The organism is Sphingomonas sp. ABOLG, assembly GCF_003950435.1.
GTDB classification, from domain to species: Bacteria; Pseudomonadota; Alphaproteobacteria; order Sphingomonadales; family Sphingomonadaceae; genus Sphingomonas; species Sphingomonas panaciterrae.
Window position 1 is genome coordinate 1 of record NZ_QQWW01000007.1, and the last position, 224579, is coordinate 224579.

The 224579-nt window shown below is 66.5% G+C and carries 219 protein-coding genes, 2 tRNA genes, 1 other RNA gene and 3 pseudogenes; 154 read left to right on the top strand and 71 right to left on the bottom strand.

The window, feature by feature from the left end; translation table 11 throughout:
* Both CA236_RS18765 and CA236_RS09655 read left to right on the top strand, forming a co-directional pair.
* Positions 1–304 (top strand): annotated as a pseudogene (locus CA236_RS18765) (ATPase); the annotation flags it as partial.
* Positions 297–947, top strand: a complete 651-nt coding sequence (locus tag CA236_RS09655) for a hypothetical protein (protein WP_125945449.1) — start codon at positions 297–299, stop codon at positions 945–947. The pseudogene CA236_RS18765 and the gene CA236_RS09655, both read left to right, overlap by 8 nt.
* Positions 948–1016: 69 nt before the next feature.
* Here the strand turns inward: CA236_RS09655 and CA236_RS09665 are convergent.
* A pseudogene (locus CA236_RS09665) lies at positions 1017–2066 on the bottom strand (AI-2E family transporter).
* A 164-nt stretch (positions 2067–2230) separates the two neighbouring features.
* Between CA236_RS09665 and CA236_RS09670 the strand changes: the two are divergent.
* Both CA236_RS09670 and CA236_RS09675 read left to right on the top strand, forming a co-directional pair.
* Positions 2231–2890 carry a TIGR02117 family protein gene (locus CA236_RS09670; RefSeq protein ID WP_125945452.1) on the top strand — a complete coding sequence of 220 codons (660 nt, stop codon included), beginning with the start codon at positions 2231–2233 and terminating at the stop codon, positions 2888–2890.
* Between the two features lie 68 nt (positions 2891–2958).
* On the top strand, positions 2959–4263 hold the full coding sequence (locus CA236_RS09675; protein WP_125945453.1) for a sugar MFS transporter: 1305 nt from the start codon (positions 2959–2961) through the stop codon (positions 4261–4263).
* A gap of 139 nt (positions 4264–4402) precedes the next feature.
* Here the strand turns inward: CA236_RS09675 and CA236_RS09680 are convergent, their stop codons facing one another.
* The 4 genes from CA236_RS09680 to yajC all read right to left on the bottom strand — a co-directional run bounded on the left by CA236_RS09680 (position 4403) and on the right by yajC (position 7855).
* Positions 4403–4789, bottom strand: coding sequence for an Mth938-like domain-containing protein (locus CA236_RS09680; RefSeq protein WP_241212595.1), 387 nt, complete (start codon positions 4787–4789; stop codon positions 4403–4405).
* Between the two features lie 7 nt (positions 4790–4796).
* The gene (secF, locus tag CA236_RS09685) at positions 4797–5780 is read right to left on the bottom strand and encodes a protein translocase subunit SecF (RefSeq protein ID WP_046409270.1); all 984 of its coding nucleotides are present in this window, start codon (positions 5778–5780) and stop codon (positions 4797–4799) included.
* A gap of 117 nt (positions 5781–5897) precedes the next feature.
* On the bottom strand, positions 5898–7502 hold the full coding sequence (gene secD, locus CA236_RS09690) for a protein translocase subunit SecD (RefSeq protein WP_046409271.1): 1605 nt from the start codon (positions 7500–7502) through the stop codon (positions 5898–5900).
* Between the two features lie 14 nt (positions 7503–7516).
* Complete coding sequence (yajC, locus tag CA236_RS09695; RefSeq protein WP_125945455.1) at positions 7517–7855, bottom strand: preprotein translocase subunit YajC; 339 nt, start codon at positions 7853–7855, stop codon at positions 7517–7519.
* Between the two features lie 139 nt (positions 7856–7994).
* On the opposite strand from yajC, the gene CA236_RS09700 reads away from it, so the two are divergent.
* From CA236_RS09700 to CA236_RS09710, 3 genes are all read left to right on the top strand, one after another.
* The gene (locus CA236_RS09700) at positions 7995–8300 is read left to right on the top strand and encodes an antibiotic biosynthesis monooxygenase (RefSeq protein ID WP_046409273.1); all 306 of its coding nucleotides are present in this window, start codon (positions 7995–7997) and stop codon (positions 8298–8300) included.
* 49 nt (positions 8301–8349) lie between these two features.
* Positions 8350–8426 (top strand) — tRNA-Pro (locus tag CA236_RS09705).
* Positions 8390–10660, top strand: coding sequence for a DUF3857 domain-containing transglutaminase family protein (locus tag CA236_RS09710; RefSeq protein WP_241212596.1), 2271 nt, complete (start codon positions 8390–8392; stop codon positions 10658–10660). The genes CA236_RS09705 and CA236_RS09710 overlap by 37 nt, the downstream gene beginning before the upstream one ends.
* 138 nt (positions 10661–10798) lie before the next feature.
* Here CA236_RS09710 and CA236_RS09715 read toward each other — a convergent pair whose 3' ends face one another.
* The 6 genes from CA236_RS09715 to CA236_RS09740 form a co-directional block, all read right to left on the bottom strand.
* Complete coding sequence (locus tag CA236_RS09715) at positions 10799–10999, bottom strand: hypothetical protein (protein WP_052742538.1); 201 nt, start codon at positions 10997–10999, stop codon at positions 10799–10801.
* A 194-nt stretch (positions 11000–11193) separates the two neighbouring features.
* Positions 11194–11721 (bottom strand): molybdenum cofactor biosynthesis protein B, encoded by a 528-nt coding sequence (gene moaB, locus CA236_RS09720; protein WP_046409336.1) that lies wholly within the window; start codon positions 11719–11721, stop codon positions 11194–11196.
* A gap of 44 nt (positions 11722–11765) precedes the next feature.
* Positions 11766–12464 (bottom strand): enoyl-CoA hydratase/isomerase family protein, encoded by a 699-nt coding sequence (locus tag CA236_RS09725; RefSeq protein ID WP_125945456.1) that lies wholly within the window; start codon positions 12462–12464, stop codon positions 11766–11768.
* Positions 12461–13327 (bottom strand): 4-(cytidine 5'-diphospho)-2-C-methyl-D-erythritol kinase, encoded by an 867-nt coding sequence (locus tag CA236_RS09730; protein ID WP_206430539.1) that lies wholly within the window; start codon positions 13325–13327, stop codon positions 12461–12463. The genes CA236_RS09725 and CA236_RS09730 overlap by 4 nt, the downstream gene beginning before the upstream one ends.
* Positions 13324–14925, bottom strand: coding sequence for a tetratricopeptide repeat protein (locus tag CA236_RS09735; RefSeq protein WP_241212597.1), 1602 nt, complete (start codon positions 14923–14925; stop codon positions 13324–13326). Before CA236_RS09735 ends, CA236_RS09730 begins: the two co-directional genes overlap by 4 nt.
* Positions 14900–16558: an electron transfer flavoprotein-ubiquinone oxidoreductase gene (locus tag CA236_RS09740; RefSeq protein WP_125945457.1), complete on the bottom strand. Its 1659-nt coding sequence runs from the start codon at positions 16556–16558 to the stop codon at positions 14900–14902. The genes CA236_RS09735 and CA236_RS09740 overlap by 26 nt, the downstream gene beginning before the upstream one ends.
* Positions 16559–16682: 124 nt before the next feature.
* Between CA236_RS09740 and CA236_RS09745 the strand changes: the two genes are divergently transcribed.
* The 6 genes from CA236_RS09745 to CA236_RS09770 all read left to right on the top strand — a co-directional run bounded on the left by CA236_RS09745 (position 16683) and on the right by CA236_RS09770 (position 22781).
* A complete protein-coding gene (locus tag CA236_RS09745; protein ID WP_125945458.1) occupies positions 16683–17423 on the top strand; it encodes a uracil-DNA glycosylase in 741 nt (246 codons plus the stop codon).
* Complete coding sequence (locus CA236_RS09750) at positions 17423–19219, top strand: lytic transglycosylase domain-containing protein (RefSeq protein WP_125945459.1); 1797 nt, start codon at positions 17423–17425, stop codon at positions 19217–19219. The genes CA236_RS09745 and CA236_RS09750 overlap by 1 nt, the downstream gene beginning before the upstream one ends.
* Positions 19220–19371: 152 nt before the next feature.
* Complete coding sequence (recA, locus tag CA236_RS09755) at positions 19372–20445, top strand: recombinase RecA (protein ID WP_046409277.1); 1074 nt, start codon at positions 19372–19374, stop codon at positions 20443–20445.
* A gap of 177 nt (positions 20446–20622) precedes the next feature.
* Positions 20623–21471, top strand: a complete 849-nt coding sequence (locus CA236_RS09760) for a class I SAM-dependent methyltransferase (protein ID WP_125945460.1) — start codon at positions 20623–20625, stop codon at positions 21469–21471.
* Positions 21468–22100, top strand: a complete 633-nt coding sequence (locus tag CA236_RS09765) for a glutathione S-transferase (protein WP_125945461.1) — start codon at positions 21468–21470, stop codon at positions 22098–22100. The genes CA236_RS09760 and CA236_RS09765 overlap by 4 nt, the downstream gene beginning before the upstream one ends.
* 6 nt (positions 22101–22106) lie before the next feature.
* Positions 22107–22781 carry a hypothetical protein gene (locus tag CA236_RS09770; protein WP_125945462.1) on the top strand — a complete coding sequence of 225 codons (675 nt, stop codon included), beginning with the start codon at positions 22107–22109 and terminating at the stop codon, positions 22779–22781.
* A 61-nt stretch (positions 22782–22842) separates the two neighbouring features.
* On the opposite strand, the gene CA236_RS09775 is transcribed toward CA236_RS09770, so the two are convergent.
* Positions 22843–24192 carry a dicarboxylate/amino acid:cation symporter gene (locus CA236_RS09775; RefSeq protein WP_046409280.1) on the bottom strand — a complete coding sequence of 450 codons (1350 nt, stop codon included), beginning with the start codon at positions 24190–24192 and terminating at the stop codon, positions 22843–22845.
* A gap of 212 nt (positions 24193–24404) precedes the next feature.
* Entirely contained in the window at positions 24405–24728 is a 324-nt protein-coding gene (locus CA236_RS09780) for a YnfA family protein (RefSeq protein WP_125945463.1), read from the bottom strand.
* 105 nt (positions 24729–24833) lie between these two features.
* Between CA236_RS09780 and alaS the strand changes: the two genes are divergently transcribed.
* Entirely contained in the window at positions 24834–27497 is a 2664-nt protein-coding gene (gene alaS, locus CA236_RS09785; protein WP_125945464.1) for an alanine--tRNA ligase, read from the top strand.
* A 99-nt stretch (positions 27498–27596) separates the two neighbouring features.
* Here the strand turns inward: alaS and CA236_RS09790 are convergent, their stop codons facing one another.
* Positions 27597–28145, bottom strand: coding sequence for a hypothetical protein (locus CA236_RS09790; RefSeq protein ID WP_125945465.1), 549 nt, complete (start codon positions 28143–28145; stop codon positions 27597–27599).
* Positions 28146–28306: 161 nt separating this feature from the next.
* Between CA236_RS09790 and CA236_RS09795 the strand changes: the two genes are divergently transcribed.
* Positions 28307–29017: a glutathione S-transferase N-terminal domain-containing protein gene (locus CA236_RS09795; protein ID WP_125945466.1), complete on the top strand. Its 711-nt coding sequence runs from the start codon at positions 28307–28309 to the stop codon at positions 29015–29017.
* On the opposite strand, the gene CA236_RS09800 is transcribed toward CA236_RS09795, so the two are convergent.
* Positions 29014–29541, bottom strand: coding sequence for a DNA-deoxyinosine glycosylase (locus tag CA236_RS09800; RefSeq protein WP_125945467.1), 528 nt, complete (start codon positions 29539–29541; stop codon positions 29014–29016). The genes CA236_RS09795 and CA236_RS09800 overlap by 4 nt on opposite strands.
* Before the next feature lie 102 nt (positions 29542–29643).
* On the opposite strand from CA236_RS09800, the gene CA236_RS09805 reads away from it, so the two are divergent.
* The 20 genes from CA236_RS09805 (at position 29644) to CA236_RS09900 (ending at position 53445) form a co-directional block, all read left to right on the top strand.
* Positions 29644–30624: a cysteine synthase A gene (locus CA236_RS09805; RefSeq protein WP_125945468.1), complete on the top strand. Its 981-nt coding sequence runs from the start codon at positions 29644–29646 to the stop codon at positions 30622–30624.
* Between the two features lie 50 nt (positions 30625–30674).
* Positions 30675–30965: a hypothetical protein gene (locus tag CA236_RS09810; protein WP_125945469.1), complete on the top strand. Its 291-nt coding sequence runs from the start codon at positions 30675–30677 to the stop codon at positions 30963–30965.
* Between the two features lie 309 nt (positions 30966–31274).
* Positions 31275–31778 carry a division/cell wall cluster transcriptional repressor MraZ gene (locus tag CA236_RS09815; protein ID WP_125945579.1) on the top strand — a complete coding sequence of 168 codons (504 nt, stop codon included), beginning with the start codon at positions 31275–31277 and terminating at the stop codon, positions 31776–31778.
* Positions 31775–32767 carry a 16S rRNA (cytosine(1402)-N(4))-methyltransferase RsmH gene (gene rsmH, locus CA236_RS09820; RefSeq protein ID WP_125945470.1) on the top strand — a complete coding sequence of 331 codons (993 nt, stop codon included), beginning with the start codon at positions 31775–31777 and terminating at the stop codon, positions 32765–32767. The genes CA236_RS09815 and rsmH overlap by 4 nt, the downstream gene beginning before the upstream one ends.
* Positions 32764–33459, top strand: coding sequence for a hypothetical protein (locus tag CA236_RS09825; protein ID WP_125945471.1), 696 nt, complete (start codon positions 32764–32766; stop codon positions 33457–33459). The genes rsmH and CA236_RS09825 overlap by 4 nt, the downstream gene beginning before the upstream one ends.
* Before the next feature lie 5 nt (positions 33460–33464).
* Positions 33465–35180, top strand: coding sequence for a penicillin-binding protein 2 (locus CA236_RS09830; RefSeq protein ID WP_125945580.1), 1716 nt, complete (start codon positions 33465–33467; stop codon positions 35178–35180).
* Positions 35177–36598 (top strand): UDP-N-acetylmuramoyl-L-alanyl-D-glutamate--2,6-diaminopimelate ligase, encoded by a 1422-nt coding sequence (locus CA236_RS09835; RefSeq protein ID WP_125945472.1) that lies wholly within the window; start codon positions 35177–35179, stop codon positions 36596–36598. Before CA236_RS09830 ends, CA236_RS09835 begins: the two co-directional genes overlap by 4 nt.
* 195 nt (positions 36599–36793) lie before the next feature.
* Positions 36794–38167 carry a UDP-N-acetylmuramoyl-tripeptide--D-alanyl-D-alanine ligase gene (gene murF, locus CA236_RS09840; RefSeq protein ID WP_125945473.1) on the top strand — a complete coding sequence of 458 codons (1374 nt, stop codon included), beginning with the start codon at positions 36794–36796 and terminating at the stop codon, positions 38165–38167.
* Positions 38167–39237 carry a phospho-N-acetylmuramoyl-pentapeptide-transferase gene (mraY, locus tag CA236_RS09845; RefSeq protein ID WP_125945474.1) on the top strand — a complete coding sequence of 357 codons (1071 nt, stop codon included), beginning with the start codon at positions 38167–38169 and terminating at the stop codon, positions 39235–39237. The genes murF and mraY overlap by 1 nt, the downstream gene beginning before the upstream one ends.
* Positions 39234–40538, top strand: a complete 1305-nt coding sequence (gene murD / locus CA236_RS09850; protein ID WP_125945475.1) for a UDP-N-acetylmuramoyl-L-alanine--D-glutamate ligase — start codon at positions 39234–39236, stop codon at positions 40536–40538. The genes mraY and murD overlap by 4 nt, the downstream gene beginning before the upstream one ends.
* 5 nt (positions 40539–40543) lie before the next feature.
* Positions 40544–41761 carry a putative peptidoglycan glycosyltransferase FtsW gene (locus tag CA236_RS09855; protein WP_241212608.1) on the top strand — a complete coding sequence of 406 codons (1218 nt, stop codon included), beginning with the start codon at positions 40544–40546 and terminating at the stop codon, positions 41759–41761.
* Entirely contained in the window at positions 41758–42903 is a 1146-nt protein-coding gene (gene murG / locus CA236_RS09860; protein ID WP_046409292.1) for an undecaprenyldiphospho-muramoylpentapeptide beta-N-acetylglucosaminyltransferase, read from the top strand. Before CA236_RS09855 ends, murG begins: the two co-directional genes overlap by 4 nt.
* Positions 42900–44318, top strand: a complete 1419-nt coding sequence (gene murC, locus CA236_RS09865) for a UDP-N-acetylmuramate--L-alanine ligase (protein WP_125945476.1) — start codon at positions 42900–42902, stop codon at positions 44316–44318. Before murG ends, murC begins: the two co-directional genes overlap by 4 nt.
* Positions 44319–44323: 5 nt before the next feature.
* Entirely contained in the window at positions 44324–45253 is a 930-nt protein-coding gene (gene murB, locus CA236_RS09870) for a UDP-N-acetylmuramate dehydrogenase (protein ID WP_125945477.1), read from the top strand.
* Positions 45220–46215: a D-alanine--D-alanine ligase gene (locus tag CA236_RS09875; protein ID WP_197075507.1), complete on the top strand. Its 996-nt coding sequence runs from the start codon at positions 45220–45222 to the stop codon at positions 46213–46215. The genes murB and CA236_RS09875 overlap by 34 nt, the downstream gene beginning before the upstream one ends.
* A complete protein-coding gene (locus CA236_RS09880; RefSeq protein ID WP_125945478.1) occupies positions 46212–47141 on the top strand; it encodes a cell division protein FtsQ/DivIB in 930 nt (309 codons plus the stop codon). The genes CA236_RS09875 and CA236_RS09880 overlap by 4 nt, the downstream gene beginning before the upstream one ends.
* A gap of 51 nt (positions 47142–47192) precedes the next feature.
* Positions 47193–48452 carry a cell division protein FtsA gene (gene ftsA, locus CA236_RS09885; RefSeq protein ID WP_046409295.1) on the top strand — a complete coding sequence of 420 codons (1260 nt, stop codon included), beginning with the start codon at positions 47193–47195 and terminating at the stop codon, positions 48450–48452.
* Between the two features lie 108 nt (positions 48453–48560).
* On the top strand, positions 48561–50087 hold the full coding sequence (gene ftsZ / locus CA236_RS09890) for a cell division protein FtsZ (RefSeq protein ID WP_125945479.1): 1527 nt from the start codon (positions 48561–48563) through the stop codon (positions 50085–50087).
* Positions 50088–50200: 113 nt separating this feature from the next.
* Positions 50201–52270, top strand: coding sequence for a tetratricopeptide repeat protein (locus tag CA236_RS09895; RefSeq protein ID WP_125945480.1), 2070 nt, complete (start codon positions 50201–50203; stop codon positions 52268–52270).
* Entirely contained in the window at positions 52267–53445 is a 1179-nt protein-coding gene (locus CA236_RS09900) for a deoxyguanosinetriphosphate triphosphohydrolase (RefSeq protein ID WP_125945481.1), read from the top strand. The genes CA236_RS09895 and CA236_RS09900 overlap by 4 nt, the downstream gene beginning before the upstream one ends.
* 7 nt (positions 53446–53452) lie before the next feature.
* Here the strand turns inward: CA236_RS09900 and CA236_RS09905 are convergent, their stop codons facing one another.
* Positions 53453–54319, bottom strand: a complete 867-nt coding sequence (locus CA236_RS09905) for an ABC transporter permease (RefSeq protein ID WP_125945482.1) — start codon at positions 54317–54319, stop codon at positions 53453–53455.
* 69 nt (positions 54320–54388) lie between these two features.
* On the opposite strand from CA236_RS09905, the gene CA236_RS09910 reads away from it, so the two are divergent.
* Positions 54389–55114: a GcrA family cell cycle regulator gene (locus CA236_RS09910; protein ID WP_125945483.1), complete on the top strand. Its 726-nt coding sequence runs from the start codon at positions 54389–54391 to the stop codon at positions 55112–55114.
* Positions 55115–55261: 147 nt separating this feature from the next.
* Here the strand turns inward: CA236_RS09910 and CA236_RS09915 are convergent, their stop codons facing one another.
* Positions 55262–56125, bottom strand: coding sequence for an outer membrane beta-barrel protein (locus tag CA236_RS09915; protein ID WP_125945484.1), 864 nt, complete (start codon positions 56123–56125; stop codon positions 55262–55264).
* 162 nt (positions 56126–56287) lie between these two features.
* On the opposite strand from CA236_RS09915, the gene parE reads away from it, so the two are divergent.
* Genes parE through CA236_RS09930 form a run of 3 tightly spaced genes read left to right on the top strand, consistent with a single transcriptional unit; the run spans position 56288 to position 60872 of the window.
* Complete coding sequence (gene parE, locus CA236_RS09920) at positions 56288–58267, top strand: DNA topoisomerase IV subunit B (protein ID WP_125945485.1); 1980 nt, start codon at positions 56288–56290, stop codon at positions 58265–58267.
* A 31-nt stretch (positions 58268–58298) separates the two neighbouring features.
* On the top strand, positions 58299–60560 hold the full coding sequence (locus CA236_RS09925; RefSeq protein WP_125945486.1) for a VacB/RNase II family 3'-5' exoribonuclease: 2262 nt from the start codon (positions 58299–58301) through the stop codon (positions 60558–60560).
* Positions 60561–60872 (top strand): hypothetical protein, encoded by a 312-nt coding sequence (locus tag CA236_RS09930; RefSeq protein WP_125945487.1) that lies wholly within the window; start codon positions 60561–60563, stop codon positions 60870–60872.
* A 65-nt stretch (positions 60873–60937) separates the two neighbouring features.
* On the opposite strand, the gene CA236_RS09935 is transcribed toward CA236_RS09930, so the two are convergent.
* Complete coding sequence (locus CA236_RS09935; protein ID WP_125945488.1) at positions 60938–62098, bottom strand: saccharopine dehydrogenase NADP-binding domain-containing protein; 1161 nt, start codon at positions 62096–62098, stop codon at positions 60938–60940.
* Positions 62099–62109: 11 nt separating this feature from the next.
* On the bottom strand, positions 62110–63888 hold the full coding sequence (locus tag CA236_RS09940) for an ABC transporter transmembrane domain-containing protein (protein WP_125945489.1): 1779 nt from the start codon (positions 63886–63888) through the stop codon (positions 62110–62112).
* Between the two features lie 130 nt (positions 63889–64018).
* Here CA236_RS09940 and phaZ point away from each other — a divergent pair, with 130 nt between their 5' ends.
* On the top strand, positions 64019–65236 hold the full coding sequence (phaZ, locus tag CA236_RS09945) for a polyhydroxyalkanoate depolymerase (RefSeq protein ID WP_125945490.1): 1218 nt from the start codon (positions 64019–64021) through the stop codon (positions 65234–65236).
* Positions 65237–65285: 49 nt separating this feature from the next.
* Here phaZ and CA236_RS09950 read toward each other — a convergent pair whose 3' ends face one another.
* From CA236_RS09950 to CA236_RS09960, 3 genes are all read right to left on the bottom strand, one after another.
* Positions 65286–65762: a pyridoxamine 5'-phosphate oxidase family protein gene (locus CA236_RS09950; RefSeq protein WP_046406963.1), complete on the bottom strand. Its 477-nt coding sequence runs from the start codon at positions 65760–65762 to the stop codon at positions 65286–65288.
* Between the two features lie 185 nt (positions 65763–65947).
* On the bottom strand, positions 65948–67126 hold the full coding sequence (locus tag CA236_RS09955; protein WP_046406961.1) for an acetyl-CoA C-acyltransferase: 1179 nt from the start codon (positions 67124–67126) through the stop codon (positions 65948–65950).
* Between the two features lie 85 nt (positions 67127–67211).
* Positions 67212–67646 (bottom strand): MaoC family dehydratase, encoded by a 435-nt coding sequence (locus CA236_RS09960; RefSeq protein ID WP_241212609.1) that lies wholly within the window; start codon positions 67644–67646, stop codon positions 67212–67214.
* 268 nt (positions 67647–67914) lie between these two features.
* Between CA236_RS09960 and CA236_RS09965 the strand changes: the two genes are divergently transcribed.
* The 7 genes from CA236_RS09965 to CA236_RS09995 all read left to right on the top strand — a co-directional run bounded on the left by CA236_RS09965 (position 67915) and on the right by CA236_RS09995 (position 75555).
* Complete coding sequence (locus tag CA236_RS09965) at positions 67915–68808, top strand: crotonase/enoyl-CoA hydratase family protein (RefSeq protein WP_125945492.1); 894 nt, start codon at positions 67915–67917, stop codon at positions 68806–68808.
* 41 nt (positions 68809–68849) lie between these two features.
* The gene (gene rpiA / locus CA236_RS09970; RefSeq protein ID WP_125945493.1) at positions 68850–69527 is read left to right on the top strand and encodes a ribose-5-phosphate isomerase RpiA; all 678 of its coding nucleotides are present in this window, start codon (positions 68850–68852) and stop codon (positions 69525–69527) included.
* 66 nt (positions 69528–69593) lie between these two features.
* Positions 69594–71648 carry a transketolase gene (gene tkt, locus CA236_RS09975; RefSeq protein WP_125945494.1) on the top strand — a complete coding sequence of 685 codons (2055 nt, stop codon included), beginning with the start codon at positions 69594–69596 and terminating at the stop codon, positions 71646–71648.
* A gap of 120 nt (positions 71649–71768) precedes the next feature.
* Entirely contained in the window at positions 71769–72893 is a 1125-nt protein-coding gene (gene tal / locus CA236_RS09980) for a transaldolase (protein WP_125945495.1), read from the top strand.
* 73 nt (positions 72894–72966) lie between these two features.
* Positions 72967–74001, top strand: coding sequence for a phosphogluconate dehydrogenase (NAD(+)-dependent, decarboxylating) (gene gnd, locus CA236_RS09985; protein ID WP_331386552.1), 1035 nt, complete (start codon positions 72967–72969; stop codon positions 73999–74001).
* A gap of 10 nt (positions 74002–74011) precedes the next feature.
* On the top strand, positions 74012–74812 hold the full coding sequence (locus CA236_RS09990; RefSeq protein ID WP_125945496.1) for a Cof-type HAD-IIB family hydrolase: 801 nt from the start codon (positions 74012–74014) through the stop codon (positions 74810–74812).
* A complete protein-coding gene (locus tag CA236_RS09995; protein ID WP_046406944.1) occupies positions 74809–75555 on the top strand; it encodes an HAD-IIB family hydrolase in 747 nt (248 codons plus the stop codon). The genes CA236_RS09990 and CA236_RS09995 overlap by 4 nt, the downstream gene beginning before the upstream one ends.
* Positions 75556–75627: 72 nt before the next feature.
* Here CA236_RS09995 and CA236_RS10000 read toward each other — a convergent pair whose 3' ends face one another.
* The 3 genes from CA236_RS10000 to ubiA are packed head-to-tail and all read right to left on the bottom strand — an operon-like array spanning position 75628 to position 78669.
* Positions 75628–76413 carry a 3'(2'),5'-bisphosphate nucleotidase CysQ gene (locus CA236_RS10000; RefSeq protein WP_125945497.1) on the bottom strand — a complete coding sequence of 262 codons (786 nt, stop codon included), beginning with the start codon at positions 76411–76413 and terminating at the stop codon, positions 75628–75630.
* Positions 76413–77759 carry a metallopeptidase TldD-related protein gene (locus CA236_RS10005; RefSeq protein WP_125945498.1) on the bottom strand — a complete coding sequence of 449 codons (1347 nt, stop codon included), beginning with the start codon at positions 77757–77759 and terminating at the stop codon, positions 76413–76415. Before CA236_RS10005 ends, CA236_RS10000 begins: the two co-directional genes overlap by 1 nt.
* A gap of 49 nt (positions 77760–77808) precedes the next feature.
* Positions 77809–78669 (bottom strand): 4-hydroxybenzoate octaprenyltransferase, encoded by an 861-nt coding sequence (gene ubiA / locus CA236_RS10010; RefSeq protein WP_241212610.1) that lies wholly within the window; start codon positions 78667–78669, stop codon positions 77809–77811.
* Between the two features lie 246 nt (positions 78670–78915).
* Between ubiA and CA236_RS10015 the strand changes: the two genes are divergently transcribed.
* From CA236_RS10015 to CA236_RS10075, 14 genes are all read left to right on the top strand, one after another.
* Positions 78916–79362, top strand: coding sequence for a DUF2147 domain-containing protein (locus CA236_RS10015; protein WP_125945500.1), 447 nt, complete (start codon positions 78916–78918; stop codon positions 79360–79362).
* A 26-nt stretch (positions 79363–79388) separates the two neighbouring features.
* Complete coding sequence (locus CA236_RS18770; protein WP_164518904.1) at positions 79389–79565, top strand: hypothetical protein; 177 nt, start codon at positions 79389–79391, stop codon at positions 79563–79565.
* Positions 79562–80296 carry a 16S rRNA (uracil(1498)-N(3))-methyltransferase gene (locus tag CA236_RS10020; RefSeq protein WP_046406934.1) on the top strand — a complete coding sequence of 245 codons (735 nt, stop codon included), beginning with the start codon at positions 79562–79564 and terminating at the stop codon, positions 80294–80296. Before CA236_RS18770 ends, CA236_RS10020 begins: the two co-directional genes overlap by 4 nt.
* Before the next feature lie 56 nt (positions 80297–80352).
* A complete protein-coding gene (locus CA236_RS10025) occupies positions 80353–81726 on the top strand; it encodes a glutamate--cysteine ligase (RefSeq protein WP_125945501.1) in 1374 nt (457 codons plus the stop codon).
* 15 nt (positions 81727–81741) lie between these two features.
* Positions 81742–82395, top strand: coding sequence for a nicotinate-nucleotide adenylyltransferase (locus CA236_RS10030; protein ID WP_125945502.1), 654 nt, complete (start codon positions 81742–81744; stop codon positions 82393–82395).
* Between the two features lie 2 nt (positions 82396–82397).
* Positions 82398–82808, top strand: coding sequence for a ribosome silencing factor (gene rsfS / locus CA236_RS10035; protein WP_046406929.1), 411 nt, complete (start codon positions 82398–82400; stop codon positions 82806–82808).
* A 1-nt stretch (position 82809) separates the two neighbouring features.
* Positions 82810–83232: a 23S rRNA (pseudouridine(1915)-N(3))-methyltransferase RlmH gene (locus tag CA236_RS10040; RefSeq protein ID WP_046406927.1), complete on the top strand. Its 423-nt coding sequence runs from the start codon at positions 82810–82812 to the stop codon at positions 83230–83232.
* 27 nt (positions 83233–83259) lie between these two features.
* Complete coding sequence (locus CA236_RS10045; protein WP_241212598.1) at positions 83260–84402, top strand: peptidoglycan DD-metalloendopeptidase family protein; 1143 nt, start codon at positions 83260–83262, stop codon at positions 84400–84402.
* A gap of 134 nt (positions 84403–84536) precedes the next feature.
* Complete coding sequence (locus CA236_RS10050) at positions 84537–85886, top strand: S41 family peptidase (protein WP_125945504.1); 1350 nt, start codon at positions 84537–84539, stop codon at positions 85884–85886.
* Entirely contained in the window at positions 85883–86365 is a 483-nt protein-coding gene (locus CA236_RS10055; RefSeq protein ID WP_046408494.1) for a disulfide bond formation protein B, read from the top strand. Before CA236_RS10050 ends, CA236_RS10055 begins: the two co-directional genes overlap by 4 nt.
* A complete protein-coding gene (locus CA236_RS10060; protein ID WP_125945505.1) occupies positions 86362–86895 on the top strand; it encodes a demethoxyubiquinone hydroxylase family protein in 534 nt (177 codons plus the stop codon). Before CA236_RS10055 ends, CA236_RS10060 begins: the two co-directional genes overlap by 4 nt.
* A 15-nt stretch (positions 86896–86910) precedes the next feature.
* Positions 86911–87441, top strand: a complete 531-nt coding sequence (locus tag CA236_RS19105) for a hypothetical protein (protein WP_241212599.1) — start codon at positions 86911–86913, stop codon at positions 87439–87441.
* A 131-nt stretch (positions 87442–87572) separates the two neighbouring features.
* Positions 87573–88259, top strand: a complete 687-nt coding sequence (locus CA236_RS10070; protein WP_241212600.1) for a DJ-1/PfpI family protein — start codon at positions 87573–87575, stop codon at positions 88257–88259.
* A 263-nt stretch (positions 88260–88522) separates the two neighbouring features.
* Positions 88523–88717 (top strand): hypothetical protein, encoded by a 195-nt coding sequence (locus CA236_RS10075; RefSeq protein WP_125945507.1) that lies wholly within the window; start codon positions 88523–88525, stop codon positions 88715–88717.
* Here CA236_RS10075 and CA236_RS10080 read toward each other — a convergent pair.
* Complete coding sequence (locus tag CA236_RS10080; protein WP_125945508.1) at positions 88677–89825, bottom strand: glycosyltransferase; 1149 nt, start codon at positions 89823–89825, stop codon at positions 88677–88679. The genes CA236_RS10075 and CA236_RS10080 overlap by 41 nt on opposite strands.
* 317 nt (positions 89826–90142) lie before the next feature.
* Between CA236_RS10080 and CA236_RS10085 the strand changes: the two genes are divergently transcribed.
* The 4 genes from CA236_RS10085 to CA236_RS10100 all read left to right on the top strand — a co-directional run bounded on the left by CA236_RS10085 (position 90143) and on the right by CA236_RS10100 (position 95682).
* The gene (locus tag CA236_RS10085) at positions 90143–91792 is read left to right on the top strand and encodes a type I secretion system permease/ATPase (protein WP_164518905.1); all 1650 of its coding nucleotides are present in this window, start codon (positions 90143–90145) and stop codon (positions 91790–91792) included.
* Between the two features lie 185 nt (positions 91793–91977).
* On the top strand, positions 91978–92490 hold the full coding sequence (locus CA236_RS19270) for a calcium-binding protein (RefSeq protein ID WP_082102827.1): 513 nt from the start codon (positions 91978–91980) through the stop codon (positions 92488–92490).
* 133 nt (positions 92491–92623) lie between these two features.
* Positions 92624–94348 carry an ATP-binding cassette domain-containing protein gene (locus CA236_RS10095; RefSeq protein WP_164518906.1) on the top strand — a complete coding sequence of 575 codons (1725 nt, stop codon included), beginning with the start codon at positions 92624–92626 and terminating at the stop codon, positions 94346–94348.
* Positions 94349–94350: 2 nt separating this feature from the next.
* Positions 94351–95682 (top strand): HlyD family type I secretion periplasmic adaptor subunit, encoded by a 1332-nt coding sequence (locus CA236_RS10100; RefSeq protein WP_125945511.1) that lies wholly within the window; start codon positions 94351–94353, stop codon positions 95680–95682.
* 10 nt (positions 95683–95692) lie between these two features.
* Here the strand turns inward: CA236_RS10100 and CA236_RS10105 are convergent, their stop codons facing one another.
* The 6 genes from CA236_RS10105 to CA236_RS10130 all read right to left on the bottom strand — a co-directional run bounded on the left by CA236_RS10105 (position 95693) and on the right by CA236_RS10130 (position 103223).
* Complete coding sequence (locus tag CA236_RS10105) at positions 95693–96826, bottom strand: aspartyl protease family protein (RefSeq protein WP_125945512.1); 1134 nt, start codon at positions 96824–96826, stop codon at positions 95693–95695.
* 200 nt (positions 96827–97026) lie between these two features.
* Positions 97027–97881: a MoxR family ATPase gene (locus CA236_RS10110; protein WP_046408507.1), complete on the bottom strand. Its 855-nt coding sequence runs from the start codon at positions 97879–97881 to the stop codon at positions 97027–97029.
* An 84-nt stretch (positions 97882–97965) separates the two neighbouring features.
* Positions 97966–98619 (bottom strand): hypothetical protein, encoded by a 654-nt coding sequence (locus CA236_RS10115; protein ID WP_125945513.1) that lies wholly within the window; start codon positions 98617–98619, stop codon positions 97966–97968.
* Between the two features lie 174 nt (positions 98620–98793).
* On the bottom strand, positions 98794–100815 hold the full coding sequence (gene rpoD, locus CA236_RS10120) for an RNA polymerase sigma factor RpoD (RefSeq protein WP_046408511.1): 2022 nt from the start codon (positions 100813–100815) through the stop codon (positions 98794–98796).
* Positions 100815–102707 carry a DNA primase gene (gene dnaG / locus CA236_RS10125; RefSeq protein WP_125945514.1) on the bottom strand — a complete coding sequence of 631 codons (1893 nt, stop codon included), beginning with the start codon at positions 102705–102707 and terminating at the stop codon, positions 100815–100817. The genes rpoD and dnaG overlap by 1 nt, the downstream gene beginning before the upstream one ends.
* A 63-nt stretch (positions 102708–102770) precedes the next feature.
* Positions 102771–103223, bottom strand: coding sequence for a GatB/YqeY domain-containing protein (locus tag CA236_RS10130; RefSeq protein ID WP_046408513.1), 453 nt, complete (start codon positions 103221–103223; stop codon positions 102771–102773).
* A 95-nt stretch (positions 103224–103318) separates the two neighbouring features.
* Between CA236_RS10130 and carA the strand changes: the two genes are divergently transcribed.
* From carA to greA, 4 genes are all read left to right on the top strand, one after another.
* Positions 103319–104497, top strand: coding sequence for a glutamine-hydrolyzing carbamoyl-phosphate synthase small subunit (gene carA, locus CA236_RS10135; RefSeq protein ID WP_125945515.1), 1179 nt, complete (start codon positions 103319–103321; stop codon positions 104495–104497).
* Positions 104494–104793, top strand: coding sequence for a hypothetical protein (locus CA236_RS10140; protein WP_046408517.1), 300 nt, complete (start codon positions 104494–104496; stop codon positions 104791–104793). The genes carA and CA236_RS10140 overlap by 4 nt, the downstream gene beginning before the upstream one ends.
* Before the next feature lie 17 nt (positions 104794–104810).
* A complete protein-coding gene (gene carB, locus CA236_RS10145; protein ID WP_125945517.1) occupies positions 104811–108140 on the top strand; it encodes a carbamoyl-phosphate synthase large subunit in 3330 nt (1109 codons plus the stop codon).
* Between the two features lie 78 nt (positions 108141–108218).
* A complete protein-coding gene (greA, locus tag CA236_RS10150) occupies positions 108219–108695 on the top strand; it encodes a transcription elongation factor GreA (protein ID WP_046408521.1) in 477 nt (158 codons plus the stop codon).
* Positions 108696–108858: 163 nt separating this feature from the next.
* Here greA and CA236_RS10155 read toward each other — a convergent pair whose 3' ends face one another.
* From CA236_RS10155 to CA236_RS10175, 5 genes are read right to left on the bottom strand one after another with little or no spacing between them, the layout of a single operon-like run.
* The gene (locus tag CA236_RS10155; RefSeq protein WP_046408523.1) at positions 108859–109086 is read right to left on the bottom strand and encodes a DUF4170 domain-containing protein; all 228 of its coding nucleotides are present in this window, start codon (positions 109084–109086) and stop codon (positions 108859–108861) included.
* Between the two features lie 41 nt (positions 109087–109127).
* Positions 109128–109610 (bottom strand): hypothetical protein, encoded by a 483-nt coding sequence (locus CA236_RS10160; protein WP_125945518.1) that lies wholly within the window; start codon positions 109608–109610, stop codon positions 109128–109130.
* On the bottom strand, positions 109607–109978 hold the full coding sequence (locus CA236_RS10165; protein WP_164518907.1) for a DUF3618 domain-containing protein: 372 nt from the start codon (positions 109976–109978) through the stop codon (positions 109607–109609). Before CA236_RS10165 ends, CA236_RS10160 begins: the two co-directional genes overlap by 4 nt.
* Positions 109975–110313, bottom strand: a complete 339-nt coding sequence (locus CA236_RS10170) for a phage holin family protein (RefSeq protein WP_125945582.1) — start codon at positions 110311–110313, stop codon at positions 109975–109977. The genes CA236_RS10165 and CA236_RS10170 overlap by 4 nt, the downstream gene beginning before the upstream one ends.
* Positions 110314–110318: 5 nt before the next feature.
* Positions 110319–110867: a hypothetical protein gene (locus CA236_RS10175; RefSeq protein WP_125945520.1), complete on the bottom strand. Its 549-nt coding sequence runs from the start codon at positions 110865–110867 to the stop codon at positions 110319–110321.
* Positions 110868–110998: 131 nt separating this feature from the next.
* Between CA236_RS10175 and eno the strand changes: the two genes are divergently transcribed.
* From eno to guaA, 37 genes are all read left to right on the top strand, one after another.
* Positions 110999–112279, top strand: coding sequence for a phosphopyruvate hydratase (gene eno, locus CA236_RS10180; protein ID WP_125945521.1), 1281 nt, complete (start codon positions 110999–111001; stop codon positions 112277–112279).
* Between the two features lie 110 nt (positions 112280–112389).
* On the top strand, positions 112390–112638 hold the full coding sequence (locus CA236_RS10185) for a septum formation initiator family protein (RefSeq protein WP_231621890.1): 249 nt from the start codon (positions 112390–112392) through the stop codon (positions 112636–112638).
* A 95-nt stretch (positions 112639–112733) separates the two neighbouring features.
* On the top strand, positions 112734–113204 hold the full coding sequence (locus CA236_RS10190) for an MAPEG family protein (protein WP_125945522.1): 471 nt from the start codon (positions 112734–112736) through the stop codon (positions 113202–113204).
* Positions 113201–114454, top strand: a complete 1254-nt coding sequence (locus CA236_RS10195) for an amidohydrolase family protein (protein WP_241212601.1) — start codon at positions 113201–113203, stop codon at positions 114452–114454. Before CA236_RS10190 ends, CA236_RS10195 begins: the two co-directional genes overlap by 4 nt.
* 73 nt (positions 114455–114527) lie before the next feature.
* Entirely contained in the window at positions 114528–115514 is a 987-nt protein-coding gene (locus CA236_RS10200; RefSeq protein ID WP_125945523.1) for an alpha/beta hydrolase, read from the top strand.
* A gap of 227 nt (positions 115515–115741) precedes the next feature.
* Positions 115742–116113, top strand: a complete 372-nt coding sequence (rpsL, locus tag CA236_RS10205) for a 30S ribosomal protein S12 (RefSeq protein ID WP_029936467.1) — start codon at positions 115742–115744, stop codon at positions 116111–116113.
* A gap of 117 nt (positions 116114–116230) precedes the next feature.
* Complete coding sequence (rpsG, locus tag CA236_RS10210; protein WP_046408540.1) at positions 116231–116701, top strand: 30S ribosomal protein S7; 471 nt, start codon at positions 116231–116233, stop codon at positions 116699–116701.
* An 83-nt stretch (positions 116702–116784) separates the two neighbouring features.
* Positions 116785–118878: an elongation factor G gene (gene fusA / locus CA236_RS10215; RefSeq protein ID WP_046408542.1), complete on the top strand. Its 2094-nt coding sequence runs from the start codon at positions 116785–116787 to the stop codon at positions 118876–118878.
* 132 nt (positions 118879–119010) lie between these two features.
* A complete protein-coding gene (gene tuf / locus CA236_RS10220) occupies positions 119011–120207 on the top strand; it encodes an elongation factor Tu (protein WP_125945524.1) in 1197 nt (398 codons plus the stop codon).
* A 172-nt stretch (positions 120208–120379) separates the two neighbouring features.
* Positions 120380–120688 (top strand): 30S ribosomal protein S10, encoded by a 309-nt coding sequence (gene rpsJ / locus CA236_RS10225; RefSeq protein ID WP_007406109.1) that lies wholly within the window; start codon positions 120380–120382, stop codon positions 120686–120688.
* Positions 120689–120972: 284 nt separating this feature from the next.
* On the top strand, positions 120973–121707 hold the full coding sequence (rplC, locus tag CA236_RS10230) for a 50S ribosomal protein L3 (RefSeq protein WP_046408547.1): 735 nt from the start codon (positions 120973–120975) through the stop codon (positions 121705–121707).
* Positions 121708–121709: 2 nt separating this feature from the next.
* Complete coding sequence (gene rplD, locus CA236_RS10235; RefSeq protein ID WP_125945525.1) at positions 121710–122324, top strand: 50S ribosomal protein L4; 615 nt, start codon at positions 121710–121712, stop codon at positions 122322–122324.
* Positions 122317–122631 (top strand): 50S ribosomal protein L23, encoded by a 315-nt coding sequence (locus CA236_RS10240; RefSeq protein ID WP_046408551.1) that lies wholly within the window; start codon positions 122317–122319, stop codon positions 122629–122631. Before rplD ends, CA236_RS10240 begins: the two co-directional genes overlap by 8 nt.
* 1 nt (position 122632) lies before the next feature.
* The gene (gene rplB / locus CA236_RS10245; RefSeq protein ID WP_046408552.1) at positions 122633–123466 is read left to right on the top strand and encodes a 50S ribosomal protein L2; all 834 of its coding nucleotides are present in this window, start codon (positions 122633–122635) and stop codon (positions 123464–123466) included.
* Positions 123466–123744: a 30S ribosomal protein S19 gene (gene rpsS, locus CA236_RS10250; protein ID WP_046408554.1), complete on the top strand. Its 279-nt coding sequence runs from the start codon at positions 123466–123468 to the stop codon at positions 123742–123744. The genes rplB and rpsS overlap by 1 nt, the downstream gene beginning before the upstream one ends.
* The gene (rplV, locus tag CA236_RS10255; RefSeq protein ID WP_046408556.1) at positions 123744–124121 is read left to right on the top strand and encodes a 50S ribosomal protein L22; all 378 of its coding nucleotides are present in this window, start codon (positions 123744–123746) and stop codon (positions 124119–124121) included. The genes rpsS and rplV overlap by 1 nt, the downstream gene beginning before the upstream one ends.
* Positions 124121–124828 (top strand): 30S ribosomal protein S3, encoded by a 708-nt coding sequence (rpsC, locus tag CA236_RS10260; RefSeq protein WP_046408557.1) that lies wholly within the window; start codon positions 124121–124123, stop codon positions 124826–124828. Before rplV ends, rpsC begins: the two co-directional genes overlap by 1 nt.
* Positions 124829–124840: 12 nt before the next feature.
* Positions 124841–125275, top strand: coding sequence for a 50S ribosomal protein L16 (gene rplP, locus CA236_RS10265; protein WP_046408559.1), 435 nt, complete (start codon positions 124841–124843; stop codon positions 125273–125275).
* Position 125276: 1 nt separating this feature from the next.
* The gene (gene rpmC / locus CA236_RS10270) at positions 125277–125480 is read left to right on the top strand and encodes a 50S ribosomal protein L29 (RefSeq protein WP_046408560.1); all 204 of its coding nucleotides are present in this window, start codon (positions 125277–125279) and stop codon (positions 125478–125480) included.
* A 13-nt stretch (positions 125481–125493) separates the two neighbouring features.
* The gene (gene rpsQ / locus CA236_RS10275) at positions 125494–125778 is read left to right on the top strand and encodes a 30S ribosomal protein S17 (protein ID WP_046408562.1); all 285 of its coding nucleotides are present in this window, start codon (positions 125494–125496) and stop codon (positions 125776–125778) included.
* Positions 125779–126025: 247 nt separating this feature from the next.
* Complete coding sequence (rplN, locus tag CA236_RS10280; protein ID WP_017979484.1) at positions 126026–126394, top strand: 50S ribosomal protein L14; 369 nt, start codon at positions 126026–126028, stop codon at positions 126392–126394.
* Positions 126394–126711 (top strand): 50S ribosomal protein L24, encoded by a 318-nt coding sequence (gene rplX / locus CA236_RS10285; protein WP_125945526.1) that lies wholly within the window; start codon positions 126394–126396, stop codon positions 126709–126711. The genes rplN and rplX overlap by 1 nt, the downstream gene beginning before the upstream one ends.
* Positions 126704–127288, top strand: coding sequence for a 50S ribosomal protein L5 (gene rplE, locus CA236_RS10290; protein WP_125945527.1), 585 nt, complete (start codon positions 126704–126706; stop codon positions 127286–127288). The genes rplX and rplE overlap by 8 nt, the downstream gene beginning before the upstream one ends.
* Positions 127289–127326: 38 nt before the next feature.
* Entirely contained in the window at positions 127327–127632 is a 306-nt protein-coding gene (gene rpsN / locus CA236_RS10295) for a 30S ribosomal protein S14 (protein ID WP_046408568.1), read from the top strand.
* Between the two features lie 10 nt (positions 127633–127642).
* Complete coding sequence (gene rpsH / locus CA236_RS10300; RefSeq protein ID WP_046408570.1) at positions 127643–128038, top strand: 30S ribosomal protein S8; 396 nt, start codon at positions 127643–127645, stop codon at positions 128036–128038.
* Positions 128038–128571, top strand: a complete 534-nt coding sequence (gene rplF, locus CA236_RS10305; RefSeq protein WP_046408571.1) for a 50S ribosomal protein L6 — start codon at positions 128038–128040, stop codon at positions 128569–128571. Before rpsH ends, rplF begins: the two co-directional genes overlap by 1 nt.
* Entirely contained in the window at positions 128568–128918 is a 351-nt protein-coding gene (gene rplR, locus CA236_RS10310; protein WP_046408573.1) for a 50S ribosomal protein L18, read from the top strand. Before rplF ends, rplR begins: the two co-directional genes overlap by 4 nt.
* 3 nt (positions 128919–128921) lie before the next feature.
* Entirely contained in the window at positions 128922–129659 is a 738-nt protein-coding gene (gene rpsE, locus CA236_RS10315; RefSeq protein ID WP_046408574.1) for a 30S ribosomal protein S5, read from the top strand.
* A gap of 6 nt (positions 129660–129665) precedes the next feature.
* A complete protein-coding gene (gene rpmD / locus CA236_RS10320) occupies positions 129666–129842 on the top strand; it encodes a 50S ribosomal protein L30 (RefSeq protein WP_046408576.1) in 177 nt (58 codons plus the stop codon).
* 94 nt (positions 129843–129936) lie between these two features.
* Positions 129937–130479 carry a 50S ribosomal protein L15 gene (rplO, locus tag CA236_RS10325; RefSeq protein WP_125945528.1) on the top strand — a complete coding sequence of 181 codons (543 nt, stop codon included), beginning with the start codon at positions 129937–129939 and terminating at the stop codon, positions 130477–130479.
* A 187-nt stretch (positions 130480–130666) separates the two neighbouring features.
* Positions 130667–132013, top strand: a complete 1347-nt coding sequence (gene secY / locus CA236_RS10330; protein ID WP_046408579.1) for a preprotein translocase subunit SecY — start codon at positions 130667–130669, stop codon at positions 132011–132013.
* Between the two features lie 35 nt (positions 132014–132048).
* Complete coding sequence (locus CA236_RS10335; RefSeq protein ID WP_046408581.1) at positions 132049–132699, top strand: adenylate kinase; 651 nt, start codon at positions 132049–132051, stop codon at positions 132697–132699.
* Between the two features lie 267 nt (positions 132700–132966).
* Positions 132967–133335: a 30S ribosomal protein S13 gene (gene rpsM, locus CA236_RS10340; RefSeq protein WP_046408582.1), complete on the top strand. Its 369-nt coding sequence runs from the start codon at positions 132967–132969 to the stop codon at positions 133333–133335.
* 86 nt (positions 133336–133421) lie between these two features.
* Positions 133422–133811, top strand: a complete 390-nt coding sequence (gene rpsK, locus CA236_RS10345; protein WP_019516037.1) for a 30S ribosomal protein S11 — start codon at positions 133422–133424, stop codon at positions 133809–133811.
* 92 nt (positions 133812–133903) lie between these two features.
* Positions 133904–134965, top strand: coding sequence for a DNA-directed RNA polymerase subunit alpha (locus tag CA236_RS10350; protein ID WP_046408585.1), 1062 nt, complete (start codon positions 133904–133906; stop codon positions 134963–134965).
* A gap of 259 nt (positions 134966–135224) precedes the next feature.
* Positions 135225–135647 (top strand): 50S ribosomal protein L17, encoded by a 423-nt coding sequence (gene rplQ, locus CA236_RS10355; protein WP_046408586.1) that lies wholly within the window; start codon positions 135225–135227, stop codon positions 135645–135647.
* 158 nt (positions 135648–135805) lie between these two features.
* Complete coding sequence (gene guaA, locus CA236_RS10360) at positions 135806–137359, top strand: glutamine-hydrolyzing GMP synthase (RefSeq protein WP_125945529.1); 1554 nt, start codon at positions 135806–135808, stop codon at positions 137357–137359.
* Positions 137360–137425: 66 nt separating this feature from the next.
* Here the strand turns inward: guaA and CA236_RS10365 are convergent, their stop codons facing one another.
* Positions 137426–139966, bottom strand: a complete 2541-nt coding sequence (locus CA236_RS10365) for a GGDEF domain-containing phosphodiesterase (protein WP_241212602.1) — start codon at positions 139964–139966, stop codon at positions 137426–137428.
* A 451-nt stretch (positions 139967–140417) separates the two neighbouring features.
* On the opposite strand from CA236_RS10365, the gene CA236_RS10370 reads away from it, so the two are divergent.
* The 8 genes from CA236_RS10370 (at position 140418) to CA236_RS10405 (ending at position 148387) form a co-directional block, all read left to right on the top strand.
* Entirely contained in the window at positions 140418–141599 is a 1182-nt protein-coding gene (locus tag CA236_RS10370) for a GNAT family N-acetyltransferase (RefSeq protein WP_125945530.1), read from the top strand.
* A 144-nt stretch (positions 141600–141743) separates the two neighbouring features.
* Complete coding sequence (locus tag CA236_RS10375; protein WP_164518908.1) at positions 141744–142832, top strand: phytanoyl-CoA dioxygenase family protein; 1089 nt, start codon at positions 141744–141746, stop codon at positions 142830–142832.
* A gap of 212 nt (positions 142833–143044) precedes the next feature.
* Positions 143045–143437: an ArsC family reductase gene (locus CA236_RS10380; protein WP_046408670.1), complete on the top strand. Its 393-nt coding sequence runs from the start codon at positions 143045–143047 to the stop codon at positions 143435–143437.
* A gap of 45 nt (positions 143438–143482) precedes the next feature.
* Complete coding sequence (gene panB / locus CA236_RS10385; RefSeq protein WP_125945532.1) at positions 143483–144343, top strand: 3-methyl-2-oxobutanoate hydroxymethyltransferase; 861 nt, start codon at positions 143483–143485, stop codon at positions 144341–144343.
* Between the two features lie 65 nt (positions 144344–144408).
* Positions 144409–145122 carry a tetratricopeptide repeat protein gene (locus CA236_RS10390; RefSeq protein WP_046408593.1) on the top strand — a complete coding sequence of 238 codons (714 nt, stop codon included), beginning with the start codon at positions 144409–144411 and terminating at the stop codon, positions 145120–145122.
* Positions 145119–146441, top strand: a complete 1323-nt coding sequence (locus CA236_RS10395) for a PQQ-binding-like beta-propeller repeat protein (RefSeq protein ID WP_125945533.1) — start codon at positions 145119–145121, stop codon at positions 146439–146441. Before CA236_RS10390 ends, CA236_RS10395 begins: the two co-directional genes overlap by 4 nt.
* 82 nt (positions 146442–146523) lie before the next feature.
* Positions 146524–147873: a ribosome biogenesis GTPase Der gene (gene der, locus CA236_RS10400; protein ID WP_046408597.1), complete on the top strand. Its 1350-nt coding sequence runs from the start codon at positions 146524–146526 to the stop codon at positions 147871–147873.
* A 67-nt stretch (positions 147874–147940) separates the two neighbouring features.
* Positions 147941–148387, top strand: coding sequence for an Hpt domain-containing protein (locus CA236_RS10405; RefSeq protein WP_125945534.1), 447 nt, complete (start codon positions 147941–147943; stop codon positions 148385–148387).
* A 95-nt stretch (positions 148388–148482) separates the two neighbouring features.
* Here CA236_RS10405 and bfr read toward each other — a convergent pair whose 3' ends face one another.
* From bfr to CA236_RS10435, 6 genes are all read right to left on the bottom strand, one after another.
* The gene (gene bfr, locus CA236_RS10410; protein ID WP_046408598.1) at positions 148483–148968 is read right to left on the bottom strand and encodes a bacterioferritin; all 486 of its coding nucleotides are present in this window, start codon (positions 148966–148968) and stop codon (positions 148483–148485) included.
* A gap of 97 nt (positions 148969–149065) precedes the next feature.
* Positions 149066–149236, bottom strand: coding sequence for a (2Fe-2S)-binding protein (locus CA236_RS10415; RefSeq protein ID WP_082102837.1), 171 nt, complete (start codon positions 149234–149236; stop codon positions 149066–149068).
* A gap of 64 nt (positions 149237–149300) precedes the next feature.
* Complete coding sequence (locus tag CA236_RS10420) at positions 149301–150584, bottom strand: DUF418 domain-containing protein (RefSeq protein ID WP_125945535.1); 1284 nt, start codon at positions 150582–150584, stop codon at positions 149301–149303.
* A gap of 12 nt (positions 150585–150596) precedes the next feature.
* Entirely contained in the window at positions 150597–151343 is a 747-nt protein-coding gene (locus CA236_RS10425) for a hypothetical protein (protein ID WP_125945536.1), read from the bottom strand.
* A gap of 118 nt (positions 151344–151461) precedes the next feature.
* A complete protein-coding gene (rpoH, locus tag CA236_RS10430; RefSeq protein ID WP_046408604.1) occupies positions 151462–152361 on the bottom strand; it encodes an RNA polymerase sigma factor RpoH in 900 nt (299 codons plus the stop codon).
* A 60-nt stretch (positions 152362–152421) separates the two neighbouring features.
* Positions 152422–153369 (bottom strand): RluA family pseudouridine synthase, encoded by a 948-nt coding sequence (locus CA236_RS10435; RefSeq protein WP_125945537.1) that lies wholly within the window; start codon positions 153367–153369, stop codon positions 152422–152424.
* Between the two features lie 12 nt (positions 153370–153381).
* On the opposite strand from CA236_RS10435, the gene CA236_RS10440 reads away from it, so the two are divergent.
* The 12 genes from CA236_RS10440 to CA236_RS10495 all read left to right on the top strand — a co-directional run bounded on the left by CA236_RS10440 (position 153382) and on the right by CA236_RS10495 (position 162483).
* Positions 153382–153792, top strand: coding sequence for a Mov34/MPN/PAD-1 family protein (locus CA236_RS10440; protein ID WP_125945538.1), 411 nt, complete (start codon positions 153382–153384; stop codon positions 153790–153792).
* A 24-nt stretch (positions 153793–153816) separates the two neighbouring features.
* Positions 153817–154461 carry a histidine phosphotransferase family protein gene (locus tag CA236_RS10445; RefSeq protein WP_125945539.1) on the top strand — a complete coding sequence of 215 codons (645 nt, stop codon included), beginning with the start codon at positions 153817–153819 and terminating at the stop codon, positions 154459–154461.
* A gap of 47 nt (positions 154462–154508) precedes the next feature.
* Positions 154509–156821, top strand: a complete 2313-nt coding sequence (locus CA236_RS10450; protein ID WP_125945540.1) for a chemotaxis protein CheW — start codon at positions 154509–154511, stop codon at positions 156819–156821.
* Entirely contained in the window at positions 156818–157255 is a 438-nt protein-coding gene (locus CA236_RS10455) for a chemotaxis protein CheW (protein WP_125945541.1), read from the top strand. Before CA236_RS10450 ends, CA236_RS10455 begins: the two co-directional genes overlap by 4 nt.
* Before the next feature lie 58 nt (positions 157256–157313).
* A complete protein-coding gene (locus CA236_RS10460) occupies positions 157314–157679 on the top strand; it encodes a response regulator (RefSeq protein ID WP_046408610.1) in 366 nt (121 codons plus the stop codon).
* A 54-nt stretch (positions 157680–157733) separates the two neighbouring features.
* Positions 157734–158747 (top strand): chemotaxis protein CheB, encoded by a 1014-nt coding sequence (locus CA236_RS10465; RefSeq protein ID WP_346962768.1) that lies wholly within the window; start codon positions 157734–157736, stop codon positions 158745–158747.
* A gap of 8 nt (positions 158748–158755) precedes the next feature.
* Positions 158756–159559: a CheR family methyltransferase gene (locus CA236_RS10470; RefSeq protein WP_206430541.1), complete on the top strand. Its 804-nt coding sequence runs from the start codon at positions 158756–158758 to the stop codon at positions 159557–159559.
* Between the two features lie 68 nt (positions 159560–159627).
* On the top strand, positions 159628–160317 hold the full coding sequence (locus CA236_RS10475; protein ID WP_046408612.1) for an N-acetylmuramoyl-L-alanine amidase: 690 nt from the start codon (positions 159628–159630) through the stop codon (positions 160315–160317).
* A gap of 101 nt (positions 160318–160418) precedes the next feature.
* Positions 160419–161159, top strand: a complete 741-nt coding sequence (gene aqpZ / locus CA236_RS10480) for an aquaporin Z (RefSeq protein ID WP_241212603.1) — start codon at positions 160419–160421, stop codon at positions 161157–161159.
* A gap of 38 nt (positions 161160–161197) precedes the next feature.
* Positions 161198–161590, top strand: an RNA gene (rnpB, locus tag CA236_RS10485) — RNase P RNA component class A.
* A 39-nt stretch (positions 161591–161629) separates the two neighbouring features.
* Positions 161630–162166, top strand: a complete 537-nt coding sequence (locus CA236_RS10490; protein WP_046408614.1) for a J domain-containing protein — start codon at positions 161630–161632, stop codon at positions 162164–162166.
* Positions 162163–162483 (top strand): (2Fe-2S) ferredoxin domain-containing protein, encoded by a 321-nt coding sequence (locus tag CA236_RS10495; RefSeq protein WP_206430542.1) that lies wholly within the window; start codon positions 162163–162165, stop codon positions 162481–162483. The genes CA236_RS10490 and CA236_RS10495 overlap by 4 nt, the downstream gene beginning before the upstream one ends.
* A 52-nt stretch (positions 162484–162535) precedes the next feature.
* Here the strand turns inward: CA236_RS10495 and CA236_RS10500 are convergent, their stop codons facing one another.
* The gene (locus CA236_RS10500; RefSeq protein ID WP_046408675.1) at positions 162536–162928 is read right to left on the bottom strand and encodes a hypothetical protein; all 393 of its coding nucleotides are present in this window, start codon (positions 162926–162928) and stop codon (positions 162536–162538) included.
* Between the two features lie 213 nt (positions 162929–163141).
* Between CA236_RS10500 and CA236_RS10505 the strand changes: the two genes are divergently transcribed.
* A complete protein-coding gene (locus CA236_RS10505) occupies positions 163142–163321 on the top strand; it encodes a BrnA antitoxin family protein (RefSeq protein WP_241212604.1) in 180 nt (59 codons plus the stop codon).
* 16 nt (positions 163322–163337) lie between these two features.
* Here CA236_RS10505 and CA236_RS10510 read toward each other — a convergent pair whose 3' ends face one another.
* The 8 genes from CA236_RS10510 to CA236_RS10545 all read right to left on the bottom strand — a co-directional run bounded on the left by CA236_RS10510 (position 163338) and on the right by CA236_RS10545 (position 176562).
* Positions 163338–164624, bottom strand: a complete 1287-nt coding sequence (locus tag CA236_RS10510; protein ID WP_125945545.1) for an ATP-binding protein — start codon at positions 164622–164624, stop codon at positions 163338–163340.
* 73 nt (positions 164625–164697) lie between these two features.
* Entirely contained in the window at positions 164698–167613 is a 2916-nt protein-coding gene (uvrA, locus tag CA236_RS10515) for an excinuclease ABC subunit UvrA (RefSeq protein ID WP_125945546.1), read from the bottom strand.
* 242 nt (positions 167614–167855) lie between these two features.
* Positions 167856–171092, bottom strand: a complete 3237-nt coding sequence (locus tag CA236_RS10520) for a TonB-dependent receptor (protein WP_186313907.1) — start codon at positions 171090–171092, stop codon at positions 167856–167858.
* A gap of 264 nt (positions 171093–171356) precedes the next feature.
* Positions 171357–172733 carry a Coenzyme F420 hydrogenase/dehydrogenase, beta subunit C-terminal domain gene (locus CA236_RS10525; protein ID WP_125945587.1) on the bottom strand — a complete coding sequence of 459 codons (1377 nt, stop codon included), beginning with the start codon at positions 172731–172733 and terminating at the stop codon, positions 171357–171359.
* Positions 172720–173817, bottom strand: coding sequence for a polysaccharide pyruvyl transferase family protein (locus CA236_RS10530; RefSeq protein WP_125945547.1), 1098 nt, complete (start codon positions 173815–173817; stop codon positions 172720–172722). The genes CA236_RS10525 and CA236_RS10530 overlap by 14 nt, the downstream gene beginning before the upstream one ends.
* Positions 173818–173822: 5 nt before the next feature.
* Positions 173823–174797 (bottom strand): Gfo/Idh/MocA family oxidoreductase, encoded by a 975-nt coding sequence (locus CA236_RS10535; RefSeq protein WP_125945548.1) that lies wholly within the window; start codon positions 174795–174797, stop codon positions 173823–173825.
* Between the two features lie 11 nt (positions 174798–174808).
* The gene (locus CA236_RS10540) at positions 174809–175750 is read right to left on the bottom strand and encodes a glycosyl hydrolase (RefSeq protein ID WP_046408623.1); all 942 of its coding nucleotides are present in this window, start codon (positions 175748–175750) and stop codon (positions 174809–174811) included.
* A complete protein-coding gene (locus tag CA236_RS10545; RefSeq protein WP_125945549.1) occupies positions 175747–176562 on the bottom strand; it encodes a TIGR04290 family methyltransferase in 816 nt (271 codons plus the stop codon). Before CA236_RS10545 ends, CA236_RS10540 begins: the two co-directional genes overlap by 4 nt.
* Before the next feature lie 175 nt (positions 176563–176737).
* On the opposite strand from CA236_RS10545, the gene CA236_RS10550 reads away from it, so the two are divergent.
* Genes CA236_RS10550 through CA236_RS18775 form a run of 3 tightly spaced genes read left to right on the top strand, consistent with a single transcriptional unit; the run spans position 176738 to position 178270 of the window.
* Positions 176738–177682, top strand: coding sequence for a glycosyltransferase family 9 protein (locus tag CA236_RS10550; RefSeq protein WP_241212605.1), 945 nt, complete (start codon positions 176738–176740; stop codon positions 177680–177682).
* Positions 177639–178043 carry a DUF6165 family protein gene (locus CA236_RS10555; RefSeq protein ID WP_046408625.1) on the top strand — a complete coding sequence of 135 codons (405 nt, stop codon included), beginning with the start codon at positions 177639–177641 and terminating at the stop codon, positions 178041–178043. Before CA236_RS10550 ends, CA236_RS10555 begins: the two co-directional genes overlap by 44 nt.
* A gap of 56 nt (positions 178044–178099) precedes the next feature.
* Positions 178100–178270: a hypothetical protein gene (locus CA236_RS18775; protein WP_164518909.1), complete on the top strand. Its 171-nt coding sequence runs from the start codon at positions 178100–178102 to the stop codon at positions 178268–178270.
* Positions 178271–178289: 19 nt separating this feature from the next.
* On the opposite strand, the gene CA236_RS10560 is transcribed toward CA236_RS18775, so the two are convergent.
* The 8 genes from CA236_RS10560 to cyoA are packed head-to-tail and all read right to left on the bottom strand — an operon-like array spanning position 178290 to position 186630.
* On the bottom strand, positions 178290–179768 hold the full coding sequence (locus tag CA236_RS10560) for a diguanylate cyclase (RefSeq protein WP_125945550.1): 1479 nt from the start codon (positions 179766–179768) through the stop codon (positions 178290–178292).
* Positions 179769–179817: 49 nt separating this feature from the next.
* Entirely contained in the window at positions 179818–180354 is a 537-nt protein-coding gene (locus tag CA236_RS10565) for a response regulator transcription factor (RefSeq protein ID WP_125945551.1), read from the bottom strand.
* 58 nt (positions 180355–180412) lie between these two features.
* The gene (locus CA236_RS10570; RefSeq protein ID WP_046408630.1) at positions 180413–181717 is read right to left on the bottom strand and encodes an ATP-binding protein; all 1305 of its coding nucleotides are present in this window, start codon (positions 181715–181717) and stop codon (positions 180413–180415) included.
* A complete protein-coding gene (locus tag CA236_RS10575) occupies positions 181717–182403 on the bottom strand; it encodes an SURF1 family protein (protein ID WP_125945552.1) in 687 nt (228 codons plus the stop codon). Before CA236_RS10575 ends, CA236_RS10570 begins: the two co-directional genes overlap by 1 nt.
* Positions 182403–182801, bottom strand: a complete 399-nt coding sequence (gene cyoD / locus CA236_RS10580) for a cytochrome o ubiquinol oxidase subunit IV (RefSeq protein WP_125945553.1) — start codon at positions 182799–182801, stop codon at positions 182403–182405. Before cyoD ends, CA236_RS10575 begins: the two co-directional genes overlap by 1 nt.
* Complete coding sequence (gene cyoC, locus CA236_RS10585) at positions 182798–183418, bottom strand: cytochrome o ubiquinol oxidase subunit III (RefSeq protein ID WP_197075459.1); 621 nt, start codon at positions 183416–183418, stop codon at positions 182798–182800. Before cyoC ends, cyoD begins: the two co-directional genes overlap by 4 nt.
* Before the next feature lie 40 nt (positions 183419–183458).
* On the bottom strand, positions 183459–185447 hold the full coding sequence (cyoB, locus tag CA236_RS10590) for a cytochrome o ubiquinol oxidase subunit I (protein ID WP_046408635.1): 1989 nt from the start codon (positions 185445–185447) through the stop codon (positions 183459–183461).
* Positions 185448–185463: 16 nt separating this feature from the next.
* Positions 185464–186630 (bottom strand): ubiquinol oxidase subunit II, encoded by a 1167-nt coding sequence (gene cyoA / locus CA236_RS10595; protein WP_125945555.1) that lies wholly within the window; start codon positions 186628–186630, stop codon positions 185464–185466.
* 156 nt (positions 186631–186786) lie between these two features.
* On the opposite strand from cyoA, the gene CA236_RS10600 reads away from it, so the two are divergent.
* On the top strand, positions 186787–188118 hold the full coding sequence (locus CA236_RS10600; protein WP_046408637.1) for an MFS transporter: 1332 nt from the start codon (positions 186787–186789) through the stop codon (positions 188116–188118).
* Between the two features lie 112 nt (positions 188119–188230).
* Here CA236_RS10600 and CA236_RS10605 read toward each other — a convergent pair whose 3' ends face one another.
* The 3 genes from CA236_RS10605 to CA236_RS10615 form a co-directional block, all read right to left on the bottom strand.
* Positions 188231–189163 (bottom strand): rhodanese-related sulfurtransferase, encoded by a 933-nt coding sequence (locus tag CA236_RS10605; protein ID WP_125945556.1) that lies wholly within the window; start codon positions 189161–189163, stop codon positions 188231–188233.
* 65 nt (positions 189164–189228) lie between these two features.
* Positions 189229–189315: transfer RNA gene (locus tag CA236_RS10610), tRNA-Leu, on the bottom strand.
* A gap of 161 nt (positions 189316–189476) precedes the next feature.
* Positions 189477–190304 carry a zinc-ribbon domain-containing protein gene (locus CA236_RS10615; protein WP_046408639.1) on the bottom strand — a complete coding sequence of 276 codons (828 nt, stop codon included), beginning with the start codon at positions 190302–190304 and terminating at the stop codon, positions 189477–189479.
* Positions 190305–190459: 155 nt separating this feature from the next.
* Between CA236_RS10615 and ftsE the strand changes: the two genes are divergently transcribed.
* From ftsE to CA236_RS10635, 4 genes are read left to right on the top strand one after another with little or no spacing between them, the layout of a single operon-like run.
* On the top strand, positions 190460–191167 hold the full coding sequence (gene ftsE / locus CA236_RS10620; RefSeq protein WP_046408640.1) for a cell division ATP-binding protein FtsE: 708 nt from the start codon (positions 190460–190462) through the stop codon (positions 191165–191167).
* On the top strand, positions 191164–192048 hold the full coding sequence (locus CA236_RS10625) for an FtsX-like permease family protein (RefSeq protein ID WP_125945557.1): 885 nt from the start codon (positions 191164–191166) through the stop codon (positions 192046–192048). Before ftsE ends, CA236_RS10625 begins: the two co-directional genes overlap by 4 nt.
* On the top strand, positions 192045–192584 hold the full coding sequence (locus CA236_RS10630) for a YdcF family protein (protein ID WP_046408643.1): 540 nt from the start codon (positions 192045–192047) through the stop codon (positions 192582–192584). Before CA236_RS10625 ends, CA236_RS10630 begins: the two co-directional genes overlap by 4 nt.
* Positions 192581–193276 carry a lysophospholipid acyltransferase family protein gene (locus CA236_RS10635; RefSeq protein ID WP_125945558.1) on the top strand — a complete coding sequence of 232 codons (696 nt, stop codon included), beginning with the start codon at positions 192581–192583 and terminating at the stop codon, positions 193274–193276. The genes CA236_RS10630 and CA236_RS10635 overlap by 4 nt, the downstream gene beginning before the upstream one ends.
* A gap of 74 nt (positions 193277–193350) precedes the next feature.
* On the opposite strand, the gene CA236_RS10640 is transcribed toward CA236_RS10635, so the two are convergent.
* Together CA236_RS10640 and hisC are read right to left on the bottom strand one after the other, a co-directional pair.
* Positions 193351–194259, bottom strand: coding sequence for a prephenate/arogenate dehydrogenase family protein (locus CA236_RS10640; protein ID WP_046408679.1), 909 nt, complete (start codon positions 194257–194259; stop codon positions 193351–193353).
* A gap of 49 nt (positions 194260–194308) precedes the next feature.
* On the bottom strand, positions 194309–195406 hold the full coding sequence (gene hisC / locus CA236_RS10645) for a histidinol-phosphate transaminase (RefSeq protein ID WP_125945559.1): 1098 nt from the start codon (positions 195404–195406) through the stop codon (positions 194309–194311).
* A 132-nt stretch (positions 195407–195538) separates the two neighbouring features.
* Here hisC and CA236_RS10650 point away from each other — a divergent pair, with 132 nt between their 5' ends.
* The 3 genes from CA236_RS10650 to CA236_RS10660 are packed head-to-tail and all read left to right on the top strand — an operon-like array spanning position 195539 to position 197682.
* Positions 195539–196657: a homoserine O-acetyltransferase gene (locus CA236_RS10650; protein WP_125945560.1), complete on the top strand. Its 1119-nt coding sequence runs from the start codon at positions 195539–195541 to the stop codon at positions 196655–196657.
* Positions 196654–197268, top strand: a complete 615-nt coding sequence (gene metW / locus CA236_RS10655; RefSeq protein ID WP_125945561.1) for a methionine biosynthesis protein MetW — start codon at positions 196654–196656, stop codon at positions 197266–197268. The genes CA236_RS10650 and metW overlap by 4 nt, the downstream gene beginning before the upstream one ends.
* A gap of 21 nt (positions 197269–197289) precedes the next feature.
* A complete protein-coding gene (locus tag CA236_RS10660) occupies positions 197290–197682 on the top strand; it encodes a response regulator (RefSeq protein WP_164518910.1) in 393 nt (130 codons plus the stop codon).
* Here CA236_RS10660 and CA236_RS10665 read toward each other — a convergent pair.
* The 4 genes from CA236_RS10665 to CA236_RS10680 form a co-directional block, all read right to left on the bottom strand.
* Positions 197666–199183 carry a PAS domain-containing protein gene (locus CA236_RS10665; protein ID WP_125945562.1) on the bottom strand — a complete coding sequence of 506 codons (1518 nt, stop codon included), beginning with the start codon at positions 199181–199183 and terminating at the stop codon, positions 197666–197668. The two genes, CA236_RS10660 and CA236_RS10665, sit on opposite strands and share 17 nt — an antisense overlap.
* A 253-nt stretch (positions 199184–199436) precedes the next feature.
* The gene (locus CA236_RS10670) at positions 199437–201854 is read right to left on the bottom strand and encodes a hypothetical protein (RefSeq protein ID WP_125945563.1); all 2418 of its coding nucleotides are present in this window, start codon (positions 201852–201854) and stop codon (positions 199437–199439) included.
* Positions 201851–202981, bottom strand: a complete 1131-nt coding sequence (locus CA236_RS10675) for a CDP-alcohol phosphatidyltransferase family protein (protein WP_125945564.1) — start codon at positions 202979–202981, stop codon at positions 201851–201853. The genes CA236_RS10670 and CA236_RS10675 overlap by 4 nt, the downstream gene beginning before the upstream one ends.
* 17 nt (positions 202982–202998) lie before the next feature.
* Complete coding sequence (locus CA236_RS10680) at positions 202999–204123, bottom strand: glycosyltransferase family 1 protein (protein WP_125945565.1); 1125 nt, start codon at positions 204121–204123, stop codon at positions 202999–203001.
* Positions 204124–204531: 408 nt separating this feature from the next.
* On the opposite strand from CA236_RS10680, the gene CA236_RS10685 reads away from it, so the two are divergent.
* The 6 genes from CA236_RS10685 to CA236_RS10710 all read left to right on the top strand — a co-directional run bounded on the left by CA236_RS10685 (position 204532) and on the right by CA236_RS10710 (position 211986).
* Positions 204532–205875 (top strand): glycosyltransferase family 1 protein, encoded by a 1344-nt coding sequence (locus tag CA236_RS10685; RefSeq protein ID WP_125945566.1) that lies wholly within the window; start codon positions 204532–204534, stop codon positions 205873–205875.
* Positions 205876–205985: 110 nt separating this feature from the next.
* Positions 205986–207092, top strand: a complete 1107-nt coding sequence (locus CA236_RS10690; protein ID WP_241212606.1) for a hypothetical protein — start codon at positions 205986–205988, stop codon at positions 207090–207092.
* Positions 207092–207889 (top strand): ABC transporter permease, encoded by a 798-nt coding sequence (locus CA236_RS10695; RefSeq protein WP_125945567.1) that lies wholly within the window; start codon positions 207092–207094, stop codon positions 207887–207889. Before CA236_RS10690 ends, CA236_RS10695 begins: the two co-directional genes overlap by 1 nt.
* Positions 207886–209376 carry an ATP-binding cassette domain-containing protein gene (locus tag CA236_RS19340; protein WP_125945568.1) on the top strand — a complete coding sequence of 497 codons (1491 nt, stop codon included), beginning with the start codon at positions 207886–207888 and terminating at the stop codon, positions 209374–209376. The genes CA236_RS10695 and CA236_RS19340 overlap by 4 nt, the downstream gene beginning before the upstream one ends.
* Before the next feature lie 79 nt (positions 209377–209455).
* Positions 209456–210769, top strand: coding sequence for a glycosyltransferase family 1 protein (locus CA236_RS10705; RefSeq protein WP_197075456.1), 1314 nt, complete (start codon positions 209456–209458; stop codon positions 210767–210769).
* Complete coding sequence (locus CA236_RS10710) at positions 210769–211986, top strand: polysaccharide biosynthesis/export family protein (RefSeq protein WP_125945569.1); 1218 nt, start codon at positions 210769–210771, stop codon at positions 211984–211986. Before CA236_RS10705 ends, CA236_RS10710 begins: the two co-directional genes overlap by 1 nt.
* 925 nt (positions 211987–212911) lie before the next feature.
* On the opposite strand, the gene CA236_RS10715 is transcribed toward CA236_RS10710, so the two are convergent.
* Positions 212912–214072, bottom strand: coding sequence for an IS110 family transposase (locus CA236_RS10715; protein WP_125945570.1), 1161 nt, complete (start codon positions 214070–214072; stop codon positions 212912–212914).
* Between the two features lie 111 nt (positions 214073–214183).
* Between CA236_RS10715 and CA236_RS10720 the strand changes: the two genes are divergently transcribed.
* From CA236_RS10720 to CA236_RS10765, 10 genes and pseudogenes are all read left to right on the top strand, one after another.
* Positions 214184–214504, top strand: a complete 321-nt coding sequence (locus CA236_RS10720) for a hypothetical protein (RefSeq protein WP_125945571.1) — start codon at positions 214184–214186, stop codon at positions 214502–214504.
* A gap of 991 nt (positions 214505–215495) precedes the next feature.
* The gene (gene clcA, locus CA236_RS10725) at positions 215496–216836 is read left to right on the top strand and encodes a H(+)/Cl(-) exchange transporter ClcA (RefSeq protein WP_125945572.1); all 1341 of its coding nucleotides are present in this window, start codon (positions 215496–215498) and stop codon (positions 216834–216836) included.
* 833 nt (positions 216837–217669) lie between these two features.
* On the top strand, positions 217670–219712 hold the full coding sequence (locus CA236_RS10730) for a TonB-dependent receptor (RefSeq protein ID WP_125945573.1): 2043 nt from the start codon (positions 217670–217672) through the stop codon (positions 219710–219712).
* 295 nt (positions 219713–220007) lie between these two features.
* Positions 220008–220862: an SH3-like domain-containing protein gene (locus CA236_RS10735; RefSeq protein WP_164518911.1), complete on the top strand. Its 855-nt coding sequence runs from the start codon at positions 220008–220010 to the stop codon at positions 220860–220862.
* A gap of 33 nt (positions 220863–220895) precedes the next feature.
* A complete protein-coding gene (scnC, locus tag CA236_RS10740) occupies positions 220896–221657 on the top strand; it encodes a thiocyanate hydrolase subunit gamma (protein WP_082102909.1) in 762 nt (253 codons plus the stop codon).
* Positions 221654–222034: a hypothetical protein gene (locus CA236_RS10745; protein WP_082102911.1), complete on the top strand. Its 381-nt coding sequence runs from the start codon at positions 221654–221656 to the stop codon at positions 222032–222034. Before scnC ends, CA236_RS10745 begins: the two co-directional genes overlap by 4 nt.
* A 22-nt stretch (positions 222035–222056) precedes the next feature.
* On the top strand, positions 222057–222710 hold the full coding sequence (locus CA236_RS10750; RefSeq protein ID WP_046408930.1) for a HupE/UreJ family protein: 654 nt from the start codon (positions 222057–222059) through the stop codon (positions 222708–222710).
* A 173-nt stretch (positions 222711–222883) separates the two neighbouring features.
* The gene (locus CA236_RS10755; protein ID WP_046408931.1) at positions 222884–223195 is read left to right on the top strand and encodes a hypothetical protein; all 312 of its coding nucleotides are present in this window, start codon (positions 222884–222886) and stop codon (positions 223193–223195) included.
* A gap of 276 nt (positions 223196–223471) precedes the next feature.
* The gene (locus tag CA236_RS10760; protein ID WP_125945575.1) at positions 223472–224281 is read left to right on the top strand and encodes a sulfite exporter TauE/SafE family protein; all 810 of its coding nucleotides are present in this window, start codon (positions 223472–223474) and stop codon (positions 224279–224281) included.
* Between the two features lie 158 nt (positions 224282–224439).
* A pseudogene (locus CA236_RS10765) lies at positions 224440–224579 on the top strand (ammonium transporter); the annotation flags it as partial.

Genomic DNA, 224579 nt, shown 5'->3' on the forward strand with positions numbered 1-224579 from the left:
GGTGGAAGCCGACTGGCGCGTGCGCGACCAGGCCAACCGTGAAAAGGCGCAGGCGCTCGTCGCTGAGGCGCGTCAGCGGGCGGCCAAGGCTACCGAGGAACGGCTGTCGCTGGCTGCCGCCGATCAGGCGCAGCAGATCGCGGCCGCTGAGGCGGATATCAAGGCGGCCACGGAACGTGCGCTGGGCGAGATCGAGACGATCGCCGCCGAAGCGGCGCAGGAGATCGTGGCCCGCGTGTCCGGCATCCAGGTGTCGACCGACGAAGCGAGGGGCGCCGTGAAGGCGTCGATGGCGAATGGCTGAGTTCATCATCCTCTCCGCCGCGACCGGCGGTTCCGCCCAGGTCGCCGAAAACCTCGCCCATGCGGCCGAGGCAGAGGGCATGACCGCCGAGGGGACCGAGGCGCTCAGCACCTCGATCGCCGAGGGCGGCCCGGATCACCACGTTGATCCGTCGCTGTTCGGCTTTGCCAATGGCACGGTGATCGTGTCGCTGGCAATGCTGGTGCTCATCATCATTCTTCTGGCGAAGAAGGTACCGGCCATGCTGGTCGGCGGTCTCGATCGCCAGATCGCCGGCATCCGCCAGCAGCTTGACGAGGCAAAGGCGCTTCGTGCCGAGGCTGAGGCGCTGCGCGACGAATATGCCCGCAAGATCGCTGACGCGGAAAAGACCGCGGCCGAGATGGCGGAGCAGGCCAATCACGAGGCGGAAGTCATCGTGGCCCAGGCTCGGGTCGATGCCGACGAACTCGTGAACCGCCGCGCAAAGATGGCTCAGGACAAGATCGCAGCGGCTGAACGCGCCGCGGTGAACGAGGTTCGTGCCCGCGCCGCCGCCGCGGCAGCGGACGCCGCGTCGACGCTGATCGCCGACCGTCTCGGCCCTGATGCCGACCGCGCGCTGGTCAACCGGACGATTGCCGGAATCGGTCGCCTGAACTGATCGCCTGAACAGGCAGCGGATCAGGACTGACCAGCCAAGCGGCCGCATCTCCTAGATGCGGCCGTTTTGCTATGTGGCGCCATCCGCCGCCGGTTCCGAAGCCTTCGCCTGCCGACCGCCGCTCAGGTCATCGTTCAACCACAACACTCGCACCATCACGAACGCCGCGACGGTGAGCGGCCCGCCCAGCAGGACGCCGAGTGGCCCGAACAAGGCGCCGAACAGGAAGATGGCAAAAAGCGTGATAGCCGGCGGGATCGACACCGACTTGCGCATCACCAGCGGCTCCAGGATGTTCCCCTCCGACTACTGCACGACGAGGTAGAAGCCCGCGGTCAGCGCAGCGGTCTCAATCCCCATCGTCAGCGCAATCAGCACCCCGGGGATGGCGGCGGCAATCGGCCCGATCAGCGGCACGAACTCCAGCAGCCCGGCGATCAGTCCCAGTGCGAAGGCGGATGGCACGCCGATCACCGACAGGCCGACGCCCGTCACGACCCCGACCAGCAGCATCAGCAGGATCTGTCCGATCAGCCACGCGCGCAGCGAATCGCCTGTCTGATCGATCGCCCGGGTCGCGCGCCGCTGCGCGCTCGCCGGCAGCAGCCGCAGCGCGCCGCGGCGATAGGTATCGGGCGACAGCGCGAGATAGATCCCGCCCAGCACCGCCAGCGCGAGGCCCGAAGCGGCGCTGACCACCACGCTGATGACCGACTGTGCGATCGAGGCGATCGTCGCCCTCTCCGGCATGAAGCGATCGACCAGCTGGTCGAGCCGCTCGGCGCCCACCGTATCGACCAGCGTATCCCACGCCCCGGGCAGCATGTTCGCCAATGCGCTGATCTGGGTCGACACTTCCTGCCCGAACAGCCCGACCGCGCCTATCACCACCACGGCGATGATCACGGTGGCGAGCGACAATGCGATGCCGTCGCCCATCGGCACGACCCGTTGCAGCGCGCGGGCAAAGGCCCGGAGGATCACCGCAGTGATGACCGCCGCGAACACCAGCAACATCGCATCCCGCAGCTTCCAGACAAGCAGGGCGAGGCTGACGAGGCCGATCGCGACGATGGTCTTCAGGGCGAAGTCGGCAATGGCCTCCCGGTCGATCTGCATCCTGTTCCTTGTTTTCCGGTCATTCGACCGACCCCGCGGCGTCGGTCGCCCTGGTAAGCGCTTTCCGGATCGATCAACGCCCGTCGCCGCGCGGTGTTGCGGCGACGGGAGACAACGCGCGCCACGGGGTGTGCTGCGCCGCGCCGGCTGGTACGGTCCCCGCGATGCGCCGTCGCCCGCTCCTCATCCTGGTTGCCGTGGTGCTGGCGCTGGTCGCCTATCCGCTCGCCGGGCTGGTCGGGGGCGCGCTTCCCGCCAACCGCGACTGGGTGGCGCCCCCGCAGGGCATCACCCTCTATGTCGAATCCAACGGCATCCACACCGGCATCATCATGCCCAAGGTCGCCGCTGGCGTGGACTGGCGCCCGTATTTTCCCGCCCGCGACCTGCGCGATCCGCGCTTCGCCGCTTACGATCACGTATCGGTCGGCTGGGGGGAGCATGACTTCTACCTTGAGACGCCGACCTGGGCCGATCTGCGGCCCGGCGTCGTCGTGGCCGCGGCGATCGGCAGCAATCGCACCCTGGTCCATGTCGATCATCTGCCGGCTCCGTCACCGACGGGGGAGGCTCACCGGCTGGTCGTGACGCCCGCGCAATACCGCCGGCTCGCCGCCTTCATCCAGGCGTCGCTCGTGCCGGGCGGGGCGCATTATCCCGGCTATTTCGGCAATGATGCCTTTTACGAGGCGCGCGGCCGCTACGACGCCATCCACACCTGCAACGCCTGGGTGGGGGAGGCGCTTCGCTTCGCCGGCGTCAGGGTCGGGCGCTGGACGCCTTTCCCCGCCACCGTGATGTGGTGGTTCCCTCGACACGACTAGGGCAAGGCCCGGATTGTCCTCGCCGTTTTTCGCGGTAAACGGTTACATGTTCTCGGAGGGGATTTTTCATGGCTTTCGCTCACGGCGCGACGACCAGCAACAGCGCTGATCCGTCGCCCGATACGGGGGACGGCGCGCACGTCGATGCGCCGGACCTGCGCTGGTTCGTCTTTGCGCTGTTTTTCATCTTTGGCGGCATCACCAGCCTCAATGACATCATCATGCCCAAGCTGCAGGAGCTGTTCACGCTCAGCCATGCGCAGGCAAATCTGGTAAACTCGGCGTTCTTCCTCGCCTATCTGCTGTTCTCGCTGCCCGCCGCGGCGATCGTTCGTCGTGCTGGCTACATGCGCACTGCCTCGATCGGCCTCGTCACGATGACGGTGGGCTGCCTGTTGTTCATCCCGGCGTCCAGCTCGGCGACGTTCGGCATGTTCCTGCTCGCGCTCTTCGTGCTCGGCGCCGGCATCACGGTGGTGCAGGTCGTCGCGAACCCGCTCATCTCGCTGCTCGGCCCGGCGCGCACCGCGCATAGCCGCCTGACGTTTGCGCAGGCGTTCAACTCGCTCGGCACGACCATCTTCCCGCGCGTCGGCTCGACGCTGATCCTGGGCGGTCTCGCCGGCGTCAGCGCCGCAACGTTGAGCGGCCCCGCCCTCGACGCCTACCGCATCGAGGCGTCGCGGACGATCGTCCACACCTATATCGGCCTCGCCGTCGCGCTGCTGATCATTGCTGCCGTCGTGTGGACGCGCCGCAACCGGCTGCAGGAGGAGCAGGAGCAGACCGGCTCGATCTTCCACGCGCTGACGCTCCTGTCTCGCCCGCGCTTCGCCTTCGGCGTGCTGTGCATCTTCCTCTACGTCGGTGCGGAGGTCGCGATCGGGTCGAACCTCGTCGTCTATCTGGCGCAGCCGGACGTGTGGAACGTGCCGCTCAACATCGCCGGCAATTACGTGCCCTTCTACTGGGGTGGCGCGCTGCTCGGCCGCTTCATCGGCTCGGCCGTGCTGCGGCTTGTCTCGCCGGGGAAGGTGCTCGCATTCGCCGGCACCGGCGCGATCGCGCTGCTCGCTTTCTCCGCCAACACCACCGGCACTGCCGCTGGCTGGGCGCTGATCGCGGTTGGCCTGACCAATTCGATCATGTTCCCCACGATCTTCAGCCTCGCCTCCGAAGGCCTCGGGCGGCGCGCGGCAGAGGGGTCGGGCGTCATCGCCACCGCGATCGTCGGCGGTGCGGTCATCCCGCCGCTCTACGGCACCGTGGCGGATATGACGGGCAGCCTCGCCTTCGCGCTCATCCTGCCGGTCGCCTGCTATGCGGTGATCCTGAGCTTCGGCGTCTTCGCCCGCCGCCCCGCCGCGGCCTGACCGTACGGGGAAGGGGGGCGCCGCGGCGCCCCCGCGGATGGCAGCGCACGCTGCCGCCACGACAAAAGAAAAGGCGCCGGGTAGATTGCCGGGCGCCTTTTTGTTGTGCGGTGCTGTTTGTTGAGCGGGGCCGGTGAGCTCAGCGCTGGGGATCACCACCCAGCGGGTAGAGCGCAGCGCCGATCTGCCGCCCCTCGCTGCGCAGCACGCCCCACGCCTTCGCCGCGGCGCGGCTGTCCATCGCCTCTACCCCGATCCCCCGCGCGTCCAGCGCGTCGACCAGTGCACGCGGCGGACGCGCCAGCGTGTCTCCAGTACCGATCAGGATGAACTCGGGCGCGGGGTCCAGGATCGGCGCCAGCGCTTCCTCGGTCAGTTCCGCCAGCGGCGGGGGAGTCCAGGCCTCGGCGTCAGAGACCGTCAGCAACGCGGCGCTGAGGACGGTCGTCTCGTCGAGCCGGAATCCCGCCGCCGACAGGCCACGCACGATCGGCCCGCCCGCGTCACGCTCCCGGCTCATCTTCATGCGCTGGTCACTCGGCGCGCGGCTCGCGCGGGGCGATCCGCTCGGCATTGTCGATCCCGCCGCCGCGCGGCGCGCGCTCGATGCTGGGGTCGGAGCGCAGGCCCAGCGTGATCAGCAGCGACGACGACACGTAGATCGACGAATAGGTGCCGACCACGATGCCCAGGATCATCGCCGCGGTGAAGCCGCGCAGCACATGGCCGCCCAGGAACAGCAGCGCGCCCAGCGCCAGCAGGATGGTGACCGACGTCATCACGGTACGCGGCAGCGTCTCGTTGACCGACAGGTTCACGATCTCGCGCATGTCCATCTTGCGATACCGGCGCATATTCTCGCGGATACGATCGTCGATGACGATCTTGTCGTTGATCGAATAGCCGACGATCGTCAGCACGGCGGCGACGATATTGAGGTCGAACTCAAACTGCGTCAGCGCAAAGAAGCCAAGCGTCATCAACAGATCGTGGATGATCGCCGCGATCGTGGACACGCCGAACTGCCATTCGAACCGAACGATGGCGAACAGGCCGATGCCCAGGATCGACAGCACGACCGCAAGGATGCCGTTGCGGATCAGCTCGCCCGAAACCTTGCCCGAAATGGTCGAATAGCGGCTGAACGTCGCGCCGGGGAATGCCTCGGCAATCGCGACTTCCACCTTCTTCACCGCGGCGTTGGTTGCGCCTTCGTCGGCGCCCTCCTGCACGGGCAGGCGGATCGTCAGCGTGCGCGGGTCGCCGAACTGCTGCAGCGATGCCTCGCCCAGCCCCTGCGCGTCGACAACGGAGCGCAGCTTGTCGAGATCGGGCGGAGAGGCAAACCGCTCCTCGATCATCAGGCCGCCTTCGAAATCGACGCCGAAGTTCAGGCCCTTGGCGAAGGTCACGCCGATCGCCAGCACCGACAGGATCAGCGTCAGGCCGAATGCCCAGCTACGCAGGCGGACAAAGTCGAAATTGGTATCGTCGGGGACGAGTTTCAGCAGTTTCATAGTCTCAACCCGCCACCCCGGCCGCAGCCGGGGTTTCCTTGTTGCTGGTACGTGCCGCTGCGGCACGAGACCCCGGCATGTTCCCGGGGCGACGGTCGCTCATCGATCGGCCCCAGGTCATATGTTGATCGTCTTCGGCTTGGCGCGACGCAGCCACTGCGCCGTCAGCATGCGGGTGAAGAGGACGGCGGTGAACACGCTGGTGGCGATGCCGATCAGCAGCACGACCGCGAAGCCCTTCACCGGGCCGGAGCCCAGCAGGAACATGATGATGCCGGAAATGGCGTGGGTCATGTTCGCCTCGAAGATCGTGCGGCTGGCTTCCTTGTACCCCAGTTCCACCGACTGGACCACCGATCGCCCGCGCCGCCGCTCCTCGCGGATACGCTCGTTGATCAGCACGTTGGCGTCGACCGCGGTACCGATCGTCAGCACGAAGCCAGCGATGCCCGGCAGCGTCAGCGTACCGCCGATCAGCGCCAGCACGCCGACGATGACGAACACGTTGATGACGACGGCGAGGTTCGCATAGACGCCGAACCGGCCATAGGTGACCAGCATGAAGGCAACGACCAGCGCCACCGCCACGGCAGAGGCGAGGATGCCGGCGCGGATCGATTCGGCGCCAAGGTCCGGCCCGACGGTCGATTCCTCGACCACCTTCAGCGTCACCGGCAGCTTGCCCGAACGCAGCGCGATGGCCAGCGCATTGGCGCTTTCCGTCGTGAAGCTGCCCGAGATCTGCGCGCGACCGCCCAGGATCGGCTCGTTGATGTTGGGGGCCGAGATCACCTGGTTGTCGAGGATGATCGCGAACGGCTTGTTCACGTTCTCGCGCGTCACCTGGGCGAACTTGCGGCCGCCCTGGCTGTCAAAGGTGATGGCGACCTGCGGCTCGTTGGTCTGCTGGCTGAATTCCTGCCGCGCATCGGTCAGCTGGTCGCCGGTCAGGATCGCCGACCGCTTGACCGCAATGACCGGCAGGCCGGCGGGATTGTTGGGATAGGGAAGGATCTGGCTGCCCGCCGGTGCCTGGCCGCTGGCCAGCTGCTGCGGCGTCGCGGTCTCGTCGACCAGCTTGAACTCGAGCTTCGCGGTCTTGCCCAGAAGGTCCTTCAGCGCCTGCGGGTTCTGCAGGCCCGGCACCTGCACGACGATACGGTTCGATCCCTGGCGGATGATCGTCGGCTCGCGCGTGCCAAGCTCGTCGATACGGCGGCGGACCACTTCGGTCGCGTCGCCCATCGCGGTGTCGATCGCCTGCGTCAGCCCGGCTTGCGTCGGGGTGAGGACGATACGGCTCGAATCGACGACCTGGATGTCCCATTCGCGCTGGCCGGTCAGGCCGACGCCGCCGCCGGTGATCTGGGTCAGCCGCTCGCGCGCCGCGTCCACCTGGCTCGGATCGCGCAGCAGGAACGACAGGCGCCCGCCGCGGACGGAAATGTCGCCGATCTCGATGCGGGGCCGCTGGCGCCGCATCTCGGTCTGCACCTGCTCGCGCATCGCCTCGAGCCGGCCGGACGCGATGTCGTTCACATCGGCTTCGAGCAGCAGGTAGCTGCCCCCCGCGAGGTCAAGGCCCAGGTTGATCCGCGGGTGCGGGAAGGCACCCCACGAATCGGTGATGCGCTGCGGCAACAGACTGGGGATCGCCAGCGCGACAAGCGCGATGATCGTTGCCCAGATCGAGATGACCTTCCACCGCGGGAAATCGAGCATAAGAGCGGATCGCCTCAGTCGTTCGCGGGCTTGGCGCCGAGCGCCGTCACCTCGGCGAGGGTCGCCTTGACGACCTTCACGCGGGTGTTGGCGGCGATCTCGACCTCGACGAACTGGTCCTCGACCTTGGTCACCTTGCCGACGAGGCCGCCGGCGGTAACGACCGTGTCACCCTTCTTCACCGCCGCGATCGCATTTTGCAGCGTCTTCATGCGGCGCTGCTGCGGTCGGATCATGAGGAAGTAGAAGACGACGAAGACCAGGATGAGCGGCGCCAGGCTGAGAAAGCCTGCCATGCCGCCCTGCGAGGAAGCGCCCGTGGCCGTCTGGGCATAAGCTGGAGAGATGAACATGCCGTCCTTGCGTGCACATGGGTCATGAGGCCCGCAGAACGGACCTCAAGGGAAGCGTGCGCCGCTATCACTGCCACGGCCTTGGCGCAACTCACGCGCGTGGTAAGGAAGCGCGGATAACGAGCGAGAAGGAGAGGTAATGACGATCCTGGTAATGGGTACGATCAAGCTTGGCGCCGGAGAGGGCGCAAAGGCCGCGTCGCTGTTCGCCGATCATGCCGCGGTGGTGAAAACCGAAGAGGGGTGCGAGGAATATAGCTTCGCGTTCGACGCGGCCGATCCCGATCTGGTCCGCGTCGCCGAACGCTGGGCGACTCCGGAGGCGCTGGCCGCGCACGGCCAGGCCGATCATCAAAAGGCATTCGGCCGCGCGCTGCGCGCCCATTCGCCGTCCGCCATGTCGATCGACGCCTGGGACGGGCAGCATTGGCGCAAGCTGATCTGATCACGACTTGCATATCCCGCGCGGCCCGCGTAGGGCCGCGCGTCTCGGTCGGGGCGTAGCGCAGCCTGGTAGCGCATCACACTGGGGGTGTGGGGGTCGCAGGTTCGAATCCTGTCGCCCCGACCAGAGACTTCAAGAAAAATTGCCGCCATCCCCGCGCACTGCGCGGGCGGTGGCCGCGCGCCGGCGCATCGTGCGCGGCCGGCCACGTCGAAAGCCGCGGGCGTGTGCGGCCCGTTATCGTGCACCAACATCTTGCAAGTGACCTGCTTCTGCCACAGGTGCAGCCTGAGAGGTTGGGGGCAATATCGATGAATGTTCGTGCTGGGCTGCTCCTTGCGGCGTCAATGCTTGTTGCCGGGCCTGCTTATGCACAATCCGACAAGGTCTCTCGTGGTCCCACTCCCGCCTGGGTGAGCCCATCCGAGTTGTTGCCGATGCCGGCTACCGTCACCGGTCCGTTGCTATTCCTGCGTCAGGATGTGCTGGTCCACTTGAGTGACAAGGGCCAGGCGCAATATTTCGGCTACCGCGTGAAGATCCTGGATTCCAGCGCGCTGCAGGTCGGCAATATTGCCATTGCCTGGAACCCGGCCGCCGGAGCCCCGATCGTGCATGGCATCAGCGTGTTGCGCGACGGACAGCTCGTCGACGTTCTGAAGAGCGCCTCTTTCGAAATCCTGCGGCGAGAGGATCAGCTCGAAGCGGCAATGCTCGACGGGATGCTGACGGCGGTGCTTCGCGTCCCTGATCTGCGCGTCGGCGACGAACTGGACGTGCAGTTTACCAGCTTCTCCCGCGATCCGGGGCTCGGGCCGTATGATTCGGGCATGCTGTTGCTGGGGCAGGCCCCGGCTCCCGGCCGCTATCGGCTACGGTTGAGCTGGGACGCCGGGCACGAGCCGCGGCTCAGGATTGCTCCGGACATGACGTCGGCAATGGTGAAGCAGGAGCGGGCGCTCGAATTCCGCTTCGACAATCCCGCGCTGCTATCGCCGCCGCGCGATGCGCCGCCACGCTATCTCTGGCAGCGCGCCGTGGAATACAGCGACTTTGCCGACTGGGCTTCACTGTCGCGTCACTTCGCGCCCCTCTATGCGAAGGCCGCTACCCTCGCCGCCGACTCTCCGATCAGGCGCGAAGCAGCCCGCATTGCCGCGGCTCACACGCGGCCGGTCGATCGCGCTGCCGCGGCGCTGAAGCTTGTGCAGCAGGATGTGCGCTACATCTACGTCGGCCTGAATGGCGGTAACGTGATCCCGGCGTCGGCGGACGAAACCTGGAAGCGCCGCTACGGCGACTGCAAGGGCAAGACCGCGCTGCTTCTCGCGCTGCTGGCGGAGCTTGGGATTGAGGCAGAGGCGGTCCTCATCAATGCCGATGGCAACGACGACGGGCTCGATCAACGACTCGCGTTGCCGCAGGTGTTTGATCATGTGCTTGTCCGCGCCCGCATCGACGGCCAGCGCTACTGGCTGGACGGCACCTTGCCCGCGGTTGCCACCCCAAGCGCCCAGCCCGTATTCCCGGTGGGCTGGGTCCTGCCACTCACCCCGGCCGGCAGCGCACTCGAGCAGCTGCCCTGGCGGCCGGCAACAGTGCCCGACACGATCAATCTGTTCGAGATTGACGCACGAGCCGGCTTCGACACGCCGCCCCGTGTTGTCACGACCGAGATTATCCGCGGCGTAAAGGGACTGCAGAACCAGCTGCAATTCGCCGCGATCAGCGCCCCGCAGCTGCTCGACGGCTTTCGCCAGAATGCGATCGGCGAGTTCTGGCAGACGATCGACGACGTCCAGTGGCGCTACGATCAGAAGGCGGGTGCCAGCGTCCTCACCATTTCCGGCACCGCCAGGATGACCTGGGATGAGGGCGACGGCGGTGGGAAGTCGCTGGCGTTGCCCGGTGGTGGCTTCAGCCCGCCCGATCGCCGCGCTCGTTCGCCGGGGCCAAACCAGAACGCACCCTATTACACCAAGCCTGAGTATATCTGCCACGTCACCACGGTGCGCTTGCCGACATCCACGAAGCCTGAACAATGGTCATCGAAGCCCAGCTACGACAATCGCCTGTTCGGCCGGCATTATCACCGTGTCTGGGAGATGCGCGACGGCGCGATACGGATGATCCGCGGATCGCGCGTCGAGCGGCCGGAGACCGATGCCGCGTCGGCCGAGCGCGACAATGCGCGGATCGCCAAGTTCGACAACAGCATGGGTTGGATCTTCTACGACCCCGCGGGTCGCAAGGCCGCGGTGGGGAAGGGCGAGACCGTGCCCGCGACCTATGATCTCGACTGGACGGCCGACAATGTGCCGTGCGTGTCGCCGGAAAGGCCGCAAACGGGAACGCCGTAGCCGCTCTACCTGCCCTGGTTTCGGCCCGCCGGTCGCGTTCTGCGCCGCGCCACCCCAGGCACGGGTGCGCCCCGGCGGCATCGGCCACCGGCGCGCGCATCCTCTCCGCGAATGGCCCCTTTCCAGGAGCTCTGGTGATCAGGAAATCTGGTGCGCGACTTCGGCCAGCGTCAGGCGGGCAAGCGGCTGATTCAGCTCGTTTTCGATGTCCAGGCTGCCCTTCATCGTAGTGATCCCGCGGCGTGCCGGCGTGCGCACCAGCGATCGCGCGGACCGCTGCGCCTGGATCAGCGCGGCATTGAGATCGGGCAGTTCGAAGCTTTCCGCGCGGCGGGTCATCTGGTCTGGTGTACGGACACGGAAAAAGAAAGTGGGCATGCACATCGAAATGTTCGGCAACGCCGTTGGTTGCTATGTTCAACCCACGTCATCATCATTTTGACAAATCATGTGAAAATGGACGCGCACGGGCCGCGATCCGTGTCCGGTTATGGCGGCCGGATGTGCGCCGCGTTGCGCAATATTGCCGGCGCTCAGCGTTCCAGCAGGCGCGGCATCAGCTCGACGAAATTGCAGGGCCGATGGCGGCTGTCGAGCTGGTCCTTGAGGATGCCGTCCCACCCGTCCTTCACCGCGCCGGTCGATCCGGGCAGCGCAAAGATATAGGTGCCGCGCGCCACGCAGGCGCAGGCGCGTGACTGGACGGTGGAGGTGCCGATCGTCTGGTAGGACAGCCACCGGAACAGCTCGCCAAAGCCGGGGATCATCTTGTCGGCGACCCGCTCCACCGCCTCGGGCGTCACGTCGCGCCCGGTCACCCCGGTGCCCCCGGTGGTGATGATGCAATCGATCGCCTCGTCCTCGATCCAGGCGTGAAGCTGCGCCACGATCGCATCGGCATCGTCGCGCAGGATTTGGCGCTGCGCCAGCACATGCCCCGCCTCCAGCAGCCGCGCGACGAGCGTATCGCCGGAGCGATCGTCGGCCAGGCCGCGCGTGTCGGACACGGTCAGCACGGCGATGTTGACGGGCAGGAACGGGCGGTTCGTGTCAATCGGCATGGCGAGGGTATCGCCTGCCAGCGCGACGCGATCAACGCCCCCGATCAACGATACCGTTGGGCCGCCGCGCGAAAGCGGGGGTTGGCGAAACTGTCCTCGAAGGCGGCGGCATGGTCGGGCGCGGCCGGATCACGCAACATCGCCTTCAGCATGACCAGCGCACCCGCATCGTTGGCGGCGATCTGCGCCGCGATTGCCGCCCCATCGCCGATCACGTCGACCAGCCCGATGCGCAGCGCCTCGTGCGCGTCGATCGTCGCGGCGGTGAACAGCAGGCGCGCCGCCTGCCCCGGGCCGCCCACCGCCAGCAGCCGCGCCAGATCCTCCGCCGGATAGCCGATGCCCAGCCGCGCCGGCGGGATCGCGAAGCTGGCGTCGCTGCTCGCTACCCGCACGTCCGCGGCCAGCATCAGGGCGACGGCCGCGCCATGGCAGCCGCCGTCGATCGCGGCGACCAGCGGCATGGGAAGTGCCGCCAGCGATTCCACCGCCGCGCGGATCGCGAGGCGAAAGGGCGCGCGCAGCTCGGGCGCGTCGGCAAGCCGCGCGGCTTCGCTGAGGTCAGCGCCGGCGGAAAAGATCCCCGGCACGCCCGATTGCAGCAGAACGACTGCCGCCTCGCGCGGGACCGCCGCGGCAATGTCGGCCAGCTCGTGGAAATGGGCCGCGCCCATCGCATTGCGCCGGCCATCGCGGGCGAGGGTGATTCGCGCGATCGCCCCGTCCATCTCAAACCCGATCATGCCAGCCGGCTCGCCATCTGCCACCAGCCGGGCTCGGCGGCGGCGACCGCGGCAGCGGCTTGGTCGCGCTGCGCAACCGTCTCGAACAGCGCGAGGCACGTCGCGCCCGATCCCGACATACGCGCCAGCTTTACGCCGGGCTGCGCGGCAAGCACCGCGATCACCCGGTCGATTTCCGGCGCCAGGCTGCGCGCCGCCGGCTCCAGGTCGTTGCGCCCGCCGATCGGGTCCGCCGGATCCAGCGGTCCGCGATCGATCCCGTCCCAGGCGCCAAAGACCGCCGCGGTCGACACCGCCACGCCCGGATTGACCAGCAGCACCGGCGCACCGGCCCAGCCATCCAGCGGCGCCAAGGCATCGCCCTTGCCGGTGCCGAAGGCGGTCCGCCCGGCCAGGCAGGCGGGAACGTCGGCGCCCAGTCTGGCAGCGACGGCGATCAGCCGCGGATCATCCGCCGAAACGCCATGCCGCCGCGCCAGTGCGCGCAGCGTCGCCGCCGCATCGGCCGAACCCCCGCCAATCCCCGATGCCACGGGCAGGTTCTTCTCCAGGATGATCGCATGGCGCTGCGCGACGCCAAAGGTATCGCGAAAGCCATCGGCGGCACGCGTCACCAGATTGTCGGTCCAGCCAGCACGATCCGCTGGCACCACGTCGGTCGCCGCCGCCAGCGCGCTCGCGAACGGCCCGGTAATGGTAAAGCTGTCATCCTGCGCGTCCGCGATCGTCACCACGTCGCCGTCGCGGCAGAACACGAACAGCGTTTCCAGATCGTGATAGCCGTCGGGCCGCCGCGCGCGGACGTGAAGCGCAAGGTTCAGCTTCGCCGGCGCCGGCTCCACAATCACATCGCTGGAAATCATTGCTGGGCAGTCGGTCCGTTGGCGATCTTCGCCGCGAGCCGCGCGGACGTTTCGGGTTCCGCGACGACCTTCGCCGCGCGCCATGCGTATCGCGCGTCGACGCGCCTGCCCAGCGTCCAGTAAATGTCACCGAGATGCTCGTTGACCTCGACATCGGCGGGGGAGGCGGCCGCCGCGCGCTCGATCAGCGGCAGCGCGCGCTTGCTGTCGCCCGCCAGATGATATGCCCAGCCCAGCGAATCGGTGATCGCGGCATCATTGGGCCTCAGCGCGCTCGCCTTTTCCAGCAGCGCCTGCGCCGGGGCGACCGGCTCGCCATGCACGATCTGTGCATAGCCGAGATAGTTCAGCGCCAGCGGCTCCTCGGGCGCGAGCCGCACCGCTTCCTGCAAGGCGCGGTGCGCGCCGGGCCAGTCGCCCGCTTCGTCCAGCGCAGCGCCATATTGCAGCCACGTCGACCAGTCCGCCTCACCCTTGTCGATCAGCCGGCGATAGACGGGCACCGCATCCGCCGGCCGGTCGGCGGTCATCAACAGGTCGCCATAGCGTTGCAGCGACGCGGGGGTGTTGTCGCGCGACTCGGCCTCGGCCGCTGCGATCGCCTCGTCGATACGGTCGGCGTTGGCCAGGATCTGGACGCGGCCGGCCCGCGCTGCGTCGCGATAGGGGCTGGTCGGCGGAATCGCCTTCAGCGTCGCGATCGCCCGCGCGGGTTCACCGGCGCGCGACAGCGTATGCGCCAGCAGCAGGCGGGCGCGATCATTGCCGGCATCCGCCATCACCGCCGCCTGCGCCAGCGCGAGCGGCAGCGGGCTGTCGGGCCCGAGGATCAGGTCGCTGGCGATACGCGTGAACAGCGCCGACGCGCCGAATGCCAGCGATGGCTGCGCGCCCGGACCCGGCTGGTCGCGCAGCGCCGCGATCGGTGCCGCGTCCCCGGCCAGCAGCCCGCGTGCCTCCGCCGCCCGCCCGGTACCGATCAGCAGCCGCGCGGCGATGATGCGCAGGTCTTCGCTCGCCTGGCCGGTGCCCAGCATCGCGCTCAGCGTGGTCAGCCCCTCGCGGGTGTTGCCTTGCGCGATCAGGATCAGCGCGCGCGTTTCGCCGGCAAAGCGCCGCGCCACGCTGTCGCTGCGGCCGACCGCCAGCAGGGGCAGGGGGTCCTTGCCGCGCGCGAACGCGGCCCAGGCGGCGAGCGGCGGCGCCATCACCGCGAACTGGCCCTTGCCGATCCGCGCAATCGCGGCGTCGGCGGTGTCGAAGTCCGCATGCGCGGCGGCACTGGCGAGGATCAGCAGGTCGGCGTCGGCGGGGGCGGCGCTGCCCAGCGCCACCGCGGCGTCGAGCGCCAGCTTCAGGTTCCCCGCCTTGATCGCCTCGCGATAGGCGTAGGCGGCGACGCCCTTGTCGCCCGGCGTCGCGGCCAGCGCATCGGCGTAGCGCTGCGCCGCCGCCTCGGCCGCGCCCTCGCCATCGGCGGCGCGCGCCTGCAGATAAGCGAGCAGGTCGGGCACGGCGGCATGCGCCGGCGCTGCGGCGACGATCGCCGCAAGCGCCGCCGCTGCCAGCAGCTTACATGTTGGGATAGTTCGGCCCACCACCGCCCTCGGGCACCACCCAGTTGATGTTCTGCGTCGGATCCTTGATGTCGCACGTCTTGCAGTGGACGCAATTCTGCGCGTTGATCACGAACTTCGGATCGCCCGTTTCCTCGCCGACGATCTCGTACACGCCCGCCGGGCAGTAACGCTGCGCCGGCTCGTCATACAGCGGCAGGTCGTATTCGACCGGGATGTTCGGGTCCTTCAGCGTCAGGTGGATCGGCTGATCCTCCTCGTGATTGGTGTTCGACAGGAACACCGAGGAGAGGCGATCGAACGTCAGCACGCCGTCGGGCTTGGGATAGTCGATCTTCTTGGCCATGTCCTTGCGCCACAAGGTCTCATGGTCGGCATGCTGCTTCATGGTCAGCGGCCATTTCAGGCCGAAGTTTTCCATCCACATCGCAATGCCGGCGATGCCCGAACCCATGAAATCGCCGAACTTCTTCACCAGCGGCGCGACGTTGCGGACGATCGACAGCTCCTTCTTCACCCACGACGCCTCGAACGCCTCGGGGTAAGCGGTCAGCTCGTCGCCCTGGCGCTGCGACAGGATCGCGTCGACCGCGGCCTCGGCGGCCATCATGCCGCTCTTCATCGAGGTATGCGTGCCCTTGATCCGCGGCACGTTGAGGAAACCGGCGCTGTCGCCGATCAGCGCGCCCCCCGGGAAGACGAGCTTCGGGATCGACTGTAGCCCGCCGTCGCTGATCGCGCGCGCGCCATAGCTCACCCGCTTGCCGCCCTTCAGCAGCTTCGCGATCTCGGGATGCGTCTTCCAGCGCTGCATTTCGGCGAACGGGAAGACATAGGGGTTGGAATAGTTCAGCCACGTGACGAGGCCGATCGAAACCTGCCCATTCGCCTGGTGATAGATCCAGCCGCCGCCGTTGGTGTCGCTTTCACTGAGCGGCCACCCTTGCGTGTGGATCACCTTGCCCGGCTCGTGCATCGCGGGGTCGATGTCCCACAATTCCTTGATGCCAAGGCCATAGGACTGCGGATCGCAATTGGCACGCAGGTCGAAAATGCGCATCAACTCCTTCGACAGATGCCCACGGCACCCCTCGGAGAAGAAGGTGTATTTGGCGTGCAGCTCCAGCCCTGGCTGGTAATCGGGCTTGCGCGTGCCGTCGCGCGCCACGCCCATGTCGCCGGTCGCGACGCCCTTCACGCTGCCGTCCTCGTTGAACAGGATCTCGGCCGCGGCGAAGCCCGGGAAGATCTCGACACCCAGTTCCTCGGCCTTGCTCGCCAGCCAGCGGCACAGATTGCCCAGGCTCCCGGTATAGGTGCCCTTGTTGTGCATGAACGGCGGTGTCATCAGGTGGGGCAGGTTGAACTTGCCCTGCTTGCTCAGCACCCAGTGGATGTTCTGCGTCACCGGCACTTCGGCCAGCGGGCACCCGTCCTCGCGCCAGTTGGGCAGCAGCTCGTCCAGGCTGCGCGGATCGATCACCGCCCCCGACAGGATATGCGCGCCCACTTCGCTGCCCTTTTCGAGCACGCAGACGGACAGGTCGGCTTCCTTCTCGGCGGCGAGCTGTTTCAGGCGGATCGCCGCGCTGAGGCCGGCCGGCCCCGCACCCACGATCACCACGTCATAAGGCATCGACTCGCGTTCGCTCATCATTCTCTCCATTGGCCGGCCCCGATCGTAAGCGAGCGATCGGGCGCGCGCCGGCAACGTCTTGTCCCCATCGGCTGTCGAGCGAATTGACCGCTACGTCAACCGTAACGCTATGAAGCGGCTTATGGGGGCAGATCAGAACACGAATTGGCGGTTGGCCGCGGCAAGCGTCCTCGAATGGTGGCAGGACGCGGGCGTCGACATGCTCGTCGGCGACGATCCGTTCGACTGGCTGGGCGGCGAAGAGCCGGTTGCCCTAGCGTCATCGCCACCGGCGCAGCCGCGCGGCGCGCCGCTGGATCCCCCCGTCACGGCGACGCTGCCGGCGACGCTGGAGGAACTGCTCGCCTGGCGCATCGGCACCGCCGCGCCGGAGGCGGGATGGGGCGTGCCGCTGGTCACCGCCAGCGGCCCGACAACCGCAGACCTCATGATCCTGATCGACTGTCCGGAGCGGGACTCGACCGATTCGCTGCTTGGCGGCATGGCCGGGCGGCTGTTCGACCGGATGCTCGCCGCGATCGGCCGCTCGCGCGACGATGTGCACCTCGCCAGCGTCTGCGCCGCCCGTCCGGCGGCGGGACGAATGCCGCGCGATCTTGAACAGCGGCTGGGCGAAATCGCCCGCCATCACGTCGCGCTGGCCGCCCCGAAGCGGCTTCTGGTGATGGGCGATGCGGCGAGCCGTGCCATCCTGGCGGCGAACGTCATGGAAGCCCGTGGGCGTTTACATGCACTTAACCATAGAGTCTCACAAACGACGGAGGTCGTCGCGAGCTTCCATCCGCGCATGCTGTTGGAGCGGCCCGCGCTCAAGGCCGACGCGTGGAGGGATCTGCAATTGCTGAAAAGGGGACTTGAGTGATGCGGATGCTGCTTGCGGCCGTCTCGGCCGTGGCGCTTGCGCCAACGATGGTCGCGGCTGAACCGGTGCGCCATGAGGCGCCCGGCAAACCCGTCATTCCGCCGCAGCTCTCGCCGGAGCAGCGCAGCCAGTATCGCGCGGTGTTCGCCGCCGTTCGTGAAAGCCGCTGGCAGGACGCGCAGCTTGCGCTCGACGGCATGGCCCCCGGCCCGCTGCACAGCTACGCCCGCGCCGAACTTTACACCGCCAAGGGCTCGCCCCGCGTGGAGCTTGAGCCGCTGGTCCGCCTGCTGACCGAGGCGCCCGAACTGCCCCAGGCCGAATCGCTCGCCCGCCTCGCCCGTGCGCGCGGCGCCGCGGACCTGCCCCCGCTTCCGGTAGCGCAGCGGCTCATCTGGCAGGACGGCGCGCCCACCCGCGTGCGCGCCCGTGCCACGCGCAGCGATGCGATCGCCGCCGATCTGGCCAACAAGATGCAGCCTTATGTGAAGGCGGACATGGGCCGCGCGGCGGAATCGCTGCTCGATTCGACCAGTGGCCTGACGCCGGAGGCGCAGACCGAATGGCAGTCGCGAGTCGCCTGGATCTATTTCCTCCAGGGGCTCGACGGCGACGCCCGCCGCCTCGGCGAAAAGGCTGCGCGCGGGCAGGGCGACTGGGCCACCCATGCGCGCTGGACGTCGGCGCTCGCCGCCTGGCGCCAGAATGATTGCGCCGCTGCCGGTGAGGGGTTCGAGGCGGTCTCCGCCCGCGCCGGTGATACCGACATGCGCGCCGCCGGCCTCTATTGGGCCAGCCGCGCCGACATGATGTGCGGCCGCCCCGACCGGGTCGAGGGCCGGCTGAAGAACGCCGCACAATATAGCGAGACCTTCTACGGCCAGATCGCGCGTCAGGCGCTCGGCATGCAGACCGCGGCCTTCAAGCCGCAGAAGGTGACGAGCGACTGGGCCAATCTGGAACGCCGCCCCAACATCCGCGTCGCCGCCGCGCTGATCGAGATTGGCGAGGACAGCGCCGCCGATCAGGTGATCCGCCAGCAGGCGAAGATCGGCCCCAAGGCAGAATTCGCCAGCCTGGTCCGCGTGACCGAGCAGATGAATCTCCCCGCCAGCGTCGTGTGGCTCGCACACAATTGCCCGGAAGGCTTCGTCGCCACCGCCGACACGCGCTATCCGACGCCGAACTGGACGCCCGACACCGGCTGGCGCGTCGACAAGGCGCTGGTCTATGCTCACACCCTCCAGGAATCGGGTTTCCGCAACAAGGTGGTGTCGCCCGCCGGTGCCTATGGCCTGATGCAGATCATGCCCGCCGCGGCGACCGATTACATGCGCGAACGCGGGGTTCAGGTGGACAAGGCCGCGCTGACCCGCCCCTCGACCAACATCGACATCGGCCAGCGTCATCTGGAGCGGCTGCGTGACATGGGGCTGACGCAGGGCCTGCTGCCCAAGGTGATCGCCGCCTATAACGCGGGCCCACGCCCGGTCGGCGAATGGAACTCGCTGGTGCGTGATAACGGCGATCCGCTGCTCTACATCGAAAGCATCCCTTATTGGGAAACGCGCGGCTATGTCGTCACCGTGCTGCGCAATTACTGGATGTATGAGGGGCAGACCGGCCGTGACAAATCGGTCAGCCGCGCCGCGCTCGCACAGGGCATGTGGCCGCGCTTCCCCGGCATGAAGGGTGAGCCTGCGGTGCGGATCGCGGCCAGGCCGTCGACCAATACCGTCGCGGTTAATGCCGCGGTTGCGCCGGCCCCGGGCAGCGCCGGCACCAGCCTGCAATAAGCCTTCGCCATGCTGCCGGCGCCTCGATCGGGGCGCCGGCGGCGGCATGTTGGAAATCTCGCGTTCCACTATTGTTCTTTAGGAACAAAGTCGATACGACTGCGATCGTGCGTTGAACGGTTCGCGCGCTTGATCTAGCGAGAGACCTCCTCATGGCCGCCAATCTCAAGGTGATCCCAAACAACATGGCTAGCGCGAACTCGGATCGTCAGAAGGCGCTCGACGCCGCCCTTGCGCAGATTGACCGCGCCTTCGGGAAGGGCTCGGCGATGAAGCTGGGCCAGAAGGAGGCGATGAAGGTCGAAACGGTGTCGACCGGCAGCCTGGGTCTCGACATCGCGCTCGGCGTCGGTGGCTTGCCCAAGGGCCGCATCGTCGAGATCTTCGGCCCGGAATCCTCGGGCAAGACGACGCTCGCGCTCCACGCCATCGCTGAAACGCAAAAGGCGGGCGGCATGGCCGCCTTCGTCGACGCGGAGCACGCGCTCGATCCGGCCTACGCCAAGAAGCTCGGCGTCAACATCGACGAACTGATCGTCTCGCAGCCCGACACGGGGGAGCAGGCGCTTGAGATCGTCGATACGCTCGTCCGCTCGAACGCGATCGACGTGCTGGTGGTCGACTCGGTCGCCGCACTGGTGCCGCGCGCCGAGATCGAGGGCGAGATGGGCGACAGCCACGTCGGCCTCCAGGCCCGCCTGATGAGCCAGGCGCTGCGCAAGCTGACCGGCACGATCAACCGCTCCAATTGCCTCGTCATCTTCATCAACCAGATCCGAATGAAGATCGGCGTGATGTACGGCTCGCCGGAAACGACGACCGGCGGCAATGCGCTGAAGTTCTACGCCTCGGTGCGCCTCGACGTGCGCCGCATCGGCTCGGTCAAGGATCGCGACGAGGCGACCGGCAACCAGACCCGCGTGAAGGTGGTGAAGAACAAGGTCGCGCCGCCGTTCAAGCAGGTCGAGTTCGACATCATGTTCGGTGAGGGCATCTCGAAGCTGGGCGAGATCATCGACCTCGGCGTGAAGGCCGGCCTCGTAGAAAAGTCGGGTTCCTGGTTCAGCTACGATTCGATCCGGATCGGTCAGGGTCGCGAGAACTCCAAGGGGTATCTGCGCGACAATCCCGAAGTGGCCGAGCGTCTCGAACGCCAGATTCGCGCCCGCCAGGACGGTCTGGGCGAGGAGCTGATGGCCGGTCCGTCGGAGGAAGACGACGCCTGAGGCGGCGTTCGCTCCGTCCTGCTCTTCTGAAAAGGGGCCGGCCGCCGAAAGGTGCCGGCCCTTTTTCGTTGCCGCCGCCCTCCAGATGCCCCCGACTGGCCGGGGCGGCGGCGGGCCCCTCTATCCGGGACCCGGCGCGACGGGCATGCAGGGCCTCCACGGTAAAAGGATGCTGCGATGACCACCGCCCCGCTCTGGCAAACCCGCGTCGGCGACGTCTGGGCTGCGGAATGGCAGCGCACCGACCGCAGCTTCGCCGATCTGGCGCGCGCGCTCGACGCGGCGATCCTCGCGCTCGCGCCTGAACAGGGGAAGGCGGCCGATCTCGGCTGCGGCGCCGGCGCCACCAGCCTCGCGCTCGCCGCCGCCCGCCCGTCGCTCTCGATCCTCGGCGTCGACCTGTCCGCGCCGCTCGTCGCTGTCGCGCAGGATCGCGCCGCCGGCGCCGCCGCTGCCAACACCCGCTTCGTCTGCGGCGCCGTCCCCGATGCGCTGGCCGGGGAGGGGCCATTCGACCTCGCTGTCTCGCGCCATGGCGTCATGTTCTTCGATGATCCCGCCGTCGCCTTCCGCGGCATCGCCGCCGCGCTGCGCCCCGGCGCGCCCTTGGTCTTCTCCTGCTTCCGCGCTGCCGCCGAAAACCCCTGGGCCAGCGAGACGATCGCCCAGATGGGCGGCCACCTCGACCCGCCCGGCGCCTATGCCCCCGGTCCCTTCGCCTTCGCCGATCCCGCGCGAGTCACCGCGCTGCTCGACGGCGCCGGCTTCGTCGATGTCGCGCTCCAGCCGGTCGACTATCGCTACCACACCGGGGCAGGGGACGACCCCGCCAGTGACGCCGCCGACTTCTTCACCCGCATCGGTCCCGTAGCCCGCGTGATCGCCGAGTCGGCGGAGACGGATCGACCCGCGCTCCTCGCACGTTTGCGGTCGATCCTGGCCACGCGGGTCACCGGCACCACGCTGGATTTCCCCGCCGCCGCCTGGATCGTCACCGCGCGCGCTCAGGGGAAGACCGCTTCATGATCATCGTCCACCACCTCGAAAACTCCCGCTCGCAGCGCGTGCTGTGGATGCTCGAGGAACTCGGCCTGCCCTATGAGATCCAGCGTTATGAGCGCGATCGCAAGACGATGCTCGCCCCGCCTGAGCTCAAGCGGGTCCACCCGCTCGGCAAGTCGCCGGTGATCGTCGATACCCGCGACGATCATCGCGTGATCGCGGAAACGGGCGCGATCGTCGAATATCTCGTCGACAAGGCCGATGGCCGCCTCGGCGCGCCCGCCACCCGCGGCGGCGCGCTCGATTACCGCTTCTGGCTCCATTATGCCGAAGGCTCGCTGATGCCGCCGCTGCTGGTGAAGCTGGTGCTGACGCGCGTGCCCCTGTTCGGCAAGGTGGCGCAGAAGCGGATCCAGCCGATGATCGACACCCATCTCGATCATGTCGAGGCGCACCTCGCCAGCCGGCCGTGGTTCGCCGGCGACACGATGACCGCCGCCGACATCATGATGAGCTTCCCGCTGGAGGCGGCGCGCAGCCGCGGCGGCCTCGACCAGAGCCGTCCGGCGACGATCGCCTGGCTCGACAAGGTCCACGCCCGCCCCGCCTACCAGACCGCGCTCGCCAAGGGCGGCCCCTATGCCTACGCCTGAGCGCGCGTGATCGGGCGCTTTCCCGCCGCGCTGCTGCTCGCCGCCGCCGCGCCGGTCGCCGCGCCCGCGGGGCAGGCGATGCCAACGTCCGCGGCCGCTCGCGCCGCCGCGCTCGCCGGTGACTATACCGCCGCGCAGATGGAGCTGGTCGCCGCGCTCCGCCTCAGCCCCGACGGCACCTTCCGCTACGCGCTGACCGTCGGCGCGCTCGATGAGACCGCGCAGGGCAAATGGCGCCTCGCCGGCGACGTGATCGAACTGACCAGTGATCCGCGCCCGCGCCCCCCGGCGATCGAGCCGGCGCCGCCGCAATCCACCCCCGGCGCCCCCTTCGGCCTGCGCGTCCTTGCCCCCAATGGCGCCGACGTGCCCGCGGTGGATTTCGTGATCGAATTCGACTCCGGCCCGCCGCTCACTGCCTATACGCCGGGTGACCGCTGGATCCTGCCCGCGACGGAGCGTCGCACGCCTCGCCTCGTCACTTTCTCCGCGCCACGGTACCGCCTGCCATCGACGCGCCTGCCGCTCGACCCGCAGGCCGGCCGCACCGCGATCTTCCAGCTGGTGCCCAATGATGTCGGCGTCGCCGACCTCACTGGCGCGCATCTCACCGTCGAGGGCGACACGCTGACGCTCCACCGCGAAGACGGCACGCTGCGGTTCCAGCGAGCCACCCGCTAGGCGCCCCACAATAAAGGGCGCCGCACCCGCGACGCCCTTTCCTTTTTCCCGGCTTTCCCGCTCAGCCGCGCTTGTCGCTGTCCAGCTTCGGTGTCTCGGCAAAGCTCTGCGTCGGATAGGCCGGCCCGCCCCCGGCCGGCGCATGCGGATCGGGGATCACGTCCGGCTCCAGCGGGTCGAGCTCGCCCTCCCACTTGGCGATGACCGTGGCCGCCACCGCATTGCCCACGACGTTGGTGGCCGAGCGGCCCATGTCGAGGAAATGGTCGATGCCGATGATCAGCAGCAGGCCCGCCTCGGGAATGTCGAAGAACCCCAGCGTCGCCGCGATCACCACCAGGCTCGCGCGCGGCACGCCGGCGATCCCCTTGCTGGTGATCATCAGCACCAGCAGCATGGTGATTTCCTGCCACAGCGTCAGGTCGATGCCATAGGCCTGCGCGATGAAGATCGTCGCGAAGGTCATGTAGATCATCGAGCCGTCGAGGTTGAAGCTATACCCCAGCGGCAGGACGAAGCTGGCAATGCGCGGCGGCACGCCGAACTTGTCGAGCGCCTCCAGCGTGCGGGGGTAAGCGGCCTCCGACGATGCGGTGGAGAAGGCGAGCAGCAACGGCTCGCGGATATAACGCACCAGCAACGTCGTGCGGCGTCCGACGATGGCGTAGCAGACGCCGATCAGCAGCAGCCACAGCACGATGATGCCGAGGTAGAAGGTGCCCATGAAATAGGCGAGGTTGCCGATGATCGACGGTCCCCGCTCGGCCAGCGTCCCGGTCACCGCGGCGAACACCGCGAGCGGCGCGAAACGCATGACGTAATTGGTGACGGTCAGCATCACCTGCACCAGCGCCTCGATCCCGCGGACCAGCGGCGCGGCCTTCTCGCCGACCGCGGTGATCGCGACGCCGATGAAGATCGAGAAGACGACGATCTGCAGGATCTCGTTCTTCGCCATCGCCTCGATGCCGGAGGCGGGGAAGATGTGGGTGAAGAAGTTGGTGAGGTTGAACGCGGCCTGTTCGACGCCGCTCGATTCGTTCGTCGCCGGCAACGGGAAGTTCAGCCCCACGCCCGGCTGGAACAGGTTTACCAGGATCAGGCCCAGCGTCAGGCTGACGAGGCTGGCGACGATAAACCAGGCCACCGCGCGGCCGCCGATCCGGCCCAGCGCGGCGGTATCGCCCATGTGCGCGATGCCCGCGACCAGCGTGGCGAAGACCAGCGGCGCGATGATCATCTTGATCAGCCGCAGGAAGATGGTCGTGACGATGGAGAAATAGCCGGCAATTTCCGACAATTTGGCCGCCGAAGCTGGCGTGCCGTCGTCGAAATACGCGTTGAGCGACAGGCCCAGCACGATACCGGCCGCCAGGCCGATCATGATATATAACGTCAGGCGCTTGGCCATGGATGCTCCCGGAATGTGCCTCCGCCATCCGGTTCAAGCGCAGAGCGAACGGAGGAAATGTCGATCCGGCGTGATGAAGGGGATTGCCGTCGCAACGTCAAGCCTCTGTGCGGGTGCGAACAAGGCAGTTTCCTGCAGCAGTGATGCACAAATGCTATGGCTGGCACTTTATCTGTTTATGCGGCGGGACGCAGAAACGATCGCTTGCGCCGTCACCCGCCCCGCGGCCCCCACAGGATGATCGCGGCGCCGATCAGGCAGACGGCAGCGCCCGTCAGGTCCCAGCGGTCGGGCGGAACGCCCTCCATCGCCCACAGCCACAGCAGCGCGGCGGCAATGTACACTCCGCCATAAGCGGCATAGGCGCGCCCAGCCTGGTCGCTGTCGACCAGCGTCAGCAGATAGGCGAACAGGCACAGCGAACCGATCCTGGGCGCCAGCCACCAGGCCGATCGGTCCAGCCGCAGCCAGGCCCAGAAGGCAAAGCAGCCGGCGATTTCGGCCAGCGCCGCGGCCAGATAGACGATCCCGCTCACCCGGCCCCTCTCGCATGAAGCGGGCGCGTCCCGCCAGCCCGGCTGCTGAGACTTGTGGAATAGAGATACTGGTCAGCGCGCCCGCCGCCGATTAAGTCGCACGCCATGACCTCGACGAACGACATCCGCCGCAGCTTCCTCGATTACTTCGGCTCGGCCGGGCACAGCATCGTGCCCTCGGCGCCTTTGGTGCCGCAGAACGATCCGACGCTGATGTTCGTCAATGCGGGCATGGTGCCGTTCAAGAACGTGTTCACCGGGCTGGAGACTCGGCCCTATTCGACCGCGGTCAGCGCGCAGAAGTGCGTGCGCGCCGGCGGCAAGCACAATGACCTCGACAATGTCGGCTACACCGCCCGGCACCACACCTTCTTCGAGATGCTCGGCAATTTCTCGTTCGGCGATTATTTCAAGGAACAGGCGATCACCCACGCCTGGACCTTGCTGACCAAGGAATGGGGCCTGCCCGCGGACAAGCTGACCGCGACCGTCTATCACACCGACGATCAGGCGTTCGATCTGTGGAAGAAGATCGCCGGCCTGCCCGATCACCGCATCATCCGCATCCCGACCAAGGACAATTTCTGGGCGATGGGCTCGGATGGTCCGTGTGGGCCGTGCAGCGAGATCTTCTACGATCATGGCGATCATATCCCCGGTGGCCCTCCCGGCTCACCGGACGAGGATGGCGACCGCTTTGTCGAGGTGTGGAACCTCGTCTTCATGCAGTTCCTGCAGGAAGCGGACACGATCATCGGCGATCTGCCGCGACCGTCGATCGACACCGGCATGGGGCTGGAACGGATCGCGGCCGTCATGCAGGGCGTGCACGACAATTATGATACCGACACGTTCAAGGCGCTGATCGCCGCCTCGGGTGCGCTGACCCACACCGCGACGACCGGCGCCAATCAGGCCAGCCACCGCGTCATCGCCGATCACCTGCGCTGCGCCGGCTTCCTCGTCGCCGACGGCGTGCTGCCGGCCAACGAAGGCCGCGGCTATGTCCTTCGCCGCATCATGCGCCGCGCCATGCGCCATGCGCACCTGCTCGGCGCGAAGGAGCCGTTGATGCACCGACTGGTGCCGGCGCTGGTCGCCGAAATGGGCGCGGCTTACCCCGAACTCGTCCGCGCGCAGCCGCTGATCGAGGCGACGCTCTCGCAGGAGGAAACCCGTTTCCGCCAGACGCTCGACAAGGGGCTGAAGCTGCTCGACGAGACGACGGCGGGGATGAAGCCGGGCGACGTGCTGCCGGGCGAAACCGCGTTCAAGCTCTACGACACGTTCGGCTTCCCCTACGATCTGACCGAGGACGCGCTGCGCGCCCAGTCGTTCGGCGTCGACCGCGCCGGCTTCGACGCCGCGATGGCGGAGCAGAAGCGGGCCGCGCGCGCCGCCTGGAAGGGCTCGGGCGCCAAGGCATCGGACGAATTGTGGTTCGACCTCGCCGAGGAAGTCGGCGCGACCGAATTCACCGGCTATTCCAGCGATGTCGGCGAGGGCGTCGTGCTCGCGCTGGTCAAGGATGGCGCGCGCGTCGAGAAGGCTGCGGCGGGCGACCAGGTCGACGTGATCGTCAACCAGACGCCTTTCTATGCCGAGAGCGGCGGTCAGGTCGGCGATGCCGGCACGATCAGCAGCGACGCCGGCCTTGCCGCCGAGGTGACCGACACCTCGAAGCAGCTCGGCAAATTGTGGGTCCATCACGCGACGCTCGGCGCCGGCGAGATCAAGGTCGGCGACACGGTGAAGCTCGCGATCGACGTCGCGCGCCGCGCCGCGATCCGCGCCAACCACTCCGCCACCCACTTGCTGCACGAGGCGCTGCGCCAGCGGCTCGGCACGCATGTCGCGCAGAAGGGTTCGCTCGTCGCGCCCGATCGCCTGCGCTTCGACGTCAGCCATTCCAGCGCGATGAGCGCGGAGGAACTGGCCGATGCGGAGGCCGCGGTGAACGCCAAGATCCGCCAGAACACCCCCGTCACCACCCGGCTGATGACGCCCGACGATGCGATCGCGATGGGCGCAATGGCGCTGTTCGGCGAAAAGTACGGCGACGAGGTCCGCGTCGTTTCGATGGGCAGCGATGACGGCGGCAAGACCTATTCGGTCGAGCTGTGCGGCGGCACCCATGTCAGTGCGCTCGGCGACATCGGCCTGTTCAAGGTGATCGGCGAGGGCGCCGTGTCCTCAGGCGTCCGCCGTGTCGAGGCACTGACCGGCGAAGCCGCGCGCGCTTACCTCTCCTCGCGCGACGAGAAGCTGCGCGAGGCAGCTTCCGCGCTGCGCACCACGCCAGACGAAGTCCCCGGCCGCGTCACCTCGCTGCTCGAGGAAAAGCGCCGGCTGGAGCGTGAACTGGCCGAGGCGAAGAAGGCGCTGGCGATGGGCGGCGGCAGCGGCGCTGCGCCGGCCGGTCCCGAAACCGTCGGCGGCGTCGCCTTCGTCGGTCAGGTGCTGAACGGCTTCGAGGCCAAGGGCCTGCGCGGCGCGGTGGACGATGCCAAGAAGCGCATCGAGTCGGGCGTCGCCGCATTGGTCGCGGTCAACGACGGCCGCGCCACGGTCGCGGTCGGCGTCACCGACGATCTCGTCGCGACCTACAATGCGGTCGATCTGGTGAAGCGCGCGGTCGCCGCGGTCGGCGGGCAGGGCGGCGGTGGCCGGCCCGACATGGCGCAGGGCGGCGGCCCGGATGGCGACAAGGCCGATGAGGCGCTGGCGGCGGTGCGCAATGCGCTGGAAGAGGCAAAAGCGGCTGCCTGAATCGGTGCTGGCCGCACTACGGCGGAATATGGCCGATCTTCTCCGGCAACAGGCCGGGTAACATGACCGCGGGGCCAAACGACCCCGCGGTCAGGCCGCTTACTTGCCGGCCATCGCAGCGTCGAGCTGCGCGGCGGTCATGCCGATCGTCACGCCCTGCGGACCCGGGCCGAACGACCCCTTGGGAAGGCGCGCATCGCCTTTCGGCGTGGTCAGCGTCACGAATTCACCCTCGACAGCCTTGATCGTGCCGACCGAGGTGCCACCCGCACCATAGACGGTCGCGCCGGTGGTCAGCTGCGACTGGAACTGCGCGGCGGCCTGCGCTGCGCCCTGGCCCGCGGCCGCCTCAAGCTCCGCCTTGGTCATGGCCAGCGTCGGGCCCTTGGGGCCGGTGCCGAACGACGACAGCGGAACGGCAGCCTTCACGGTGCCGGTGTCGACCACGGCATTGGTGCCATCGGTCGATGCAATGGTGCCGACAGTGTTGCCCTGCGTGTCGACCACGGTGGCGCCGACCGTCGGCGCGGCGGCCTTCGCGGCGCCGGCTGCGGGGGCGGCAGCGCCCGCCTGCGGAGCCGGGGCAGTCTGCGCATTGGCGGCCAGCGGCGTTGCGGCTGCGAGCAGCAGGAATGCGGTACGGTACATGGTCCCTCCTTGTGAATGGATCGAGGATGCAACGACGTCGCACCGGGCAGGTTCCGTGCAAGCACCTGTCGGCAGGCTGAAGGGTGAAGGGGATGAACGGAGCCCTTGGCGTTGATCCTGGGCCCACTTACCTGCGTTGATCACGCGCAGGAGCAATGCCGATGACTGATCTGTCCGCCTTCCCGATCACACGGCGCTGGCCGGCATCTCACCCCGATCGGCTGCAATATTATGGCCTGCCGACGCCCAACGGGGTGAAGGTGTCGATCATGCTCGAGGAAACCGGGCTGCCTTATGAGGCGCACCTCGTCGACTTCGCCCGGAATGATCAGAAGACGCCTGAATTCCTGTCGCTGAACCCCAATGGGAAGATCCCTGCGATCCTCGATCCCACTGGCCCCGCCGGCACACCGCTGGCGCTGTTCGAAAGCGGCGCGATCCTGCTCTATCTTGCGGAAAAGACAGGAAAGTTCCTGCCTGCCGATCCGGCGGGCCGGTGGCATGCCGTGCAATGGCTGATGTTCCAGATGGGCGGCGTCGGGCCGATGTTCGGGCAATTGGGCTTCTTCAAGAAATTCGCCGGCAAGGACTGGGAGGACAAGCGCCCGCTCCAGCGCTACGTCGACGAGACGCGGCGGCTGCTCGGCGTGATGGATGCCGCGCTGGACGGCCGCCAATGGTTCCTTGGCGATGACTATAGTGTCGCCGACATCGCTATGATCGGCTGGGTCCGCGCACTCGTGACCTTCTACGACGCGCAGGAAATCACCGGCTTCGACAGCTTCCGCAACGTGTCCGGCTGGCTGGAACGAGCGCTGGCACGTCCGGCAGTGCAGCGTGGGCTCACGATCCCGGCGAACCCCTCGACTTAGTCGAGATACGCCGCCAGCCCCGACCAGGCGGGCTGCTTTGCCGCCAGCCCGACGGTATGCAGCGGGCTGGAGGAGGGCAGCGCCACGATGGCGACGTCGTGCGCTGCCAGCAACGGGCGGCCCAGCTTCAGCGCGGTACCACCGTTGAAGCCGACGGCACGCAGGTCGGGAAGCCGGGACACCAGCGCCGACAGGTCGTTGGCCGCTGCGTCGCGGATCGCGGCGTCGGTACTGCCCGGCCGCCGCGCACTCGCCACCACGTCCCACAACGCAACCCGCGCCGCGCGCAGCGCCGCCAGCCGCGCCTCGTAGGGCAGCGCGGCGAGATCCTGGCCGATCACCGGGCTCATCAGTCGCCAGAACTGGTTTTGCGGATGGGCATAATAACGCTGCTCGGCAAGGCTGCGCTCGCCCGGCAAGCTGCCCAGGATCAGCAGCCGCGCATCCGGCCGCACCACCGCCGGAAAGGACGCCTTGCGCGGGGCGATCGTGGCCTGTTCGGGGGAGGGCGGGGCGTTGCTCATCGCTGCCTCATGGTGGTGCGGTGCGCGTCAGTAGTAGCGCTTCGCCGTGACAAAGCACGACCAGCGGTTGCCGCTGCTGCGCCGTCGCGCCATCTAGGTGCCATGCAAACCGCTTCGGACACGCTTTCACTCATCGGTCATACGCCCCTCGTTCGCCTCAAGGGCCCCAGCGAGGCAACCGGCTGCGACATCTTCGGCAAATGCGAATTCGCCAACCCCGGCGCCAGCGTAAAGGATCGCGCGGCGCTGTTCATCGTCGAGGATGCGGAGGCGCGCGGCGCGCTGAAGCCCGGCGGTACGATTGTCGAGGGGACGGCGGGGAACACTGGCATCGGCCTCGCGCTGGTCGCCAACGCCAAGGGCTATCGCACCATCATCGTCATGCCGGATACCCAGTCCAAGGAGAAGATGGACACGCTGCGGGCGCTGGGCGCGGAGCTGGTGACGGTCCCGGCCGCACCTTATTCCAACCCTTGCCACTTCGTGCACACCTCGCGGCGCATCGCGGAGGAAACGCCCGGCGCGATCTGGGCCAATCAGTTCGACAATATCGCCAACCGGCGCGCGCATATCGTTGGCACTGCCGAAGAAATCTGGGCGCAGATGGATGGTAACATCCAGGGCTTCACCTGCGCCGCGGGGACTGGCGGCACGATCGCTGGCGTCGGCCTTGGCCTCAAGGAAAAGGATGAGCGCATCACCATCGCGCTCAGCGATCCGCACGGCGCGGCGCTCTACAAATATTATGCCCACGGCGAGCTGAAGAGCGAGGGTTCTTCGGTTGCCGAGGGCATCGGGCAGGGGCGCATCACCGGCAATCTCGAAGGTGCGCCGATCGACACGCAATTCCGCATCTCCGACGCCGAGGGGCTCGAGTGGGTCGATCGCCTGCTGAACGAGGAGGGCCTGTGTCTTGGCCTGTCGTCGGGCATCAACGTCGCCGGCGCGGTGCGCCTCGCGCGGGAGCTGGGCCCGGGCAATCGCGTGGCGACGATCCTGTGCGACACCGGCTTCCGCTACCTCTCGACGCTCTACGATCCGGCCTGGCGTGAGGCCAAGGGACTGGCGGTGTCGCGCTCTTGACGTCCCCAATTCGACAAGCGCGCGACACGTCGTTAGAGTCGCGCGGTGAAATGAAGCGCGCTGTTCCCCCCAGCCAGGCGATGCAACGTGTCCGTGTCGGCATGGTTGGCCTCGCCGCCGTGGTCCTGTTGATCGGGCTGGCGAGTGCGCTCTTCAATGCTGCCTCGCGCGAACAACCGGTCGTCGCCCCGCCGCGCGTGGAGGAAGTCGCCAACGTCGCCGATCCGTCCAATGCCGCGGCTGCGACGGCGGCGGCGGAGGACAATGAGCCCCTCGCGCAGCTCGGCGTTGCACCGAGCGCGACCGAAACCAGCCGAGTCCCGGCGGAACAGCCCCAGTGATCCCGTCCTTTCCCGGGAAATCCGGGGAAATCCTCTTTGATTGTGCCGATTCTGGTCGGCTGCGCATGGTCGCGCCCGGAACGGGTCGCGAACATGCGAGCCGTTTGCCCTACCGGAGCCTCGTCTCCCCGCCAGAATAGGTTCTTTCCCCAATCTTCCCCGATTTTCCCTTCCCATCCCCAACGGTCGCTGGTACTTCATAAGCGACAGAGGGGCAGGACCGCTGTTGCTTGATTGAAAAGTAACAACCGATGCCGGCTGGGCCGTTTTTCGGGGCGAGAACTCCTGCGCGCCTTGTGCGAGGTGGGCGTGTCGGAACGGGTGGATTATCTTGGGAAGGGGGTCGGTCTTGTCGATGACAAGGGCCGGGTCGCGATTCCCAACACCCTGCGCGCCGCTCTGGCCCAGAACGCGCCGCGTCCCGACGGCAAGGATGGTGGCACCGTCCTGGTCGGTGTACACCCGGACTTCCCGTGCCTGATCGCGCATGATCGGGGCTATGTCGAACATGCCAAGAATCAGCTGATCCAGCGTCAGGCCGAATCTGGCATCCGCACGGGTTCGAAGGAATTCTACGCGCCGCGCATGCGGGGCGCCTCGGTCGAGCCGGTGCCCTTCGACGGCAGCGGCCGCTTCATCCTCCCGGCGGTCGAGCGGGAACTGGCCAACATCACCGACATCGCCTTTTTCCTGGGCGATTACGAAAGCTTCATGATCTGGGATCCGCGCACGCTCATCGCCCATGACGGCGTCGACGAGATGGCCAAGCGCCATGCGACGATCCTGTGCCGCGACAAGGGGATCGCGCTGTGAGTTCCCGCCCCGACGCCGATGCACCGCATATCCCGGTGCTGCTCGACGAAGTTCTCGCCGCGCTTGCCCCCGAGCGCGGCGAGACCATGGTCGACGCCACCTTCGGTGCTGGTGGATACACCCGCGCGCTGCTTGGCGCTGGCGTGAAGGTCTATGCCTTTGATCGCGATCCTGACGCGATCGCCGCCGGCCGCGCGCTGGAGGCGGCGGAGCCTGGCCTGACGCTGGTGCCGGCGGAATTCTCGCGCCTCGATCGTGAGCTTGCGGCGCTCGGCGCGGTGCCGGTGGACGGCGTGACGATGGATATCGGCGTGTCCTCCATGCACCTCGACCAGGCGGAGCGCGGCTTTTCGTTCCAGCAGGACGGCCCGCTCGACATGCGCATGAGCCAGGAGGGCGAAAGCGCGGCCGATTTCCTGAACACGGCCGACGAGGAGGATATCGCGAACGTCCTGTGGCGCTATGGCGAGGAGCCGAAGTCCCGCCGCGTCGCGCGCGCCATCGTGGCGGCACGCCCGCTCGCGACCACCGGCGATCTCGCCCGCGTGGTGCGCAAGGCGCTCGGCCATCGCCCGCATGACAAGAAGGATCCCGCCACGCGCGCCTTCCAGGCGGTGCGGATCCACATCAATCGCGAGCTGGATGAGCTGGCGGCCGGGCTGGAAGCTGCCGAACGGGTGCTCGCACCGGGCGGGCGGCTCGCCGTGGTCAGCTTTCATTCGCTCGAGGATCGGATGATCAAGCGGTTCCTGCGCGAGCGCAGCGGCGCGACGCCGGCGGGATCGCGCCATCGGCCCGCCGTCGCGGATGCGCGGCAGCCGACTTTTGAAATCGTGGGGCGCGCAGTGCGCGCCAGTGCGGCGGAGGTGGCGCGCAATCCGCGCGCGCGCTCCGCGACATTGCGGACGGCGCGGCGGACAGCTGCGCCGGTGTGGGGTGACCAGGGGCAGAATGCGGCGGGCGGGCTGCGCGTGGAGGAAAGTGAATGACGGCGTCCTATCGATTGAAGGGACTGGGGTGGTTCAGCGGCGTGGTGATCGTCTCGCTGAGCTTCTACCTGGTGAGCCTCCAGGTGGCGGCAGAGCGGAAACGCCTGGCGCAGATCGACGCCAAGATCAGCGCGGCGGAGCGGGAGATCCGCTCGCTGGAGACGGAGTTCGACGTGCGCGCGAACCTCGCCCAGCTTGAGCGGTGGAACGGCAACACGCTGGCGCTCGTCGCGCCGACCGCGTCGCAGTTCGTGAAGGACGAGGCGCAGCTGGCCGCGATCAGCTTCCGCCCGGGTGCCGCCATGCCTGGCGTCGCGAGCGGCGCGATCCAGACCGCGCAGCTCATCGTCCCCGCAAGCCCTGCCGAATTCGTCCCCGCCGTCGTGCCCAGCGCCCCGGCCGCCGCCCAGTCCGCTGCCGTCCAGGCCGCGGCCTCGCAGCCTGCGACCGTGCAGGTTGCCGCCAAGACGCCGGCGCCGCGCGCGGCCACCGTCAAGGCATCGGCCCCGGTGACCGAGCCGGTTTCCGCGCCGCGCCTTGCCAAGGTTTCGGTGACGCGCGCGACGGAGGAATCGTCCGGCTCGATGCGCAAGGCGCATGCCGTCGCGATGCTCGACCGGTCGCTGCTCAGCGACGCAACCTTGGGTGACCTGATGAGCGGCGCGCGCTCGGAGCGGGGTCGCCTCCGTTGAACACCATGGTCGCCCGCACGACGCGCCCCACGCGCGTCAGCGAACAGCGGCAGGCCCTGCTGGCCACGCAGCACATGCGCCTGATGGTGCTGTTGCTCCTGTTTGCGGCTGGCATCCTGCTCGTGATCGGGCGACTGGCGATGCTCGCCTTTGATGGCGGGCCGCGCCGTACCGCCGCGATCAGCACCACGCCGCGCGGCGACATCGTCGATCGCAACGGCCAGCAGCTCGCGCGCACCATCGACGCCTGGACGATCGGCGTCCATCCGCGCCGCCTGCTCGGCGACCGTAGCGAGATTGCGAAGCGGCTGGCGGATCTGATGCCCGACGTCGGCGACCAGCACCATTTCTACCGGCTGATCACGCGCGATGTGAACTTCACCTACCTCAACCGCCGCGCCTCGCCCGCGCTGGTGCAGGCGGTGAACGCGATCGGTGAGCCCGGAATCGTGTTCGATCGCGAGACGCAGCGTTTGTACCCGCAATCGACGATGGCCGCGCACGTGCTTGGCTATATCGGCACCACGAAGAACGATCCGACGGTCCACGGCCGCCTCGGCATGGAACGCGCGCTGGACGAGCGGCTGCTCAACCCGGCGCTCTCCGGCACGCCGGTCGCGCTCTCGATCGACAGCCGCGTCCAGGCCGCGATGGAAAGCGAGCTTGGTCAGTCGATGGCGAGCATGCAAGCGCGCGCCGCAGCCGGCGTCGTGCTCGATATTGATACCGGTGAAGTCATTGCCATGGTGTCGCTGCCGCTATTCAACCCCAATCGCGTCGGCATGGCCGGGATCGAGCAGCTGCGGAACACCGTGACGCAGAGCGTCTATGAGCTCGGCTCCGCCTTCAAGCCGATCGCCATGGCAACCGCGATCGACACCGGCGTCGTCACCGACATCTCGCGCCGCTTCGATGCGACTGCGCCGCTTCAGGTCGGCCGTTTCCGCATCAAGGACGATCACGCGCAGAACCGCTGGCTCAACATCCCTGAGACGCTGATTCACTCGTCCAACATCGCCACCGCGCGCATCGCCGACGAAATCGGTGCCGAGCGGATGCAGACGATGTTCCGCAAGCTCGGCTTCGATACCAAGCCCGATATCGAACTGATCGAAAAGGGCCGCCCGCTGTGGCCGCATTACTGGGCGCGCACGACGGTGATGACGACCGCCTATGGCCACGGCATCGCCGTCACCCCGCTCCATCTGGCGAACGCTTATGCGACCCTGGTCAACGGCGGCGTCTGGCGCCCGACGACCTTGCTGAAGGTGGAGCCGGGCAAGGCACCCAAGGGGCGGCGCGTGATCAGCGAGACGACCAGCGCGCGGATGCGCCAGCTGCTGCGCCTCATCGTCACTCACGGAACCGGCCGCAAGGCGGAGGCGCCGGGCTACCGCGTCGGCGGCAAGACCGGCACCGCTGAGGCGGCGGAAGGCGGCAGCTACGCCCGCAACCGCAACGTCTCCACCTTTGCCGCGGCTTTCCCGATGGATGCGCCGCGCTATGTCGTGCTGACCATGATGGACAGCCCGAAGCGCGTGGAGGCCAACCTGTTCCAGACCACCGCCGCTTATACCGCGGCGCCGGTGGTCAGCCGCGTGATCAGCCGCACCGGCGCGATGCTGGGCGTCATCCCTGACGCGCAGCGCGACATCGACACGCGGGAGCTGCAGGCGATCCTTTGGCACGCCCCGGGTGACAAGAAGGCGCAGGCGGAATGAGGCTCGGCGAACTCACCGGCGGCACCGAGACCGCGATCGTTACCGGTTTCGCGATCGATCACCGAAAGGTCGCGCCGGGCACGATCTTCGGTGCGTTCCAGGGCGCGCGGGTCAATGGCGAGGATTTCATCCCAGCCGCGCTTGCCTCCGGCGCGATCGCCGTGGTCGCCCGGCATGAGGCGGTGGTTGAGGGGGCGGTTCATATCGCCGACGACAACCCGCGCGCCCGCTTCGCCTCGCTGACCGCGCGCTTCTTCGCGCCCTTTCCCGAAATCAACGTCGCCGTCACCGGCACCAACGGCAAGACCTCGACGGTCGAACTAACGCGGCAGCTGTGGCGCATGGCCGGACATCATGCCGCCTCGATCGGCACGCTCGGCGTGACCACCGCCGGCGATCAGGTGTCGACCGGCCTGACCACGCCTGACGTCGTCACCTTCCTCTCCAACGTCGCCGGCCTGGCACGGGAGGGCGTAACGCATCTCGCCTTCGAGGCGTCGAGCCACGGCCTGGAGCAATATCGCACCGAAGGCCTGCGAGTCTCCGCCGCCGCCTTCACCAACCTGTCGCGCGACCATCTCGACTATCACGGCGACATGGCGGCCTATTTCACCGCCAAGCTGCGCCTGTTCTCCGAGGTGCTGGCGCCTGACGGCACCGCCGTCGTCTGGGTCGATGATCCGCACGCGGAGCGTGTCGTCGATCTCGCACGCCAGCGCCGCAACCGCCTCATCACCGTGGGCGAGCATGGCGACGACCTGCGCCTCGTCAGCCGCGATCCGACCTTGCTGGGGCAGGGGCTGGTCATCGCCGCAGGCGGGCAGGAACATCGCGTCACCCTGCCGCTGATCGGCGCGTACCAGGCCGCCAACGCACTGGTCGCTGCCGGCCTGGTGATCGCGACGGGCGGCGATATCGCCACAACCATTGCCGGCCTCGGCCGGTTGCAGCCTGTGCGCGGGCGGTTGGAGCGCGCCGTGATCTCGCCCGCCGGTGCGCCTGTCTATGTCGATTACGCCCACACCCCCGATGCGCTGGAGGCGGCCATCGCTGCGCTGCGCCCGCATGTCACCGGGCGGCTGATCCTCGTGTTCGGCGCCGGCGGCGATCGCGACCAGGGCAAGCGTGAGCCGATGGGTGAAATCGCCGCTGCGCACGCCGACGTGGTGATCGTGACCGACGACAATCCACGCAGTGAGGATCCGGCGGTGATCCGCGCCGATGTTCTGAAGGGTGCGCCGGGCGCGATCGAACAGGGCGATCGCCGCAGTGCCATCCGCCAGGCGATCGCCATGGCGACGGCGGAGGACATCGTCCTGATCGCCGGAAAGGGACATGAGCAGGGGCAGATCGTCGGTGATCTCGTCCTGCCATTCGACGACGTGACTGTAGCCACGGAGGTAGCCGGTGAAGCGTAAGTTCGTGGTTCCGTCCAAGCCTGTTGTTGCCGAGGGTGCACAGCCGCCGCGGGAACGACGAAAGCTCGGGGTCCGCTACGAACTCGTCACCGGTGACACCGTCAGCGGGCTGCGTTGACGCGCGCTTTTCCCCGTCAGGCACGCGGCCCGCGCGATCTCCGCGCGACCGGCGCAATCCCGGTGGTATAGGGCCGCATGGACTCTCTTTGGACCTCTGAAGAAATCGCCGCCGCGACCGGCGGCGTCGCTGGGAAAGGCTTCGCCGCAGGCGGCATCGCGTTCGATTCGCGCGAAGTCGGTCCCGGCGATCTCTTCGTCGCGCTTGCTGGCGAAGCCACCGACGGGCATCGCTTTCTCGATCAGGCGTTCGCGCAAGGCGCCGCCGGCGCGATCGTCTCCGCCGACACCGATCATCCGCATGTCCGCGTCCCAGACACGTTCGCCGCGCTGGAGGATCTGGCGCGCGCCGCCCGTGCCCGCACTGCCGCGCGGGTGATCGGCGTCACCGGCTCGGTAGGCAAGACCTCGACGAAGGAGGCGCTGTTCGCGGCGCTCGACCGCGGCGATCCGGGTCAGGCGCACCGTTCGGTCAAGAGCTACAACAACCATACCGGCGTGCCGCTCAGCCTTGCTCGGATGCCGGCCGCCAGCCGCTTCGCCGTGCTCGAAATGGGGATGAACCATCCCGGTGAGCTGGCGCATCTCACCACGTTGGTCCGCCCGCATGTCGCGCTGGTGACCACCATTGCCCCCGCCCATACCGAATTCTTCCCCGACGAAAGCGCCATCGCCGACGCCAAGGGGGAGATTTTCCAGGGGCTGGAGCCCGGCGGTGTCGCGATCGTGCCCTATGACAGCCCGCACCGCGAGCGGCTGATCGCCGCCGCGCGGCCCTATGCCGGCCGGATCGTCACCTTCGGCACCGATCGGCAGGCCGATGTGCACCCGATCGAGACGATGACGCTACGCACCGGCGGCACCTTCGTCACCGCAAAGGTCGGCGATCGCGAACTCAGCTTCACCATCGGCCAGCCCGGCGCGCATTGGGTGTCCAACGCGCTGGCCGTGCTCGCCGCGGTCGATGCGGCGGGTGGGGATCTCGGGCTCGCCGGACTTGCGCTCGCCGAACTCGGCGGCTTGCCGGGGCGGGGCGCGCGGCTGCTCGCGCCGGTTGACGGGGGTGAGGCGATCGTGATCGACGAAAGCTACAACGCCAATCCCGCCTCCATGGCCGCGACGCTGTCGGTGCTCGCCGGTGAGGCCGGGCGCCACGTCGCAATATTGGGCGAAATGCGCGAACTCGGCGCCGGCTCACCGGGGTACCATCAGGCGCTCGCGGACCCGATCGAGGCGGCGCGCGTCGAAATGGCGCTGCTGGTCGGCGAAGCGATGGCGCCGCTCGCACAAGCGCTTGAGGGCCGGGTAAAATTCGTCCATGTGCCCACCGCCGCGGCGGCGCTGGAGGTTCTTCCCGGAATGCTCGCGCCGGGCGACGCGGTACTCGTCAAGGGATCGAACGGAGTCGGGCTGTCGCGGGTTGTCGCGGCACTCGCCGGGGGCATGGCATAGTGTTGTACTGGATCGCCGAGCAGCTCGGATTCCCGGGTGTTCTCAACCTCATCCGCTATCTGTCGTTCCGCACCGGCGGCGCGATTGCGACGGCGCTGTTCATCGGCCTGATCATCGGCCCGCGCTTCATTGGCTGGCTTCGCGTCCGCCAGGGCAAGGGGCAGCCGATCCGCGCCGACGGCCCGCAGACTCACCTGGCAAAGCGCGGCACGCCCACCATGGGCGGGCTGATGATCCTCACCAGTCTTGCGCTGTCGATCCTGATCTGGATGGACCTGCGCAACCCGTTCGTCTGGGCGTGCCTGTTCGTGATGCTGGGCTTCGGTGCGATCGGCTTCCTCGATGATTACGACAAGGTGCGAAAGGCGAGCACCGCGGGCGTGCCCGGGCGCGTCCGCCTGCTGCTCGAATTCGTCATCGCCGGCATTGCGGCTTGGATCATCAGCTACGAAAACGGGACCCAGCTGTTCCTGCCGTTCACCAACGGGCTGTATCTGGACCTCGGCTGGTTCTTCCCCGTCTTTGCCGCTTTCACCATCGTCGCCTTCGGCAATGCGGTGAACCTGACCGATGGGCTCGACGGGCTGGCCACCATGCCGGTCATCATCGCCTCGGTCGCCTTCATGCTGATCGTCTACCTCGTCGGCAACGTGAAGTTCGCCGACTATCTCGGCATCCCGCATGTCGCGCGTGCCGGCGACCTCGCGATCTTTTGCGGCGCGATGATCGGCGCCGGCCTCGCCTTCCTCTGGTATAACGCACCCCCGGCGGCGGTCTTCATGGGCGACACGGGCAGTCTCGCGCTGGGCGGCGCGCTCGGCACCATCGCCGTGGTCGCGCATCACGAGATCGTGCTCGGCATCATCGGCGGCCTCTTCGTCGTCGAGGCGATGAGCGTCATCATCCAGGTGTTCTGGTACAAGCGGACCGGCAAGCGCGTGTTCCGCATGGCGCCGATCCACCACCATTTCGAACAGCTCGGCTGGAGCGAGCCGACGGTCGTGATCCGCTTCTGGATCATCAGCCTCGTGCTGGCGCTTGCCGGCCTTTCGACGTTGAAGCTGCGGTGATCGTCTCGACCGCCTGGGCTGGCAAACGCTACGCCGTGCTGGGGCTCGCCCGCTCCGGCCTCGCCACCGTTCGCGCCCTCGCTGCGGCGGGGGCCTTTGTCGTTGCGTGGGACCAGGACGCGGCTGCGCGCGCGAAGGCAGAGGCGATCGACGGCGTCATCGTCCATGACATCGCCGCGCTCGACCTCACCGGTGCCGCGGGCCTCGTCGTCTCCCCCGGCGTCCCGCTCAACACGCATCCGATTGCCGCACAGGCGCGCGCGGCCGGAGTCCCGATCATCGGCGACATCGAACTGTTCGCCGAGGCGCGCGCCGAATTGCCCGCGCACAAGGTCGTCGGCATCACCGGCACCAACGGCAAGTCGACCACGACGGCGCTGGTCGCGCACATCCTCAATGTCGCTAACCTGCCGGTGACGATGGGCGGCAACATCGGCCTCCCGATCCTTGGTCAGACCCCGCTCGCACCGAACGATCGCGGCGCCGGCGTCTATGTGCTCGAACTATCAAGCTACCAGATCGATCTGACGACCAGCCTCGACTGCGACGTCGCGGTGCTGCTCAACATCACCCCCGACCATCTCGATCGCTACGCCGATTTCGACGCCTATGCCGCGTCGAAGGCACGGCTTTTCGGGATGCAGTCGCCGGATCATGAGGCAGTGATCGGCATCGGCGACGCGCCCTCGGCGCAGATCGCCCGTTCGCTCTCGCCCCGCGGTGAGCATCTGACCAAGATCGCGCCCGGCGTGTGCATGGATCAGTCGCGCTGGCCTTCGCTTCAGGGCCCGCACAACGCGCAGAACGCGCTCGCCGCGATCGCCGCCGCGCAGGCGCTGGGCGTGGACGAGGCGACGACCGACCGTGCCCTCGAAAGCTTCCGCGGCTTGCCGCACCGCATGGAGCGGCTTGGCGAGGTGAACGGCGTCTCCTTCGTCAACGACAGCAAGGCGACCAATCCCGAAAGCGCCGCGCCCGCGCTGGCTGCGTTCAACCGCGTCCACTGGATCGTCGGCGGCAAGGGCAAGGGCGATGATCTCGACGCCTGCCTGCCGCACCTCGGCCATGTCGTGCGCGCCTATACGATCGGCGCGTCCGGCCCGGTCTTCGCCCGCGTGCTCGATGGCAAGGTGGAGGTCGAGCAGGCCGAAACGCTGGAACAGGCGGTCGTCAGCGCCGCGCGTCAGGCGCAGCCCGGCGACACGGTGCTCCTGTCGCCGGCCGCTGCTTCCTTTGACCAGTTCCGCGATTACGAACATCGCGGCCAGGCATTTCGCGAAGCGGTGGAGGGGCTGTCTTGACCGATCTGGCGACCAAGCAGGGGCTACGCGGCCGCTTGAAGGAGCGGGGTGGACGCGGCGATCGCTCGCCGCTCGGCACGTGGTTCTGGGATACCGACCGGGTGCTGCTGCTGCTCACCTTTGCGTTGATTGCGGTCGGCCTGCTGTCGGTCGCCGCCGCTTCGCCTGCCACGGCGATGCGCTATTCGGGTGAAGCGCTGAAGATCCCGCCGCTTTATTATTTCTGGCGTCAGGTCATGTGGGTGCTGGTTTCGCTGCCCGTCCTGATCGGCATCTCGATGCTGCCGGTGCATGTCGCGCGGCGCGGCGCCGTCGTCGGCGCGGCGGCGTTCGGCGTCATGCTGCTGCTGGTGCTCATCCCCGGCGTGGGCGTCGAGGTGAACGGGGCCAAGCGCTGGCTCGGCGTCGGCTTCGCGCAATTCCAGCCGTCGGAGTTCCTGAAGCCCTGCTTCATCGTCACCATCGCCTGGCTCCTGTCGCTGCGCACCAAGGAGGAGGGGCTGCCGCTCACCGCGATCACCTTCGGCATGACCGCGCTGGTCGGCGCGCTGCTGATGCTTCAGCCCGATTTCGGCCAGACGATGGTCTTCGGCCTCGTCTGGATGACGCTGCTGATCATCGCTGGGACCCCGACGAAGACGCTCGCCGCCTTCATCGCCATGGCGCCGCTCGGCGTCGGCGCGGCGTACATGTTCTACGGCACGGCGCGCACCCGGATCGACAGCTTCCTGTTCCGCGATCCCAACGAGGCGGAGGGCGCGCATTTCCAGACCGACGCCGCGCACCGCACGCTCACCTCGGGCGGCTGGACCGGCACTGGGCCGGGCGCCGGCACGTCCAAGTTCGGCCTTCCGGAGGCGCACACCGACTACATCTTCTCGGTCATCGGAGAGGAATTCGGCCTCATCGCCTGCATGGTGATCGCGATCCTGTTCCTCGCCATCGTCGCGCGCGTTTTCGTGAAGATGCTGGACGAACAGGACAGTTTCAAACTGCTCGCCGCGTCCGGCCTCGCCACGCAGTTCGGCCTTCAGGCTTTGATCTCGATGGCGGTGAATACCGGCCTTGCGCCGTCCAAGGGGATGACCTTGCCCTTTATCAGTTATGGTGGTTCGTCGATGATCGCGCTGTCGATCGGCATGGGATTGCTGCTCACCTTCACCCGTCGCAACCCGTTCCTGCTGCGCAGTCCCTATGTGGCGCGCTGGGGGAGTGCGGCATGACCCGGCCCAAGCAGTTCGTTCTCGCCGCCGGCGGCACCGGCGGGCACATGGTCCCCGCCGCCGCGCTGGCTGAGGAGCTGATGCGCCGCGGCCATCGTGTCGCGCTGGTCAGCGACGACCGCGGCGTTCGCTTCCCCGGCCTGTTCGAGGATGTGCAGACCCATGTCCTTCCCGCTGGCCGCATCGCCGGTGGCCCGCTCGGCTGGGCGAAGGCCGCGCGCCAGATGTGGCGCGGCCGCGCCATGGCACGCCAGCTCTATCGCACCTTCAAGCCGGCGGCGGTGATCGGCTTCGGCGGCTATCCCGCCTTCCCGGCGCTGGCCGCCGCCTTTGCGGAGAAGATCCCGACCGCGGTGCATGAGCAGAATGCCGTGCTCGGCCGGGTCAATCGCCTCGTCGCCCCGCGCGTCGACGCCATTGCGACGTCCTATGCTCAGACCGAGCGGCTGAAGCCGAAGTTCGAGGCCAAGGCGCACCATATCGGCAATCCGGTGCGCGACAGCGTGCTGGCGCTGCGTACGCAGCCCTATCCGCTGCTCGAGGAGGATGGGATCTTCCGCCTGCTCGTCACCGGCGGCTCACAGGGCGCCAGCGTCCTGTCGAAGGTCGTGCCCGAGGGGCTCGCCATGCTCCCGCTCGCCTTCCGCCGCCGGCTTCAGGTGACGCATCAGGCACGCATCGAGGATATCGACGCCGCCCGCGCGAAATATGCCGAGCTGGAGATCGCCGCCGATCTCGCCACCTATCTGCCCGATCTGCCGGAGCAGCTCGGCTGGGCGCATCTGGTGATCGCGCGCGCTGGCGCCTCCACTATCTCGGAGCTGACCGCCGCTGGCCGCCCCGCGATCCTGGTGCCGCTGCCCGGCGCGACCGACGATCACCAGACGGCGAACGCGCGCGAGATCACCGCCGCCGGCGGCGCCCGCACGATCCCGCAGAGCGCCTTCACCCCGGCCGAGCTTGCCAAGCAGATGCAGAAGCTGGGGCTGGATCCGACCGCGCTCGAAAATGCCGCCGCGCGCGCCAAGGCTTGCGGAAAGCCGCACGCCGCGCGCGATCTGGCGGATCTGGTGGAAAGTCTGGACGCGCCCCGTGCACCGGTGCCGGTGGGTGTGGCTCAGCCGAAGGAGGCATTTGCGTGAAGGGCGTCGCTACGGACATCGGAACGATCCATTTCGTCGGCATCGGCGGGATCGGCATGTCCGGCATCGCGGAGGTGATGCACAACCTGGGCTATACCGTGCAGGGTTCGGACGTGGCCGAGGGCTATGTGATCGAGGGGCTGCGCGACCGCGGGATCAAGGTCACGATCGGCCATGATGCGGCCAACGTCGATGGCGTCGCCGTCGTGGTCACCTCGACCGCGGTGAAGCGCGGCAATCCGGAGGTGGAGGCTGCGCTCAGCCAGCGTATCCCGGTCGTCCGGCGCGCGGAAATGCTCGCCGAACTGATGCGGCTCAAGTCGACCGTCGCGGTCGCCGGCACGCATGGCAAGACGACGACCACCTCGATGGTCGCGGCGCTGCTCGACGCGGGCGGGGTGGACCCGACCGTCATCAACGGCGGGATCATCAACAGCTACGGCTCCAACGCGCGGCTCGGTGACAGCGACTGGATGGTGGTCGAGGCGGACGAAAGCGACGGCAGCTTCCTTCGACTCGACGGCACGATCGCGGTGGTGACCAACATCGATCCCGAGCATCTCGACCATTATGGCAGCTTCGACCGGGCGAAGGACGCCTATGTCGAGTTCATCGAGAACGTGCCCTTCTACGGCGCGGCCTTGCTGTGCCTCGATCACCCTGAGGTGCAGGCGCTGATCCCGCGCGTGCGCGATCGCCGCATCGTGACCTACGGTTTCGCCGCCAGCGCCGATGTGCGCGGCGTCAACGTCGCGCCCTATCCCGGTGGTAACCGGTTCGAGGCGATCATCCGCCATCGTGACGGCACGACCCGCTCGATCGAGGGCATCGACCTCCCAATGCCCGGCCGCCACAACGTCCAGAACGCGCTCGCCGCGATCGGCGTCGCGCTGGAACTCGGCATCGACGATGCGACGATCCAGAAGGGGTTCGAGAAGTTCAACGGTGTGAAGCGCCGCTTCACCAAGGTCGGCGAGGTCTCGTTCGCGGACGGCGGCACCGCTGCGGTGATCGACGATTACGGCCACCACCCGGTGGAAATTCGCGCCGTCCTCGCCGCCGCGCGTGAATCCGCGCAAGGCCGCGTCATCGCCGTCGTGCAGCCGCACCGCTATTCGCGCCTCGGCAATCTGATGGATGAGTTCCAGGGCGCGTTCAACGATGCCGACGCCGTCTATGTGACCCCGGTCTATGCCGCGGGGGAGGCGCCGGTGCCGGGCGTCGATGCCGAGGCGTTGGTCAGCGGGCTGCGCCATCGCGGCCACCGGGCCGCGGCCATGGTGGCGGATGCCGATGCACTCGCCACCGCGCTCTCCGAGGAGGTGCGCCCAAGTGACCAGATCGTCTGCCTCGGCGCTGGCGACATCACCAAATGGGCTGCCGGCCTCGCGCCTGCGATCGAGGCACGGCGGTGAGCACGATGGACGAAACAACGCCCGCAGCCGGCACCGAAGACACCGCGACCGCCCGCGCGCCGGTGCAGAGCCGCCTGACGCAGAACGCGCCGCTCGCCCCGCTCGTCTGGTTCAAGTCGGGCGGCCCGGCCGAATGGCTGCTCGAACCGGCGACCGTCGATGATCTGGCGAAGTTCCTCGCCAATCTCGACCCCGCCGTGCCGGTGATGCCGCTCGGCCTCGGCTCGAACCTGATCGTTCGCGACGGCGGCGTACCCGGCGTGGTCGTCCGTCTCGGCAAGCCCTTTGCAAAGGTCGAGGTGATCGACCCGACGACGCTGCGCTGCGGCGGCGGCGCCAGCGGGATCCTGGTCTCCTCCACCGCCCGCGACGCGGGCATTGCGGGCGTCGAGTTCCTGCGCTCGATCCCCGGCACCGTCGGCGGCTTCGTGCGCATGAACGGCGGGGCCTATGGCCGCGAGACGGCCGACATCCTCGTCGAATGCGACGTCGTGCTGCGCTCCGGCGAGCTGGTTACGCTGTCTGCCGCCGACCTCCACTACAGCTATCGCCATTCGGAACTGCCCGACGGCGCGATCGTGGTCAGCGCCACCTTCCGTGGCCAGCCGGGCGATCCCGCCGCGATCCAGGAGGAAATGGACCGTATCGCTGCCAGCCGCGAGGCCTCGCAGCCGCTGCGTTCCAAGACCGGCGGCTCGACCTTCAAGAACCCGCCGGGTCACAAGGCCTGGGCGCTGGTCGACGAGGCCGGCTGTCGTGGCCTTCGCCGCGGCGACGCGCAGGTCAGCGAGAAGCACACCAACTTCCTGCTCAACCTTGGGCAGGCAACCAGCGCCGATATCGAGGCGCTGGGCGAAGACGTGCGGCGGCGGGTGAAGGAGAAGAGCGGCGTGACCCTCGAATGGGAAATCCAGCGCGTGGGGGTGGCATCGTGAGCCAACTGCATATCGCCGTGCTGATGGGCGGCTGGTCCGCCGAGCGTGAGGTATCGCTGATGTCGGGCAACGGCATCGCCGACGCGCTTGAATTGCTCGGCCACCGCGTCACCCGCATCGACATGGACCGCAACGTCGCCGCGCGACTGGCGGAGGCGGCGCCCGACCTTGTCTTCAACGCGCTCCACGGCTCACCGGGCGAGGACGGCTCGATCCAGGGCCTGATGGACATCATGGGGCTGCGCTACACCCACAGCGGGCTCGCCACCTCCGTCATCGCGATCGACAAGGTGCTGACCAAGCAGGCGCTGGTGCCGCAGGGCGTGCCCATGCCCGGCGGCCGTATCGTCGCCAGCGAGGATCTCTACATCGCCGATCCGCTGCCGCGCCCCTATGTGCTGAAGCCGGTCAACGAAGGCTCCTCGGTCGGCGTCGCGATCGTCACTGATGGCGGCAATTACGGTCACCCGATCAGCCGTGAGGCGATGGGCCCGTGGCAGGAGTTCGACCAGCTTCTTGCCGAGCCCTATGTGCGCGGCCGCGAACTCACCACCGCCGTGCTCGGCGACAAGGCACTCGGCGTGACCGAGCTTCGCCCAAAGTCCGGCTGGTACGATTACGACGCCAAATATACCGAGGGGATGACCGAGCACATCTTCCCCGCGCCGGTGCCTGACGAGATCACCGAGGCGTGCAAGGCGCTCGCCCTTCGCGCGCATGAGCTGCTGGGCTGCAAGGGCTGCAGCCGCGCTGATTTTCGCTGGGATGACGAGCGCGGCGTCGAGGGGCTGTTCCTGTTGGAGGTGAACACCCAGCCGGGCATGACCCCGCTCAGCCTGGTGCCCGAACAGGCGCGCCATCTCGGCATCAGCTACCCCGAACTCGTCCAGGCGATCGTCGATGAGGCGATGAAGGACGGCGCGATGAAGGACGGCGCCACCACGGAAGAGGGGACGCCATGAGCCGCTCGATCACCCGCGGCGCGCCGCAGCGTCGGCCGACCGTCCGTCGCGGTCCCCCGAAAAAGTCGCTCGGCGACCGGCTGATCGCTGCCCTGCCGCTGAGCGAGGCGGCGCTTCGCCGCGCGGTGACGTGGTCGATCCTCGGTCTTGGCGGCGCCGCCGCGCTCGCCACCGCGTCATGGTTCGGCGTGCCGGCCGCGATTGGCACCGCGGTCGCCGACAGCACCGGGCGCCTTGGCCTCAACGTCGAGGGTGTCGACATCACCGGCATCAAGCGGATGAACCGCGAAACGGTCTACGCCGTCGCGCTTGAGGATCAGCCCAAGGCGATGCTGCGCGTCGACCTGAACCTGATCCGTGAGCGGCTGCTCGCCTATGGCTGGATCGCCGACGCTTATGTCGCGCGCCGGCTGCCCGATCGCCTGCTGATCCATATCGTCGAGCGGGAGCCCGCGGCGATCTGGCAGAATGGCGGCCAGCTGACGCTGATCGATGCGAAGGGCGTCCCGCTGGAGCCGGTCGATCGCAACCGGATGCCCGATCTGCCGCTGGTGATCGGCCCGGGCGCCGATCGGCAGGAGGCGAATTATCAGCGCCTGCTCGCGGCTGCCCCGGCGCTCAAGCCGCGGATCAAGGCGGCAAGCTGGGTCGGCAATCGCCGCTGGGATTTGACCTTCGATACCGGCGAGACGCTGGCGCTGCCGCAGGAGGGCGCCGCCGCCGCACTGGTCAAGTTCGCGGAGCTGGACGGCGCGCGGTCGCTGCTGGGCAAGGGCTGGCTGCGCTTCGACATGCGCGACCCGGCGAAGCTGGTGGCGCGAAAGCCGGGGACCGACATGGAGCAGGCGGTGCCGGAATCGGGCACCGGGGCGGCCGCCGGACCCTCCATCCAGAGCGCGCGACTGGAACGCATCGACGACGTCTAAGACACGGGTAATAGGGCCACATTCTCGGGGCAGGGAACAGGGGTACAGGGCATGGCGAAAGCGGCACCGGAAGGCATCATCACCGCGCTCGATATCGGCACGTCAAAGGTGTCCGCGATGATCGCCCAGCGTGGCGACGGCGGCGAACTGGTCGTGCTGGGCACTGGCCAGCGCGAATCAAAGGGCGTGAAGCGCGGCTATATCGCCGACATGGCACTGACCGAGGTGGCCGTGCGCGAGGCGGTGGCGCAGGCGGAGCGGATCGCCGGCTTCAACATCGAGAATGTCTGGGCGGGTTTCTCCGCCGGCGGGCTCGTCAGCGATGAGGCGTTCATCGAGGTCGAGCTGAACGGCCACCGCATCGAGCAGCAGGATATCGACGCGCTTTTGCAGGAAGGTCGCTCGGCGATCGACCCGCAGGGCCGCATGGTGCTCCACGCGCAGCCGGCGCTCTACACGCTCGATGGCCTGACCGGCGTGAAGAAGCCGCTTGGCCTCCATGCCGATCGGCTCGGCGTCCACATCCACGTCATCGCGGCGGATGGCTCGCCGGTGCGCAATCTCGATCTCACCGTCCGCTCGGCGCATCTCGAGGTGAAGTCGATCATCGCCTCGCCGGTCGCGACCGGGCTCGCCTGCCTCAGCGAGGAGGAGCGCGATCTTGGCGTCGCGCTGGTGGAGATCGGCGCGGGCATGACCAACGTGTCGCTGTTCGCGGGCGGGATGCTGGTCGGCCTGAAGTCGATTCCGGTCGGCGCGTGCGACATCACCGACGATATCGCCTCTGCCTTTGGCACGTCGCGCAGCCAGGCGGAGCGGATGAAATGCTTCCATGGTTCGGCCAATGCATCGCCGCGCGACAATCACGAGATGATCGCGATTCGTCCCGGCCGTGCCGATGACGATACCGATCCGCTGCAGATCACGAAGGCGGCGCTGATCTCGGTCATCCGCACGCGGCTCGAACATCTCATCAACGAGGTGCAGGCCGCGCTGAAGGAACTGAAGTTCGAAGGCCCCGTCGGCCGTCAGGTGGTGCTGACGGGCGGCGGCGCAGAGCTGAAGGGCATTGCCGATTACGCGCAGCAGGTGCTCGGGCGCACGGTGCGCGTCGGCCGGCCGCGCGGGCTGGTCGGCCTGCCCGATGCGCATGGCGGCCCGGGTTTCGCCACGCTCGCCGGGCTGGCATTCTTTGCCGCATCTGACCCTGTCGACCTGCGTGGCCTCGTGCCGCAACAGCAGATGGTCGTGCGGCAAAAGGGGCTCGGCGCGCTGAAGCGTTTGTTCCAGGCGGCGAAGGCGAATTATTGATCGCCCTGCGCCGCTTTTCGGCTGGCACGCGGCGACGTTGTGTTGCACTAAGATTAATGGCGATGACGGGCCAGTGTTTGGTGCCCGAACTGACGGAGTAGATTGGCGATGGGCATCGAATTCATTGCACCCGACGTGGACGAGCTCACCCCGAAGATCGCCGTGATCGGCGTCGGCGGTGCTGGTGGCAACGCGATTGCCAACATGATGCGGGCGGACGTGCAGGGCGTCGAGTTTCTCGTCGCGAACACCGACGCGCAGGCGCTGAAGCAGTCGATCGCACCGCAAAAGATCCAGCTGGGTGCCAAGATCACCCAGGGTCTTGGCGCGGGCAGCCGGCCGGAGATCGGCCGTGCCGCGGCCGAGGAAACGATCGAGCAGGTCGCCAAGCTGCTCGAGGGCGCACACATGTGCTTCATCGCTGCCGGCATGGGCGGCGGCACGGGCACTGGCGCCGCACCGGTCATCGCCAAGGCTGCGCGCGACATGGGCATCCTGACCGTGGGTGTCGTGACCAAGCCGTTCGCCTTTGAAGGCAAGCGGCGCGGCAAGTCGGCCGACCAGGGCATCGAGGAACTGCAGAAGTTCGTCGATACGCTGATCGTCATCCCGAACCAGAATCTGTTCCTGATCGCCAACGCCAACACCACCTTCAAGCAGGCGTTCGAGCTTGCCGACGAGGTGCTCCAGCAGGGCGTTCGCGGCATCACCGACCTCATGGTCATGCCGGGTCTCATCAACCTCGATTTCGCCGACGTCCGCTCGGTGATGCAGGAGATGGGCAAGGCGATGATGGGTACGGGCGAGGCGGAAGGCGACGACCGCGCGCTGGTCGCCGCGCAGAAGGCGATTGCCAACCCGCTGCTCGACGGCGTGTCGATGCAGGGCGCGAAGGGCGTCATCATCTCGATCACCGGCGGCGAGGACATGCGCCTGCTCGAGGTGGACGAGGCGGCGAACCACATCCGCGAGCTGGTCGATCCCGAAGCCAACATCATCTGGGGTTCGGCGTTCAATCCGGAGCTCGAAGGCCGCATCCGCGTGTCGGTCGTCGCTACCGGGATCGAGGCTGTGCAGCAGGCCGAAACGCCGGAGGCGGAGCCCGCTCGCGCGTTCAGCTTCTCCGCGCCGCGTCGGATCGAAACGCCCGCGCCGACGGCAACCGCTGCGCCTGCCGCGCCTGCGCCCGCCGCCCCGGCCGCTGCTCCTGTCCAGTCGCCGGCGCCGCAGCCCACCGGTGCTGCTGCCGGTGCGATGTCGGGCGGCGTGCCCACGCCGGGCGCAACGCCGGCGGTCGAGCCGTCCCCGGCTGCTCGCGCCGTCGAGCAGGAGGCGTCGGACGAACTGCTGCTCGGCAGTGACACCGTCGTGCCGGCTCCGGCCGCTCCGACGGCGGCGCCTGCGCAGCCGCGCGTGTTCGGCGATGACGAGCCGGCCGCTGCGCCGCGCCGTCGCTGGCTCTCCGGCGGCAACGAAGCCGCTGACGAGGTTCCGCCCCAGCCGCGCGTGAAGCTTGGCGGCACCTTGTTCGAGCGGATGCAGAACGCCTCGCGTGGCACGCCGCGCGCGGAGGATGCGGAATCGAAGGATCAGGTCGACATCCCGCGCTTCCTGCACCGCCAGAACAACCAGTAACGAACCAAAGCTCCGGGCGGCCGGCATTCGTCGGCCGCCCCGTGCGTCCTGGCGCGGCAGGTAAGGGGACTCATTGCCCGTTCATCCCGCTTCGTCTCTAACGCAATCAGCTCATGTCTTTTTCTCGCCCCCTGATTCTTGCCGCGGCCCTCGCTGGCTCGCCTCAGGCGCTCGCCCAGGCCGCGCCGGGGCAGATGGTGCAAAGCCTCCCCGGTCAGATGGCCCCGCGGCCGACGCCGGACGCTGATGCGCTTGCTGATGCGATGCGCCGGCTCGGTGCCAATCCGCGCGATCTCAGCTCGCTGATCACCGCCGGGGAGCTTTCGCTGAAGCTCGGCGACGTCAACGCCGCCGCCTCGCTGTTCAAGCGCGCAGAGAACGTCGATCCGATGAACGGCCGCGTGAAGGCCGGCATGGCGCGGATCTTGGTGACGCAGCAGCGTCCCGGCGAGGCGCTGCGCTATTTCGACCAGGCGGTCGGCTATGGCCTCAGCCCGGCGACCTTCGCCGGCGACCGTGGTCTCGCCTACGATCTGATCGGCGAACAGGAACGCGCCCAGCGCGACTATCGCGTCGCACTGAAGGCATCGCCGGACGAGGAGGTGCAGCGCCGCTACGCGCTCTCGCTCGGCATCAGCGGCCGCCGCAAGGAGGCACTCGACGCCATCGACGCACAGCTGCGCCACAACGATCGCAGTGCTTGGCGGGTGCGCGCCTTCATCCTCGCCATGACTGGCGACGTGCCGGGTGCGCAGAAGATCGCCAGCACCATGATGCCGCGCGGCATGGGCGCCGCGCTGTCGCCATTCTTCTCCCGGCTTGAGGCTTTGTCGCCGGTCGATCGCGCCTTTGCGGTTCATTTCGGCGAATTGCGCGCGACGCCTCAGCGGCTGGCTGACGCGCGTATGGCCCCCGCGCTCCCGCCGCTCGCACCCGAAGCGCGCCCGCCGGTCCAGGTCGCCGCCGCAACTCCCGCGCCGGCTGCCACTGCGCCGGTCGACGCCCGCACCAAGCGCCGCCTCGCGCGCGAAGAGGCGAAGCGCGCCCGCGAACTCGCCCTGGCGCAGCAGCGTCAGCGTGCCGCGGACGCGCGCGCCGCCCGTTCGCGGCCCCGCCAAACCCCGGCGCCGGCCGTGGCCATTGCGAGCCGCCAGCAGGCCAACCCCGCCCGGGGAACGGCCGACACGCTCCAGCCGCCACGCTACGCCGGCGTAGAATTCGCCGCGCCCAAGCCGGTGGTTCAGGACCTCGGCCGCGCCGCGACCACCGCTCCCACCGTCAGCCAGCCGGTTCCGGCGCCAACCACTTTGGCAACGCCAACGCCGGCACCCACTTCGGTTGCGACCACCACCCCGGCATATACCCCTGCGCCAGCGCGCCCGGCCTATGTGCCGCCCCGCACTCAGGTCGCGACCACGCCGCCGACGACCACGCCGGCGCCGTCGCTGCCGCGTACCCCTGCACCCACCTCCGTGGCGCCGACCGCCGCGACCCTGCCGGCCCGCAGCGTCGACACGGCCGACGCCGCGCCGATCCCGGCACGTCCCGCGGTCAGCGAGGATACGATCCTCGCCCGGATCATGGCCGGCATCACCATTCCCGGCGAGGAGCTTGGCGTCGCCCCGGTGCGTCCGCCCGAGCCGCCGCGGCCCGCCCCCGCGCCCGTGAGCGAAGCCGCCACGCCGCCGCAGGCTCCAGCGCCGACGACCACGACGCCTGCGCCGTCGCCCAGGCCAGCGGCAACGCCGAAGCCCGAACCCAAGCCGACCCCGGCGGCAAAGGAACCGCCCGCGCCCGATCCCAAGAAGCTCGCGGCAGAGCGCAAGGCGGCCGCCGCGAAGAAGCTGGCCGACGCAAAGAAGGCGGAAGAGGCCAAGAAGGCAGCCGAGGAAGCAAAGGCCGCCAAGGCAGAACCGTCGCGCATCTGGGTTCAGGTCGCTGGCGGCGCCAATAAGGATGACCTGCCCAAGGCCTGGGCCGCGGCGCAGAAGAAGGCCGACGCGCTCAAGGGCAAGACCGCCTATACCACGCCGCTGCGCTTCACCAATCGCGTGGTGACCGGTCCGTTCAAGACCGATGCGGAGGCGCGCGAGTTCATCAATACCCTCGCCAAGCAGGGGGTGTCCGCCTTCGCCTTCACCAGCGAGAAGGGCCAGAAGATGACGAGGCTTCCCGCCAAGTGACAATGCTTGCGCCATGGGCATCGCACCCGGCGCACAGCAGAGGCCGCCTTCACAAAGAACAAAGCAAGTCCGGGGGAGCCGGCGAGCGCGGCCCGCGTGACGATTACCAGCGTGATCGCGACCGCATCGTCCACTCGATCGCCTTCCGCCGCCTGCGCCACAAGACCCAGGTGTTCCTCGCCCCGGATGGCGACCATTTCCGCGTCCGTCTGACCCACAGCCTGGAGGTGGCGCAGATCGGACGCACCATCGCCCGCGCGCTGGGCCTGAACGAGGATCTGACCGAGGCGCTGTGCCTCGCCCATGACATCGGTCATCCGCCCTTCGGCCACGCCGGCGAGGATGCGCTGAAGACGGCGATGGCGGACGCCGGTGGCTTCGATCACAACGGCCATACGTTGCGCACGCTGATGCGGATCGAGCGTGCCTATCCGCGCTTCGATGGCCTCAACCTCACCTGGGACACGCTGGAGGGGCTGGCCAAGCACAATGGCCCCGCACGTCATCCGGGATGGGCGCTGCGGCAGGCGGATGAGGAGGCGCAGCTCGAACTGGATACCTATGCCAGTCTCGAGGCGCAGGTCGCCGCGCTCGCCGATGATATCGCCTACGACAATCACGACATCGACGATGGGCTGCGCGCCGGGCTGCTGTGCGTCGACCAGCTGCTCGCCGTGCCGCTGGTCGCGTCCGGCTGGGATCGCGTCCGCTCGCTCTTCCCCGACGTCAGTGAGCGGCGGCAGGCGCGCGAGCTCGTCCGCAGTCAGATCGGCGTGATGGTCAATGATCTCATCGCCGAGACAAAGGCGCGCATCGCGTCGTCCGGTGTCGAAATCGTCGATGATGTCCGGGCCGCGGGGAGGGCGCTGGTCGCCTTCTCCGATCAGATGCGCATTGCGGAACGCGACCTGAAGCGGTTCATGTACGCCAACCTCTATCATCATCCGCGACAACTGGAGGCGGCCGACGCCGCGCACCGGATCGTGGCCGGGCTGTTTGCCGCGTTCCGCGCCGATCCCGCGCTGTTGCCGGACGAGTGGCGCAGCACGCTGCCCGCCGACGAACCCGGCCTCAGCCGCCACATTGCCGATTACATCGCCGGGATGACCGATCGCTATGCGGTGCGCGAATATACCCGCGTGATCGGCCCGATCGACATGCCCGAGGGCTTCTGACCGGCGCCTAGTTCTTCAGCCGCCACCCACGCCGCAGCAGGGTGTAGCAGATGAGGCCAAGCACGATGTCGAGCGCCAGAATCACCGCGCTGCCCAGCGCGACGGGGGAGTCGGCGATCCCCAGGAACCCGTAGCGGAAGCCCGAGATGATGTAGAAGAACGGATTGGCGTGGCTGATCGTCTGGAACACCGGCGACAGGCGATCGACCGAATAGAAGGTGCCCGACAGCAGCGTCAGCGGCGCGACCACGAAGTTGGTCACCGCCGCGGCATGATCGAACTTCTCCGCCCAGATCGACGTCAGCACGCCGATCAGCGCGAGGAACACCGATCCCAGCAGCCCGAACCACAGCACCGCCAGCGGATGCGCCGGCATGACATGGACGCCGGGCCACAGCGACATCGCCAGCCAGACGGTCAGGCCGACGAGGAAGGCGCGCGTCACCGCGCCCCCGGTCAGCGCGGTCAGCAGCTCGGCGGTCGACAGCGGCGGCATCAGGTAATCGACGATCGTGCCCTGGATCTTGCCCACGAGCAGCGAGAAGCTGGCGTTGGCGAAGGCGTTGTTGAGCATCCCCATCACGATCAGCCCGGGCGCGACGAAATCGGCGAAGGCGACGGTCGAGCCGCCGACGTGCACTTCGCTGCGCCCGCCCAGTGCGACGGTGAAAATGACCAGATACAGAAGCGTGGTGATCGCCGGCGCCCAGACCGTTTGCAGCTGGACCTTGAAGAACCGCCGCACCTCCTTCACATATAAGGTCTTCAGGCCACCCCAGTTCACGTTGCGGATTGACGGAACACCGGGTGCGCTCCTGATCAAGGAACGGTGATGGTCGGCGGACGTCCGGCCAAGTGGGGGGTGGCTGCTCATCGCGTGTTCGCGTAGTCGCTGCCGCCGCCCGCTGCAACCGGCGCAAGAAGTGAAGGAACGACAAGACCGATGTCCTGGACCGAGGAACGGATCGATACGCTGCGCAAGATGTGGGAAGGCGGCCAGACGGCCAGCCAGATCGCAGAGGCGCTGGGCGGGGTCAGCCGCAATGCCGTGATCGGCAAGGCGCACCGTCTGGGCTTGCAATCCCGTCCGTCGCCGGTCGTGTCGAAGGACGCGGAGGCGAAGGCTGCCGCTGCTGCCGCCGCCGCGAAGCCGGCGCCCGCGCCCGAGCCGGTGGTCGCTGCGCCGCCGCCACCTCCCGCGCCGCCGCCACCTGCTCCCCCGCCGGCGCCCGCACCGCGCGCGGCCTCGCCGACCCCGGCGGTGACTCAGGTGTCCGCGCCCAAGCCGATCACCATCACCACCCCGCTCGAGCCGGAGCGGTCGCCCGAATCCATGCGCATGGTCCGCTCGGTCGGTCCCGGCGGCTTCGTGCGGCAGGCCCCCGGTGAGCAGCAGGCACCCAGCACCCCGGCACCGCCGCGCCGCCTGGTTCCGGCCAAGCCGTCGCCGGAGATTGCCGGCAAGACCAGCCTGCTCGATCTCAGCGACAAGGTCTGCAAATGGCCGCTCGGCCATCCGGGTGAGCCGGACTTCCACTTCTGCGGTGAGAAGGTGAACCCCGGCTTCCCCTATTGCGTCGAACATTGCGGCCACGCCTATCAGGCGCAGCTCCCGCGCCGCGATCGCCGCGCCGCGCCGCTGCCCTTCGGTGGCCCGCGGATGCGCTGAGCACGCGCTCAGGCAAATAGAAAAGGGCCGCGGCGAGGATTGCTCGCCGCGGCCCTTTTCTTTGTCTCCGATCTGCCGTTCGCCCGTCGGGGGATGGCAGACCCTGGATGACCGGGCGAACTCCCCGCCCGGTCACCGCAGTGTCGCTTAGAAGCGGTAGGCCGCCGTCGCGCGGATCGAGTGCCAGCGGAACTTGTCGTCGCTGCGACGGAAGTCGGTGCCGCTGCCATTCACCAGCAGGAACGGATTGCTCGCCGCGGTGTCGCCAGCGTTGCCGGCGCGGACGCGGTAATCGTCGTCCTTGTACTGGTGGTACATGTACTCAAGGCCGAGCGAGACGTTGTTGGCGACCTTCTGCTCGATGCCGCCACCGCCGGTGATGCCCCAGTGGTTGCGCTTGCCCGATTCGGAGAAGCCGTTCACCGCATTGGTGGTGGAGAACTCACGGTCGATGCGGGCATAGCCCGGACCGAAGGTGCCGTAGAACAGCGTGCGGTTGTTCGGCGTGTAGCCGACGCGGCCGCGGATCGACGCTTCCCAGTCGATCGAGCGGGTCATGACGTAGGAGGCCGGCGTGCTGGAGAAGGCCGACACGCTGTCGGTGATCTCGCTCTTGCCGAACTCACCGACTGCACCGAGGACCAGCCCGCCGCGCTGATAGTCATAGCCGATGCGGCCATAATAGGCCCAGCCGTCCTTGTCCTTGGCACAGGCCGCGGGCGAGGTCGGGTTCGTCGGCGAAGTGCCGGCCAGCGCGCGGCCGTTGCAGAAGCCGCCAACCGGCGGTGCGAAGGCGTTGGCGCCAGCGGCGGTGTTCACCGCATCGCCGAAGCGGCCATCGAGATTGGTGTCGAACAGGATCGAGGAGCCACGATCGTTCGGCTGGACATCATAGCCGCCGGCTGCGCCAATATAGACGCCGGAGAAGCCATCTTCGTCGGCCGTCTGCGCGGAGGCGATCGACGGAGCGACCAAAGCGGCGGCAATGCCCGCGAGGAACAAGGACTTCATACGCAACCCTTTCGTTACTTACACAACAAACACATGCGGAGGCCCGAACGGGGCAGGCGGTAGAAAGGATGCATGCCAGCGCGCGTTTGTGCCGAAACGGGAAAAATGTGTTGCAGCGCGGCAACAGGTCACGACTGCCGATGCCTCTGCTATAGCGCAGCCATGGCTGATCCAGATCTGTTCCGTGCCGCCGCTCCCACCCCCGCTTACGACGCCTCATCAATCGAGGTGCTGGAAGGGTTGGAGCCGGTCCGGCGCCGGCCTGGCATGTACGTCGGCGGCACCGACGAGCGCGCGCTTCACCACCTCGCCGCCGAGGTGCTGGACAATGCGATGGACGAGGCGGTGGCCGGCCACGCCACCCGCATCGAGGTCACGCTGGCGCCGGGCAATCGCCTGACCATCGTCGACAATGGCCGCGGCATCCCGGTCGATCCGCACCCCAAGTTCCCGGACAAGAGCGCGCTGGAGGTGATCCTCTCCACGCTCCATTCGGGCGGCAAGTTCGCGGGCAAGGCCTATGCGACCAGCGGCGGCCTCCACGGCGTCGGCGTCTCGGTCGTCAACGCGCTGTCGTCGGACACGGTGGTGGAGGTGGCGCGCGATCGCCAGCTCTACCGCCAGCGCTTCGCCAAGGGGCAGACGCTGGGCCCGCTGGAGAATGTCGGCGCGGCGCCCAATCGGCGCGGCACGTCGGTCGCCTTCACCCCGGACGAGGAAATTTTCGGGCCCGATCTGCGCTTCAAGCCCGCACGGCTCTACCGGCTCGCGCGGTCCAAGGCGTATCTGTTCGCCGGGGTCGAGATCCGCTGGAAATGCGCGCCCGAGCTGATCTCGGACGATACGCCGGCAGAGGCGGTGTTCCAGTTCCCCGGCGGCCTTGCCGATCACCTGCGCGAACAGGTCGGCGGGCGCGAATGTGCCACCGCCGATTTCTTCACCGGGTCGCAGGAGTTTCCGGGAGAGGCCGGCCGCGTCGAATGGGCGGTCGCCTGGCCCTTGTGGTCCGACGGCAGCTATTCCTGGTATTGCAACACCATCCCCACGCCCGATGGCGGCACGCACGAACAGGGTCTGCGCCAGGCGCTGGTCCGCGGCCTGCGGGCGTTTGGCGAGTTGGTAAAGGAAAAGAAGGTCAAGGATCTGACCGCAGATGACGTGATGGTCGGCAGCGAGCTGATGCTCAGCGTCTTCATCCGCGATCCGCAATTCCAGTCACAGACCAAGGATCGGCTCACGTCGCCCGAGGCCGCCGGCCTCGTCGAAAAGGCCGTTCGCGACCATTTCGACCACTTCCTCACGCACAACATGGACCGCGGTCGCGCGCTGCTGGGCTATGTGCTGGAACGGATGGACGATCGCCTCCGCCGCAAGGAGGAACGCGACGTCAAGCGCAAGACGGCGACCTCCTCGCGCAAGCTGCGGCTGCCGGGCAAGCTGACCGACTGTTCCGCCAACGCCCCCGGCGGCACCGAATTGTTCATCGTCGAAGGCGACAGCGCCGGCGGCAGCGCGAAGCAGGCGCGTGACCGCAAGACACAGGCGATCCTGCCGATCCGCGGCAAGATCCTGAACGTCGCCTCCGCCACCAGTGCGAAGATCCTCGCCAATCAGGAAATCGCCGATCTCATCCAGGCGCTCGGCTGCGGCACGCGCAAGGAATGCCGCCCCGACAATCTACGCTACGAACGCATCGTCATCATGACCGACGCCGATGTCGATGGCGCGCATATCGCCACCCTGCTGATGACCTTCTTCTTCCAGGAGATGCCCGATCTCGTCCGGCGCGGGCACCTCTATCTGGCGCAGCCGCCGCTCTACCGCATCACCTCGGGCGCGAAGTCGCTCTACGCCCGCGACGACGCGCATCGTGCCGAGATCGAACGCACGGCGTTCCGCGGCAAGAAGGTGGAGGTGTCGCGCTTCAAGGGCCTGGGGGAGATGAATCCGGGTCAGCTGCGCGAAACGACGATGGACCCAAAAACCCGCAGCCTCATCCGCATCACCCTGCCGCAGGAATATGAGGAGCGCGCGGGCGTCAAGGATTTGGTCGACCGGCTGATGGGCACCAATCCCGCGCACCGCTTCGCCTTTATCCAGGAGAATGCCGCGCGGATGGACGAAGAAGCGATCGACGCGTGACCCGGGGGGCGCAAGTTCCTATCTAGGATCGATGCGCAAACCAAAGGCAGGGCTCCCGAGCCGCCAGCAGATCCTCGATTTCATCTCCACGAGCGATACGCCCGCCGGCAAGCGGGAAATCGCCCGCGCCTTCGGCCTCACCGCGCAGGAGAAGATCGGCCTGAAGGCACTGCTCAAGGACATGACCGATGAGGGGCTGATCGACAGCGCCCCCGGCCGTGCCTTCCACAAGATGGGCGGGCTGCCCAAGGTCACCGTGCTGCGCATCGTCGATGCCGACGATCACGGCGCGATCTGGGCCACGCCGGAACGCTGGGAGGCGGAGGTCGCGGCGCCCCGCATCCGCGTGCGCGAGCGGCGACGCGGCGACCTTGGCGTCGGCATGCGCGTGCTGGCCCGCACCGAAGAACTCGGCGGCGGCTGGATCGCCCATCCGATGAAGGTGCTCGCGCCCGCCGCCGAGCAGATCATCGGCGTTCTGCGCGGCGAGGGCGATCGTCTGTGGCTCCAAGGCGTGGAGAAGAAGGAGCGGCGCGAATTTCCCGTCTCGGACGCCGGCGGCGCGCAGCCCGGCGATCTCGTGCTGGCGGAACGGGCCGGCCGCCCGCCGCGCATCACTGCCAAGGTCGTCGAGCGGCTGGGCGATCCCTTCGCACCGCGCAGCTTCTCGCTCATCGCGATCCACAAGCACGACATTCCCAACGTTTTCGATCAGGACACGCTGGACGAGGCGCAGCGGGTCGCCGCCCAGCCGCTGGGCGAGGGGCGGGAGGATCTGACTCATCTGCCGATCGTCGCGATCGATCCCGCCGACGCGCGCGACCATGACGATGCGATCTGGGCCACGCCCGATGATGATCCCGGCAACCCCGGTGGCTATCGCGCGCTGGTCGCAATCGCCGACGTCAGTTTCTATGTGCGGCCGGGCGGGGCGATCGACCGTGAGGCGCGGCGGCGCGGCAATTCGGTCTATTTCCCCGATCGCGTCGTCCCGATGCTGCCCGAGGTGCTGTCGGCGGACGTCTGCTCGCTGAAACAGGGGCAGGATCGCGCCGCGCTCGTTTGCCACCTTCAGGTGAGCAAGACCGGCGCGCTCAAGACCTGGCGCTTTTCGCGCGCGGTGGTGCGGATCGCGCAAAACATCGCTTACGAGGATGCGCAGGCCGCGATCGACGCGGATTCGCCGTTGCCGCTCGAAACCGCCGTGGACGGGCGCGCGCCTGCCGGGGACAGCGCCACGATCCTGGCCGCGCTGAAGGACCTGTGGGAGTGCTGGTCACTGCTCGCCGCCGCACGTGACAAGCGCGAGCCGCTGGCGCTGGACCTTCCCGAACGGCAGGTGGCGCTGGACGAAAAGGGCCGCCTCCTCTCCGTCGCGCCGCGCGACCGACTGGATGCGCACCGCCTGGTCGAGGATTTCATGATCGCCGCCAATGTCGCGGCGGCCAAGGCGCTGGAGGCGAAGAAGGCCCCCGTCATGTACCGCGTCCACGAACCGCCGGCGCGGGAGAAGCTGGTCGCGCTGAAGGAATATCTCGCGACCTTCGACGTCCCCTTTGCGCTGGGTCAGGTCATCAAGCCCGCGACCTTCAACCATATCATCGATCGGGTCGGCGACGCCGATTTCCGCCCGCAGGTCATGGAGCAGATCCTGCGCTCCCAGACCCAGGCCTATTATGCGCCGGCCAATCACGGCCATTTCGGCCTGTCGCTCGGCTCCTATGGCCATTTCACGTCGCCGATCCGGCGCTACGCCGACCTGCTCGTGCATCGCTCGCTGACCAGCGCCTATGGCCTTGGCGCCGGCGGCCTCAACGGCGACGAGGATTTCGAGCGGCTGGGCGAAACGATCAGCAAGCTCGAACGCCGCGCGATGGAGGCGGAGCGCGAGACGATCGATCGCTATGTCGCCGCCTTCCTCGCCGAACGGGTGGGGGAAGTGGTCGATGCGCGCATCACCGGCATCCAGAATTTCGGCTTCTTCGCTACGGTCGAGGGCGTCGGCGGCGACGGGCTGATGCCGATCAGCGACCTCGGGCAGGAATATTTCCGCTATGACGAGGCCGGGCAGCGCCTGGTCGGCGAGACGAGCGGGGACGAATATACGCTGGGCATGCGGCTGAAGCTGCGGCTGGCGGATGCCAATCCAGTGTCCGGTGCGCTCCGCTTCGAGCTTGAGGAAGGGAAGGGCGCCCGTCCGTCACGCCGCGACGGTGCGGGGTCAAAGGCGCCGCGCGTGCTGAAGCGCCGCGGTCGGCCTGGCAACATTCGGCACAAGGGTGGGAGACGATAGATGGCGAACATCGTGATGCGTCTGGGTGAGCGTTACACCACGCGCACGCAGGACCGACTGGTCGAGCGGCTGCGCGCCGCCAATGCGATCAAGCCGGCGAACGCGACCCTGCTGGCCCCACTCAGCCGCCGCGAGGCCCGGCTGCTCGAACGCATGGTGAAGTTCCGCGCCGTGGTTCAGGAGGGCGAGCATCTGTACTGGCTCAACGAACAGGCGCTGGTCCACTTCCGCAAGGAAGAACTGGCGCGCCTGCTCGGCGCCGTCGCGGTCGCCGGATTCGCTGCCGCCGGCGCGCTCGCGCTCGGCCGCTGACCTCACCTGACTGGCGGCCGTGGGCGACCGTCGTCCCCGGCCGCCAGTCGTTCCGGACCCGCTGCTCAGTTGGCGGTAAAGGTCATGCCCGCCTTGGCGATCAGGCGCTTGCGCAGCGGCTCGCCCATCAGCGCACCGGGCGTCCAGATGCCACCTTCGCCCGCGACATCCTCGATCAGGCACATCGCGCTCTCCGCCAGCATCTTGCTGGTCGATCCATAACCGGGGTCACGATCGCCGGTGACGACGGCGTCGATCCGCGTGCCATCGGGCATCAGGCCCATGAACAGCACATCATAATGGCCGCTCTCGCGCTCTTCCTTGGTCGGACCTTCGCCGGGCTTGGGCCCCTTGTTGTCGGCAAAGGGATTTAGCTTGGTCAGCGCTTCCGCTGCGGCCTTGCCCATTTCGCCCAGCCCGGTGACCACCATCTCGTCATAGACGAAATCGTCGCCGTAACGCTGGCCGAGCAGGAAATTGGTGCGGTGGACGTTCTTGGTGTTGATCGGCGCCATCACGAACGGCGCGACCCAGGACTCGATCGTGCTGTCATATTCCGGGATCAGCCCGGTCGGCTGGTGTGGCCCCTTGTGGCCCGGGGTCAGCGCAAACGGGCTGGCGAGCAGCGGGACGAGCGAGGGATCCTTCGCCGCCGCCGCCAGCGTCGCCTTCAGGCTCGCCGCGGTCCCGCCCGAGAAGGTGCCCTTCATCGTGCGCACCCGGCATTTCACCCGCGGCGCCGGACGCCCGAACCGCGCGACCGCCGCTTCCTGCAACGTCAGCACGCCAAGGTCGAAGGGGATCGAATCGAACCCGCAGGAAAACACGATCCGCGCGCCCGTGCGCTTCGCCTCTGCATCATGCGCGTCGATCATCTGGCGCATCCACGCCGGTTCGCCGCACAGGTCGACATAGGCCGTGCCGGTTGCCGCGCATGCCGCCACCAGGTCGCTGCCATACAGCTGATACGGCCCGACCGTGCTGATCACGACCTTGGTCCTCTCGCACATGGCGCGCAGCGATGCAGGATCGTCGGCATTGGCGGTGACGAGCGGCACGTCGGCCGAAATGCCCATCTCCCCGCGCACTTCCTCCAGCTTGGAGAGCGAGCGCCCCGCCATCGCCCAGCGCACGCCGGCGGGATAGGTCAGCGCGATATATTCCGCCACCAGCCGCCCGGTATAGCCGGTCGCGCCATAGACGATCACGTCGAAGTCGGTCGTCATCTCTGTCTCTCCTATGCCGCTTCACTAAACTGAAGGCTCGCCAGCCGGGCATACAGCCCGCTGCGCGCCATCAGCGTGGCATGATTGCCCTGCTCAACGATACGCCCGCCGTCCATCACCACGATGCGATTGGCCGCGCGCACGGTGGCGAGTCGATGGGCAATGACCAAAGTGGTGCGATCCGCCATCAGCCGCTCCAGCGCCTCCTGCACCAGCCGCTCGCTTTCGGCGTCCAGTGCGCTGGTCGCCTCGTCGAGCAGCAGGATCGGCGCATCGCGCAGCAGCGCGCGGGCGATCGCGACGCGCTGCCGCTGCCCGCCCGACAACCGCGCCCCGCCTTCACCCAGGAAGGTGTCGAGCCCGTCCGGCAGGTCGCGCAGGAACGCCGACGCGTTGGCCGCGTCCGCCGCGGCCCACAATTCCTCGTCGCTCGCGTTCCACCGGCCATAGCGCAGGTTGTCGCGCGCGGAGGCGCCGAAGATCACCGTCTCCTGCGGCACCATCGCAATACGGGCGCGGATCGCGGCGGGATCGGCATCGCGCAGGTCGACGCCATCGATCGTCAGGCGGCCGGCGGCGGGATCGTAGAACCGCTGAAGCAGCTGGAATAAGGTCGTCTTGCCGGCGCCCGACGGCCCGACCAGCGCCACCGTCTCGCCCGGTGCAATTGCCAGCGAGAAATCATGCAGCGCCGCGGTGTCGGGCCGCGTGGGATAGCGGAACTCGACATGCTCGAACGCGACGGCGCCCTGCGGCGGCTGCGGTAGTGGCTCGGGCCGGGCCGGCGCCGCGATCTCCGGTTGTTCCGACAGCAATTCCGCGAGCCGCCCGGCGGCCCCGGCACCACGCAGCAATTCGCCATAGACCTCGGTCAACGCGCCGAACGCGCCGGCGACGATCCCGCCCGTCAGCACGAAAGCAGCGATCGACCCGCCCGAAATGCGCCCCGCGGCAACATCGGTCGCGCCTTCCCACAGGACCAGCGTGATCGATCCGAACACCAGCGCGATGACGATCGCGGTCATGATCGCGCGCAGCATGATACGCTTCTGCGCCGCCACCATGGTCGCCTCGACCGCGCCGGTGAAGCGCGCGGCCTCGCGCTGCTCCTGCCCGAACGCTTGCACGATCTTCATCGCGCCCAGCGTCTCGGTCACCATCGCACCGACATCGGCGACCCGGTCCTGCGAGGTGCGCGAATAGGTCCGCACCCGCCGCCCCAGCAGCATGATCGGCAGGATCACCAGCGGTATGCCAAGGCACAGCAACCCCGCCAGCTTGGGCGAGATCGCGAACAAATAGATCAGCCCACCCACGCCGGTGAAGGCATTGCGCAGCGCCACCGACACGGTGGTCCCGACCACCATTTCGATCTGCGCGGTATCCGCCGTCATGCGCGAGGCGATTTCGGAGGGGCGGTTCTCCTCGAAGAAGCGCGGGCTCAGGCTCAGCAGATGCCGCTGCACCGTCTCGCGGATATCCGCCACCACCCGCTCGCCCAGCCAGGAGACGAAGTAGAAGCGGATCGCCGTACCGATTGCCAGCACCGCGACGATCATCAGCATATAATGGAACGCGCCCGCCACCGCCGCGCCGCCATCCGCCGCGAAGCCGCGGTCGATGATCCGCTTGAAGCTGTAGGGAATCGCGATCGTCGCCGCCGAGGTCACCGCCAGCGCCGTCCAAGCGGCGGCGATCTGCAGCGGGTAACGCTTCGCGTGCTGCCACACGAGGGCAAGGTTGCCGATCCGGCGGGTTGGTTGCGGCTCCACCGACGCTTTGCTGGCCATCCGCGCCACCTAGCAGCCGGGCCGGTGTGGCTCAACGGCCACCATCGCGTCCAATCGGATCAATGGTTCGTTGTGCGCTTGCACAATCGCTATATGGTGGCGGCGCGATCGTTGCGTTTGAGGATACCCGATGCTCTACGATGCCTATGAGTTCCAGCGGTCGCTGCTCGCCGGGGCCAGTGCAATGGCCAATCTTGGCGCCGGAATGCTGCAGAACCCGGCAAACCCGTTCGCCTATTTCGGTGGCGGGCAGGTCATGGCGTCGGCGCTCGAGGTGTTCGCCCATGCTGCGGCTGCGCGCGGCAAGCCGGCATTCGGTCTCGATCACACGATCATCGACGGTCGCGACGTGCCGGTGCGAGAGGAAGTCGTGCTGCGCCTGCCGTTTGGGCAACTGAAGCGGTTCGTGCGCGAAGGCGTGGAGGGTGGCCCGCGGCTGCTGATCGTCGCCCCGATGTCGGGCCATTTCGCGACGCTGCTGCGCGGCACGGTCGAACGGATGCTGCCCTTCGCCGACGTCTACATCACCGACTGGCGCGACGCGAAGATGGTCCCGGTCGAACATGGCAGCTTCGATCTCGACGATTATGTCGACTATCTGGTCGCCTTCCTGGAGAAGATCGGTCCCGGCGCGCACATGCTCGCCGTGTGCCAGCCATCGGTGCCCAGCTACGCCGCCGCCTGCCTGATGAGCGCGAACAATCACCCCTGCCGCCCGCGCACGCTGACCATGATGGGTGGCCCGATCGACACGCGCGAGGCGCCGACCGCGGTGAACACGCTCGCCACCGAACGCCCGCACGCCTGGTTCGAACAGAATGTCATCGCCACCGTGCCGAATAGCTATCCCGGCGCCGGCCGGCGGGTCTATCCGGGTTTCCTTCAGCTCACCGGCTTCATGACGATGAACCTTGGCAATCACATGATGAGCCACTGGGAGATGTTCAAACATCTCGTGCGCGGTGACGGAGAAAGCGCCGACGCGACCAAGGAATTCTACGACGAGTATCGCTCGGTCTGCGACATGACGGCGGAATATTATCTGCAGACGATCGACCAGGTGTTCCAGGCCCATGCCCTGCCGCGCGGCGTGATGACGCACCGCGGACGCGCGGTCGATCCGGCAGCAATCACCGACATCGGCATTCTGGCGATCGAGGGGGAGCGCGACGATATCTCGGGGCTGGGCCAGACCCGGGCGGCGCTGACAATCGCGACGTCGCTGCCCGCGGAGAAGAAGCGCTATTACATGGCCGAGGGTGTCGGCCATTACGGCATTTTCAACGGATCGAAATGGCGAGACCGCATCGCGCCGGTGGTTGAGGAGTGGATCGCCGCGCACGACTGACGGTGCGGGCGACGAAGGGAAGGGGCGACCGCAGCCGCCCCGCCTTCGGTTAGCCGACCGAGCCGACCTTCGCGTGGCTCGAGGACTCGGCGGAATTGATCGTGCCGCCGAACAGCATCTTCAGCCGGCCGCTGATCGACACGTCGGTTTCCCACAGCTCGGCAGAGGTGATGTCGAACCGGTTGAGCCGGGCGTCGGCCTTGCCGTTCGGGAACCAGGCCTCGACCTGATTGTCCCACAACCTGTCGAACGTGGCCTGGTCGGTTTCCTGCGACACGCGCCCGGCGAGGCAGGCAAAGAAATCATGCCCCTTGCCGACGAACTGCGCCATGGCCTCGCCACCCTTGGCGATGCGATTGTCGTGCGCGGAAAAGATGAACAGCGTGTTGGGCTGCGCATCGTCCAGCTTGACGCTCATCGGTTCGGAATGCTGGCCGTCCATCAGGCCGATCATCACATAGGGGCTGTCCTCAAGCTTCTTGAGGAACGTTTCGGCGACTTCCTGCGGACTGTCCTTATCGGCCATGCGACTCTCTCCTGCTTTGGATCAAGCCGAAGAACGAGGCGGGCGAAGGTTGGTTGCGCGCGACAGGATCCGACGCGCCCGGACCCACGCAAAAGCCCCGGTCGCTCGCGCGGCCGGGGCTTCTGTTGATCAGTGATCGTGGCGCTCCGGGCGACACCCCGCGGGTGCCGCTCCGACGCCGGGCATTACAGGACTTCGAACAGGCCCGCTGCGCCCATGCCGCCGCCGACGCACATCGTGACGACGACGTACTTCGCGCCGCGACGCTTGCCTTCGATCAGCGCGTGGCCGGTCATGCGCGCGCCCGACATGCCGTACGGGTGGCCGATCGAGATCGCGCCGCCGTTGACGTTCAGCAGCTCGTCGGGGATGCCCAGCTTGTCACGGCAGTACAGCACCTGCACCGCAAACGCCTCGTTCAGCTCCCAGAGGCCGATGTCGTCCATCTTCAGGTTGAAGCGCTCGAGCAGCTTGGGGATCGCAAAGACCGGGCCGATGCCCATCTCGTCCGGCTCGGTGCCGGCAACGGCCATGCCGACATAGCGGCCCAGCGGCGTCAGGCCCTTCTTCTCGGCCAGCTTCTCCTCCATCAGCACGCTGGCCGATGCGCCGTCCGACAGCTGCGAGGCATTGCCGGCGGTGATGTTGAGATCGGGGCCAAGCACCGGCTTCAGCGACTTCAGGCCCTCCAGCGTGGTGTCGGGACGATTGCCCTCGTCCTTCGCCAGCGTCACTTCCTTGTAGGAGACTTCCTTGGTCTCCTTGTCGACGATCGCCATGTTCGCGGTGACGGGGATGATCTCGTCATCGAACTTGCCGGCGGCCTGCGCGGCGGCGGTGCGCTGCTGCGACTGGAAGCCATATTCGTCCTGCGCGTCGCGGCTAATGCCATAACGCTTGGCGACCACTTCGGCGGTCTGCAGCATCGGCATGTAGATGTCCTTGTGCATCGCGACCAGCTCGGGGTCGGGCTGCACGCGCATCTGCGGCGTCTGGACGATGCTGATGCTGTCGACGCCGGCGCCGATGGTGACGTCCATGTTGTCGACCATGATCTGCTTGGCGGCGGTGGCGATCGCCATCAGGCCCGATGCGCACTGGCGGTCGAGCGACATGCCCGATACCGACACCGGCAGGCCGGCACGCAGCAGTGAGGTGCGCGCGATATTGGTCGCCTGCGCACCCTGCTGCAGCGCGGCGCCCATCACCACGTCCTGCACTTCGGCACCGTCGATCTTGGCGCGCTCGACGGCGGCCTTGAGCGCGTGGCTGGCCAGGGTCGGCGACAGCGTGTTGTTGAAAGCGCCGCGATAGGCACGGCCGATCGGCGTGCGGGCGGTGGAAACGATGACGGCGGAGCGCATGTTCAGGATCCTTGGTAGTAGAAAGTGCCGGTCCGCCCGCTGATGCGGGCGGCGCTCCCCGGGGAGGGCGGCGGTTGGAACGATATCAGGTGAAGACTTGCGTGATCCACTCGGCGATCATCGCGGGCTTCTCGCTGCCCTCGATCTCGATCGTGGTCTCGGTGGTGAACTGATACTGGCCGGGACGCTTTTCATCGAACTCGGTCAGCTTGGAACGGCCGCGCACGCGCGATCCCGACGGGACGGGGGCGAGGAAGCGGACTTTGTTGCCGCCATAGTTGACGCCCATCTTCACACCGTCGAGCCGCGGCATGCCGGGGTTCTTGGCCGACAGCAGCGGCAAGAGCGACAGCGTCAGAAATCCGTGCGCGATGGTCGTGCCGAACGGCGTCTGCTTGGCGCGTTCCGGGTCGATGTGGATGAACTGGTGATCGCCGGTCGCGTCGGCGAACTTGTTGATCATCTCCTGGGTCACTTCGACCCATTCGGACACGCTTTCCTTGCCGATCGCGGCCTTCATCTCGTCTGCGTTCACGAAGACTCCCCTTGGCTTCCTCATCCCGTTCGCGGGTGCAGCACTCCTCTAGTCTTTTGGCCTGCGCGCCCGCAAGTCTTGTCGACCGGAAGCTGGAAATTCGCCGCGGCAGCAGAGCAGCCGGACGAACCCCATCTTCGAAATTGCCCTTACGGCACCCCACCCCCGCAGCCGCCTTGCGCTTGCCACCATAAATAATGTTATGGTGGTAAAGACAGCTGCCGGAGGGGCGGCGCGACAAAGGAGAGGCAGCTTGGCTTACGAGCAGATCATCTATGACGTGAAGGACGGGGTGGCGACGATCACGCTCAACCGCCCGGAAAAGCTCAATGCGTTCACCGGCACGATGATGGCCGAGATGATCGACGCCTTTGACAAGATCGACGCTGACGATGACGTGCGCTGTGTCATCGTGACGGGCGCGGGCCGCGCCTTCTGTGCCGGGGCCGATCTGTCGGCCGGCGCCAAGACGTTCGATTATGACAAGCGCACCGATCGCCCCGACAAGGGCAGCGGGCAGGGCGGCCTCACCTATGAGATGGAAGAGGCGCGCGACGGCGGCGGGCGCCTGACGCTGCGCATCTTCGAATGTCTGAAGCCGGTGATCGCCGCGGTGAACGGCGCGGCGGTCGGCGTCGGCTCGACCATGCAGCTGCCGATGGACATCCGCATCGCCAGCGACTCGGCGCGCTTCGGCTTCGTCTTCGCTCGCCGCGGCATCGTGCCGGAGGCAGCGTCGAGCTTCTTCCTGCCGCGCGTGGTCGGCATCAGCCAGGCGCTCGAATGGTGCTACACCGGCCGGGTGTTCGGCGCGCAAGAGGCGCTCGACGGCGGCCTCGTGAAGCAGGTGGTGCCGGGTGACGAGCTGCTCGCCGTTGCCAACGCGCTGGCCCGCGAAATCGCCGACAACACCGCGCCCGTCTCGGTCGCGCTTACCCGCCAGATGCTGTGGCGCGGGCTCGGCTTCCAGCACCCGATGGACGCGCACAAGGTCGACAGCCGCGCGATCCTCTCGCGCGGCCGCTCGGGCGACGCAAAGGAAGGCGTCACTTCCTTCCTCGAAAAGCGCACCCCCGTTTACCCGGACAAGGTATCGTCAAACATGCCGGACTTCTTCCCTTGGTGGGAGGAGCAGAAGTACGGCTAAATCGCAGGGTCCCTCGGCCTCATGCCGCGTTATGATGCGGTATGAGTGTCGAGGATGACAAGCGGCTGGCCGCGGAGGCGGCGGTGGCCGAGGTGCGCGACGGCATGGTCGTGGGCCTTGGCACCGGCTCCACTGCGGCCTTTGCCATTGGCGCGCTCGGCGCGCGCGTGGCGCGGGGGCTGCGCGTCCTCACCGTCGCGACCAGCGAGGCGACCGTCCGCGCCGCCAGCGCCGTTGGCATCACCGTCAGCGACTTTGCCGATTACGCCACGATCGATCTTGCCATCGACGGCACGGACGAGATCGACGACCGCATGTGGGCGATCAAGGGCGCCGGCGGCGCGATGCTGCGCGAAAAGGCGGTCGCCGCGGCGGCCCGTCGATTCGTGGTGATCGCCGACGGGTCGAAGCGCGTGCCGGCGATTGGCGCGGCAAAGCTTCCGGTCGAGATCCTGCCCTTCGCGCGCAGCTTCGTCACCGCGCAGCTTTCAACGCTCGGCGCCATCGTCACGGTGCGACCGGACTATCGCACTGACAATGGCAACCTCGTCGCCGACTGCCGCTTTGCGCCCATGCCCGACCCCCGCGTCCTCGCGCGCATGATCGACAAAATCCCCGGCGTGCTGGGCCACGGCCTGTTCCTCGATGAGGTGGATGCCGCCTATATCGCCACCGATGGCGTCGTTGCGCGACTGGAACGCGGCGGACGGAGCGACTAGAGGGGCCGCAACTCGGCAACCGGGCACTTGCCCGGGCGTTCGATACCCATTCAGCGAGGGCCCCCGATGACCGACACCGCCAATCCCGCGAACGTTCATGAGGACGGCTCGTCCGACCGCCTGGCGATCGACACCATCCGCACCCTTTCGATGGACGCGGTGCAGGCGGCGAACTCCGGTCACCCCGGCACGCCGATGGCGCTGGCGCCGGTCGGTCACACGCTATGGACCAAGTTCCTGCGCTATGATCCCGCGCATCCGCACTGGGCTAACCGCGACCGCTTCGTGCTGTCGGTCGGCCATGCCTCGATGCTGCTCTATTCGCTGCTGCACCTCGCCGGCGTGAAGCAGCCCGATGGCGCCCCCGCCGTCAGCCTCGACGATATCAAGGCCTTCCGCCAGCTCGGCTCGAAGACGCCGGGTCACCCCGAATACAGCCACACCGTGGGCGTCGAGACGACCACCGGCCCGCTCGGCCAGGGCTGCGGCAATTCGGTCGGCATGGCGATCGCCGAGCGCTGGATGGCCGCGCGCTACAACCAGCCCGGCTTCACCCTGTTTGACCATGACGTCTATTCGCTGTGCGGCGACGGTGATCTCATGGAGGGCGTCGCGGCCGAGGCGGCCAGCCTCGCCGGCCATCTGAAGCTCTCCAACCTGTGCTGGATCTACGACAGCAACAACATCTCGATCGAAGGCGACACCGACCTCGCGTTCGATGAGGATGTCGGCATGCGCTTCCAGGCGTACGGCTGGGACGTCATCCACGTCGACGACGCCAATGACGTCGCCGCGCTGACCAAGGCGTTCGAGCAGTTCCGCGCCACTACCGACAAGCCGACGCTGATCATCGTCCATTCGATCATCGGCTGGGGCTCGCCGCGCGCCGGCAGCGAAAAGGCGCATGGCGAGGCGCTGGGCGAAGAGAATGTCCGCCTCACCAAGCAGGCCTATGGCTGGCCCGAGGACAAGAGCTTCTACGTGCCGGAGGGCGTGCAGGAGGGCTTTGAAGGCGCGATGGTCGAACGCAGCGCGCCGCTGCGTGAGGCTTGGGAGGCAAGCCTCGCCAAGTACCGCGAGGCGCATCCGGATCTCGCCAAGGAAGTCGACGCCATCCTCGGCGGCACGCTGCCGGAGGGCTGGGATGCCGACATCCCGACCTTCGAGGCCGATGCCAAGGGCCTCGCCAGCCGCGATTCGAGCGGCAAGGTGCTGAACGCCATCGCCAAGAAGATGCCGTGGCTGATCGGCGGCTCGGCCGATCTCGCACCCTCGACCAAGACCGACATCAAGGGCGAGGCATCGTTCGAGGCGAGCAATTACGCCGGCCGCAACTTCCACTTCGGCGTGCGCGAACATGGCATGGGCGCGATCGTCAACGGCATGGCGTTGTCGGGGTTGCGCTCCTACGGCAGCACCTTCTTCGTGTTCCTCGATTACATGCGCCCGCCGGTCCGCCTGTCGGCGCTGATGGAGCTCGGCGCGGTGTGGGTGTTCACGCATGATTCGATCGGCGTGGGCGAGGATGGCCCGACGCACCAGCCGATCGAACAGCTCGTCATGCTGCGCGCGACGCCGGGCCTCGACGCCTTCCGCCCGGCCGATGCAAACGAGGTCGCCGTCGCGTGGCGCGTGATCATCGAAAACCACAAGCAGCCGGCGGCGCTGGTCCTTTCGCGTCAGGCGCTGCCGACGATCGACCGCAGCAAATATGCCAGCGCCGACGGCGTGCGTCAGGGCGGCTATGTGCTCGCCGATTGCGACGGCACGCCCGACGTGATCCTCATCGCCACCGGCAGCGAAGTGAACCTCGCGCTCGAGGCGCATGAGAAGCTCGTTGCCGAGGGCAAGAAGAGCCGCGTCGTCTCGATGCCCAGCTGGTTCCGCTACGAGCAGCAGTCCGACGCCTATAAGGAAAGCGTGCTGCCCGCGGCGGTCACCGCGCGTGTCGCGATCGAAATGGGCGGCGAGATCGGCTGGGACCGCTACGTCGGACTGAAGGGCCGCACGATCACCATGTCGACCTTCGGCGCCTCGGCCCCGATCGCCAAGCTCGCGGACCAATATGGTTTCACCACCGACAATGTCGTGAAGGTGGCGAAAGAGGTCATGGCTGCCTAACTCTAGGGTAACGAGCCCGTCCGGTCCGAGCGAAGTCGAGGGTCGGGGCCGGACGGGCGGGCGACATATACGCCAACGTGTCCCGACTTCGCTCGACACGAACGGACGGAGACAGGACTGATGGGCAAGCTCAACGATCTCGCAGGTGCCGGCCAGGCGGTGTGGCTCGACTTCGTCGACCGCAAGTTCCTGGAGGCTGGCGGCCTGCAGAAGCTGGTCGACGAGGACGGCGTCACCGGCGTCACCTCCAACCCCACCATCTTCCAGAAGGCGATGGGTGAGGGCACGGCCTATGATGAGACGCTCGCCGCGTTCGACAAGGCCAATCCCGGCGCGTCGGCGATGGACCGCTACGAACATCTCGCAATCCAGGACATCAAGGCCGCGGCCGAGACGCTGCGCCCCGTCTATGACCGGCTGAACGGCAAGGACGGCTATGTCAGCCTGGAGGTCTCGCCCTATCTCGCCAACGACACCGACGGCACGATCGCCGAGGCGCAGAAGCTGTGGGCCGCGGTCGACCGGCCGAACCTGATGATCAAGATCCCCGGCACCCCGGCCGGCGTGCCGGCGATCGCCGCGACGATCGCCAATGGCATCAACGTCAACGTGACGCTGCTGTTCTCGCAGGAATCCTACCAGGCGGTCGCACTCGCTTATGTCGAGGGCCTCGAACTGCGCGTCTCGCGCGGTGAGCCGATCGATCGCATCGCCAGCGTCGCCAGCTTCTTCATCAGCCGCATCGATGCGGAGATCGACAAGAAGATCGATGCGCTGATCGAGAAGGGCGGCGCCACCGCCGACGAGGCAAAGGCGCTGAAGGGCAAGGTGGCGATCGCCAATGCGAAGCTCGCTTATGCCTGGTACCAGGATTTTATCGCCTCCGATCGCTGGCAGGCGCTGGCCGCGAAGGGCGCGCAGCCGCAGCGGCTGCTGTGGGCGTCGACGGGTACCAAGAACCCCGACTATCCTGACACGCTGTACGTCGACACGCTGATCGGCCCCGACACGGTCAACACCATGCCGCCCAAGACGCTCGACGCCTATCGCGAGCGCGGCACGGCGCGCGTGACGCTGACCGAGGATCTGGACGGCGCGCGCAAGGTGCTGGCTGATGCCGACCGCCTCGGGCTCGACCTGCCGGGCATCACCGAGCGGCTGGTGGAGGAGGGCGTCGCCTCGTTCAGCAAGTCGTTCGACGATCTGCTCGGCTCGATCGAGGCAAAGCACCCCGCCGACGCGTGATCGCTCGCGGAACGGAACCCCCCGTTCCTCCGTTCGCGCTCTGCCGGCCTTCTGACATGCCACGTCGTTGCGCATGTCGGGGGGCGGGCGGGGCCGTAACGGCAATCACGTGGAGCCAATAGGTATGAAGATCGGCATCATCGGCCTCGGCCGGATGGGCGGTAACATCGCGCGTCGGCTGATGCGCGGCGGGCATGAAGTGGTCGTGTGGGATCGCAATGCGGAGGCTGTGTCCGCGCTCGGCGGCGAAGGTGCGATCACCGCCACCTCGCTTGATGATGTCCGCGACAAGCTCGACAAGCCGGCGATCTTCTGGGTGATGCTGCCCGCCGGTGCGCCGACCGAGGAGACGATCCAGGCGCTGTGCGGCGACACCTGCGCGGAGGGTGACATCATCATCGATGGCGGCAACACCTTCTGGAAGGATGACGTGCGCCGCGCCAAGGCGCTTGCCGAAAAGGGCGTCCATTACGTCGACGTCGGTACCTCGGGCGGCGTCTGGGGGCTGGAGCGCGGCTATTGCATGATGATCGGCGGCGACAAGGAAACCGTCGACCTGCTCGATCCCATCTTCGACACGCTCGCACCCGGCGTCGGCAGCGTGTCGCGTACCCCCAACCGCTCCGAGGATTGCGACCCGCGCGCGGAAAAGGGCTACATCCACGCCGGCCGCGCCGGCGCGGGCCATTTCGTGAAGATGGTGCACAACGGCATCGAATATGGCCTCATGCAGGCTTATGCGGAGGGCTTCGACGTCCTGTGGGGCCGCAACGTGAAGCATCTGCCCGAGGACGAACGCTTCGAGTTCAACCTGGCCGAGATTTCCGAGGTATGGCGCCGTGGCTCGGTCATCTCCTCCTGGCTGCTCGATCTCACCGCCTCGGCGCTGGCGCAGGACCAGACGTTGTCGAACTTCTCGGGCAATGTCGCCGATTCGGGTGAGGGGCGCTGGACGATCGACGCCGCGATGGAACAGGCGACACCGGTCGCTGTGCTGACCACCGCATTGTTCGCCCGTTATCGCAGCCGCATCGACGACATGTACGGCGACAAGCTTCTTTCCGCGATGCGCTTCGGCTTTGGCGGCCACGTCGAAATCCCGCAGTGAGCCGCGCCCGATGATGCTCCTCGTCAGCGATGTCGACGGCACGCTCGTCGACACCGCCAAGCAGCTCACGTCCGGCACGATCGCCGCGGTGCGCCGGCTGCAGGATGCCGGCTTCGGCTTCACCATCATCAGCGCCCGGCCAATGTCGGGCATTGCGCCGATCGCCGAGGCCCTCGCGCTCGACGTACCGATGGGCGCCTTCAACGGCGGCACGATCTTCCGCCGCGGCGGGGAGATCCTGTGCCACCACCGGATCGACGTCGCGGTGGCGCGGGCCGCGGTGGCGCAGGCGCATGAGCGCGCCGTCGACATCTGGGTGTTCGCCGGCGACCAATGGTACGCGACCAGCGTGGACAATCCGCACGTCGCCAGTGAGCGTGTGTCCTCCAATCAGGAACCGGTGATCTGCGCCGGCTTCGACGATTTGCTCGATCATGCCGACAAGATCACCTTTGTCAGCGACGACCATGCGGCGCTCGACACGTTCCGCGATTCGCTCCAGGCAGAGTTCGGCGATCAGGCAACGATCGCCAAGTCGCAGAGCTATTATCTCGATATCACCGCGACGCGTGCCAACAAGGGCGACGGTGTCACCATGCTCGCCGACGCGCTTGGCTTCCCGCTGACCCGCACCATCGTGATCGGGGATCAGGCCAACGATCTGCCGATGTTCGCCCGCGCCAATCGCGCCATCGCGATGGGCAATGCCACCGACGAGGTGAAGGCGCAGGCAGGCGACGTCACCATTGCCAATAGTGAGGATGGCGTCGCACACGCCATCGACCGATTCATCCTGGGGAGAATGATGTGAAGCAACTCGTTGCCTTTGATCTTGATGGCACGCTGGCCGAGAGCAAGCAGGCGATCCAGCCCGACATGGCGGCGGCGCTGGCCGAATTGCTCACGGTCGCGCATGTGGCCGTGATCTCGGGCGGCGACTGGCCGCAGTTCGACAAGCAGGTCGCCAGCCAGCTTCCGGAGAATGCCGATCGCGCGCGCCTCTGGCTGATGCCGACCACCGGCACGAAGCTCTACACCTTCCGCGACGGTCAGTGGGGCTCGGTCTATGCCGAACTCTTCACCGACGATCAGAAGAAGAAGATCCTGACGGCCTTCGACGAGGCGCTGGAGGCGACCGGCTTCGTCCCCGAGCAGACCTGGGGCGAACGGATCGAGGATCGCGGCAGCCAGATCACCTTCTCCGCGCTCGGCCAGCAGGCGCCGATCCACGCCAAGGAAAGCTGGGACCCTGACTTCGCCAAGCGCAAGGTGATCCAGGCCGACCTCAAGAAGCGTTTGCCGGGCCTCTCGATCAACATGGGCGGCGCGACTTCGATCGACATCACGCAGGAGGGCGTCGACAAGGCGTACGGGCTGAAGCGCCTGCGCGACGAAAGCGGCATCCCGCTCGACGCGATGATGTTCATCGGCGACGCGATCTTCCCGGGCGGCAATGATTATCCGGCCAAGGAACTGGGGCTCGATACCGTCCGCGTGCGCGATCCGCAGGAAACGCTGAGCGTGATCGCCGCGATCGTCGCCTGCCAGAAATAGGCACCGGTTCGAAACAGGAGAGGGGGGCTGCCGGGACCGCGGGCGGCCCCTTATTCTTGTGGCCCGCGCCGCTCAGCGCGTCAGCACTGCCTTCGCCCGCCCGGACAGCCGCTCGATCGCTGCCTTGTGGATCCCCTGGCTGCTAGTGATGACGCCGAACGCCTGAGGATCGGGCTTGTTGAACACCAGCGCGCCGCCCAGCGCATCGGTGACGCAGCCGCCCGCTTCCTGCGCGATCAGCGCGGCCGCGGCGATGTCCCATTCATTGCCCCAGCGCAGCGTGGCGACCAGGTCGGCGCGGTCGTCAGCTACCATCGCCATGCGCAGCGCGATCGAATTGGGCTTCTCCACCATGGCAAGGTCGCGGTCCGCCTTGGGTAGCGCATCGGTCGGCACGCGTGATCCGGCGAAGTCGGTGCGCTGGCTGGCAGTGATCGGCCGCTGGTTCAGCGTCGCGCCGCACCCTGCCGTCGCCTGCCACAATTCGCCGCGCGCCGGCGCATCGAGCACGCCGACGACTGCGCGCCCGTCCTCGACCAGCGCCACCGACACGGCCCAGCCGGTCCGCCCGCGGATATAGTCGCGCGTGCCGTCGATCGGGTCGACCACCCAGATCCGCCGCCGCTGCAGGCGCTCCGGGCTGTCGGCGGTTTCCTCGGACAGCCATCCCGCGTCGGGCAGCAGCGCGCTCAACCGCTCGCGCAGCATCGTGTCGACCGCCAGGTCTACCTCACACACCGGGCTGCCCGCTTCCTTCTCCCACCGCGCGAAATCGGTGCGGAACTGCGCCATCGCCAGCGCCCCCGCCTCGCGCGTGATGCCGGCAATCGCGGCCGTGAGGTCTTGGAGCGGCGGCATCACCCTCCGGCGACCGTCATCCCGTCGATGCGAACCGTCGGCACATTGGTGCCATAGCGGAACTCAAGGTCGGTGGCCGGGGTCAGGTTCAGGAACATGTCCTTCAGATTGCCGGCGATGGTGAACTCCGCCACTGGCCGGGTGATCCGTCCGTCCTCGATCAGGAAACCGGCCGCGCCGCGGCTATAGTCGCCGGTCACCGGATTGACGCCGTGGCCGATCAACTCGATCACATAGACGCCGCGCTGGATGTCGCCGATCAGCGTTTCGACCGGCACATGGCCCGCGTGCATGTAGAGGTTGCTCGTCGTCACTCCCGGCGCCCCGCCGACGCCCCGCGCGGCATGGCCGGTCGGCTCCAGCCCCAGCTGCCGCGCGCTGGCGCTGTCGAGCAGCCAGGTTTCCAGCACGCCATTGTTGATGATGTCGCACGGCGACACCGGCAGCCCCTCGCCATCGAACGGCCGCGAACGCAGCCCGTGCGGGCGATGCGGATCGTCGGAGATCGTCACGCCGTCCGCGAACACCTTGGCGCCCAGCGAATCGAGCAGGAACGACGTGCGCCGCGTGATCGCCTGTCCCGCGATCGCGCTGGTCAGATGGCCGAGCAGCCCGGCGCCCACGCGCGGATCATAGACCACCGGCATCGACGCGCTCTCGATCCGCCCGGGGTTGAGCCGCGCCACCGCGCGCTCACCGGCGCGCTTGCCGACGTCCTCGGGGCTCTCCAGCCGGCTGCGGTGGCGCGCGGAGTGGAAGCCATAGTCGCGCTGCATCCCGCCGCCTTCGCCGGCGATCACGCTCGCCGACAGGCCATAGGCGGAGGTGGAATAGCTGCCGGCAAAGCCGTGGCTGGTCGCCAGCGCCCACACGCTGCGCGATGCGCTCGCGCCGCCGCCCTCGCTGTTGGTGACGCCGGCAACGGCCAGCGCCGCTTCCTCGGCGCGCATCGCCATGTCGCGCAGCGTCGCCGGGGAAACCTCCTCCTGATCATCGAGGTCGAGCAGCGGGGCCGTGCCGCGCATCAGCCGCGCCTCGGGGGCGAGCCCCGCCCATTGATCCTCCGGCGCCTCGCGCGCCATCGCCACTGCCCGCTCGACCAACGCGTCAAGCGCGGCCGGCGACAGATCGGAGGTCGACACGCTCGCCGATCGCTGCCCGATGAACACGCGCAGCCCCAGGTCCTCGCTCTCGGACCGGCCCACGTCCTCCAGCTTGCCGAGGCGGACGGAAATGTCGTTGGAGGCGTCGGCGGCAAACACCGCATCGGCGGCGTCCACGCCCGCGGCAACGGCACGGGCGACGATATCGGCGGCGCGATCCTGCGCCTGGGCGGAAGTCAGCATGGCATGCGACTTAGGGGGCCGCACCGCCCGTTGCTAGGGTGAACCCGCGTCAGAGCGGCGTTCCCACCACCAGACAGGCCAGGAACATCAACAGGCCGGCGAAGCGGTTGGCGCGGAATCGCGCCAGCGCGCCAGCGCCATCATCGGGGCGAAGCGTCGCCACCTGCCAGCCAAGGTGCGCCGCCATCGGCAGCAGCGCGGCCAGCACCAGCGGGTCGGGCCGGCGCAGCCACAGCGCGCCCGCCCACAACAGCAGCGCCAGCGCGTAGCAGATCGCCGTGCCCGCGCGGACATGCTGGCCCATCCGCAGCGCGGACGATCGCACGCCGATCAGCGCATCATCCTCGCGGTCCTGCAGCGCGTAGATCGTGTCATAGCCGATCACCCAGAAGATGCCGCCGGCGTACAGCAGCAGGCCCGGCGCGGTCAGCGATCCCCACGCCTCCATCCATCCCACCAGCGCGGCCCAGGAGAACACCAGCCCCAGCCACGCCTGCGGCCACCAGGTGATCCGCTTCATGAAGGGGTAGCCGGCGACCAGCGCGAGGCTCGCGATCGAGACGAGCGCGGTGTCCAGCCGCAATTGCAGCAGCACGACCAGCCCGATCAGGCTCAGCACGCCCAGCCAGGCAAAGGCGGCCTTTACCGATACCGCGCCCGACGCCACCGGGCGCGAACGGGTCCGTGCGACGCTCGCGTCCAGGTCGCGATCGACGATGTCGTTGTACACGCATCCCGCGCCGCGCATCGCGATGCTGCCGACCAGCAGCCACAGGATCAGGGTCCAGCGGTTCACCGCCTCGCCGGCCAGCGCGACGCCCCATGCACCCGGCCAGAACAGCAGCCACCATCCGATCGGCCGGTCAAACCGGGCGAGCAGGGCATAGGGCCGCACGCTGGCGGGCAGCATCGCGATCAGGCCGCGGTGCTCGCTGTCAGGGGTGATCTCGGCGGGGCGGGGGTGGGGAGCGCTGGTCACGGCCGACTGACTACCCCCGCTGCCGCGGTTTCGCCACAGCCCTGTGGCAGGAGAAGCGCAGAGCCGTCCGGGCTTGCAAGCGATCCCGCTGTGCTCGGCGTCGCGCACCGCCGCCGCGGGGCCGACGCTTGGCGGCATGCGTTGTGCCCCCGGTGAATGTAACACAGGACGATCAGGATGCCCGATCACAAACTTGCACGCATGATGACGCTGGCGGTCGGTGCCATGGTGCTGACGACGACGACCGCGGCGGGGCCAGCGCTGGCACAGGGTAAGTCCGGCCTCGACGGCATCTGGCGAAACGACAGCGACAGCGTGCGCATCCGCGTCGCGCCGTGCGGTGGCCAGCTGTGCGGAACAGTGGTGCAGGCGAGTACGAAGGCGAAGGCGGATGCCGCCGCCGGCGGCACGGTGCAGTTGGTCGGCACGCAATTATTCAGCGGATTTCGCCGCGGCGACGACGGATTGTGGTACGGCCGTGTTTATGTGCCGGACATCGCTCAGGAATTCGACGGGACCATCGATCAGGTCGATCGCGACACGATCGTCGGCAAGGGGTGCCTGTTCGCCAATTTCGCCTGCAAGTCGCAAACGTGGCGGCGCGTCCCCGGCGCACAGAAATGATCGACTGATCGGGTGAAGCGCGCCGCATGATTCATCTGTCCGTTGCCGTCGGCCGCTTCGTCGAAGCGTTGTTCTACGCCATCCTGCGCGTCGCCGGGGTGATCACCGGGGTCGTGCTTCTGGTCGCGCTCGCCGGGCTGGTCCTGTTTCTTCTCGCACGCTGGATGATCGGGCGGGGGCGCCGTAAGGGCGCGGGCCGATGATCGCTACTCCTGCCTGGCCACCGCGCTCCACGCCGCGCCTCTTCCTTGATCGCCCGCTCGGCATCGGCCCGGTACAGGTCGACGGGCCGGCGGCGCATTATCTCGCCGGCGTGATGCGCGTGAAGCCGGGTGATCCGGTGCGATTGTTCGATGACGTGACCGGCGAATGGCTCGCGATCGTCGCCGCGGCCGGCAAGCGCGACCTCACGCTCGACATCACGGAGCAGCTTGCCGTGCGCGAGGCGGTGCCTGACCTGTGGCTGGTCGCCGCGCCGCTCAAGAAGGGCCGGGTCGACTGGATGGCGGAAAAGGCGTGCGAGCTGGGCGTCGCGCGCTACGTCCCCGTCATCACCCGTCGCACGGTGGTGGACAAGCTCAACCTCGATCGCCTGCGCGCGCATATGATCGAGGCGGCCGAGCAGTGTGGCCGCACCGCGCTGCCGCAGGTGGCGGAGGCCGTGAAGCTCCCCGCGCTGCTGCGCGACTGGCCGGCCGACCGCGCGCTCTATTTCGCCGACGAGCTGGGCGGCGTCGCTGCGCGCGACGCGATCCGTCCTGGCCCGGCGGCGATCCTGATCGGCCCGGAGGGCGGCTTCGACGATGACGAGCGCGCCGCGATCCGCGCGCTGCCACAGGCCGTCGGGATGGGGCTCGGACCGCGTATCCTGCGTGCCGACACCGCCGCGGCCGCCGCGATCGCGGTATGGATGGCGGTCGCCGGCGACTGGTGAACGCCGTCTTGGCGAAACACCTAGCGGCCGTCACAAAGCCCCTTTAAGGCCGCGCCATGACGACGAAGACCGTTTCGGATAGCAACTCGCCGCTGATCGAGTCGCGTGACCAGCTGATCGCCAGTTTTGCGAAGGGCGAGAAGGCGAGGGACCGCTGGCGGATCGGCACCGAACACGAAAAGTTCGTCTATTCACGCGCCGATCATCATGCCCCCAGCTGGGACGAGCCCTCGGGTATTCGCGCGCTGCTCACCGAATTGCAGCAATATGGCTGGAAGCCGGTCGAGGAGGGCGGAAAGATCATCGCGCTGACCGGCGCCGACGGATCGGTCAGCCTGGAACCCGCCGGCCAGTTCGAGCTTTCCGGCGCCCCGCTCGACAATCTGCACCAGACCTGCGCCGAAACCGGCCGCCATCTCGATCAGGTGAAGGCGGCGGGGGACAAGCTGGGCATCGGCTTCCTCGGCCTTGGCATGTGGCCGGACAAGACCCGCGCCGAACTGCCGATCATGCCCAAGGGCCGCTACGCCATCATGCTGCGCCACATGCCGCGCGTCGGCACGATGGGCCTCGACATGATGCTGCGCACCTGCACGATTCAGGTGAACCTCGACTATGCGAGCGAGGCGGACATGGTGCAGAAGTTCCGCGTCGGCCTCGCGCTCCAGCCGCTCGCCACCGCGCTGTTCGCCAATTCGCCCTTCACCGAGGGAAAGCCCAACGGCTATCTCAGCTACCGCAGCCATATCTGGTCGGACACGGATCCGGCGCGCACCGGCATGCTGCCCTTCGTGTTCGAGGACGGCTTCGGCTACGAACGCTACGCCGACTATATGCTCGATGTGCCGATGTACTTCGTCTACCGCGACGGCAAATATATCGACGCCGCCGGGCTCAGCTTCCGCGATTTCCTGAAGGGCGAGCTGTCCGTCCTTCCCGGCGAGTTGCCCACGCTCGACGACTGGAACGATCACCTCTCCACCGCCTTCCCGGAGGTCCGGCTCAAGACTTTCCTGGAGATGCGCGGCGCCGATGGCGGCCCGTGGAACCGCATCTGCGCGCTCCCCGCGCTCTGGGTCGGCCTGCTCTACGATCAGGGCGCGCTCGACGCTGCCTGGGACCTCGTGAAGCACTGGTCGATGGAGGCACGTCAGGCACTGCGCGATTCGGTGCCCCGGCTCGGCCTCGACGCCCCTGTCGCGGGTCGCGGCACGCTGCGCGATATCGTTGCCGAGGTGCTCGACATCGCCAATGCCGGTCTCGCCGCCCGCGCCCGGCTCAACTCCTCGGGCGACAATGAAACCGGCTTCCTCGATCCGCTGCGCGACATCGTGCGCACCGGCAAGGTCCCCGCGCAGCAGCTGCTCGATCGCTACAACGGCGCATGGGGTGGCGACGTGTCGAAGGTCTATGAGGAGCAGAGCTTCTGATCGGGACTTGCCGACGTGGCTGACGGCCGTCCTTCGCGCCGGACCCCGCGCCGCATCGGCCTCCTCGGCGGCTCGTTCAACCCCGCGCACAAGGGGCACCGGCGGATCAGCCTCGCCGCGATCAATGCGCTCGACCTCGACGAAGTCTGGTGGCTGGTCTCGCCCGGCAATCCGCTGAAGCCGGCCGACGGCATGGCGCCGCTGCCTGCGCGGCTCGCCTCCGCCCGCCGCGTCGCACGCGCCGCGCGCATCCGCCCGACCGATATCGAGGCGCGGCTCGGCACCCGCTACACCGTCGACACGCTCGCCGCGCTGGTGCGCCGCTACCCGCGGCACCGTTTCATCTGGCTGATGGGCGCGGACAATCTCGGACAGTTCCACCGCTGGCGCGACTGGCGCCGCATCGCCCGGACGATTCCGATTGCAGTTATCGCGCGTCCAGGATATGATGCTGCTGCCCTCGCGGCACCCGCGACGGGTTGGCTGCGGCGCTTCCAGAGGCCCGCACGCCAGGCGAAGAACTGGACCGAGTGGAGTGTGCCAGCCCTGGTGCTGCTACGTTTCCGCCCTGACCCGACCTCCGCGACGCAGCTGCGCGCCGCAGATCCTGCCTGGCATCGGCGCTATGCGCTCCCCATATCAGCAGCCAAACCTTTCACCCAGGAGTGAACTTGCCCGCTTCCGCCAACGCCTATCGATCCCCTGACGCTGACAGCGTCGCGGCATTGCATAAGCTTGTCCTCGACAGCCTGGACGATGATCAGGCCGTCGACACCATCTCGATCCCGCTCGCGGGGAAGTCGTCGATCGCCGATCACATGGTGGTCGCCAGCGGCCGCTCGACCCGTCAGGTCGCCTCGATGGCGACCAAGCTGGCCGAGAAGATCAAGCGCGACACCGGCCGCTCCCCGCGGATCGAGGGGCTGCCCACCGCGGATTGGGTGCTGATCGACGCCGGCGACGTGATCGTCCACCTGTTCCGCCCCGAGGTACGCTCCTTCTACAATCTGGAGCGCATGTGGTCGTTCGGCGACGCGCCGTCCCCGACGCCGACGGATCAGGCATCCCCCGGGAACGCCTGACCTGCTGCTTCACATCGTTGCGCGCGGACGGATCGGGCGCTCGCCCGAATCCGAGCTGGTCGACCGCTATCTGAAGCGGATCGCCTGGCCGACGCGCGTGACGGAGCTTCCCGATCGCGGCGGCAAGATCCCCGATGTCCCCGCCGCCACGCGCCGCGTCGTGCTCGACGAAACCGGCAAGGTCCTGTCCTCGGTCGAATTCGCGCGCCAGCTCGAACGCTGGCGTGACGATGGCGTGCGTGAGGCGCGCTTCATGATCGGAGCCGCTGACGGCTTCGGCGATGCCGAGCGCGACGGGGCGGACCTGCTCCTGTCCTTCGGCCGCGCCACCTGGCCGCACATGATGGCGCGCGCGATGCTCGCCGAACAATTGTTCCGCGCTACCTCCATCCTTGCCAATCACCCTTATCATCGCGAAGGCTGACCGCCGATGCGGATGGGGGAGACAGCAATGCTCGTGGGGGCGGCGATGCTGCTCGCCAGCGCCACCAGCGCGCCCGATCCGATTGCGGTCGAACGCCGCCGGCTGACGCAAGCGAAGCAGGAGGCGGCCCGCGCCGCCGCCCGCGCCCGCGATCTGGAGCGCCGCGCCGCGCAGCAGCAGGATGCCGTCGCCCGCGCCCAGGCCGAGGAAAAGGCGGTTGGCGCCCGCATTCGCCGCGCGGAGGCCGATGTCGCCGCCGCCCGCGCCCGGCTCGCGCTGGTGGAGGCGCTGCTCGCCCGCCAGCGCGCGGAACTGGGGGAGCGACAGCAGCCGGTCGCCCGGCTCGTCGCCGCGCTTGCCTCGCTCGCCCGCCGTCCCGCGGCGGCGGCGATCGTCCAGCCCGGCTCGGTCAGCGATCTGGTCCATGTCCGCGCGGTCCTGGGCAGCACCTTGCCCGCGGTGCGCCGCGACACGGCCGCGCTGCGCACCGATCTTGCCGAAACGCGAAAGCTGCGCGCCGACGCGACGCTCGCCACTGCCGCGCTCGACCAGAGCCGCACCGCGCTGCTCGGGGAACGGCAGCAACTCGCCGCGCTGCGCGCGCGCCACGCGGCGGCGGCGCTGCAATATAATCGCGACGCCTTGATCCAGTCTGATCGCGCCATCGCGATGGGGGAGGAGGCGCGCGACATCATCGATCGCATGGCTGCGATCGGCGAGACGCGCGCCACGCTCGGCACGCTCGCCGCCTTACCCCCCCCACCAGCTGCACCCGCCGCAAGCCCGTCACCACCGGCCCGCACCGCCGCCTATCGCCTGCCGGTCGCCGGCACGCTGGTGACCGGGCTTGGCGAGGTCTCCGAAAATGGCGTGCGCGCCCGCGGGCTGACGCTGGCGGTGCCGCGCGGCGCGGCGGTGGTCGCGCCGGCGGCCGGACAGGTGGTCTTCGCCCGCCCGTTCCGCCGCTTCGGCACGATCGTGGTGATCGATCACGGCGCCGGCTGGAATACGCTGGTGACCGGGCTGGGCAGTGCCGGCGTGACGCGCGGGAGCAATGTCGCGGCGGGGCAGGCGATCGGCCGCGCGCCGCGCACCGCGCCGACGCCGCAGATCACCGTCGAGCTGCGGCGACGCGGCCAGCCGGTCGACATCACGGCGCTGCTCGATTGATCGCTGAAAATCGCCCGACATCCCCGCGTGATGCCGCGCGATGCTCAGCCTCCATTAAGCTGCCGGCGTGCTTTGCTCGCCGGCGTGAAAGCCGCTAAAGCCTGTCGATCCGGTACGCCCTAGGACGCACACCTATGAAGTTCCCGCTGCTTTCCGCCACTGCCCTGGTCGCGACGCTGGCGCTCGCACCCGTGACCACGGGGGCGATGGCGGCGGTGGATGCCAGTGCCTATCGCGAGATGGAACGCTTCATGGACGTGTATAATCGCGTCAAGGCGGACTATGTCGACAAGGTCACCGATGCGCAGCTGATCAAGGGCGCGATCGACGGCATGCTCGCCTCGCTTGATCCGCATTCGGGCTATGTCGACGCGGCCGATTACGAAAATCTGCGCATCGCGACCGAGGGGAATTACGGCGGCCTCGGCCTTACCGTCTCGCTGGAGGATGGCGCGGTGAAGGTCATCGCCCCGCAGGAGGATTCGCCCGCGTGGCGCGCCGGGATCAAGGCCGGCGACTATATCACCCACATTGATGGCAAGCTGATCTACGGCGGCTCGCTTGATGAGGCGGTGGCCCAGATGCGTGGCAAGCCGGGCTCGAAGCTGGCGATCACCATCGTCCGCCCCGGCCGCGACAAGCCGATGGAGCTGACGCTGACGCGCGAGCTGATCGTCCAGCGCCCGGTCAAATGGGAAGTGAAGGGCGATGTCGGCTATCTCAACATCAACACCTTCTCCGAAACCACTGGCGCCGACACCCGCGCCGCGATGGTCGCGATCGAAAAGGCGCTCGGCCGCCGCCCGCTCGGCTATGTCGTCGACCTGCGCTCCAACGGTGGCGGGCTGCTGACCCAGGCGATCGAGGTCGCCGACGTCTTCCTCGAGGGCGGCGAGGTCGTGTCGCAGCGCGGCCGTGAGAAGGGCGATATCGAGCGTTATTACGCCAAGCCCGGCGACATGGCGCACGGCCTGCCGATCATCGTGCTCACCGACAGCGGTACCGCCTCGGCGTCCGAGATCGTCGCCGGCGCGATCCAGGATCATCACCGCGGCCTCGTCATGGGCGAGCGGACCTTCGGCAAGGGCTCGGTGCAGACGCTGCTGCAACTCGGGCCGACGACCGCGCTGCGCCTCACCACCGCGCGTTATTATACCCCGTCGGGCCGCTCGGTGCAGGAAGGGGGCATCGAACCCGATATCGCCGTGCCGCAGATCAGCGACCCCGACTACAAGTCGCGCCCGGTTTTCCGCGAGGCGGATCTTCGCCGCCACCTCATCAATGAGGTGAAGGCCGACGACAAGATCCTCGAGGAGGATACGAAGGACGATCCGCGCTTCTCGGCAACGCCGGACGAACTGAAGAAGCAGGGCGTGGAGGACTTCCAGCTCTGGTACGCGCTGAAGACGATCGCGCGGCTCGGCGGCCCGCCGCAGGTCGCCGCCGTCACGGCATCGATGAAGAAGGATGTTGCGGCGAAGTGACCCAGTCGCAGACACGCGCGCGTCTGATCGCGCTGCTTTTGCCATTGCTGCTGCTGGCGGGTGCCTGGGGATCGCAACTGATCGGCGGGCTGGCGCCGTGCGAGATGTGCCACTGGCAACGCTGGCCGCATTATGCCGCGGTCGTCTGCGCGGCGTTCGCGTTCATCGTGCCGGGTCGCTCCAGCAAGGTGACGATGACGGCGGTGGCCGCGCTGCTGATCGCGCTCTCCGGCCTCATCGGCGTGTTCCACGCCGGCGTCGAATATCATTGGTGGCCCGGCATCACCGCCTGCTCGACGATGGCCGGGGGGGAGGGCGTGTCGACTGACGAGATGCTCCGCCGGATCCTCGCTGCGCCGGTCGTGCGGTGCGACGCGGCACAATGGACGTTGTTCGGCGTTTCCCTGGCTGGGTACAATGCCATCCTGTCGCTCGGTGGAGCCGCAGTGATCGGCGTCTTGATTGGAAAGGCACGATGAACTGGAAACCCGGTGATCGCCGGCGCGATACCAAGGCGATGATCCGCGTCGATCAGGCCGGTGAATTCGGCGCGACGCGCATTTACGCCGGGCAGCTCGCCATCATGGGCCACCGCTCGCCCGCCGCGCGCGAGATCGCGGGCATGGCGCTGCAGGAGGAACGCCACCGGCAGTTCTTCGACCGGCTGATCGCCGAGCGCGGCGTGCGGCCGACCTTGTTCCAGCCGTTCTGGGACGTCGCCGGCTTTGCGCTGGGCGCGGTCACGGCCGCGATCGGGCCGGAGGCCGCGATGGCCTGCACCGCGGCGGTCGAGACCGAAATCGACAAACATTATGCCGAGCAGCTGGTTGAGCTTGGCACGGACGATCCCGAACTCAGCGACGCCATCGCCGAATTCCAGGCGGAGGAGCTGGAACATCGCGACAAGGCGCTGGCCAGCGGCGCGGAGGATGCGCCGGCCTATCCGCTGCTGTCGGCGGTGATCCGCCTCGGCTGCCGCGCGGCGATCGCCACCGCCAAGCGGATCTGAAGGAGAGTTGGAGCGATGCGATTGATCGGAACGTCGGTGCTGGCCCTGCTGATCGCCAGCCCGCTGGCGGCCCAGACGGTACAGACGGCGCCGGTCGATGGCGCGCCGGTGTCGCCGCCCAAGGTCGTGATCGTACCCCCGCCGTCGAAGCCGGTGGCACTGCCCGGCGCGCCGCGCGCCAGCCGCCAGACCGTCTCGACCGAAACCGCGCGTGGCGCCCCGGTCAATGGCGTGCTCGTTCTCTACGGCAACGAACGCTGCCCGACGAACAGCAATGGCGAGGAAATCGTCGTCTGCCAGCGCCGCAGCGCGCAGGAGCAATTCCGCATCCCGCAGGAAGTGCGCACGCTCGAGGTGACGCCGGAGAACGAAAGCTGGGCGGCGCGTGAAAAGGGCAACCAGGACGTCGGCGCGGTCGGGGTCGGCTCGTGCAGCACGGTCGGCGCGGGCGGCGCGACGGGCTGTTTCGTCCAGAACGCCCGCCGGTCGAAGCGCGAGGCCCAGGCCCGCGAACAGGGCGCCAATCCGAACCTCGATCCCTTCTGATCGCATCTGGCCGGGGTGCGGCCGAACGCGGCCAATTGTCTCCAAAGGCGTCACGCAAACAGGCCGCCGGCACGACGATGGCGGCCGTTCATCACCCGGCATTCCGGCCGGATCAGGATAGGAGAGGCCCGTTGCGCGTCGCATTCCTGCTGTTCCCCAACGTCACCCAACTCGACCTCACCGGCCCCGCCCAGGTGCTCTCCCGACTCGGCGGCGATGCCCGTCTCGACCTCGTCTGGAAGACGCTGGACCCGGTCCCCACCGACGCCGGTTTCTCGATCCTCCCGACCGCCACCTTCGCCGACGTGCCGACCGCGGACATCATCTGCATACCCGGCGGGATCGGCGTCAATCAGGTCATCGCGGATGATGCCGCAATGGCGTGGGTCGAGCAAATTGGCACGTCTGCGCAATGGGTTACCAGCGTCTGCACCGGGTCGATGATCCTCGGCGCGGCCGGTCTGCTCCGTGGCTATCGTGCCACCTCGCACTGGGCCTGGCGCGACCAGCTCGCGCTGTTCGGCGCCACCCCCGTCGCCGAACGCGTCGTCGTCGACCGCAACCGAGCGACCGGCGGCGGCGTCACTGCCGGCATCGATTTCGCCCTGACACTGACCGCCCTGCTACGCGGCGAAGACCATGCCCGCGGCGTCCAGCTCGGCCTCGAATACAACCCCGCACCGCCCTTCGACGCCGGCACCCCGGCCGAGGCCGGCGAAGCGCTGGTCAGCGCCTTCGAAGCGCGCATGGAAAAGGCGGCGCCTGGCCGCCATGAAGAACTGCGCGATCTCGCCGCGGCGCGCGGTTTTCGCTCGTGATCGCAACCAGATAGCCGAGAGCGCTAATACCGATATCAGGGTGGCCGCGATCGCGGAACGAGCGGAAATCACCCGAAAGCAGCACATGTAATGGCCGCTCCCCGAACGGAGAGAAGCCGATGAGGAGCGACGCCGCGCCTCTGCCAACCGCTATCACCTGGATTGCGCTCCCTTCATTGCCGCTGCATGGCTCCGGCACAACAGCGAGGACGCAGATGGACACTGGCACGGAGCAAGGGAGGGAAGGCCCCCAAGGCGCGCCGATGTCTTCGATCGTTGCCAAGCCACTCGTGGTACTGGGCGCGCTTTGCTTTGTGCCGCTTGCCGTCAGCGTCGCCGCCGGCGGACGCTTGATGCGCGGCCAGTGGCGCGGTCTTGGCCGCGATGCCGTCGCCGTGGCGCGTGCCACGACCGCGGCTACCCGCGCGACGCTCGGCGCACTTGCGGACCGCCGCTGAAGCCTTGCTCCACTGATTTTCCACTCACCCCGCGTCGTTCCAGCGACCACCCGGTGAGCAACATGTTCAGATGGGCCTGCAGAGGGGCTGTATCTGTGGTTGCCATCCTGGCAGGGCGCGCGCGAACGCGGGACAGGGCAGTGGCCAGATCCTGCTCCGCATCCACCACTTCGATCAACCCGCGCGCGGCAAAGGCGGTGCAAATTTCCAGCTGGTGATCATCATAATGTTCGCCCAGCGCGAACAGGCGCGGGACGGCAATGACACGACACCCTTGTTGAAGGGCGGTGATCAGCGAACCGGTGCCGCCGTGGCAGATCACGATATCCGCGCGCTGGAGGATGCCTTGCACCGCCGGGAAGGGAATTGCCTCATGCACTTCCTCGATCGCGTCGGGTCGGGCGCTGGTGTCGCCCACCTGCAGGATCACATGCTCTGGCAATAGACCGTCCCTCTTCGCCGCCGCGACGAGGGTCACCAGCCGATCGAACGGCAAGGTCGCGCCGACCGTCGCGAACACGATCGGCTCCTTCGCGGGGCGCTCGTCATCGATCAGGCGCAGGGGATCGAAGGCCACGTGCGCCCCCCAGCCGTCCGCCGATGCGTGTGACTGGGCAATCCGCACATGCGCGAGTGGTCCCGCGATCCGCGCGAAGACGGATGGCGCGGTGAACCGGGCGAAACTGTCGATCAGGATGATGCGCGCGCCCGCCATGCGCGCAAACAGCAGCATGAAGAACATGGACCCCGCGCCCGTGGTGAGCACGGCCTCGGGCCGTTCGCGCAGGACGATCCGCAGCGATTGGCTGAGGTTGCGCACCGCGGCCGCGATCATGCGGAACGGGGCGCCGAGCCGCGCCTGACCAAGCGCGCAATGCGCAACGTACATCGTCCGATGTTGCGCGCCGATGGAGCGCCCTAGTGCGAGATCCTCGGTCACGAAGAAGAAGTCGTGCGCGCGCCAGACGGGCTCCAGATCCAGGATTTGCCGCACATGTCCGCCGCCGGAGGCGCACAGCGCCAGCTTCAGTGGCCGCGGCTCGGCGTCCGTGCCCGTGCCAGCCCGCCCTCCCTTGCTGACAGGGGCGGCCGAGAGATCGGCGTCCAAGGCGGTGCGAAGCTGAAGCACGAGCGTAGTTCCCGGACTGCGCGGCCACGCCGGTCAGGGCGGCAGCGGCTGGTTCATGCCGCGTCATACCGCCCACCGCCGCTTCACTGCGCGGAGACCCGTCCGAAATGGCACCGTTAGTCTGCGCGCCGCGGGGTACGGCTGGTTACCATAGGGCGGAAAGGATGGCCGCGGCTGTCCCTCGGATCAGTAATGAGCACCATTTCGGACGGGTGCGCGCGATGAGGAGGCGTACGGCCACGATGCTCCGGTCAGGTGGGCTGCTTAGAGATCCGCGCCTTTCGTCCCTCGCGCCCGTGCTTCGCCGCGCGCTGATCGGCATCGTGCTGAGCAGCGCGGTGCTCAACGTGCTGCTGCTCGCCGGCTCGATCTACATGATGCTGGTCTACGATTTCGTGCTGCCGGGACGCAGTCTTCCCACCCTCTTCGGCCTGCTGATGATGGTCATCGCGGCCTATGTGTTTCAAGGGATGCTGGACGCCCTGCGCGGGCATGTGCTGGTGCATCTCGCCAGCAATGTCGACGCGGCGCTGGAGTTGAAGGCGCATGATCTGGCGGTCACGCTTGCGCGCCTCAATCCGGCGAGGGACTCAGGTCAGCCGGTGCGCGACGTCGATCAGGTTCGCCAGTTCCTCGGCGGGAGCGGGCCGACCGCGCTGGTCGATCTTCCATGGGTGTTCTTCTTCGTTGGTATCCTTTTCCTTCTGCATCCCTGGCTCGGCGCCACCGTGCTGGCGGGCGCTATCGTGCTCATCGCGCTCACCGTCGCGACGGAGTGGATCAGCAATTCGGCCACCGCGCAGTTGGTGCGGCTGAACCGCGATCGCCAACAGGCCATCGAGACGAGCCAGCGACACGCGGAGACGCTTTACGCTATGGGTATGGAGGGCCAGATGGGCGCCCGCTGGCGTGCCGCCAACGGGGCCTATCGGCAGGCGCAGGTGCGGCTTGGCGGCAAGAGCAGCGTACTCGTCACGTCGGGACGGATCTTCCGCATCTTCCTCCAGTCGGTGGTGCTGACCGTGGGCGCGTTGCTGGTGCTCAGCGGAAAGGCGAGCGGCGGCGTGATCTTCGCCAGCTCGATCCTGTCCGCCCGCGCGCTCGCCCCGATCGAACTCGCTATCGCCAATTGGCGCGGGTTTGTCGGCGCACGGCAAAGCTGGCAGCGGCTGGGCGACGTGATGGCATTTGGCGGGGAGGCACGCGCCGTACAGCCGCTGCCGCCCCCGCGCAGCACCATGTCCGTCGAGGCGCTGACCTTGGTTCCTCCCGGCGCGAGCGAGCCTACCGTGCGCCACGTCTCCTTCGTCGCCTATGCGGGGGAGGCGATCGCGATCATGGGGGCGAGCGGGGCGGGGAAGTCCACCTTGCTTCGCGGCATCGCTGGCACCTTGCCCCCGCTCGCTGGAGAGGTGCGGCTGGATGGCGCAACCATGACACAATGGCCGCGCGATCTGCTGGGACGGGAGATCGGATTTCTGCCGCAGAACGTGGAATTGCTTCCGGGCACCGTGGCGCAGAACATCGCCCGCTTCGACCCCGCAGCATCCGTGGATACGATCATTGCCGCTGCTCAGCAGGCCGGTGTCGACGAAATGATCCAGCAGCTGCCTGACGGTTATAATACCGACGTGGGAACCGACGGGCGCCGGCTGTCGGGTGGCCAGCGGCAGCGAATTGCCTTGGCGCGCGCTCTCCATGGAGATCCGTTCCTGATCCTGCTGGATGAGCCGAACGCCAATCTCGACCCGGTCGGAGAGGCCGCGCTTGTCGAGGCAGTCGGCGCGGCCACGGCCCGGGGCGCGGTTGTCATCGTGGTAGCGCACCGTCCCTCCATCCTGGCGGCGATCGATCACGTCCTGCTCATGAAGGAGGGGCGCGCCGTGGCATATGGTCCAAAACGGACTAATCTATCGCAAGTCTCTATGGACGCGCAAAGTGCTTGATGTGAAAAATGTCACTGTTCGTACTGGGAAGGGGCAAGGACGGTGACGTACTATCCCTCCATTTCTGCGCCATCTCAACTATCAGCACCCTGTCCGTCGTGCTGAAAAAGGCCCGCCAATGATCGGAGTCGTTCCGAATATTGGGGGCAACACACGCCCAATGGCTTCTTTGCTAGGAGGGTACGATGGCAGACTATGTTTCGGGAACAGAAAACAGGGATGATATTTCTGCTACGCGCAATGACACGACTCTTGCCGGCAAGGGCGGGGACGACGTGCTGCGCGGCGGCCGTGGCGACGACATTCTGGTCGGCGGCGCGGGCAATGACCAACTGTACGGCGGCGCTGGTGCCGATCAGTTCCGCTTCTTCGGCAACCAGGTCGGTGGCGCGTCCGATGTGGACTCGATCTATGATCTGAATTTCGCGCAGGGCGACAAGCTGGTATTCGGTGAATACAATGGCTTGTTCGACACCGACGCGCCGGGTCTGAACGGCTTTGCCAACGGGGACTCGGCGATCATCACCAGCTTCGAGGGGCTGGCAGCAGCCTATGAAGCGTCGGGCGGCCGTATTACGTACAGCGGCAACGCGGCTTATGACCTGCTGATCATCAACTTCGAAACCGGCAACGGTTCGACCCAGACGCTGCGTATCAGCAATGGCTATGCGGCGTTCACCCAAGAGCTGTCGAGCTGATCAGGCTCGTCGTGCCGCAAGAGACAGGGGCGTCGCGCATGCGCGGCGTCCCTTCCCTGCGTGGATTCACCTCGCGATCGCGCGGTGCAGGCTCCACGCCCGAGCACCGGCGCTCTCTGGAAGGGCAGGGCGCATGATACGGCTGACGGCAGCCGACACGATCAGCAATCGGTCTGCTCACGAGCGTGTGGCGCTGGCGAAACGCAGGGCGATACCGGGTATTGCGATCCTTGGGCTCGCCTTGTCATTGCTGCCGGTCGGCTATGCTCTGTATCTGATGCTGCTGATCGACATCGCTCTTCCCGGGCGGAGCGGCAGCACGATTGTGGGCCTGCTCACCCTCGCGGCCGCCCTTGTCGTTCTCCACACGGTTCTTCTCGCCACGCGTCATCGGCTGTTCGCTCATCTTGCTGCCGCTTATGATCAGGCGGGCGGAATGACGGAGCGCCTCGATCCGATACGTAAAGCCCTGGTTGGGCCAGCGGTACCAGCGCTGATCGATACCGCGTGCATACCCGTGGCGCTGATCGTTCTGGCGCTTGTCGGCGGGCCCGTCGCGCTGGTGCCGCTCGCTGGCGCGATCGTGATCCTCCTCGTCCTCGCACCATCCGCTGGAAAGCTGGCGCGCGACCGCGATGCGGCGCGATCGGCCTACAGGCTGCGCGACGTGGAGGCGGCGCTGGGCCAGCCACGCCGCGCCCTTCTCGCCTTGCTTGGGTCGGGGCAGCACGCCAGCGCAACCGATGCTCGCTATCGGCGTCAGGTTTCGTCGGCGGAGCAGCTTGCCAGCTGGCACGAGGGGCATGCCGTGCGACTGGTCGGTCTCACCGCTACGCTGTTCCTGGCGGCGACGGCCGCAGCCGCCACTTGGCTGATGGCCTCCGATGCGGCGAGCCACGGCGCCTTCGCGGCAACCATGTTGCTGGCGACGCTGATCTTCTGGACGCTGCATCGTCTGGCGACTCATCTGGCAGTGCTGAGCGCCGCCAGGCAGGCGTGGCGCGCGTTCGAGGAGAGCGTCAACACAATCGAGGCACCCCGCGCCCTCGTTCCCCTCCCGCCGCCCGTGCGCCGCCTTGAGGTGAGCAACGCTGCCCTGCCCGTACATGGTACGCGGCGGATGATGTTGCAGGAGGTCAGTTTCGCCGCGCAGGCGGGGGACGTGGTGGCCGTCATCGGCCCGGCGAATTGCGGCAAGTCCGTGCTGCTGAGGATGCTGGCAGGGCAGGTGCGTGCGGTTGCCGGCACCGTAAGGCTCGATGGCGCCACGCTGGACCAATGGGATGACGACGCTCGTTCGGCCCACATCGGCTATCTGCCCACCGTGCCCGAGCTGATGCCCGGGACAGTGGCGGCCAATATCGCCCGATTTGATCCCGCGGCCGACCCCGCTTTGGTCACGCGCGCCGCGTTGGCAGCTGGCGCTCATGATGCGATCGTCCGCTTGCCGAATGGCTACGATACGGAGCTTGCGCAGCACGATGCGCCCGCGCCGGCGCTGTCGGTGCAACATCGCATCGCGCTCGCACGCGCGCTGTACGGGGACCCGTTCCTCCTCCTGCTCGACAACCCCAGCGCCTTCCAGGATGGGGAGGGCAATGCTGCGCTACGCCGCTGTCTCGCTGGCGTGCAGGAACGCGGCGGGATCGCAATCGCGGTGGGGGATTCGGCCGCCATCATCGACAGCGCCAATCTGGTGCTCGTCCTTCGCAAGGGCGGCATGGCTGATTTCGGCACCAAGGAAGATGTGCGTGCCCGCATGGCCGAGCGTCAGCGGCGGGATGCCGAACGCCTTGCCCAGACGTCCGTATATGCCGAGCCACGGGTGGCTGATCCCGTCGTTCGCGACCGAGAGTGACCATGTCCAACCTAACGTTCAACCTTGCCGGTCCCCCGCTACATCTGGACGACCCGCAGCGCGCGCTCGACCGCAGCGTGCGTCACGCGATGATCCTGGCGGCGCTGCTGGTGGTTGTCGTCGCGCTCATGGCCTCGGTGATCCGGGTAACCGGGGCGGTGATGGGCAACGGCAAGCTGTCGGTCGAATCCAGCGTCAAGCAGGTAGCGCATCCATCCGGCGGGGTGGTGGCCCAGCTGTATGTCCGCGAGGGCGACCGCGTCCGCAAGGGCCAGCCGATCATGCGCTTCGACAATCGCGTCAGCGGCGACAGCGCAGCGTCGCTTGGCCAGTCGCTGGAGCAATTGCTCGCCTCGCAGGCCCGGCTGATCGCGGAACGCGACGGTGACGCGTCCATCCGCTTTCCGCCGGCTCTCGCCACGGCGAATACGCCCACCGCGCTCGCAGCCAAGGATGAGGCTGGTCGCCAGTTCGCCGCGCGTCGCTCGCTTCGCCTGACGGAGCAGGAGGCGATCCGGGAGCGGATCGTCCAAGCGCAACAGGACGTCGCAGCGACAAGCGCCCAGTTGCAGGGCGCGGAGAACCAGCGCACCTTTCTCACCCCGGAGCTGGAGGCGCTGCGCGGCCTGTACGCACGTCAGCTCGTGACGGTTGCACGGGTCAACCAGCTGGAGCGCACCGCCGCCGAGCTGAACGGAACAATAGCCTCGCTGCGCGCGCGGATCGCCGAAAAGCGGGCGCGCATTGCCGAACTGCGGCAATCAGCCGTCGAAGCAGAGCGCAATGCCCGCGTCCAGGCCGGCCAGGAGCTTGCCGTCGTCATGTCCCAGCTTGGCGACCAGCGCGTCCGCTCCATCGCCGCCAGCGATGCGTCCGAGCGATCGCTGCTTCGCGCGCCTTATGACGGCGTGGTCAACAACCTGGCGTTCCAGACCGTGGGGGGCGTCGTGCCACCCGCCCAGACGATCATGGAGATCGTGCCCGATCGTGAGCCGTTGATTGTCGACGTGGCGGTCAGCCCGACGGACATCGACCAACTTCATATCGGCCAGCCCGCCGTTCTCCGTTTTGCCGCATTCAGCGCCCAGTCGACGCCAGAGCTGACGGGCGAATTGTTCTACATCGGCGCGGATCGAAAGAGTGACGAGCGCACCGGCGCCACCTTCTTTGAAGCCCGGCTGCGGGTGCCGGAGTCGGAGGTGCAGAAGCTCGGCAATCTGAAGCTGAAGGTCGGCATGCCGGTGGAGGCCTATATGCAGACTGGACGACGTTCGCTGATGTCCTACCTGCTCAAACCGCTGGTGGATCAATTCAACCGCGCGTTCCGGCAGTGATCCCCGCGCCTCAATAGAATTCGCGCAGCGTCAGCATTCGCTCGCGTCCATCGCACAGGCCCAAGGCGACGGTTCGTCCCGGCTTGCCCGCGGACCAGGTCGCGAGCGGCAGGGTGCCATAGTTGCGCGGGACAGGCTGCCCGTCGATGCGGCAAATCATGTCGCCCTCCTGCCATCCGGATTCCGCCGCCGGGCTGCCGCGCATGACGTGCAGCACACGCAGACGATCGCGGTCGATCCCGAACAGCAGCCCGCTGGTGGAGCGCAGTGGCGGCAAATCAGCCTTGCGGCCGGGCGACAGGATCATGCGGCCAGCGCCCGGGTCCAGCAGGACGCGATAGTTCTGCAGAAATCCCGTCCCGATCCGGCCGGCGGCATCGATCGACTCTGAAAACCCGCGCGGCGGCTCGATACGCACCTCGACGTTGCGCGCGACCAACTCGCCGATCCGCAGGCTCGGCACGATGCCGATCGTGCTGGTGACGGTGCCCGCCAGACCGAAGGAAATCGTCGTCGTCGTGCGCACATTGTCGATCGCAGCCGCCTGCCAGCCTGGCGAGGTTACCGTTATCGATGATCCATCCCCCGTATCGACGATCATCGGCCGCAGGTGCGTGGCGCCCAGCGTGGCCTGGCTGACATAGACCATCCGATCACGCGAGATGGAGAGCGGCGCGGCCCGGCCGCGGAACGGCAATCGTCCGCTTGGCAGCAGTCGGAAACGGCGCGCCTCGAAGTGGATGTCGAGCGCATAGCGCGCTGTGAGGTCACGTCCGACGAGAAGGTCGACCGGCTCGGTACTGCCGGTTGCCAGCGCCGGCAGCGTCGCCACGGCAAGGCCGCCACCCTGCCGCGTCAGCGCGCCAAAGCTCACGTCCCGGGTCGCCGCCCAGCCGATCGGCACCAAACCACCGATGGCGGTCGCACTGCCGCCCGCCATGACCTTGAGCGCGGCTGCGTCGGCAAAGCGGCGCGACAAAACCGAATAGCTGACGCCGGTGTCGAGGATTGCGGTTGCCGGACGGCCATCGATCGTGAGCGAGAAACGCAGCTGGTTCCCCGGCGTGAAATCGAACGGCACCCAGCGGCTTTCAGCATCGGGCGCCAGAACGAACACGCCCTGAGGCTGCGCCGCCGGGGACATTACCGGCGCGCCAGACTCGACCGAAGGGGAAAGCGGGAGGGATCCCGCGCCAAGGGCCGGGGAGGCCGCCGTTGCGGCGATCGACAGGATCAGGGACACAGGCTGGCGTAGCGACCCCAAACGCGGGTGCCTATCCGGAAATTGCGCGGCGGATCTGATGGAAGAGCGGCCGCCCCGCCGGTCTGGCGGGGCGAACCTCCTCAGCCCTTGTTCGCCTGGCGCTTGGCCATGAAGGCAAGCCGCTCGAACAGCATCACATCCTGTTCGTTCTTCAGCAGCGCGCCATGCAGTGGCGGGATCGCCTTGGTCGGGTCGCGGTTCTGCAGCACCTCGAGCGGCATGTCCTCATGCAGCAGCAGCTTCAGCCAGTCGAGGAGCTCGCTGGTCGACGGCTTCTTCTTCAGGCCCGGAACGTCGCGGACGTCGTAGAAGATGTCGAGTGCCTTCGACACCAGCATCCGCTGGATGCCGGGGAAGTGTACGTCGATGATCGCCTGCATCGTCTCGCGATCAGGGAATTTGATATAATGGAAGAAGCAGCGGCGCAGGAATGCGTCGGGCAGTTCCTTCTCATTGTTGGACGTGATCACCACGATCGGGCGCTCGACCGCGCGTACGGTTTCCTTCGTCTCGTAGACATGGAATTCCATGCGATCGAGTTCTTGCAGAAGATCGTTCGGGAATTCGATGTCCGCCTTGTCGATCTCGTCGATCAGCAACACCGGAAGCTGGGGCGCGGTGAACGCTTCCCACAGCTTGCCCTTGCGGATGTAGTTGGAGATGTCGTGAACCCGCTCGTCGCCGAGCTGGCCATCACGCAGGCGCGCCACCGCGTCATATTCATACAGGCCCTGCTGCGCCTTGGTGGTGGATTTCACGTTCCACTCGATCAGGGGTGCGCCGGTCGCCTTCGCGATTTCATAGGCAAGGACAGTTTTTCCGGTGCCCGGCTCGCCCTTCACGAGCAGCGGCCGGCGAAGCGCCACGGCCGCGTTGACCGCAACCTTCAAATCATCGGTTGCGACGTAGCTCTGCGTGCCCTCGAAGCGCTTCATGCCCTCATCCCGTCTTGTTCGACTATCGGGTATGGCGATGCGGGAATTTTCGGGCGGGTGCAAGACGCTTGCCGTGCTGCGCGGTCAAAGCGCGTTGCGTGCCTCCATCCGCGCGGCCAGCAACTGCCACAGGCCGCGATGCTGGAGCGCCAGCTGCTGCGCGCCGAAGGACAGCGCGCGAGCAGGCGCCGGCTTCTGAGCGATCGTCGCGGCGGCCGCGATGATGTCCTCCTGCGGCGGAATAGCCGCGGCCAGCAACACCATTTCCGCGCAACAGGCCGCGACGCCCAGCACGTTCCTGATCGCGTGCCAGTCGAGCAGCAAGGCAAGAGCAGCTCCCACCGCGCAGCCCGCCCGTTCAGACGAAGCGAGGGTAGTCAGGGCATGGTGCTGGCCAGTGAGGGCCGCCTCCGCCTGCGCCGCGCGCGGCGTGGACGGGCGTGGGCCGATCGCGGCCGTCAGCGCGGCTAGCAGGTGCCGCTCCTCATCGAAGCCGATCGCAGCAACGCGCAACCAGTCGCGGAGCGGCGCCGCGCCATTCGCATGTATTGCGCGCTCGACGAGGCTGGGCGCGCTGCCATGTAGCGCGCAGAGCGCATGGACTGCATCAGCCAGGTCGCGCACGGCGCCATCGCCATCGACCAGCGCGGCGACATGGGCGCAACCCGCTGTACCGTCTGCCGCCACGATGGCGTCAAGCGCGTGACGGGTCGATGCAAAGCCCGCGTTGGGAGTCACCAAAACATACCTTCCGACGAGTTGCGCCGGAGGATCGCAAAACAAGGTAAAGACGCGGTTAAGCGCCATCGATCAACGTTGGCTGCATTTCCGTGCCGATGATCGTAGCGCAGTGGGCCATCGGGGCTGCAAACAGAACGGACGGGAAGATCGCTCTTCCCGCCCGCTGGATCCTCACTGGTCGAGGAAGCTGCGCATCTTGCGGCTTCGGCTCGGGTGCTTCAGCTTGCGAAGCGCCTTGGCCTCGATCTGGCGGATGCGCTCGCGCGTCACGCTGAACTGCTGGCCGACTTCCTCCAGCGTGTGGTCGGTGTTCATGCCGATGCCAAAGCGCATGCGAAGCACGCGCTCCTCACGCGGCGTGAGGCTGGCAAGGACGCGGGTGACCGTTTCCTTCAGGTTCGCCTGAATCGCGGCGTCCACCGGGATCACCGCGTTCTTGTCCTCGATGAAATCGCCCAGGTGGCTGTCTTCCTCGTCGCCGATCGGCGTTTCGAGGGAGATCGGCTCCTTGGCGATCTTCATAACCTTGCGCACCTTCTCCAGCGGCATGGAAAGGCGCTCGGCCATTTCCTCCGGGGTCGGCTCGCGGCCCTGCTCGTGCAGGAACTGACGGCTGGTGCGAACCAGCTTGTTGATCGTCTCGATCATGTGGACCGGGATACGGATCGTGCGCGCCTGGTCCGCGATCGAGCGGGTGATCGCCTGCCGGATCCACCATGTGGCATAGGTGGAGAACTTGTAGCCCCGGCGATACTCGAACTTGTCCACCGCCTTCATCAGGCCGATGTTGCCCTCCTGGATGAGATCCAGGAACTGCAGGCCGCGGTTGGTGTACTTCTTCGCGATGGAGATCACGAGGCGCAGGTTCGCCTCGACCATCTCTTTCTTGGCGATACGCGCCTCGCGCTCGCCCTTCTGCACCATGTTCACGATGCGGCGGAACTCGCCGAGCGCCATGCCGGTCTGCTGCGAGATCTCGGCGATCTCGCTGCGGATACGCTCGACGGCGGCCGCTTCGTTGGTGGCGAAGGCGGTCCACTTCTTGTCGAGGCCGTTCACCGTCGCCAGGAACGTATCGTCCAGCTCATGGCCCATGTAGCGATCGAGGAAGTCCTTGCGGCTTACCTTGTGCCGCTCGGCCAGTCGCAGCATCTGCCCGCCCAGCGCGGTCAAACGCCGGTTGTAGCTGTACAGCTGGTCGACCAGATACTCGATCTTTGCGTTGTGGAACTGGACGCTCTCGACCTCGGCCGTCAGCTCCTCGCGCAGCTTCTGATACTTGCGCTCGTCCGCCGCGGTCAGCTCGGTCCCGCCGCCCATGGCGTCGAGCCGGCCCTGCTGCATCTTCGAGAATTTCTTGTAGATCGACGTGATGTTGGCGAACTTCTCAAGCGCCATCGGCTTGAGCGTTTCCTCCATCTGCGCGAGGCTGAGGGTGTTGTCCTCCTCTTCCTCGTCCGACGCGCGCGGCGTGCGACGCTCGGTCATGTCATCGTCGTCGTCCGACGATGCTTCCTCCGGCTCGTCCTCTTCCTTGAACGAGGTGCCAGCGGTCTTCTCGCTGATCTCGCCATTGTCGTCCTCGGCGCCCTCGACCTGCTCGGCCGACGGACCCTTGGACAGCATCGCGTCGAGATCGATGATCTCGCGCAGCTGCATCGTGCCTTCGTTCAGCTGGGTGGACCAGTCGATGATCGCGTTGAAGGTGATCGGCGACTCGCACAGGCCCATGATCATCGTGTCACGGCCAGCTTCGATACGCTTGGCGATCGCGATCTCGCCCTCGCGGCTGAGCAGCTCAACGGCGCCCATCTCGCGCAGGTACATGCGCACCGGATCATCGGTGCGGTCGACCGTTTCCTTCTTCTTCTCGACGGCGGGCGCGGTGCCCTGGTCGACGTCGACGGATTCGACCTCGTCCTCCGGCTGCTCCTGCTCGTCGCCGTCCTCGCCGGCTTCCTCGTTCTCGACGATGTTGACGCCCATTTCGTTGAGCGCGGACATCACGTCCTCGAGCTGGTCGCTGGACATCTGGTCCTGCGGCAGGGCGGCGTTCAGCTCATCATAGGTGATGTACCCGCGCTTCTTGGCGCGAGCGATCAGCTTTTTGACGTCCGCGTCGTTCAGGTCGATCAGCGGGGCATCAGCCAGTTCAACACCGTCTTCTGCACCGCTACCGTTAACCTTCGCCATCAATCGTCCTCGGAATCAAAAGCGCGGGCGTCTTCGTTCGACTGAACGAGATTTGCAAGCCGAAGCTCCAGCGCCTGTTTTTCTTTCACCAACGCCACCTGTCGCTGGAACGCCTCGTCGGTGAAGCGCGCCTGCATGGCGGACGTTGCATCAGCCAGTGCCGCATCCACTTCAGGCTGCGTCACCAGGATCGCGATCGCTTCGTCCAGGTCTTCCCGGGCGCGCGACGCATCCCCCGTCGGCTGCGTAAAGGAATAAGGCATTGTATCTGCTCTCAGCAGGTCACGGGCGACTGCTTCGAAACCGCTGTTCCGCAATATGGTGACGAGGCGGGCGCTATCAAGCTCCCGATCCTCAAGCGCAACATCGACCACTGCCTCGAACAGTCGGCCAAGCGCGCCATCGGCCATGCGGAGCGATCCCAGCACTTCCATATGGCGGGCGATTTCGGCCGGGTGGCGGATCAGCCCGGCGAGCACGGCCTTGGCCAGCACCCGGTCGATCCCGGCCGCGCGAAACGCCTTGGCGTCGTCCGTGACGGGCAGGGGCGGGGGCGTCCATTTCTGTCCCGGCCGTCTGGGCACGAATGGCTGCCGGGGTTCAAAGCTGCGACCGCGCTCGAACGGGCGGCGGGTCTGCCCGAACTGCTCGTCGTAGCGGCGGCGAAACTCTGCCTGATACTCCGACCGTACGACCGGATCGCCGATGGTCTTGGCCAGTTCGGCCATGCGGGCGCGAAAGCCGGCGCGCTGCTCGGGCGTGGTGAGCGGCTCGGCCGCGACCTCATGCGTCCACAACCGGTCGACCAGCGGCGTTGCCTCGCGCACCAGCGCCTCGAAGGCGCCGGCGCCCTTGGCGCGGATCAGGTCGTCGGGATCCTGCCCCTCCGGCAAGGTGACGAATTGGAGGCTGCGACCTGGGGCGAGCAGCGGCATCGCGCGGTGCCCGGCACGGATCGCGGCCTTCTGCCCGGCATTGTCCCCGTCGAGGCAAAGCGTCGGCACATCGACAATCCGCCATAGCCGCTCGAGCTGGTGTTCGGTCAGCGCGGTGCCGAGCGGCGCGACCACTTCCCCGATCCCGGCCTGCGCAAGGGCAATCGCATCCATATAGCCCTCCACCACCAGCACGCGGTCCGCCTTGCGCGCGGCGGGCAGGGCGCGATCGAGGTTGTAGAGCGTGCGCCCCTTGTCGAAGAGCGGCGTGTCGGGGGAGTTTAGATATTTCGGCTCGCCATCGCCGATGATCCGCCCGCCAAACGCGATCACGCGCCCGCGCGCATCGCGAATCGGGATCATCAGCCGACCGCGGAACCGGTCATAGGGCTCCTTGCCCTCCACGCTGATCAGCAATCCCGCCTCGATCAGCATGGCATCGCCAAATTGCTTCAGCGCCCCGCGCAGCTTGCCGCGGGCGTCTGGCGCGAATCCGAACCCGAAAGTGCGCCGGGTCGCATCCGAAATCCCGCGCTTGTCGAGCAGGGCGCGCGCCGCGGTGCCCTCGATCCCGTCAAGCTGCTGGCGAAACCACTCCGCCGCAGCGGTCATCACATCGTGGAGCGAGTTCGCCTTCTCGGCCCGCGCCGCGGCGCGCTTGTCAGGGGCGGGCATGTCCATGCCCGCCGCCTGCGCCAGCTCCTTAACCGCATCGATAAAGGGCAGGCCCCGCTGGTCGGTCATCCAGCGAATCGCATCGCCATGCGCCGAGCAGCCGAAGCAGTGATAGAAGCCCTTGTCGTCGTTGACGTAGAAGCTGGGCGTCTTCTCGTTATGAAACGGGCAGCAGCCCTTGTGCTCACGCCCAGCCTTGGTGAGCTTGGTTGTCTTGCCGATCAGCGCAGACAGCGACGTGCGCGCGCGCAGCTCGTCAAGAAAGGCGGGGGTCAGCGACATGGTGTTGCTCGTGAAGACATGCGCTTCCCAAAACCCTCCCGCAAGCGGGAGGGGCGTTCAGAGTTAAGCCAGAGCCGCCTTCACGAGGCCGCTTGCCTTGGACATGTCGAGCACGGTGCCGTGCCGCGCCTTCAGTTCGGCCATCACCCGGCCCATGTCCTTCATCCCGGCGGCGCCGATATCGGCCTTGATCGCCTCGATCGCGGCGGTCGTCTCCGCTTCGTCCATCTGCTTGGGCAGGAAGCGATCGATCACCGCCACTTCGGCCTCTTCGGCCTTGGCCAGTTCCTCTCGCCCGCCGTTGCGGAACATCTGGATCGACTCGGTGCGCTGCTTCTTCATCTTCTGCAGCACTTCGACCACCAGCGCGTCGTCGTCCGGCGCGTTGGACTGGGTGCGCGCTTCGATGTCGCGATTCTTGATCGCGGCCTGGATCAGGCCGATCGCGGCGCGGGTTTCCTTGTCGCCGGCCTTCATGGCAGCGATCTGGGCTTGCTTGATATCGTCTCGAATCATGGTTCCTGAGGCCATATCAGATTGACGTGGCGGAGGGGCGAGTTTAGCGCGCCGCACTTAACGTACATCGCCGCTTACCAGGAGTGCCCGCCACCATGGCAGACGCAATACCCACGCACGCGCCTCAGCCCGATGGGGCCACAGGTGTCCTCGTTCTGGCAACGGGCGATGTGCTGTGGGGCCGTGGATTCGGTGCCGAGGGACAGGCCGTTGGCGAGGTGTGCTTCCACACCGCGATGACCGGCTATCAGGAAATCATGACGGACCCGAGCTTCGCCGGGCAGATCATCACCTTCACCTTCCCGCATATCGGCAATGTCGGCGCGAATCCCGACGACGTCGAGGCGGATGAGCCGCATGCGCTGGGCATGATCGTGCGCGAGGATCCGACCGCGCCGTCCAACTTCCGCGCCGCCGAAAATCTCGAAGGCTGGATGAAGCGCCACGCGCGCATCGGCCTCGCCGGCATCGACACGCGCGCGCTGACCCGCCGCATTCGGGCCGGAGGTGCGCCGAATGGTGTCGTCGCCCATGCCGCAGATGGCCGATTTGATCTCGATCTGCTGCTGAGGATGGCGCGCGAATGGCCGGGGCTCGAGGGCATGGACCTCGCCAGGGAAGTGACCCGCGAAACGCACGGCACCTGGGGTGCGGATCGCGCCGGCGGTATCTGGCGCGTCGGCTTCGGTTATGACGGCGCCGAGGGTGAGGATCGCCCACACGTCGTGGCGATCGATTACGGCAGCAAGCACAACATCTTCCGCAATCTCGTTCAGGCGGGCGCGAAGGTATCGGTGGTGCCGGCCGAGACTGATTTCGACACGATCATGGCGCTCAACCCCGACGGCATCTTCCTGTCCAACGGCCCCGGCGATCCCGCCGCGACCGGCGAATACGCCGTTCCGGTGATCCAGAAGCTGCTCGACACCAACAAGCCCCTGTTCGGCATCTGCCTTGGCCACCAGCTGCTCGGCCTCGCGGTTGGGGCACGCACGACCAAGATGTTCCAGGGTCACCGCGGCGCGAACCATCCGGTGAAGCGCCTCGCCGACGGCGCGGTCGAGATCACCAGCATGAACCACGGCTTCTCGGTGGAGCGTGAAAGCCTTCCGGCGAACGCTCGCGAGACGCATGTGTCGCTGTTCGATGGCAGCAATGCCGGACTGGAGCTGACCGACAAGCCCGCGTTCAGCGTGCAATATCACCCCGAGGCGAGCCCGGGGCCGCAAGACAGCTTCTACCTGTTCGAACGGTTCGTGGGTTCGCTGCGTTGATCACGCGGGGCCAGCTTGCTGCCCCGGTGCTGACCCTCGCTTTGGCCGCCTGTTCGCAGGCTGCGCCGGCGAACCAGCACCAGTTGCAGGCGCGGCTTTCCTCCATCCCCAATACATGCGGGGTGGCGACAGCGCGGCTGAAGGCGACATCGGCCTCGAACGTGACGATGGAATTGCCGGGCGACATGCCAGCTGCGGAGGCCGAACAGGCCGCCGCCTGCATCGCCGCCGAAGTGAAGAAGATTTCGGGAGCCAGCCTCACGCCGATCGGCGCGGGGGCGGGGGCCGCCGAGTAAGGACCAAGAGAGACATAATGCCCAAGCGCACCGACATCTCCTCCATCCTCGTCATCGGCGCCGGGCCGATCGTAATCGGTCAGGCGTGCGAGTTCGATTATTCGGGCACGCAGGCGATCAAGGCGCTCAAGGAAGAGGGCTATCGCATCGTCCTGGTCAATTCGAACCCGGCCACGATTATGACCGATCCCGAACTGGCCGACGCCACTTATGTCGAGCCGATCACGCCGGAGATCGTGGCCAAGATCATCGAGAAGGAGCGGCCCGATGCAGTGCTCCCCACGATGGGCGGGCAGACCGCGCTCAACACCGCGCTGGCGCTGTTCCATGACGGCACGCTGGAGAAGTACGGCGTCACCATGATCGGCGCCGATGCAGAGGCGATCGACAAGGCCGAGGACCGGCAGAAGTTCCGCAACGCGATGGACAAGATCGGGCTGGAAAGCGCCCGCTCGGCCGTCGCGCATACCGAGGCGGAGGCGCTGGAGGCGCTGGAGAAAACCGGGCTCCCCGCCATTATCCGGCCGAGCTTCACGCTGGGCGGCACCGGCGGCGGCGTCGCGTACAACCGTGAGGAGTTCCTCGAGATCGTCCGCAAGGGCCTCGACGCATCGCCGACCACCGAGGTGCTGATTGAGGAGTCGCTGCTCGGCTGGAAGGAATATGAGATGGAGGTGGTCCGCGACCGTGCGGACAATTGCATCATCATCTGCTCGATCGAGAATATCGATCCGATGGGCGTCCACACGGGCGACTCGATCACTGTCGCGCCTGCGCTGACGCTGACCGACAAGGAATATCAGATCATGCGCAACGCCAGCATTGCGGTGCTGCGCGAAATCGGCGTGGAAACAGGCGGTTCGAACGTACAGTTCGCGGTCAATCCAAAGGATGGCCGCCTGATCGTGATCGAGATGAACCCGCGCGTGTCGCGCTCGTCTGCGCTGGCGTCGAAGGCCACCGGTTTTCCGATCGCCAAGGTCGCGGCGAAGCTGGCGGTGGGCTATACGCTCGACGAGATCGAGAACGACATCACCGGCGCGACGCCCGCGAGCTTCGAGCCGACGATCGACTATGTCGTCACCAAGATCCCACGCTTCGCCTTCGAGAAGTTCAAGGGCGCCGAGGCGGTTCTGTCGACTGCGATGAAGAGCGTCGGCGAAGTCATGGCGATCGGACGCAACATTCACGAATCGATGCAGAAGGCGCTGCGTGGTCTGGAGACCGGCCTCAGCGGCTTCGACCGGGTTGAGCGGCTGGTCGGCGCACCGCGTGCCGAGATCGAGGCGGCGCTTGCCGTCGCTTCGCCCGATCGCCTGCTGGTCGCCGCACAGGCGCTGCGCGAAGGCTTCACCGTCGCCGAGGTGCACGCGATCGCCAAATACGATCCCTGGTTCCTGGAGCGGATCGAGGAGATCGTCCGCGCCGAGGAAGAAGTGTGTCGCAACGGCCTGCCGATCGGCGCGGCGGGCATGCGCCGGCTGAAGGCGATGGGCTTCAGCGACAAGCGTCTCGCGTGGCTTGCGCTGCAGTCGGCCAATCTGCGGGGGATGCGTCGCGGCATCGCGCAAGGGTCCGGCCTGATCCACGAGGCAGTCAAGGCGATGACCGGCGGCGTCACCGAGCAGGAGGTGCGCGAGCATCGCCACAAGCTTGGCGTGCGCCCGGTGTTCAAGCGCATCGACACCTGCGCAGCAGAGTTCGATGCGAAGACGCCGTACATGTACTCGACCTATGAGGCGCCCACCTTCGGTGAGGCCGAGAATGAGGCAATGCCGTCGGATCGTCGCAAGATCGTGATCCTGGGCGGCGGGCCGAACCGGATCGGGCAGGGGATTGAGTTCGATTACTGCTGCTGCCACGCGTGTTTCGCGCTGGCGGATGCCGGGTTGGAGACGATCATGGTCAATTGCAACCCGGAGACGGTGTCGACCGATTATGACACGTCGGATCGCCTGTATTTCGAGCCGCTGACGGCCGAGGACGTGCTTGAGATCCTGCACGTCGAGCAATCCAAGGGCGAGCTCGTCGGGGTCATCGTTCAGTTCGGTGGGCAGACGCCGCTGAACCTGGCGCGTGCGATCGAGGCGGCGGGGATCCCTATCCTAGGTACCTCGCCCTCGGCCATCGATCTGGCGGAGGATCGCGAGCAGTTCGCCGCGCTGGTCGACAAGCTGCGCCTGCTTCAGCCCAACAACGGCATCGCGCGCAGCCGTGAAGAGGCGCTGAACGTCGCCGAGCGGGTCGGCTATCCGGTGCTGATGCGCCCGAGCTTCGTGCTCGGTGGCCGCGCAATGGAGATCGTCGACGGACCGCAGCAGCTTGAGGACTATATTCAGACCGCGGTCCAGGTGTCCGGCGACGCCCCGGTGCTGATCGACCAGTATCTGCGCGACGCGATCGAGGTGGACGTGGACGCGATCTGCGACGGCGACGATGTCGTGGTCGCCGGCGTGCTGCAGCATATCGAGGAAGCCGGCGTCCATTCGGGCGATAGCGCCTGCTCGATCCCGCCTTATTCGCTGCCCGCCGAGATCATCGCCGAGATCGAGCGTCAGGCTGAGGCGCTGGCGCATGGCCTTGGCGTACGCGGCCTGATGAACATCCAATTCGCGGTGAAGGACGGCAAGGTCTATCTGATCGAGGTGAACCCGCGCGCCAGCCGCACGGTGCCGTTCGTCGCCAAGGCGATTGGTGCTCCGATCGCCAAGATCGCCGCGCGCGTGATGGCGGGCGAGAAGCTGAAGGACCTGCCCACGATCGACCGCAACATCGATTACGTGGCGGTGAAGGAAGCCGTGTTCCCGTTCAACCGCTTCCCCGGAATCGATCCGGTCCTGTCACCGGAGATGAAGTCTACGGGCGAAGTGATGGGAATCGATCGCGATTTCACCACCGCCTTCGCCAAGTCGCAGCTCGCCGCGGGCAATGTGTTGCCGAGCGGCGGCAAGGTGTTCGTCAGCGTGAAGGACAATGACAAGGCGGCGATCACGACCGCGATCCGCGGACTGGTGGACGCTGGCTTCACCATCGTCGCGACCGGCGGCACCGCGGATCACCTGCAACGCGCCGGCCTGCCGGTCGAGGTGGTGAACAAGGTGGCGCAGGGCCGGCCGCACATCGTGGACCGGATCAAGGATGGCGACATCGCGCTGATCTTCAACACGACGGAAGGCTGGCAGAGCCTGAAGGATTCGCAGCCGATCCGTGCCTCGGCGGTGAATCAGAAGATCCCGTACTTCACCACCGCCCAGGCAAGCATTCAGGCGGCGAAGGCGATCACGACCGTGTCGCAGAACCTTGAAGTACGCCCGTTGCAGGCCTATTATTCGCAGTCGCACAACTAATCCCCGACAATTTGTTTGAGGTGCGAAGCGGCTAAGGGAGGCCGCTCGGGGACGGGTTTATTGAAGGGTGACGCGCACATGGCGACCGTCGAGAAGATGCCGATGCTGCAGGAAGGCTACGACAAGCTGACTGCGGAGCTCAAACGGCTGAAAATCGAACGGCCGCAGATTGTTGATGCGATCGAAGAAGCGCGTGCCCATGGCGACCTGTCCGAAAACGCCGAATATCATGCCGCCAAGGAGCGTCAGGGCCAGATCGAGGCGACTATCGCCGACATCGAGGACAAGCTCTCGCGCGCGCAGATCATCGATCCGCGCGACCTGTCGGGCGACAAGGTGGTGTTCGGCGCGACCGTCACGTTGCTCGACGAAGACGACAAGCCGATCAGGTATCAGATTGTTGGTCAGACCGAAGCGGATGCGAAGTCGGGCCGGATCAGCTACAATTCGCCGATGGGCCGCGCGCTGATCGGACGCAGCGTGGATGACGAGGTAGAGGTGTCGGTGCCGGCCGGCGACCGCTATTACGTGGTGTCCAAGATCGAATTCATTTGATTGTGAGGGATAGAGCCTGAGGCTGCAGCGACGCGTTGCAGCCCCAGTGCGTCCGCTCCGAGCCTTCATCCCTAAGAACCACGCGACGAGCCAAATAAAAGGCTGCGGACGCGCCTAGGCATCCGCAGCCTTGAGGGAAATCGGGGCGAGGGGCGTTGGTGGCTCAGCCGGCCGGCTTTAGCAACTCCGGCTCGAGCAGACGGTGCAGGTGCACCACCACATATTTCATCTCTGCATCATCAACGGTCCGCTGTGCAGCAGCGCGCCAAGCCTTTTCGGCCGATGCGTAGTCTGGAAAGACGCCGACGATGTCGATAGACTTGAGGTCGGCGAAGTCGAGCGTGCGCGGGTCGGTAACCCGGCCGCCGAAAACGAGGTGAAGCTTGCTCATGGCGGCTCCCTTATCCCCTAGGCGACCGGGTTTGAACCCTCTCAGTGCGCCGGTTTGATCTGTTCGCGTCCAGCCTCGGCCGCCGCCGTGCCAGCGTGCGATGCCGCCTTCACGACGCCCTGGAACAGGGACTTGGCCTGCCCCCGGGCAGCATCCTTGGTCAGACCCAGCTCTTCCAGTTCGCCGCGGCCAGCCTCCTTGGCGGCTGCAAGGGCTGCAACGGCCGCGGCACTCACCGTCTTGCCCACCGGCGCCAGGATCTTCTTCTCGCGCTCGCTGCGCGGCAACAGCGCGCCGACAACGGCGCCCAATGCCAAGCCGCCGGCGAGGGCGCCGAGCGGGTTGCCCTCGATGAAGTCCGTCGCCTTGTGCGCGGCGTCGCGGGCGCCTTCCTTCGACGTCTCGACCGTCTCGCCAGCGCGCTCCAGCGCGCTCTCGTAGGCGTGAGCCGCACGCTCGCGCAGCGATTCGTTGTGATCGGCGCTGCTGCCCTGCTTGTTGGTCTGCGTGTTCGCGTCGGTCATATGTTGTTCCTCTCGGCCGCTTCCGGCCAGTCACCAGGGATCGAACGCGCTAGTTGCGCGGGGGTTTCGCGATCGTGCTTGCGCTTGCGTCGCCGGCCAAAAAGGCCGGCGATACGGTCCCGTGCGAGCCACCCGATCGCAAGCGTGGCCGCCCACACCAGCACTTCCGGGTTTGCTCGCGCCGTGGCGACGCCGTTGCGCAGCGCGCGCCCACCGGTCTCCTGAAGATTTTCCACCGCGTCGCGCGCAACGACCTTCGGATGCAGGCGCGCCTGCAGTGTGCTGGCGGTCTGGCTCAATCGCTGACGCGCGGCAGCGGCGCGCTGCTCGGCGAGCGTAACGGACAATGCCTGGGGATCGGAGCTCAAGAGACGACCTTCTTCGACAATTGCGCCTTGCCCATCAGACCGAGGATCGTGGCGATCGCCAGCACGACCGCAACAACCGCCGTCGTGGCCCAGCCCGGGCCGATGACGGTCGCCAGCGTGAAGATGATCCCCACCAGCATGGCGATGAGCGCTGCGAGCGCCAATACACCGGCCACAGCGAAGTAGATCGCCGCCCATTTGTAGCGATCCGCGGCGAAGGCGGCGCGCGCCTTCGCCAGCGCGATCTCGGCCTGCGCGGCTTCACGTGTATCGGCAGCCAGTTGCGACACCAGCTGCCCGATGCCGGCTTCCTCGTCCGTCCGCTCCCCCGTCATCAAGGTCACGCCTGGTCGCGCTGGTCGAGCCCCGAGGACAGAAGGCGAGCGGCAACGAAGCCAACCGCGGCCGCGACACCGATGGCAGCCGCCGGGCTCTTGCGAACCACCTCGCGTGCGTCGTCGAGCAGTTCGTCGACGCTGCGATCGTTCAGCTTCGACGACAGGCCCTGCACCTGCTCGGCAGCGGAGCGGGCATATTGGCCATATTGTGCGCCGAGCTTCTCATCGACCTGCTGCGCGGCATCGTTGAGCATCGTCACCAACTGGTCCAGCGCATCCGTCGCCTTAACCTTGCCCTGGTCGGCCAGCGTCCGCGCCCGGTCGCCTGCTTCGCTCTTCAGCTTCACGACATTGTCGTTGATCAGCTGGCGCGGGCTGGTGTTGCCACCGGTTGAGTCGCCGTCGGCGGTGGCCCCGCTGCTGCCGGGCGCGCTGTCGCTGGCGCTATTCAGCGGATCGCGCGGCTGCAAATCGTCGGTCGCACCGGCCGGATTGGCGAGCGCGGGCGCGACATCTTGATCGGTCATCGGCTTTAAGGTGTCGTCGGCCATGGAGAATCCTTCCTTGATCGGTACTGACAACCCCGCCACGGCGAGGGTGTTCCATCACGATTTGCCGCCGGGAGCACGTCACGTTATCGGACGCCGAAAACCCGTCCTCGCCATCGTAGAAGGATCGTTACGTGACCGCAATCATCGACCTGCAGGGCCGCCAGATCATCGACAGCCGTGGCAACCCCACGGTTGAGGTCGACGTATTCCTCGAAGACGGCAGCTTCGGCCGCGCGGCCGTGCCGTCGGGCGCGTCGACCGGCGCGCACGAGGCAGTGGAACGCCGCGATGGCGACAAGTCGCGCTGGCTGGGTAAGGGCGTGGAGGGCGCGGTCGAAGCGGTCAACGGCGAGATTGCGGACACCATCCGCGGGCTGGAGGCCGAGGATCAGCTGGAGATCGATACTGTTCTGATCGAGCTGGATGGCACGCCGAACAAGGGGCGGTTGGGCGCGAACGCGATTCTCGGCGTCAGCCTGGCCGTGGCCAAGGCAGCGGCCGACGCGCGCGGCCTGCCGCTCTACCGCTACGTCGGCGGCGCTGGCGCGCATGTCTTGCCGGTGCCGATGATGAATATCATCAATGGCGGCGAACATGCTGACAATCCGATCGATTTCCAGGAATTCATGATCATGCCCGTGGGCGCGGAGAACATCCTTGACGCGGTGCGCTGCGGCTCGGAGATATTCCATACGCTGAAGAAGGGCCTGCACGAGAAGGGGCTTGCCACCTCCGTCGGAGACGAGGGCGGCTTCGCGCCCAATCTGGCGAGCACCACCGATGCGCTCGATTTCATCATGCAGTCGATCGAGAAGGCGGGATACACGCCGGGCGACGACGTGATGCTCGCGCTCGACTGCGCGGCGACCGAGTTCTTCCGCGACGGCAAATATGAAATTTCGGGCGAGGGCCTGTCGCTCGAGCCCGGCGCAATGGCTGATTATCTCGCCGATCTCGTTTCGCGTTACCCGATCCTGTCGATCGAGGACGGCATGGCCGAGGACGATTTCGAGGGCTGGAAGGCGCTGACCGACAAGATCGGCGACAAGGTCCAGCTCGTCGGCGACGATTTGTTCGTCACGAATCCGGCGCGTCTGCGCGATGGCATCAAGCGCGGCCTCGCCAATTCGCTGCTGGTGAAGGTCAATCAGATCGGCACGCTGTCGGAAACGCTGGAGGCGATGCGCATTGCGGAGCGGGCCGGCTACACCGCGGTCATGAGCCACCGTTCGGGCGAGACCGAAGACGCGACGATCGCCGATCTGGCGGTCGCTACGAACTGCGGGCAGATCAAGACCGGCAGTCTCGCGCGGTCCGATCGGCTCGCCAAGTACAACCAGCTGATCAGGATCGAGGAGGAGCTCGGCACGGTTGCCGCTTATGCCGGCCGGGACGTGTTGCGCACCCGCTGAAACAGCTTGAATAAAGGAGGGCTTTCGGCGAAAATCTTCGTGTGAAACGCCGCAAGCCCTCCACCTTTCGTGCCGTACTGAAGCGCGCCACCTGGCCTGCGCTGGCGGTGATGGTGATGGCGTTCTTCGGTGGCTATGCCGTTCTTGGTGCGAATGGCATCTTCGCCTTCGGGGAATACAAGCGGCAGGTTGCGAAGCGTGAACATTATTATGCGGCGCTCGATCACAAGCGAGAGGTGTTGCGTAATCGAGTCGCGCTTCTTGATCCGCGTCACGCGAACCCGGACATGGTGGACGAACTGGTGCGGCGTGAACTGAACGTCGCTCACCCCGACGAAGTGATCGTCCCACTGAACTAGTCAGCTGGGCCTTTTCGAGCGCTTCCCGGTCGCCCGTCCCTCTTTTCACTTCCGCTCATTCGCCCCATGCTGCGCTTATTTGGGGGAGGGGCATCATGGCCGCGTTGAACATCCTGTGGCCGACCTTTGCTATGGTCGGGCTGATCTTCGTCGTCTGGTTCACGCTGTTCTTTCATCGCATCCGCCACATGAAGCACACACCGCCGCGACCGCAGGATTTTGCGGATGGCGAGGCGGCGCTGCGCTATTTCCGACCGGTCGAGATGCCCGCGAACAATCTCGCCAATCTGTTCGAGATGCCGGTGCTCTATTTCGCACTGGTGTCGCTGCTGATCGTGACGGCGCAGGTCAATAACATTCAGGTGACGCTTGCCTGGCTGTTCGTTATCGCACGGGCCGTTCATAGCTACATCCACATCGGGCCGAAGAAGGTGCCGGCGCGGTTCTTCGCCTATCTGGTATCGGTGGTGATCCTGCTGGCGATGTGGGTCGGTTTCTTCGTCGACATCGTGACGGTGGCCGGCGACTATCGTCGCGCCGTGCAGGCAATGGGGGGTGTTCTTTGAAGTCGAGGCTCGTGTTTGCGGCTGCCGCGTTGACGGTGGCTGTCCCTGCGGCGGCGGAGACGGTGGTCATCACCGCCGCCCAGATGCTTGATGTCGAGAAGGGCGTGCTGGTCCCGCGTCCGGTCATTACCGTGACGGATGGGCGCATCACCGCGCTCGGCGGTGCGGCACCTGCGGGCGCGAAGCGGATCGATCTGGGTGATGTGACGCTAGTGCCGGGCCTGATCGACATGCACGTTCACCTCGACAGCACCCCCATATATGGCGGGTACAACGGGCTTCAGTTCACCGACAGCTTCTGGGGGGTGCAAGGGGTCGGCAACGCTGGCGCCATGCTGCGCGCCGGGTTCACCACTGTGCGCAACGTGGGGTCGGAAAACTACAACGACGTGGCCTACAAGCAGGCGATTGACGAAGGACTGATGGTCGGGCCGCGAATCGTGCCGGCTGCCTATGCCCTGGGAGCGACCGGCGGCCATTGCGACAGCACCTTCTTCCCGCCCAGCTTCAACCAGCGTGGCAAGGCGGTCGGGGACACGCCGGACGAATTGCGCACCCGTGTTCGCGAGCAGCGCAAATATGGTGCCGAGGTGATCAAGGTGTGTGCAACCGGCGGCGTTTTCAGCCGCAACACCGAACCGGGGCAACAGCAGCTTTCCGAGGGCGAACTGCGCGCGATCGCTGACGAGGCGCATCAATGGGGGTTGAAGACGGCCGCACATGCGCATGGTGCGGCCGGGATCAAGGCGGCGATCCGCGCCGGGATCGACACGATCGAACATGCCAGCCTGATCGACGATGAGGGGATCCGTCTCGCGAAGGAGAAGGGCACCTATCTGTCGATGGACATCTATAACACCGAATATACCCAGGCGGAGGGAAAGAAGAACGGCGTGCTTGAAGACAATCTGCGCAAGGATCGCGAGATCGCGCAGATCCAGCGCGACAATTTCCGCAAGGCCAATGCCGCCGGCGTGAAGATGGTGTTCGGAACCGACGCCGGGGTGATGCCGCACAAGGATGCAGGCAAGCAGTTCGGCATCATGGTGCGCTTCGGCATGACCCCGTTGCAGGCGATCCGCGCCGCGACCCTGACCGCGGCCGACGCTCTCGGGCGCAACCGTGACGTTGGCGCGATCGCTGTCGGCCGCTTCGGTGACATCGTCGCGGTGGCGGGCAATCCGCTGGAGGATGTCACGGTGCTGGAACGCCCGGTCGCCGTCATCAAGGGAGGTGCACGGGTCGACTGACCGCGGTGAGGCGGTGGCGTTCTGCTTGCAACATGGTTAACGCCCGTAACAGGGTAACTTCGGGGGCGGGGCAATGTGGGCGATCGGCGTGGTGGCGGGCGGCGTCATCTTGGCGGCAGCGGCGTCGACGGCCCCGGACTACGGCCCGCATCTGGAGCGTTTCACTTACCCGTGGCCGGTGCAGACCATGACGGCCGACGTCGTCGGTCAGCCCGCGACAATGGCCTTCATGGACGTCGCACCGGCCCGGCCCAATGGCCGCGTGGTCGTGTTGATGCACGGCAAGAACTTCTGTGGCGCGACGTGGGAGTCGACGGCGCGGACGCTCAGCGCGTCGGGTTATCGCGTGATCATCCCCGACCAGATCGGCTTTTGCAAATCGGCAAAGCCGCGCGCGGCGCAGTACAGCTTCGCGATGCTCGCGCATCACACCAACCGTCTGCTCGCCTCGCGCGGAGTGACGAAGGCCATTGTCGTCGGTCACTCGATGGGAGGAATGCTCGCGACGCGCTACGCCATCATGTATCCTAAGGCGGTCGATCGCCTGGTGCTGGTCAACCCGCTCGGCTTGGTCGACCGGTCGGAAGCGGGCGTGCCCTATGTAGATGTCGATACCCTTTGGGCGGGGGAGAAGAAGACCGATTATGCCTCGATCCGGGCGTACCAGACCGCCAACTATTATCATGGCACCTGGAAACCAGCCTATGATCGCTGGGCGTTGATGCAGGCCGGCATGTATGCCGGGGCAGGGCGCGACACGGTCGCCCTGGCGCAGGCGAAGACCGGCGAAATGATTCGGACGCAGCCGATCGCGCATGAACTTTACCGCGTGACGGCGCCGACGACGCTCATCGTCGGCACGCTGGATAAGACCTCGTTCGGCCGCGCGCAGGCACCCGCATCGCTGCAGAAGTTCCTCGAGGCTATCCCGCAAGTCGCGACTGAGGCGGTCCGCAAGCTGCCGTCTGCCAGGCTGGTTCCGCTGGACGGACTCGGCCACTCGCCGCAGGTGGAAGATCCGGCGCGCTTCGAAAAGACGTTGCTCTCGGTCATCGCGTGAAACGGGGTGCCCCCTGGCTGGCTGGCAGGGTGGCCGCCATTGACCAGTCGGGTCGCGATGCGTATAGCCGCGCCCGTTCGTGGCGGGTCTGACCCGGCGCGGGCAAGCTTGAACATTGCTGGATGCTTAGAGGACCCGGGAGGTTGATGGCCGCCCAAGGTCCTTTTCGTATTCCAAGTGCTGTCAGGGCTCCAGCAAAGTAACCTATACGAAAGGTGAAGGCTTCAATGCCGACGATCAACCAGCTGGTCCGCAAGGGCCGCGAACCGCAGAAGGCCAAGAGCAAGGTCCCTGCGATGGAGCAGAACCCGCAGAAGCGCGGCGTTTGCACCCGTGTGTACACCACGACCCCGAAGAAGCCGAACTCGGCATTGCGCAAGGTGGCGAAGGTTCGCCTGACCAACCAGCGCGAAGTCATCAGCTACATCCCGGGTGAAGGCCACAACCTGCAGGAGCACTCGGTTGTGCTCATCCGCGGCGGCCGTGTGCGCGACCTTCCCGGCGTGCGCTATCACGTGCTGCGCGGCGTGCTCGATACGCAGGGCGTGAAGGACCGTCGTCAGTCCCGCTCGAAGTACGGCGCGAAGCGTCCGAAGTAAGCCGGCATCCCGGCTGGCCCGGGGTCTCGAGGTTTGTGTCCCGCACCATTGTCAGGCGGCTCCCGCGAAAGCTGGGGGCGGGCGGACAGGAGCGGTTGATCTGAGAAGGAATTCCAAATGGCGCGTCGTCGTCGTCCCGAGAAGCGGGAAATCCTGCCTGATCCCAAGTTCGGTGATGAGGTTCTGTCCAAGTTCATGAATTCGGTGATGCTGGACGGCAAGAAGTCCGTCGCCGAGGGCATCGTCTATTCCGCACTCGACACGGTCGAGTCGCGCGCCAAGCGCGACCCGCTGGGCGTGTTCCATGATGCGCTGAACAACATCAAGCCGGGCATTGAGGTCCGCAGCCGCCGCGTCGGTGGTGCGACCTACCAGGTGCCGGTCGAGGTTCGTCCGGAGCGCGCCCAGGCGCTGGCGATCCGCTGGCTGATCTCGGCGGCCCGCGGTCGCAGCGAGAACACCATGTCGGCCCGCCTGTCGGGTGAGCTGCTCGACGCTTCGAACAACCGCGGCAATGCGGTGAAGAAGCGCGAAGACACCCACCGCATGGCGGAAGCGAACCGCGCCTTCAGCCACTACCGCTGGTAGTCTTGGAAGCGTCTCGCACGTAAACTATATCGTGGGGAGCTGGCCAAGGGCCTGCTCCCCACATCTCTAAGGAAAGCCCGACCATGGCCCGCAGCCATCCGCTCGAGAAGTACCGTAACATCGGCATCATGGCGCACATCGACGCCGGCAAGACGACGACGACCGAGCGCATCCTTTACTACACCGGCAAGTCCTACAAGATCGGCGAAGTGCACGAAGGCACCGCGACGATGGACTGGATGGAGCAGGAGCAGGAGCGCGGCATCACCATCACCTCCGCGGCGACCACGTGCAAGTGGCGCGCGAGCGAGGGCAAGGGTGACGAGCACCTGATCAACATCATCGACACGCCGGGGCACGTCGACTTCACCATCGAGGTGGAGCGTTCGCTGCGCGTGCTGGACGGCGCGGTCACCTGCTTTGATGGCGTGGCCGGCGTTGAGCCGCAGTCCGAGACGGTGTGGCGTCAGGCCGACAAGTATCGCGTCCCGCGTCTTTGCTACGTCAACAAGCTGGATCGTACCGGCGCGAGCTTCGATCGCTGCGTTCAGATGATCAAGGATCGTCTGGGTGCACGTACTGCCGTGCTGTACCTGCCGATCGGCATCGAGAGCCAGTTTGTCGGTCTCGTCGACCTCGTCGAGAACCGCGCGATCGTGTGGCTGGACGAGTCGCTGGGCGCGAAGTTCGAATATCGCGAGATTCCGGATGACATGAAGGATGCGGCCGCGGCTGCCCGCGCCGAGCTGATCGAGATCGCCGTCGAGCAGGACGAGGCGGTGCTTGAGGCGTATCTGGAGGGCAACGAGCCTGACACCGCGACCCTCAAGCGCCTGATCCGCAAGGGCACGCTGGCGTTCGATTTCGTGCCGGTGCTGTGCGGTTCGTCGTTCAAGAACAAGGGCGTTCAGCCGCTGCTCGACGCCGTGGTCGACTATCTGCCGAGCCCGCTCGACATCCCTGACGTTCAGGGTGTGAAGCTGGACGGCGAAACGGTCGATTCGCGTCCGCCGTCGGATGACGCGCCGATGTCGCTGCTGGCGTTCAAGATCATGAACGATCCGTTCGTCGGCTCGCTCACCTTCGCGCGCATCTATTCGGGCAAGCTGGCCAAGGGCAGCTACCTGAACTCGGTGAAGGACAAGAAGGAAAAGATTGGCCGTATGCTCCTGATGCACGCGAACTCGCGTGAGGACATCGAGGAAGCGCGTGCGGGTGACATCGTCGCGATCGCGGGTCTGAAGGAAACGACGACCGGTGACACGCTGTGCGATCCGGCGAACCCGATCATCCTCGAGCGGATGGAATTCCCTGAGCCGGTGATCGAGCTCAGCGTGGAGCCCAAGACCAAGGCCGACCAGGAGAAGATGGGCGTCGCCCTGAACCGCCTGGCCGCCGAGGATCCCTCGTTCCGCGTGTCGACCGATCACGAATCGGGTCAGACGATCATCAAGGGGATGGGCGAGCTCCACCTCGAGATTCTCGTCGACCGCATGAAGCGTGAGTTCAAGGTCGAGGCGAACGTCGGTGCGCCGCAGGTGGCGTATCGCGAATACCTGAAGAAGCCGGTCGACATCGACTACACCCACAAGAAGCAGTCGGGCGGCACCGGTCAGTTCGGTCGCGTGAAGGTGAAGCTGACGCCGGGCGAGCGTGGTGCTGGCATCATCTTCAAGGACGAGATCAAGGGCGGTAACATTCCGAAGGAATATATCCCCGCGATCGAAAAGGGCTTCCGTGAGACGGCAGCAACCGGTTCGCTGGTTGGATTCCCGATCATCGACTTCGAGATCGTGCTGTATGACGGCGCGTATCACGACGTCGACTCGTCGGCCCTGGCGTTCGAAATCACCGCCCGGGGCGCAATGCGCGAAGCGGCGCAGAAGGCCGGGATCACGCTGCTCGAGCCGGTGATGAAGGTCGAGGTCGTGACGCCGGAGGATTACCTCGGCGACGTGATCGGCGACATGAACTCGCGTCGTGGTCAGATCCAGGGCACCGACACGCGCGGCAACGCGCAGGCGGTGACGGCGATGGTGCCGCTCGCGAACATGTTCGGCTACGTGAACTCGCTGCGCTCGTTCACCCAGGGCCGTGCCAGCTACTCGATGCAGTTCTCGCACTATGATGAAGTGCCGCAGAACGTCGCGGACGAGGTCAAGGCGAAGCTGGCGTAATCGCTCTTCCCGTCTTCCGGGTCGACCGGAAGACGGGAGAGGGTTTGCGCAACGACAATTCAGCCGCTATGGGGCCGCCTTCACGGCGAGTCCTCGTGCGGCTCAAGTGGAAATCCAGAAGGTAGGACAACAATGGCTAAGGCTAAGTTTGAGCGGACCAAGCCGCACCTGAACATCGGCACCATCGGTCACGTCGACCATGGCAAGACCTCGCTGACCGCAGCGATCACCAAGGTTCTCGCAGAGAACGTCGCCGGCAACGCGGCCGTCGACTTCGCGAACATCGACAAGGCGCCGGAAGAGCGTGAGCGCGGCATCACCATCTCGACCGCACACGTCGAGTACGAGACCGCCAACCGTCACTATGCGCACGTCGACTGCCCGGGTCACGCCGACTATGTGAAGAACATGATCACCGGCGCTGCCCAGATGGACGGCGCAATCCTGGTCGTGTCGGCCACCGACGGCCCGATGCCGCAGACCCGTGAGCACATCCTGCTCGCCCGTCAGGTCGGCGTGCCGGCGATGGTGGTGTTCCTCAACAAGGTCGACCTGGTCGACGACGAGGAAATCCTCGAGCTGGTCGAGCTGGAAGTTCGCGAGCTGCTGAGCTCGTACGAATTCCCGGGCGACGACATTCCGATCATCAAGGGCTCGGCTACCTGCGCCCTGTCGGGTTCGGACCAGAAGCTCGGCACCGACGCCGTCATGGAGCTCATGAAGGCGGTTGACGAGTACATCCCGCAGCCGGAGCGTCCGCTCGACAAGCCGTTCATGATGCCGATCGAAGACGTGTTCTCGATCTCGGGTCGTGGCACGGTCGTCACCGGTCGCGTCGAGACCGGCATCATCAAGGTTGGTGAGGAAGTCGAGATTGTCGGCATCCACCCGGAAGTCCGCAAGACGACCGTCACCGGCGTGGAAATGTTCCGCAAGCTGCTCGACCAGGGCCAGGCTGGCGACAACGTCGGCGCGCTGATCCGCGGCGTCGCTCGCGACGAAGTCGAGCGTGGCCAGGTGCTCTGCAAGCCGGGCTCGATCAAGCCGCACACCGAGTTCTCGTCGGAAGTGTACGTGCTGTCGAAGGAAGAGGGTGGCCGTCACACGCCGTTCTTCGCCAACTATCGTCCGCAGTTCTACTTCCGTACGACGGACGTGACCGGCACCGTCGAGCTGCCTGAGGGCACCGAGATGGTGATGCCGGGCGACAACGTCGCTCTGGGCATCAAGCTGATCGCGCCGATCGCCATGGACGTGGGCCAGCGCTTCACGATCCGCGAGGGCGGCCGCACCGTCGGTGCAGGCGTCGTCAGCTCGATCGCCAAGTAAGATCTTTCTTTAAGATCCAGCGGTTCGCCGCAAAGCTGCCGCCCGGCACGCCATATGGTGTGTCGGGCGGTTGCCTTTTTATGAGGGCAGGGCTATTGGCCGCGCCTTCGACAGTTTCACGAACAGCAAGAGCCGCGTTCACGTGGCCCGCTCTTTCGCATCGGTAGGGATTATGGACAGCAACATCCGCATTCGCCTGAAGGCGTTCGATCATCGCGTGCTCGACCAGGCGACCGGCGACATCGCCGACACCGCCCGACGTACCGGTGCCCTCATTCGTGGTCCGATCCCGCTCCCGACGCGTATCGAGAAGTTCACGGTCAACCGTGGCCCTCACATCGACAAGAAGAGCCGCGAGCAGTTCGAGGTGCGCACCTACAAGCGCATGCTCGACATCGTGCAGCCGACCCCGCAGACCGTCGACGCGCTGATGAAGCTCGACCTGGCGGCGGGCGTTGACGTCGAGATCAAGCTGGCGTAATGGCCGGCCTCCCGCGGTTGACGTGAGTCCCGCGGGTTTGTCGTTTCCGTGGTTCCGGAAACGCGTGGGACCCGTGAAGGGCACCTAGAACAAGAGATACCGCCAGCTGCTCGCAGTTGGGACAGCGTCTCCCGTCTGCTCCTCACTTGCGAGGGGCGACCAGCCCGGGACGGGGGCGCGCTTCGCTTTATGCCGGGTTGAAATTGGGGTGCCCCCTTCAAGGGGGGCGTCACAAGCACCTTTGGGATGGGCCCATGGGTGCCTCTGTTGAGGAGCTACGGATCATGCGTACCGGCGTGATCGCGAAGAAGATGGGCATGACCCGCCTGTTCCAGGACGACGGCCGCCACGTGCCCGTCACCGTCCTGCAGCTGGAAGGGCTTCAGGTCATCTCTCGCCGCGAAACGGAACGTGATGGCTATACGGCCGTCCAGCTTGGCGCAGGTGTCGCCAAGGCAAAGAATGTCGCCAAGCCGCAGCGCGGCCACTTCGGCAAGGCCGAAGTCGAGCCCAAGGCGATCGTCCATGAATTCCGCGTCAGCGAGGAAAATCTCCTCGATGTGGGCGCGGAGATTTCGGCCGATCACTTCGTTGCTGGCCAGTTCGTCGATATCCAGGGTCGTACCCAGGGTAAGGGTTTCGCCGGCGCCATGAAGCGCTGGAACTTCGGCGGTCTGCGTGCGACGCACGGCGTGTCGGTCTCGCACCGTTCGCATGGTTCGACCGGTAACCGTCAGGATCCGGGTCGCGTCTTCAAGAACAAGAAGATGGCCGGCCACATGGGTGACAAGAACCGCACCCAGCAGAACCTCGAGATCGTCGGCACCGACGTCGAGCGTGGCCTCATCTTCGTCAAGGGCTCGGTCCCTGGCTCGAAGGGTGGTTGGCTGTTCGTCAAGGACGCCGTGAAGCTGAAGCCGCATGCCGACGCGCCGCGTCCGGCCGGCCTGAAGGCTGCCAATAGCAACAACGCAGCGGCTGCTCCGGCACCCGAAGCGACCGACGGCCAGGAGGGCTGAACGTGAAGGTCAAGGTTTCCTCCTTCGCCGGGAGCGAAGTGGCGGACGTCGAGCTGTCGGACGAGGTCTTCGGCCTCGAGCCGCGCGCTGACATCCTGCACCGCGTCGTCACCTGGCAGCTCGAGAAGCGTCGCGGCACTGCCCGCGGTACGCGCGAGCGCGCCGATGTCGCCCGTTCGGGCAAGAAGCTGGGTCGCCAGAAGGGCGGCGGTGTCGCTCGTCACGGCGATCGTCGTGCCCCCGTCTTCATCGGCGGTGGTAAGGCGCACGGTGCCCGTGTTCGCGACTTCAATCCGGGTCTGAACAAGAAGGTCCGCGCACTCGGCCTCAAGATGGCGCTGTCGAGCCATGCCAAGGCTGGTTCGCTGATCGTCCTCGACGGCTTCGAGGTCCAGAAGACCAAGGAGCTCAAGGGTCACTTCGCGACGCTCAACGTCGGCAAGCGCACGCTTGTGATCGACGGCGAGACCGCAGAGGGCTTCCGCGCCGGCTACAATCTGCCGGGTGTGGATCTGCTCCCCGCGGTTGGCGCGAACGTCTATGACATCATCAAGGCCGATACGCTGGTGCTGACCCGCGCGGCGGTCGAGAAGCTGGAGGCGCGCTTCAATGGCTAAGCAGCAGAAGGCGATCGACCCGCGTCACTATGACGTGATTGTCGCGCCGCACATCACCGAGAAGTCGACCCTTCTCTCCGAGCAGAACGCCGTGGTGTTCAAGGTGGCCAAGAAGGCCTCCAAGCCGGAGATCAAGGCGGCGGTTGAAGCGATCTTCGACGTCAGCGTCGTTGGCGTGAACACCATCGTCCAGAAGGGCAAGACGAAGCGCTGGAAGGGCGCTCCGTACTTCCGCCAGGACATGAAGAAGGCGATCGTCACGCTCAAGGACGGGCAGTCGATCGACGTCACCGAGGGGGCCAACTGAGATGGCGCTCAAGCATTATAACCCGACCAGCCCGGCTCGCCGTGGCCTGGTCCTGATCGACCGCTCGACGCTGCACAAGGGCGCGCCCGTCAAGGCGCTGACCGAAGGCAAGCGCAAGAGCGGCGGTCGCAACAACAAGGGTCACGTGACCAGCCGCGGCATCGCGGGCGGCCACAAGCAGAAGTATCGCTACATCGACTTCAAGCGTCGCAAGTGGGACGCCGAGGGTACGGTCGAGCGGCTCGAGTATGACCCCAATCGCACGGCGTTCATCGCGCTGGTCAGCTACGCCGACGGCGAGCAGGCTTACATCATCGCGCCGCAGCGTCTCGCTGCCGGTGACAAGGTGATCGCGGCCAAGAAGACCGACGTGAAGCCGGGCAATGCCATGGAGCTGGGCCAGGTTCCGGTCGGCACCATCGTCCACAATGTGGAGATGAAGCCGGGCAAGGGCGGTCAGATCGCGCGTTCGGCTGGCACCTATGTGCAGGTCGTGGGTCGTGATCGCGGCATGGTGATCGTTCGCCTGAACTCGGGCGAGCAGCGCTATATCCGCAGCGAGTGCATGGCGACGGTCGGCGCGGTGTCGAACCCCGACAACCAGAACCAGAACTTCGGCAAGGCGGGTCGTACCCGCTGGATGGGCAAGCGTCCGCTTACCCGTGGCGTCGCGAAGAACCCGGTCGACCACCCGCACGGCGGCGGTGAAGGCCGCACCTCGGGCGGCCGTCACCCGGTCACCCCGTGGGGCAAGCCGACGAAGGGTGCGCGCACCCGCCACAACAAGGCGACGGACAAGATGATCATCCGCAGCCGTCACGCGAGGAAGAAGTAATGGCTCGCTCCGTCTGGAAGGGTCCGTTCGTGGACCTTCACCTGCTGAAGAAGGCAGAGGTGGCGCAGGACAGCAACGGTCGTTCGGGTCCGATCAAGACCTGGTCGCGCCGTTCGACCATCCTGCCGCAGTTCGTCGGTCTGACGTTCAACGTGTACAATGGCCGCAAGTTCGTGCCGGTCTCGGTGAACGAGGACATGGTTGGCATGAAGCTGGGTGAGTTCGCGCCGACGCGCTACTTCCCGGGTCACGCCGCTGACAAGAAGGGCAAGCGCTGATGAGCAAGCCTCAGTCCCCCCGCAAGGTCGGCGAGAAGGAAGCGCTCTCGGTCGGCACGCAGATCCGTGGTTCGGCGCAGAAGCTGAACCTGGTCGCTGGTCTGATCCGTGGCCGCTCGGCTGCTGACGCAATGAACATCCTCGCTTTCTCCAAGAAGGCGATGGCTGTTGATGCGCGCAAGGTGCTCGCTTCGGCGATCGCCAACGCCGAGAACAACCACAACCTCGACGTCGACGCGCTCGTCGTCGCCGAGGCGTCGGTCGGCAAGTCGATCACCATGAAGCGGTTCGCCACGCGCGGCCGCGGCAAGTCCACGCGCATCCTCAAGCCGTTCTCGCGGCTCCGGATCGTCGTGCGCGAGCAGGAAGAAGCCTAATGGGTCACAAGAGCAACCCGATCGGTCTGCGCCTGCAGATCAACCGCACCTGGGACAGCCGTTGGTACGCCGACGGTGCCGACTATGGTCGCCTGCTGCTGGAGGATCTCAAGATCCGTCAGTACATCCTGAAGACGCTGCCGCAGGCGGCGATCTCCAAGGTGGTGATTGAGCGTCCGGCCAAGCTGTGCCGCATCTCCATCTTCGCTGCACGTCCCGGCGTGATCATCGGCAAGAAGGGCTCGGACATCGAGAAGCTGCGCAAGACGCTCGGCGCGATGACCAGCTCCGACGTGTCGCTGAACATCGTCGAGATCCGCAAGCCGGAAGTCGATGCCAAGCTCGTGGCTCAGGGCATTGCCGATCAGCTGGAGCGTCGTATCGCGTTCCGCCGCGCCATGAAGCGTGCGGTGCAGTCCGCGATGCGCCTCGGTGCCGACGGCATCCGCGTGGCATGTGGTGGCCGTCTTGGCGGCGCCGAGATCGCCCGTTCGGAAAGCTACCGCGAAGGCCGCGTTCCGCTGCACACGCTGCGCGCGAACATGGACTATGCCGAGGCCCAGGCGCACACCGCTTATGGCGTGTGCGGCGTCAAGGTCTGGATCTTCAAGGGTGAAATCCTTGGTCACGATCCGATGGCTACCGACCGGTTGATGATGGAGGCTCAGACCTCCGGCGTGCGCCCTGCGCGCGACGACCGCCGCTAAGGAGTAGAAGAAGTGCTGCAACCCAAGCGCACCAAGTTCCGCAAGGCGTTCAAGGGCCGCATCAGCGGCGACGCCAAGGGCGGTACCGCGCTCAACTTCGGGTCGTACGGCCTGAAGGCAATGGAGCCGGAGCGTATCACCGCACGCCAGATCGAGGCGGCTCGCCGCGCGATCACGCGTCACATCAAGCGCCAGGGCCGCCTCTGGATCCGCGTGTTCCCGGACGTTCCCGTGTCGGGCAAGCCGGCCGAAGTCCGCATGGGGTCGGGTAAGGGCTCGCCGGAATATTGGGCCGCCCGCGTGAAGCCGGGTCGCATCCTGTTCGAACTGGATGGCGTTCCCGGCCCGCTTGCTGCCGAAGCTTTCGAGCGTGCGGCAATGAAGCTCCCCATCAAGACCAAGGTCGTGGCGCGTCTCGGCGACACGTCGCACCTCGGAGGCGAGTAAGATGGCGAACAAGACTGACTTCAACGGCCAGAGCGACGACCAGCTCGTCGAGGCGCTGGGCAACCTGAAGCGCGAGCAGTTCAACCTGCGCTTCCAGGCGGCGACCAACCAGCTCGAGAAGCCGAGCCGCGTGCGCGAGGTCCGCAAGGACATCGCCCGCATCAAGACCCTGCAGGCGCAGCGCACCGCTGCCGCCGGCAAGTAAGAGGACCACAGCCATGCCGAAGCGCGTGCTGACCGGGCTGATCGTCTCCGACAAGGGCGACAAGACGGTGGTCGTGAACGTAGAGCGTAAGGTGAAGCACCCGCTCTACGGCAAGATCATCCGTCGTTCGAAGAAGTACCACGCCCATGACGAGGCGAATGAGTACAAGCAGGGCGAGACCGTGCGGATCGAAGAGACCGCGCCGATCTCCAAGCTGAAGACCTGGAAGGTCGTCGATCGGGTCAACACCCACGCGACGCCGGAACGGGTCGAGATCGACGAGCCGGCCTCGGCGTAAGCCGCAGGCCCGGGTCGAAGACCAGGGCGCTCCTGTCGGTATCGGCCAGGGTCCGGGATTCCTGGAGACCAGTCGAGGGGCAGGGGCGATCGAGAGCAGGCAAGGGTGAGGCCCCACGGGGCATTGCCTTTTGTCTGTGGAGCGGCTACCGGGCCGCTCCCCCTGGACGCGATTGTCGCGCCCGGGGTCGTTTTTTTAAGGCGGGGTTGGGTCGGTATCCACCCCATAGAGAGAAGGAAGCGGATCGATGATCCAGATGCAGTCCAATCTCGACGTCGCTGACAACAGCGGCGCGAAGCGGGTACAGTGCATCAAGGTGCTTGGTGGTTCCAAGCGCCGCACGGCCAGCGTCGGCGACATCATTGTCGTGTCGATCAAGGAAGCTCAGCCGCGTGGCAAGGTGAAGAAGGGTGACGTGCATCGCGCGGTCATCGTCCGCACCGCCAAGGACATTCACCGTGCGGACGGCTCGACCATCCGTTTTGACGGCAACGCCGCGGTGCTGGTCAACAAGAACGAGGAGCCGATCGGCACCCGTATCTTTGGCCCGGTCGTGCGTGAGCTTCGCGGCAAGAAGCACATGAAGATCATCTCGCTGGCTCCGGAGGTGCTGTAATGGCTGCCGCCAAGATCAAGAAGGGCGACCAGGTCATCGTTCTGTCCGGCAAGGACAAGGGCAAGACCGGCACCGTCACCGCTTCCATGCCGAAGGACGGCAAGGTCGTCGTCGCCGGCGTGAACGTCGCGACCCGCCACACCAAGCCGTCGCAGATGAACCCGCAGGGCGGCCTGAACCGCTTCGAAGCGCCGCTTCACATCTCGAAGGTCGCGCACGTGACCGCCGACGGCAAGCCGACGCGCGTCCGTTTCGAAATGCAGGATGGCAAGAAGGTCCGTGTGGCGGTCAAGACCGGGGAGAAGATCGATGGCTGATGGCTACACGCCCCGCCTGCGCAAGCTGTATGACGAGACCATCGCAAAGGCGATGATCGAGAAGTTCGGCTACAAGAACGCGCTCGAGATTCCGCGTATCGAGAAGATCGTGCTCAACATGGGCGTCGGTGAGGCGACCCAGGACAAGAAGCGTGTCGAGCAGGCTGCTTCCGAGATGGAACTGATCGCGGGTCAGAAGCCGGTGATCACCCGTGCGAAGAAGTCGATCGCGCAGTTCAAGCTGCGTGAAGGCATGCCGATCGGCGTAAAGGTCACGCTGCGTCGTGAGCGCATGTACGAGTTCCTCGACCGCTTCATCACCATCGCGCTCCCGCGCGTCCGCGACTTCCGCGGCCTGAACCCGAAGAGCTTCGACGGGCGCGGCAACTATGCCTGCGGCCTGAAGGAGCAGATCGTGTTCCCCGAGATCAACTATGACCGCATCGACAAGGTGCGCGGCATGGACGTGATCGTCACCACCACTGCCAAGACCGACGACGAGGCGCGTGAGCTGCTTCGCCTGTTCGGCTTCCCGTTCCCGCGGGATGAGGCGGCAGAAGAGAAGAAGGTGGCGTGAGCCCCTTGGCAACGAACTGAACGAGAGAGCTTAAGTCCATGGCGAAACTGAGTTCCGTGAACAAGAACGAGCGTCGCAAGAAGCTCGTGAAGCAATATGCCCCTAAGTGGGCAAAGCTGAAGGCAACGGCGAACGACAAGTCGCTCGACGAGACCGAGCGTCTCATCGCGCGTCTGAAGATGGCCGAGCTGCCGCGCAATTCGAACCCGACCCGTATCCGCAATCGTTGCGAGATCACCGGCCGGCCGCGTGCGTATTACCGCAAGTTCCGTCTTGCCCGCGTCATGCTTCGGGAACTGGCCAACAAGGGCCTGATTCCTGGTCTGACGAAGTCGAGCTGGTAAGGACACCAAGATGGCAGTGACCGATCCCCTGGGTGACCTGCTCACCCGCATCCGCAACGGCCAGCGCGCACGTAAGGACAGCGTCGTGTCGCCGGCGTCGAAGCTGCGGACCCGCGTGCTCGACGTGCTTCAGCGCGAAGGCTACATCCGTGGCTATAGCGAGGAAGATATGGGCCCCGTGAAGGGCGTCCGTATCGAGCTCAAGTATTTCGAGGGCCAGCCGGCGATCAAGCATGTCGCCCGCGTCTCGAAGCCTGGTCGTCGTATCTACAGCGGCTCGCAGAGCCTGCCGCGCGTGATGAACGGCCTGGGCATCACGATCGTCTCGACGCCGCGCGGCGTGCTTTCCGATGCGGAAGCGCGTGAGCAGAACGTCGGCGGCGAAGTGCTGGCGGAGGTGTTCTGATGAGCCGCATCGGCAAGAAGGCAGTCACGGTTCCGGCCGGTGTCACTGCCACGATCGAAGGCAAGCAGATGACGGTGAAGGGGCCCAAGGGCACCCTCGGCCTCACGCTGCGCGATGAGATCAAGTACACGCTCGAGGACGGCGCCATTTCGGTGCAGCCGGCGAACGACTCCAAGCAGGCGCGCGCCTTCTGGGGTATGCAGCGCACCATGGTGCAGAACCTGGTCACTGGCGTGACCGACGGTTTCACCAAGAAGCTGCTGATCACCGGCGTCGGCTATCGTGCCGCTGCGCAGGGGCGCAAGCTCAAGCTGCAGCTTGGCTACAGCCATGACGTCGACATCGACGTGCCGGAAGGCATCGAGGTGAAGACCCCGGATCAGACCACGGTCGAAATCTCGGGCGCTGACAAGCAGAAGGTTGGCCAGCTGGCCGCCGAGATCCGCCGCTGGCGCAAGCCTGAGCCGTACAAGGGCAAGGGCATCAAGTACGACGGCGAGTTCATCTTCCGTAAGGAAGGAAAGAAGAAGTGACCAAGGGCCTTTCGCTTTTCGAGAAGCGGCGTCGCCGCAACCGTACGGCGCTTCGTGCGCGCAGCGGTGGCCGTCCGCGCCTGTCCGTGCATCGTTCGGGCAAGCACATCTACGCTCAGGTGATCGACGACGCACAGGGCCGCACGGTCGCTGCCGCGTCGACGCTCCAGGGCCACGAAGGTCCGACGTCGAACGTCGATGCCGCGACTGCCGTTGGCAAGCGCATTGCCGAGGCGGCGAAGGCTGCTGGCGTCACGCAGGTCGTGTTCGATCGTGGCGGCTTCCTCTTTCACGGCCGGGTGAAGGCGCTGGCGGAAGCCGCGCGCGAAGCCGGACTGGAGTTCTAAGACATGGCTGACGAAAACAACGCGCCGGAAGCGGTGCAGCAGGACGCAGCTCCCGCCACCAATGACGCGCCGCAGGGCGGTGGTTATGCCGGTGGTGGTCGTGGTCGTGGCGGCCCTGGTGGCGGCCGTGGCCGTGGCGGCCCCGGTGGCAACCGCGGTGGCCGTGACGGTGGTCGCGGTCGTCGTGACGACCGCAACCGCGACGAGGGTGGTGAGGAGCTGATCGAGAAGCTCGTCCACATCAACCGCGTGTCGAAGACGGTGAAGGGCGGTAAGCGCTTCGGCTTCGCAGCGCTCGTCGTGGTCGGCGATGGCAAGGGCCGTGTCGGCTTCGGTCATGGCAAGGCGCGCGAAGTGCCGGAGGCGATCTCCAAGGCGACTGCCGCTGCCAAGAAGGCGATGGTTCGCGTGCCGCTGAAGGAAGGCCGCACGCTGCACCATGACGTGAACGGTCACTTCGGTGCCGGTCGCGTCACCGTCCGCTCGGCGCCGCAGGGCACCGGCATCATCGCGGGTGGCCCGATGCGCGCCATCTTCGAGTCGCTCGGTGTTGCCGACGTGGTGACCAAGTCGGTCGGTACGTCGAACCCGTACAACATGATCCGCGCCACGTTCGAGGCGCTGAACAACCAGACCTCGCCGAAGGCGGTTGCACAGCGCCGTGGCAAGAAGATCGCCGATCTGCTCGGCCGCGGTGGTTCGCAGACCGCCGAGGCGGATGCTGCGGCCATCACGGAGTAAGCCGACATGGCAACCATCAAGGTGAAGCAGACCGGATCGCCGATCCGTCGCACCAAGGACCAGCGCGCAACGCTGATTGGCCTTGGCCTCAACAAGATGCACCGTGTTTCGGAGCTCGAGGACAGCCCCGAGGTCCGCGGCATGATCCGCAAGGTGCAGCACATGGTCGAGGTCCAGGACTAAGCGTCCTTGCCCGACTAGTGACAAACACGGGGGAGGGGGCTAAGCGGCCCCCTTCCTTTTTATCAGCGCGACAAAAGCGAAAGCGAGTGCACACATGAAACTGAACGAACTCCGGGACAACGCAGGCGCCCGTCATCGCAAGATCCGCGTCGGTCGCGGTATCGGCTCGGGCAAGGGCAAGACCGGCGGTCGCGGCCAGAAGGGCCAGAAGAGCCGTGAGGGCGTGTCCATCGCGGGCTTCGAGGGCGGTCAGATGCCGCTCCACATGCGTCTGCCGAAGCGCGGCTTCAACAACATCTTCGCCAAGGATTATGCCGAGGTGAACCTGGGCGCGATCCAGAAGGCGGTCGACGCAGGCAAGCTGACCGGCACCGACGTCGATCACGCTGCGCTGAAGGCCGCTGGCCTGGCGCGTGGCGGCAAGGATGGCGTCCGCCTGCTCGCCAAGGGCGAGATCAGCGCGAAGCTGAACTTCACCGTTGCCGGCGTCTCGGCCTCGGCGCGTGAGGCGATCGAAAAGGCTGGCGGTTCGGTCAACGTGATCGAAGTCGTCGCGGCTGCGGAGAAGGCCGCAGCCAAGAAGGGCAAGGCTCGCGAGGCGCGTCTGGCTAACAAGGCGGCGAAGTCCGGCAACTGACCACAGACGGCTCCCCGGCCCAGCGTCGGGGTGCTGCCTGGATCCGCTTGCGATCTGCTTTCCGGTTTTACCGGAGCAGAATCTGCTCGCTAGGTTAGACAAGCCTTCGAGCAGGCCTATATGAGCGGCGGGGCAGGGCATAATAACCCGCTCCGCCGTTTTTCGTTTCCGAAGGCACCGACGTACGATGGCATCCGCAGCCGACCAAATGGCGCAAAGTATCAGCCTCGCGAAGTTCTCGCAGGCGACCGACCTCAAGAAGAGGCTGTGGTTCACGATCGGTGCGCTGATCGTTTTCCGCCTGCTCAGCTACGTGCCGCTCCCGGGTATCGACCCGACCGGCCTCGCTGCACTGGCTCAGCAGACCAAGGGCGGTGTGCTGGACTTCTTCAACACCTTCTCGGGCGGCGCGCTTGAGCGTGCGTCGCTGATCGCGCTTGGTGTGATGCCGTACATCACGGCGTCGATCGTGGTGCAGCTCGCCACCTCGCTCTCGCCGCAGCTTGCAGCGATCAAGAAGGAAGGTGAGAGCGGTCGCAAGAAGCTGAACCAGTATACGCGCTACGGCACGGTGCTGCTGACCGCGATCCAGGGCTATGTCATCGCGACCGGCCTGGAAGCGGGCGGGGCCGTGGTTGAGCCCGGCATGTTGTTCAGGGTTGCTGCTGTCATCTCGCTGATCGGCGGTACGATGTTCCTGATGTGGATCGGTGAGCAGATCACCAGCCGCGGCATCGGCAACGGTATCTCGCTGATCATCATGGCGGGCATCGTCGCCCATCTGCCGACGACGATCGTCAACCTGCTCGAAGGTGGCCGCACCGGTTCGATGAGCCCGGCGATCGTGATCGCCATCATCCTGGCGGTCGCTGGCCTGGTGCTGTTCATCTGCTTCATGGAGCGCGCGCAGCGCCGGATCCTGATCCAGTACCCGAAGCGTCAGACCGCGCGCGGTGTTCAGGCCGATCGCAGCCACCTGCCGCTGAAGATCAACACGGCGGGCGTGATCCCTCCGATCTTTGCCTCCTCGTTGCTTCTGCTGCCGCTGACGATCACGCAGTTCGCGGGTCAGAGCGTGTCGGGTGAGAGCTGGTGGGGTGACGTGATCATCAGCCTCAACCAGTATCTGCAGCACGGCAGCCCGCTCTACATGCTCCTGTATGGCGCCGGCATCATCTTCTTCTCGTTCTTCTACACGGCGGTTGTGTTCAACCCGGAGGAGACGGCAGAGAATTTGAAGCGCTACGGTGGGTTCGTACCCGGCATCCGTCCCGGCAAGAACACGGAACAGTATTTCGACTATGTGCTGACCCGGATCACCGTGATCGGCGCGGCCTACCTGGCTTTCATCTGCCTGGTGCCGGAATATCTCGTGTCGGCGCTGTCGATCCCCTTCTATCTGGGGGGCACGAGCTTGCTGATCGTCGTCAACGTGACAATGGATACGGTGACACAGATCCAGTCGCACTTGCTGGCGCACCAATATGGTGACCTCATCAAGAAGGCGAAGCTGAAGGGCGGTCGTCTGCGCTGAGACGCGCGGGTGGATCGAAAGGGGAGGACGTTTTCGTGAACATCATTCTTCTTGGGCCTCCGGGGGCGGGCAAGGGCACGCAGTCCGAGCGCCTCGTGGCCGAGCGCGGCATGGTTCAGCTGTCTACGGGTGACATGCTGCGCGCGGCGGTGAAGGCTGGTACGCCGGTCGGCCTTCAGGCGAAGGCGGTGATGGATGCGGGCGAACTGGTGTCCGACGCGATCGTGTCGGCGCTGATCGGGGAGAACCTTGACCGTTTGTCTGACGGTCAGGGAGCGATTTTCGACGGTTATCCGCGGACTGCGGCGCAGGCCGAGGCGCTGGACCTGCTGCTTGAGGAGCGTGGCCGCACGCTCGACCACGTGATCGAGCTTGAGGTGAACGAGGACGCGCTGGTCGAGCGAATCGTCGGTCGCTACACCTGCGCGAACTGCGGTGCGGGCTATCACGACCGGTTCAAGCAGCCGAAAGTGGCGGAAACCTGCGATGTTTGCGGCGCCCATGAGTTCAAGCGCAGGCCCGACGACAATGAGGAAACCGTGCGTACGCGGATGGCGGAGTATCGCGCCAAGACGGCGCCGATCCTGCCGATCTATGAAGCGCGCGGGCTGGTGCGGCGAGTCGACGGGATGGCGGACATTGCCGTCGTGACCCGGTCGATCGAGGAAATCCTGGATCGCGGCTGAGCGAGATCCGGCGAACAATGGCCGCGCGCGCATCGCGGGCGGCCTGTTCGTGGATATGTTTTGGCCTCGCCCGATTGAGGAGTGGCCAGATGCGGAACCCATTGCTTGACATGGCGTTTGTGCGCGCCTAATTCACCGCCCTTCCAACACCTGAAGTCCGGCAGTGCGCAGTGCGCTTGCCGCATTTCTGCGTGGCGGAAGGTCCTGCGAAGAGATGGGGTGCGTGATCCATGCCGCGCCCTGTGGAGCACGAGGAGATAGAATTTCATGGCACGTATCGCGGGTGTTAACATCCCGACCAACAAGCGCGTTCTGATCGCGCTGCAGTACATCCACGGCATCGGTCCTTCCAAGGCGAAGGAAATCACCGAGAAGCTCGAGATCGCACCGGAGCGCCGCGTGCAGGACCTGAGCGACCAGGAAGTGCTCCAGATCCGCGAGGCGATCGACGCCGGCTACACCGTGGAAGGCGACCTGCGTCGCGAGACCGCGATGAACATCAAGCGCCTGATGGACCTGGCCTGCTACCGCGGCCTGCGTCACCGCAAGGGCCTGCCGGTTCGCGGCCAGCGCACGCACACCAACGCGCGTACCCGCAAGGGCAAGGCGAAGCCGATCGCAGGCAAGAAGAAGTAAGCGTCACGCTTCTTCTTCTGTCGAGGGGCTGGTTGCAGGCATGTCGCCTCCCGGCCTCCGCTTGAAACAAAGGTCAGGATTACCAAATGGCACAGGCACCGCAGCGTATTCGCCGTCGCGAGCGCAAGAACATCACCGCCGGCGTGGCGCACGTCAACGCCAGCTTCAACAACACCATGATCACCATCACCGACGCGCAGGGCAATGCGATCAGCTGGTCTTCGGCCGGCATGATGGGCTTCAAGGGTTCGCGTAAGTCGACCCCCTATGCCGCCCAGGTTGCTGCCGAGGACGCGGGCAAGAAGGCCGCCGAGCATGGCGTCCGCACGCTCGAGGTTGAGGTGAAGGGTCCGGGTTCGGGCCGCGAGTCGGCGCTTCGCGCGCTGCAGGCGGTCGGTTTTCAGATCACGTCGATCCGCGACGTGACCTCGATCCCGCACAACGGTGTGCGTCCGTCGAAGCGTCGCCGCGTCTGATGGTTCTGGCCCCCGGCTGACGAGTCGGGGTGCCCTTTTATTTCCAGGCCGGTCGCGCCCCACGACTGGCCCAACATCAGGGGACACGAGCCTTGTCCGTCAACGCAAAGAACTGGCAGGAACTTAAGAAGCCCAACGCGCTCGAGAAGAAGGGCGGCGATGGCAAGCGAAAGGCGACCTTCGTGGCCGAGCCGCTGGAGCGTGGCTTCGGCCTGACGCTCGGCAACGCGCTGCGGCGCGTTTTGCTGTCGAGCCTGCAGGGCGCAGCGGTCACGTCGATCAAGATCGAGAACGTGCTCCACGAGTTCTCGAGCCTGGCCGGCGTGCGCGAGGACGTCACCGACATCGTCCTCAACGTGAAGCAGATTGCCCTCAAGATGCAGGGCGAAGGCCCCAAGCGTCTGCAGCTGTCGGCAACCGGCCCGGCCGAAGTGAAGGCGGGCGACATCGCCGTTTCCGGTGACATCGAAGTCATGAACCCGGAACTGGTGATCTGCCACCTGGATGAAGGCGCGACCTTCAACATGGAGCTGACCGCCGACACCGGTAAGGGCTATGTCCCGGCGACCGTGAACCGCCCGGCCGATGCGCCGATCGGCCTGATCCCGGTCGATGCGCTGTATTCGCCGGTCCGCCAGGTCAGCTACAAGGTCGATCCGACCCGCGTTGGCCAGGACCTGGACTATGACAAGCTGACGCTGACGCTGGAAACCGACGGCACGGTCACCCCGGAAGATGCGCTGGGCTATGCCGGCCGCATCCTTCAGGACCAGCTGGCGCTGTTCGTCCACTTCGACGATTCGGCGGTTACCCGTTCGGCCCCGGTCGGCGTGGCGGCACCCGCAGCCGGCGCAGAGCCGGTCAGCGACACGCAGCAGATCAACCGTTACCTGCTCAAGAAGGTCGACGAGCTCGAACTGTCGGTTCGCTCGGCCAACTGCCTCAAGAACGACAACATCATCTATATTGGTGATCTGGTCGGCAAGACCGAGGCAGAAATGCTGCGCACGCCGAACTTCGGCCGCAAGTCCTTGAACGAGATCAAGGAAGTGCTGTCGTCGATGGGCCTGCGTCTGGGCATGGAAATCCCGGGCTGGCCGCCTGAGAACATCGAAGAGATGGCCAAGAAGCTCGAGCAGGAAATCATGGGCTGATCCTGCACCGGCGCAGCGTGGCTGCGCCGGGAGGCAGGACAGGCCCGGCCGGCGGGTCGGCGAAGCCGATCCCGACCGACGGCGTGGTTCCGCCACGCCGGCCCGGCAGAAAAGTTACCAGGGCCCCGGCATGATGCCGGGGTGACGTACATCGGGTGGCCCCACGTCCCACCTGTCCCGGGGTACCGGAGGGCAACCATCAAAGGATCACTTTGATGGGGACCAAACGGCCCCCTGACGAACGAGAGAAGGACATATCATGCGTCACCGCGTAGGCGGCCGTAAGCTTCAGCGGACCTCGGCCCACCGCATTGCCCTGTTCCGCAACATGTCGGCAGCGCTGATCAAGCACGAGCAGATCACCACCACGCTCGCCAAGGCGAAGGAGCTTCGCCCGTACATCGAGAAGCTGATCACGCTGGGCAAGAAGGGCGGCCTGTCGAACCGTCGTCTCGCGCATGCTCGCTTGCTCGACGACGCGCAGCTGGTGAAGCTGTTCGATGTGCTGGCACCGCGCTACGCCGACCGTAACGGTGGTTACACCCGCATCATCAAGGCCGGCATCCGTGCGTCCGACGCCTCGCCGATGGCGATCATCGAATTCGTCGACCGCGACGTTTCGGCGAAGGGCCAGGATTCGGGTCCGGTCATGACCGATGAGGATTTCGATCAGGCCGCCTAATCGCGCCGATCATCCGATCCAAAGAAAGGGGGCGTTCCGGTTTGCCGGGGCGCCCCTTTTGCTTCGGGGGCATGAGCGACGATGTGAGGGGCAGGGGGCGGCACGTCTTCGGGTTTGTCCCTCTTTCGCGCGGGCCGCGGGATCGCTACAGGCCCGCCATGGAACAGCTCGACAGCATACTCATCATCGACTTCGGCAGCCAGGTGACGCAGCTTATCGCGCGTCGCGTCCGTGAAGCGGGTGTGTACAGCGAGATCGCTCCCTTCCAGTCGGCCGCAGAAGCCTTTGCCCGGATGAAGCCGCGCGGCGTCATCCTGTCGGGCGGCCCGGCGTCGGTGGTCGACGAGGGAAGCCCCCGCGCCCCGCAGGCGGTGTTCGACAGCGGCGTGCCGGTGCTGGGCATCTGTTATGGCCAGCAGGTCATGAACCTGCAGCTCGGCGGGCGAGTCGAGAAGGGCTATGCCGGCGAGTTTGGCGAGGCATTCGTCGAGGTGGAGAGCGGCTGCGGCCTGTTCGACGGCCTGTGGCGCGAGGGCGAGCGGCATCAGGTGTGGATGAGCCATGGCGACCATGTCAGCGAACTGGCGCCCGGCTTCGTGCCGGTCGCGACGTCGCCCGGCGCACCCTTCGCGATTATCGCCGATGAGAGCCGCCAGTTCTACGGCATGCAGTTCCACCCGGAAGTGGTGCACACGCCGGATGGCGCGCGGCTGATCAAGAATTTCGCGCGTCATGTCTGCGGCATGGCCGGTGACTGGACGATGGCCGAGTTCCGCGAGACCAAGATCGCGGAGATTCGCGAGCAGGTCGGCCAGAAGAAGGTGATCTGCGGCCTGTCGGGCGGGGTCGATTCGGCGGTCGCGGCGGTGCTGATCCACGAAGCGATCGGCGACCAGCTGACCTGCGTCTTCGTCGACCATGGCCTGTTGCGCGCCGGCGAGGCCGACCAGGTCGTCAGCCTGTTCCGCGGCCATTACAACATCCCGCTGGTGCACGTGAACGCCGAGGCGCTGTTCATGAACGGGCTGGCCGGCGTCACTGACCCCGAGGCCAAGCGCAAGTTCATCGGCAAGACGTTCATCGAGGTGTTCGAGAGCGAGGCGAAGAAGATCGGCGGGGCGGAGTTCCTGGCGCAGGGCACGCTGTATCCCGACGTGATCGAGAGCGTGAGCTTCACCGGCGGGCCGTCGGTGACGATCAAGAGCCACCACAATGTCGGTGGCCTGCCCGAGCGGATGAACATGAAGCTGGTCGAGCCGCTGCGCGAGCTGTTCAAGGACGAGGTGCGCGAGCTTGGCCGCGAGCTGGGGCTGCCGGACATCTTCGTCGGCCGGCATCCGTTCCCGGGGCCGGGCCTGGCGATCCGTATTCCGGGCGAGGTGACCAAGGAGCGGTGCGACATCCTGCGCAAGGCCGACGCCATCTATCTGGAAGAGATCCGCAATGCGGGGCTCTATGATGCCATCTGGCAGGCGTTCGCCGTGCTGCTGCCGGTCCGCTCGGTCGGCGTGATGGGCGACGGGCGGACGTATGAAAGCGTGCTGGCACTGCGCGCGGTGACCTCCACCGATGGCATGACGGCGCAGGCGTTCGAGTTCCCGGGCGGGTTCCTGCCGCGGGTGTCGACGCGGATCGTCAACGAGGTGAAGGGCATCAACCGGGTGACGTATGATTATACGTCCAAGCCGCCCGGCACGATCGAGTGGGAATGATCCCCGTGCGGTCGGCGTCGCCGCGCCGGGTGTAGATGGTAGCCCCGGCGGTAGGAGCCGCGGGGTTCAGGCTTCCACCGCGGCGATCTTGATCGTCGGGCATGCCATGGCGGCAAGCGCGCGTTGCTGTGGCACGGGATCGGGCGCGGGGCGCGCGTAGTAGTAGCCCTGGCCGACGTGGCAGCCGAGGAGGCGGAGGCGGTGGGCCTGTGCCTCCGTCTCGATTCCTTCCGCGACCACGACCTTGCCCAAACCGCGGCCCATGCCGATGATCGCACGCACGATCGCGAGCGTCCCGCCGTCGCGCTCGTCGATGCTGGCGATGAACGAGCGGTCGATCTTGATGCGGTCGACCGGCATCTGGCGCAGGTGGACGAGCGAGGCGTAGCCGGTGCCGAAATCGTCGAGCGCGATGGCAATGCCCGCCTCGTGCAGGGTGCGCAGATTGGCGAGGATCGAATCAGCGCCACGATCCAGCATCACGCCCTCCGTCACCTCGATGCACAGCAGCGAGGGCGAGACATCGTGATAGCGCAGCCGTTCGAGCACGCGATCCGCGGCGCGCCGGCCGACGAGCTGCGCCGCGGTGAAATTGACGCTGAGCGTGCCGATCGACGGGCCGTGACGACGGATCCATCCCAGCGCGAGATCGAGCACACGCTCCTGGATCAGCAGCCCGATCCGTTCCGCGACGAGGACATCGCCGAACCGCTCGGGCGTGATCATGCCATATTCGGGATGGTCCCAGCGCAGCAGCGCCTCATAGCCGCAGACCGCGCCCGAGGAGAGGGTGACGATCGGCTGCATGTGGAGCGCGAATTCGCCGCGCTCCAGCGCGCGGTGGGCGTCGTTGCTGAATTCGACCTGGAGGTCGCGAAGCGCGCGCTGCAGCGGATCGTAGCGGTAATAGCGCATCCGGCCGAGCCGCTTGGCATTGTAGAGCGCGAGGTCGGCGTTCTGGTACAGGAGGTCGAGCGTCGTCGCATCCTCGGGATAGCGTGCCGAGCCGACGCTGAGCGAGATGGTGCGCTCCTCCCCCATGAAGTGCCACGGGGCGCCCTGCATCCCCGCGATGGCGCGGGCGAGCACGGTTTCACATGCCTCGCCGCCCGGGCACAGGATGACGAATTCGTCGCCGCCGATGCGGGCGACCTGCGCGCCCGGGACCTGCGCGACACCGGTCGAGAGCAGGCGCGCGATCTCCCGCAGCAGGATGTCGCCGCCGGCGTGGCCGACGCGGTCGTTGGTATGCTTCAGGTAATCGACGTCGATCAGGAACAAGGTGAACGGCGTGCCGGCGAAGATCAGTTCCTCCGCCTCGTCCTTGAAGGCGGCGCGGTTGGCGAGGCCGGTGAGGAAGTCGGTGCGCGCCGCGGTGCGCAGCGCATTCGCCTCCGCCTGGACGATCTCTCGCCGTTGGCGGGACAGTTCGAGCTCCTGTCGAAGCATCCGGAAGCGGTCGGCGATCGCCAGCGAGAGGATCAGCCCCTCGAACGCCAGCGCCGCGAAGGTCGCCATGTCGACGAAATCATTTTGCGGCGCGAAGCCCAGGTTGCGGGCGAGCCGCGCCAGGAAGACGCAGATCACGGGCCCCCAGCCGACCATGTAGAACCAGACGACGCGGCTGCCGCGGCGGACCGCGATCCAGCACGACAGCGCGACGGTCACGCCGGTCGCTGCAATGGCATAGTTCAAGAGGCGATCGGTGATGATGGGCGGCAGCAACATATCGGCCGCGGCGAGCGGGCCGAGCACCGCGCCGGCGAGCGCCAGCGACCGGCCGGCGACCACCAGCGGCCGCGGCAGCATGCCGCGTTCGATCACCGCAAAGAAGAACATGTTGCCCGCCGCGACCATCAGGCCGACGAGGGTGAAATCGAGCCGTACCGCCGTCGGGCCGACCAGCCACGGGAAGACGAAGGCGGCCATGTTGGTCCATGTCAGACCATAAGCAAGCGCCGCAGTGAGCCAGAGCAGGTACCAGCGCTGAAAGGCATAGCGTTGCCCGGCATGGATCACGGCATTGTAGAGCAGCGCCGACAGCAAGGCGCCGGTGAACAGCCCCATCAGGATCAGCCAGCGCGCATCGTCGCGAAACGCAGTGTCGGGCGAGACGGCCACGACCTTGCGCATCAAGGACAGCGTGTCGAGCTTGCGAAAGCCGAGATACAGCGCGCGGGTGTCCGACCCGGCGCTTGCCACGGGGAAGCTGAGCAAGCCGCCCGCCGCCCAATTTTCCCCCAGTTCGCCGGCCGACCAGGTGGATCGCCGCGTGCTGTGGCGGTCGACCACCAGCACCGAAATCTTGTCGAAGCGGGTCTGATCGACCAGCAAGTGCCAGCCGGGGGCGAGCCCGTTCAGCAGCTTGTGATCGAGGCGCAGCCATATCCATTCGTGCTGGCGCGTGTCCGCCCGGTCGCCACAGGCATAGGGCGCAGCGGCGATGTCCTGCGGCGTGGTGCCGTCGGGCAGGCTGGTGACGCAGGCGGTGCGCAACAGGTCGATCTTTGTCGCTGCGGCACCCTGCGGAAGGAGGCTGGCGACCAACAGCAGCAACGCGCACAGAAATGCCCTCACGTTCGCCACCTGCCCCAACTTCCCCCTCATCACCTTCGCCCCGAACACGTCCTACCGACAAGTTCCTAACAGAAGGCAACTGTGCGGGGCGCCGGCCGCATTCCCGTCCTGCGACGGGCAGCGTTTCGACACCCCGGGACCTTAGCGGATATTTGCCGTGGAAACCATGTTGTCGCGCTGGTCCTGCAAGCGGAGCGCGAGGCATGATCCCCCATGCGGCTGATACGACGCTGACGTAAGTACCGGCGCTTCACCGCCCGAATAGCGCTCGCTCCGGCTGACGATTGTCTTGCTACATCGGTCATTTGATCTGATGACAGCTATGACCGGAAACTAGCCGTTAGCTTTTTTTGCTTGCTGAATTGCGCCTGGGACACCTGCGGCGGCGGAGAGTAGGCATGCACGCGACCAAACATGCGACGACATTCTTAGCGCAATCTTATTAATTCTCATTCTATTCGGCGATGTTAGGGAGCATCACGTGGTAGAACGCCGCATCGTACCGGAAGCCGACATTCGGGTCGAAGTCGCCCACGGAATTTCGCCGAAGCTGGACGCACCGGCGCCGCGACTCTGGTCCGGGGCCTGCTTCATGGGCGCTGCTTGGTTCAAGGCGGCCAACGCGATTGATGCCCGGACGGTGCTGGCGATGCGGCCGGACGGCAGCACGGTCGCTGCCATACCCTCCGCCGGCCTTGGGCCTTCTTTGATGGGCATCCGCGCCGTCCCGGGCAGTTACTGGCCGTTCCGCTCCATCGCTGTGGCCGCGGATGCTCAGCCGGCCGAGCTACAGGCGTTGCTGTCAGCGCCGCGAGCGCGCCGGGCACTCTCGCCGGTGTGGCGGGTGGGTCCGGTGCTAAGAGAAGATCTGGCGGTCGCGATGCTGGAACAGGCCGCGGTCAGCTCGGGCTGGACGGTTCTGGTTCGGACGCTCGGGAAGACCTTCGTACTTAGCCTGCGCGATCAGATCGATAGCGGCGGCTGGCCGAGAAAATCGACACGCCGGCGCCTGGAAAACTACGAGCGGCAACTGGCGAAAAAGGGAGAGCTTCACGTTCGCTTCGTCACCGGGTCCGCCTGGAACGAAGGCGTCTTTGAGGCGCTGGCTGCGATTGAGGCGAATAGCTGGGTCGGCCGAAGAAGCGACGGCAGGGGCGCTCAGTTTCTCGCGGCTGGTCAATGCGCGCTGTGGCGCCGTGCAGTCGGCGATCCCCAAATTGCGGAGGCTCTCTCCGCGACCATCCTGACCGTCGGCGGGGAGCCGGCAGCCTTTTCCTTCGATCTTCGGGCAGGCGAGCGTCAGTACAGCATCGCCAGCAGCTATGACGAGCGCTTCGCAGCGGCCCGGCCGGGCAAGATCGTCACATATCGCCAGCTTCAGTGGGCTGCCGGTCAGGGTGTCCAGACGGTAGATCTGGGGGTTGGCGATAGCGGCTACAAGCAGGAGATGGGCGCGCGGCCGGGTTCGCAGATGATCGACCTGTTGATCGTGCGAAGCTCACCCCTTGGCTGGCTCCTCAGCTTCAAATGGGGACCGAAGTCGGAGCTTGCGCGTACCGACTTGTCCGCGAGCATGGATGCGCGCCGGCACCGCAATCGGATCGTCGCGCAGGTCGCCACCGCAGCCGCCGTCGCGGCGGCAGCATTCGCCGTCAGCCGGTGATGCACCCCCATGGCGCCGCCCGACCCCGATAACGTGATTTAGCGCGTCGCCATGAGTTGGCCCACAGTCTTCGACACATCAGGCATGAGTGTACCGAAAAGGTGGGTCGTAAGGCGAATGCCGGATCAAAATGAGGCAGCGGACATGAAGTTAGAGACCCGCAATGAAATGTCCTTGTTTGAAGTGCCCGCTACCTTGAACGCGGACGGCAAGCTGACGGACGCCTGCGTTCAACAAGCCCTGACGGTGATGAACCGGGAGGGCTTCGTCATCTTCACGGACCTGATGTCGGACGAGGAATCAGATGTTGGCCTGGAACTGATTCGTCAAACAATCGAGGATCCTGATCGCGTCCGGGGCTCATTCGCCAGCGAGACTGACAATCGTTACGTGCGTCGCGACTTTTGCTCTCTGCCTTCGACGATGCCGGTATTGAGCTTTGCTGCCATGTTGGCGCAGCGCATTGAACCGGTCATCTCAACCTATTGTGCCCGGACGCATCCGCTGCTGGAGGTCACCACATTGACCAGCTATATTGGCTCGTCGCATCAATATGTTCACCGTGATCCAGCCGGTGTAATCAGTCTCTTTGCCGCCGTGGCAGATGTATCAGAGGCTCAAGGCGGGACGGTGTTCATTCCGGGGACGCACTTGGACGGCCGCGCCGAAGAGCGGCGTGGCGCCACGGCTCATGAGCTAATGGAGCTGTTTCGGGTAAAAAGTAATGCCTCCATCCTTTGCTACAACCTGGCGAAGCTGTGGAGAATGCTCAAACAAGGAAAGACATCCTTGGCGTGGGGCGAATTCCGTGATCGCGTATTTTCCAGCGCGTGGGATGAGCATCAGCCGAATTTGATGCGCTTCATCTTGGGGAAGAACTCGCAATTCAGTATTCGGAACCTGGGCCCAAGGACATTATGGAGGCTTTACAGGCATCGCGATGTGCTCAGTGAGATGTTCCATTTGGTGCAGACGGCGCCCCGTAAGGGTACGGTCATCTTATATCAAAGTGACCTGCTCCATGCCGGACCCGACAACCGATCGCCGCATCCTCGGCGCCTCTTCAGCATGAGTATCGCGCGGAACCCGGTCGAGCCCAAAGCCTGGCATGCCGGGTATTCGCCACACCCCACGCTCATCGCCAATTCCATAAGCCTTGGTGATCTTCTGGATTTTCCTGCCTTCTGCGCCGCCCCGGTTGCTGGGTTGCGAGATGAGAAGGCTAGCGGATAGTCCTGCAGTCTCGAATCCGCGTTCAAGCCCCCGGCCAGGCGAAGCAGGCCCGGTGTGACCGTCATGACAGTCGCAAGCTGACGGTGCGTTTCCGGCCGCTTCAGAGCCATGCCTCGCCGAACCTGCCGCGCCTGCACCTGGCGCGCGAGAACGCCGACTGCTTTTGCGGTCACAAACCGCTATCAGCGCTGCTGAAGGTGACGAGGGTGATGATGGCGACGACGGTTTACGGGATTCCGAATTGCGACACGGTGAAGAAGGCGCGGGTGTGGCTGGACGGCCAGGCGGTCGGCTATCGCTTTCACAATTGGAAGACCGACGGCGTCGACGGTGACGTGCTGAACCGCGCGATTGCGCAGCATGGATGGGAGCGGGTGCTCAATCGGCAGGGCACGACGTTTCGCAAATTGCCCGAGGAGGAGCGCGCGTCGCTGGACGCGGCAACGGCGCTGCGGATCATGCAGGAGCACCCATCGACCATCAAGCGCCCGATCCTCGTCGTCGATGACGTGATCGCGGTGGGTTTTTCGCCGGATGGTTTCCAGCAGGCGCTGGAAGCCGCGGGCCGACAGGAGGCGGCGCAGGAGGGAGCGCAGGGGAACTGAGGTCTGCCGCTGGATTGCCCGGCACGAACCCGCTAAGCGCCCATCATGTCCACGACCTTCACGATCGACAGCTCGACCAGCCGGGCAACGCCGGTGGCGACACCGATGAAGCGGGTGACGGTTCCCGCCGTGCGCCAGCGCAAGGGCAAGGAGCCGCTGGTGATGCTGACCGCGTACACCGTGCGCATGGCGCAGATCCTGGATCCGCATTGCGACATGCTGCTGGTCGGCGACAGCCTGGGTCAGGTGATCTACGGCCTTCCTTCGACCGTGCCCGTCACGCTGGACATGATGGCGGCGCACGGGGCCGCGGTGGTGCGCGGCAGCTATCATGCGATGGTCATCGTCGACATGCCGTTCGGCAGCTATGAGGCGAGCCCGGAAAAGGCGTTCGAAAGCGCGGCCTGGCTGCTGAAGCAGACCGGCGCGGCGGCGGTGAAGCTGGAGGGTGGGGCGGCGATGGCCCCGACCGTCTCCTTCCTGTCCGAGCGCGGCATCCCGGTGATGGCGCATGTCGGGCTGACGCCGCAGGCGGTGAACGCGCTGGGCGGCTATGGCGCGCGGGGGCGGTCGGAGGCCGAGGCCAAGAAGATCATCGGCGATGCACAGGCCGTTGCGGCAGCGGGGGCCTTCTCGATCGTCATCGAGGGCGTGATGGAGCCGATCGCGGTGGAGATCACCCGCTCGGTCGCGATTCCCACCATCGGCATCGGCGCCTCTGCGGAGTGCGACGGCCAGGTATTGGTGACCGAGGACATGCTGGGCATGTTCGAGCGCGTGCCCAAGTTCGTGAAGCGCTATGGCGACATGGCCGGCTATATCGGCGAACGCGCGGCAAGCTATGCCGACGAGGTGCGCCAGCGGGCATTTCCGGGCGCCGACCAGATCTACGTTCCGAAATCCTGAGCCGCTTTTGTTTTTCCAGCGGTGAGCGTATCGTCCGCCGCCTTTCCGACAAGTTGGAGTAAGCCGTGGCGCTGACGCCGCAAAACAACGAAGCCTTCCTGCGTGAAGTCGACGAGGAACTCCGCAAGGAGCAGGCGGCCGCTTTGGCGAAACGCTGGGGGTTGGCGATTGCCATTCTTCTGGTGGTGGGCCTGGCGATCTTTGCCGGCTACCTGTTCTGGCGCCACCAGCAGAATGAAGCCGCCGGCCGCGAGGGCGAGCAGCTTCAGCTGGTCTGGGACGAACTGGCGGCCAACAATGCCGCCAAGGCGTCGCCGGAGCTCGCCAAGCTCGCCGATTCCAGCGCGCCCGGCTATCGCGCGGTGGCGCTGTTCACTGAGGCCGACCTGCTGCTGCAGAAGGACGACCTGAAAGGTGCGGCTGCCAAGTTCGGCGCGATCGCATCCGACACGTCGCTGGCAGAACCGTTCCGCGACCTGGCGCTGATCCGACAGACGAGCGCGGAATATGATTCGCTGAAGCCCGAGCAGGTGGTCGAGCGGCTGCGCGCGATCGCGGTGCCGGAGAACCCGTATTTCGGTAGCGCCGGCGAACTGGTGGCAATGGCCTATCTGAAGCAGAACAAGCGCGACCTGGCGGGTCGGCTGTTCGGGCAGATCGCCCAGGCGGAGCAGGTGCCGCCGTCGATCCGTCAACGCGCAGTTCAGATGGCGGGCCTATTGGGCGTCGATGCCGTGCCGGCCGAGGCAGGCACGAAAGAGGACGTGACGAAGCAATGAAGAGATCGATTGCCGCGCCCATCGCCCTCGCGGCGCTGATGGGGCTGAGCGCCTGCGGCGTGTTCAAGGGTTCGCCCAAGAAGACGCCGACGGTCGGTAACCGCGTTCCGATCCTGGTGGCCGAAAGCGCGGCGGAGGTCGATCCGTCGCTGGCCGGCGTCCAGGTGCTGTTGCCGCCGGCAGTGGTGAACACCGAATGGGCCCAGCCGGGCGGCAATGCCGCCAAGTCGATGGGCCAGCTGGCGCTGGGCGCATCGCCCGCGCGCGTGTGGACGGCATCGATCAACGGCGGCTCCAACCGGCAGCGGCTGGGCGCGGCGCCGGTCATCGCCGAAGGGCGTGTGTTCGTCGTCGACGTGGAAGCGAACGTCCATGCCTTTTCCGCCGAGACGGGCGCGAGCCAGTGGACCACCGCACTGTCCGATGGTGACGCCAACAAGGCGGCGCTGTTCGGCGGCGGGGCAAGCTTTGACGGCGGGCGCGTCTATGCGACCGACGGGCTGGGCGATGTCGTCGCGCTGAACGCCACCGATGGCGCCGTCGTATGGCGGTCGAAGCCGGGCGGTCCGCTGCGCGGCGCGCCGACCGTCGCCAACGGCCAGGTCTATGTGCTGAGCCAGGACAATCAGTTGTTCGCGCTCGACCAGAATGACGGCAAGGTCGTGTGGACGGCCACCGCCAGCGTCGAGACGCAGGGCGTGTTCGGCGTCGCGGCGCCCGCGGCCGCATCGGGCACGATCGTTGCGGGCTTCTCCACGGGCGAGCTCAACGCCTATCGCTACGAGAACGGCCGCACCCTGTGGCAGGACGCACTGTCGCGCACCAGTTCCTCGACGTCGGTGTCGAGCCTTGCCGATATCGATGCCGAACCGGTGATCGCCGACGGCCGCGTCTATGCCGTCGGGCAGGGCGGGCGCATGGTGGCGGTGGAGATCGCGACCGGCCAGCGGCTGTGGGAGCAGAACTTTGCCAGCATCACGACGCCGTGGCTGGCCGGCGAGTGGCTGTTCATCGTCACCGATGATGCGCGGCTGGTCTGCCTGTCGCGTGCCAACGGCAAGGTGCGCTGGATCAACCAGTTGCAGGCCTATCGCAATGTCGAGAAGCGCAAGGGCCCCTATACCTGGTTCGGCCCGGTGCTGGCCGGTGACCGGCTGTGGCTGACCAATTCGCGCGGGCAGCTGGTCGGCACGTCGCCGGCCGACGGCAGCGTGCAGGTGACGATCGACAACGGCGCGCCGTTCACGCTGTCGCCCGTCGTCGCCAACCAGACGATGTACGTCCTTGACCAGAAGGGGCGGCTGTCGGCCTATCGCTGATCGGAGGCCGGCAGTGATGCCGGCTCCTGCGAGCAGCACGCTGCGGCTTCCGCTGTCGGGCGGGGCGCTGTAGGGGCACGTGATGGCACGTCTTCCCACTGTTGCGATTGTTGGCCGACCCAATGTCGGCAAATCGACCCTGTTCAACCGTCTTGTCGGCAAGAAGCTGGCGCTGGTCGACGACCGGCCCGGCGTGACGCGCGACCGGCGGGAGGGCGAGGCGCACCTGCTGGGGCTCGATTTCCGCGTGGTCGATACCGCGGGCTATGAGGATCACGACCCGCAGTCGCTGCCCGGGCGGATGCGGATGCAGACCGAGGCCGCCGTGGCGCAGGCCGATGTCGCGCTGTTCATGATCGATTCGCGCGCCGGCATCGTACCGCTGGACGAGGAGATCGGCCGTTGGCTGCGCGGATCGACCACGCCGATCGTGCTGGTCGCCAACAAGGCCGAGGGCCGGTCGGGCGAGCAGGGCGTGCTGGAAGCGCTGGCGCTTGGCTTTGGCGATCCGGTGCAATTGTCCGCCGAGCATGGCGAGGGCGTCGCGGACCTGTTCGAGGCGCTGCTGCCGTACCTGGAGCGCGACGAGGAGGACGTTCCCGACGAGGACGAGGAAGATCCCGCCGCGCCGCTGAAGCTGGCGATCGTCGGGCGGCCGAACGCCGGCAAGTCGACGCTGGTCAACCGGATGCTGGGCGAGGACCGCATGATCACCGGTCCCGAGGCCGGGATCACGCGCGATTCGATCGCCATCGACTGGGAGTGGCAGGGCCGCCCGGTGCGGCTGATCGACACGGCCGGGATGCGCAAGCGCGCCAAGGTCCAGGACAAGCTGGAGAAATTGTCGGTCGCCGATGCGCTGCATGCGGTGGATTTTGCCGAGGTCGTGGTGCTGCTGCTCGATGCGACGCTGGGGCTGGAGTCGCAGGACCTGCGCATCGCCGACCGCGTGCTGGAGGAAGGCCGCGCGCTGATCATCGCGCTGAACAAATGGGACGTCGCGGACAACCCCTCGTCGTTGTTCAACGGCGTCAAGGCGGCGCTGGGCGATGGCCTGAGCCAGGTGAAGGGCGTGCCGCTGATCACCGTATCGGCGATGACGGGACGCGGCATCGACCAGTTGCTGGCCGCCGCGTTCGAGACGCGCGAGGCATGGTCGCGGCGCGTGCCGACGGGCGAACTCAACCGCTGGTTCGAGCGTGCGATCGAGGCGAACCCGCCACCCGCGCCGGGCGGCAAGCGGATCAAGATGCGCTACGTCACGCAGGTGAAGACGCGCCCGCCCAGCTTCGTCATCTTCGGCACGCGCGTGGACCAGCTGCCGGCCAGCTACGAGCGGTATCTGGTCAATTCGCTGCGGCGCGACCTGGGCTTTGGCGCGGTGCCGATCCGGTTGACGCTGCGCGCGCCCAAAAATCCGTTCGGTAGCTGACGCTTACCTGCTGTTTACCGTGATGGCCTAGGCCGGGCGGCGAACAACGATCGCACGAGATGCGACAATGGGGGAAGCAAGCGTGTCACTCGAGCCGGGAATCCTGGTGGACCGGGAAGCCTTTGCCAAGGCCAGGGCGGAGCTTGGGGCGGGATTCCAGCGCATCTTGGGCTATTTCCGCGAGGACGGGATCAAGTCGGTTTCAGCGATCGAGGCGGCAATGCGCGCCAAGAATGCGGCCGGCCTGATAATCCCGGCGCACACGCTGAAGGGCGAGGCGCGGCAGTTCGGCGCGGCGCCGCTGGCCGATCTGGCGGAGCGGATCGAGACGATGGGGCGCGACTGCGTCGAAACGCGCGATACGCCGGAGGACGTGCTGGAGGATGTGGTCGCGCTGCGCCCGCTGTTCACCCAGACGCTGGCGCTGCTGGAGCGCGAGGCGGGGCCGGCGCCGGTGCGGCGGTCGGCGGCCGGGTTCGGGCGGCGGACGTCACCGGCGAATATCATCGGATAGCAGGACGCCGCGGCGCGGCATTTGGCTAGAGCGAGCGCCGGCGTGGCGCGCCGGGACAGGGCAGGCGCCACCCGCGGGATGGCGCCTGTACCGTATCAGCCGTGCGGCTTGTCAGCCTCTGCATTGAGCTGGATGTAGTTCTGCAGCCCCATGCGCTCGATCATCTCGAACTGGCGTTCGAGCGTGTCGACATGCTCTTCCTCACTGATGAGGATACGGGTGAACAGGTCGCGGCTGCCGAAGTCCTTGACCTCTTCACAATAAGTGATCGCGGCCTTCAGCTGGGCGACGGCCTCGATCTCCATCGCGAGATCGGCCTTCAGCACCTCCTCGACGGTCTCACCAATGCGCAGGCGGCCGAGCAGCTGGAAATTGGGCAGGCCATCGAGGAAGAGGATTCGCTCGGCGAGCCAATCCGCATGCTTCATCTCGTCGATGGATTCGTGCCGCTCATATTCGGCGAGCTTCTTGACGCCCCAATGTTCGAGCAGGCGATAGTGCAACCAATATTGATTGATTGCCGTCAGCTCGTTCTTCAGCGTCTCGTTAAGAAACTCGATGACGCGCGGGTCGCCCTTCATTGAAATACCTCCATGTCGTTCCCGTTCTTACCTTGGGACGTGGAGGGTCAGCAATCAAAAATTGGCGGATTTCCGCGGTTTTTAGAATGTGCGAATGTTATGCAGCAGCACGCTCTTCATCGATAATGGCTCGCGCGAAGGGCGTGCATTGACCGCATTTCGGCTGGCGGCCGAGCGAACGATAGGCCTGGCATGCCGTCGTCGAGCCGGCGCGCGCCGCCTCGCGGACCTGGGTTTCACGAATAGCATTGCAAACGCAAACGACCATGAAGAGCACCTTTCGTTGAGAGGTGCATATCGCTCATGAGAACAGGTCGCAACTATAATTGCGTCTAATTCGCAAAAGAGCGCTCGTCGGAGGGTGACCGGCGACGAAATGGTTGGCGCTTCCCGAACGTCAGCGAGCGCCACGCCCATTCGAGCGGGCCGGCGGCGAATCGATCGAGCCAGGGTTTCGACCAGAGGAGCATCAGCGCCCAAATCGCGGCGACCACAGGATAAAGCTGCCAACGCTGGAGATAGCCGAACCACCCGAGGCCGTAGCCGTAGAAGAGGAGGGTGCAGATGATGCTGGTCGCGAGATAATTGGTGAAGGCCATCCGCCCGGCCGCCGTCAGCCGGATTGGTAACCAGGCGGTCGGAATGCGGGTGATCAGCGCCATGATGAGGATGGCATGGGCGAGCGCCATGGCGGGGCGGAGGAGCACGAGGTGCAACGGCTCCGCCAGCATCAGCACGATCGGATCGAAGTTCGAGGCGCTGATCCAGAGCGCCAGCGCGACATAGGCGGGGAGGCACAGGCCGTAGCCGATCAGGAGCACCGCGCGCGTCCACCGGGCGGGCCAGTCGCCGGTGAAGAAGCCGCTGCGGAACAGCGCCATGCCGAGCAGCATCAGCCCGGTTGTCTCGGCGGCGAGATCGGGGAAGATCTGCCGCTGGGCCTGCCACGCCAGCGTTGCGCGCATCGCGGTGACTTGCTGCCAGTCCCCGCGGAAGGCGGCCAACTCCGCCGGGACGGTCGCGCGCAGGCTGTCCATCTCCGCTTGATAGTGGGCCCATTCGGCGAGGATTGCGGGGGACGCGCGGGGCGACAGGGCAAGCGCGCGGAAATGCTCGGCCGCCGCATGATCGATGATGCCGCTGACGAGCGGGGCGGCGATCAGCAGGGTAGCGATCGCGAACATGCGGGGGAGGGGCCAGTCGCGCGCGACGAACACCAGCGCGCCGCACAGGGCGTAGAGCACCAGAATGTCGCCGGGCCAGATCAGATAGGCGTGGACCATCCCGATCGCGAACAGCGTCGCCATTCGCGCATAATGGATGCGGGCCGGAGACCTGCCGCTGCGCAGCGCCCGATCCGCGATCAACAGGGTCGAGGCGCCGAACAGCATCGTGAACAGGCCGCGCATCTTGCCGTCGGCGAGGATGAAGGCGAGCGCCCAGGCCCACCAATTGGTGCCGGTGCTGCCGCCGTAGACGGTGGGATCGACATAGGCATAGCTCGGCATCGCGAAGGCGACGATGTTGAGCAGGAGGATGCCGAGAACGGCGAAGCCGCGCACGCCGTCGATCGCGGTAATCCGGCCGGGCGCGCGGACAGGGTCAGCGATGCTCATACGCGGCAGCGATCAGCGCGGGATGAGGGCAAGGTTCCGCCGTTCGGCCGCGTGGCGCGCGGCGAGGAAGATCGCGCCGGTCGAGGCGAGTGCGAGAAAGCCGACCACCAATGAGTCAAGGACCAGCGCCAGCCACACGACCCACGCGGGCGCGCCGACCGGGAGGATGTTCAGCGCCTGATGCAGCGCGGCGAGCGGCAGGAAGCCGGCGATCATGTAGACCACGGCGCGCCAGAAACTGCCGGCCATGATCGCGATCGAGCGCAGCGGACCGATCGCCGTGTTGCCCAGCGGCCAGGCCACGCGCCATGCGGAAAGATAGATGCCGAGTACGGCGGCGAGCACGCCCAGCGCTAGCGAGGCATATTCCCACCAGGCGAAGGGAAGGTCGAGAACGAGGCCCGGCGGCGGCCCGAACAGCGAGAGCCACTGGACCATGGCAAGGATCGCGAACTGGATGCCGAACAGGGTCACGGCCGGCCGCTCGACCTTCTTGGCCCAGGCGGCGTCGCGCCCGGAGGCCATGAAGCGGATGAACCAATAGGAGGGCAGCAGCATGGCGAGGATCTTGGCGAAGCCCAGCGACAGGCGGCGTTGATCGAGCGCGGCGGTGGCGCGGAAGCCCTGCGAGAAGAGGCCAAGGTCGATCTCCACCACGTGCTGGCCGAATTCGAGCACCGCGGGGATCGAGAACAGGATCGGGAGCGCCAGCGCAAAGGCGAGGCAGTCGGCGTATAATTGCTTGATGTCGCGCCACATCGTTTCGTCGTCACCTGTCCTTGGCGGCGGGGGTGGGCGACGGCGCGCGGGGTTTCAAGCGGTAAGTGGCAGGCGGTCCTGCCGGGGCACCGATCGACGCCCCGGCAGGCCGTGTCCGTCAGGCCGGCAGAAGCCGCTTTTCGCCGGCGACCTTCATCATCGCCTTTTGCAGCTTTTCAAAGGCGCGCACCTCGATCTGGCGGACGCGTTCGCGGCTGACGCCATAGACCTGGCTCAGTTCCTCCAGCGTCTTGGGATCGTCGGTCAGGCGACGCTCGGTCAGGATGTGCTTTTCACGATCGTTCAGGCTGTCCATCGCGCTGACGAGCATGTCGTGGCGGACTTCAGCCTCCTGCGCATCGGCAACGATCTGATCCTGCAGGGGCGAATCGTCCTGCAGCCAATCCTGCCACTGCCCCTCGCCATCCTCGCGCATCGAGACGTTGAGCGACGTGTCGCCGCCCATCGCCATGCGGCGGTTCATGCTGACCACGTCGGCCTCGCTGACGCCCAGATCGGTCGCGATCTTGGTCAGATCCTCCGGCTTCAGATCGCCGTCCTCGAACGCATCGAGACGAGCCTTCATCCGGCGCAGGTTGAAGAACAGCTTCTTCTGCGCGGCGGTGGTGCCCATCTTCACCAGGCTCCACGAGCGCAGGATGAATTCCTGGATCGAGGCGCGGATCCACCACATCGCATACGTGGCGAGGCGGAAGCCGCGATCGGGCTCGAACTTCTTCACGCCCTGCATCAGGCCGATATTGCCCTCGCTGATCAGCTCGGACACGGGCAGGCCATAGCCGCGATAGCCCATCGCGATCTTCGCGACGAGACGCAGGTGGCTGGTGACGAGCTGAGCTGCCGCCTCAGGATCGCCATGTTCCTGGAAACGCTTGGCGAGCATATATTCCTGCTCGGGCGCCAGGATCGGAAACTTCTTGATCTCGGCGAGATAGCGGTTGAGGCTCTGCTCGCCGCCGAGAGCGGGGATCGTCGCTGGGACGTTGCCGCTAGCCATGAGTACCTAATCTCCCTTTCCGGGGAACGCCACGCGCAGATCAGCGCAGGCGGTTACACCCTATACGTCGAGTTGACTGAACAGTTCCTGCATGTCTGCAGGCATCGCGCTTTCGAACGACAAAGCGGTGCTTGTGATCGGATGAACGAACCCCAGCCGGGCTGCGTGCAGCGCCTGTCGCCGGAACGAAAGTTCATCAAGTTGACGCTTATGAACTGGTTTTGTTCTACCATAGACCGGGTCGCCCAGCAAGGCGTGGCCGATCGAGGCCATGTGGACGCGGACCTGGTGGGTGCGGCCGGTTTCGAGCCGGCATTCGACCAGCGCCGCGTCGCGCAGCAGATGTTCGGTACGGTAATGCGTCACCGCACGCTTGCCGCCGGCGACGATCGCCACCTTCTTGCGGTTGTGCGGCGAGCGGGCGAGCGGCGCGTCGACGGTTCCCGCGGGCGGCATCGGGCGGCCGCCGACGATCGCCTTGTAGCGCCGGTCAATGGTGTGTGCGGCGAATTGCTTGGCCAGCCCCTCATGCGTGCGATCGGTCTTTGCCGCGACCATCAGGCCGGAGGTGTCCTTGTCGATGCGGTGGACGATGCCGGGCCGCGCCACGCCGCCGATGCCCGAGAGCGAGCCGCCGCAATGATGCAGCAGCGCGTTCACCAGCGTCCCGTCGAGGTTGCCCGCGGCGGGATGAACGACCAGCCCGGCAGGCTTGTCGATGACGATGAGATGTTCGTCTTCATAGGCGACCACCAAGGGGATGTCCTGCGGCTCGTTATGCGCCGGCGTGGGGGCCGGCACGGCCACATTATAGACCTCGCCAGCGGCGGCGCGACGCGCAGGATCACGTACCGCCAGCCCTTCGCGGGTGACCTGGCCGGCGTTGATCAATACCTTCAGTCGTTCGCGCGAAAGCGTCGGCACGGCATCGGCAAGCGCACGGTCGAGCCGCCATGTATCGGCAGCCGGTGCGATCGTCGCTTGAATGATGGAAACCCCCCGGTCCATTAGGTGTCCTAGATGGGTGAGACGGTGCATCTTTCAAGGTCGCTGGCCGGCGAAATCATTTCGCGGGCGGCACAAAGCGACCAAGAGGTCTGCGGGTTGTTGCTGGGTTGCGCGGGCCATGTGACTCAGCTTGTCGTGTGCCGCAATGTCCATCCGACGCCCGCGACGCATTTCGAGCTGGACCCGGCGGCGCTGTTCGCCGCGTTGCGCGCGGCGCGCGCGGGCGGGCCGGCGGTGATCGGCCATTATCATTCGCACCCGTCGGGCCAGGCGACGCCATCGGCCACCGATGCCGACGCCGCGGCCGCCGACGGGAGCATCTGGATCATCGTCGCAGGCACCGACATCACCGCGTGGAAGGCGGTGCGCGACGGAGCGGTGCACGGCCGCTTCGATCCGCTTGCCCTTGCCATTGCGCGGTAAAGTCCGCTGCGTCATTGAACGCGCATGACCATCGATCCCGTCGACTTCGCCAGCCTGCTCTGCTCCCGCCTGTGCCATGATCTGCTGTCGCCGATCGGCGCGCTGAACAACGGGCTGGAGCTGCTGGCCGACGAGACCGATCCCAAGATGCGCGAGCGGTGCATGGAGCTGATGGCGGAAAGCGCGCGGACGTCGGCCGCGAAGCTGAAATTCTTCCGCCTGGCGTTCGGCGCGGCGGGCGGGTTCGGCGAGGCCGTCGACACGCGCGAGGCGCAGCAGGCGATCGAGGGGCTGTTCGGCGAGACCAAGCGGCTGAAGGTCAACTGGCTGGTCGAGGAGCCGATGCTGCCCAAGGCGGCGATCAAGGTGCTGCTGAACATGGCGATGATCGCCGGCGACACGCTGGTACGCGGCGGATCGCTGGATATCGGCAGCGAGAGCGGCGACACCGCGATCGAGATCGTGATGAAGGCCGAGGGGCCGCGCATCACGCTGGACGACGAATTGCGTTCCACGCTGGTCGATGGCCGCGCGTCCGAGGCCGTGACGCCACGCGTGGCGGCCGCGTTCCTGGTGCATGAAATGGTCAAAGCGGCCAATGGCCGCGTGCTGGTGAGCGCACCGGCCGAGGACGTGATGCTGTTCGGCGCGACGATGCGGCCCCATTGAGGCAATAAACGCGGAATTTACCGCCGCTGCCCCATGGCGGGCGGGCAATGGACGATCTGCTGCAGGAATTCATCGCGGAAACCCGCGAAACGCTCGACGCGCTGGCGGGCGAAATCGTGGCGTGGGAAGCGGACCCCGCCGACCGGGCCCGGCTCGATTCGATCTTCCGCTTCGTCCACACGGTGAAGGGAAGTTGCGGCTTCCTTGACCTGCCGCGGCTCGCCCGGCTGAGCCATGCGGCCGAGGATGTGCTGCAGAGCGTGCGGTCGGGCGAACGCGCCGCCGATCCGGCGCTGGTCAATGCCGTGCTGGCGATCGTCGACCGCATTGGCGAGATCGTCGAGGCGATCGACGCTGGCGCGGCGCTGGACGATTCGGCCGAGGACCTGCTGCTCGCCGCGCTGGAGGGGAAGGCGCAGACCGCGCCGGCATCCGAGCCCGCGCCAGTGGTCGTGCCGATCACCAGTGCGCCGCGTGCGCCCGCGCGCAGCATCCGCCTGTCGGTCGACCTGCTCGACCGGATGATGAACGGCGTGTCGGAAATGGTGCTGGCGCGCAACGAGCTGGCCAGACGGCTGCGCGACAGTGGTGACACGACGCTGGAAACCGCGGTCGACCGCCTGTCGATGACCGTCGCCGAATTGCGCGACACGGTGACGCGGACGCGGATGCAGACGATCGATTCGCTGTTTTCCGCGCTGCCCCGGCTGGTGCGCGATACGGCGGCGGCGCTGGGCAAGAAGGTGTCGCTGTCGATCGATGGCGCCGACGTCGAGCTGGACCGCGAGATGATCGAGCTGTTGCGCGATCCGCTGGTCCATATCGTGCGCAATGCGATCGACCATGGCATCGAGGCGCCGGAGGCGCGACGGGGAGCGGGCAAGCCCGAGGCCGGGCGGCTGGCGATCGTGGCGCGCCAATCGGGCAATCGCATCATCGTCGAGGTGGCCGACGACGGGCAGGGGATCGACACCGCCAAGCTGCTGGCGAAGCGCATCGCGCAGGAGCCGGCGCGGGCGGCGGAGCTCGGCGCGCTCGACCAGCGGGCGCGGCTCAACCTGATCTTCGAGCCGGGGCTGTCGACCCGCGATGAGGCGACCACCACGTCAGGCCGCGGCGTCGGCATGGACGTGGTGCGCACCAACGTCGAGCAGATCGGCGGCAGCATCCGACTGGACAATGTCGCCGGGCGCGGGCTGACCACGACGATCGAAGTGCCGCTGACGCTGGCGATCCTGTCGGCGATCATCATCGAGGCGGGCGACCAGCATTATGCCGTACCGCGCCAAGCGATCGAGGAGATCGTGGCGGTCGGATCGGAGGCGGTGCGGATCGATGCGGTTGGCGATACGCTGCTGGCGAGCGTGCGCGGGCGGCGGTTGCCGGTGATCCGGCTGAACGCGGTGCTTGGGGGCGAGCGGCCCGAGGCGGCGGGTGGCGTCGGCACGATGCTGATGATCGTCAACCTGGCGCATGGCAGCTACGCGCTGGGGGTCGATGGCGTCGACGATACGCAGGAATTGGTGGTGAAGCCGGTCGCGCCGGCCGTGATGATGGCGGGCATCTATGCCGGGCAGATGCTGCTCGATACCGGGCGGCCGCTGCTGCTGCTCGATTGCGCGGGGATTGCCGAGCAGGCGGGGCTGCGGTTCGAGCGGGTGATCGCGGTCGAGGAGCCGGCCGAGGAGGCCGCGCCGCCGGGCATCGCCGCGCTGATGATCGAGGCGCTCGACGGGCGGCGGCGCGTGGTGGCGCTCGATGCGGTCGAGCGGATCGAGGCGGTCGAGCCGGGATCCTTGTGCCAGGCCGGCGGCCGTTGGTGGGCGCGCGGGCGGCAGGGGATGGTCGCGGTGCATGTCGATCCGGCGATCGGTGAGCAGGCGGGGGTACCGGCGGGGGCGGAGCTTACGATGCTGATGCTGCCGGGGGCGGGTCAGGCGACCGGCTATCTGGTACGGCGCGCGCTCGACATCGTGACGGTGCCCGACGAGTTGCTCCCCGCCGCCGATCCGCGCGTGCGCGGGGTGGCGATGATCGATGGTGCGCCGGTCGAGTTCATCGACCCCGCGTGGTGGAGCCCGCCCAATGATGGCGGCGGCGGCGGGCGGCCGATCTGCCTCGTCCAGGGTGTCGACAGCCATTGGACGGACACGATGCTGCGGCCGATGATCGAGGCGGCGGGCTATCGCGTGGCGCGCGATCTGGCGCCGGGCGAGACGGCGGTCGTGACGCTGGCGGCCGATGACGAGCCGGCGGCGGTGGGCCGGGTGGTGCGGCTGAGCCGTGACGCGGCGACGGGGCAGCCGACGCTTGATACAATAACGCTGGCGCAGGCGCTGTCGGCGGGAGCGGCGCGATGAGCGGCACCCTGCACCTGCTGGCGCGACTGGGTGGGCAGGCGATCGCCGTGCCGGCCGAGATGGTCGAATCGGTCGTCGATATCGATGCCGTGGTGCCGGCGCCGCGCAGCCATCCGGCGGTGCGCGGCCTCGCCGCGCTGCGCAGCCGCGTGGTCACGGTGGTCGACACCTGGCAGCTGCTGGACCTGCCCGCGGGTGGTGAGGGGACGCAGCGCGCGATCATCACCGTGGTCGACGGCCATCACCACGCGATGCTGGTCGAGGCGCTGGAGGATGTCGCACCGATTGACGTGCTGCCGATCCCGACCGGGCTTGCGCTGGGCGCGCGATGGTCGCGGGTCGCGACCGGATCGGCGGAGCGCGACGGCGAGCCGCTGCTGGTGATCGACCTTGCCGCGCTAGTCGGCGCGATGGCCGAGGACGCGCGCGATTAACGCGGTCCTTACGCTTCGCGCGGCATGACGGCGATCAACAGGTTGTAGGGGTATCGTGATGAAATCGTGTCTGGTGGTCGACGATTCGAAAGTGATCCGAAAGGTCGCCCGCCACATCCTGGAGGGGCTCGATTTCTCGGTCAGCGAGGCAGCGGACGGGCGCGAGGCGCTGGACGCGTGCAACGCCAGCATCCCCGACGTGATCCTGCTCGACTGGAACATGCCGGTGATGAGCGGGATGGAATTCCTGCGCGCGCTGCGCGAGACCGACGTGTCGCCGCGGCCCAAGGTCGTGTTCTGCACCACCGAGAATGGCGTGGCGCATATCCGCGCCGCGATCGAGGCGGGCGCGGACGAATATGTGATGAAGCCGTTCGATCGCGAGACGCTGCAAAGCAAGCTGCAGATCGTCGGTCTCGCCTGAACCGTGGCGAGCCGAGCGGTTCTCCATCCGGTGCGTGCCGGCGGGTGCCGGATTTTGATCGTCGACGATTCGGTGGTCGCGCGCACGGTGCTGGCACGGATCGCCAGCGACGATGGCGCGTGCGAGGTGGCGGGTGCGGCGGCCAATGTGCCGGCGGCGCTTGCCTTTCTCGCCACCGAGACGGTCGACGTGATTCTGCTCGACCTCGAGATGCCGGGGGTCGACGGGCTGAGCGGACTGCCGGACCTGCTGGCGGCGGGGCGCGGCGCTCGCGTGCTGGTCGTCTCCTCGGCGGCGGACGCCGGGGCGGCGGCGACCGTTCAGGCGCTGGCGCTGGGGGCGGCGGATACGCTGGTGAAGCCGGGGCGCAGCATTTCCGCCGGCAGTTTCGCCAAGGCACTGGCCGAGAAGATCGCGCGGCTGACCGATCCTGGCGAGCCGATGGGCGGCGGCGCCCCCATCGCGCGGCTGGCGGCGCGACCGTTTGACGCGGTGGCGATCGGTGCGTCGACCGGCGGCATCCATGCGCTGAACAACGTGCTGCGTGACCTGCCGGGGACTTTCCGCGCGCCGGTGATGGTGACGCAGCATCTGCCGCAGGCGTTCGTGCCGCATTTCGCACGGCAGCTGGAAAGCGCGGTCGGGCGGCGGTGTGTCGTGGCGACCGAGCGGATGACGCTGGAGCCGGACATGATCGTGCTGGCACCGGGCGACGCGCATCTGACCGTTGCGCCGCTGCGCAGCGGGCGGACCAATGTGCGGCTGTCGCAGGTGCCGGTGGCGAACGGCAACCTGCCGTCGGTCGACCCGATGTTCGAAAGCGCCGCTGCCCGCTACGGCGCGCGGCTGCTGGCGATCGTGCTGAGCGGCATGGGACGCGATGGACTGGACGGGGCGCGCGCGGTGCGCGAGGCGGGCGGCACGGTGGTGGTGCAGGATCGCGCCAGTAGCGTCGTATGGGGGATGCCGGGTGCGGTCGCCGCCGCGGGCCTGGCGGACGCGGTGCTGACGCCCGAGGCGATCGGCGGCGTGGTGGCCGGGCAGATGGTGGCCGTACCATGCCGTTGAGCCAGGTGATGATCGCACCGCAGGCGAGCCCCGCGACGGTGGCTGCGCTGGCGACCCTGCTCGAAAACCGGACTGGGCAGCAGATCGCCGCCAATCGCGCGTGGCGGATCGATACCGCGCTGCGCCCGCTGGCCACCGCCAATGGTGCCGCCTCCGTCGACGAGCTGGTCGGGCAGGTGAGCGACGGGCGCAACCCCGCGCTGGCGGACCGCATCGTCGACGCGCTGCTGAACCAGGAGACGTCCTTCTTTCGCGACGGCGACGTCATCGTCGCGGCGGCCGCGGCGATTGCTGCCAGCACTGAAGCCACGCCGCGGATCTGGTGCGCGGGATGCGCGACGGGGCAGGAGCCGCTGTCGCTGGCGATCGCCTTTGCCGAGCGTGGCGGCCCGGCCCCCGAGATCATCGCCAGCGATGTATCGGCAACCGCCATCGCACGGGCCCGCACGGGGCGCTTTTCGCATTTCGAAATCCAGCGCGGGTTGCCGATCGGCCGCATGGTGCGCTGGTTCGACCAGGAGGGCGATGATTGGATCGCGCAGCCCGCCCTGGTGCGCGGCATATCGTGGCGGCGCAGCAACCTGGTGCTTGATCCCGCGCCGGCGGGGCGGCTGGATGCGGTATTCTGCCGCAACGTGCTGTTCTACCTGGCACCCGAGCTGCGGCCACGCGTGCTGGAGACGATTGCGCGCAGCCTGAAGCCGGGCGGGCTGTTGATGCTGGGGGCAGGCGAGACCGTGATCGGCCAGTCCGACCGCTTCGCGCCGAGCAAGCAGTTCCGCGGCCTCTACGAGCTGTTGCCGCCGCGCTGAACGGCATGGCGGGCGGCGGGCGCGCGTTGTAAGGCGGGGTTCGTGACGAGCGGCCCGCAGGAGTATCCATGACGCCAATCGAGGCGCCATCGCCCAATTTCGACGAGCGCACGCTGCCGATCACGATGATCGTGCTCCATTATACCGGCATGGTGGACGGCCCGTCCGCCATCGCGCGATTGCGCGATCCCGAGGCCAAGGTCTCCGCCCATTATGTGGTGGAGGAGGACGGCACGATCCTGCGGCTGGTGCCGGAGGAAAAGCGTGCGTGGCATGCCGGCAAGTCGCACTGGCGCGGGATCACCGACATCAATTCCGCCTCCATCGGGATCGAGATCGTCAACCCGGGGCATGAATTCGGCTATCGCCCGTTCCCGGACGCGCAGGTCGATGCGGTGATCCGGCTGGTCCATGCGATCAAGGACCGGTACGAGATCACCCGCGGCAACATCGTCGCGCATTCCGACATTGCACCGGCGCGCAAGCGTGATCCGGGCGAGCTGTTCCCCTGGGGCAAGCTGGCGCGGCTTCGGCTGGCGTTGCCGCGGCCGACCCGGAACCTGATGGACCCGATGTGGGGCGAGGCGGCGTTCCTGCTGGCGCTGGAGCGGTTCGGCTATGACGTGAGCGACAAGATGGCGGCCATCGTCGCGTTCCAGCGGCGGTTCCGGCCCGAACTGATCGACGGCGAGATCGACGCGGAATGCCGCATGATCCTGCTCGCGTTGCTGCTGCCCAAGCCGCAGGGGGACGATTAGGCGCGGTTCACCCGGCCGCGGCGGCTGGGGCAATCCCCCAATTTCACTGCGCAGACTTTCCCTGTTTCCTTCGGCCCAGCGGCGCTGGTCGGAGAGAAAGCGTGGAGAATTTTCGCAAGTATGCAGCCGAACTGATCGGCACGTTCTGGTTGACGTTCGGGGGGTGCGGATCGGCGGTGCTGGCGGCCGCCTTTCCCGAACTGGGGATCGGCTTTGCCGGCGTGTCGCTGGCGTTCGGGCTGACCGTGCTGACCATGGCCTATGCCATCGGCCATGTTTCGGGATGCCACCTGAACCCGGCGGTCACCGTGGGGCTGGCGGTCGGCGGGCGGTTCCCGGTGATCGACATCCTGCCCTATATCGTCGCGCAGGTGATCGGCGGGATCCTGGGCGCGTTTGTGCTGTACCTGATCGCGATCGGGGCGCCGGGGTTCGACGCGGCGACGTCGGGCTTTGCCGCCAATGGCTATGGCGCACATTCGCCCGGCGGCTATTCGCTGACCGCGGCGTGGATCAGCGAGCTGGTGCTGACGGCGGGGTTCCTGTTCGTCATCATGGGCGCAACGCATGGCCGGGCGCCGGTGCAGTTCGCGCCGATCGCGATCGGCCTGGCGCTGACGCTGATCCACCTCATCAGCATCCCGGTGACCAATACCTCCGTCAATCCGGCGCGCAGCACCGGGCCGGCGTTGATCGTCGGGGGATGGGCGATGGCGCAGCTATGGCTGTTCTGGGTCGCGCCGCTGATCGGCGGGGCGATCGGGGGCATGGCGTACCGCTGGATCAGCCCGATGCCGCAGGAGAATGTGGTGGGCGATCCGAAGTGGCGCACACGGGCATGATTGCATTCCCGCGCCGCCACGCTACAGCCGCGCGCACACCAGAGGGCCGGGCGGCCGCGTCGTGGGCTGGTCCCGCGCCGAGGAAAGTCCGGGCTCCATGGAACAACGGTGGCGGGTAACGCCCGCCGGGGGTGACCCCAGGGAAAGTGCCACAGAGAGCAGACCGCCCAATCTTTCAGATGAAGGCTTCGGCCGGGCAAGGGTGAAAGGGTGCGGTAAAAGCGCACCGCGCGGCCGGTAACGGCGGCGGCATGGCAAACCCCACCGGGAGCAAGACCGAATAGGGGCGGCATGGGGACTTGATCCCCGGGGTGTGTTCCCACCTGCTGCCCGGGTTGGTTGCTGGAGCGCGTCGGCAACGGCGCGCCGAGAGGAATGGTCGCCTATCCCGCAAGGGGGGACAGAACCCGGCTTACAGGCCCTCTGGTGTCACCTTTAACCTTTCGCCTTCAATCGCTAGATCAGGGGCAATGGCGCGTTCCTCCCGATCCAACGACTGGGGCTTTCCCCGCTGGCGCAGTTATGGCGCATCCCGTGAAGCGACTGCCGTGCGGCTGTGCGACCGGCATGGCTGTGACGAGCCGGGCAATTGCCCCGCCCCCAAATCCCCCAACAGCCCGGAGCGCTGGTATTTCTGCCAGACGCATGCGGCCGAATATAACCGCGGCTGGAATTACTTCGAAGGGCTGGACGCGGAGGAAGCGGCGGCGCGCGAACAGGCCGAGCGGCGCGATGCGTCGGGCTATGAGCAATCGCGCTACCAAAGCTGGGCCGGATCGGGCGACGGCAGCCGATCGCGCGACGAGATGCGCGCGCTGGAGGTGCTGGAGCTGGAGACGGACGCGACGTTCGACGACGTGCGGCTGGCGTGGCGTCGGCTGGCCAAGACCAACCATCCCGATGTGCGCCCGGGCGACGCGGAGGCGGCCAAGCGCTTTCAGGCGATCCAGGCGGCCTATGAGGTGCTGCGCACCGCCGAGGAACGGCGGACCTGGAAGCCGGCGTGAAACGCGCCAAGTCCAACTGGACCGATGCGGTGCTGGTATGCGCCAAATGCTCCCGCAAGGTCGACGGCGGCTTTGGCGAGAAGGGTCGCGACGGGCTGGCCAAGGCGCTGCGGCGGGAGCCGGGGTTCGGTAAGAAGCGCAAGGCGCAGGTCGGCGTGGTCGAGGTGAAGTGCCTTGGCCTGTGCCCGAAGAATGCGGTGACGGTGGTGGATACGCGCCGGCCGGGCGAGTGGCTGGTGGTGGCGCCGGGCGAGGATGTCGCGGCGCTGGCCCGGCGGTTTTCGGCGCCGGACGGGCCGGATCAGGCGGAGCGCTGACGCCCCCATCGGGGCGGGGCGCGGCACCGCCCGATCCTGCTGCGGGGAGTGCCTAGGCGGCGAGGGGCCCGGCGTCGACGGGGAAGGTCTTGCCCGTCTGCTTGTCCAGCCCGCGCGCGACCCAGGTATCGAGCACCAGCGCGCCGACGACAAAGGCCAGCGTGCCCCAGGCGGCGCGGTTCTTCGGGCTGTTGCGGACGGCGGCGCCGGCGGCGGCGATATCCATGACGTCCCCGGCGGCGCGGTTCCAGACGTTGGTGGCGACGGCGGGGGCGGCGAGCAGGTTGGCGCCGGCGAGCAATTCGCGTGCGCCGAATGCCTTCACCAATGTCTCATGCCCCTCGGCATCGAGCGAACGCGTGATCCGCCGCGCCGCGACCAGCTCCGCCACGCCGAGCGCGATCGAGAACAGTCCGAGGCCGAAGCCTAACTTCTTGTAATCCATGTTAATCTCCGAAGGCTGGGGCGTGGGACAGGGGCAACGGAGCGCGATCGCGGTGGTTCCGCTGACGAAGGCGTTCGGGTGATTTCGACGCGGCGCATGGATCAGTGGGAGGTTGAGCATGTCGGACGGGATTGATCCGGATGACGCGCCGGAACTGACGGGGAACTGGCCGAGGCGGCCGGATGGCGCATCAGCGGGAAGGCCGTTCGGGCGGTGACGGATTATATCGGCCCCAACGGCGGCGTGCGCGGCCGCCCGCCGCTGCGCGGTACGGCGAAGCGTCAGGTGACGCTGCGGCTCGATCCCGACGTGATCGAGAAGTTTCGCGGGGGCGGGCCAGGGCGGCAGGCGCGGATGAACGAGGCGCTGCGGAAGGCGGCGCGGTTGGGATGACGTTGATCATCACCGACTAAGGAGAAGGGGTGTGGCTTCCCGGCGCCTCGTGATGCGTGGCCCACTTCATGTAGAAGAGCAAAAACGGGTCTGTAATAACGAGGGTGTCGTCAGATCCCACCCACTCAATTGGCGGCTCCCCCTCAATTTTCTCTCGAGCAATTCGACTCATGTTGATAAGTGCGGATGTTATCTCGTGTTTTGCTGGCATGGATGAAGGCATTAATAGAGACTGTAATGCTGACCTTATTTCGTCATAACTCGTGCGAGATTTTGGACCTACACTAGCAACGGCAGTAAGGATTGCCGAGTATTTGTCCTGAGAGGTTCCATCTCTAAAGCTTCTTAGTTGTCTTTGCTTTCGGGCATCAGGTCCGGCTTTCAATTTGCTGTATTTAGGAAATCCTTTGCTTTGGGCAATATTTCCTAGTGCCTCTTCAAGGAGGTTGTGATCAAGCTTTTGACTTTCATCGAGGCGGCCAAATATGCCGCTTCTGATGCAAAGCTCGCTACATATCTCCTGAACGAGAAGTGGATTTCCAAATCCCTCAGAGCAAATTGAACGGTTAAGATTATCAGTGCTGACGACGTTCAGCGCATGAAAGCCGCGTTGAGGGATAAGTAGTAGGTCATCCATATCCCAGGGCGGGATCTCAATATGCTTAAAACGACCTTCTAATTCCTGTTCCACGGTAACGGGATCAAATGCTCGATGTGGGACTGCAAGTAGTATGACGGAGAGTCCCTTGAAGACAGCTCCCTTGAGGGCTTGTATTATCCCTTTTTGCGCATCGGCGGGTATGTAGTGAAAGTCATCTACCAGCAGCGATATATCTGAGCTCACCAGAGCATCTAACGATGCTCGTTGAGAATCAACTTCATAGGTAACGGAGCGCTCCAATCCCCGAGACTGACCTGAGGATCCAGCAACGTTTGCATCGCCAAAAAGAGGCAAGGAGGCTCGCACACCGGCAGTCAAAGACCCGGAACTTGAACCTGTTTCCTTGCGGACGCGCTCCTTACCAAGATCAAGAAGGTAAACAATCTGCCTCCAAAAATCGGCTTCGGTCCGGACTTGGCCACCTTTAATAGAAATTGAATGCCCTGCTTGGGAGAGCACGTGGTTGCAAAGGACCGTTTTGCCTGATTTCGTAGGGCCAGTTACGACGTTGATTGCGAACCCTCGAGCAATAGCTTCTCGAACTCGTTGCTCAAGTTTCAGGTGGTCGCGACTGACGTATGTTACTGATGGCTGTCCGCCCGGTGTGAAGACATCTTTAAGGCGTACTTGCTTACCAGTCATACCTTGCCCCTCATTTACCGCAAACATGAAGTGACGTGATAGACATAGCAAGCCTTAGGACTCGACGCTGCCGTCACTCCGCCGCCTCGGCCTCACGCTTCCCCAGCAACGGCGCCAGATACTTGCCCGTGAAGCTCCGCGGTTCCGCCGCCACCACTTCCGGCGGGCCTTCGGCGACGATCTCGCCGCCCTTGACGCCGCCTTCGGGGCCCAGGTCCAGCACCCAGTCGGCGGTCTTGATGACGTCCAGATTGTGTTCGATCACCACCACGGTGTTGCCCTGTTCGACGAGGGCGTGGAGCACTTCGAGGAGCTTGCGCACGTCCTCGAAATGGAGGCCCGTGGTTGGCTCATCGAGGATGTAGAGCGTGTTGCCGGTGGCGCGGCGGGAGAGTTCCTTGGCGAGCTTCACGCGCTGCGCCTCGCCGCCCGACAGCGTCGTCGCCTGCTGGCCGACCTTGATGTAGCCCAGGCCAACCTCGACCAGCATCGCCATCTTGTCGCGGATCGGGGGCACCGCCTTGAAGAACTCCGCCGCGTCCTCGACCGTCATGTCGAGCACGTCGGCGATCGAATGGCCCTTGAACTTCACCTCCAGCGTCTCGCGATTGTAGCGCGCGCCGTGGCACACGTCGCAGGTGACGTAGACGTCTGGGAGGAAGTGCATCTCGATCTTGAGCACGCCATCGCCCTGGCACGCCTCGCACCGGCCGCCCTTGACGTTGAACGAGAAGCGGCCGGGCTTGTAGCCGCGCGCCTGAGCCTCCGGCAGGCCGGCGAACCAGTCACGGATCTGGGTGAAGGCGCCGGTATAGGTGGCCGGGTTCGAGCGCGGGGTGCGGCCGATCGGCGACTGATCGATGTCGATCACCTTGTCGAGATGCTGCAGTCCGGTGACCTTGTCGTGCTTGCCGGCAAGGATGCGCGCGCCGTTCAACTGACGCGCGGCGGCGGCGTAGAGCGTGTCGATGGTGAAGCTCGACTTGCCCGAGCCCGAGACGCCGGTGATGCAGGTGAAGGTGCCGAGCGGGATCGACGCGGTGACGCCGGTTAGGTTGTTGGCGGTGGCGTTGTGCACCGTCAGCTTCTTGCCCGAGCCCTTGCGGCGCTTGGCCGGCAGGGGGACCTCGCGGGTGCCGTTGAGGTAATCGGCGGTGACGCTGCCCTTGGACTTGAGGAGCTGCTTGAGCGTGCCCTGAGCGACGATCTGCCCGCCGTGGACGCCGGCGCCGGGGCCCATGTCGATCACGTAATCGGCGGTGCGGATCGCATCCTCGTCATGCTCGACGACGAGGACGGTGTTGCCGAGATCGCGCAGGCGGCGGAGCGTGGCGAGCAGCATGTCGTTGTCGCGCTGATGCAGGCCGATCGAGGGCTCGTCGAGGACGTAGAGGACGCCCGAGAGGCCGCTGCCAATCTGCGAGGCGAGGCGGATGCGCTGGCTCTCGCCGCCCGACAGGGTGCCGGAGGTGCGATCGAGGTTGAGATAGTCGAGGCCAACGTTGTTGAGGAAGCCGAGCCGCTCGACGATCTCCTTCAGAATGCGCTCCGCGATGGCGCGCTGCTGGTCGTTCAGGTGATTGGGCAGGTCGGTGAAGAAGGCGAGTGCGTCGACCACCGAGAGGTGGGTCGCGTGGCTGATGTCCTGCATCGCGACCTTCACCGCCAGCGCCTCGGGCTTCAGGCGGGCGCCGTGGCAGACCTCGCACGGCTGGGACGACTGGTACTTGCCGAGCTCCTCCTTCATCCACGCGCTCTCCGTCTGGAGCATGCGGCGATTGAGGTTGCCAATGACCCCCTCGAACGGCTTGCTGACGTCGTAGCTCTTCTTGCCGTCGATGAAGGTGAGGGTGACCGCCTTGCCCTTGGTGCCCTGGAGGATGATGTTCCGCACCTCCTCCGGAAGGTCGGCCCAGGGGGTGTCGAGGCTGAAATCATAGGCGCGGGCGAGGGAGCCGAGCACCTGCATGTAATAGGGTGAGGGCGGGTTGGACTTCGCCCAGGGGACGACGGCGCCCTTCTTGATGGTGAGCGCGTGGTTGGGGACGACGAGATCCTCGTCGAAGATCAGCTTTTCGCCGAGGCCGTCGCACGCCGGGCAGGCGCCCTGGGGGGCGTTGAAGGAGAAGAGGCGCGGCTCGATCTCGGCGATGGTGAAGCCGCTGACCGGGCAAGCGAACTTCTCGGAGAAGACGATGCGGTTGGCGGGCACACCGGCGTTCTTCATCGCGCCGCCGGACGCGGCCTCGTCCTCGCGCCCCGGCACGACGCCGTCGGCGAGGTCGACATAGGCGAGGCCATCGGCGAGCTTCAGCGCGGTCTCGAAACTGTCGGCGAGGCGGGTGGCGATGTCCGCGTTCACCGCGAGGCGATCGACCACGACCTCGATGTCATGCTTGTACTTCTTGTCGAGCGCGGGCGCGTCCTCGATCTCGTGAATCTCGCCGTCGATGCGCACGCGGGTGAAACCGGCCTTCTGCCACTCGGCCATTTCCTTGCGATACTCACCCTTGCGGCCGCGCACGACGGGGGCGAGGAGGTAGAGCCGCGTGCCTTCGGGCAGCGCCATGACCCGGTCGACCATCTGGCTGACGGTCTGCGCCGCGATCGGCTCCCCGGTGACGGGCGAATAGGGGATGCCGACACGCGCCCAGAGGAGGCGCATGTAATCGTAGATCTCCGTCACCGTCGCGACGGTGGAGCGCGGATTGCGGCTGGTGGTCTTCTGCTCGATCGAGATGGCGGGCGAGAGCCCCTCGATATGATCGACGTCCGGCTTCTGCATCAGTTCGAGGAACTGGCGCGCGTAGGCCGACAGGGACTCGACGTAGCGGCGCTGACCCTCGGCATAGATAGTGTCGAACGCGAGGCTCGACTTGCCCGAGCCGGAGAGGCCGGTGATCACCGTCAGCGTATCCCGGGGGATATCGACGCTTACGTCCTTGAGATTGTGCTCGCGCGCGCCGCGGACGGAGATGTGAGTCAGCATGCGTTTAGTTCTACTTCCGTTCCGGTCGGGAGGATAGACCGGAGATGTAGGAAGCGGGGGCGGGGGATGCCAGCGGCGGACGGAAAGGTATCTTTTGCCCGTGCGGGTAGGGCTCCTGTCATTCGTCAGCCGCTGTGCTGAGCCTCAACACCCGCCAAGGCTGAACGACGAACCGGCTCGTGGCACAAAAAAAGAGGGGCCGGCATGGCCGACCCCTCCAAAAGTGCAATCTGATCGATGGATCAGAAGCGTGCGCGGAAGCCCGCGTAGAAGAAGCGGCCGCGGTTGTCGTAGATACCCGAGCCGGTGGTGATGCCGGTCAGACCGTACGGCGGCTTGACGTCGCCAACGTTGTTGACGCCGAAGTCGAGCGTGAAATTGTCTTCCACGTCGACGCCGAAGCGGATGTCGTTGTACACAACCGACGGATACTTGCGGATCGTCGCATAGTCCGGGTTCTGCGGCGGCTGACCGTTCACGCTGTTATAGTCTTCGAAGGTGTTCAGATACATGCCGTCGATCCAGCGGATCGTGTGGCCGAGCGTGAACTTGCCGAAGCGCAGGTCGGTGAACGCGATCACCTGATCCTTCGGATAGCTGAGCTCGCTCGTCAGAACGTTCTTGAATTCCGGACGCGACGGATCGGTGAACTGGTCGAGCTGGATCAGGTGAGTCCAGACCGCCTTGAAGTTCGCCCGCATGAAGCCGAAGTCGCGGTTATACGCGAGCTGCGTGTCGATGCCGCGCGTCTTGAAGCGGGCATAGTTCTGCGGAAGATCCTGGAACGATCCCTCGATGACCCGGAACGCTTCTTCGCCGTTCGGACCACCATTGGCGCCAGCGCGGGTGAACAGATCGCAGAACTGGTTGTTCAGGTTCGGTGCGTCGTAGCACGCGTTCAAGGCCTGCTGGACCGTCGGCGACGTGATCACGTTGTTGACCGTGATGTCGTAGTAATCGACCGACAGCGACAGACCCGGCACGAAGCGCGGCGAGAAGACACCGCCCAGCGTCAGCGAGTTGGACGTTTCCGCCTCAAGCTGACGGTTGCCACCGCTCTGGATTTCCAGCGACGAGGTGTAGACGAAGTCATAACCTGCCGGACGACCGGCCGCCTCGCAATTCGCGGGGCGCGTTGCGGAACCAGTGTTGATGTTGCGCGCCGAGCACGGATCGTTCGGAGCAGCGGTGTAGTTCTGGCCGAGCGGCGAATACTGCTCACCCAGATACGGCGAACGCACCGAGCGCGAGTAACCACCACGCAGCAGCAGGTCGTCGACCGGGCGCCAGGTGGCATTGCCGTTCCACGCCACGACCGTGCCGACCGAACCGGTGTAGTCCGCGACGCGGGCCGCACCCGAGATCGTCAGTTCCTTGAACAGGAACACGTCCTTCAGAAGCGGGATCGACAATTCGCCGAACGCTTCCTTCACTTCGAACGCAGGCGAGCGGAAGCTCGGGATCGCGTTGTAGAAGTTGTAGCCCGCCTGGGTCAGCGGATCGAGGTCGTAGGTCAGCGTTTCGCGACGATATTCGCCGCCAACCGAGAAGCCGACCGGGCCACCGGGCAGTTCGAACAGCTGGCTGGAATCACCCGCGACGAAGCCGTTGACGACCAGCTGCGTTGCCTTGCCCGATGCTTCGGTCGGCGACAGGATGTAGTTGCGCGCGGCCTGGCTGACCGAGCCCTCGCCGAACGGATTGAGCGGGACGCAGGCGGCGATATCGGCCGCGAGCTGTGCCGGATTGCCACCCAGGTCGCTGCCGGCATAGGCGCCGTCGACCTGCGCACGGCAGACGATCTGACCAGCGGCGTTGCGCGTCGTGTCCAGCGCCAGCAGGTAACGCTGGGTGTTCACGTTGCCGACGATCAGATTGTTTTCGCGGTGCTCACCGTAGTTCACCGAAACTTCGTAGGTCCAGTCGTCGTTGAAATCGCCGCGGACACCACCGACGATGCGGAAGGTATCACGCTCGATCTGCTCGTCGCGGATGCCGAGGTCGAGCCAGTTGCGACGCAGGCTGAAACGATAGGTGCCGGCATCGACCTGGGCCAGCGCTGCTGCCTGGTTGGCGGCGGCGGACGCACCGCTGAATGCGGCGCCCGTGTTCGGGTTCACACCCGAAACGATCGAGTTGCGAAGCTGACCAGCGATCGTCGCGCGGGCAGCCGCGTTCAGATACGGGTTGTCGAGGCGGATGCCTTCACGGTTGACGGAGCCGGATCCCGCGTTCGAGTAGGACCGGTCGGTGAACCCTGCGATCGCCACGCCGTCGGAGAGCGTCTGGCCCTGCGAGAAGAACGGACCGCTCTGCGAGCCGCGTGCTTCGGTGCGGACGTACTTGGCTTCGAAGAAGGGGACGAAGCCCTCAGACACTTCGAAATGGCCGAGCGCGTTGAAGACGTAACGCTTCACGTCGGGGGAAAGCGCGGTCAGGCGGCCTTCGCGGCTCGTCGTGCCATTGCCACCGATGTAGTTGCCGTTCGGGCCCAGGCCGACCCGCTCGCCGGTCTGCGGCGTCAGGTTGCCATTGCGGTCGAACAGGTAGCCGCAGGTGAAGGCCGAGCCGACGGCGTCGACGCCGCAACCCGGGTTGGCGCCCTGACGGAAGCCGAGCTGACCACCCAGTGAAATCGTCGCGCCGCGCAGGTCACGGTAGAAAACGCGATCCGGACGATCGTCGAACGCAGCGCCGGTGTCAGTGTCGACAACGATGAAGGCGTCGTTCTGACGCAGGTTCGGACGGCCCGATGCGTAATAGTCGCTCTGATGGGCGAATTCGGCGTTGAACGCGATGTTGCCGCGGCCGTCGGCGAAGTTCTTGCCGGCGACGAGCGAGAGATACTGGTTGCCCGCATCGCCATAGTCGCTGATGCCGGTCTGACCGCGAAGCGCGATACCGTCATAGTCACGCTTCAGCTTGAAGTTGACCACACCCGCGATCGCGTCCGAACCGTAAACGGCCGACGACGCACCGCCGGTGACGACTTCGATGTTCTCGATCAGGTCGGTCGGCATCGCGTTGATGTCGACGGCGTTGCCGTTGTTGATGATGTCGGCCGACACATGGCGGCGGCCATTGACGAGCACCAGCGTACGAGCGCGGCCCAGCGAGCGCAGGTCGAGGAAGTTCACACCGCGAACGCCGAGGCCCGAGGTGGAGTTCTGCGAGCCGAGCGACGAACGGAACTGCGGAAGCTGGTTCAACGCGTCGCCAACCGCGACGCGGCCGGTCGAGAAAATCTGCTGCGAATCAAACGTCGTGATCGGAGTCGGCGAATCGTCGTTGGGACGACGGATACGCGAACCGGTAACGACAATCGCTTCGCCGGACTGATCAGCTTCCTGCTCACCGGTAGCGGCACCAACAGTCGACGCATCGCCGGACTGGGGCTCGCTCTGCGCCAGCGCAACGCCCGGCAACATGACGGCGGCGGTCGCCAGCGCAGTCGCTGACAACCAGTGGAAAGTACGCATCGACTAAAAACCCTCTTTTTTTCAATTCCCTGAATGCGGGAGAGCCCGAGAAGCCGTTTTGGCGGCTGATCGCAATAGACTGTTGTCCAAAAACGGGACTTTAAGATTTTTTGTGATAAAACTGCCACATGGCGTGCAAGCGGGTGATGGCGGCACGTTCCACGGCTAACCGCGGCTGCATGAGGGTGCGCACGCCGCCGCTATCTTTGCCGCGGCGCGGCTCAGCGTTTGATGCGAAAGGGCTCGCCTCGGCGGCGGCTGGGCTCAGCCCTCTGCGCCGTCAAGGCGGGCGAGAAGGCGCCCGAGGCGGCCGCGTTTGTAGGCGAGTGCCTGGTAGACGTAGAGGCTGACGGCGGCCCAGCGGGTGTAGATCCAGGGCTGGTTCAGGCGCCTGGCGAGCCATGCCATGCGGTGGCTCCAGCGCGCGATCGCGGCGCGATTGCGGTAGATGGCGCGGCGGCGGGGCGGGTGGTCCGTAGCGCGGGGCGCGACGCGCTTTACCGGCGTGACGCGGCGTTTCTGCCAGGTGAGGCGATACGCCAGCCCCTCACGACGCTGGCGGAAGCCGGCGGCCTGCGTGCCGGTAATGAAATCCGCATCAACGTCGGTCAGCGCGAGACGGCCGTCAGTGATGGCGGCGGTGATACGCGCCGCAATCTCAGGCGAACGGACGATCACCACATTGGTACCGCGGCCGTCGGAGGAATAGGGCTCTACCCAGGCGTCCCCGAAGGAGACATCGGCACATTCGGCGACGACGTCATCGCACGCATCGCAGGCGCTGTTCTGGAAGAAGCCGGCGCCCCAATCGCCATCGGCGAGGTGGAACCAGTCCTGCCAGCGGGCGGTGCCATCGTCGAGCGTCAGGTGCGCGGTGTACCAATTGGCGGGGCGATCTGGATCCTTGCGGCGATATTCGACCGCGCGCACCGTGTCGCGCTCAACCCCCAGCTGCCAGGCGAAACTGTCGACAAAGGCGGCGCTTTTCATATGACCACAGAACAGGCCGAGAAGATGGGTGATGCGGTCGTTCAGGACGGGATCCTGCTCCCGCAGCAGGCTGACCGCCTTGATGAAGCAAGGCACGCCGACGATCGCGTAGCGGCCGGGGGTGGCGCGGATCTCGGCCAGCACCTCCGCCAGATCGACCGGATAGTAGCGCGAGCGCGCGCCCTCCAGGATCTGATCGGCGGTGCGCGAGATGCGGTAATGGAACAGGCGATCGCCCGTTGACGGGATGACGTGCGCGACGCCGTCGATTGCCCCGGAAGCAAGCAGGTCGGCGGCGACCCAGCTGACCATGCCGCCGGAGCTGCCGCGCTCCCGAAAAGGCGGCTGATCGGCGTGGCCCACATAATTGGCCTCGTAGCGGCCGAGGCGGGGATCGTGATGCGGCGCGGCGGGGAAGCGGGCGAGGGCGAGTTGATCCTCGTCGCGGGCGGCGGGCGAGAAGGGGCAGGTGGCCGCAAAGGCGGCGGGCGGCGGGGCGTGGCCGGCCTCGTGATCCGTCAGCGTGGCGGTGCTTGGCTTGCGCTGGCCGTAGCGGTCCCATGTCATGCCGCGGGTCGCGCAGCCACCGCAGCCGATGCACAGGCCGGATTCGACGATGTCGGCGGGGGTGAGCGCCTCAGGCGAGGGCATGATCAAGGAAGCGCGCCGAGCTGGCCCGCTCCGTCGCGAGGCGATCGGGCAGGCCGGCGGGGAGGGCGCCGAGGCGGTCGGCGAAATCATCGTCGCTCACCGCCGCCGTGACGAGGTGCCGTTCGAGGCCAAGCATGTTGGTGAGATCCTGCACCTTGTTGCGGCGATAGGCTGAGGCGGCGCAGACGAACGGGCGGTGGTGTCGGATCGCAAAGACGCAGCCGTGGAAGAAATTGGTCGCGACTGCGGCGGCACCGGCGAACAAGGCAGAAAACTCGGCCGGGTCGGCATCGATCCTGGCCTCGTCCGCGATCGGGCTGGGGTAGCCCACCGCGACGAGGCGGGTGCCGCTGCGATCGGCCCAGCGCCGAAGCTGCGCGGTGTACCAGTCGGGGAAGCTGTGGCCGTAGATGAGGGCGTAGCGGCCCGGACCCGAGGCTGCAGCGTCGGGAATGACGCCGGGAAACTGGAGGCAGGGATCGAGCACGAGGGGCGGCCCGCCCGCAGCCTCCGCCTGATCGGCGGCGAGCGGCGCGAGCAGGGCGCGGCTGTTCTCGTCGCGCACCGACAGCGCATCGAAACGGCGAAGTCGATCGAGCCACGGGCTGTCGATGCCGTCGGCCACGTCGTGATTGCCGACGCTGGCGGCGTAGGAGACGAGCCGATCGGTGAGGAGGCGATCACCGAAGAAGATCGGCTCGCCCGAATACCAGGGGTGGCGGAAGTTCCAGACTTCGTCACTGCCGACCACCACGGCGTCATAATGCGGGGCCTGCGCCGGGTTTCGCAGCGGGAAGGGCGGCGACAGGGGCAAGGCGTCGACCGCAGCGATCAAGGCGCGGGTCTTGCGGCCAAGCGCCGCGAAATGTCGTGGGTCGGTGCGCGTCGGCAGGGTCGGCTGAAAGGCGTTGCGCGCTTCGCGCCATTCCACGCAGCGCGAGCGGTGATCCAGCAGTTCGGCATCCAGCCCGCGCGCGCGCAGCCCCTCCACCAGGCAGCGCGCCTGCCAGTAGGAGCCGTAGTTGATCGAGCGGTGAAAGGTGAGGACACCGACCTTGCGTGGACCTGCCGGGCGCGCCGCCATGCCGTCTAGCGCCCGTAGATGAGGTCGAGCACCTGCGCGGAGCGGGCGAAATGATCGGCGGCGGGATCGTAACGGTGACTGTGCGCAAGCTGCTGCGCCCAGGCGGCGGCGGCACGGCCGCCCCAGTCATCCGGCCCGTCGGTCAGGCGGTGAGTGGCCGTGCCGGTGAAATGATCGGCGGTGAAATCATAGAAGCTGCCGCCGACATTGCGGAAGCCGGCCCCGCCCTGCGTGCCGTAGAAATCGGCGGCGATCACCGCGTCCTGCCCGGCGTGGAGGCGCCAGGAACAGGTGAGGCGGACGGTAGTGCCGCCCGCGGTGAAGCTGGCGCTGGCATAATCCTCCACCGAGCCGGGGTGGAGCGGCTGTCCCCCGGCATAAAGCGCGGCATGGGCGTCGCTCGCCTTGGGGAAGCCGAGCGTCCAGAGCGCGAGATCGACGAGGTGGACGCCGAGGTCGACCACACAGCCGCCGCCCGACTGGACCGGATCGTAGAACCACGGCTTGTCCGGGCCGTAGGCATTGTGGAACGTGAGATCGACCGCGAAGATATCGCCCAGCGTGCCCTCCCGGATCAGGCCGGCGATCGCCTCCATCCCCGCGGTGTGGCGATACGACAGGTCGACGCCGAGCAGCCGGTCGGCGGCGCGGGCGGCGGCGATCACTGCATCCACCTCCGCTGCGGTTCGGCCGAGCGGTTTCTGGCAGAAGACGGCCTTCCCCGCCCGAAGCGCCTGGATCGACTGATCGGCATGAAGCGCGCTTGGAGTCGCGATGACCACGCCGTCGATGTCGAGCGCGAGCATGTCGTCGAGCGTGTTGACGATGCGGATCGTGGGGGCGATGGTGGCCGCCTCCGCGATACATTCGGGCGAGGGGTCGCAGACCGCGACGGCATCGACCGCCCCCGTCGCCACCATGGCAGCCATGCGGTGCCGGCCGATCCAGCCGGTGCCGAGGAACCCGATACGGGGCTTCATATGCGCGCCCCTCAGGCCGAGGCGACGAGCTTGAGCGGCGAGGCCTGACCGGCGCCGGACTGCGCGGGCGCGTAGCGATCGATCATCTCGGCACAGAAATCAGCGAACATCTGCGGATCGCGCGCCGGGCTGGTGTGATGCGGCTGGACGCCGAGATGCTCGGGCGTGAAGCAGAAGGTGACGGTTACCTCGAACTCGGCCAGCGCCTCCATCTGGCGGTCGAACCAGTCGAGCGCATTGGGGCGGAAGCGATCGGCCCAGCTGAGCCCGGTGCGCAGCTTGCGCGTGCCCAGCCGCTTCAGCCAGTCGACCGCCTCGTCGAGCCGCGGATCCTCGAAGTGGAACCATTGCATCAGGCCCATGTCGGCCGCGTGGCGGGCATAGACGTCGAGCGCCGGCTTTGGCGTCCCGTCCTCGCGGATCAGGCCCATGTAGAAATGGCGGTAATAGCTGGAGCCTTCCGCCTCGCGGTGGCGGGTGGTCGCGCCCCATGCCTGGGGCAGATCGAACAGCGAATACCAATAGACGTTGGGCACGCGGCCGATCAGCAGCTCGGCGGTCTTTTCGACGCCGAAGACCTGCACTTCCTCCGCCCCGAACGAGCCCACGCCGACCTCGGTCACCCAGATCGGCTTGTCGGTTACGACCTCCTCGATCTCGGCGATCTTCTTGGGCCAGTCGTGGATCGACCACAGGTTCCAGTCGAGCGGGAAGCCGTGCACGGCGATGACGTCCACCGCATCAAGCGCGCCATGCGCCCGCATCCGGTTCACCCATTGGGGGTCGATCGGCGACATGCCGCCCAGCACGCGGGTGACCGCCGGATTGATCGCGGCAATCGCATTGCCGGCGCGGATCACGTGATCGGCGTAGGACGACCAGTCGGGATCGATCTCCGGATCCCAGTGCGATTTGTTGTTCGGCTCATTCCAGATCATCGCCGCTTCGATCACGAACCTGTACCCCCCTTGGCTGGATAGACCGCCGCCGGGCCATGCTGGCCGAACGGCACCGGTGCGACCCGGCAGAAATAAACGTCACCATCGGCCTGCGCCTCGACGGAGAAGCCGGCTGCGCGCAGCATCGCCTGGCTGCCGGCAGCGTTGGGCGCCCACCAGTTCGTCCAGTCGCCGGCGAACTGCCGTTCGATGAAATGCATCTTGGGATAGCCGGGCGCGTCGAAGTAGGCGGGCTGGCGATAGGTGCCCGGTTCGAAGAAGGGGTGATCCTCCGGCACATCGGCGATCTCCGGCGAGCCCTGCTGCAGCGTCTGGAACAGCATGGCGTCGCGCGCGACATGCTCGCGGATGAGGTCCAGCGCCAGCAGCGGATGGCGCAGATGGTAGAGGACGCCCATGAAGATCACGAGGTCGAACGTCTCGCCCAGCGCGGCCACGTCATAGACCGACAGGTTGCGGAACTCGACGCCGGTGAAGCCGAGCGCATCGGTCGCGAGACGCGCCTGCGCGAGATAGCGATCGTCGCTGTCGATGCCGACTACCCGCTCCGCGCCGCGGCGTTTCATCTCCACCGAGTAGAAGCCGGCGTTGCAGCCGATGTCGAGCACGCTCTTGCCGGTGAGATCGGCCGGAACGATCGAGGCGAACCGCGCGAATTTGTCCGCCGGGTAATTGCCGAGAAAATGATCGGGCGCGGTTGCGACGCCGTTCAGATCGATATTGTGGAACCACGGCGCGAGCGCCGCGATGCTGCTCCTGAGGGCGTCATACGGTCTTTGATCGTCCGAACGATTGGCTACCGGCATCGCGCCCCCTGGATGTCGGCCCGCGACATGCGGCGCCATGACGAGTGACGGGCATCTGCACCTGTGCGCAGGCCCCTCGTTTCGCTTAACGAACGGAGTTTGAAGGTGTTCCCGGTGGCCGGCCAGTTGACGCGCGATGGAACCGGTGGGCGGTCCGCGACATTCGGCTTTGTTGATGGACAACGACGCCCAGCAATGGATTTCGGCGATGCGTGAGGGCGACTATGCGCGCGCCTGGGCGCTGTCCGCGCGTGATCTTGCCGCGCGTGATCCGGCAACCCGCGATGACCCGCGGCTGCCCTATCACCAGCGTTGGGTGTGGGACGGGCGGCCCTTCGACGGGCGTGACGTGCTGGTGCGATGCTATCACGGGCTGGGAGACACGCTGCAATTCGCCCGCTTTCTGCCGACGCTGACGGCGCGAGCGCGGCGCGTGACGGTGGAGGCGCCCGAGCGGCTCCATTCGCTGCTGGCCAGTGCCGATCCCGCGGTGACGCTGGCGCCGTTCGACCATGCCGATCCGCTTCCTCCGGCGGAGTGCGATATCGAGATTACCGAGCTTCCCTTCGCCCTGCGGTGCCGGCCCGACGTGGTCGCCACCCCCTACCTCAGCGTGATGCCCGATGTCCTGCCGACGGGCGTGATCGGGCTGTGCCACCAGGGTGGGGATTGGGACCCGGGCCGCTCGTTCGATCCGCTGCTGCTGCGCGGCATCGCGGAGGCGAACCGGTGCGTGACGCTGGTGCCCGAGGCATCGCCGCTGCCGGTGCTCAATCCCGAGGGCTGCGCCTTCACCATGGAGGAGACCGCCGCACTGGTGGCGGCGTGCGACCTCGTCATCACGGTGGACACGATGATCGCGCATCTTGCCGGTGCGCTGGGGCGGCCGACCTGGCTGTTGCTGAAGGGGGAGCCGGACTGGCGCTGGAACCCGGCGGCGACCGCCACCCCCTGGTACCCCAGCATGCGCTTGTTTGTGCAGCAATCGCCCGGCGACTGGGCGGGGGTGATCGCCCGCGTCCACGCCGCGCTGGTGGCGCGCAACGCCCCCCTCAACAACAACGAAAGGTCGGACCATGGCAACGATTGCGGCACCGTCGGTTCCCGTCTCCTGGGGTGAATTGCTCGACAAGATCACGATCCTGGAGATCAAGCGCGACCGGATCGCCCGTGCCGAGGCGCGGGAGAATGTGCTGCGTGAATATCGCCTGCTGCGGGCGATCGGCGCTCAGGTGCTGAACCGCAGCGGAGTCGCCGCGCTGGTCGAGGCGCTGAAGCGGGTCAACGAGACGCTTTGGGAAATCGAAGACGCGATCCGCGAACAGGAGGCGGCGCGCGATTTTGGCGCCGAGTTCGTCCGTCTGGCGCGCGCGGTGTACCAGCGCAACGACGAGCGGGCGGCGATCAAGCGCGAGATCAACCGGGCGCTGGAATCCGACCTGATCGAGGAAAAGAGCTACGCCGCAAGCGTGGCTGCGTAGCGTCGGCGCGGACAGCGGCGTAAGGGGCGTGCCGAACGCAGGATGGTGAGGCCGGGGTGCGGACGAGGCTGAGTATCTGCCGGCGCAAGCGCAGGTTCGCCGATACGCGGGAGGCGATCGATTTCGCGCAGGGGCATGATCTGCCGCTATGGCCGTATCGCTGCGACCGGTGCGGCATGATCCATCTGACCAGCCGCCGGAAGGGCAAGTGGCGGCCGCTGTCGTGACGCGGGCGGCCGCGCGGCGCTAGCGGGCGGGTTCCGCGACGCTGCTGTCGGACGGCGCCAGCAACCGCGGCTGACCGGCGATCGCGCCGGTGCCGCGGCGGCCCCGCTTGGCGCGGTACAATGCCTCGTCCGCTCCCTTCAGCAGCGTCGAGCGGTCGGCGTGCGCATCATCGAGCACGCAGGCGCCGATCGTGGCCGACACGGTGATCTCCCGATCATCGGCGCTGACCGTGTGGCGCAACTCGGACAGCAGGATACCGATCCCCTCCGCCAGCCGCTCGCGCGCATGGGTGCCGCGCAGGAGGACGACGAACTCGTCACCGCCGAGGCGGGCAGCAAGATAATCGCCAAGATAATCCGCGGCGCGCAGCCGGGCAGCGACGACGCGCAGGACTTCATCGCCCGCCGGATGCCCGAGGCGATCGTTCACCTCCTTGAACCGATCGAGGTCGATGATGGCCACCGCGAGGGGGGAGGAGTGTTCCCGCGCGCTGACGATCGCCTCGTCAATCTGCTCGTTGAAGGCGCGGCGGCTGGCAAGACCGGTGAGATCGTCGGTCAGCGCGTACGCCCGCAGCCGACGTTCGACCTTGTAGCGTTCGGTGATGTCCTGGATGACGCCGATCATTGCCACAACCTTGCCGTCACGCAGTTCCGGCTCGCCCATCGTGCGAACGCGGCGCTGCACGCCATCGGCGTTGATGAAGTCGAGCTCCAGGTCCCAGGAGCGGCCTTCTGCCTTGCAGGCGACGAGCGCCTGTTGCAGCAGCGCGCGATCGCCCGGCGCGTAGAAGGACATGGGCTCGATCGCCGCAGTGTCGGTGTCGGGTGGCAAATGATGGATGGCGTAGGTTTGCGCCGACCAGTGCGACCGCCCAGTCTGCAGATCGAGCCGCCACGAGCCGATGCGCGCCATACGTTCGGCCTGCTGGAGCAGCCGCTGGGCACGCTCGATCTCGACCAGCGCCTCCTGTCGCTCGACTGCGAGGTGCAGCCGGTCATTGCTGATCCGGCGGGTCGACAGGATCGATTCTACCACCCGCGCCATGCCTTCGAACAACGCGATCTTGTCCGCAGGTGGCGTCTGCGGGCGATTATCAGCGACGCACAAGGTGCCGATCGGGAGTGGAGGGCGACCGTCCTCCGCGCTGATCCGCAGCGGGACGCCGGCGTAGAAGCGGATATGCGGCCGACCGGTGACGAAGGGATTGGTCGCGAAGCGCGGATCCGCGCGCGTGTCGGGGATGACCAGGGTTTCGTTGGCGGCCACCGTATGCTGGCAGATCGACGCATCCCGCGGCGTTTCCGCTTCGTCGAGGCCGTAGCGCGCCTTGAACCACTGCCGGTTCACGTCGAGCAGCGAGACGAATGCCATCGAGCAGCCGAACAGGTGGCGCGCGCCCTCCACGATCGCGTCGAACTCAGCTTCGGGCGCGGTATCGAGCACTTCAAGCGTGCGCAGCGCGCGCAAGCGCTCTTCTTCAAGCGCGGGCGGCATGGGTCGACCTTCTGTCACAATGCTTACCCAAATGTTAACGCCGCGGCGCTCAGCGCAGCGGCTTTTTTTCCAGTTTGCGGGCGAGGGTGCGGCGATGCATGCCGAGCCGGCGCGCGGTCTCGGAGATGTTGAAGCCGGTTTCCGCCAACGTTTCGTTGATCCGCTCCCATTCCAGCGTCTTGATCGATGTGCTGCGGCCTTCGATCGGCACGGCAGCGTCCCCCAGAGCGGCCTTGCCGAACGCCGATTCGATATCGTCGGTGTTGGCGGGCTTTGCGAGATAATGGCACGCACCAAGCTTGATCGCCTCCACCGCTGTCGCGATGCTGGCAAATCCGGTGAGGACGACGATGAGCATGGCGGGGTCGAAGGCGTGGAGCCGTTCCACGCAGGCGAGGCCGGAAGCGCTGCCCAGCTTCAGATCGACCACCGCATAGCCGGGATGCGCTTCTTCCAGCGCGGCCTCCATCTCGGCAGGGCCCTGCGCCACCCAGACCGCATAGTCGCGCCGCTCAAAGGAGCGTTGCAGGGTGCGCGCAAAGGTCGAGTCATCCTCGACGATGAGGAGGCGGCGCTGATCGGTCATGGCGATGGTGTACCAGTGCGGCAGTCGCTTTCAAAACGCGCGGCGCGGATCGTCGCGATCAGCGCCGCTTGGGGGCGAGCGGCAGGACCAGCCTGACCTCCGCACCGCCGCCTTCGCGGTTCACTGCCTCAAGCCGGCCGCCAAGCCGGCGGGCAACGTTGTTGGCCAGGAACAGGCCGACGCCGTGGCCGGCCCCCTTGCCGGACTGGTAGAGTTTGCCAAGGCTGGCCAGCTGCGCCTCGGTAAAGCCGCGCCCGTCGTCGATCACGGCGATAACCAGTTCCTCGCCGTCGCGCGTGGCGCGTAACGTCAGCCCGGCAGGGGACGCCTCGGCAGCATTGTCGAGGAGGTTCCAGATCGCCTGGCGAAGCGCGGGGCCGGCAACCACCGCGGCATCGCCGAGGGCTTCCAGATCCACCACCAGCGGCGCGCTGGCCAGCGTGGGGCGCCATTCATCGACGATGTCAGCGAGGAAGGCGCCCGCCGGGACGCTTTCCATCGCCTCGCCCCGCGGCTCCCCGGCGGAATGGAGGATATCGGTGACGATCGCCTTGCAGCGCTGCACCTCGGCCTGCATGTCATCGAGCTCGGCGGCGAGATCGGGATCCTGTGCGATCTTGGGCAGGCGGCGCCAGTCGCCCAGGATGACGGCGAGCGAGGCGAGGGGGGTGCCGAGTTCATGCGCCGCGCCGCTGGCGAACAGCCCCATGCGCACGATCCCTTCCTCCTCCGCCGCACGCTGGCGCATATCGGCGAGATAGGCGTCACGGGCGCGCAAATTGCGGCTGATGCGGGTGACGAACATCGCCAGCAGCACGCCGCTGAGCACAAAGCTGAGCCATGCGCCGAAGGTGGTGAGGTCGCCGATCAGCGGCTCAAGCTCCGGCGGGTAATCGAGCGGGCGGCTGCCCACGGTGAGGCCGGCGAAACAGATTGCGGTCAGAACGACCAGCACCCAGACCGACCAGGTCTGAAGCAGGATCGCGCCCAGCACGACCTGCAGCAGGTAGAGCGACACGAACGGGTTGGATGCGCCGCCGCTGAGCGACAGTTGCGCGGTCAGCGAGCCGACGTCGAACAGGAGCCCGAACAAGAGCGCGATCCGCGGCACCCGCTTCGTACGGAGCAGGGCGAAGCTGATGATATTGGCGCCGGCCTGAAGCGCGATGACGAGCAGCATCGGCAGCAGCGGCAGGTGAAAGCCCAGCGCATATTCGACGAACAGGATCGTCAGGAGCTGCCCGGCGACGGCGATCCAGCGCAGATGCACCAGCTGGCGCATATTCTCCGCCGCGGTCGAATCGCGCGACGATCCGGCCTGGTCGGAGCGGCGGCCCGTCAGTGCGAGGATCGGGGCTTCCATCAGCGCCGCCGGCCCGAGCGCAGGACCATCACCGCGCCCGCCACGCTCAGCAGCGCCAGCGCGAACCAGGTCACGGCATAGGACAGGTGATTGTTGCGGAAGGAGATCACGGTGAGGCCACCGACCGGATAGCCGCCGGTATTGGGCGTGTCGTCCGCGTCGATGAAGAAGGGCGCGGTCGCCCCAAGCTGGCGTGCGCGGGCGATCGCCGCCACATCGCGCGAGAACCAGCGGTCGGCCGCCGGATCATTGCTGCGCAGGAAGCCGCCGCCGGGTTCGGGGTCGCGCATGAGGCCGGTGACCGTGACCGGCCCGGTGGGGAGCGCGGCCTGGCGGGTTGCGCGGTCGCGGCGGTCATCGGGCACATAGCCGCGATTGACGAGGATGATACCATCCTGAGTCTGCAGCGGGGTGAGCACCCACCAGCCGCCGCCCAAGGCGGTGAGCGCCTGAACCAGGGTTTCGCGATCGTGGAGGAAGGTGCCGGTCACGCGGACCCGGCGATAGGCGTTGTCGCCCTGCCATTCATCCCGCGGGGGGAGGGTGGAGGGTGCGGCGTGGACCCGCCCCTCCACCTTGGCGATCAGATCGAGTTTCCATGCGCGTCGCTCGACCTGCCAGATGCCCAGGCCCGCGAACAGAATGGCGAGCGCCAGGCATAGGCCGGCGAAAGCGACGCGCCGCATCACATGCCGATGCCGTCCATCGGCATCATGTTGGTGTTGAGATGGTACATGATCCACAGCGAGCCGGCGATCACGATAGCGACGATCACCAGGGTGAAGAGCATGGTCAGCATCGTCCAGCCACCTTCCGACTGACGGTTCACGTGCAGGAAGAAGACCGTGTGCACGATGATCTGCACGAAGGCGAGCGCCACCACGATGACTGCGGTCAACTGCGCCGTCAGCGTGCCGCTCATCACCAGCCAGAACGGAATGGCCGTGAGCACCGCCGACAGGAGGAAGCCGATGACATAGCCGCGGGCGGAGCCGTGGCCGTGGCCACCATCGGGCGGCGGCCCGTCATGGTGCTGATCATGGGCGTGGGCCGACGCATGCGCCGGGGCGTGGGGCGTGCTCATCGCAGAACTCCGAGCAGATAGACGAAGGTGAAGACGCCGATCCAGACGACGTCGAGCAGGTGCCAGAACATGCTGAGGCACATCAGGCGGCGGCGGTTCTCGGGGATGAGGCCGCGCTGACCCACCTGGACGATCATCACGAGGATCCAGATGAGGCCGCTGAACACGTGGAGGCCGTGCGTGCCGACGAGCGTGAAGAAGGCCGACAGGAAGGCGCTGCGCATCGGCGTCGCGCCTTCATGGATCAGCTCGGCGAACTCGTACAGCTCGATCGCGATGAACGCAGCGCCGAACAGCGCGGTGATCGCCAGCCAGAGCTGCGTGCCCTGCTTGTTGCCGCGCTCCATCGCGATCATCGCCATGCCGCAGGTGATCGAGGAGATCAGCAGCATCGCGGTGTTCAGCGCGACCAGCGACAGATCGAAGATTTGGAAGGGCGCCGGGCCGCCGGCATAGCCGGTGCTGAGCACGCCATAGGTGGCAAACAGGGTCGCAAAGATGAGCGCGTCGCTCATCAGATAGATCCAGAAGCCCAGCATCGTGCCGCCGGAGCTGTGATCGTGATGATCCGCTTCGGTCTGGTAGAAGACGGGCGGGGCGTCGTCGGCCCCGGCCATCTGCCGTGCATCCTCCACGGTGGGGGAATGGGTGGTCATGTCAGGCTCCCGCCAGCGCGTTCTTGCGTTCATTCTCGGCCACTTCCTCGGCCGGAATGTAATAGTCGCGGTTGTAGTTGAACGTGTGAGCGATGCCGTAGCCGATCATCGCCACGAAGCTCGCGGCAGCCAGCCACCACATGTACCAGATCATCGCGAAGCCGAGCACTGCGGCGAGCGCCGACAGGATGACACCGGCCCCCGTGTTACGCGGCATGTGGATGGGCCGGTAACCACTGGTCGGGCGCTTGAAGCCGCGCACCTTCATGTCGTGCCACGCGTCCAGATCGTGCACCACCGGGGTGAAGGCGAAATTGTACGCCGGCGGGGGCGAGCTGGTCGCCCACTCCAGGGTACGGCCGTCCCACGGATCGTCGCCGACGCGCAGCTTCTCACGGTTCTTGATGCTGACCGCGATCTGGATGACGAAGGCCGCGATGCCGATCGCGATGATCACCACGCCGACGGCAGCGATCATGAACAGCGGCTGGAGCGTCGCGTCGTCGAGGTGACGCAGGCGACGGGTGACGCCCATCAGACCTGCGACGTACATCGGCGTCCACGCGATCCAGTAGCCGATCACCCAGCCCCAGAAGTGGATCTTGCCCCAGAACGGATCGAGCTTGAACCCGAAGGCCTTGGGCCACCAGTAATCGATGCCGGCGAACAGGCCGAACACGACGCCGCCGATGATCACGTTGTGGAAGTGCGCCACCAGGAACAGCGAGTTGTGCAGCACGAAGTCGGCCGGCGGGATGGCAAGCATCACGCCCGTCATGCCGCCCACCACGAAGGTCAGCATGAAGGCAACGACCCACTGCATCGGCAGCTCGAACCGGATCTGGCCACGGTACATGGTGAACAGCCAGTTGAAGATCTTCGCACCGGTCGGGATCGAGATGACCATCGTCGCAATGCCGAAGAAGCTGTTGACGCTGGCGCCGGAGCCCATGGTGAAGAAGTGGTGCAGCCACACCAGGTAGCTCAGGATCGTGATGACGACCGTGGCATAGACCATCGACGAATAGCCGAAGAGCCGCTTGCCGGTGAAGGTCGAGGTGATTTCCGAATAGATGCCGAACACCGGGAGGATGAGGACGTACACCTCCGGGTGACCCCAAATCCACACCAGGTTCCAATACATCATCGGGTTGCCGCCGAGATCATTGGTGAAGAAGTTGGTGCCGACGTAGCGGTCGAGCATCAGCATCGCGAAGGCGGCGGTCAGCACCGGGAAGATCGCGACGACCAGCACGTTGCTGCACAGCGCCGTCCAGACGAACACCGGCAGCTTCATCATCGTCATGCCGGGCGCGCGCATCTTGATCACGGTCACGACCATGTTGATGCCCGACAGCGTCGTGCCGACGCCGGCGATCTGTAGCGCCCAGAGATAATAGTCCGGCCCCGGATCAGGGCTGTTCTGCAGATTCGCGACCGGCACATAGTTCAGCCAGCCCGCGCGGCTGAATTCGCCGACGAACAGCGAGACCATGACCAGCGCCGCACCGGCAGCCGTCAGCCAGAAGCTGAAATTGTTGAGGAACGGGAAGGCCACGTCGCGCGCGCCGATCTGCAGCGGCATCACATAGTTGATGATGCCGACCACCAGCGGGATCGCGACGAAGAAGATCATGATCGTCCCGTGCGCGGTGAAGATCTGATCATAATGGTGAGCGTTCAGATAGCCTTCGTTCGCACCGAAGGAGATCGCCTGCTGTGCACGCATCATCACCGCGTCGGCAAAGCCGCGGAGCAGCATGATGATGCCCAGGATTATGTACATAATCCCGATCTTCTTGTGGTCCACGCTGGTGAACCATTCGTGCCACAGATAGCCCCACAGCTTGTACTTCGTGATCGCGCCGACGATGCCGAGGCCCAGCACAACGACGACGGCAAAGGTCACGAGCAGGATAGGCTCGTGCACGGGGAAGGATTCTAGACTGAGGCGACCGAAGATCGTCTTCAGAACGGATTCGTTGAACATGAGGAGCTCCGGCGGCTCAGCCGCGCGCCGCGCCGGTCACGCCGGGCACGGTTGGCAGGAGAAGGAAGGACATGTCGCGGTTGCGGGGCGAGTCGGGCTTGGTCGAACCAGGCGCGCCGGGCTGCGGCGGCTTGCTGAGGTGCGGCGCGGGTTCGATTTCCTCGCTTTCCTTGAGCAGCGCGCCATCGGGCTTTTCGCGCGGGATCGACGTGCGGCCGGCGGGCGCGCCGACAGGGCGCATCTCGTGCGGCTTGGCACCGCGCAGCGCCGCGTCGCGCGCCATGATCTCGCTCATGCAAGGCGTGCCGGGCGTGACGCAGCGTTCATAGATGCGCTGGAACAGCTGCGGCTGGACCGAGGAGAAGAACATCGCCGGCACCTGCTCGCTGGGCTTTTCCAGCTTCAGGTAATTGGCGGTGTCGAGCGAGCCGCCGCGTGCCTTCACCTCGTTCACCCAGCGATCAAAGCCGGCATTGTCCACGCCCAGCAGCTTGAAGCGCATGTAGGAGAAGCCGGCGCCGCTGTAGTTGGCGGACATGCCCTCATAGTCGCCCGGGCGATTGAGCACCGCGTGCAGCGTGCTGCGCATCCCCGGCATGGTGTAGACCATCCCCGCCAGCGTCGGCGCGTAGAAGGTGTTCATCATGTTGGTCGACGTCATATCGAACCGCACCTCGCGGTTCACCGGCAGCGCCAGTTCATTGACGGTCGCGATGCCCAGTTCCGGGTAGATGAACAGCCATTTCCAGTCGAGCGAGACGACCTGGACCAGCATCGGCCGTTCGTTCTTCGGCTTCGGCTGAGTCGCGGAGATGCGGTTCAGCGGGCGGAACGGATCGAGCAGGTGGGTGCTCGACCAGGTCAGCGCGCCGAGCGCGATGATGATGAGGAGCGGGGCCGACCAGATCACCAGCTCCAGCGAGGTGCTGTGATCGAAGTGGGGATCGTAGGTCGCGTCCTTGTTGCCCTTGCGATAGCGCCAGGCGAACACCACCGTCAGGATCATCACCGGGACGATGATGAGCAGCATCAGCCCGACCGAGGCATAGATCAGGTTGCGCTCCTGAAGCGCGACGTCGCCTGCCGGATCGAGCACGGCGCTTTGGCAACCGGCGACGAACAGCAGGAGCGGAAGCAGGGCCAGGCGGGCGAACCGCGGGACCGGGGCGGGATGATCGGGCATATCCAGGCGCTCCTAGGCCGAGTCCAGTAGCCGCTACATTGGACAATTTGTCCAATCCCGTCACTGGCGTCGGTTAGGCAGAGGAGTGTATTAGTGACCCCCGAGGCGGGCCAATCATTAATCGCACGGCCGAGTGCCGCGGGAGCATGACGGAAAATGACTGCATCGACCAACGCGCCGGATTCGGCAGCCCTGGAACGAGATGCCCGACTGATCAACGCGCGCCACAAGGATGTCGCGCCCGGCGAGATCGCCATCGGCGTGATCATCGGCCGCACCAGCGAGTTCTTCGACTTCTTCGTCTATGCGATCGCATCGGTGCTGGTGTTCCCGCAGCTGGTGTTCCCGTATGTCGATGCGCTGACCGGCACGCTCTATTCCTTCGCGATTTTCGCGCTGGCATTCATCGCGCGGCCGTTCGGCACGCTGCTGTTCATGTGGATCGACCGTGTCCATGGCCGCGGCACGAAGCTGACCATCGCGCTGTTCCTGCTGGGCGGATCGACGATCTCGATCGCGCTGCTGCCCAGCTATGCGCAGGTCGGCACGCTGTCAGCGGTGCTGCTGGCGCTGTTCCGCATCGGCCAGGGCGTGGCGCTGGGCGGGGCGTGGGACGGTTTGCCGTCGCTGCTGTCGCTCAATGCGCCGGAGGAAAAGCGCGGCTGGTACGCGATGATCCCGCAGCTGGGCGCGCCGCTCGGCCTGCTCGTCGCCTCCTGCCTGTTTGCCTATTTCCTCGCGATCCTGTCGCCGGAGGACTTTATCAGCTGGGGCTGGCGCTACCCGTTCTTCGTGGTGCTGGCGATCAACGTCGTGGCGCTGTTCGCCCGCCTGCGCCTCGTCGCGACGCCCGAGTTCGAGCGCCTGTTCGAAAGCCGGGAGCTGCAGCCGTCGCCGGCGTTCGCCACCATGTTCCGCGAGCGCCGCACGATCATCCTTGGCGCCTTCGCCCCGCTGGCGAGCTTCGCGCTGTTCCACCTTGTCACCGTCTTCCCGCTGTCGTGGGTGACGCTGGAAGTGGGCGAGGACCCGGTGCGCTTCCTGGGCATCGAGGCGCTCGGCGCGGTGGTCTGCGTCCTCGCCATCCTGGCCTCGGGCGTGATTGCCGACCGGGTCGGCCGGCGCGCGGTGCTGGGCGTCTCGGCCGCGCTGATCGCGGTGTACAGCGGCTTCGCCCCGCGCCTGCTGGACGGGGGCCAGGTGGGTGAGACGATCTACATGATTGGCGGTTTCGCGCTGCTCGGCCTGGCGTTTGGCCAGTCGTCGGGCGCGGTGAACAGCAACTTCCCGCCCGAATCGCGGTACACGGGCGCGGCGATCGTCGCCAATGCGGCCTGGGTGATCGGCGCCGGCTTCGCGCCGCTGGTGGCGCTGTTCCTCGCCAGCCGCTTCGGCCTGTGGTCGGTGGGCCTCTACCTGCTGTCGGGCGCGATCTGCACGCTGGGAGCGCTGGCGATCAACAAGGACTTCGCCCGCCGCGCGGCCTGATCGCGGCGCTTACCCGCATCCTGATGCACGAACGGGCGCCGACGATGTCGGCGCCCGTTTTCGTTTGGCTTGGGACTGGCAGGTTTGCGCCTGTCCTAGGAGAGGGGCGCGGTCAGTCCTTGTCCATCCGGGCGCCGACGTGCCGCTCACCACGCTTGCGGGCGAGTTCCTCCTGCCGGTGACGCTCGGCGAGGCGGGCGCGCTTGTCGTCGTCGAGGTCGGCGTGACACGCGGGGCAGCTGATGCCCTCCTCATACAGCGGCGACTGGCGGTCCTCGGGGCTGACCGGGCGGCGGCAGGCGCGGCACAGCACGTGCGTGCCAGGGGCCAGGTCGGGCGTCACCGCGACACGCTCGTCAAAGACGAAGCATTCGCCCTTCCACGAGACCTGATCTGCCGGCATCTTTTCCAGATAGTTCAGGATGCCGCCCTGAAGGTGATAGACCTCCTCGATCCCCTCCGCCTTCAGGAAGGCGGTGGATTTCTCACAGCGTATCCCGCCGGTGCAGAACATCGCCACCTTCTTCTTGCCGGCGGTCAGCTGGTCGCGATTGGCGCGGAACCAGGCCGGGAAGTCGCGGAAGCTGCGTGTCTCGGGGTTGATCGCGCCGGGGAAGGTGCCGATCGCGACTTCGTAATCGTTGCGCGTGTCGATCACCACCGTGTCAGGGCGGTTGATCAGGGCGTCCCACTCCTCGGGCGCGACATAGGTGCCGACATCGGTCAGCGGATCGAGATCCGGCTGCCCCATGGTGACAATCTCTCGCTTCAGGCGCACCTTCAGCCGATGGAAGGGCTCGGTCGGGGCCCAGGCGTATTTGACGGCGAGGTCGGCACAGCCAGGCAGGGTGCGCAGGTGCGCGACCACGGCGTCGATTGCCGCGGGCGAGCCCGCGATCGTCCCGTTGATCCCCTCATGCGCCAGCAGCAGCGTTCCCTGCACGCCGTTCGCGCGGCAGCACGCCTCAATGTCATCGCGCAAGGCAGCGGGATCGTCGAAGCGGGCAAATTGATACAGCGCGGCGGTGCGGAAGGGCAGGGTCATGATCAGCCGGCAGGAGTAGCGGCGGGGCACTCAAGAGAGTGTTTCGTAACCCCGCCGATAATCAATGGTGCGGTCGAGAAGACTCGAACTTCCACGTCCTTTCGGACACAACGACCTCAACGTTGCGCGTCTACCAGTTCCGCCACGACCGCACGTGATGTCCACCGGGCTGGCCCGGCGGCTGGCAGGAGCGGGCCACTAGCAAGGCTTGTTGGGGCTGGCAATGGGTCCGAAGGCCCAAATCGTAAGTTTGTGCGGAAAAATAATACGCCGCGATCCGCAGGCCCCGGGGCCGTGGATCGCGGCCCGGCAATCAGCTGTCGCCTTCGCCGACGAAGCTGAGTTCCAGCTTCTTGGAGCTGGCCGGCACGTCGAGCTTGGCCGAGTTGAAATCGATCGCGCTCTTGGGCGCCAGCGTGCGCTGCTGCGGGATGATCGTCCAGGTGTAGACGATCCGGTTCTGGTCATCACGCAGGTCGGCGCGAATGTCGGGAACGCGCTGCCGCTCGTTCGACGGGTTCAGCACCTTGCCGCTGACCGCGAACAATTCGCTGCCGTTGCTGATCTCCCGCCGCTCGATCGGATTGTCGATCAGCCGCAGCGGCGTTTCCTCCGGCCCGAAATTGAGCCCGAGCTGAGAGGCGAGGCCCGGCGCGCTGGTCCACAGGATGGCCCCGACCGCGACCAGCATCAGCAGCGCAGCGAGCACCGCCGCAATGGTCCAGCGGCGCGCCGGGTTGATCCGCGGGCGGCTGCCGGGAGGCGGGACGGCGCCGTTGGCTGCCGGCGGCGACACGGCCGCGGCGAGCGCGGATGCAAAGGAAGTCGGCGCAGCGGTGGCAGGCGGCGAAGCGACTGCAGGGGGGGCAGCAACTGCAGGGGGCGTGTTGTTGGACGTCGCCGAAGAGGGCGTGGCTGGCGCCTCCGTTGCCCGCTGCGCGGGCGGTGGATCGGATGCTGGTGCGTCGGCAGCGACGGTCGCCATCTGCGGGCCGGCGGCAAGCGCCTCGATCGCACGCGCGTCAGGCGCCTGGTGCCAGCTGTGGCGGCAATTGGCGCAGCGCACCGTGCGACCCTCCGGGCCGATCGATGTGTCGGGCACCAGATACCGGGTGCGGCATTCGGGACATTCGAGGATCATCGCGCGTCGTTACCGGCGTAGGACAGAAGGGCTGAAGCCATCGCGAATCTAAACACGCCCTGCGCCCCGCTTGCAAGCGGAGGTTGAAGCGGAAGGCTGCATCGTGCGATGGCGCGTGCAAGACATCGGTGGTTCAAGGGACAAGCAGCGCCGCAATGGCGAATATCGTGCAGTTCGAGAATGTGGGGCTGCGCTACGGGCAAGAGCCTGAAACGCTTTGCGACGTCAGTTTCGCGCTGGCCGCCGGTTCCTTCTATTTCCTGACGGGCGCGAGCGGCGCGGGCAAGACATCGCTGCTGCGTTTGCTGTACCTCGCGCAGCGCCCCAGCCGGGGCGTCATTCGCCTGTTTGGTGAGGATGCCGTGACCATGCCGCGCAGCCGCCTGCCGGGCTTTCGCCGGCGGATTGGCGTTGTCTTTCAGGACTTTCGGCTGGTGCCCCATCTGTCGGCGGCGGATAATGTCGCGCTGCCGCTCAGGATTGCAGGGATGCCGGAAGCCGAGATCGCAGAGCCGGTGAGCGAGATGCTCGCCTGGGTCGGGTTGGCGGAGCGCGCCGACGCGAAACCGGCGACGCTGTCGGGCGGCGAGCAACAGCGTGTCGCCATCGCGCGGGCGGTGATCGGGCGCCCGGAAATGCTGGTGGCCGACGAGCCGACGGGCAACGTCGACCCGGAAATGGCGGAGCGATTGCTGCTGCTGTTCGATTCGCTCAATCGGCTGGGCACGACGGTGGTGGTGGCCACCCACGACTTGCACCTGATGCACCGGGTGCCCGGCGCGCAGATGATGCGGCTGGTGAAAGGCCGACTGCAGGATCCCACGGGGACGTTGCGTCACCCACCGGCGCGAGAACTGCCATGAGCGGGGGCGGCGAGCGGACCCGGCGCGTCCTGGACGAAGCGCGCGGGGTGCGGGCGATGGTGTGGATCATCGCCATCATGCTGTTCCTGACGGTGCTGGGCGCGGCGCTGGGGCTGGCCACGCGCAATGCCGCGAGCGGGCTCGAGAACCAGCTCGCCGGGCGCGCGACGGTGCAGATCGTGACCGGCGACCCGGCACGTCGCCAGGCGGAGGCGGACCGGGTCCTGGGCGCGCTTCGCCGGCTGGACGACGTGCGCGCAGCGACGCCGGTGGACCGCGGCGAACTGGCCGCGTTGCTGCGCCCGTGGCTGGGGGACGCGGGCGCTGATCCCGACCTGCCGGTGCCGACGATGATCGACCTGGAACTGGCGAGCGGCGAACCGGGGGCGCTCGACCGGGTGCGTGCGGCGGTGACGAAGATCGCGCCGGCGGCGCGGGTCGATACGCATGAGGCATGGATGACGCCGGTGGCGGATTTCCTCGACCTGATCGTGCTGATCGCGGCGGTGCTGGTGATCCTGCTCGCGGGTGCGACCGCTGCGGTGGTGGTGCTCGCGGCGCGCGCGGGGCTGGAGGCGCATCGCCAGACAATCGAGATCATGCACATGCTGGGGTCGACCGATGTGCAGGTCGCGCGGCTGTTCCAGCGGCGGATCGCGCGTGATGCGGCGATTGGCGCGGTGATCGGCGGGGTGGCGGCGCTCGCGATGCTGCTGCTGATCAGCGCGCAGGCCGCGGGGCTTGGGTCCGAGTTGCTGGGGCAGGCGACACTGGGGCCGCTGGGCTGGGCGACGCTGGCGCTGCTGCCGGTTGCCTTTGTCCTGCTGGCCGCGCTGGCGGCGCGGCTGGCGATCACCCGCACGCTGGAGCGCGTCCTGTGATTTCGCGGTTCGTCGGATTGCTGGCGGTCGCTTGGGCGCTGGGCTTCGCGGTGTTCATGCTGAGGCTGGCCGAACCGGCCGAGCCCTCGTTGACCACCGACGCCATCGTCGTGCCGACCGGCGGGCCGGGGCGCATCCCCCGGGGGCTGCAGATGATCGACGAGGGGCGCGCGAAGCGGATGCTGGTGACGGGTGTCGCCACCGGGCTGCGCAAGGCGGACCTGATCGCCGCGAACGGGCATGAGCGGGCGATCGCCTGCTGCGTCGACCTGGGCCGGGAGGCGGTGGACACCAGGTCCAATGCCGAGGAGACCGCGCGCTGGATGCGGGAGCATGGCTATAAGTCGGTGCGGCTGGTGACGTCGGACTGGCATATGGCCCGCGCCCGGATGGAGCTGGGTGCGGCGCTGGACGGCGACGTCACGATCCATCGCGACGGCGTGCGTGCCGAACAGCCGCTGGGCCGGCTGGTCAACGAATACAACAAGCTGATCCTGCGGCGGATCGCCTTGTGGGCAGGAATTGACGGGATATGAACTGGTTACGCACGATCCTGTATCAGATCGTCTTTTACAGCGGGTCGGTGCTGATCGTGCTGGCCGTGCCGCTGGTGGCACCGTTCGGGCAGAAGGCGACAGTCCATCACGCGCATCGCTGGGCGCGGCTGAACCGCTGGGCGGCACGCGTGTTCCTGGGCGTGACGACGCGGGTCGAGGGGGAGATCCCCGAGGGTCAGTTCCTGTTCGCGGCCAAGCACCAGTCGATGTACGAGACGACCGAGCTGCAGCTGATCCTGGGCGGGCCGGCGATGGTGCTGAAGCGTGAGCTGAGCCGTATCCCTTTATGGGGTTGGGCGACCAAGCTGTACGGGTCCATGTCGGTCGATCGCGAGGCGTCGGCGAAGGCGCTGCGGCGGTTGATGGCGGAGGGCAAGGAGCTGCGCGCGCAGGGGCGGTCGGTGATCGTTTACCCTGAGGGAACGCGCGTGACGCCGGGGGAATCGCCGCCGCTGCGGTCGGGCTTTGCCGGGCTGTACAAGGCGGTGAACCTGCCGGTGGTGCCGATCGCGCTCGACAGTGGGCGGTTCATGCCGAAGAAGGGGCCGAAGCGGCCGGGGGTGGTGACGATCCGCGTTGGAACGCCGATCCCGGCGGGGCTACCGCGCAAGGAAATCGAGCAGCGCGTGTGGCAGGCGATCAATGCGCTGGAGCCCGGCGCGCAGGGGTAAGCGCGGCCGCCGGGCGGGTGCGAATGGCCTCAAAGCGGCGGTGAGCGGCCGCCCTCCGGCGAATTTTGGCCGCGTCAGTCGTGCTTGCGGCCAAAGTCCGCGGCGGCATCATCCTGCCCCTGATCGACGATCGAGCGGCGGATCGTGCGGGTGCGCGAAAACAGGTCGAACAAGGTGTCGCCATCGTCCCAGCGGATCGCGCGCTGAAGGTGCGACAGATCCTCGCTGAAGCGTTGCAGCATTTCGAGCACCGCGTCCTTGTTGGCGAGGAACACGTCGCGCCACATCGTCGGATCGGACGCGGCGATGCGGGTGAAGTCGCGAAAGCCGCCGGCGGAAAACTTGATCACTTCCGACTGGGTGACCTCCGCCAGATCGTTGGCGGTGCCGACGATCGTATAGGCGATGAGGTGCGGCAGGTGGCTGGTCACCGCCAGCACGCGATCGTGATGGTCCGGGGCCATGATCTCGACCGTGCTGCCGAGCCGGCGCCAGAATTCGGCGACCCGCTCGGTCGCGGCGGGATCGCCATCGGGGAGCGGGGTGACGATGCACCAGCGGCCGCGGAACAAGGTGGCGAAGCCCGCCTCCGGCCCGCTCTGTTCGGTGCCCGCGACGGGATGTGCGGGAACGATCGTGGCGTTGGGCAGCGCGTCGCGCAGCGCGCGAACGACCTCTGCCTTGCAGCTGCCGACGTCGCTGACGATCGCGTCGGCAGGGAGATCGGCCGCCATTTCCGCCGCCGCCGCGCCCATCGCACCGACGGGGACGCACAGGATGACGAGATCGGCGTCGGTCACCGCGGCGCCGATCGTGTCGGTCACGTCATCGACGATCCCGAGCGCGTCGGCACGGCGGCGCACGTCGGGATCGGCATCATGCCCGACGAGCGCGACGGTGGGCATATAATGACGCACCGCACGCGCGACGGAGGAACCGATCAGGCCGAGGCCGATGATGGTAACGCGTGCGAAGGGAAGCATCATGCCACCTTGGGTCAGGCCGCGCGGGCCGCGAGGAACGGGAGAGTGATCATTCGGCGCCGGCGAGCGTGCGCAGCGCCGCGATGACGCCGCGGGTTTCATCCTCGGTGCCGATGGTGATGCGCAGGCCGTGGGGGAGACCCTGGCCGGGGAGCCAGCGGACGATATAGCCGGCGTCCATCAGCCCCTTGTACGCGGTCTCCGCGGTCAGATCGCCCTCGAACACCACCAGCACGAAATTGGCCTGGCTGGGGATGGCGCGAAGGCCGGCATTGCCGAGCTTCGCGATTTCGTCCGAGAACCATGCCCGCCACTTCGCATTGTGGGCGGCGGCGTTGGCGACGAAATCGGTGTCGCCGAGCGCGGCGATCGCCGCCGACTGACCGGCGATGGTGATCGAGAAGGGCAGGCGGATGCGGTGCATCGCCTCGATCAGCGGCGCGGCGCCATAGCCCCAGCCGATGCGTTCGGCGGCGAGGCCGTACATCTTCGAGAAGGTGCGCGTGACCAGAACGTTCGAGGCACGTTCCGCCAGCGCCATCGCGCCATCATCGTCCGCGCCGTCGATATATTCGGCATAGGCATGGTCGAGGACGAGCAGGATGTCGTCGCGCAGGCCAGCGTGCAGCCGCTCGATCTCGCTGCGCGGCGCATAGGTGCCGGTCGGATTGTTGGGATTGGCGACGAATACCATCGTGGTGCGATCGGTGACGGCGGCGAGGATCGCGTCGACGTCGGTCGCATAATCCTTGTCCGGGGCGATCACCGGCGTCGCGCCGGTACGGCGGGTCGCGATCGGGTATACCGCGAAGCCGTAATTGACGTAGATCACCTCGTCACCCGGCCCGGCGAAGGCGCCGGCGGCAAGGTGAAGCACCTCGTCCGAGCCATTGCCGTAGATGATCCGCGCGGGATCGAGCCCGTGCTTGGCGGCCAGCGCCTCGCGCAGATCGGCGGCGCCGGCATCGGGATAGCGTTCCAGGCTGGTCGCCGCGGTGGCGAATGCCTCACGCGCCAGCGGGCTGGTGCCGAGCGGGTTTTCGTTGGAGGAAAGCTTCGCGACCTTGCGCCCATCCTCGGTCGTCGAGCGACCGGGAACATAGGGCGCGATCTGCATGATCCATGGCTTGGGAGCGGGTCCGTTCATGGCGCGGGCGTGTAGCGGGGGGCGGCGCAGCTTGGCAATGTGGCGGCGGCATTTCGGCGCAAGCAACGCGGCACCGAATGTTCGGTACACGAATGGTTTGCTTGCGCCGCGCACAATGCTAGCGCGCACAGCATGTCCGCCGACGACCAGCGTTTCGGTCTCCAGCGCCACGTGATCCTGCCCGGCCCGCTGCCGCTTGACGGTGGGGGCCAGCTCACGCCGGTCGAGATCGCCTATGAGACCTATGGCAAGCTGGCGCCAGATGGCGGCAATGCGGTGCTGATCTGCCACGCGCTCACGATGGACCAGCATGTTGCCGGCGCCAATCCGCGCACCGGCAAGCCCGGCTGGTGGACTCAGATGGTGGGGCCGGGTCGCCCTGTCGACACCGACCGTTTCTTCGTCGTGTGCGCCAACGTGCTGGGCAGCTGCATGGGTTCGTCCGGGCCGGCGACGATCAACCCGGCGACGGGCACGCCGTTCGCGATGAGTTTCCCGGTCATCACGATCCGCGACATGGTGCGCGCGCAGGCGATGCTGCTCGACCATCTGGGCATCGGGCGGCTGAAGGCGGTGATCGGCGGGTCGATGGGCGGGATGCAGGCGCTGAGCTGGCCCGCGACCTTCCCCGATCGGGTCGAGGCGGCGGTGATCATCGCCTCGGCCGCGCGGCATTCGGCGCAGAACATCGCGTTCCACGAGGTCGGCCGGCAGGCGGTGATGGCCGATCCCAATTGGCGCGGGGGCGATTATTACGGCCATTCGGCGCCCGCCGCGGGGCTGGCGGTGGCGCGGATGGCAGCGCACATCACCTATCTGTCGGAGGCCGGGCTGACCGAGAAATTCGGTCGCAAGCTGCAGGCGAGGGAGGCCAAGACGTTCGGCTTCGACGCCGATTTCCAGGTCGAGAGCTACCTGCGGTACCAGGGCATTGCCTTTGTCGATCGGTTCGACGCCAATTCGTACCTCTATATCACCCGCGCGATGGATTATTTCGACCTGGCGGAGGAGCATGGCGGGCTGCTGGCCAATGCATTCCGCCAGACGCGCGCCCGCTTCGCACTGATCAGTTTCGATACCGACTGGCTGTATCCGACGCGCGAGTCGCGCAGCATCGTCCATGCGCTGAACGCGGCCGGGGCGCCGGTCAGCTTCGTCGAGCTGTCGAGCCCCTATGGCCATGACGCCTTCCTGCTCGATTCGCCCGAGATGAACCGCGTCGTCGCCGGGTTCATGGGGACGGGCGCATGACGCCGGGCGCAGGCAATCTGCGCGCCGACCTGGCGATCATCGCCGACCATGTCGCGCCGGGCAGCCGCGTGCTGGACGTCGGATGCGGCGACGGGGCGCTGATGGCGGCGCTGCGCGATGGCAAGCAGGCGGACGCGCGCGGGCTGGAGCTTGACCCCGGCAATGTCGCGGCGGCGGTGGGGCGCGGGCTGAGCGTGATCCAGGGGGATGCCGACGTCGACCTCGCCGGTTACCCCGATGCGAGTTTCGATTACGCCATTCTGAGCCAGACGCTGCAGACGTGCCGCGCGCCCGACGTGGTGCTGCGCCACCTGTTGCGCATCGGCCGCCACGCCTTTGTCAGCTTTCCCAATTTCGCGCACTGGCGCGTGCGGCTGTCGCTACTGTGGGGCGGGCGGATGCCGGTGACCCGGCTGCTGCCCGAACGCTGGTACGATACACCGAACATTCATCATCTGACCGTAGATGATTTTCGAGCGCATCTGAAAGAACAGGGCATCGCTGTAGAGGGCGCCTGGTTTCTGTCGGGTGACAAGAAAACAACATCTGCCGCAGCAAATATCCTGGCAGAACATGCGATATTCCTGCTGCGGGGAACGAAACACCCTTAATCTGTGTTGCGCAATCCAATCATGCCCAAGACTGCACTCATCATTGAAGACGAGATTTTCGTGGCGCTCGACCTCGAGCGGATATTGACTGATGCCGGCTACAAGGTGGCCGGGATCGCCGCCGACAGCGACCAGGCACTGGCCGCCGCGCCGGAATGCGAGATCGCCTTCGTCGACATCAACCTGCGCGACGGGCCGACCGGGCCGCAGATCGCCGAGCGGATCGCGCGCGATTATGGCGTGAAGGTGGTGTTCGTCACCGCCAATCCGGCGCAGATCGGCATCCCGTCAGAGGCATTGGGCTATGTACGCAAGCCGTTCAGCGACCGCGCGATCCTGGCCGCGGCAGCGCTGGCGAGCGGGATCGGCGAACCGGCCGACGACGAAGTGATCCGGATCAGCCGGACCGGCTGAACGAGGCGACCGGCGCCTCCATCACCAGTTCTAGGCCCGTCGGCCGCCAATCGCGCGTGACCGCGCCGCCGAGCTGGCGCACCGCGCTCAATTCAATCAGCTGGGTGCCGAAGCCCGCGGCGATCGCGCTTGCGTCGATGCCGGGGCCGCCCTCTTCGCGCCAGACGATCCGCGCCGTCGCTTCATCGCGGCTGATCGCGATCCACACGCGGCCGCCGGCGACCGAGAGCGCGCCATATTTGCTCGCGTTGGTGGCAAGCTCGTGGAACAGCAACGCCAGCGGCGTGGCCGCGCGATCGTCGACTGCGATATCGGCGCCGCTGATGACCAGCCGCTCGCCGGGATGCGCCTGATAGGGGGCGAACAATTGCTCCAGCAGGCCGCGCAGGCTGTCCTGATGCGCCGAGGGGCGCGAATGCGGGCTGTGCGGACGGACGAAATCATGCGCCTTGCCGAGCGCCGCGATGCGCGCGCGCAGGTCCGCGGCGAGCGGCACCAGTTCGGGATGGGCGCGCGCGGCGACCTGGATCAGCCCGCCGATCACGGCGAAGATGTTCTTGATGCGGTGCGACAGTTCCTGGCTGATCACCTCACGCTCTTCGAGCGCAAGTTTCTGCTCGTGAATGTCGGTGCAGGTGCCGAACCAGCGGGTGATCCGCCCCTTTGAATCGCGGATCGGCAGCGCCCGGCCGAGCACCCAGCGATAGGTGCCGTCGAAATGGCGCAGGCGATATTCGATCTGATAGGCGTCGCCAGTGGCAAGGCTGTGCTGCCACACCTGCCACGCGCGGGCCTGATCGTCGGGGTGGAACATGTCGTTCCAGCCCTCGCCATCGGTGGTGCCGGCCGGCGCGCCGGTGAATTCATACCAGCGTGCGTTGTAATAATCGTGATAGCCGTCGGGCAGCGTCGACCAGACCATCTGCGGCATGGTGTCGGCGAGCGTGCGGAAGCGTTCCTCGCTGTCGGCGAGCGCGGCGCGCTGCTCTCGCTGTTCGCGCGCAACGCGGCGGGCCTCCAGCCGGGAGATGGTGGCAGTGGCAAGGATTTCGAGGCCGCGGCGCTGGAAGTCGTTGAGCGGCGCGCGCGGCGACGTGTCGATCACGCACACCGCGCCGAGCGGCGTCCCCTCTCGCGAGACGAGCGGGGCGCCGGCGTAGAAGCGGATGAACGGATCGCCGGTGACGAGCGGATTGTCGCGGAAGCGCCCGTCCTGCGTCGCGTCGACGACCTCCATCACGGCATGGCCGTGCATCGCGTGGGCGCAGAAGGATTGCGAGCGCGGCGTGCCGTCGACGTCGAGGCCGACGCGCGACAGGAAGAACTGGTCCTGCTGCTCAACCAGGCTGACCAGCGCGATGGGCGCCTGGCACAGCTCGGCCGCGAAGGCGGTGAGATCGTCCAGCAGGCCTTCGTCGCGCGCGCCGGCGAGGTCATAGAGCTCCATCACGCGGGCGCGTTCAAGCTCGTCGAGTTCGGGCAGGGAGGAGAGCGTAACCATTCCTTCCGGGAAGTTCGGGTGGGGATCAACCGACGAAGGGCGAGGTTGATCCCGATCATGAAGCGGCGCCGCCATGGCCTGGTGGGAAAGGTGGGTGGTCAACGCGGCGCCCTGGTCACTGGACCAGCAATGGCCGTGCCGTGAAAGGAAAGATGCATCCAGTTTGCCCCGCCTGAAACCTTCGGCCGAGCGCTAGCATATTGCGCGCGGCCGTTCGAGTATCGCCACCGCGCCGGCTCGCTGATCGTGCGCGTTACGCCTTTGGGGTGATCGCGATGCTCAGGGGAAGCGCCTCACCCGCGGGGATATCGAGCAGGGCGCGGTCGAGATGCGGGACGAGGCCGAGCGCCGCCCAGGGCTGGGTTTCCGAATTGGTCTCCCCGGCGTTGAACGAGGTGCGCACCTCGATCAGGCCGTCGCGATAGTCGGCGGCACGCAGCAACGCCTGGGTGGCGGTGGCGGCGAGCTGTTGCAGATGGGCGCGGATGGCGTCGGGAAGAGCGAGGCGGCCGGTGGTGGCGGCATGGTCGATCAGGTGGAACGCCCGCAGCGCCAGACCGAGCTTGTAGGTCCAGAAGCCGGTGTCGACGAGATCGTCGTCGTCCATGCTCCGGCTGATGACGATCGTGGGATGATCGAGCGGGTCGTTGCCGTAGCTGGAGCTGGTCGGGGTGGCGATGCGCAGCGCGGTCACGCCGGCCGCGATGGCGGCGGCGAGGGCGGTGCTCGGCGGCTCGGTGCAGGCGCGGCGGCCGAGCGCGAGCAAGGCGGCGCATTGGCTGTCGAGCTCCGGCCGCCAGGGCGCGTCGGGAAGGCCGCCGCCGAATACGGCGGCGTCCGGATCACCGGCGACCGGGGTCTGTGTGTCAAGGAGCAGGTTCGTCAGCCGGTCGGCAAGGCGGTCATAGCCGGCGTCGGGATGGACGCGGGCGATCGTGTCGAGCGAGAGGATGACGAAGGCGAGGCCGCGCACGAAAATCCGTTCGTGAACGTTCGGATCGTCGGGGCGCAGGTGATCGCGGTAGAGCGACAGGTGCCGGTCGTACCAGGCGCGCAGCGTCGTCATGCGATCGGGCGGCACCGCGCCGTAGGCGCCGGTGCTGCCGAAGAAGAGCCAGGTGGCGACCGCGTTCAGCTCCACCCCCGTATCGTAGGACATGCTGGGATCGCGACACCAGCCGCCGTCGCCGGCGTCGTGGATCAGATCGCGATACTCGGCCGCCCGGTCATAATAGCCGCCGGTCGTCACGAGCCGCGTGTCGCGTACCACGAAGGGCGTGCGGCGCGTGGCGGCGCGGCCGCGATAGTGAAGGCGGAGGCCGGTCAGTTGCTCGTCGTTGGTGACGGCTGAGAGCTCCGTCGCGGCGTCGGCGGGCGCCATGTGCACGCCCACGGCATGGCCGGGCAGGCTGCGGCTTTCCCACAGGCACAGATAGGGCATGGCGGCGGCCGACAGCGGCAGGGAACCAAGCGCGGGAGCGATGTGCGCCCGGGACGTGCTGCCGAGCGTGGTGAGCGTGTCGAAATGCCCGAGCTGGTCGAGATCGCCCAGCCCCGGGGTGACGGCGATGTCCTTCAGGGTCACGAAGCGCGCCGGCCGGACGGCGAGTTCGAACCCAATGGTGCTGCGGTCTGCCGCGAGCGAGTAGGTACAGGTCACGGTGGCAAGTTCGCGAGTGACGTCGCCGGGATCGCGAATGGTGCTGACATGGCGCAGCATCACGCGGTCGCCGTCGTGCTTCACCTCCTGCGCGAAGATGGCGGCGGCGAGGTCGCAGGTGACCGGCCGGCCGCGCCAGCTGGCGGTCAGCGTGGCGGGGACGAAGCAGACGATCGGGCGGGTGCGCCCGTCGTTGAAGCGGATCGCCTGCTGGATGCGGCCGCGCGAGAGGTCGCCAAAGGTGATCGTAAAGGGCGTCGCCACCTTGAGATCGTGCGGATCGTCCGATTCCACGCGCAGGTCGGCGGGGCCGATGCGGCGGTGGATGAGGCCTGCCGGGGACAATGCCATCACCAGATCGATGAGGCGCGAGGCAAGGTCGGGCTGCTCCGCGGCCAGCGTGGGGAGGCAGAACAACTCGGCCACCTTGCCCGCGTCGTCGCCCCAGAACCAGCGCGTGCCGGCAAAAGGCAGCGCGGTTTCGGCGACGGCGACGAGGCCGCTGTCGTCGCTGACCTGCTGCACCAGATCGCGCGCAATCAGCCGCGCCATCGCCGTCAGCGCCTCATCGGCGGACAGTTCGGCGTGCGGCGTGGTGGTGGCGGCGACCAGCGCCGGTGAGGCATGGGTGCGGGCCCAGGCCATCATCGCGGTCAACGCGCCGGTGTGCGCCCGGTCTGCCGCGGGCCCGGCGCGATCGGACGGCGCGAGGACGATGAACACCGCATTGGCGAAGACGGGGCGGTACAGGATCAGCAGCGGGTAGAGGCTATCCGCGGGGATCGAGGTGTAGTCGCCCTTGTGGATCGCGATCGCCGCAAACCCCTGCGCGATCGGATCGGCCATGTCCTGCGGGCAGATGGCGCCAGGAAAGGCGTGGTGAAGCGGTGCGGGGACCACCAGCCGTGCGGTTTCATCGGCAAGGCCGGTCAGGAAATCATGCAGGCTGCGCCATTCGGGATCGCTCAGCGTGGCGGCGAGATCGGGGGCTGACGGCCCGGTCGCCGTCAAAGCGAATAGCCCCCGCGCAATGCGCCGTCGGGATGCTTTGCCGCCGCTGCATGGCGGCGGCTGGTGCGCACCAGGACGGTGACGGTCACCACCAGCCAGCCCGCGGCGACGATGGCAAAGGCGAACAAGGCGAGACGCGTCAGGCCAAGGATGATCAGCAGCGCGGCCACGGCGGCAAAGAAATCGCGCATGGTGAGCCAGATCAGCCACTGCATGACGGCGGACCGCCGCTTGCCGACATGCCCCTTGATGACGTCGAAATTGACCGGCTGGCCCGATGCCTTGGCCCGCCGCCCAATCAGGAACAGGCCGCTGGCCAGCATGACCAGCCCGGCCGCGCCGGCGAGGCTGGCGGACACATCGCCGCTCAGCGCCAGATTGACCGTCACGCCGGTCACGAAGGCGAGGTTGGTCAGCGCGTCGACGAGGCTGTCGAGCATGGCGCCGCGATCCGACGTGCGCCACGTCGCGCGCGCCATTTCCCCATCGACGCCGTCGAAGATCGAGGCCGCCTGGAAGAGGATCGCGCCCAGGATCAGCCCCGGATGCCCGCCGAGCAGCAGCGAAAGGATCATTGCCAGCCCCAGCGTTGCGGTGCCCAGGGTTGCGTGAAACGGGGTGATGCCCGGGCATCGCAGCAGGGTGCGGGTAATCCGCTGCGAGATGGGACGATTGAGGTAGCGCGAGACGATGCCGTCCGTCGTCTTGCCGGTGCCGGCGATGATCGTCCGGCTGGCGTGGCGCAGCGCGAGCGCGGGATCCTCAGCGCCCCAGGTGACCGGGGCGAGGGCCGACTGGACGGCGGCGGCAACATCCCCGCCGGGGGCGAGATCTGCCAGGGCGGCGACCAGCGCCTCGCCATCGACGCGGAGCGCGCCGGGGGCGGGCGATCCGCCGAGCACGAGGTGCAGGCCCAGGGCAAGACGCCGGCATTCGGCGCGGCAGGCGGCGCCGGGCGTCCACGATCCTTCGGCGGTGATGATGCAGCGGATATCCTCGCCGGCAAAAGCCTCCGCCACGCCGCGCGCCGCGCGCGCCGCAGCGGGAATGCCGGCCACGCGGTATTCGGCAGCGGCCGCGCTGCGGAAGACGATGTCGATCACGGACAGGCTGTCTGCTTGGTTCACGGGTACTCGATCTTCCATCATCGCGACACGGTCTGACGGTAAATGCCGATCATGGTCGTCGCCGCGCTTTCCCAGCTCAGCTCGGCGGCGCGGGCCAGCCCGGCGCGGCGCAGGTCGGCCGCCGTCCGGCTGTCATCGACCACCGCAACCAGGGCGTGCGCGATGTCGGCCGGATCACGCGGATCGACCAGGCGAGCGGCGCCGCCCGCCACCTCGGGCATGGCCGATACATTGCTGGTGATGACCGGACAGCCGCATGCCATCGCCTCCGCCACGGGATTGCCGAAGCCTTCATACAGCGATGGGTGGAGAAAGGCACTGGCGGCCGAATAGAGCGACAGCAGGACATCCTCCGACACCGCCGAGAGCAGGTGCACACGGTCCGCGATCCCCAGCTCTGCCGCCAGGCGGTGCAGCCGCCGCACGCCGGGGCCGGCGCGCTGCACGATGACGAGATCGATGTCGGTACGGTCGCGAAATGCGGTCGCGAAACCGGCAATCGCACCTTCATGGTTCTTGTACGGCGCATATTGGCCGGTGGTGAGAACAAAGCGCCGATCCGGATGCAATCCGAGCGCCGCCAATGCGGCCCAGTCCGGGGCGACCGGGCGAAAGCGTGACGCGACGCCGGAGCGGGCGATATGCACCCGCGGCGCGGCGGAGGGATCATGCGTGACGATATCGCGTGCGGTCGCCTCGCTGACCGCGACGATCGCATCGGCGGATCGCAGCGCGCGCCGGATGCCGTGGCCGTAGAACAGGCGGTCGATCGTGCCGCGCAGGCCGGTGCGGCACCAGTCCGGATGGGTCAGCCACATGATGTCGTGCACCGTCGTGACGCACGGGACGGTCAGCCGCGCCGGCATGATGTTGGACGGCGCGTGGAACAGGTCAATCGCTGCCATGTCGATGAGACGCGGCAGCCACCACATGCTCGCGGGGCCGTTCGCCGCCTGGGGCACCACGACTTCGGTGACGTTGGCGGCCGCGCTGAGCGGGCCGGGATGCGCCGGGTTGCGCAGCAGCAGGAAGTCGAGGTCGGGCGCGCGGAGCGGCATCAGATCGATCAACCCCCGCAGCACCTCAGCGATGCCGCTGTAGCGCCTGCCAATGTAGCGGCAATCGATACAGATCGTCGTCAAGCTGCGTTCACCCGCCGTGTCCAGCGAGGGCGAGGTCGCGCCGGAACATCAGGAGTCGCTGCCGGGTGGATCGTGTGGCGCGCGCCCGGGGAGTGCCCGCCCGGTGCTGTGCCCAGGACGCTGCACGATCCGACGCCGCCTGCTGACCATCAGATCGTGCACGCGCGGGCGAAAGCGACATGTCATGCGGCGGATGTATCCCCCCGCGAACCCCGAAGAACTAAGGGAGTTTCACACTTGGCAGGTGGACCGAATCCGCCGTGAGGCGACGGTGCGCGATGAAGGGCGCGACGTTGCCCACGGCAGTTTGCGAGCGAAAAGCGTATATCGGGGTTGGGCCGAAGTAAGTATAAGCTGCGATATCGACCAATACACTCGCGTGGCATTCAGCACAGGGAGGGGACGGTCGTGAAGCCTGACCAACTTCTTTCTGTGTACGACGATTGTCCGGCGACTTGGGAACGGCGCGATGCGGCGTCCGGTGATCATCTTGTCGCGGCCATGCGCCACGCCCTGGCGGCAGCGCGGCCGCCGCCGGATGCGGGGCGGGCCCTGCTGCTGGATGTGACGCGGTTGATTGCGTGCTGCTGGACCGGCCGGTTGCCCACCGGCATCGACCGGGTCTGCTACGCCTACCTCCACCATTATGCCGGGCGGGCATCGGCCGTGATCCAGCACCGCGGCTTCATCCGTGTGCTGGATCGGCGGCACACGGACGCCCTGTTCGATCTGCTGCGCGATCGGCGCCGCGGCTTCCAGGCGCGCATCGCGGCGTTTGCGCCGCGGGCCTTGGCGGCGGGGAGCGCGCCGCCGCCCGGCGCGACCTATGTCAACGTCGGCCACACCGATTTCGACCTGCCGTCGCACACGCGCTGGATCGGGCGGCACGGATTGCGGCCGGTGTATCTGATCCATGACCTGATCCCGATCACCCACAAGCAGCTTTGCCGCCCCCATGCGGTCCGGCGGCATCTGGGCCGCGTGGCCAATGCGTTGCGGCATGGCGCTGGTATCGTCGTGAGCAGCCAGGCGGTGGCGGAGGACTTGCTGCGCTTTGCGCGTGAGTGCCGGCTGAAGGCGCCACCGCTGCTTGTCGCACCGCTGGCGGGGGCGACGTTCGAGACGCGCCGCGGCCTGCACGGGGATGCCGAGCGGTATTTCCTGTGCGTGGGGACGATCGAGGGGCGCAAGAACCATGTCCTGCTGCTCGAAGTGTGGCGGCGGCTCCGCCAGCGGCTGGGGCGGGCGGCGCCGCGGCTCGTCATCGTCGGGCAATGGGGGCGGGGCGCCGAACAGGTGCGCGACATGCTGGCGCGCGATCCGGACCTGGCCGAGCATGTCGTCCGGATCGACCATTGCACCGACGAGGAACTGGCAGGGTTGATGGCGGGGGCCTGCGCCATGCTGATGCCGACGCTGGCGGAAGGATACGGACTGCCGATGGCGGAGGCGCTGGGGCTGCGGCTGCCGGTGATCGCCAGCGACCTGCCGTGTTTCCACGAGGTGGGGAAGGGGATCCCCTGTTTGCTCGACCCGCATGACGTGGAGGCATGGGCGGCCGTGATCGCCCGTTTTGGTGACGATTGCCCGCGGTATCGGCGCCAGATCATGCAGGTTCGGCGGTTCCGCCCGACGACATGGGGCGATCATTTCGACCGCGTCGATGAATGGCTGCCGACGCTGGAGCGCGGGGATGACGCGGAGGCCGCGCACCCGGCCGCGCCGATCGGGGAGTGCGAGGATGTGGCTTGAGCGGAAGGAGGTGGCTGCTTGCCCGATGATCGGTCAGCCCAGGAGGGGCGAACGACCCATGCATGGCTGCCGATCCGGATCCTAGCCAACAACGACCGGGGGGTTCGAGATTGACCAATAACCTGCTGGTACGGCTGAGACGCCTTGGTCCGATTTTCCTGATCGCGGTCGTTATCCCGACGCTTGGGGCGTTCCTCTACTTCGGGCTGTTCGCCAGCGACGTCTATGTTTCCGAATCGCGCTTCGTCGTGCGCAGCCCGAGCAAGGCGGCGGTCACGTCGCTCGGGCAGGTGCTGAGCAGCGGCGGGCTGACCGGGGCGAGCGAGGAGAGCAATGCGGTCATCGAGTATCTCGAGTCGCGCAGCGCCGTCGCGGACGCCAACCGCGCCAACCTGCTGAGCCGCGCGTGGAGCGATGCCAGGATCTTCGTGCTGGACCGCTTCGGCGGGCTGCGGGAGCCGAACCGCGAGCGGCTGTATCGCTATTACCTCGACAAGGTGACGGTGGAGGATGAGCCGACCACGCAGGTCGTCCACCTGACTGTCCGCGCCTTTGCCGCGCCCGATGCGCAGGCGATCAACGAACGGCTGCTCGAGCGATCCGAAGCGTTGGTGAACCGCCTGTCGGACCGGGCGCGCGGCGATGCGCTGGCGCTGGCCAACCGCGAGGTCGACGAGGCGCAGCAGCGTGCGCGCAACGCGGCGATCGCGCTGGCCGATTATCGCAACCGGTCCCGCATCATCGATCCCGAGAAGCAGGCCGCCGCGCGGCTGCAGATGGTGTCCAAGCTGCAGGACGAGCTGATCGCCGCGCAGACCCAGCTGAAGCAGATGGAGACCTACACCCCGCAGGCGACGCAGATCCCGTACCTGCGCACGCAGGTGGCCTCGTTGCAGCGCGAGATCGCGGCCCAGACCGCCAGCATCGCCGGCGGTTCCGGCTCGCTGTCGTCGACGGCCGCGCGCTATCAGGTGCTGCTGCTGGATTCGGAACTGGCGGGCAAGCAGCTCGCCGCGGCGCTGATCGGGCTGCAGGATGCGCGCGCCGAGGCGCGGCGCAAGCGCGCCTATGTCGAGCGGATCGCCGAGCCCAGCCTGCCGGATTATGCGGTCGAGCCCAAGCGGCTGCGGGGGATTGTCGCGACCCTGCTGCTTGGCCTGCTCACCTGGGGCATCCTGTCGGTGTTGCTGGTCGGCGTGCGCGAGCATCGCGACTGATGGACCGGGCCGCCACGCCCCCGTTGCGCGAAAGCATGCGCGTCCAGGTCCGCATCCTGGGCGCCTTGCTGGTGCGCGAGATGCTGACCCGCTACGGCCGGCACAACATCGGTTTTCTGTGGCTGTTCGTCGAGCCGATGATGTTCACCGCCGGCGTGACCGCGCTGTGGACGGCCAGCAAGTCGGTCCATGGCAGCGACCTGCCGATCGTCGCCTTCGCGCTGACCGGCTATTCCAGCGTGCTGTTGTGGCGCAACATGCCGGGGCGGTGCATCGGCGCGCTGTGGAGCAACCTGTCGCTGATGTACCATCGCAACATCCGCGTGCTGGACATCTATGTCGCGCGGATCCTGCTGGAATTCGGCGGCGCGACCATTTCGTTCGCGACGCTGAGCGTGTTCTTCATCGCGCTCGGCTGGCTGAAGCCGCCCGAGAATGTGCTGGAAGTGGCGGCCGGCTGGCTCATCATCGCCTGGTTCGGCGCGGCGCTGGCGATCACGCTGGGCGCGCTGTCGCATGAGAGCGAGCTGGTCGACAAATTGTGGCACCCGGCGTCCTACCTGATCTTCCCGCTGTCGGGCGCCGCGTTCCTGGTCGATGCGCTGCCGGAGGTGGCGCAGAAATATGTGCTGCTGATCCCGATGGTCCACGGCACCGAGATCGTGCGCGAAGGCTATTTCGGGTCGCGGGTGAACGCCCATTATGACCTGGGCTACGTCCTGCCATTCTGCCTGGTGCTGACCTTTGTCGCGCTGGTCGCGACCCGCTGGGTCGCGGCGCGGGTGGTGCCCGAATGATCCGGCTGAGCGGCGTCCGGAAGGTGTATCGCACGCGGTTCGGCGACAATGTCGTGCTCGACGGCATCGACCTGGAGCTACGCATGGGCGAGCGGCTGGGCATCCTGGGACGCAACGGCGCCGGCAAGTCGACCATGGTGCGGCTGATCAGCGGCGCCGAGCGGCAGACGGCGGGGCGGATCGAGCGCACCATGTCGGTATCCTGGCCGCTCGCCTTTGGCGGGGCGTTCCAGCAGAACCTGACCGGGGTCGACAATGTGCGCTTCATCAGCCGCGTGTACGACCAGGATTTCGCGCGCAACCTGGCGTTCGTCGAGGATTTCTCCGAGCTTGGGCCCTATCTGCGCGAGCCGGTGCGCACCTATTCCTCAGGCATGCGCGCGCGGCTGGCGTTCGCCATTTCCATGATCATCGAGTTCGACTGCTTCCTGATCGAGGAGATCGGCGCGGTGGGCGACGCGCGCTTCCATGATCGCTGCAATTACGAGCTGTTCGGCAAGCGCGGCGACCGGGCGATGGTGCTGATCTCTCACGATGCGGGCTATGTCCGCGATCACTGCAATCGTTTCGCGCTGCTGCATCAGGGCAAGCTGGCGCTCTATGACGATTTCGAAACGGCCTACGGCGAGTTCCGCGAGCGGATCGGCCTGATCGCCGCGCCCGTGATCGACCATTCGACCACCGCCGATCGCGGCGCGCTGATCGAAGTGGCGCAGCATCGCGCGTTGCAGGATGAGCGGTTCACGATGCTGGTGCGCGAGGGCGACTGGCTGCGCGACGAACGCCGCTGGGGCGAGGCGGAGGAGCGCTATGCCGCCGCGCTGGCGCTGCATCCCTATCAGCGGTCCTATTGGGTGCAGCATGCGCATGTCGCCAAGGAGGATGGTGACTTCCAGCGTGCGGAAGCCTCTTATCGCACCGCCTGCGCGTTCGGCGAGCCGGTCCATGACGTGATCGAGCATCTCGCCTTCGTGCTGTCGCGGCAGGGGATCGAACCCGCCGCATGGCCGGTCCACCCTTATGTAAAGGGGCCGGTGAAGAACCAGGTGCCGGGCGGACCCGATATCGCGGTGCTGGCGCGCTTGTTGTGGGATGAGGAGGCGCCGGAGACCGAAGTGGTCGCGCTGCTGCGTCGCCACGCCACCTTCGACGACCTGCTGTTCGACATGCTGAGCCATGAGCGCGTGCGCGACGTGCACGAGCCGTGGCTGCGCCATGCCCGCGAGCATGGGACGATCCCGCGCGACCTGGCGCACGGTGGCGGCACCGAGGGGTCGGCGGCGGGTAGCGACGCCGCCGACTGGGCGCGGACCGTGTGCGTCATCGCGCTGTCCGAGGCGTCCGATGACACTCGTCAGCAATTGATCGACGGCATCGTCGCGGGACAGGCGCCGCTGCCGCTGCTCATCACCCTTGGCGGCTTTGCCGATTGGCCGCTGACGCAGGCGGCGTTGCAGCACCTCGTCGCGCCGCAAACCGAACAATGAATGGCCGAACAATGAGCGCCCGAACAATGAGTGGCCCGAACAATGAGCGGCCCGCCCCATCCATCATGGTAGTTGCCCAATGAAGAACATCCTGATCGACGGCTATAATCTGGGGCTGGAAAAGGGCACCGGTGTCGCCACTTACGCGCGCAACCTCAGCTATGAGATCGGGCATCTGGGCTATCGCACGTCGGTGCTCTACGGCAATCGCGCCGCGCCATCGCGCCAGCCACTGATGCGCGAGATCGCGTTCTTCGACAGCAATGTGGGGGAGCGCAACCGGTCGCTGGAGATCATCGAGCAGTTCCACCGCGCGCTGCTCGGCCCGCTTGGCCATGTCGCGGCGGAGGTGCCGATCACCGGCAAGGTCATCGCGCGGCAATATAGCGCGCGGATGCCGCATTATGACACGCTCTACAATGCGACCGACGTGTTCAAGCGCTCGCAGAGCGCGTTCAAGCTGTGGGGGGAGGTGTCCAACGTGCGGCTGCCGGTGCGGCCGGACCTGGTGCACTGGACCTATCCCATTCCGCTGCGCGTCAAGAAGACGACCAACATCTACACGCTGCACGACCTGGTGCCGCTGCGGCTGCCCTATGCGACGCTTGACCACAAACGGCGCTATTTCAGTCTCCTCAAGAAGCTTGATCGCACGGCGGATCACTTCGTCACCGTGTCGGAATGTTCGCGCCGCGACCTGATCGAGGTGGCGGGGATCGCGCCGGAGCGGATCACCAACACCTATCAGTCGGTCGACATCCCGGCCAAGTATCGGGACAAATCCGACGAGCAGGTGGCGCGCGAGGTGGAGGGGGCGACCGGCACCGGGTTCAAGGAATATTTCCTGTTCTGGGGCTCGATCGAGCCGAAGAAGAACATCGGCCGGATGCTTGAGGCCTATCTGGCGAGCAAGGTCGATACGCCGCTGGTGATGGTGGGCGCGCAGGCGTGGAAATCGGAGCAGGAGCTTCGCCTGCTCGACAATGCGAGCCTGGAATGGTTCCAGATCGCCGACCGCTCGATCCTGCATCGCAAGCGGGTGATCCAGCTGCAATATGCACCCTTCAGCCTGCTGGTGAGCCTGATCCGCGGCGCCAAGGCGGCCCTGTTCCCCTCGCTGTACGAGGGGTTCGGCCTGCCAGTGCTGGAGGCGATGTCGCTGGGGACGCCGGTGCTGTGCTCCGACACCTCGTCGCTGCCCGAAGTGGCGGGCGATGCCGCGCTGATGATCGATCCCTATGACACGGCGGCGATCAGCCAGGCGATCCGCACGCTGGATGCGGATGACGACCTGCGCGCCGAGCTGTCGCGGCGCGGCCTGGAGCAGGCGGCCCGCTTCAGCCCCGCCATCTATCGCGACCATCTTGCCGCCTTGTATCAGAGGTTCCTGTGATGACCCGGCACACGCCACGCTATTTGACGCCCGCGCACCCCACTGGCGCGCGCCGGCTGCGGCGATGGATCGCGGGCACGATCACGCTGGCGATGCTGTCCGGGTGCACGGCGTTCGGCGGGTCGGGGCCGTCCACCGGCGCGGTGAAGCGGGCCTATAAGGAAGGCTATGCCGCGGCCGATATCCAGGTGATGGATCTCGACAGCAATGTGATCCAGCGCGTGAGGGCGGCGACACAGTCGCAGCGGTTCGCGCAGGTATTCGGATCGACCCCGCCGACCGCGACGGTGATCGGCAGCGGCGATATTCTGGACGTCGCCGTATGGGAGGCGCCGCCGGCGGTGCTCTTTGGCGCGACCAGCGTCGATCCGCGGCTCGCCGCCAACCCGATGGTGGCGCAGAGCGCGGCGATCCCGCAGCAGATGGTCAGCGAGGAGGGCACCATCTCGGTCCCGTTCGTCGGCCAGCTGGCGGTGCGCGGGCGTACGCCGCAGCAGGTGGAGCGGCTGATCATCGCGGGGCTCGCCGGGCGGGCGCACGCGCCGCAGGCGGTGGTGCGCGTGGTGCAGAACGACAGCCGCGCGGTGACGATTCTGGGCGAGGTCGCGGCGAGCCGACGGATGCCGCTGACCGGGCGCGGGGAACGGCTGCTCGATGCCCTCGCGGCGGCGGGCGGCACGCGCCAGCCGGTGGGCAAGATGACGGTGCAGCTCGCGCGGGGTGGGCGGACCGCGATCATGCCGCTGGAAACGATCATCGCCGAGCCGGCGCAGAATGTGACGCTGGCGCCGGGCGACGTCGTGACCGCGCTGTTCCAGCCGTTCAGCTTCATTGCCCTGGGCGCGGTGGCGCAGAATGCGGAAGTGCCGTTCGAGGGTGGCGGCCTGTCGTTGGCGCAGGCGCTGGGACGGATCGGCGGGCTGCGCGACGATCGCGCCAGCGTGCACGGCGTGTTCATCTTCCGCCTGGAGGATCCCGCTGCACTGGCCCCCGAGGTTGCGGCGACCGCACGCCGGACGGCGGATGGTCGCATCCCGGTGATCTATCGCCTCGACATGAGCAACGGCACCGCCCTGTTCGCGGCGCAGGATTTCCAGATCCGTAACCGCGACGTCTTGTATGTCTCCAACGCGCCGCTGGTGGATTTCCAGAAGTTCCTGAACACCGTGTCCAACGCCGCCTTCTCGATCATCGGCATCGGCAATGCGCTGAACTAGACGGGGCGCGGCGACGGTGGTGGCGCGCACCATGGACCTCGCGGGAGATCCTCATTCTCTGGGCTGGTCGCGGTAGGTAGAACGGGCACAAAAAACGGGGTCGTAGTGACAGACTGCGGTTCCGGGATCAGAGAAGTCGAATAGGGCGTGGGCGCAGTTCGCCTGCGCCACGCGGCCTAGAACGGGAATGACGGGTAGCGTCTTGTAAATAAGGCTGTAACTTTAACGTTTTCAGTGAGATAGGTTGTCTAGTCTCGTCTGAATTGCAACTTACTGGCAGGTCGGCGCCGTTTCGAACCGCTCCTTCGAGCGCTCAGTCGACTTCGAAGTTAATCTTCGAAGTCGACTGAGCGCAACCGCCGCAGGCGGCTGCCGGCGTCCCTGAGAACCGACCCCGCTGAAGTCTGCCGCGCTAACGACTTAGCCTTGCAGATGTCCCATCGATCTGCGACGAAAGCGCATCGCCGATTACAGAGCGGCGATGGGGCGTGGAAACCCCTCGAAGGCATGTCTCGGTCATTCAGTGGCCGGGTGGCATGCGCGCATGTCCAACCGGCTGGCCGGTAAAGGCGCATGCGCCTGCGCCTTCGTAGGTTTCCAACACTCTCTAGCTGAGGTCCCCTCGTCTGGGGGCAACGCTGGCGACAACTACTTCATCATGGTTCGCCTGTTCTGGCAACGTCCTTGTGGTCGGTGTCGATCAACCCGGGGTGCAACAGTCTCTCCGGGGTCATGCGACGGCTGTGGTGAGGCAGCCTTGTCACGGTCGCATGCCGCAAGGGGGTGGATTCGTATCGAAGGGTGGCGCTTCAACAACCGTAGCTCGGGGTCATCGCTGCCCCAAAGTTGAAAGCGAAGTCGCCGGTCCCTCCGCCTCCCGGGAGGATCGTACCGTCCATCGGACGGATGGGGTGAATAGGTGGGGTCAGACGTGCGCGGCCTGCATCATCTGGCGATGCGGCTCGACCGTCTCTGTCTTGAACTGGAAGTGGGTGCCGTCGCGCCACATGCCGAACAGGATGATGGCCAGCTTGCGCGCGACCGCGATCCGCGCCTTGTTGAAGCCGATCTTCTTGGCAAGCCGCAGACCCCAGTCCTTCAAGGATGAGAACGTCTTGGTCGCCGACAGCATCACGGTGGCGGCGGTGACGAGGTGGGTGCGCGTCAGCCGGTTGCCCATCTTGCTGATCCGCCCATGCACCAAGCTCTCGCCCGACTGGTAGACGCGCGGGGTCAGCCCGAGATAGGCGGCGACGTCGTCGGCGCGGCGGAAGCGGCTCGGCTCCTCGATCGCGGTGAAGAACGACAGGGCGGTGATGGCGCCGATGCCGGGCACCGCCATGAAGCGCCGGCAGATCGGGTTGGCGGCGGCCAGCGCCTCCAGCTCGGCCTCGATCCGGTCGGCATCGGCTTGGAGCCGCTCGCACAGGTCGAGCACCGGCACGATGCGCGGGCGCATGTTGATGCCGTCGCGGTCCTGGATCTGCAGCAGCTGCTCGACGACGCGGGTGCGGTAGGTGGCGGCCGACTTGGCACCGGCCTCGACCTGGCCTCCATAGACGCGCAGCAGCCCGCGGATCATGTTCTCGTTGGCGACGCGCTGCTGCACCAGGCGATGACGCATGATGAGCTGGGCGCGCACCTCGTAGCAAGCCGCAGTCTTGACGTAGACCTCGGTCAGATAGTCGCGCCCGGTGCGGGTGATCTCGGCGATGCCGCGCGCGTCGTTGGTGTCGGTCTTGTTGCGCTTCAAGGACAGCACGCGGTGCACCTGAAGCGCATCCATTACCGCCACCTGATAGCCGAGCCGGCGCAGGCCGCCCGACAGGTGCACCGACATGGCGCCCGTCTCCATGCCGACCGCCGCCACGTTGGAGGTGAAGTTCTTCGCCAGATAGCGTCCGATCTCGGTCGGGTGCGTCTTCATGGCGCACTGGTGGACGACCTTCCCGTCGCCATCGAGCACGCACACCGCGGTCGACTTCATACCCACATCGAGGCCGACCCAGACACGGCCCCGCGCCGGGTCCGCCTCCGCCGCCGCCCGCACCGCCAGGATCTCGGGGTTGCTGATCTTCTTGGTCATCGTGGCTCTCCTCTCACGACGCCATCGTGCACCCCCCGGACAGAGAAGACCTCAGCTAAACCACAACCGGCTTGAGCCGGTCCGCTCCATAACAATGTTGGAGGACCGAGCTTGCACTTCGATATTACCGGAACAATTCGTCCTGAGGACCTCGAGAAGGTAATTGTGCCGCTCATGACAACTCTTTCGCACGAGGGTGTTGAGACGATCAGCAATATCACTTTAAGCTTTTTGGGCTGGCCTCGCGATGGGGAGCGCTTGCAGATCGTAGACGATGACGGCCGGGTAACTTCGATGAGCTGTGACGCTGAGGAAATCGCGTCTCGACCACAGGTAGAGCGATTTGTACTCCCCGATGGCATCTCCCTGCGCCAGCGGCCTCATGACAAGGAGTTTAGTCTTTTCGCAATCGCATTTGGTCATGACGACTGATTTCGCGCACTGCTATGGATCTATAGCGGCTTGAGGCTCGGTTGGCGGGGTCTATCCTGCCAACCAAACTTGCCGCTACTCAGATGGAAGACGCGTTCTAGATGGGTAAGCAGGGAATGGTAGCTGCCCCCTAACCCACCGGACCTAGAACAGCACCTTCGGCGCCACCGTGGAGCGGTAAGAGCGCTCGTAGACCCTGCATAGCGGATTGTGCTAACTAACCTTCGGCTATCGTCGCCATGAGAGCTGACGCGCTCAAAGGCTTAAGGCTGAAAAGAGCCACATCCAGGGCTGTACGAGTTTGCTTCAAACTCGCAATTGGGCGTTAGCTGCCGTTCGACGCAACGCAGGATACATGGCAGCTAGGCGCCCAATTTCAGTCGTTCGGCCGGCCGACGCTTAATCCCGAAAGCCGCAGTTCATCTATTACAAATCGAGCCGGCGTGCTGTGTTCTTGCTGAAAGAACTTAGAGAAAGCAGGCGGAATCGCCCTCGCGGCATGCGGAAGAACATCTGCGCGTCCTGACCCTTACCGATACGGCGTCCCACGTGTCACCTATGAGGCAGCGATCTCAGATAGGCGGCGACCGCGCGATACGCCGGCAGTGATGTGGGGTCGGCTATTGGCGACGCAGGAAGTTCAGTCGGAACGACCCTTCGGACGGCGTCCGCTTCCCTCCACAATCATTGTGAAAGCCGCCACTCATCCATTGCGCTCAAGGCGCGCTGTGAGCAGCTGAGCCTAGTAGGGGGCGAGAACGGCTTAGGTTCGGCGCGGATCGCTCCGTTAACGCGATCCCTTACCGCCTCCGTCTTCTTCTCTGCCTTCGCGCGCGCTGCCACGTTCACCTTCTGGCTGTGATCAACGACATTTGAAACGGGCAGCGCGCGGGCATTCACTTCACCGTGCATCGGCCCGCCCGATGAACCAGTGGAGTTAAGCAACGTTGGTGCCTGCTGCCGCAACGATGTGAACTCATGGGGTGGGCACATGAACGACCCTATTCCGGCAAAATCGGCAGCCGACGCTCGTGGAGCTTTGTTCCACTATCTTGCCCTCGCGACGATAGTGGGGGTGGTGACCGGCACCATCGGATCGTTGTTCCACCTCTCGCTCAATTCGCTTCAGCAATGGCCAATGCTGCTTCGGTCGCAGCTGGGTGGCTTTCTGCTGGTGACGACAGCTGCGCTCCTCACGATGATCGCGACGGTCACAGCAGTGGCGTTGGTCCGCCATCTCGCGCCGGAAGCCGGTGGCAGCGGCGTTCAGGAAGTGGAAGGGGCGATGGCTGGGCTCCGGCAAGTGCATGGGGCAAGGGTGCTGCCGGTCAAGTTCTTCGGCGGAATCGCCGCGATCGGTGGGGGCCTAGTGCTGGGGCGCGAAGGGCCAACGATCCATATCGGCGCATCGATCGCGTCCATGCTTGCAGGGCGATTCAGACTGGATGCGACCGGGCAAAGTGGCCTGCTCGCATCTGGAGCGGCAGCTGGCCTTGCCTGTGCCTTCAATGCACCCGTTGCCGGGGTTCTGTTCGTGATCGAGGAGACGAGGCGCCAGTTTCCCTATCGATTTGACACCTACATGGCGGTCATCCTGGCGGCGTTGTTGGCGACAGTCATGACCCAGCTGATCGGCGGCACAGGTGCAGATCTCTCCATGCCGGCGGCCGAGATGCCGCTCAGCACCCTTCCGCTATTCGTCCTGCTCGGATGCTTGCTGGGCGGGATCGGCGTTCTGCTCAACGCCGGCATTCTCCGTGCCCTTGCCCTGGCGGGCGCGTTGGCGAGGACAGCACCATATCTCTACCCCGCTGCGGTCGGACTGACGGTCGGTGTGCTGCTGGCGCTGATGCCGGACGCAGTGACCGGTGGAGAGGCATTAATCCCTGGGTGGGTCCGCGCGAACCCCGGCACATTCGCGCTGCTGGTGTTGTCCGCAATCCGCTTCTGCACCACAATTGCTAGCTATTCGGTCGGCGCGCCCGGTGGTATCTTCGCGCCAATCCTATCTCTGGCGGCCTGCATCGGACTGGCTTTTGCCGGGGCGGTTCACATGATCGTTCCATCAGGCACTCCAGTTTCCAGCGCATTTGCCATCGCTGCAATGGGCGGGCTGTTCACCGCTTCAGTCCGCTCGCCGATGGTCGGGGTGGTGCTGACACTAGAGTTGACCGGCGCCTACGCAGTCACGCTGCCGCTCGTTGCCACCTGCTTGTCCGCCAGCCTAGTGGCGCGAGGGCTGGGAGGCAGGCCAATCTACGAACAGCTACTCGACCGCACCCTCACACAGGCCGGCGCCAACCAGCCGCACCGAGGCGTAAAGGAGGCATGACGCGCTCCTGCGCGCGCTCTTGGCCCTAAAGGGCTCCCTGAAAGACGAAGGTGAAGCGATACGGTTTTCAGCTTGGCCTGTGGCTTCTAGCGGAACGGTGCGGCAGTCGCTTCCATCGGCGTACTCGCTGATCAAAGCAGCTGATGAACGTGGCGGCGAGCGCGATGGCAGAGAAGAAGGCGGTGGGGCAGCGGTCTTGGCGGGTGGCGGCGGGTAAATCTAAAAGCGTCGGGCCGCGCGAGCTTCATGAACGTGTCCCGCATAGCCGCTAAAGTTCCGCATCGGCGCGGGACCTGACAGACGCCGTAATGGCCCCGGGGTCGCAGCTTTCCCTTGCTAAGCAGTAGGCCGCGTCGATCGCGCCTCTTGATCAATGGCGAAATGGTTGCGGAATGCTCATCGTCATGCCGCTTCTGTGGCGATAGCATTTCAAGTGGAAGGGAAACGGCACTCACATGAAGACGTGAGTTGGCCTTTCTAGGTCAACCGCATCGTTGAAGAGGCTCAACCCTCCCACCAGCCTCCAAAGAGAACAATAGGGGGATTTAGGAGCGCGTATTCCAGAAAGGCTCTCTGTAATCATACGTAAAGTCACGAATCGACGAGTATCATATGCTCGTTAAGAAGTATTCGAAGACTAAGCTTAACGCACGGCACACTGCGTTGATGAACATACTGCCTAGCGCCGAATTTCTCCTCCTAGCGCGCGGAGTCATCCTTGGTCGTACTACATCGATCGTCGCTGGAAACCTCTCTCCTCTCCTGTCGAATCATCGAAGCACGAGATCGGCGGGGCACAATCGCCGAACTCTTTCCCACAGCAAGGAATGTCGATGAAGACCATTTTAAGGGGGTGCCTGGCGGCGTTGGCTTGCGCTTTCACCGTACCGGCCGAGGCTCAGCTGAGCGGACAGCCAGCAGCCAAGCCGACGCCGGAGTCGACCGAGCCGGCGGGTGCCGATATCGTGGTCTTTGGTCGCGGGGAGGCGAAGATCGGCGTTGCCCATGCCGCCAGCGAGGGGACTGTGGCTGGTGCGGACCTGCTGGTGAGGCCGCTGCTGCGCGTCTCGGAACTGCTTGAAGCAGTGCCCGGCATGGTGGCCGCGCAGCATTCCGGCAGCGGCAAGGCCAACCAGTACTTTCTGCGCGGCTTCAACCTGGATCACGGGTCGGACTTCACCACCTACATCGATGGCGTGCAGATGAACCTGAGGACCCATGGTCACGGTCAGGGCTATCTCGACCTCAACGGCCTGATCCCGGAGATCATTGCGCGGGAGGATTTCCGCAAAGGGCCGTACCGCGCCGATGGCGGCGACTTCGCGCTGGCCGGCGCGGCCTATATGACGACGATCGAGAGCTTCAATGCCCCGTGGGTGTCGCTGGAAGGCGGTTCCTATGGCTATGCTCGGCTGGCGGCGGGCGGGACGACCGACGGGCTCGGCGCGGGCAAGCTGACGCTCGCCGGCCAAGCGAAAATCTATGACGGGCCGTGGCAGGAGCCAGAGCATCTTCGCCACGCGTCCGGCTTTGCCAAATATGTCGCGCCACTTGGCGAGGGAACGATCGAGGCGTCGCTCAATGCCTATCACGCGACATGGCGTCCAACTGAGCAGATCCCCGAGCGAGTCATCGGATCGCCGATCTGCCCCGATGTCTTCTGTTCGCCCGATCCGTCCGCACGCGGGCGCACCACACGGCTGGTCGGCAATATCGCGTTCCGCCAGACGGACTGGCGCGCGAACATCTATGGCCAGTTCTACGACTGGGCGATGACGTCCAACCCGACCTACACCGACCCGGACGGGACAAGTGCGCAGATCCGCCAGTTCGACCGGCGATGGATCATCGGTGGTCGCGGCGAGAAGCACTGGACGGTGTCCCAGGCGCTGACGCTCACGCTCGGCACAGAGGCGCGATATGATCATATCGGTAATGTCGGTGTGTCGCGCACGAGCGAGCGCCGGTTTCTGTTCTCGCTCGGCCGGTACCACGTCGAGGAAGCGTCGGCCGCGCTTTATGGCGAGGCGACGTGGGAGCCGCTGGCTGGCCTTCGGCTGATCGGCGGCCTGCGCGGCGATTATTACCATTATTCCGTCCGTGCACGCGACGAGGCCGCAGCGCAGGCCGGCACGGGGAATGGGCATGATTCCATCCTCTCCCCCAAGGCCTCGGTCGCCTATTCGCTGACGCCGAACCTGGAATTGTACGGCAATTGGGGGCGGGGTTTTCACTCCAACGACGTTCGCGGCGCGGTGAATATCGAAACGCCCGTGCCGGTGCTGGTGCGCGGCGAGGGCAAGGAAGTGGGCGCGCGCTGGCAATTGTCCTCGCTGACGCTGACCGCCACGTATTGGTGGCTGGACGTGGACAGCGAGCTGCGCTTCGTCGGCGATTCCAACGCCGTCGAGCCGACCGGCGCGAGCAAGCGGCGCGGCTATGAACTGATTGCGTTCTGGCGGCCGCTGCGCTGGCTGGCGATTGACGGCAACTACACGGCCAGCCGCTCACGGTATGACAATGGCGACCGGATCCCCAATGCGTTCGAGGATGCGGCGTCTGCCGGCATCGCTCTTGTGCTTGACCCATGGGAGGCCAGCCTGCGTCTGCGCCACCTTGGGCCCTATCCGCTGATCGAGGACAATAGCGTCAGAGATGGCGGAAGCACCGTGTTCAACTTTCGCGCGGCGCGGAAGATCGGACGGTTCCAGGTCTATGGCGAGCTGCTCAACATCCTGAACAGCCGGGACAAGGACATAGTCTATTTCTACGAGTCCTACATCCCCTCGGTTGATGTGGACGGCCCGATCGAAGGGCGGCTGAGCCGGGTAGTCGAGCCGCGCACGTTGCGCCTGGGCGTTCGCGCCGAATTCTGACGAATGATGCTCCGTGCGGACGCCTGCGCGGCGGTTCAGGGTGAGCGCGTGCACCGATCAGGGATCGATGATCTCGCTAAAATGGCCGCTGCTTTTGGTAAGCTTTAGGGGAAGATGCGTATTTAGCGGTCAGTTTGCGTCCCCTACAACCAAAGGGCCGACAGAGGCTTTGGTACGAATTTGGTTGCTTCACGAAAGATGGGGCTGGCGGCGCCACAACAGCGCTTGTCGGAGCCACAAGTCACGACTGACCCAAAGCTTCCTCGTTTCGACCCGGAACAACGGAGATAGCGCGATGCCGTCACCCAAGGAAACCCGCCAGATCTACGAAACCGGCTCCCAATTGATGCCGGCGATCCATCAGGAAAGGGATTGGCCATACGAAGTCCCGCATATCCAGTATGAATCCTATATCTGGCCGACGCATGATGTTGGCGGTCAGGCAGCCGCTCCTCAGATCTTTGAAGAAAAAGAGGACGAGGATTGGGAGAAAAACGTCTACATCACCTGCGAAGTACTGGGCTTTCGCGGCATGTGGAATGCCGAAGAGCGGCGTCGCATTTATGCCAATGATATTGGCATGACGCTCTATTACGGCTTTCCGTACAATGCCCGCTGGATCTGGGGCGCAGCAAAGATGCTGGTCGACAAGAAATACATCGGGCTGCTCGAACTGCAGGAAAAGATTGCCGAGATCCGCGAGCGGCTGGGCGTCAACGCCACCCGCGACGGACACGCCAAGTCGAACATCGGCGCGTCTGCTCATGTCGACATCGCCACCCATAATGGCGATCCCAGCCAGGCCAGCAGCGGGCAACGCCCCGATTACGGGCCCAAGCCCCCCTGGGAGCCGACGGGTGAGACGCTGCCGGGCCGTTTCAAGGTGGGCGACAAGGTGCGGGTGAAGGATCTTCCGGCGATCTTCTACACCCGCACGCAATTATATGCCCGCAACATGACGGGTACGATTGCTGCGCTGACCTATCCCGACCTGGTTCCTGCCGATGAGGCCTGGGAGCGCTACGATCAGCCGCAGCAGCAATATTATATTGTCCGCTTCCCGCAGACCGAACTCTGGGCGGAATATCCGTTCCCGAACGACACGCTGCAGAGTGAATATCCGGACATGTGGCTCGAACCCGTCAAGTAACTGACGCAATCGCCCCAGCCATAGGAGCTAAGCATGGCGACGACAGATAATCATGGCCACGACCATTCGCACGATCACGACGACGACCATCCCGGCGCAGCGCCGATGGTCGACGAGATTTCCGACTTCGAAGTGCTCGAGTTGGCGGTTCGTGAACTGGCGATCGAGAAGGGCCTGTTCACCGCCGAAGATCATCGCGTGTTCTCGGAATGGAACGACGCGCGGTCGCCGGCCGCGGGATCACGCATGGTCGCCAAGGCCTGGCTGGACCCCGAGTACAAGGCGCGGGTTTTTTCCGACCCGCTGAATGCCAGCAAGGAGGTGGGCGTCGACTGGGCCGAGCCGAGCGGCTTTGGCACCACCAGCGACTACATGCACCTGACCGTGCTCGAAAACACGCCGACGCTGCACCACGTGATCGTCTGCACCTTGTGCTCCTGCTATCCGCGGCCGCTGCTGGGCCATTCGCCCTATTGGTATCGCGCGCCCAACTACCGTCGCCGGATCGTGCGCTGGCCGCGTCAGGTGCTGGCGGAATTCGGCCTGGTCATCCCGGCCGAGGTCGAGGTGCGGGTCGAGGATTCCAATGCCAAGAGCCGCTTCATGGTCCTTCCCGTGCGGCCCGAGGGCACCGAGGGCTGGTCGGAGGATCAGCTCGCGGAGATCGTCACGCGCGATTGCATGATCGGCATCGCCCAGCCGAAGCCCGGCCGGACGACCGACGGTCCGCGGCCGATCCACAAGGCCAGCCGGCCCGTGCATAGCGGCGGCCGGCCCAAGGAGGCGACACGATGAGCGCCGCCGAGGCCGCCGGTCACGGCTACCCCCGGGGGCAATATGTCGACCTCAATCGCGTCGAGCTGCTCGAGGCACTGCAGGACGAGGACCAGACGTGGGAGCGGCTGGCGGCGCGCTGGTCAGTGACCAATCCGGAGCCGCCATGGAAGGTGTGCCTCGATGCGACCTGCGACGCCCTGTCGGCGGTCGGCGCGCTGGACTCGCTCGAGCGCCGGCACGCCGAGGACGAACTGGAGGAGGTGTACAGCGAGATCCCGAACCCGGAGCGCCAGCTCCTGACGCTCGCGCACATCATGCTCAGCCGCGGGCTGGTGACCGAGGAGGAACTCGCTCGCCAGATCCGCACCGTCCGCGACCGGCTCGAAGCCGTCTAAGTTCCAAGGAGGTAGACATATCATGGCCAATCTTCGCTCTTCCGCCATACGTGCCGCCTGTGCGGTGCCTCTTTTCCTGGCGGGCACGTCGCCGGCATTCGCCCACCACCCGACGGGCGGCCAGACGCCGACGACGTTCGGCGACGGGCTGCTTTCCGGCATCGGGCACCCGATCATCGGGGTCGACCATTTCGCCTTTGTCGTGGCGGTCGGCATTGCCGCGGCGCTGGCGGGGCGGCTGTTGCCGCTGACCATCTCGTTCGTCGTCGGTGCCCTGGCGGGCTGCCTGGTACATATCGCGGGCGTCAACCTGCCGGTTGCCGAACTGGTCATCGCCGCGACCGTGCTGCTGCTCGGCGCGATCATCGCCACCAACCGGCAGCTTCCCGTGATCATGCTCGGTACGCTGTTCACAGGCGCTGGGCTGTTCCATGGCTGGGCCTATGGAGGGTCGATCCTGGGCGCGCAGGAAATGCCGCTGGTGGCCTATCTCAGCGGCTTCACCCTGATCCAGCTGGCGATCGCGGTGTTCGCCGGTCTCGTCACCCGCTGGGTGATGACCAGCCATCCGTCGCGCCAGATGAGCGTGCGGCTGGCGGGCGGTGTCGTTGCCGGCATGGGGCTGGCAATGTTCGCCGGGCAGATCGAGGGCGTGCTGTTCCCCGGCGTCCTCTGATCGCCGGCGGCGCGCGCCAACTGCGCGCTGGTTGAGTCGCCGCGTCATCGTTCCGGCACGGAGCACACGCTTCATCGCCGGAACGGTCGCCGCGCGCTGGCCCGGTGCCGGACACTGGCGGCGTCGCGATACTCTACCTTCCCGACAAACGCGAGTAACGCAGGAGAAGCATCATGGCAAAGTTCGAGAACCGGTTGGCCTGTGTGATCAAGTCTGATGGCACCATCGCCCGCGGGTACATGATCGACAAATGCGAAAAGAAGGGCGACAACGAATATCTGATAAGCTGGAAGATCCCGCTGCAGGGCGAGGCCAAGACTAACTTCGCGGGCACGATCGGCAGCGCGATGGAAGAGGAAGTCCAACCCGGCTTCATAACCGTTGGACTGACGCAAGATCCAAGTCAGATGCAGGTGCATACATTTGACGTGAGCGGCAAGCCTGCGGCCCGGTCATTTCACATCGCATGCTTCAGAGACGAGTAGATCGATTACGAATGCGGCCTCTGCCGTTGCTTCGACTATAATTCGGTTCGGAGCTGGAGCGCCTTGCTGAGGTTGGCGGCATGGGCCTGGGCGTAAAATAGCCGAGCGGAGAGAGCGGGCGAGGCTGGTTGCGGTTGTCGACCGATCTGGCGCTCAACGATTGCGGGTGATGGCCGCGCCGGTTTGCCCCTCTCTGCGAAGGTACCCGTTCCGGCACCGTCCCGACAGGTGTCACCCGCACCAGCGCTCGAAAGCAAGAGCAGAGGAGACCACCGGATGGATGACGTTCTCCTACGCATCGTGATATTCATACTGGTTGGTTTGATATCGGGCTTCTTCGCGGGCTTGTTCGGTATCGGCGGGGGCACCATCCGCATGCCGATCTTCATCTACCTGTTTCCCTGGCTCGGCGTTGCCCATCCGGTGATGATGCATGTAGCAACCGCGACCTCAATGGCACTCGTCATACCGAGCGCCATCAGTTCGAGCCGCAAGCACTACAAGCTCGGCGATTTAGATGTGGGATTTTTCAAGACCTGGGCCGTCGGCCTTCTTGTCGGCGTTGTGATCGGATCGATCCTGCTGCCATTCGGGTCGACCGAGATTTTGCAGGCCCTGTTTTCGATCTATATCGTCCTGGTAGGTCTCTACATCGCGTTCAATCACGGGCGCTTTTTTTTCGGACAGCAGCCGCCAGAGGGCGCAAAGATGGTCGGCCTCTCTTCGATAGTCGGCTTCGTCGCTGCGATGACCGGCACCAGCGGCGGCACGCTAACGACACCGATCCTCTCGGCCTTCAATATGCGTCTGGAACGCGCGCTCGCGATTTCTGCCGCGACCGGTCTGATCACCGGCACGGCGGCCTCAATCGGAGCTATCATCAGCGGTTGGAATGCCAAGGAGCTTCCGTCTTACTCACTCGGCTATGTCGACGTTATCATATTCCTGGTGATGGTTCCGACAGTCATGGTTGCCGCGCCGATCGGCGTGAGTGTCAGCCACAAGATGAACGAGCGAACCTTGCAGCTAACCTACGCGGTGCTGCTAATTGTCATCGGCATTGATCTTTTGCGGCGCCTAATCTGATTAGGATGGCGGATTAGACACAGAAGATACACATCTGCTCGAGATAGGTAAAAACCTCAGACTGCAAAGAGCAGGAAAGATCCGCAGTTCATAGAATCCGTTACGCGACCATCGTCGGGCCTCAGGATCGAATATGTAAAAATCGAGAGGAAGCGCTGATGAGAGGAATTGAACCGGGCGATACCGCCTTTCTGCTCGCCTGTACGGCGCTCGTCCTCATGATGACGCCGGCGCTGGCGCTGTTCTACGGGGGGCTGGTTCGGGAACGGAACGTTCTGTCGGTGATGATCCAGAACGT

What these genes read in the sequence shown, in the direction of transcription:
- CA236_RS10745 (WP_082102911.1), top strand. Translation starts at nt 221,654, where the DNA reads ATGAGCGCCGCCGAGGCCGCCGGTCACGGCTACCCCCGGGGGCAATAT.
- tal (WP_125945495.1), top strand. Translation starts at nt 71,769, where the DNA reads ATGGGCAAGCTCAACGATCTCGCAGGTGCCGGCCAGGCGGTGTGGCTC.
- secD (WP_046409271.1), bottom strand. Translation starts at nt 7,502, where the DNA reads ATGCTCGATTTCCCGCGGTGGAAGGTCATCTCGATCTGGGCAACGATC.
- CA236_RS10760 (WP_125945575.1), top strand. Translation starts at nt 223,472, where the DNA reads ATGGATGACGTTCTCCTACGCATCGTGATATTCATACTGGTTGGTTTG.
- recA (WP_046409277.1), top strand. Translation starts at nt 19,372, where the DNA reads ATGGCCGCCAATCTCAAGGTGATCCCAAACAACATGGCTAGCGCGAAC.
- tkt (WP_125945494.1), top strand. Translation starts at nt 69,594, where the DNA reads ATGACCGACACCGCCAATCCCGCGAACGTTCATGAGGACGGCTCGTCC.
- rplB (WP_046408552.1), top strand. Translation starts at nt 122,633, where the DNA reads ATGGCGCTCAAGCATTATAACCCGACCAGCCCGGCTCGCCGTGGCCTG.
- rpsE (WP_046408574.1), top strand. Translation starts at nt 128,922, where the DNA reads ATGGCTGACGAAAACAACGCGCCGGAAGCGGTGCAGCAGGACGCAGCT.
- CA236_RS09835 (WP_125945472.1), top strand. Translation starts at nt 35,177, where the DNA reads ATGAGGCTCGGCGAACTCACCGGCGGCACCGAGACCGCGATCGTTACC.
- CA236_RS10395 (WP_125945533.1), top strand. Translation starts at nt 145,119, where the DNA reads ATGAAGAGATCGATTGCCGCGCCCATCGCCCTCGCGGCGCTGATGGGG.
- CA236_RS10170 (WP_125945582.1), bottom strand. Translation starts at nt 110,313, where the DNA reads ATGACGGGGGAGCGGACGGACGAGGAAGCCGGCATCGGGCAGCTGGTG.
- cyoD (WP_125945553.1), bottom strand. Translation starts at nt 182,801, where the DNA reads ATGAGCACGCCCCACGCCCCGGCGCATGCGTCGGCCCACGCCCATGAT.
- CA236_RS10015 (WP_125945500.1), top strand. Translation starts at nt 78,916, where the DNA reads ATGCCCGATCACAAACTTGCACGCATGATGACGCTGGCGGTCGGTGCC.
- dnaG (WP_125945514.1), bottom strand. Translation starts at nt 102,707, where the DNA reads ATGTCGCTGACCCCCGCCTTTCTTGACGAGCTGCGCGCGCGCACGTCG.
- secY (WP_046408579.1), top strand. Translation starts at nt 130,667, where the DNA reads ATGGCATCCGCAGCCGACCAAATGGCGCAAAGTATCAGCCTCGCGAAG.
- CA236_RS10500 (WP_046408675.1), bottom strand. Translation starts at nt 162,928, where the DNA reads ATGGATTACAAGAAGTTAGGCTTCGGCCTCGGACTGTTCTCGATCGCG.
- ubiA (WP_241212610.1), bottom strand. Translation starts at nt 78,669, where the DNA reads ATGCTGCCCGCCAGCGTGCGGCCCTATGCCCTGCTCGCCCGGTTTGAC.
- CA236_RS10625 (WP_125945557.1), top strand. Translation starts at nt 191,164, where the DNA reads ATGAGCGGGGGCGGCGAGCGGACCCGGCGCGTCCTGGACGAAGCGCGC.
- murB (WP_125945477.1), top strand. Translation starts at nt 44,324, where the DNA reads ATGGACGAAACAACGCCCGCAGCCGGCACCGAAGACACCGCGACCGCC.
- rpmC (WP_046408560.1), top strand. Translation starts at nt 125,277, where the DNA reads ATGGCGAACAAGACTGACTTCAACGGCCAGAGCGACGACCAGCTCGTC.
- CA236_RS09730 (WP_206430539.1), bottom strand. Translation starts at nt 13,327, where the DNA reads ATGATTTCCAGCGATGTGATTGTGGAGCCGGCGCCGGCGAAGCTGAAC.
- CA236_RS10190 (WP_125945522.1), top strand. Translation starts at nt 112,734, where the DNA reads ATGGCCGCGTTGAACATCCTGTGGCCGACCTTTGCTATGGTCGGGCTG.
- rpsN (WP_046408568.1), top strand. Translation starts at nt 127,327, where the DNA reads ATGGCGAAACTGAGTTCCGTGAACAAGAACGAGCGTCGCAAGAAGCTC.
- CA236_RS09760 (WP_125945460.1), top strand. Translation starts at nt 20,623, where the DNA reads ATGACCACCGCCCCGCTCTGGCAAACCCGCGTCGGCGACGTCTGGGCT.
- CA236_RS10475 (WP_046408612.1), top strand. Translation starts at nt 159,628, where the DNA reads ATGACGCCAATCGAGGCGCCATCGCCCAATTTCGACGAGCGCACGCTG.
- tuf (WP_125945524.1), top strand. Translation starts at nt 119,011, where the DNA reads ATGGCTAAGGCTAAGTTTGAGCGGACCAAGCCGCACCTGAACATCGGC.
- CA236_RS10635 (WP_125945558.1), top strand. Translation starts at nt 192,581, where the DNA reads ATGAACTGGTTACGCACGATCCTGTATCAGATCGTCTTTTACAGCGGG.
- CA236_RS10005 (WP_125945498.1), bottom strand. Translation starts at nt 77,759, where the DNA reads ATGCTGACTTCCGCCCAGGCGCAGGATCGCGCCGCCGATATCGTCGCC.
- CA236_RS10520 (WP_186313907.1), bottom strand. Translation starts at nt 171,092, where the DNA reads ATGCGTACTTTCCACTGGTTGTCAGCGACTGCGCTGGCGACCGCCGCC.
- alaS (WP_125945464.1), top strand. Translation starts at nt 24,834, where the DNA reads ATGACCTCGACGAACGACATCCGCCGCAGCTTCCTCGATTACTTCGGC.
- CA236_RS09880 (WP_125945478.1), top strand. Translation starts at nt 46,212, where the DNA reads ATGAGCCGCTCGATCACCCGCGGCGCGCCGCAGCGTCGGCCGACCGTC.
- CA236_RS10650 (WP_125945560.1), top strand. Translation starts at nt 195,539, where the DNA reads ATGTCCGCCGACGACCAGCGTTTCGGTCTCCAGCGCCACGTGATCCTG.
- rplV (WP_046408556.1), top strand. Translation starts at nt 123,744, where the DNA reads ATGAGCAAGCCTCAGTCCCCCCGCAAGGTCGGCGAGAAGGAAGCGCTC.
- CA236_RS10450 (WP_125945540.1), top strand. Translation starts at nt 154,509, where the DNA reads ATGGACGATCTGCTGCAGGAATTCATCGCGGAAACCCGCGAAACGCTC.
- CA236_RS09940 (WP_125945489.1), bottom strand. Translation starts at nt 63,888, where the DNA reads ATGGCCAGCAAAGCGTCGGTGGAGCCGCAACCAACCCGCCGGATCGGC.
- CA236_RS10470 (WP_206430541.1), top strand. Translation starts at nt 158,756, where the DNA reads ATGATCGCACCGCAGGCGAGCCCCGCGACGGTGGCTGCGCTGGCGACC.
- CA236_RS09960 (WP_241212609.1), bottom strand. Translation starts at nt 67,646, where the DNA reads ATGAAGGCCGCGATCGGCAAGGAAAGCGTGTCCGAATGGGTCGAAGTG.
- CA236_RS10435 (WP_125945537.1), bottom strand. Translation starts at nt 153,369, where the DNA reads ATGGACCGGGGGGTTTCCATCATTCAAGCGACGATCGCACCGGCTGCC.
- CA236_RS10530 (WP_125945547.1), bottom strand. Translation starts at nt 173,817, where the DNA reads ATGGCGGCGCGCCCGGCAGGTCCACGCAAGGTCGGTGTCCTCACCTTT.
- CA236_RS10730 (WP_125945573.1), top strand. Translation starts at nt 217,670, where the DNA reads ATGAAGACCATTTTAAGGGGGTGCCTGGCGGCGTTGGCTTGCGCTTTC.
- CA236_RS10375 (WP_164518908.1), top strand. Translation starts at nt 141,744, where the DNA reads ATGAAGTTAGAGACCCGCAATGAAATGTCCTTGTTTGAAGTGCCCGCT.
- murG (WP_046409292.1), top strand. Translation starts at nt 41,758, where the DNA reads ATGACCCGGCCCAAGCAGTTCGTTCTCGCCGCCGGCGGCACCGGCGGG.
- CA236_RS09800 (WP_125945467.1), bottom strand. Translation starts at nt 29,541, where the DNA reads ATGAGCAACGCCCCGCCCTCCCCCGAACAGGCCACGATCGCCCCGCGC.
- CA236_RS10490 (WP_046408614.1), top strand. Translation starts at nt 161,630, where the DNA reads ATGGCGCGTTCCTCCCGATCCAACGACTGGGGCTTTCCCCGCTGGCGC.
- CA236_RS10750 (WP_046408930.1), top strand. Translation starts at nt 222,057, where the DNA reads ATGGCCAATCTTCGCTCTTCCGCCATACGTGCCGCCTGTGCGGTGCCT.
- CA236_RS09830 (WP_125945580.1), top strand. Translation starts at nt 33,465, where the DNA reads ATGGTCGCCCGCACGACGCGCCCCACGCGCGTCAGCGAACAGCGGCAG.
- secF (WP_046409270.1), bottom strand. Translation starts at nt 5,780, where the DNA reads ATGAAACTGCTGAAACTCGTCCCCGACGATACCAATTTCGACTTTGTC.
- CA236_RS09930 (WP_125945487.1), top strand. Translation starts at nt 60,561, where the DNA reads ATGGCGAACATCGTGATGCGTCTGGGTGAGCGTTACACCACGCGCACG.
- CA236_RS10155 (WP_046408523.1), bottom strand. Translation starts at nt 109,086, where the DNA reads ATGAGCAAGCTTCACCTCGTTTTCGGCGGCCGGGTTACCGACCCGCGC.
- CA236_RS10575 (WP_125945552.1), bottom strand. Translation starts at nt 182,403, where the DNA reads ATGCGGCGCGTCGCTTTCGCCGGCCTATGCCTGGCGCTCGCCATTCTG.
- CA236_RS09700 (WP_046409273.1), top strand. Translation starts at nt 7,995, where the DNA reads ATGACGATCCTGGTAATGGGTACGATCAAGCTTGGCGCCGGAGAGGGC.
- CA236_RS10665 (WP_125945562.1), bottom strand. Translation starts at nt 199,183, where the DNA reads ATGGTTACGCTCTCCTCCCTGCCCGAACTCGACGAGCTTGAACGCGCC.
- fusA (WP_046408542.1), top strand. Translation starts at nt 116,785, where the DNA reads ATGGCCCGCAGCCATCCGCTCGAGAAGTACCGTAACATCGGCATCATG.
- CA236_RS10510 (WP_125945545.1), bottom strand. Translation starts at nt 164,624, where the DNA reads ATGACTGGTAAGCAAGTACGCCTTAAAGATGTCTTCACACCGGGCGGA.
- CA236_RS09715 (WP_052742538.1), bottom strand. Translation starts at nt 10,999, where the DNA reads ATGACCCGCCGCGCGGAAAGCTTCGAACTGCCCGATCTCAATGCCGCG.
- rplE (WP_125945527.1), top strand. Translation starts at nt 126,704, where the DNA reads ATGGCTGATGGCTACACGCCCCGCCTGCGCAAGCTGTATGACGAGACC.
- CA236_RS10660 (WP_164518910.1), top strand. Translation starts at nt 197,290, where the DNA reads ATGCCCAAGACTGCACTCATCATTGAAGACGAGATTTTCGTGGCGCTC.
- CA236_RS10175 (WP_125945520.1), bottom strand. Translation starts at nt 110,867, where the DNA reads ATGGCCGACGACACCTTAAAGCCGATGACCGATCAAGATGTCGCGCCC.
- moaB (WP_046409336.1), bottom strand. Translation starts at nt 11,721, where the DNA reads ATGCCGATTGACACGAACCGCCCGTTCCTGCCCGTCAACATCGCCGTG.
- CA236_RS10420 (WP_125945535.1), bottom strand. Translation starts at nt 150,584, where the DNA reads ATGAGCATCGCTGACCCTGTCCGCGCGCCCGGCCGGATTACCGCGATC.
- CA236_RS09825 (WP_125945471.1), top strand. Translation starts at nt 32,764, where the DNA reads ATGACGGCGTCCTATCGATTGAAGGGACTGGGGTGGTTCAGCGGCGTG.
- CA236_RS10160 (WP_125945518.1), bottom strand. Translation starts at nt 109,610, where the DNA reads ATGACCGACGCGAACACGCAGACCAACAAGCAGGGCAGCAGCGCCGAT.
- rpsC (WP_046408557.1), top strand. Translation starts at nt 124,121, where the DNA reads ATGGGTCACAAGAGCAACCCGATCGGTCTGCGCCTGCAGATCAACCGC.
- CA236_RS10570 (WP_046408630.1), bottom strand. Translation starts at nt 181,717, where the DNA reads ATGGAAGCCCCGATCCTCGCACTGACGGGCCGCCGCTCCGACCAGGCC.
- der (WP_046408597.1), top strand. Translation starts at nt 146,524, where the DNA reads ATGGCACGTCTTCCCACTGTTGCGATTGTTGGCCGACCCAATGTCGGC.
- uvrA (WP_125945546.1), bottom strand. Translation starts at nt 167,613, where the DNA reads ATGCTGACTCACATCTCCGTCCGCGGCGCGCGCGAGCACAATCTCAAG.
- CA236_RS10185 (WP_231621890.1), top strand. Translation starts at nt 112,390, where the DNA reads ATGGTGATGGCGTTCTTCGGTGGCTATGCCGTTCTTGGTGCGAATGGC.
- rplX (WP_125945526.1), top strand. Translation starts at nt 126,394, where the DNA reads ATGGCTGCCGCCAAGATCAAGAAGGGCGACCAGGTCATCGTTCTGTCC.
- CA236_RS10695 (WP_125945567.1), top strand. Translation starts at nt 207,092, where the DNA reads ATGGACCGGGCCGCCACGCCCCCGTTGCGCGAAAGCATGCGCGTCCAG.
- ftsA (WP_046409295.1), top strand. Translation starts at nt 47,193, where the DNA reads ATGGCGAAAGCGGCACCGGAAGGCATCATCACCGCGCTCGATATCGGC.
- CA236_RS10710 (WP_125945569.1), top strand. Translation starts at nt 210,769, where the DNA reads ATGACCCGGCACACGCCACGCTATTTGACGCCCGCGCACCCCACTGGC.
- rplN (WP_017979484.1), top strand. Translation starts at nt 126,026, where the DNA reads ATGATCCAGATGCAGTCCAATCTCGACGTCGCTGACAACAGCGGCGCG.
- CA236_RS19270 (WP_082102827.1), top strand. Translation starts at nt 91,978, where the DNA reads ATGGCAGACTATGTTTCGGGAACAGAAAACAGGGATGATATTTCTGCT.
- CA236_RS10460 (WP_046408610.1), top strand. Translation starts at nt 157,314, where the DNA reads ATGAAATCGTGTCTGGTGGTCGACGATTCGAAAGTGATCCGAAAGGTC.
- cyoC (WP_197075459.1), bottom strand. Translation starts at nt 183,418, where the DNA reads ATGGCCGGGGCCGACGACGCCCCGCCCGTCTTCTACCAGACCGAAGCG.
- bfr (WP_046408598.1), bottom strand. Translation starts at nt 148,968, where the DNA reads ATGAAGGGCGACCCGCGCGTCATCGAGTTTCTTAACGAGACGCTGAAG.
- CA236_RS10075 (WP_125945507.1), top strand. Translation starts at nt 88,523, where the DNA reads ATGTCTTCGATCGTTGCCAAGCCACTCGTGGTACTGGGCGCGCTTTGC.
- CA236_RS10555 (WP_046408625.1), top strand. Translation starts at nt 177,639, where the DNA reads ATGGCAACGATTGCGGCACCGTCGGTTCCCGTCTCCTGGGGTGAATTG.
- rpoH (WP_046408604.1), bottom strand. Translation starts at nt 152,361, where the DNA reads ATGGCTAGCGGCAACGTCCCAGCGACGATCCCCGCTCTCGGCGGCGAG.
- CA236_RS09790 (WP_125945465.1), bottom strand. Translation starts at nt 28,145, where the DNA reads ATGTACCGTACCGCATTCCTGCTGCTCGCAGCCGCAACGCCGCTGGCC.
- ftsE (WP_046408640.1), top strand. Translation starts at nt 190,460, where the DNA reads ATGGCGAATATCGTGCAGTTCGAGAATGTGGGGCTGCGCTACGGGCAA.
- CA236_RS09795 (WP_125945466.1), top strand. Translation starts at nt 28,307, where the DNA reads ATGACTGATCTGTCCGCCTTCCCGATCACACGGCGCTGGCCGGCATCT.
- rpsJ (WP_007406109.1), top strand. Translation starts at nt 120,380, where the DNA reads ATGGACAGCAACATCCGCATTCGCCTGAAGGCGTTCGATCATCGCGTG.
- CA236_RS09810 (WP_125945469.1), top strand. Translation starts at nt 30,675, where the DNA reads ATGAAGCGCGCTGTTCCCCCCAGCCAGGCGATGCAACGTGTCCGTGTC.
- CA236_RS10045 (WP_241212598.1), top strand. Translation starts at nt 83,260, where the DNA reads ATGCTCGTGGGGGCGGCGATGCTGCTCGCCAGCGCCACCAGCGCGCCC.
- CA236_RS09750 (WP_125945459.1), top strand. Translation starts at nt 17,423, where the DNA reads ATGCGGATGCTGCTTGCGGCCGTCTCGGCCGTGGCGCTTGCGCCAACG.
- CA236_RS09740 (WP_125945457.1), bottom strand. Translation starts at nt 16,558, where the DNA reads ATGAGCGAACGCGAGTCGATGCCTTATGACGTGGTGATCGTGGGTGCG.
- CA236_RS10095 (WP_164518906.1), top strand. Translation starts at nt 92,624, where the DNA reads ATGATACGGCTGACGGCAGCCGACACGATCAGCAATCGGTCTGCTCAC.
- CA236_RS09925 (WP_125945486.1), top strand. Translation starts at nt 58,299, where the DNA reads ATGCGCAAACCAAAGGCAGGGCTCCCGAGCCGCCAGCAGATCCTCGAT.
- CA236_RS10445 (WP_125945539.1), top strand. Translation starts at nt 153,817, where the DNA reads ATGACCATCGATCCCGTCGACTTCGCCAGCCTGCTCTGCTCCCGCCTG.
- cyoB (WP_046408635.1), bottom strand. Translation starts at nt 185,447, where the DNA reads ATGTTCAACGAATCCGTTCTGAAGACGATCTTCGGTCGCCTCAGTCTA.
- CA236_RS10105 (WP_125945512.1), bottom strand. Translation starts at nt 96,826, where the DNA reads ATGTCCCCGGCGGCGCAGCCTCAGGGCGTGTTCGTTCTGGCGCCCGAT.
- CA236_RS10550 (WP_241212605.1), top strand. Translation starts at nt 176,738, where the DNA reads ATGGACAACGACGCCCAGCAATGGATTTCGGCGATGCGTGAGGGCGAC.
- CA236_RS10060 (WP_125945505.1), top strand. Translation starts at nt 86,362, where the DNA reads ATGAACTGGAAACCCGGTGATCGCCGGCGCGATACCAAGGCGATGATC.
- rplC (WP_046408547.1), top strand. Translation starts at nt 120,973, where the DNA reads ATGCGTACCGGCGTGATCGCGAAGAAGATGGGCATGACCCGCCTGTTC.
- CA236_RS10025 (WP_125945501.1), top strand. Translation starts at nt 80,353, where the DNA reads ATGACGACGAAGACCGTTTCGGATAGCAACTCGCCGCTGATCGAGTCG.
- CA236_RS10615 (WP_046408639.1), bottom strand. Translation starts at nt 190,304, where the DNA reads ATGATCCTCGAATGTCCCGAATGCCGCACCCGGTATCTGGTGCCCGAC.
- CA236_RS10600 (WP_046408637.1), top strand. Translation starts at nt 186,787, where the DNA reads ATGACTGCATCGACCAACGCGCCGGATTCGGCAGCCCTGGAACGAGAT.
- CA236_RS09905 (WP_125945482.1), bottom strand. Translation starts at nt 54,319, where the DNA reads ATGAGCAGCCACCCCCCACTTGGCCGGACGTCCGCCGACCATCACCGT.
- CA236_RS09805 (WP_125945468.1), top strand. Translation starts at nt 29,644, where the DNA reads ATGCAAACCGCTTCGGACACGCTTTCACTCATCGGTCATACGCCCCTC.
- panB (WP_125945532.1), top strand. Translation starts at nt 143,483, where the DNA reads ATGTCCACGACCTTCACGATCGACAGCTCGACCAGCCGGGCAACGCCG.
- CA236_RS09910 (WP_125945483.1), top strand. Translation starts at nt 54,389, where the DNA reads ATGTCCTGGACCGAGGAACGGATCGATACGCTGCGCAAGATGTGGGAA.
- rpmD (WP_046408576.1), top strand. Translation starts at nt 129,666, where the DNA reads ATGGCAACCATCAAGGTGAAGCAGACCGGATCGCCGATCCGTCGCACC.
- CA236_RS10705 (WP_197075456.1), top strand. Translation starts at nt 209,456, where the DNA reads ATGAAGAACATCCTGATCGACGGCTATAATCTGGGGCTGGAAAAGGGC.
- CA236_RS09895 (WP_125945480.1), top strand. Translation starts at nt 50,201, where the DNA reads ATGTCTTTTTCTCGCCCCCTGATTCTTGCCGCGGCCCTCGCTGGCTCG.
- guaA (WP_125945529.1), top strand. Translation starts at nt 135,806, where the DNA reads ATGGAACAGCTCGACAGCATACTCATCATCGACTTCGGCAGCCAGGTG.
- CA236_RS09675 (WP_125945453.1), top strand. Translation starts at nt 2,959, where the DNA reads ATGGCTTTCGCTCACGGCGCGACGACCAGCAACAGCGCTGATCCGTCG.
- CA236_RS09680 (WP_241212595.1), bottom strand. Translation starts at nt 4,789, where the DNA reads ATGAAGATGAGCCGGGAGCGTGACGCGGGCGGGCCGATCGTGCGTGGC.
- CA236_RS10755 (WP_046408931.1), top strand. Translation starts at nt 222,884, where the DNA reads ATGGCAAAGTTCGAGAACCGGTTGGCCTGTGTGATCAAGTCTGATGGC.
- CA236_RS09955 (WP_046406961.1), bottom strand. Translation starts at nt 67,126, where the DNA reads ATGCGCTCCGCCGTCATCGTTTCCACCGCCCGCACGCCGATCGGCCGT.
- CA236_RS09745 (WP_125945458.1), top strand. Translation starts at nt 16,683, where the DNA reads ATGGGGGCAGATCAGAACACGAATTGGCGGTTGGCCGCGGCAAGCGTC.
- CA236_RS09655 (WP_125945449.1), top strand. Translation starts at nt 297, where the DNA reads ATGGCTGAGTTCATCATCCTCTCCGCCGCGACCGGCGGTTCCGCCCAG.
- CA236_RS10200 (WP_125945523.1), top strand. Translation starts at nt 114,528, where the DNA reads ATGTGGGCGATCGGCGTGGTGGCGGGCGGCGTCATCTTGGCGGCAGCG.
- rpiA (WP_125945493.1), top strand. Translation starts at nt 68,850, where the DNA reads ATGAGTGTCGAGGATGACAAGCGGCTGGCCGCGGAGGCGGCGGTGGCC.
- CA236_RS10640 (WP_046408679.1), bottom strand. Translation starts at nt 194,259, where the DNA reads ATGCTTCCCTTCGCACGCGTTACCATCATCGGCCTCGGCCTGATCGGT.
- CA236_RS10425 (WP_125945536.1), bottom strand. Translation starts at nt 151,343, where the DNA reads ATGTGGCGCGACATCAAGCAATTATACGCCGACTGCCTCGCCTTTGCG.
- yajC (WP_125945455.1), bottom strand. Translation starts at nt 7,855, where the DNA reads ATGTTCATCTCTCCAGCTTATGCCCAGACGGCCACGGGCGCTTCCTCG.
- CA236_RS09915 (WP_125945484.1), bottom strand. Translation starts at nt 56,125, where the DNA reads ATGAAGTCCTTGTTCCTCGCGGGCATTGCCGCCGCTTTGGTCGCTCCG.
- CA236_RS09775 (WP_046409280.1), bottom strand. Translation starts at nt 24,192, where the DNA reads ATGGCCAAGCGCCTGACGTTATATATCATGATCGGCCTGGCGGCCGGT.
- rpsH (WP_046408570.1), top strand. Translation starts at nt 127,643, where the DNA reads ATGGCAGTGACCGATCCCCTGGGTGACCTGCTCACCCGCATCCGCAAC.
- rpsM (WP_046408582.1), top strand. Translation starts at nt 132,967, where the DNA reads ATGGCACGTATCGCGGGTGTTAACATCCCGACCAACAAGCGCGTTCTG.
- CA236_RS09670 (WP_125945452.1), top strand. Translation starts at nt 2,231, where the DNA reads ATGCGCCGTCGCCCGCTCCTCATCCTGGTTGCCGTGGTGCTGGCGCTG.
- CA236_RS10100 (WP_125945511.1), top strand. Translation starts at nt 94,351, where the DNA reads ATGTCCAACCTAACGTTCAACCTTGCCGGTCCCCCGCTACATCTGGAC.
- CA236_RS09935 (WP_125945488.1), bottom strand. Translation starts at nt 62,098, where the DNA reads ATGACGACCGACTTCGACGTGATCGTCTATGGCGCGACCGGCTATACC.
- CA236_RS10365 (WP_241212602.1), bottom strand. Translation starts at nt 139,966, where the DNA reads ATGAGGGGGAAGTTGGGGCAGGTGGCGAACGTGAGGGCATTTCTGTGC.
- CA236_RS10240 (WP_046408551.1), top strand. Translation starts at nt 122,317, where the DNA reads ATGGCTAAGCAGCAGAAGGCGATCGACCCGCGTCACTATGACGTGATT.
- rpoD (WP_046408511.1), bottom strand. Translation starts at nt 100,815, where the DNA reads ATGGCGAAGGTTAACGGTAGCGGTGCAGAAGACGGTGTTGAACTGGCT.
- cyoA (WP_125945555.1), bottom strand. Translation starts at nt 186,630, where the DNA reads ATGCCCGATCATCCCGCCCCGGTCCCGCGGTTCGCCCGCCTGGCCCTG.
- CA236_RS09875 (WP_197075507.1), top strand. Translation starts at nt 45,220, where the DNA reads ATGGGAAATCCAGCGCGTGGGGGTGGCATCGTGAGCCAACTGCATATC.
- gnd (WP_331386552.1), top strand. Translation starts at nt 72,967, where the DNA reads ATGTCGGGGGGCGGGCGGGGCCGTAACGGCAATCACGTGGAGCCAATA.
- CA236_RS10405 (WP_125945534.1), top strand. Translation starts at nt 147,941, where the DNA reads ATGGGGGAAGCAAGCGTGTCACTCGAGCCGGGAATCCTGGTGGACCGG.
- CA236_RS10560 (WP_125945550.1), bottom strand. Translation starts at nt 179,768, where the DNA reads ATGCCGCCCGCGCTTGAAGAAGAGCGCTTGCGCGCGCTGCGCACGCTT.
- CA236_RS10525 (WP_125945587.1), bottom strand. Translation starts at nt 172,733, where the DNA reads ATGCCCTCGCCTGAGGCGCTCACCCCCGCCGACATCGTCGAATCCGGC.
- phaZ (WP_125945490.1), top strand. Translation starts at nt 64,019, where the DNA reads ATGCTCTACGATGCCTATGAGTTCCAGCGGTCGCTGCTCGCCGGGGCC.
- CA236_RS10020 (WP_046406934.1), top strand. Translation starts at nt 79,562, where the DNA reads ATGATCGCTACTCCTGCCTGGCCACCGCGCTCCACGCCGCGCCTCTTC.
- rplO (WP_125945528.1), top strand. Translation starts at nt 129,937, where the DNA reads ATGAAACTGAACGAACTCCGGGACAACGCAGGCGCCCGTCATCGCAAG.
- CA236_RS10715 (WP_125945570.1), bottom strand. Translation starts at nt 214,072, where the DNA reads ATGACCAAGAAGATCAGCAACCCCGAGATCCTGGCGGTGCGGGCGGCG.
- CA236_RS10565 (WP_125945551.1), bottom strand. Translation starts at nt 180,354, where the DNA reads ATGACCGATCAGCGCCGCCTCCTCATCGTCGAGGATGACTCGACCTTT.
- CA236_RS10545 (WP_125945549.1), bottom strand. Translation starts at nt 176,562, where the DNA reads ATGCCGGTAGCCAATCGTTCGGACGATCAAAGACCGTATGACGCCCTC.
- CA236_RS10605 (WP_125945556.1), bottom strand. Translation starts at nt 189,163, where the DNA reads ATGACCCTGCCCTTCCGCACCGCCGCGCTGTATCAATTTGCCCGCTTC.
- CA236_RS09950 (WP_046406963.1), bottom strand. Translation starts at nt 65,762, where the DNA reads ATGGCCGATAAGGACAGTCCGCAGGAAGTCGCCGAAACGTTCCTCAAG.
- rpsL (WP_029936467.1), top strand. Translation starts at nt 115,742, where the DNA reads ATGCCGACGATCAACCAGCTGGTCCGCAAGGGCCGCGAACCGCAGAAG.
- rpsQ (WP_046408562.1), top strand. Translation starts at nt 125,494, where the DNA reads ATGCCGAAGCGCGTGCTGACCGGGCTGATCGTCTCCGACAAGGGCGAC.
- hisC (WP_125945559.1), bottom strand. Translation starts at nt 195,406, where the DNA reads ATGAACGGACCCGCTCCCAAGCCATGGATCATGCAGATCGCGCCCTAT.
- rpsK (WP_019516037.1), top strand. Translation starts at nt 133,422, where the DNA reads ATGGCACAGGCACCGCAGCGTATTCGCCGTCGCGAGCGCAAGAACATC.
- ftsZ (WP_125945479.1), top strand. Translation starts at nt 48,561, where the DNA reads ATGGGCATCGAATTCATTGCACCCGACGTGGACGAGCTCACCCCGAAG.
- rpsS (WP_046408554.1), top strand. Translation starts at nt 123,466, where the DNA reads ATGGCTCGCTCCGTCTGGAAGGGTCCGTTCGTGGACCTTCACCTGCTG.
- greA (WP_046408521.1), top strand. Translation starts at nt 108,219, where the DNA reads ATGGCGACCGTCGAGAAGATGCCGATGCTGCAGGAAGGCTACGACAAG.
- carB (WP_125945517.1), top strand. Translation starts at nt 104,811, where the DNA reads ATGCCCAAGCGCACCGACATCTCCTCCATCCTCGTCATCGGCGCCGGG.
- CA236_RS10535 (WP_125945548.1), bottom strand. Translation starts at nt 174,797, where the DNA reads ATGAAGCCCCGTATCGGGTTCCTCGGCACCGGCTGGATCGGCCGGCAC.
- CA236_RS10415 (WP_082102837.1), bottom strand. Translation starts at nt 149,236, where the DNA reads ATGGTCGTTTGCGTTTGCAATGCTATTCGTGAAACCCAGGTCCGCGAG.
- CA236_RS19105 (WP_241212599.1), top strand. Translation starts at nt 86,911, where the DNA reads ATGCGATTGATCGGAACGTCGGTGCTGGCCCTGCTGATCGCCAGCCCG.
- CA236_RS10455 (WP_125945541.1), top strand. Translation starts at nt 156,818, where the DNA reads ATGAGCGGCACCCTGCACCTGCTGGCGCGACTGGGTGGGCAGGCGATC.
- CA236_RS18770 (WP_164518904.1), top strand. Translation starts at nt 79,389, where the DNA reads ATGATTCATCTGTCCGTTGCCGTCGGCCGCTTCGTCGAAGCGTTGTTC.
- CA236_RS19340 (WP_125945568.1), top strand. Translation starts at nt 207,886, where the DNA reads ATGATCCGGCTGAGCGGCGTCCGGAAGGTGTATCGCACGCGGTTCGGC.
- CA236_RS09725 (WP_125945456.1), bottom strand. Translation starts at nt 12,464, where the DNA reads ATGATCGGGTTTGAGATGGACGGGGCGATCGCGCGAATCACCCTCGCC.
- CA236_RS10130 (WP_046408513.1), bottom strand. Translation starts at nt 103,223, where the DNA reads ATGATTCGAGACGATATCAAGCAAGCCCAGATCGCTGCCATGAAGGCC.
- CA236_RS10735 (WP_164518911.1), top strand. Translation starts at nt 220,008, where the DNA reads ATGCCGTCACCCAAGGAAACCCGCCAGATCTACGAAACCGGCTCCCAA.
- murF (WP_125945473.1), top strand. Translation starts at nt 36,794, where the DNA reads ATGGACTCTCTTTGGACCTCTGAAGAAATCGCCGCCGCGACCGGCGGC.
- rpsG (WP_046408540.1), top strand. Translation starts at nt 116,231, where the DNA reads ATGGCGCGTCGTCGTCGTCCCGAGAAGCGGGAAATCCTGCCTGATCCC.
- CA236_RS10440 (WP_125945538.1), top strand. Translation starts at nt 153,382, where the DNA reads ATGGGTGAGACGGTGCATCTTTCAAGGTCGCTGGCCGGCGAAATCATT.
- metW (WP_125945561.1), top strand. Translation starts at nt 196,654, where the DNA reads ATGACGCCGGGCGCAGGCAATCTGCGCGCCGACCTGGCGATCATCGCC.
- rplF (WP_046408571.1), top strand. Translation starts at nt 128,038, where the DNA reads ATGAGCCGCATCGGCAAGAAGGCAGTCACGGTTCCGGCCGGTGTCACT.
- scnC (WP_082102909.1), top strand. Translation starts at nt 220,896, where the DNA reads ATGGCGACGACAGATAATCATGGCCACGACCATTCGCACGATCACGAC.
- parE (WP_125945485.1), top strand. Translation starts at nt 56,288, where the DNA reads ATGGCTGATCCAGATCTGTTCCGTGCCGCCGCTCCCACCCCCGCTTAC.
- clcA (WP_125945572.1), top strand. Translation starts at nt 215,496, where the DNA reads ATGAACGACCCTATTCCGGCAAAATCGGCAGCCGACGCTCGTGGAGCT.
- CA236_RS09765 (WP_125945461.1), top strand. Translation starts at nt 21,468, where the DNA reads ATGATCATCGTCCACCACCTCGAAAACTCCCGCTCGCAGCGCGTGCTG.
- carA (WP_125945515.1), top strand. Translation starts at nt 103,319, where the DNA reads ATGGCAGACGCAATACCCACGCACGCGCCTCAGCCCGATGGGGCCACA.
- CA236_RS10110 (WP_046408507.1), bottom strand. Translation starts at nt 97,881, where the DNA reads ATGAAGCGCTTCGAGGGCACGCAGAGCTACGTCGCAACCGATGATTTG.
- CA236_RS09990 (WP_125945496.1), top strand. Translation starts at nt 74,012, where the DNA reads ATGATGCTCCTCGTCAGCGATGTCGACGGCACGCTCGTCGACACCGCC.
- rplQ (WP_046408586.1), top strand. Translation starts at nt 135,225, where the DNA reads ATGCGTCACCGCGTAGGCGGCCGTAAGCTTCAGCGGACCTCGGCCCAC.
- CA236_RS10380 (WP_046408670.1), top strand. Translation starts at nt 143,045, where the DNA reads ATGGCGACGACGGTTTACGGGATTCCGAATTGCGACACGGTGAAGAAG.
- CA236_RS10000 (WP_125945497.1), bottom strand. Translation starts at nt 76,413, where the DNA reads ATGCCGCCGCTCCAAGACCTCACGGCCGCGATTGCCGGCATCACGCGC.
- CA236_RS10050 (WP_125945504.1), top strand. Translation starts at nt 84,537, where the DNA reads ATGAAGTTCCCGCTGCTTTCCGCCACTGCCCTGGTCGCGACGCTGGCG.